The following is a 219929-nucleotide window of genomic DNA, read 5'->3' as shown; positions in this document are numbered from 1 at the left end:
GATCACGAGGACGAAGCCCCAACGGAACCACTCCTCGGTGCGCAGGCCCACGGCGCCGAGCTCGGAGATGTACATGAACTGCTCGGTGCGGGCGCGCTGGATGCCGATGACGACGGCGCCGGCGACCAGCGCGACGACGGCGAGGGCGCCGACGACTCGATCGGCCGTCGAGGCCCGCACGTGCTGCATGCAGCCAGGCTAGCGATCGCCGCACGATCGAAACCTCGGCGTCATATCCCGCGGATAGGTTCGCGACATGCAGTCCGAGACCATGCGCGCCGTGCTCGTCGACGAGCACGGCCCCGCGAGCATCGCCCGCGTCGGCGAGGTCGCCGCGCCCGTGCGGCTCATGTCCGAGGTGCTCGTCGACGTGCACGCCGCCGGCATCAATCCCATCGACGTGAAGACGCGAGCGGGTCGCGGAGCGGCGGCCGGGATCCAGCGCTTCCCGTGGGTGGGCGGCTTCGACCTCGCCGGCACCGTCGCCGAGGCGGCGTACGAGATGCACGAGCTGCAGCCCGGCGACGCCGTGTTCGGCATGGCGAACCCGGCCCGCGGCTGGGGTTCCTTCGCCGAGCGCGTCGCGGCGTCGTCCATCAGCCTCGCGCGGAAGCCCGCATCGCTCACGTGGGCGGAGGCCGCCGCGGTGCCGCTCGCCGCGCTCACGGCGTGGGATGCGGTCGTGCGCATCGCTCGCGCCCACTCGGGCCAGCGCATCCTCGTGCATGCGGGCGCCGGAGGCGTCGGCCACTTCGCCGTGCAGCTCGCCCGCTACTTCGGAGCGCGCGTGATCGCGACCGCGTCCGAGGCGAACCTCGACTTCCTGCGCGACCTCGGCGCCGACGAGGTCGTCGACCACGAGCGGCAGCGGTTCGAGGAGGTCGTCGCGAAGGTCGACGTCGTCATCGACCTCGTCGGCGACGTGCACGACGACACGGGCTCGCGCTCGCTCGACGTGCTGCGCGCGGGCGGCCTCTACGTCAACGTGCCGACCGGCTCCTGGCCCGGCTATCCCGAGGCGTGCGCCGCTGCAGGGCTGCGCTCGACGGGCGTGCGGGTCGAGCCCGACGGCGCGAACCTCGGCATCGTCGGGCGGCTCATCGAGGCCGGCGACGTGCGCGTGCGCATCGATGCGATCCATCCCATGGAGGACGCCGTGGCGGCCTTCGAGCGCGTCGAGTCCGGGCGCGCACGCGGCAAGGTCGTGCTCGCGATCCGCTGAGGTCCCGCGCTCGCTGCGCTCGCACCTCGAGGGCCGGACGTGCGGCAGTCGCCACTGTCAGCCGGTCGAGGAGCGCGCGAGCCGCCAGGCGAGCACGCGTCACGAGACCACGCGACCGCGGCTCCTGCCCGACCACGCACCTGGTCGCGCCGGGCGGGCACCTCGCGTGGTCTCGTGACCGCTGCAGCCTTCGGCTGCGGCCTCCTCGACCAGCTGACGGTGGCACCAGACGATGCGCGTGACCCTTTCGAGGCTCGCTGCGCTCGCACCTCAAGGGCCGGTGCAGTGACCACCCCCACGCAGCCGGTCGAGGAGCGCGCGAGCCGCCAGGCGAGCACGCGTCACGAGACCACGCGAGTGCCGCGCCCACCCAGCCATGCTCCTGGTCGCGCCGGGCGGGCACCTCGCGTGGTCTCGTGACGGCTGCAGCCTGCGGCTGCGGCCTCCTCGACCAGCTGACGGAGGCACCAGACGATGCGAGGGACCCTTTCGAGGCTCGCTGCGCTCGCATCTCAAGGGCCGGGAGTGCGGCAGTCGTCCCCCGAGGTCTCGCGACGGCCGCAGCCTGCGGCCGCGGCCTCCTCGACCAGCTGATCGAGTCGAACCCGACGCCCGCGGGGACGATCCGCTCATCCCCAGGGATGAGATGCGCGCGCGATCCCGGGGACCGCGGCGGATGCGGGGCTAGCGTGACGAGCATGACGCTCACTCGCCTCACCGCCGTCGCCGCCCGCTGGTGGACCGCCCCGGTCGCGGCGATCGTCTTCCTCTCGACGGCGCTCACGTACTTCTCCCTCATCCCGGCGACGCTGCTCGCGTGCGGCGCTCTCGCGGTCGCGCGGCGCTGGCCGCACGCCGCGCTCGGCGTCGCGCTCGTCGCCGCACCGCTCGCCGCCGTCTCGGCGCCCCCATGGACCGGAGCGTTCGTGGGGCCGTTGCTCGCAGCGGGACTCGCTGCCGCGATCGCGGTGTACGACATCGAGCCGATGATCTGGCGGCTGTACGCAGGCGGCGCGATCGTCGCGATGTCCGCCGTCACCGGCGTCGCTCGCGCCGCGATCGAGGTCGCCGCGTACTCCTACGGCCAGGGCGGTGGCGTCATCATCGGCTCGGCCCTCGGCTACCTCCTGCTCGGCGCGCTGCTGTGGGCCATCCCGTTCGGCATCCGCGCCTTCCTCGCCGCCCTGCGCGCCGAGCGGGACAAGAGCACCGTCCAGGCCCGCACGGTCGTCGTCGAGTCGGAGCTGCGCGACGAGCGGCTGCGCGCCGACCTCACGCACGACTTCCATGACGTCATGGCCCACTCGCTCGCGGTGCTCGCGGCGCAGGCGGAGGGGCTGCGACTCACGCACCGCGAGCATCCCGAGCGCATCGACCCCGTGCTCACGACGATCTCCGACACGGCGCGTCTCGCCCTCGTCGAGGTGCGGCAGCTGCTGGAGCGCGTCGACGACGACGCGCGACGTCCGCAGCCGACGATCGAGGACATCCCAGCCCTCATCGACCAGACCCGCTCCGCCGGGCCGACCGTCACGTTCCATGACGCGGGCAGGCACGGCTCGCTGCCGCGCGTCGGCGGCATCGCCGCGTACCGCATCGTGCAGGAGGCGCTGACGAACGCGCTGCGGCACGGCGGCCCCGACGTCGACGTCGTCGTGACCCTGTCGTGGACGGGCCCGGGCCTCTCGCTCGCGGTCTCCTCCCCAATCCGCGACCGCGAGGCGCTCGGCCCGATCGGCCGCGGCATCGCAGGCATGCACGAGCGCGCGAAGCAGGTCGGCGGCTGGGTCGACGTGGACGCCGAGGGCGAGCGCTTCGTCGTCACGGCCTATCTGCCCTACGAGCCGACGCCGATGCCCTCGACGATCCTGGGCGAGGACCAGCTGCCGACCGTGCCCGTGCAGACGGTCCAGCCTGCCGCCACGATCCCGAACCCGGCGGGGTCGCCGCAGACGCCGTGGTGGGATGCCGCGCCGACCGGGCCGATGCCCGCGCCGCCGACGATGCCGACGCCTGCTGCGACATGGGCGGAGGCGAACGCGCGGCCCGTGCGGCTCGGCGAGCCCGGCGGCATCGCGGACGACGCCCCGCCCGCGCCGCGCGCCGACGGTCGCGCGTGATCCGCATCCTCGTCGTCGACGACCAGGCGCTGTTCGTCGACGGGATGCGCATGATCCTCGAGGCGCAGGACGGCTTCGAGGTCGTCGGCACCGCGGCCGACGGGGCGGAGGCGATCGAGGCGTGCCGGGCGACGGGGCCCGACGTCGTGCTCATGGACATCCGCATGCCCGGCGTCGACGGCATCGCCGCGACCCGCGCGATCCGAGCCGAGCATCCCGCCCCTCCGCCGCACGTCGTCGTGCTCACGACGGTGCGGCACGACCGCGCCGTGCTCGACGCGATCCGTGCGGGCGCGAGCGGGTTCCTGCTCAAGGATGCGCGGCCCGAGTTCCTCGCGCAGGCGATCCGCGCCGTCGTCGACGGGCAGCAGGTCATCGCCCCCGCCGAGACGTTCGACCTGCTGCGCGCCGCCGCGATCGTACGGCCGCAGCCGGATCGCTCCGTGCTCGCGGGCCTCACGGACCGGGAGCGGGAGCTGTTCGCGCTCGCGGCCCGCGGCCGGTCGAACGCGGAGATCGGCGCGGAGCTCTTCGTCGCCGAGACGACGGTCAAGACGCACATGCGCGCGATCCTGTCGAAGCTGGGGCTCGCGTCGCGCATCCAGCTCATCGCCTTCGCCTACGAGCACCGCCTCGTGCCGTAGCCGAGGCTTCCCGGCACGACGAAGGGCCCCGCCTCGCGGCGGGGCCCTTCGTGTCGCACGGGATGCGTCAGACGGTCGTGACGTCGACGGGGATGCCCGGGCCGAAGGTCGTCGAGACCGACGCCTTCTGCACGTAGCGGCCCTTCGACGACGACGGCTTGAGGCGCACGATCTCGTCGAGCGCGGCGCGGATGTTCTCGTTCAGCTGCTCCTGCGTGAACGAGGCCTTGCCGACGACGAAGTGCACGTTCGCGTGCTTGTCGACGCGGAACTCGATGCGGCCGCCCTTGATGTCCGTCACGGCCTTCGCGACGTCGGGCGTCACGGTGCCGGTGCGGGGGTTGGGCATGAGGCCGCGGGGGCCGAGCACCTTGCCGAGACGACCCACCTTGCCCATGAGCTCGGGGCTCGCGACGGCGGCGTCGAACGCCGTGTAGCCGGCAGCCACCTTCTCGATGAGCTCGTCCGAGCCGACCTCGTCGGCGCCCGCGTCGAGCGCGGCCTGCGCGGCCGGGCCCTGGGCGAAGACGATGACGCGCTGGGTCTTGCCGGTGCCGTGGGGAAGAGACACGGTGCCACGGACCATCTGGTCGGCCTTGCGCGGGTCGACGCCGAGCTTGAGCGCCACCTCGACGGTCGAGTCGGTCTTCGAGGATCCGGTCTCGCGAGCGATCGCGACGGCCTCCTCCGGGGTGTAGAGGCGGTCGGCCTCGATCTTCGCTGCCGCGGCGCGGTAGGCCTTCGACTTCTGTGCCATGTTCGTTCTCCTTCAGAGAGTCGCGGTGCGCGCCTGGCCGGCGCTCCCACTGGTGGGGCTCATGCCCCGGATGATGCTGCGATCAGCCCTCGACCGTGATGCCCATCGAGCGAGCCGTGCCCGCGATGATGAGCTTCGCGCCGTCGATGTCGTTCGCGTTGAGGTCGGGCATCTTCTGCTGCGCGATCTCGGCGACCTGCGCGTCGGTGATCTTGCCGACCTTCTCGGTGTGCGGGACGCCCGAGCCCTTCTTGATGCCGGCGGCCTTCTTGATGAGCTCCGCAGCCGGCGGCGTCTTGAGCACGAAGTCGAACGAGCGGTCCTCGTACACCGTGATCTCGACGGGGATGACGTTGCCGCGCTGCGACTCCGTCGCGGCGTTGTACGCCTTGCAGAACTCCATGATGTTCACGCCGTGCTGACCGAGCGCCGGACCCACGGGGGGCGCCGGGTTGGCCGCACCCGCCTGGATCTGGAGCTTGATGAGCCCCGTGACCTTCTTTGCCTTTGCCATGTCTCTTCCTTCTGTCTTCTCGCCGGCCGAGGCCGGCACCAGCCCTGGCGGGGGCTAGAGCTTGGTGACCTGCCCGAAGCCGAGCTCGACCGGCGTCTCGCGCTCGAAGAGGCTGACGAGGACGGTGAGCTTGCCCGAGGCGGGCTGGATCTCGGAGATCGTGCCGGGGAAGCCCGCGAACGAGCCCTCGGTGATCGTGATGGTCTCGCCGACCTCGTAGTCGACGTCGGTCACGACGGTGCGCTCCTGCTGCGGCGCGCCCTGCTGCTGCTCGGCGAGCTCGGCGTCGGCGATGGGCTTCAGCATCGTGAACGCCTCGTTGAAGCGCAGCGGCGCCGGGTTGTGGGCGTTGCCCACGAAGCCCGTGACGCCGGGCGTGTGGCGCACGACCGACCAGGTGTCCTCGTCGAGGTCCATGCGCACGAGCACGTAGCCGGGCACGCGGACGCGGTTGACGCGCTTGCCCACGCCGTTCTTCACCTCGAGCACGTCCTCGGTCGGCACCTGGATCTCGTAGATCCCGTCGACCTGCATGTTCTCGGCGCGGCTGGCGATGTTCGCCTTGACCTTCTTCTCGTAGCCGGCGTACGAGTGGATGACGTACCACTTGCCGGGACGCATGCGCAGGTCCCGCTTGAACTCCGCGTACGGGTCGGCGGCGGGCTCGGCGGCCTCGTCCTTCGCCGTCGGCGCGATGTCGTCGAGCGCGGTCTGCAGGTTGCGGTCGATGTCGTTGGCGTCGCTCATGTCTGTCTCTCCCCCGTCGATCCTCAGTCCAGGACCTCGAGCGGCGAGACGCCGGCGAAGACCCACCGCACGAGGCGGCCGAAGACCTGGTCGAGCCCCGTGACGAGCGCCATCATGATGACGACGAACACGAGCACCACGAGCGTGTAGCCGAGGAGCTCGCGCCACGTCGGCGTCACCACCTTGCGCAGCTCGTCCATCACCTGCTTGAGGAACAGGACGATGCCGCCGAAGAAGCGGCCGATCGCTGCGAAGGGGTTGGCTCGGCGAGGGCGCTTCGTCGACGGGCGCTGCTCGTCGATCGCGTTCTGTGCCACGGGGACCCTTCTTCTTCCACTCGACGCCCCCTCGAGGGCGCCGATGCCCATCGAGTGACGGGCCGAGCAGGGCGGACAGGACTCGAACCTGCAACCTGCGGTTTTGGAGACCGCTGCGCTACCAATTGCGCCACCGCCCTCGGCGGGTGATCGACTCCATGGCTTCGCCGACCCGGACTGGCTTGGATCGTGCCTCGAGGGCGCGCGAGATCATGGCGGATGTCAACCACCGAAGATCCAGCATACGGGGGGATCGGCGGCGCTGTCCACCTGATCCGGCCTCGCTCGGCGCGCCGCCGATGCGCGCGCGGGCCGGCTCCCCGGATGCGGCCCTCGTGAGCGCATCCGCCCGTCGCTAGCCTTGGGAGTCGTGAGCCGCATCTCCCAGCGCATCGCCGCCATCAACGAGTCCGCGACCCTCAAGGTCGACGCCAAGGCCAAGGCCCTCAAGGCGCAGGGCCGCGACGTCATCTCGTACGCCGCGGGCGAGCCCGACTTCCCCACGCCCGCGAACGTCGTCGCCGCCGCCGAGCGCGCCGTCGTCGACCCCGCGAGCCACCGCTACACCCCCGCGGTCGGCCTGCCGGACCTGCGCGAGGCCATCGCGGCGAAGACGCTGCGCGACTCGGGCACGCAGGTGGACGCGAGCCAGGTGGTCGTGACGAACGGCGGCAAGCAGGCCGTCTACCAGGCGTTCCAGGTCATCCTCGACCCGGGCGACGAGGTGCTCGTGCCCGCGCCCTACTGGACGACCTACCCCGAGGCCATCGCCCTCACGGGCGCACGCCAGGTCGACGTCTTCGCCGGCGCCGAGCAGGGCTACAAGGTCACGGTCGAGCAGCTGGAGGCGGCGCGCACGCCGCAGACGAAGGCGCTGCTGTTCGTGAGCCCGTCGAACCCGACCGGCGCCGTCTACTCGCCCGACGAGGTGCGCGCGATCGGCGAGTGGGCCGAGGCCAACGGCCTGTGGGTCGTGAGCGACGAGATCTACCAGAACCTCGTCTACGACGGCGTGCGGGCCGTGTCGATCACCGAGGCCGTGCCGGCGCTCGCCGACCGGACGATCCTCGTGAACGGCGTCGCGAAGACGTATGCCATGACCGGCTGGCGCCTGGGATGGATGGTCGGCCCGAAGGACGCGATCGCGGCCGCCGCCAACCTGCAGTCCCACCTCACGTCGAACGTGAACAACGTCGCGCAGAAGGCCGCGATCGAGGCGCTCACCGGGCCGCAGGACGCCGTCGAGGAGATGCGGCAGGCGTTCGACCGCCGTCGCCGCGTGGCGGTGTCGGAGCTGTCCAGGATCGACGGCGTCACGGTGCCGACGCCCGAGGGCGCGTTCTACGTCTACGCCGACGTGCGCGGGCTGCTGGGTCGCGAGTGGGGCGGCACGACGCCGACGACCACGCTCGAGCTCGCCGACCTCATGCTCGAGCAGGCCGAGGTCGCGGCGGTGCCCGGCGAGGCGTTCGGCCCCTCCGGCTACCTGCGCTTCTCGTACGCGCTCGGCGACGCGCCGCTGCTGGAGGGCATCCAGCGCCTGCAGCGCCTCTTCGCCCTCTAGCCCCGCCGACCGCTCGCGCATCTGAGGTTTTCGGCCCTCTCTGACCTCAGAGAGGGCCGAAAACCTCAGATGGGCGGGTCAGACGGCGCTGGCGACCGTCTCGAGGCGGCGGAGCGCCTCCGTCCATGCCGCCTGCAACGCCGCGCGCTCCTCGTCGGAGCCGTCCCACGGTTCGTGATGCAGCTCGACGACTGCGCCGCCCTGCTCGCCGTCGAGGAACTCGGCCGTCACGATGGCCGTGCGATCCCCGCCGTGACGGTAGGAGTGACGGATGCGGTGCCCGGGCTCGACCTCGTGCACCTCGCCCCACGGCCGCTCCTCGCCGCCGACGTGCTCGACGATCGTGCCGCCGGCGTGCTGCTCGACGTGGAGGTCGCTGCGCGGCTCCCGTCCGCGGAGCCACCACGAGCCGAGGTCGCGGGCGTACGCGTCGAACGCGCGGGAGCGCGAGACGTGCAGCTCGAGGCGAGCGTGCGCCGCGTCGGGCGTCGTGGGCGACGGGGAGGTCGCGTGGTCGTCGGCGGGCGTGCGGTCGTCGTCTGCGGCATCCATGGGCTGTCCACCCTTCCCGCACGCGCCGCCGGGCGCAAGGCGTTGCCGCGCGTCGGCCGCGCGGTTCAGACCTCGAGGCCGACGAGCACGGGCTCGGGCACGAGGTGCACGCCGAGCTCGGACTCGACGCGCGTCTGCACGAAGCGCGCCAGATCGGCGACCTCCTCGCCCGTCGCGCCGCCGCGGTTCGTGATCGCGAGGGTGTGCTTGCGGGAGATCGCCGCGCGCGAGTGCGGCAGCGCGAAGCCCTTGCCGATGCCGGCGCGCTCGATGAGCCACGCCGCCGACAGCTTCACTCGCGACTCGACGGGCTCGCGCACCGGGATGCGCGTGTCGGCGTCGAGCGGCACGATCGTGGCGGTCGCCTCGGGTGCGGTCGACCAGCGCGGCGCATCCTCGGGCAGGCCGGCGGCGAAGCGCCCCGACACGATCGGGTTCGTGAAGAACGAGCCGGCGGAGACGGAGTCGGGGTCGTCGGAGAGCACCATGCCCTTCGCGCCGCGCAGGGCGAGGACGCTCTCGCGCACGTCGGCGAGCGGCACCCGGTGGCCGAGGTCGACGCCGAGCGCCTGCGCGAGCTGCCCGTACGCGACGGGCTGGCTCAGCCCGTCCGTCGAGCGACGCAGGCGCAGGTCGACCGACAGCACGAGACCGCGCAGGTCGCCGCGCTTCAGCGCGGAGTCGCGGTACCCCAGGCGCAGCTGCGATGCCGGCACCTGCCGCACCTCGAGCGCGTCCGCGTCCAGCAGCTCGACGCCGACGAGGCACGCGCCGAGTTCCTGCCCGTAGGCGCCGATGTTCTGGATGGGTGCGGCCCCGGTCGAGCCCGGGATGCCGCTGAGCGCCTCGATGCCGGACCAGCCCTCGGCGACCGTGCGTGCGACGAGGGCATCCCACGACTCCCCCGCCTCGACGCGGATGATGACCGAGGCGTCGTCGGGCTCCTCGTCGCCGACGGGCCGCGTGCGCCGCTCGGCTGCGGGCAGCACGACGACGCCCGCGGTGCGCATGCGGAGCACCGCGCCCGCGAACGGCTCGTCGGAGGCGACGGTGTTGGAGCCGCCGCCGAGCAGCACGTGCGGCTCGTCGTCGGCGATGAGCGCCGTGTACGCGGCGATGGCCTCCTCGCGGGTGGACGCGTCGATCCAGCGCTCAGCCTCGCCGCCGACGCGCATGGTCGTCGCATCCGCGAGCCTCATGGCAGGCGCACCACGACCTGCGCCTTGGCGAGCACCGTCTGCCCGCCGAAGGTCACCGCGAGGTCGATGCGGGCGGTGCCGTCGCCCGGCAGCTGCCCGACCTTCGCCTCGATCGAGACGTCGGCGCCCGCGTCGGCGTCGACGACGACGGGACGCGTGAAGCGCACCTGGTAGTCGACGACGCGACCGGGGTCGCCGATCCAGTCGACGACGGGCTGCACGGCCTGGCCCATCGTGAGCATGCCGTGCGCGAGCACGCCCGGCAGCCCGACGGCGGCGGCGACGTCGTCGCGGTAGTGAATGGGGTTGAAGTCGCCCGACGCGCCCGCGTAGCGCACGAGCGACTCGCGCGTGAGGTGGATGTCGCGGGTCGCGACGACCTGCCCGACCTCGAGGTCCGTGGCGCTCATGCGTCGCCTCCGACGACGAGGCTCGAGAAGGCGGTCGCGACGAGCGCGCCCTGCGCGTCGGTGATCCGCGCCTCGGTGGAGACCATGGCGTTGCCGCCGAGCGCGCGCACGCCCGTGACGCCGAAGGCGACCTGCAGCTCGTCGCCGGCGACGATCGGGCGCTCGATCGTGAAGCGCTGGTCGCCGTGGACGACGCGCGAGAGCTCGATGCCGGCCGTCTCGTCGGCGAGCAGCTGGTCGAGCCCGCGCTGCGAGACCACGATCGCGAAGGTCGGCGGCGCGACGACGTCGGCGTAGCCGGCGGCGCGGGCGGCCTCGACGTCGTGGTGCACGGGATGCTCGGCGCCGACGGCTGCGGCGAACTCGCGCACCTTCTCGCGACCGACCGCGTACGGCGCGGTCGGCGGGTAGGTGCGCCCGGACAGATCAGGGGCGACAGGCACGGGGCGAGCCTACCGAAGCGGTGCGACGGCGGCGGTGGCCCCGGGTGAGCCGGAGACGGACGAGGCCCGGCGCCTGTCGGCGACCGGGCCCATCCTGCGGCTTGTAGCGAGGGCGGGGCTCGAACCCGCGACCTCACGATTATGAGTCGTGCGCTCTTACCAGCTGAGCTACCCCGCCGCTGCGCCCACCCGAGCCGGAGGCGTCGAGCGGGAGCGAGCCCCGAGCGAGGATTGAACTCGCGACCCCTTCCTTACCATGGAAGTGCTCTACCACTGAGCTATCGGGGCGAAGCCTCGCAGCACCGAAAGCGCCGCAGGCAACCGGACGATCATAGCATCGGGCGCGCGGCTCGCGACACGTCGCGCAGGGGCTCCCCGCGCGTCGCGACCCCGGGCAGCATGGAGCCATGACTCGACGCGTCGTGCTCGCCGGAGGCTCCGGATTCATCGGTCAGGCCATCGCGGCCCGCATGGCCTCGGAGGGCCGCGAGGTCGTCACGATCGGCCGCGGATCGTCGGCCGACGCGCGCTGGGGCGACCGCGACGGCATCCGTCGGCTCGTCGACGGCGCCGCGCTCGTCGTGAACCTCGCGGGCCGCTCGGTGAACTGCCGCTACACCGACCGCAACCGTGCCGAGATCCTCGACTCCCGCGTCGACACGACGAGGGAGCTCGGCGCCACGATCGCCGCCGTCGCTGCTCCCCCGCCGCTGTGGATGAACGCATCCACCGCCACGACCTACTCGCACACGACCGACCGCCCGCACACGGAGGCCGATCCGGCCGGCGAGAAGGGCTTCTCGGAGGACGTCGCCCGCGCGTGGGAGGCCGCGCTCGCCGAGGAGGACCTGCCGGAGACGCGGCGCGTGCCCATGCGCATCACGATCGCCCTCGGCGCCGAGGGCCCTGCGTCGCAGATGCTCTTCCGCCTCGCGCGGCTCGGCATCGGCGGTACGCAGTTCGACGGCCCGTGGTTCCCGCACGCGCGCTACCGCGGCATCGGCGTCGCGAAGGACGACCCGGCCGCGACCGCGCCCTCGCGCGGCCGCGGCACGGACGGTCGGCAGCGCTTCTCGTGGATCCACGTCGACGACGTCGTCGGCGCGATCGCGCACGTGGAGGCGCATGAGGAGATCGCGGGCCCCGTGAACCTCGCCGCTCCGGACCCCGTCACGAACGCCGAGCTCATGCGCCTGCTGCGGCAGACGGTCGGCATGCCGATCGGGATGCCGGCGTGGCGCTTCATGCTCGAGCCGGCGATGGCGGTGCTGCAGACCGAGAGCGAGCTCGTCCTGAAGTCGCGCTGGGTGCTGCCGGGCGTGCTGACCGAGACCGGCTACGTCTTCCAGCATCCGACCCTGCGCGGCGCGCTCGCCGACGTGTGGGCGGGGATGCGGCGCCGCTGATCTGCTCCGCCCGCCGTGGACGCAGCGATCGGCGACTTCCGCCAGCGACTGGCGAGTTCCGCCGTGCCCAAGTCGCCAATCGCTCGAGCCCCGTCGGTGATTGGCGGCTTCCGCCGCCGAGTGGCGGCTTCCGCGTGCCGAAGTCGCCAATCCATGGGCACAGCGGGAAGCTCGCCGGCCGGACGGCGCGACGTGCCCGGCGCCAAGCCGCCGAGCACGTCGCGCACGGTTCGAGGCCGGATGGTGACCGGCCGCGCGTCCCTCAGTGGTCGCTGGCCTTCGCGGCGTTCGCGCCGGTGAAGGATCGCACCTCCATCTCCGCCTGCTTCGCGTCGTGATCCGCCTCCGGCTTGCCGACGAACGTGCCGACGATGCCGAGCACGAACGCGAGCGGGATGGACACGATGCCCGGATTCGACAGCGGGAAGAGGTCGAAGTCGAGCCCGGGGAACATCGACTTCGGGCCGCCCGACACGGCCGGCGAGAAGACGATGAGCACGATGCAGCTGATGAGGCCGCCGTACATCGACCACAGGGCGCCCGTCGTGTTGAAGCGGCGCCAGAACAGCGAGTAGAGGATCGTCGGCAGGTTCGCCGACGCCGCGACGGCGAAGGCGAGCGCGACGAGGAAGGCCACGTTCTGCCCCTGCGCGACGATGCCGCCCAGGATCGCGATGATGCCGATCACGACCACCGTGCGGCGCGCGACCTTCACCTCCTCCTTCGGGTCCGCCTGCCCCTTCTTGATGACCGAGGCGTAGATGTCGTGCGCGAACGAGGTCGCGGCCGTGATCGCGAGGCCCGCGACGACCGCGAGGATCGTCGCGAACGCGATCGCCGAGATGACGGCCATGAGCACCGGTCCGCCGATCTCGAGCGCGAGCAGCGGCGCCGCGGCGTTCTGCCCGCCGGGCGTCTCGGGGTCGGTGAGCACCTCGGGACCCACGAAGGCCGCGGCCGCGTAGCCGAGCACGAGCGTGAAGAGGTAGAAGACGCCGATGATCCAGATGGCCCACACGACGCTGCGCCGAGCCTCCCTGCCCGTCGGCACCGTGTAGAAGCGCATGAGCACGTGCGGCAGGCCCGCCGTGCCCAGCACGAGCGCGAGGCCGAGCGAGAGGAAGTCGATCGGGTTCGGGTACTGCAGGCCGGGCGCGAGGATCGCCTCGCCCTGCGGCGACGCGTCGATCGCGCGCTGCAGCAGCGCCCCGAAGTCGAAGCCGACCATGGCGAGCACGACGATCGTGAGGATGCCGGCGCCCGCCACGAGCAGGACCGCCTTGATGATCTGCACCCAGGTGGTGCCCTTCATGCCGCCGACGATGACGTAGACGATCATGACGACGCCGACGACGGCGACCGTCGCGCCCGTCGCGACCGGGCCGGACAGGCCCAGCAGCAGCGCGACGAGGCCGCCGGCGCCCGCCATCTGCGCGACGAGATAGAAGAAGCAGACCACGAGGGTCGCGAGCGCGGCCGCCATGCGCACGGGTCGCTGCTTGAGCCGGAACGACAGCACGTCGGCCATCGTGAAGCGGCCCGTGTTGCGCAGCAGCTCGGCGACGAGCAGCAGCGCCACGAGCCACGCCACGAGGAAGCCGATCGAGTAGAGGAAGCCGTCGTAGCCTGCGACGGCGATCGCGCCGCAGATGCCGAGGAAGGATGCGGCCGACAGGTAGTCGCCCGCGATCGCGACGCCGTTCTGCGGGCCCGAGAACGATCGCCCGCCGGCGAAGAACTCCGTCGCCGACGCGTTCCGCTTCGAGACTCGGAAGACGATGATGAGGGTCGCCACGACGAAGATGCCGAAGACGACCATGTTGATGACCGGGTTGATCTCGTCGCTCATCGCGCCGCCTCCTCGCTGCCGTCGACGTAGCCCGTGAGCTCGCCGCGCTCCATCTCCTCCCGCAGCGCGGCCGCGTGCGGGTCGTAGCGGCGGTTCGCCCACGAGCGGTACGCCATCGTGATGCCGAAGGTCGTGACGAACTGGCCGAGGCCGAACAGCAGGCCCACGGTGATGTTCGAGTCGCCCAGGCGCGTCGCGAAGACGTCGGGCGCGAATCCCGCCAGCAGCACGTAGGCGAGGTACCACAGCAGGAACAGCACCGTCAGCGGCAGGATGAACGTGAAGAAGGATCGCCGCAGTGCCTGGAACTCCGGGCTGCGTTGGACCGCGATGCTGCGGTCGGCGAGGTGGTCTGGGGTCGTCATGCTTCGCTCTCTCCATCGAGGGCGTCGATCGACTCGGGTGCCGTTCGACTCTGAACTACCTACGGGCACCGTACCCCGAGGAGACGCGATCCCCAGGGCGATCGTCGTCGTGGCCTCACGCGCGTCGGCATCGGAGCGTCGCCCGGGTGGCGAGGCGACGCCGCCTCAGCGCGCGGGCGCGACCGTGCGCCGCATGACGGTCTTGCGCTTGCCGATGCGCCGTTCGAAGGCGAAGCCGGCCTGCTCGAACATCGCGCGCGTGCCGTTGTGCAGGAAGGACGACGACGTGCGCGTCCCCTCCGGGACCTCGTTCGGGAACGACACGACCTCCCCGCCGCCGGCCTGCGCGATGAGCGCGAGCGCGCCGTCGAGCGCCTCGCGCGCGACGCCCGAGCGGCGGTGGTCGCGATCGACGAAGAAGCAGGTGATGCGCCACGGCGCGGGTCTCGACTCCCCCGCGTCGTACTCCTTGCGGTGGTAGATGTTCGGGAGCTCCGCCGGGCTCCCGTACTGGCACCACGCGATCGCCTGCTCGCCATCGAAGACGAGCGCCGCGTGCGCGACGCCCTCCTCGATGAGTCGCCGCTTGAACGTGGGACCGTCGTGCTCGCGCTTGACCGTCGCGTCGGTGTCGCCGTGGAAGTAGGAGCAGAAGCAGCCGCCCCAGACGCCGTTGTGCCTCTGCGCGAGCGCGAGCCATGCCGGGTAGGTCTCGAGCGTGAGGGCGCGGATCTCGTGCTGCGTCGCGGTGCGGTCGTCGGCCATGCGATCGGCCTCCTCGTGCCGCCGTCGAGCGCGGCGACTGTGCTCGATCTCACTCCGATGCGCGCCCGGCGTCAAGGCCGCGGAGCCCGCGAGGCGCCGACGCACGTCCGCGCCGCTCGCATCCGCGGTCGAGGAGGGGCTTCGTCGTCGACGATGCCCAATAGCCTGGGGGCATGTCCGACGCGACGACGACGCAGCCCGGCGCCGAGTGGTGGCGCACCGCCGTGATCTACCAGGTGTATCCGCGCAGCTTCGCGGATGCGTCCGGCGACGGCGTCGGCGACCTCGCCGGCATCGCCGACCGCCTGCCGCACCTGGCCTCGCTCGGCGTCGACGCCGTGTGGCTGAGCCCGTTCTACCGCTCGCCGCAGCGCGATGCCGGCTACGACGTCGCCGACTACCGCGACGTCGATCCGCTGTTCGGCACCCTCGCGGACGCCGATCGGCTCATCGCCGAGGCGCACGAGCTGGGGCTGCGCATCGTCGTCGACCTCGTGCCGAACCACACGTCGAACGAGCACGAGTGGTTCCAGGCCGCGCTGCGTGCGGCGCCGGGCTCGCCGGAGCGCGCGCGCTACATCTTCCGCGAGGGCACGGGCCAGGACGGGTCCGAGCCGCCGAACAACTGGCAGTCCGTCTTCGGCGGGCCTGCGTGGACGCGCGTCGCCGACGGCTCCTGGTACCTGCACATCTTCGACACGTCGCAGCCCGACCTCGACTGGACCAACCCCGAGGTCCCGGCGATGTTCGACGACGTGCTGCGGTTCTGGCTCGACCGCGGCGTCGACGGCTTCCGCGTCGACGTCGCGCACGGGCTCATGAAGGCGCCGGGCCTGCCCGACGTCGACGAGGACGCCATCACGACCGGCTCGATGGAGTCGCCCTTCTTCGGCCAGGAGTCGGTGCACGAGGTGTACCGCCGCTGGCACGCCGTGCTCGCCGAGTACGACGGCGACCGGATGCTCTGCGCCGAGGCGTGGGTGCACCCGCTGTCGAAGATGGCGCGCTTCGTGCGCCCGGACGAGATGCATCAGGCGTTCAACTTCGTCTACCTCGAGACGCCGTGGGATGCGCGACGGCTCCGCGAGGTCATCGACGAGTCGATCGCGGAGTTCGGAGCCGTCGGCGCGCCCTCGACCTGGGTGCTCTCGAACCACGACACCATCCGTCACCGCACGCGACTCGCACTCGTGCCGCAGCCGGCGCACGGCGTCGGCATCGGCCCGACGAGCGCGTCGAAGGCCGACCCCGAGGTCTCGCTGCGCCGCGGCCGCGCCGCGACGGCGCTCATGCTGGCGCTGCCGGGCGGCGCGTACGTGTACCAGGGCGAGGAGCTCGGCCTGCCCGAGGTCGTCGACATCCCCGCCGAGGCGCGGCAGGACCCGACCTTCCACCGCACGAACGGCGAGATGTGGGGCCGCGACGGCTGCCGTGTGCCGATCCCGTGGGAGGCAGACGCCCCCGCGTACGGCTTCAGCCCGACGGGCGAGTCGTGGCTGCCCCAGCCCGCATCGTGGGCGGAGTACGCGCGCGATCGCCAGGAGGGCGTCGCCGACTCGACCCTCGAGCTCTACACGCGTGCGCTGCGCCTGCGCCGCGAGCACGGCCTGGGCGCGGGCGAGATCGAATGGCTCGACCTCGGCCCCGGCGCCGTCGCCTTCCGCAACGGCGACGTCGCGGTGATCGCGAACCTCGGCCACGACGCCATCGACCTGCCCGCGGGCGAGCTGCTGCTGGCCTCCACCGAGCTGCATGCCGCGTCGCTGCGCGCCGACGAGACCGCCTGGGTGCGCGTGCGCTGACCCGCCGGGCATCGCTGCCGGCTTGCGTTTCGCAGGCGATCCCGGGTCATGAGGGGGATGCTCCCTCGCGACCCGGGATCACCTGCAGAACGCGATGAGGTCAGGGCGGAGCGAGGGCTGGATCGCCGGCGAGGGCCTTACGGCTCGAGGATCTGCTCGCGCGTCGCGAGCCAGACGAGGGGGTCGACCGAGATGTAGTCGCCGTTCTTGATCTCGAGGTGCAGGTGCGGGCCCGTGGAGTGCCCCGTCGAGCCGACGTTGCCGAGCTGCGTCGTGATGTCGACGACTTGGCCGGGCTCGACCTGGATGGACCCCGCCTGCATGTGGGGGTACCAGGACTGGAAGTACTGCCCGTCGACGTTGTGCTCGACGATGACCTCGTAGCCGCCGCCACCGGGGTTGTTGCCCTGCCACGTCGCGACGACGACGCCGTTCGCGATGGGGTAGACGGGCGTGCCCGCGCCGGGGACGAGGTCGACGCCCCCGTGGAAGGAGCCCCACCGGTAGCCGAAGCCGCTCGACACCGGCACCTCGGCGAGCGAGGGGAAGGGCGACTGCGTGTACGTGGTCTCGAGCTGCGCCCACACGCCGGGCATCGCGGGCTCGCCGCCGTAGTACGGCCCGATTTCCTCGGCGTCGGCGACGGCCTGCAGCGACGCCATCTCCTCCGGCGACATGCGCGCCGACGCGAGCGCGTCGTCGACGCCGAAGTCGTCGCGCGTGAGCACGGCGGTGACCTCGTCGTCGCCGTGCGCGCCGCTGCCCGATGTCACGTCGAGCTCCTGCTCGACGTCGACGTCGCCGTAGGCACCGGTCGTGGTCGTCGTGTCCGGCGGCGAGAACGCCTGCGCGGGCAGCGATGTGACGGCGACGAGGCCGCCGATGGTGAGGATGACGCCTGCGGCGCCGAGGCGCTGGATCGCCGTGCGGGCCGCGCTCGTCCGCGCGCGACGGCTCGGACGCACGACGGGGGCGTGCACGACGGGACGGCGCGCGACGACGGCGGGGCGGGGCGGCCTCGCCTCGCGCCGCAGCGGGCTCCGCACAGGCGTGGATGCCGCGTCGTCCTGCTCGCCGCCGAGCACGGCGGCGACGGCGGCCGAGACCTCGTCGCTGCTCGCGGCTCGCGCCGCGCGCCGCTCGGCGCGGGTCATGGCGCGCTCCGGCTGGCTCTCGCTCGTCGAGGTCGGGGGCAGCTCGTCGCTCGCGATCGGGCGCTGCTCGATCGTCGCGCGCTCGACCTCGACGCGCGTGGTCGCGGGCGCTTCGTCGAGGCCGACTCCGGAATGCTCCTCGTCGAGAGTCGCGGGCAGCTGCGAGGCGACGACCGGCTCGGCGGGTGCCGACGCTGCCGCGCGGCGAGCGCGGCGCGTCGACGGCGCGACCGTCGTCGACTCGGGCGACGGGATCGTCGGCGCCTCGTCGCGGACGGAGGGCGGAACGCTCGCGTCGGCGATGCGTCGCGCTCGGCGCGAGGTCGGAGCTTCGGCGACGGCTGCCTCGGGCTGCGCGCGCTCGGCCTCCGACGGCGCGAGCGGGGCGGACGCATGCGACGCCTGCGAGGCCGCGTCGGCCGCGCGGCGCGCGCGCCGACCGCCGGTCTCCTCGACGGAGGCCCGCGCGACCGCTGCCGCAGCGTCGCTCGACGAGTCCGTCGTGGGCGTCACGATCACGGGGAGGTCACGAGCGAGGCGCGACGCGGACTCGCGCATCTCGCGGCGCGTGCGGTAGATCAGCGAGCCGCCATCGACGACGCGCACGCTCGATGCCTGCGGCGCCTCGGCGTAGAGCGCCCTGTGCTGCGCCTCGCGCTCGCCCTCGCGCCGGCTGCGACGGGTCGACGGCATGATGCGGTCCGCGTCGGCCGGGGCCGACTCGTCCTGATGCGTCACGTCGTGAGGTCCTTCGACACTGCTCGGGGAAAAGGCTTCTGCCTCCCGAGGGTACCCGTGACCCAGGAAGGCAGCAGCGTCAAAGGTAACAGGATGGTAACGACGAGGCAAGGGCGCAGATCGGATCCGCGACCTCACGCAACCCCTTGCGCGCGTCGATCGGCATCGTGCCAGCACATCCGGAAGACGACGAAGGCCCCGCCGGAGCGGGGCCTTGCACGTGGCGAGTGAGGGATTCGAACCCCCGAAGTCGATGACAGCTGATTTACAGTCAGATCCCTTTGGCCGCTTGGGTAACTCGCCGATGCCCGTCGAGGGCAGGGACCAGGATAGCGTGCCCCGGCAGCGTCGATGACCACGCGGTCGCCGCGCTCTCGTCCAGGGCCGACGCGCCCGCATCCGCCATACTCGGAACCATGGCAGATTCCTCGTTCGACGTCGTCAGCAAGGTCGACCCCATGGAGGCCGAGAACGCGGTCAACCAGGCCCGCAAGGAGGTCGAGCAGCGCTACGACTTCAAGGGCGTCGGGGCCGACGTCGCATGGGCCGGCGAGCGCATCCTGCTCAAGGCATCGACGAAGGAGCGCGTCGAGGCGGTGCTCGACGTCGTGCAGTCGAAGTTCGTGAAGCGCGGCATCGAGCTGAAGCAGCTCGACGTGGGCGACGCCTACCCCTCCGGCAAGGAGCACCGCATCGAGATCGGGCTGAAGAACGGCATCGGCACCGAGGATGCGAAGAAGGTGCAGAAGATCATCCGCGAGCAGGCACCGAAGGCGGTGAAGTCGCAGATCCAGGGCGACGAGCTGCGCGTGTCGTCGAAGTCGCGCGACGACCTGCAGGCGACGATCCGCCTGCTCAAGGCGGCCGAGGTCGACATCGCGCTGCAGTTCGTGAACTTCCGCTGATGCTCGACCTCCTGCCCGACACGGGGCTCGGGCAGGGGTTCGCGGTGGCGTTCGTCGTGCTCGACGTGCTGCTGCGCATCGTCGCGGTGCTCGTCGTGCCCTACAACCGGCGCCCGCCGGCCGCGATGGCGTGGTTGCTGCTCATCATGGTGCAGCCCATCGCCGGCTGGATCGTCTTCGCGACGCTGGGCCACAACCGGCTGCCGCGGATGCGGCGACGCAAGATGCTCGCGCTGCAGGACGTCATCGGCGAGGTGACGCGCGACATCCCAGACGAGGAGGATCCGCAGCGCTCGGCCGAGTGGCTGCCCGGCGTGCTGCAGATGCTGCGGGCGCAGACGTCGCTGCCGCACCTCGGCGGCAACGCGTGCGTCATCCACGACGACTTCCCCGAGCAGGTCGAGGCGATGGCGCGCGCGATCGATGGTGCGCAGCGCTACGTGCATGCGGAGTTCTACCTCATCGTCTCGAGCGAGGCGACCGAGCCGTTCTTCGCCGCGCTCGAGCGTGCGAGGGCCCGCGGCGTCGAGGTGAAGGTGCTCGTCGACCACATCACGAGCGTGCGCTACCCGCGGCGCAAGGAGACCGTCGCACGACTGGAGGCGATGGGGGCGCGCTGGCAGGACATGCTGCCGCTGCGTCCGTGGCGCGGGCAGTGGCAGCGCCCCGACCTGCGCAACCACCGCAAGCTCGTCGTCATCGACGGCGACGTCGGCTTCACCGGCTCGCTCAACCTCGTCGATCCCTCCTACCTGTGGTCGAAGAACGTCAAGCGCGGCCTGGAGTGGAAGGACACGTGGCTCGAGGTGCGCGGACCCGTCGTCCGCGAGATCGACGTGCTCTTCCTCTCCGACTGGTGGGCGGAGACGAACGAGCTCGTCGACCAGGGCGTCGGCGATCCCGCGCGGCCGGGAGAGGTCGAGGCGTCGGTCGTGCCGAGCGGGCCCGGCTTCGAGGGCGAGAACAACCTGCGGCTCTTCCTCGAGTGCATCCACACGGCCGTCGACCGCATCACGATCGTCAGCCCCTACTTCGTGCCCGACGACGCGATGTCGTACGCCATCACGTCGGCGGCGATGCGCGGCGTGCAGGTCGACCTCTTCGCCAGCGCGATCGGCGACCAGTTCTGGACCTTCCACGCGCAGCGCTCCTACTACGAGACGCTGCTGCGCGCAGGCGTGCGCATCTGGCTCTACCGCGAGCCGATCGTGCTGCACTCGAAGTTCATGGTCTTCGACGGCGAGCACTCGATCTTCGGATCGTCGAACATCGACATGCGCTCGTTCGGCCTGAACTTCGAGATCTCGATGCTGCTCGAGGGACCGGAGATGGCGGGCCGACTGCAGGAGATCGCGGAGCGGTATCGGCGGGAGTCGAGCGAGCTCACGCTCGAGGCTTGGCTCGAGCGCCCGCGCGTCGGGCAGATCTTCGACAACGTCGCGCGCCTCACCTCGGCGCTGCAGTAGCGCGATGCGCGAGCGCGCTCGGGCATCGACGGGCGCGACGAGCGAGCACCTCGACCATGCGGTCGGCGGGCGCGTTCGGGGCGCTGCCGACGCCCGCGCGCCCGTAGGGTCGAGGCATGCAGAACCTGCTCGACGGCCCGCCTGAGACCCTCCTGCCCGCCGACTCCGGCGCGCACGCCCTCGACGCCGGCGCGCACGAGCGCGACGTCGCAGCGGCGCATCCCGACTCGGTGCTCGCGTGGGCGATGCTCGCCGAGGAGGCGCTCGCCTCGGGCGAGACGATCGAGGGCTACGCGTTCGCGCGCACGGCGTACCACCGATCGCTCGACGCCCTGCGGCGCAACGGCTGGCGCGGCCAGGGCCCCGTGCCGTGGTCGCACGAGCCGAACCGCGGCTTCCTGCGCTCGCTCGCGGCCCTCGCGACCGCATCCGAGGCGCTCGGCGACGCCACGGAGGCCGAGCGCTGCCGCATGTTCCTGCGCGACTCGAGCGCCGAGGGCGCCGAGGCGCTCGGGCTCTGACGCCCCTGACCGCCGCTCGCGCGCGAGGGCGCCGCGTGCTCGGCATGCGGGGGCCCTCGTGCGCGCAGGGCTCACGCGCGGTCGTGCAGCGTCACGAGGTACCCGTCGGGGTCGACGAGCGTGCACGTGCGACCGAAGGGGCCGTCGAACGGCGCGACGGCGATGGCGTGGCCGTCGGCGACGAGCGCGTCGTGGATCTGCTGCACGTCGGTCGCGTGCAGCCACAGCGCGACGCCGAGGCCGGGCTGCGACGCGTCGAGGTCGGTGCCCTCGACGAGGTCGCGCAGCGCGAACGCGATGGGCGTCGTCGTGAACACGACGGCGTGGGGCGGGCCGGCGGGCGAGCGCTCGAGACCGAGGTAGCGCTTGTAGAAGGCCTGGGAAGCCGCGAGGTCGCGGACCTGCAGCGAGACGAAGTCGGGGCCGGTGACGGGCATGGTGCTCTCCTTCATGTCAGTTGATTGACATGAAGGACTCTATGTCAGACTGCTGACATGCAGCGACCTGCCGACGGCATCCACCTCGACACATCGCTCGGCTACGCGCTCAAGGAGGCGTCGAGCGCCCTGCGGACGGCGATGGAGGATGCGCTCCGTCCGCTGGGCATGACGATCACGCACTACTCGTGCCTCGAGCTGCTCGCGCAGCGACCCGGCATGTCGGGCTCCGAGCTCGCGCGCGGCGCGTTCGTGACGCGGCAGTCGATGCACGTGCTGCTGCAGGCGCTCGAGCGCGACGGCGCCGTCGAGCGCCCCGCCGAGGATGCCGTCGGCAAGGCCCTGCCCGCGCGGCTCACCGACCGCGGGCGCGCGAGCCTCGCCGCCGCGACCGTCGCGGTGCGCGACGTCGAGCAGCGCATGCTCGGCGACCTGTCGGCCGCCGAGCAGCGACAGGTGCTCGGCGCGCTGCAGCGCATGGCGCGATCGCTGCGCGACGCCTAACGATCGGGGCGGCTCACTCGACTCGCTCCGACGCGGGGGCCGTCGGCTGGTCGTCGAGCCATCCGGGGTTCGCCGCGAGGAACGCCGCCGCGCACACCCAGGTCTGCTCGAGGCTCGGGTTCATCGAGACGACCTTCGACCGTCGTTCCTCGGGCATCGACTCCTCGGCAGCCTCGAGCGCCGACCGCAGGCTCGCGACGAGCGCCGATCGGTCCTGCGAATCGGGCGTCGTCAACGCCGCGAGGTCGACCGTGGTCGTCGAAGCGGTGAACGCCGCCTCGTCGCCCCAGACGCGGCCGGTAGAGAGCTCGTCGGCATCGATCGAGAGGCGCACGATGCCCGACAGCTCGGGCTTCGCCGCCCTCGACATCCATCGCCAGTAGCCCGTGAGCCGCGCGGATCCCACGAGCATGTCGCGCCACGGCACGCGCGACTCCTCGTGCAGCTCGCGCAGCATCCCTCGCACGATCACGGCCGTGGCGTCGAGCTCGCCGGCGTCGTCGCGCACTCGCGAGCCCGACGCGTCGCGTGCATCCACCGATCCCGAGCCGCTCGCCGCATACGCGCCCGGGGCGATCGAGTTGCCCATCGCCTGCCGCACGATGACGCACCGGCGGTCAGCGGTGATCGCGAGGATGCTCGCCCCGATCACGTTCGCCGCACGGGCGCGGTCGAGCGACAGCAGTCGGCCGGCACGGTCGAGCACGTACGGTGCCACGATGCTGTCGCCGTCGGCCTCGTGCCCCATCGACCAGATCTCGTTGCTGCACTCGCCGTCGAAGTACCGCACCGCCTCGAGCACGACCTCGCCCGACTCGACGACCGAGCGCGTCGGCTCCGTCGCGAGCCGGAGCAGCCGCCCGTTGAAGCGCACCGGCAGCCGGCCGAGCCGCCGCCGACGGCCCGCCTCCATGCCGGTGCGGAGCGACCGCCCGGCGATCGCCGCGAGCTCGTCGGGCAGGCGGTACGCGACGCGGCTCCGACGACCACGGATCCGCACGTGCGGCAGCCGCGCATCGACGGCGCGGTCGAACCAGATGTCGGTGCCGAGCGCCGAGCCGTGCCCGATCGTCGACGTCATGACGGGGTCGTCGTGCATCCACTGCACGTCAGCCGCCGACCCCGCCGGCGGTGGCGCGGCCAGCTCCTGCAACGGCGAGGCACGCCAGGCGCGGAAGATGCGCGTGCCGTCGACGACCAGGCCACCGATCGTCACGGCGGCACCGACGACGGTCACGACGAGCGCGATCTCCGGCGGCGCGAGCACCGCGACCGTCGTGACGACGAAGAAGGCGAACGCGGCGATCCAGATCCACTCGCTGCGATACACGAACAGGACGTAGTCGACCCATCCGCGAAGCCGCGACCGCATCCGATCCCCCGCTCGCCGAGACCGCGGGTCAGCGCTCGGCGCGCTCCGTCGCCCGCGAGATCGCGATCATCTCGTCGCGCGGCACGACCTTGATGCGGGCGCGGCCGTGCGGCTCGCCCAGGCCGATCTCGTGCTCGTCGAGGCGGATCCAGCCGGCGATGTCGGTCCAGTCGACGCCGCGCTCGGCGAGCAGCGCCGGGATGGCCTCGGGGCTCGCGTCCTCGGGCGTCCACCACGAGAGCTCGTCGGCGAGCAGTTGCTCGATCGTCTCCTTCGCATCGGACTTCGTGTGACCGATGAGGCCCACGGGTCCGCGCTTGATCCAGCCCGTCGCGTACACGCCCGGCACGGGGCGCACGCCGTCGACGACGCGGCCGGCCTCGTTGGGGATGACGCCGCGCAGCTCGTCGAACGGCACGCCCGGCAGCGGCGACGAGAAGTAGCCGATGGCCCGGTACACGGCCTGCACGGGCACGTCGCGCAGCTCGCCCGTGCCCTCGATGCCGCCCTGGCCATCCGGTCGCGTGCGCTCGATGCGCAGCGCCGTCACGCCGTCGTCGCCGACGACCTCGACGGGCCGCGACCAGAAGTGCAGGTGGAGGCGACGGGATGCCGCGCCCGTCTCGCGCTGGCGCCACTGGTCGAGCACGCGCGAGATCACGAGGATCTGCTTGTTGGCCTTGCGGGCCTCCTCGTCGGGGTCGACGCCGAAGTCCTCGTCGTACAGCACCATGTCGACGTCGCGCAGCTCGCCGAGCTCGCGCAGCTCGAGCGGCGTGAACTTCACGTCGAGGGGGCCGCGGCGGCCGAAGACGTGCACGTCGGTGACGGGCGACGCCTCGAGCCCCTCGACGACGTTCGCGGGCACCTCGGTGGGCATGAGGTCCTCGGGGTGCTTCGCGAGCATGCGAGCGACGTCGAGCGCGACGTTGCCGACGCCGAGCACGGCGATCTCCTCGGCCTCGAGCGGCCACGTGCGCGGCACGTCGGGGTGGCCGTCGAACCACGACACGAAGTCGGCGGCGCCGTAGGAGCCGGGCAGGTCGACGCCGGGGATCACGAGCGGCGCATCCTTCACGGCACCCGTCGCGAAGATCACCGCGTTGTAGTGGCGCTGCAGGTCCTCGAGCTGGATGTCGACGCCGAAGCGCACGTTGCCGAAGAACCGCACGACGCCCGACTCGAGCACCTCGCGCAGCGCCGAGATGATGCCCTTGATGCGCGGGTGGTCGGGGGCGACGCCGTAGCGCACGAGGCCGTACGGCGCCGGCAGGTGCTCGAACAGGTCGATCGACACCTCGCCGCCCTGCTCGGCGACGGCCTTCTTGAGGATGTCGGCGGCGTAGATGCCTGCGGGACCGGCGCCGACGACGGCGACGCGGAGCGTGGTGGGCATGGAGGTCCTCTCGAGCGCGCGGCGCGCGACTAGCGGGTGCGGGTGACGAGGGATGCGGCGAACGCGTCGAGCGCGTCGCGCACGGGGCCCGCGGGCAGCGCCGTGAGCGCCTCGTGCGCGCCGTCGCGCCAGCGCTCCGCCTCGGCGAGCGTGTCGAGCGTCGCGGGGTGCTCGCGCAGCCTCGCGACGGCGTCGGGGAAGTCGTCGCCCTTGCGGTCGATGTCGGCGAGCAGCGCCGCGGCGTCGGCGTCGGATGCGGCGGCGGCGCGCAGGCGCAGCAGCGGCAGCGTCATGACGCCCGTGCGCAGGTCGGTGCCTGCGACCTTGCCGGTCTCGGGCGACGACGACAGGTCGAGCACGTCGTCGACGAGCTGGAAGGCGACGCCGATGCGCTCGCCGTAGTCGCGCAGCGGCTGCCGGTACGCGGGGTCGGCGTTCGACACGAGCGCGCCGAGCTCGGCGGCCGAGGCGATGAGCGAGCCCGTCTTGTCTGCGAGCACGCGGATGTAGTGCTCGACGGGGTCGGCGCCCTGCGGCCCGATCGTCTCGTGGAGCTGTCCGAGGCACATCCGCTCGAACGTGTGCGCATGGATGGCGGCGAACTCCGAGCCGAGCCGCGCGCCGACGGCGCCGGCGCGCGCGAACAGCAGGTCGCCGGCGAGGATCGCGACCGAGTTGCCCCACACCTCGTGCACGGCCGGGACGCCGCGGCGCATGGCGGCGCGGTCCATGACGTCGTCGTGGTAGAGGCTCGCCAGGTGGGTGATCTCGACGACCTCTGCCGCCTGCACGACGCGATCGGTGATGCCGTCGCCGAGCTGCGCGGCGAGCATGAGGAGCATCGGGCGCGTGCGCTTGCCGCCCGCGTCCTTGAGGTACCGCGTCATCGCGTCGGCGACCGGGTCCGTGAGCGCCACGTCCGCGTCGAGCGCGTGCTCGACGCGGCGCAGTCCGTCCTCGAGTGCGTCGACGAGCTCGCGCTCGGGACCGGCGGCCTCGTCGAGGGAGATCCCGAGCGAGGCGGCGAGGCCGCTCACGCCGTCGCCTCGTCGGCGGCCGGTCGCTCGATGATGTCCATGCGCATCGTCTGCTCCGTGGGCTTGCGGCCGCGGTGCAGAGCCACCGCGCCCATCGTCAGGTCGCGGTGCGCGACCCGCGTGAAGCCGGCGCTGCGGATCCACCGCGAGAGGGTCTGCTGGTCGGGCCACGCCTCGATCGACTCGACGAGGTAGCGGTACGAGTCGGGATTCGACGAGACGCGACCGACGACGGGCACCGTGCGCAGGAAGGCGCGATGGCCGGCGCGGGCGATGCGCAGCGGAGGCTTCGACGCCTCGCACACGACGAGGCGTCCGCCGGGCTTGAGGACGCGGTAGAACTCCGCGAGGGCTGCCTTCGGATCCTGCACGTTGCGGAACCCGAAGGAGATCGTGACGGCGTCGAACGTCTCGTCGTCGAAGGGCAGGTCCTGCGCGTCGCCGTGCACGAACTCGATCTCGGGATACCGGCGGCGGCCCTCGGCGATCATGCCCTCGCTGAAGTCGAGGGCCGTCACGAGCGCGCCCGCCTTCGCCATCGGCGCCGACGACGTGCCGGTGCCGGCCGCGACGTCGAGGATGCGCTCGCCCGGCTGCGCCGCGACCGCGCGGTTCATCTGCATGCGCCAGATGCGGTCGTTGCCGAGCGTGAAGAGCGAGTTCATGAGGTCGTAGCGCTTCGCGGTCGCGTCGAACATCTCCGCGACCTCGCTCGGGTCCTTGCCCAGGTCCGCTGCCCCCACGGCATCCATCCTACGGTGGCGCGCATCCAGCCCGTCCCCGCGCGCGAGCGGGTGGACGGGCGCGCGTAGGGTGGGTGCCGTGCAGGCGCAGCGACGACTGCGCGTCGTCACGACGCGCGCCGCCCATGGTCGGCTCATCGCGTACGCCGATGCCGGCTCCCCGCTCGCGTTCGTACGCTCGGGCGACGGCCTCGTGGGCGTGGGCGAGGCGCTGCGCATCACGGTGTCCGGAGCGACGCGCATCGCGGATGCCGCCGCAGCGTGGGAGGCGCTCGTCGCGGACGCCGACGTGCAGGACGAGGTCGGCGCGCACGGCTCGGGGCTCGTGGCCTTCGGCACGTTCGCGTTCGCCGACGACTCGGCGGCCGAGAGCGTGCTGATCGTGCCGCGCGTCGTGCAGGGTCGGCGCGGCGACGACGCGTGGACGACGCGCATCGCCGTCGACGACGAGCCGCTGCCGGAGCCGACGCCGCGGCGCGAGGTCGACGACGTGCGCGTGACGCTGACGCCGGGCGCGATCGGTCCCGATCGCTACGCGGCGATCGTCGCCGAGGCGGTGGAGGCCATCCGGGCCGGCGAGCTCGAGAAGGTCGTGCTCGCGCGCGACCTCGTGGGCGAGCTGCCCGCGGGCGCCGACCTGCGCAGCGCGCTGCTGGGGCTGCGGCGCCGCTACCCCGACGCCATCACGTACGCCGTCGACGGACTGCTCGGCGCGAGCCCGGAGATGCTCGTCGCCGCACGCGACGGTCGCTGCTTCACGCGCGTGCTCGCCGGCACCGCCGCCCGCGGTGCGACGCCCGAGCTCGACGGCGAGGCCGCCGAGGCGCTCGCCGAGCGCGCGAAGGACCTCGGCGAGCACCGCCTCGCCGCGGAGTCGGCGATGGAGTCGCTGCGACCCATCAGCCGCGACCTGGCTGCGAGCGGCCCCTATCCCCTGCGGCTGCCGAACCTCTGGCACCTCGCCACCGACATCACGGGCACGCTCGAGGGCACGGTGCTCGACGCGCTCGCCGCGCTGCATCCCACCGCCGCCGTCGCCGGCACGCCGCGCGCCGACGCGCTCGCGCGCATCGCGGCGCTCGAGGGCATCGACCGCGGGCGCTACGCAGGCCCCGTGGGCTGGCTCGACGCGGCCGGCGGCGGCGAGTGGGCGATCGCGCTGCGCGGCGCGCAGGTGTCGGCCGACGGCGCGATCCGCGCGTTCGCGGGCGCCGGCATCGTCGCGGACTCCGTGCCGGCGGACGAGCTCGCCGAGACGGCGATCAAGCTGCGCCCCATCGTCGACGCGTTCGGCGACCCGCTGCCGCCGCGCCCCGTGCTCGAGTAGGCACGCGCCTCAGCGTCGGCGTCGGTGCGCGGGGTGCCTGCACCACAGCTCGGGGTGCGCGGGCTCGTCGTAGGAGACGTACACGGCGGTCGTACGTCCGTCCGGCAGCGGGAGCACGGGAGTGGGGATGGCGCTCCAGTCGGGTCCCGGCGGATCCGACGCCCAGTCCTGCTCGGGCGGCTCCGACCCGTCGAACCACGGCGACCAGCGACGCGCGGCCTCGCCGGCATCCTCGACCGACGCATCCGCGACGACGACGAAGCCGGCGACGCGATGCGCCTCGCACATGCCCCACGACCGCTCGCCGGTGGATCGGATCGCCTCGAAGCGCTGCGACCCGTCGATCGCCTCGCCGCGGCGATCGACGTCGAGCCGCATGGACTCCACGCCCTCGACGACTCCTCGCACGCGTCGCACGATCCTCGGGGCTCCCGCGAGCTCGAAGGGGTCCATCACGTGATCGATCGCCCGTCCACCGGCCCAGCGTCGGGTGGTCTCGAGCTCGTCGTCGACGACGATCCAGTCGAGGCGGTCACCGACGGCGACGCGGAAGCCCTCGTCGCCGAGCGCGGTGTCCCCGACCCAGATCGACAGGCTCACGCAGGGCCCTCCGGCACGCCACCGAGGGCCAGCAGGCGCGCGCGCTCGGCGTCGACGTCGAAGTCCGCGGCCGGCCACTGCGGATCGATCGCCTCGAGGGCTGCGACGAGCAGCTCCTGCACCGCGAGCCTCGCGTACCACTTGCGATCGGCGGGCACGACGTGCCACGGGGCGTCGGGCGTCGCCGTGCGCTCGATCGCGATCTCGTACGCGCGCTGGTAGTCGGGCCACAGCGAGCGCTCGTCGACGTCGCCCGGCTCGTACTTCCAGTGCTTGTCGGGCCGGTCGAGCCGCTCGAGCAGCCGCGCACCCTGCTCCTCGTACGAGATGTGCGGCATGACCTTCACGACGTGCACGCCGCCGGCGACGAGCCGCCGCTCGAACTCCACGATGCGGCCGTAGCGCTCCTCGACCGTCTCAGGCGACGACAGCCCCCGCACGCGGTGGATGAGCACGTCCTCGTAGTGCGAGCGGTCGAAGACGCCGATCCTGCCGGGCCCCGGCAGCGCGCGCTCGATGCGCCAGAGGAAGTCGTGCGCGAGCTCCTCCTGCGTCGGGCGCTTGAACGAGGCGATCGCGACGCCCTGCGGATCGACGGAGCCCACGACGTGCCGCACGAGCCCGCCCTTGCCCGCGGTGTCCATGCCCTGCAGCACGAGCAGCACGCGCCGCTCGTCGCCTGCGGTCGACGCCGCGAAGAGCCGCTCCTGCAGGCTCGCGAGGTGCTCGGCGCGCTCGGCGAGCAGCGCCTGTCCGGCGGCCTTGCCGCCGTCGAATCCGGGCGTGCCGCGCGGGTCGACGTCGGCGAGACGGATGGGGCCGCCGGCGTGGGCCACGGCTGCGGGGATCGCGCTCATGCGGCAGAGCCTAGCCACGCGAGCCGTGCGGCTCACTCGGCCAGCCGCACCTCGACGAGGCAGCTCGCGGCCCTCGTGAGCGCCCGCTCGAGCCCGGCTCGATCCTCCACGAGCACGTGCTGCCAGCCGTACGCGGCGGCGAGGCTCGCGAGGTCGACCGACTGCGGGGTGCGCTGCACGCGCGCGAAGTCGCGGACGTCGGCCGTGCCCGCGACCTCGAGGTCGTCGAAGATCGTGCCGCCGCCGTCGTTGCCGACGACGATCTGGAGCCGCGGGCGCGGCTCGTCGGCGGGCACGTGGAAGCCACCGACGTCGTGCAGCAGCGTGAGATCGCCCATGAGGGCGCGCGTGACGCCGCGACCGCCTGCGCGGTCGTGGGCGAGCGCGACGCCGATCGCCGTCGACACCGTGCCGTCGATGCCCGCGAGGCCGCGATTGGCATGGACCGTGATCGGCTTGCCGCCGACGGTGCGGTCGAGCACGCGGATGAGGCGGGATGCCCCCAGCACGAGCCGGTCGTGCGGCCAGGTGTGCTCCCACACGGCGCGCGCGAGCATCGCCCGCGTGACCGGTCGGCGCGCGTCCTCGAGCACCGCGCGGGCGTAGCGATCGCGCGCGAGGTCGGCACCGGGGATCGGAGCCATGTCCGCATCCAGCAGGCGTCGCGACGCCTGCACCCAGCGCCCCACCCATGCGCGCGCCCACTCGCCCGGCTCCCCCTCGACGACGAGGTCGCCCTCGACGACCGTCCCACGCACGTTCTCGAGCCCGCGGCGGCCGGCGACGACCACCTCGACGTCGTCGCGGCGCACGAGCCGCGTCACGACGCGCGTGAGCGTGGGGTGCCCGACGACGACGACGCGGCGCACCTCGTCGGCCAGCTCGGAGGCGACGACGTCGGGCACGACGAGGTTCGGGCCGAACCGGGCGCTCGACGACGGCTCGGCGACGAGCGGTGCGCCGAGGTCGATCGCGAGCGCCGACGCCGCGGGCCCCGCGTCCGCGCCCGCGACGACGACGGTGCCGGGCTCCGGGGCGATGGCGTGCGTCTCGCGGGGCATGGCGACGACGCGATCGACGGGCGTGTGCGCATGCGCGTCGCCGCCCGAGAGCGGGTCGCGGAAGCCGACGTCGAGCTGCACGGGGCCGGGCTCGCGCGCGCCCTCGGCGCCGAGCGCCTCCGTCACGATGCGCACGGCATCGGCCTCGGGCGTCGCCTCCGCGTCCGCGAGGGCGACGACGACGGCGCGAGCAGCGTGGGCGAAGATGCCCGGCTGCATCGTCGTCTGGTTCGAGCGGATGCCCTGCAGCTCTGGGGGACGATCCGCGGTGATCGCGATGAGGGGCACGTCGGCATGGTGCGCCTCGAGCATCGCGGGGTGCAGCTCGGCGACCGCGGTGCCGCTCGTCACGACGATCGCGACGGGTGCGCGCGTCTCGCGCGCGAGGCCGACGGCCAGGAAGCCGGCGGAGCGCTCGTCGATCCGCACGTGCAGGGCGAGCCGATCCTCGCGCGCGAGCCGCGCTGCGGCGAGCGCGAGCGCCTGCGACCGCGATCCTGGGCAGACGACGACGTCGTGCACGCCGGCGTCGACGAGGGCTGCGAGCAGTCGGTCGGCGTAGGAGGCTGCGGCCGCGTCAGCCACGGCGCGAGTCGTCGTCGCGCTCGTCGGTCGACGGGGACGTGCGATCGGCGGGCCCGACGCCCTCCTCGCCCGGCTCCTCGGCCTGGTCGTCCGGCACCTCGGGCTGCACGCGACGCGAGCGGTCCGCCAGCTCCTCGTCATCGAGCGCCGCGAGCTGCTGCTCGAGCTCGGCGATGCGGCGATCCGACTCGTCGGCGCTCACCCAGGTGCCCGTCTGCGTGCGGAACTCCTTGGAGTCCTCCGGCCCCTGCGGCGGCGCGAACGACCGGGGCGCCTTGCCCCAGAACAGCCATCCGAGCGGTCCGACGACGGGCACGAGCACGATGAGCACGGCCCACAGGACGCGGTTGAGCCTGCGGATGCGGCGGTCGTCGGTGATGGTGAGGTCGACGATCGCGTACACCGCCATCGCGACGGCGAGGATGCCGCCGATGATGTAGAAGCGGGCCATGCGGCACACTGTACGCGCCGGTCCTATGGGGATGCCCGGCGTTCCGCGGCGCGCGTACGCTGGTGCCGTGCGTGCCATCGTCTCCTACGCCCTGCTGCGTGCCGCGCTGTTCGTGCTGCCGTTCGCGATCCTGCTCGCGGCGGGCGTGCCCTGGTACGTGGCGCTCGTCGTGGCGCTGCTCTTCGCCTTCGCCGCGAGCGCCGTCTTCCTGCGCAGGCAGAAGGAGGCCGTGAGCGCCGAGATCGCGCGTCGACGCGGCGAGCGGGGCATCCGCGACGACGAGGACGTCGAGGACGAGGCCGTGGACGGCGAGCGCGGCGCGGCGGCGAATGCGGAGGACGAGACCGGTCCGTCGCATCCCGCGCCGTCCAACGACGCCGAGGACGGCACGGTCGCCACGACGACCGTGGACCCCGACGTCACGGTCGAGGGCACGACGCGGGACGACGAGCGCCGCGAGCGCTGATCGAGCCCGGGCTCGCTAGAGGGCGAAGCCCGTGATGCCGCCCCACAGCGCGACCGCCGTGCCGAGGCCGAACAGCAGCGTCGCGAGCGACGTGAGGCCGAGCGCCGTGACGTAGTCGCGCGTCGTGCGCGCCATGGCGACGATCACGACGGCGGGCAGCGCGACGACGAGCACGAGCAGCACGAAGGGGCCGTAGGCGAGCGCGAGCGCGTAGATCGCGACGATGCCGAACGGCACGAGCATGAGGATGCCGTAGAGCACCTTGGCCGCGACCCGTCCGATGAGGGTCGGGATCGTGCGCTTGCCCGCCGCCCGGTCCGAGTCGACGTCGCGCAGGTTGTTCACGAGCATGAGCGCGGCGGCGAAGCAGCCCATGGCCGCGCCGAGGACGAGCGAGTCCTCGGTCCAGCGGCCGAGCATCGCGAACACGGTGCCGTTGACGGCGATCATGCCGAAGACGAGGAAGGCGACGATCTCGCCGAGCCCGTAGTAGCCGTAGGGCCGCGGACCGCCCGTGTAGAGCCAGGCGAGCGCGATGCAGGCGGCGCCGACCGCCAGCAGCCACCACTGCTGCGACACGACCGCGAGCGCGACGCCCGCCGCGGCGCCGAGCCCCAGCAGCACGATCGCGACCGTGCGCACGCGAGCGGGGTCGACGGCGGTGGAGGACGTGATGCGGCGCGGGCCCGTGCGCTCGAGGTCGGTGCCGCGGACGCCGTCGGAGTAGTCGTTCGCGACGTTCACGCCCATCTGCAGCAGCACGGCGACCGCGAGGGCGAGGAGGGCGATGACGAGGTGGTACCCCTCGGCCGCGTAGGCGGCGCCGACGCCGACCGCGACGGGGGAGACCGCCATCGAGAGCGTGCGGGGCCTCGTCGCAGCGACCCAGTCGCCGAGGGTCGGCGGCTGCTTCGCGGCGCGCACGGCGGTGCCGCGCCTGGCGGGGTTGCCGGAGCGCGCGCGAGCGCGCTCGTCCTGCTTGCGTCCGCCCGGTGCTGCGCTCGTCTTCGCCACGCGTCGAGGGTACCGGCGGTCGCTGGGACGTCGGCTCGTCGACGCCGCACGCGAGCGGGCACGCCCGTGCAGGATGCACGCGAGGACCCGCTCACGTGCGGGTTCGACGAGGTCAGCGCGGGCGAGGCGCGGACGGCGTCGAGCGCCACCACGAGCTGCGCCGCTGCCGCATGCGGCTCGCGACGAGCCGCGCGAGGCGCTTGCGATCGGGCTTGCCGGTGTGGGTCGTCGGGATGACCGACACCGTGACGACGTGGTTGGGGCGCGCGGGCTTGCCGAGCGCGTGCTGCACGGCCTGGCGGATCTCGGCGAGGTCCGGCCGCAGGGTCGTGACGACGACGGGCACCTCGCCCCACTCGGCATCCGGGCCCGCCACGACGACCGCGTCGGGCGCGAACACCTGCACGACGTGCTCGACCGCGGCGAGCGAGACGTTGACGCCGCCCGAGACGATGACGTCGTCGATGCGCCCCGACACCTGCAGCTGGCCGCCGATGAGCGAGCCCGCGTCGCCCGTGCGGAACCACCGCGTGCCGCGCGCGTCCTCGACGAAGCGCCGGGCGGTGAGCTCCGGATCGGTGTAGCCGTCGGCGAGATGCGGTCCCGAGATCTCGATCTGGTCGGTGAGCCGCACCTTCGTGGCGCCCAGCGGCCGCCCGTCCCACACGCAGCCGCCGCACGTCTCGGTCATGCCGTACGTGCGCGTGACCTTCCACCCCAGCCGCGCGGCGCGCTCGATGAGGCCGATCGGCGCGCGCTGGCCGCCGAGCAGGATCCGGTCGAGGCGTCGGATCGGTGCGATGAACGAGCGGTCGAGCTGCGCCGCGTCGACGAGGCGTGCGAGCTGCGTGGGCACGAGCGACGTGTAGCGGCGGTCGTGCTCGAGCGACTCGACGGCGGCGACGAACGCCTCCGCCGTGAACGAGCCCTCGGTGCGCACGAGCGGCGCTCCGGACGCCGCGTTGCGCCAGACGACGTTGCGACCGGCGATGAACGACTCCGGCAGCGACAGCACCCACTGGCCGGGGCCGCCGAGCGCCTCGTTGGCCGCATCCGTCGAGGCCGCGATCGCGTCGTCGGAGAGCACGACCTGCTTCGGCACGCCAGAGGAGCCGCTCGTGGCGACGATCTCGGGCATCAGCGCCGCCCCATCAGAACGCCCACGGGAACGGCGACCAGTCGGGGTCGCGCTTCTCGAGGAAGGCGTCGCGGCCCTCGACGGCCTCGTCGGTGCCGTACGCGAGGCGCGTCGCCTCGCCGGCGAAGAGCTGCTGGCCGACGAGCCCGTCGTCGACGGCGTTGAAGGCGTACTTCAGCATGCGGATCGCGGTCGGGCTCTTGCCGAGGATCTCGCGCGCCCACTCGATGGCGGTCGTCTCGAGCTCGGCGTGCGGCACGGCGGCGTTGATCGCGCCGGCGGCGAGCGCGCGCTCGGCGGAGTACTCGCGGGCCAGGAAGAAGACCTCGCGGGCGAACTTCTGCCCCGTCTGGCGCGCCATGTAGGCGGACCCGTAGCCCGCGTCGAACGAGCCGACGTCCGCATCCGTCTGCTTGAAGCGCGCGTGCTCGGCGCTCGCGATCGTGAGGTCGCACACGACGTGCAGCGAGTGCCCGCCGCCCGCGGCCCAGCCGGGCACGACGGCGATGACGACCTTCGGCATGAAGCGGATGAGGCGCTGCACCTCGAGGATGTGGAGGCGGCCCGCGCGCGCCGGGTCGATCGTCTCGGCGGACTCCCCCTCGGCGTACCGGTAGCCGTCGCGGCCGCGGATGCGCTGGTCGCCGCCCGAGCAGAAGGCCCACCCGCCGTCCTTCGGGCTCGGACCGTTGCCGGTGAGCAGCACGACGCCGACGCGCGAGTCGACGCGCGCGGCCTCGAGGGCCCGGTACAGCTCGTCGACGGTCGACGGCCGGAAGGCGTTGCGCACCTCGGGTCGGTCGAAGGCGATGCGGGCGATGCGGCCGTCATGCGAGCGGTGCGACGTGACGTCGGCGAACCCCTCGGACTCGGGCGAGACCACCCACGCGCTCGGGTCGAACAGCTCGGAGACGGTCACCTCCCCAGCCTACGCCGGAGGGCCGACGCGGCTCGCCGTCCTCCTGGCTGCGAGCACGTCAGAACGCGGGGATGGACGGCACGACGACGTACGACTGCAGGTCGTCGGCGAACACCGCGCGCACCTCGATCGTCCACTGATCCGGCGCGCCGCCGATCCTCCGCACGAGCACGCCCATGACGAGGTCCCGCTCGCCGATCGACGACGAGTAGCCGTCGGAGACGGCCTCGAGCCGCTCGCCGGGCGCGAGCGGCTCCACGGCGGGACAGCCGACGGCCGCGGTCTCGGCGCAGGCGGCCACGTAGTCGACCGCGGCGGCCTGCAGCTCGTCGCGCATCTCGGCGCCCGGCTGCGCGCCGCCGAACCAGAAGAAGCCGTCGCCGAGCACGGCGAGCGTGCGGTCGACGACGTCGAGCCGCGGCGACGTCGTGACGTCGAGCTCGTAGCTCCCCGGGTAGAGCCACAGCGGGTCCTCGCCGATCGCGAGGCCGTCGGGGAGCGGCTCGCCGGCGATGCCGTCGACCTCGGCGAGCGCCACGAACAGCGGCGACGCGACGGCGAGCCCGGTCTCGATGCCCCAGCCGGCGTCGCCGCGCACGAGTCGCATCCGCAGCGGCGCGCTGGATGCGCCGAGCCCTGGCACGGTCACGGCGCACGACACCGTCGCGACGTCGTCGTCGACCGAGGGCTCGCGGCACTCGTACGAGGCCCCCTCGACGGGTGCGACGTCGAGCAGCGAGACGTCTCCGTACTCGTCGTCCGGCGGCGCCATGCGCGTCGCCGTCTCGAGATCTCCGGTCTCGAGCGCCTGCACGTAGGCGTCCGCGACCCGCTGCAGCTCGGCGAGCGACCCTGCCTCGGACTGGCGCTGGATCGCCGGCACGGCGACGAAGGCCGCGGCGACGAGCCCGGCCCCCACGACGAAGGCGACGAGGGGATTGCGTGCCAGGGCGAGCGCGCGCCGACGCCGCGTCACGGGGCGCTCGGCCGCATCCGCCTCGTCGCGTCGCGTCGCGTCCGGCTCGTCGCGTCGCACCGCCGACGGCTGCGCGTCAGCGTCGCCTGCGAGCCCGAGCTCCGCGCGCATCGCCGCCTCGCGCGCCGCGTCCTCCGCCTCCGCTCGCTGCCGCGCGACCTCCTCGTCGCTCGGCATCGCGAAGTCGGGCATCCGCTCGCTCACCCGTACGTCTCCGTCACGCCCGTGACCTCGAGCTCGTACGTCTCCCAGTCGTCGGCGAAGCGCACGAGCACCTCGACGACAGGCGCCGCCGGGGCCCCGGTGCCCGACACCCGGACGCCCATGCCGATCGTGGTCGCATCCTGGCCCCAGCTCTGCTGGGAGAGCGTGGTCGACAGCGTCCGGCCGTCGGGCGGCACGACGATGCCGCACGCCGCGGCCGCTGCGGCGTCGACGACGCAGGCTTGGGCGAACTCGAGCGCGGCGGCCTCGGCGGCGGCGACGATGACGTCGCCCGGCTCGGCGTACACGCTGAGCCCGCCGCCGCCGTCGGCGACGACGAGCCCGCCGAGATCGGCGAGCTCGATGAGCTCGGAGGTGCGGGTCTCGACCTCGTAGCCACCCGGCAGCGCCCAGTACTGGAGGACTCGGCGGTCGAGCACGTCGGCCATGGGCACCCCCGAGATGGCGACGACCTCGAACATCGACTCGGCGATCCAGGCCGGCTGCTCGAGCCCAGCCGTCACCTGCCATGCGCCGTCGATGCGCTCGAGTCGCAGCTGCGCGCCGGGCGCCATGCCGCCGTAGCCGGCGACGCCGAGGGTGCAGCGGGCGATCGCGACGTCGCGCCCGGGTCTCGGCTCGGGCACGTCGCACGTGACGTTCGCCGGCGCGGTCGGCATCACGCCTGCGTCGAGCAGCGCCGTCGACGTGGTGCCGTCCTCCGGGCGATGGAAGGCGAGCACGGCCTCCAGGTCGCCCTCGGAGACGGCCGCGGCGTACTCCTCGACGATGCGCTCCAGCTCCGCCTGCGAGCCGCGCTCCGTCCAGGCAGTGAGCGCGGGCGCGGCGAGGAATCCCGCCGCGACGAGCGCGGCGCCGGCCGCGAACGCGACGACGGGGTTGCGCGCGACGGCGAGCGCTCGCCGCCGCACGGCCCGACGCGCGGCGTCGAGCCGCAGTCCGCGCCGCCCCGGCCGTCCATCGATCCGCGTCGCGGGATCCGGCGGCGCGAGCGCACCCGCCGGCGTCGCGTCCGCAGCGCCGGCCTCCGCGCTCGCGGCACGCGCGACGGCCCCCTCGTCGACCGGCTCGGGCTCGAGCCCCAGCTCGTCGCGCAGCGCCGACGTCGGATCGGCGGCCCGTGCCCTCGCGATCGCCTCGGCGCGACGCTCGGCGGCGAGCTCCTCGTCGCTCGGCATCGCGAAGTCGGGCATGCGCTCGCTCACGACGCACCGATCCTCGCGGGTCCCGGCGTCGGCGCATCCATGGCGCGAGCATGCCAGACGCGCTCCGACGGCGGCTGGCCGTCGGCGCGCCGCGGCGGCGTCAGAAGATCGCGAGCGAGCGCCACAGGAACGTCGACGCGACGAGGAACAGGATGAGCGTCGCGCCACCGAGTGCCGCGCCGAGCGCGCCCGTGCGCCGGCCATCGGGCGTCGCCGCTGCGAGCAGCCCGCACCCGACGCCCGCGACGCCGAGCACCGTCACGCTCACGAGCACGGCGACGACGCCGGGCCGCTCGCCCGCGACGGGTGCGAACAGGTGCGTCGCCTGCTGCAGGAACGAGACGACCTGGCCGATCATGCCGACGGGCACGACGAGCAGCGACAGGCGGCCGAGACCGCGACCGCGCGCCCGGATGGCGTCGGCGAGCCTCACAAGCCCAGCGCGATGGCGACGACGAGCGGGATCAGCGGGTTCGTGAGCACGAGCAGCGCGAGGGAGCCGACGCCGAGGATGAGGTTGACGCGACCGCGGCGCACGAGCGCGCTCACGGCGCAGCCCACCGTGCCGAGCGTCAGGATGCCCCAGAACGGCAGCGCCGTGATGAAGAGCCCTGCGAGCGGCGTGAAGAGCATCCCCATCGAGACGACGAAGATGAGTGCGCCGAGCGCCGCGAGCGCTGCCGCGACCCACCCGAACACCGTGTTGCGCTTCACCTGCTGCCCGGGCGCGAGTCGCGTCTCGGTGACCCAGGGCATCTCGGTCGTCGTCATGGCGACCAGCATGCCGTACTCGGCGCCGCCATGGCTGCGTCGCAGCCGTGAGCCGCGCGGACGACGACCGGCCCGTGACGCGGTGCCGACCGTCGGCCAGGATGGAGGGGATGCTCCCGCCCATCGAAGCGCTGCTCGACACCCTGCGCGTCGTGCGCCTGCCGCTCGCCACGCGCTTCCGCGGCGTGACCGAGCGCGAGGCCGCATTCGTGCGCGGGCCGCAGGGGTGGGGTGAGTGGAGCCCCTTCCTCGAGTACGAGCCCGACGAGGCCGCCGCGTGGCTCGCCGCCGCGATCGAGGACGCCTGGGAGCCGCGACCCGCAGCCGTGCGCGACCGCATCCCCGTCAACGCGACGCTGCCGGCCGTCGCGCCGAGCGAGGTCGCGGGCGTGCTCGCCCGCTACGACGGCTGCCGCACCGTGAAGGTGAAGGTCGCCGAGCGCGGGCAGACGCTCGAGGACGACGTGGCGCGCGTGCGCGAGGTGCGCACGCTGCTGCCGGATGCGCGCATCCGCGTCGACGCGAACGGCGGCTGGAACGTCGACGAGGCCGAGTCGGCGGTGCGCGCGCTCGAGCGCCTCGACCTCGAGTACGTCGAGCAGCCGTGCGCGACCGTGCCCGAGCTGGCCGAGCTGCGCGCGCGCATCCATCGCCTCGGCGTGCCGGTCGCGGCGGACGAGTCGGTGCGCAAGGCGACCGATCCCATGGCCGTCGTCGCCGCCGGCGCCGCCGACGTGCTCGTCGTGAAGACGCAGCCGCTCGGTGGCGTGCGCAGAGCGCTCGCGATCGTGGCGGAGGCGGGCCTGCCCGCCGTGGTCTCGAGCGCGCTCGACACCTCCGTGGGCCTCTCGCAGGGCGCCGCGCTCGCCGCCGCGCTCCCCGAGCTGCCGTTCGACTGCGGGCTCGGCACGGCGGCGCTGCTCGTCGAGGACGTCGCCGCGCCGCTGCGGCCCGTCGACGGCGGCATCCCCGTCAGCCGCGTGGACGCCGACGAGCACCGGCTCGCCTGGCACGCGGCGCCCGCCGATCGCCTCGACTGGTGGCGTCGGCGGCTCGAGGCCTCCTACGCCGTGCTCGCCGAACGGACCTGACGCGTCAGCCGGCGTCGCTCACTCGAGGCCCGAGTAGGTGTGCAGGCCCTTGAAGTAGACGTTCACGATCGTGAAGTTGAACAGGATCGCCGCGAAGCCGATGAGCTGCAGCCATGCCGAGCGTGTGCCGCGCCAGCCGCGCGTCGCGCGAGCGTGGATGTAGCCGGCGTAGACGACCCAGATCACGAACGTCCACACCTCCTTCGTGTCCCAGCCCCAGTAGCGGCCCCACGCGTGCTCGGCCCACACGGCGCCGGCGATGAGCGTGAACGTCCAGAAGATGAAGCCGATGACCGAGACGCGGTACGAGAGGTCCTCGAGCGCGCTCGCGCCCGGCAGCCGGTCGACGTAGGCGAGGCCCGACGCGCGCGTGCGCAGGAGCTGCAGGATGCTGAGGCCCGAGCCGAGCGCGAAGAAGCCGGTGCCGAGGGCGGCGACGAAGACGTGGATGACGAGCCAGTACGACTGCAGCGCCGGCGGCAGCGGCGTCGGCGAGACGTAGAAGTTCACGGTCGCGACGCCGAGGAAGACGGTCGCGAGGCCCGTGATGTAGACGCCGAGGAAGCGCAGGTCGCGCCACAGCTGGGCGAAGACGAAGATGCCGACGATGATCGCGATCGACGTGAGCGCGAACTCGTACATGTTCGCCCACGGCACGCGGCCGGCGGCGATGCCGCGCATGATCGTGCCCGCGACGTGCAGCACCCAGGCGAGCACCGTGAGCGAGAAGCCGACCTTCGCGAGGTTGCGTCGCGCGGGGCGAGCGGGTGCGGCCGGCGCGGGCGCCTCCGCAGCACCGCCGCCGACGGCGACGAGCTCGCGCTCGCGCACCTCGGCGGGGTCGCGGCGCCGCGCGACGTCGAAGGCGAACGCCACGAATGCGAGCGCGTACACCGCCATCGACGAGTAGACGGCGAGGAGCGAGTACGAGTCCCACGAGACGTCGGGCATGGCCTCCATCCTACTCTCGGTGGTCGTCGGCGGTCGCCGGCGGATCGTCGGCCGATCGGCCCCATCGACGCCTCGGCGGCAGCTCGTCCTCGCCGCCGCGCAGTCGGCGTGCGAGGTCGTCGACGGCGCCGGCGAGCCTGGGGTCCTCGCCGCGCGCGAGGCCCGCGAGCTCGAGGCCGTCGTCCGTCGCCTTCACCCACAGGCGGCGGCGCGGGATGAGCAGGCTCGCGAGCAGACCCGCGACGAGGGCGATCGCGCCGGCGAGCACCCAACCCTGCGTCACGTCGCGGTGCACGTCGATGACGGCGTAGCGGCGGATGCCGTCGAACGAGATCGTGCCGAGCCCGTTCGGCAGGTCGACCGTCTCGCCCGGGCCGATGAGCAGCGCGGGCTCGGGGGCGTCGCGCCCGGCGACCTGCGTCATCGCCTCGGTGTCGAGCTGGTACACCGACTGCGGCACGCCGCCGTCGAGGCCGAGGTCGCCCGTGTAGACCTGCAGCGACAGCAGCGGGTTCAGCAGGTCGGGGTAGTACGACGCGTAGGCGCCGGTCTCGAGCTGCGCCGCCGAGGGGTAGAAGAAGCCCTGCAGGCCCACCTGCTCCGCGAGGCCGTCGGGCAGCTTGACGACGCCGAGGCTCGTCATCTCCTGGTCCTGCGCCAGGAAGGGCACGACCTCGTCGAACACGACGGTGCCGTCGGCGCTCGTGATCGTGATCTCCGGCGCGTAGCCGTTCGAGATGAGGTAGAGGTCGCTGCCCTGCACGCGCAGCGGCTCGTTCACGCGGATCTGCCCGGGGTGCGTGTCGCCATCCTCCGTCACCTGCACGAAGGCGGTGAAGTCGAGGGGCTGACCGATCGCATCCGGGTTCTCGGTCTCGTAGACGACGTCGAGGCGGTCGAGGTGGATGCCGAAGGCGGGCAGGTCGTCGGCCGAGACCCACTGCCCCGTCGTCAGGGTGTCGAGGCTCGCGCCGGACAGCGAGAAGCCCTCCCCCTCGACGACGAGGCGCTGCGACTGGAAGCCGAAGCCGCTGCCTGCGACGATCGCGACGACGATGACGACGATCGAGGCGTGGAAGACGAGGTTGCCGGTCTCGCGCAGGTAGCCGCGCTCCGCCGAGACCGAGTCGCCGTAGCGCTCGGTGCGGTAGCCGAGACGACGCAGGATGCGCTCGGCGTCGCCGACGTCGCTCGCGTCGCCCGGCACGGTCTGGAACCCGACGAGCCGCGACAGGCGGGCCGGCGTGCGCGGCGGCCGCGCCCGCATCGCCGCCCAGTGATGCCGCATGCGGGGGATGACGCAGCCGACGAGCGAGACGAGCAGCAGGATCGTGATGGCCGAGAACCACGGGCTCGTGTACACGTCGTGCAGCTGCAGCGCGTCGTAGAGCCACACGAGGTCGGGGTTCTGCTCGCGCACGGCGATGACGCCGTTGGGGTCGCTCGAGCGCTGCGGCACGAGGCTGCCGGGCACCGCGGCGAGCGCGAGCATGAGCAGCAGCACGATGGCCGTGCGCATGCTCGTCAGCTGCCGCCACGCGAAGCGCACCCAGCCGATGGGGCCGAGTCGCGGACCGCCGGCGCCGGGCGACTCCGGTGCCGCGTCGACGTGGTCGGACGGGCGCATCGGGTCGACGCCGCCCGTCGCCTCGCGCCGAGGCGACGTCTTCGGCGCGCGAGGCTCAGAGGACCGTGACGACATTCCCCACCCATCCCTGGATCGCATCGGACACCTGCATCCACACGCCCGTCAGCATGAGCACGCCGAGGACGACGAGCATGATGCCGCCGACGACGTTGACGGCGCGGATGTGCCGCTTGACGAACGCGACCCCGCGCGACGCCCACCCGAACCCGATCGCGAGCACGAGGAACGGGATGCCGAGGCCGAGCGAGTAGACGAGGCCGAGCAGCGCCGCCTGCCACGCGGTGCCGGAGTCGAGGGCGAGCACGCTGATCGCCGCGAAGGTCGGGCCGATGCACGGCGTCCAGCCGACGGCGAAGACGATGCCGACGAGCGGCGCCGCCCACATCCCGCCCGCGCGCACCTGCCGCGGCTTCCAGATGCGCTGCAGCACGGTGAGCTGGCCGACGAAGACGAGCCCCATGACCACGAGGACGCCGCCGAGCACGCGCATGAGCACGTCGCGGTAGCGAAGCAGGAACTCGCTCGTCGCGCCGACGACGAACGATCCGAGCACGAACACGAGCGTGAAGCCCGCGATGAAGAGCGCCACGCCCAGCAGCAGACGGCGGCGCGAGTCCTTGCCGCCCGCGAGCGACGAGACGAGCCCGAGGTAGCCGGGCACGAGCGGCAGCACGCACGGCGACGCGAAGGCGACGACGCCGGCCGCGAGCGCGATCGGCACCGCGAGCAGCAGCTGACCGGCGAAGATCGGATCGGCAGGGCTCACGAGAGCTCGTCGTCGAGGATCGTGCCGAGGATGCTCGCCTCGGGCAGCGCTCCTGTGATGCGGGCCGCGATCGTGCCGTCGGCGGCGATCACGAGGGTCGTCGGCACGGCCGTCGGCGTGATCGTGCCGGCGAACGCGAGCTGCGCGTCGCCCGTGTCGGCGTCGAGGATCGACTCGTACGGGATGCCGAAGGTCTCGTCGAAGGCCTCGGCCTGCGCGGCGCCGTCGCGCACGTTGACGCCGATGAACGTGACGTCGCCCTCGTGCTCGGTCGCGAGCTCGGCGAGCATGGGCGCCTCGATGCGGCACGGCGGGCACGCGGCGTACCAGAAGTTCACGACCATGACCTCGCCGGTGTGGTCCTCCGACGACCATGCCTCGCCGTTCGAGAGCGTGCCGCCGAAGGTCGGCGCCGGCTCGCGGTCTCCCTGCGGGAACTCCTCGATCGCCCGGTTCCCGGACACGTAGCCCGCGTCGCCCTGGTTCGCGACGCCGTCGTCCGACGCGCACCCGGCGAGCACGGCGACGGCGACGGCCGCCAGCGCGATCGTCGCGCGGAGGGGTCGGGGCTGACGCATCACACGGCTCCCAGGTCGATGGCGTCGACGGACGCCGCGGGATCGGCGTAGCCGACCTCCACGAGGCGGTCGCCGCGACGCTCGAACGTCGTGATGGAGGAGAGCGCGCATCGCCGCGCGCGCGGATCGTGCCAGAGCCGCTGCCCGGCGAGATGACGGTGCGTGATCCAGATGGGCGCCTGGTGGCTCACCATGACGACGTCGCCCTCGTCGCCCGACTCCGCGAGCTCGTCGAGCGCATCCGTCATCGCGGCCTCGACGCGCGCGGCGATCGCCCGGTACGGCTCGCCCCACGTCGGCAGGAACGGGTTCCAGACGAGCCGCAGCATCCTCGGGTCGCGCAGGGCGCGGATCGCGGCGAGCGAGCGACCCTCGAACGCGTTCGTCGGCTCGATGATGCGGTGCTCGGTGCGCACCTCGAGCCCGGCGCGCTGCGCCCACGGCTCGGCGGACTCCTGCGCGCGCACCAACGGGCTCGCGTAGACGCGTGCGACGCGGCGGTCGACGCTCTCGGCCGCCATCGCCGCCATGCGGCGTCCTCGCTCGGTGAGCGGGTAGCCCGGGAGGCGTCCGTAGAGGATGCGCTCGGGATTGTCGACCTCGCCGTGACGCACGAGATGCAGGCGAGCGGACATGGCCGTCATGGTAGCGAGCGCGCCTATGCCTCCCGACCGGAGCCGTCCCTCACGCCAGCCCGCGCAGGGCGAGCGCCTCGCTGCGCCACCTGGCGTGCAGCGTCCACGGATCCCGACCCTCGCCGACGACGCGGAGGTGCGCGGCCACCTCGTCGGTGATGCGGAACCACTCCGTGCGCCCGATCCGCGCGTCGGAGAGCTCGGCGTGCCTGCGCTGCTCGAGCGTGCGATCGCCGCGCTCGAGCGCGACGAGCTCCTCGTGCCAGATCGCACCGAGCCGCTGCCGGAGGTTCGACGTCGTGCCCACCTTCACCCGATCCTCGAAGCGCAGGTAGTAGACGACGTCGACGCGCGGCGGCACGAGGTCGACGTCGGGCAGCTCGCCCACGCGCCACTCGCAGGTGGCGCAGACGACCCCGGTCGGCATCCGGATGCCGATGCGAGCGCCGCAGACGGGGCACGGATGGGGCAGCACGTCCTCGACGACGCCGCTCTCGGCCGCGAGCGCGAGGTGATGCTCGCACAGCGGCACGAGCGACCCGGGCCGCGCCGCCTCGGCGCAGCCCGGCACGAGGCACGCCGATGCGGTCATGCTGCGACGGTAGGCGCGACCTCCGACGTGCGTCGGTCGGCGCAGGTCGGCGTGCTCGCGATGGCTCGGGTCTCGTGACGCGTGCTCGCTGCGCTCGCGCGCTCCTCGACCAGCTGATGGAAGACGCCGCGACTGAGTGAGAACACCTTCCCCACCAGCTGGTCGAGGAGGCCGCGCCCGCAGGGCGCAGCCGTCACGAGACTCGTGTCAGAGCCACGACGTCGAGCGTCGGGACGATCGGAGGCGGCGGTGCCACGGCTCGGCGTCTCCGCGATCGCCCGGTCCTCGGCGTGCTCGCGATGGCTCGGGTCTCGTGACGCGTGCTCGCTGCGCTCGCGCGCTCCTCGACCAGCTGCAGGGGCGCCGCCCCGACCAGGCCGACGCGTGCCACCCTGGTCGCATGGGAGCCCCGCTCAACCCGTCCCTGCCCGCCAGCCACGAGGATCTCCTCGTCGACGCGCACTACGCCCACATGGCCACCGTGCGCCCCGATGGAGCGCCGCAGTCGAGCGTCATGTGGTTCGACTGGGACGGCCGTGCGCTGCGCATCACGCATACGCGCTCGCGGCAGAAGCTGCGCAACCTCGAGCACGAGGGGCGCGTGTCGTTCTCCATCCACGACCCCGCGTCGCCGCTGCGCGCCCTCGAGGTGCGCGGTCGCGTCGTCGACGTCGCCGACGACGACGCGGATGCCTCCTTCTACAAGCGACTCCAGCACCGGTACGGCATGGACTACCCCGTCGACGACGCCGACGAGCGCGTCGTCATCACGATCGCGCCCACGAAGTTCATCGCCGTCGGCGGCGGGCAGATCGTGGCGAGCAACCGCGTACGCTGACGACCGTGGCCGACGCGGGATCCACCGGCCGCTCGCGCGAGGACGCCCTCGCGACCGTGCGGCTGCTGCTGGATGCGCTCGAGGCGCAGTCGGGCGCGCGATACGCGATCTTCGCGGGCGAGCGCGGCATCGACGGCGTGCTCGACGTCGGCGACGCGTGGGTGATCGTGTGGAACGACGCCGAGCACGTGGCGACGGGCGACCCGCGTCGCGCGCTCATCGACGCCGGCCCCTACCTCGTCGCGAAGCACGGCGACGACGTCGCCATGCTGCTGCCGACCCTGCCCGTCGACGACGGCGCGGCCCGATGGCGCGCGACGCGCCGACGCTGACTCATCCGAGCCGGTCGAGCTCGCGCAACGCCTCCCGCGCACGGGCGAGGCGCTCGCGCTCCGGCTCCTCCCACCAGCGCGGCCCGCGCTCGCCGAGGCCGTGCTTCGCGACGTCGACGCGGCGGCGGGCGGCGGCGATCGCGGCCTCGTCGCCCGCCCTCCTGCCCGAGCGCACCGCCGAGCGCGCACGACCGAGGTGCGAGCGCAACGCCTGCTGCACGTCCGCGGGCAGCGACGGATCCGTGCGCCGCCACCGGCGTCCGTCGATCACGAGCCAGCGCTCGGCGTCGACGGCATCCGCATCGGTCACGTCGTCAGCATGCGGCTCGGCTCGGGCGTGCGCGAGGGGCTGGACACGGGGCGCAGCCGTCCCGTCGCCGCGCCGTAGGCTAGGCGGGTGACTGCACGTACCCTCATCGCCGACCTCGCCGCCCACGACGCCGGACCCGTCACGGTCCAGGGATGGGTCGAGACCGTCCGCGATCAGAAGCGCGTGCAGTTCGTCATCCTGCGCGACGAGTCGGGCTCCGCCCAGCTCGTGAACCCGGTGAACGACGACACCGCCGAGACCGCGGCCACGATCTCGGCGCTCATGCACGGCTCCTTCGTCACCGTCGAGGGCGAGCTGAAGCACGACGAGCGCGTGAAGCTCGGCGGCCTCGAGGTCAAGGTCGGCTCGCTCGTCGTCGAGACCGTCGCGCTCGACTCCCCCATCGACGCCGACACCGGCATCGACAAGCGCCTCGACCACCGCATGCTCGACCTGCGCCGCCCCGAGGCGCAGCTCATCTTCCGCGTGCAGACCGCCATCGAGCACGCCTTCCGCACGCGCTGGATCGACGAGGGCTTCATCGAGATCCACACCCCGAAGCTCATGGCGTCGGCGTCGGAGTCGCGCGCCGAGCTCTTCGAGGTGCCGTACTTCGAGACGACCGCCTACCTCGCGCAGTCGCCGCAGTTCTTCAAGCAGATGGCGCAGGGCGCCGGCTTCGGGAGGATCTTCGAGATCGCGCCGGCCTTCCGCGCCGACCCGTCGTTCACGTCGCGGCACGCGACGGAGTTCACGTCGGTCGACGCGGAGCTGTCGTGGATCGACTCCCACGAGGACGTCATGGCGCACCACGAGGCGCTGCTGACCGACGCGATCGCCGCCGTCGTCGAACGCTACGGCGACCGCGTGCGCGAGGCGTTCGGCATCGACCTGCAGGTGCCGACGCTGCCCTTCCCGCGCATCAGCCATGCGGAGGCGAAGGCGATCGTCGAGGCGCGCGGCCACACGATCGAGCGCGCCGACGGCGACCTCGACCCCGAGGCCGAGCGCCAGGTGAGCGCCCACGTCGCCGAGACGATGGGGCACGACTTCGTGTTCGTCACCGACTACCCCGACACGGTGCGGCCGTTCTACCACATGCGGCACGGCGAGGGCCTGACCCGTTCGTACGACCTGCTCTACAAGGGCGTCGAGATCGCCACGGGCGCGCAGCGCGAGCACCGCGTCGAGGTGCTCGAGGCGCAGGCGCGCTCGAAGGGCATGGACCCGGAGGAGCTCACGAGCTACCTCGACTTCTTCCGATACGGCGTGCCCCCGCACGGCGGCTTCGGCATGGGCCTCGCCCGCGTCGTGATGCTGATGCTCGGCCTGCCGTCCATCCGCGAGACGACCTACCTGTTCCGCGGCCCCACGCGCCTCGAGCCCTGAGCGGATCCGGGAGGAGCCACGCCATGACGACGCCCGAGCAGCACGGCCGCTACGAGGTCGCCCCGGGCGCCGTCGGCGGCCCGGAGCCGCAGTTCCACCCGGCCCCCGTGACGGGTGCGATGGCGTGGTGGATCGGCTTCCTCTACCTCGTGCCCGTGCCGGTCGTGTCGCAGATCGTGTCGTGGGTCGCGCCGGTCGTGACGCACGTGCGGCTGCGGCGGGGCGGCGGGCTCGCCGCCGAGGTGTCGCGGCAGGCTGCGAACTGGCAGCTGACCTTCGCGACGGTGACGGTGGGCGGGCTCCTGCTCAGCGCCGGGGCGCTGCTCGTCGCGGCCGCCGCGGGCGTCACGACCGACCCCCGCTGGCTCCTGCCGTGGTTCGCCATCGTGACGATCATGGGCGTCGCGACGATCGTCCACATGATCCTCGGCGGCACGAAGGCCGGCCGCGGCGAGGTGCACCGGCCGTGGGGCGCCATCGGGTTCTTCAAGCCGGTCTCGTAGGCGTCGCGCGCGCACGGTGAGACGTGCGCGGATCCCGCCCCGCGCGGGCGCGCATCGCCACGAGCCCTCGGATGCGCGCACATCCGACCGCGGCTCAGGCGAGGGCGCGCGCGATGCGGTCGCGCAGGCGCGCGGCGTCGACGCGCCACGACGCATGCGGCCGCCCGTCGACGAGCACGACGGGCACGTCCTCGCTCCAGCGCTCGGCGAGCGCGGCGTCCTGCGTCATGTCGAGCTCGACGAGCGTGACGTCGCCCGGGAACTCGCCGACCACGCCCTCGACGATCGGTCGTGCGACGTCGCACAGGTGGCAGCCGGGCTTCGCGACGAACGTGACCTCGACCATGCCTCCAGGCTAGGCCGCCAGGAACGACGAAGCGCCCGACACCGAGGTGTCGAGCGCTGGTCGAAGCAGTCGCCTACTTGCGGTTGCGACGCTGGTGACGCGTCTTGCGCAGCAGCTTGCGGTGCTTCTTCTTGGCCATGCGCTTGCGGCGCTTCTTGACGACCGAACCCATTCGATCCTCGCTTTCCGATGTCGTGACGTCTCTGCCGACCGCGGGGCGCGCCGGAGAACACTGCCGACCAGCGTATCGCACGTCGCGCACGCGCCGCGCGGCGCGGCTGCGGCCCGGACGCGGGTGGTCAGTCCTTGCGCCGCAGCCGATCGCGCGCCGACTCGATCGCGCGCGACGCCCCGCCACGACGCTCGTCGAGGCGCGCCTGCAGCTCGTCGAGCCACGACTGCAGCTCGGCGGCGCGCTGCCGCGCCTCGTGCGCGGCGTCGGCGACGCGGCGACCGAGCGACTCGCCCATCGGGGCCGGATGCTCGACGAGCTGGTTCGCGCGCTCGAGCGCCTGCTCCGCCGCGGCGCGCGCCTGGTCGGCGGCCGATCGGAACGACACGTTCGCGCCCGCCCAGGCGGCGAAGGCCGCAGCGCCGAGGCCGCCCTCGGGCGCCTGGTCGTCGCCGGCGAAGACGAAGGGCATGAGCCAGTCGTCGACCTCGTCGAGCGGCGCGGTGTCGATGCGGTAGTAGCGGTGCTGCCCCTCCTCGCGCACCTCGACGAGCCCGACGTCTCGGAGCGTCTTGAGGTGCTTCGAGACCGTCGGCTGGGCGACGCCGAGCGCCTCGACGATCTCACTGACGCTCGCCTCGCCGGACGTCGAGCGGCGCTCGAGCAGCACGCCGAGGATCTCGCGCCTCGTGGCGTCCGCGATCACGCTGAAGATGTCGGCCATGGCGACATATTGCCAGCGCGGCATGCACGGCGTCCAACGGCGCGAGCCGACGTGCACATCCGTGCGTGCGCGCGTCGAGGGCGGGACGCTCGGACGGGGCTACGCTCAGGGAGCACCGCGATGGCACGAGCGTGAGGAGCGACATGTCGCAGACCGCCGTGCAGCGCGACGGGGAGCCGGTGCTCGCACGCTTGCGCGACCGCATCGAGGCGTTCGCGAGCCAGTACCCCGCGCGCTTCGCCATCGCCGTCTTCGCGAGCCTCAACATCATCTGGACGCTGCTGTTCATGACGCCGCTCGCGACGCGCGGCGACGAGCCGCCCGCATCCTTCATCGACGCGCTCTTCACCGCCGTGAGCGTCATCTGCGTCACGGGCCTGACGACCGTCGACATGGCGACGCACTGGAGCCCCTTCGGCAACGCGCTCGTGCTCGTCGGCGTGCAGGTCGGCGGCATCGGCGTGCTGACCCTCGCCTCTCTGCTGGGCATGACCGTCGCCCGCCGCCTCGGCCTCAAGCAGCGGCTCATGGCCGCAGGCGACACGAATCCCTCCCGCGTGCGCAAGGGCGTCGTGAAGGAGGGGCAGGCGATCCGGCTCGGCGACGTCGGCGGGCTGCTGCGCATCATCGCCATCTCGGTGCTCACGATCGAGGCCGTGCTCATCGTGCTGCTGCTGCCGCGCATCCTGCTGCAGGGCGTGCCGTTCTGGGACGCGCTCTACCAGTCGGTCTACTACGCGTTCATGGCCTTCACGAACTCGGGCTTCATCCCGACGACCGAAGGCCTGACGCCGTACGCGAGCGACCCGTGGTTCCTCGGCGTCATCATGGTGGGCGTCTTCATGGGCGCGCTCGGCTTCCCCGTCTACTTCGTGCTGCTGCGCAACCTCAAGCAGCCGCGGCTGTGGTCGCTGCACGTCAAGCTCACGATCTTCGGCTCGCTCGGCCTCTTCGTGCTCGGCTCGCTCGCCTACCTCGTGCTCGAGTGGGGCAACGCATCGAGCTGGGGCACGAAGGATCCCGGCCAGCAGATCCTGCAGGCGATGTTCATGTCGACGATGTCGCGCTCCGGCGGGTTCGCGACCTACGACCTCGGCCAGCTGAACAACTCGAGCCTGCTCGTCACGGACATGCTCATGTTCATCGGCGGCGGCTCGGCATCGACGGCCGGCGGCGTCAAGGTCACGACCCTCATGATCCTGTTCCTCGCGGCGATCGCCGAGGCGCGCGGACGCAGGTCGATGGAGGCGTTCGGCCGCCGCATCCCCTCCGACGTGCTGCGCCTGGCGGTCTCGGTCGTGCTGTGGGGCGCGACGATCGTGGCGGCGTCGACGATCGTGCTGCTGCAGATCACGCACGAGCCGCTGGACTACGTGCTCTTCGACGTCATCAGCGCCTTCGCGACGTGCGGCCTCTCGACGGGCTTCACCCACGGCGACCTGCCCTGGTCTGCGAAGGCCGTGCTCGCGGCGACGATGTTCGTGGGCCGCATCGGTAGCGTTACGCTCGCCGCGGCGCTGGCTGCCAGCCAGACGCAGCAGCTGTTCACCCGCCCCGAGGAGAGGCCGATCGTTGGTTGAGCGCATCCCGCACGACGCCCCCGTGCTCGTCATCGGCCTCGGCCGCTTCGGCGCGGCGACGGCCGGGCAGCTCGCGCGCCTCGACCGCGAGGTGCTCGCGATCGACGACGACATCGCCCTCGTGCAGAAGTGGTCGGAGCGCCTCACCCACACGGTGCAGGCGGATGCGCGCTCGATCGACGCGCTGCGGCAGGTCGGCGCGCAGGAGTTCTCCATCGCCGTCGTCGCCGTCGGCTCGTCGATCGAGGCCTCGGTGCTCATCACGGCGAACCTCGTCGACCTGAAGATCCCGCAGATCTGGGCGAAGGCCATCAGCCAGAGCCACGGCAAGATCCTCAGCCGCATCGGCGCGAACCACATCGTCTACCCCGAGGCAGAGGCGGGCGAGCGCGTCGCGCACCTCGTCTCCGGTCGCATGCTCGACTACATCCAGTTCGACGACGACTTCGCGATCGTGAAGATGTACCCGCCGAAGCATCTGCGCGGCGTGCCGCTGTCGGAGTCGCGCATCCGCTCGAAGTACAACCTCACGGTCGTCGGCGTGAAGAGCCCGGGCGGCGCGTTCACCTACGCGACGCCCGACACCGTCGTCTCGGCGCACGACCTCGTCATCGTCTCGGGCAACCAGGTCGACATCGAGCGCTTCGCGGCCCTCGGCGCCTGACGTGCGCTGCCCCTGCTCGAGCGGGCTGCCGTACGCCGAGTGCTGCGGCCCGGTGCACGACGGCGCGCGCCTCGCTCCCACGGCGGAGGCGCTCATGCGCTCGCGCTACGCGGCCTTCGCGCTGCGCCGCACGGACTGGCTGCTCGCGTCGTGGGACGCCGCGACGCGGCCGGCGTCGATCGAGCCGGGCGACGAGCGCTGGATCGGGCTCGAGATCGAGGCGACCGAGGCCGGCGGGCCGTTCGACCGCGAGGGCGTCGTGACCTTCCGCGCCTCGTACGTCGAGGACGGCGAGCGCTTCGTCGTGCACGAGCGCTCGCGCTTCCGGCGGACGGATGCGTGGCGCTACGTCGACGGGGTCCAGCTGGGCTGAGGTCGGGGCTGCTGGGAGCTCGTCCTCTGACCGCTCCCTGAGGTGCGAGCGCAGCGAGCCTCGAAGGGTGCCGCGCATACCCGCTCTCTGAGGTGCGAGTGCAACGAGCCTCGAAGGTGCCCGCTCTCGCGCCGCACCTCGAACGCCCGGGCGGGACCCTTTCGAGGCTCGCTGCGCTCGCACCTCGAGGGCCGGTCATGGAGGTGCGAGCGGAGCGAGCCTCGAAGGCGGCACGCGCCCGCCCCGCGTCCGGGCGCTCAGGCGAGCGCCCTCTCGAACCTCGCTGCGCTCGCACCTCGAGGGCCGGTGGTCGTGCTCGCGGACCGCGTCGAGCGGCGCTCGGCCCGGCTAGCGGCCCGCGGCGATCTCCGCCGCGCGCGCCGCGGCCGCCGCCGTCGCGCGGTCGAAGAGCGCGCCGAGGTCGGCGTCCTGCAGCACGGCGACCGCCTGCTCCGTCGTGCCCTTCGGACTCGTCACGCGGCGGCGCAGCTCGGCGGGCTCGATGCCCGGCTCGCGCTCCCTCGCGTCGGCGAGGAGCGCGCTCGCGCCCGCGAACGTCTCCTGCACCATCGTCGCGGCCTGCTGCGGCGAGAAGCCGAGCCGCTCCGCGGTACCCGTGAGCGCCTCCATGAGCAGGAAGACGTACGCCGGACCGGACCCGGAGATCGTCGAGAGCGCGTCGATCTGCGACTCGTCGACGACGAGCACCTCGCCGACGACCTCGAAGACGGATGCGGCGAGCGCGACCTGCTCGTCGGTCGCGCGGGCGCCGCCCGCCACGCCCGTCACGCCGCGGCCGACGTGGCTCGGCGTGTTCGGCATCGCGCGCGCCACCGCGACCGACTCGGGCAGCAGCGCCTCCATCGCGGCGCACGTCGTGCCGACGGCGAGCGACACGACGATGGCGCCCGGGCGCAGCGCGGGGGCGATCTCGCTCAGCAGTTCCGCGACCATGGCGGGCTTCACGCCCACGACGACGACGTCGGCCTCCGCCGCCGCCGCGACGTTGCCGTCCGGCTCGTCCTCGAGCGCGATCGAGCGCACGCCCTGGGCGCTCGCCGCCTCCGCCTTCGCCCGCGTGCGGTTCGTCGCCGTGAGCGACGCCGCCGAGCCGTCGGCGGCGAGCCCTGCGAGGATCGCGCCTCCCATCGATCCGGCTCCGAGGATGGCGATGGACGGCAGGGAGGTGCTCATGCGCTCCAGCGTATGGTGGGCCCGTGAGCGAATCGCATGGCACGAGGGCGGTGATCGCCGCGTTCCTCGCGAACACGGGGATCGGCATCACGAAGCTCGTCGCATGGCTCCTGTCGGGGTCGGCGTCGATGCTCGCGGAGGCGATCCACTCGTTCGCCGACTCGGTGAACCAGCTGCTCCTGCTGCTCGGCGGGCGCCTCGCGCGGCGCAAGGCCGACCAGGAGCATCCCTTCGGCTACGGTCGCGAGCGGTACGTGTGGGCGTTCGTCGTCGCCCTCATCCTCTTCTCGGTCGGCGGCCTCTTCTCGATCCTCGAGGGCATCGACAAGCTGCAGCATCCGCACGAGCTCGACGAGGCATGGATCTGGCTGCCGCTCGTCGTGCTCGGCGTCGCGATCGTGCTCGAGTCGTTCAGCCTCCGCACGGCTGTGAAGGAGTCGAACGCCGTGCGCGGCAAGGCCGGCTGGTGGCGCTTCATCCGCACGTCGCGCTCGCCCGAGCTGCCCGTGATCCTGCTCGAGGACGTCGCCGCCCTCACGGGACTCGTCCTCGCCTTCTCGGCCGTGACCCTCACGATCCTCACGGGCGACCCGACGTTCGACGCCGTCGGCACGCTCGCGATCGGCGCGCTGCTCATCGTCGTCGCGATCATCCTCGCGATCGAGATGAAGTCGCTCCTCATCGGCGAGGGCGCGACGCCCGACGACCACCAGCGCATCCTCGCGGCGATGAACGGCTCCGACCACGTCGAGGCCGTCATCCACATGAAGACCCTCTACCTCGGCCCCGACGAGCTCATGGTCGCCGCGAAGGTCGCCTTCCCGCCCACGCAGAAGGTCGAGGACGTCGCGCAGGCGATCGACGCGCTCGAGCGGCACGTGCGCGACGCGGTGCCCGTCGCGCGCGTCATCTACATCGAGCCGGACATCTACGTCGCGCGGCCCGACATCGCGCCGTCGACCGACCACATCGTCATCCAGAGCGGCAACTAGGAGCGGATGATGGAGCTCGTCTACAGCCTGTTCGTCGCGGCGCACCTCATCGGCGCCTCGCTGCTCGTCGGCACGTTCTTCGTGCAGCTGCGCGCGAGGCTGGGGTTCCGCTTCCGGCTCATGTTCCTCGGCGCGAGCATCCAGATCGTCTCGGGCGTCGTGCTCTACGGCCTGCAGATCGCCTTCGACGACCCGAACCACATGAAGCTCGGCATCAAGTCGCTGATCGCGCTCGTGGTGTTCGTCGTGACGCTCGTGGCGGCCGCGCGCCAGCGACGCCTCCAGGCCACGCGCGTCGGGCTCGTCGCCACGGCGGACGGCGGGATCGCGCAGGTCGCGGGCGGCCAGGGCGTCGTCGGCGTCGTCGACGACGGGCGGCTGAAGCCGCTCTTCCACATCGCGGGCGGGCTCGCCGTCGTCAACCTGCTCATCGCCGCGCTCTGGCGCTGAGGCGCGACGGACGTCGGTCGAGCCATGGAGTGGATCGCCTGGATCGTGCTCGCGGCGGGCATCGTCGTGCTCGTCGCGATCGCGCCGCGCCTGCATCGTCGCGAGCGCGAACGGCAGCGAGTGCGTGGCACGATCCCCGGCGGCTTCGGCGTCGTCGACGAGGTGTGGCGCCCGACCGAGCACGCCGCACGGCTCGAGCGCGAGCAGCGCGAGGAGGTCGGCGACGAGGCGCCGGCGCCTGGCGAGCCGGACTGGCTGCAGGGCGTCGACCTGCCGCCCGAGCTCGCCGAGGCCGACGAGGAGGATCGCTCGCACGGCGACGAGCAGCCGCGCGACCGCGACTGACGCGCGCATGGCATCCCCGCAGACGCTCGACGTGGCGGATCGCCGCGTGCTCGCCGCGTGGGCGGCCGACTGCGCCGAGCGCGTGCTGCCGATCCTCGAGGCGGAGGCGCCGGACGAGGAGCGAGCGCGCGACGGGATCGCGCGCGCCCGGGACTTCGCACGCGGCGAGCGCGACGCCGCGGCCGAGATCCGCCGACGATTCGAGGCGGGCCGCGCAGCCGCGTCCGCGTCCACGCGCGCAGGTGCCGCCGCCGCACGAGCGGCCGGCCAGGCGTCGGGCGTCGCGCACATGGGCGCGCACGCGCTCGGCGCCGCCGCCTACGCCGCCGTCGCGGCCGAGCTCGCGTCGCCCGGCGCCGGGGATCGCGAGCGCGCGTGGCAGCTCGCGCACATGGACGACGACGTGCGCGCCGCGCTGCGGCGGCTGCCGGCGCTCGGCGCCGACGCATCCGGCCCGCTCGGCGCGGGGCTGCTCGCCTCGGGCGCGCTGGGCGAGCACATCCGTACGCTGCAGCAGGCCCTCGCGCAGCCGTGACGCCTCCTGGCGCGCCTACGCGCGGCGCTCGCCGAAGAACCCCGTGAGGAGCGCGGCGCACTCGGCCTCGAGCACGCCCGCGACCACCTCCGCACGCTGCGGGAGACGCCGCTCGCGCAGCACGTCGAGCACGCTGCCCGCCGCACCCGCCTTCTCGTCCCACGCGCCGAAGACGACGCGGGGGATGCGGGCGGCGAGGATCGCGCCCGCGCACATCGGGCACGGCTCGAGCGTCACGACGAGCGTGCAGTCGTCGAGGTGCCAGTCGCGGCGCACCGCCGCGGCGGCGCGCATCGCGACGACCTCGGCGTGCGCCGTGGGATCCGCGTGCAGCTCGCGCTCGTTGCGGCCGGTCGCGAGCACGGTGCCGTCGGGACCGACGACGACGGCGCCGACGGGCACGTCGTCGTGCTCGGCGCTCGCCGCCTGCGCCTGCGCGATCGCGAGCCGCATCCACGCCTCGTGCTTCGGTGCGTGCCGCACGCGCGCTCCTGCCTGTCCTCGCGATCGGTAGCCTGAGCCTATGCGAGTGCACGTGGCCGACCATCCGCTCATCACGCACAAGCTCACGGTGCTGCGGGATCGCGAGACGCCCTCGCCGACCTTCCGCGCGCTGACCAACGAGCTCATGACGCTGCTCGCCTACGAGGCGACGCGGAACGTGCGCGTCGTCGAGAAGGCGATCGAGACGCCCGTGACGTCGACGACCGGCGTCGCGATCGCCGAGCCGCGTCCGCTCGTCGTGCCCATCCTGCGCGCGGGCCTCGGGATGCTCGACGGCCTCATGCAGCTGCTGCCGACCGCCGAGGTCGGCTTCCTCGGCATGGCGCGCAACGAGGAGACGCTGCAGCCGTACACGTACGCCGAGCGTCTGCCCGACGACCTGTCGGACCGCCAGTGCTTCGTGCTCGATCCCATGCTCGCGACGGGCGGCTCGCTCGCCGCCGCCATCCACTTCCTCTTCGAGCGCGGCGCGGTCGACGTCACGGCGATCTGCATCCTCGGGGCGCCCGAGGGCATCGAGCGCGTGGAGCGCGAGGTCGAGGGGCACGACGTGACGCTCGTGCTCGGCGCCCTCGATGAGCGACTGAACGAGCAGGGCTACATCGTGCCCGGCCTCGGCGACGCGGGCGACCGCCTCTACGGCACGGTCGACTGACCAGCCGCGGTGCTCCGCGGGCGCCCGAGCGCCCCGAGGTGCGGTCGCTGCGCTGCGGTGCGCCTCCTGCCTGCCGGACCGTTCCGAGGTGCGGTCGCTGCACCGAGGTGCTGATGCGACGGCACCTGGATGCAGCAACCGCACCTCGCAACGATTCCGCGCCGGGTCGGCGCCGACGACGCTCCGCGACGTCACACTTCGTCATGCACGGGGCACGCCCGTGTTGACGGATTCGCGCGTCTGCTGCAAGGATCGTGCGCATGACGACGACCTTCGCTCTCTCGACCACGCCTGTGGCCAAGGGAGATGCCGGCATGATGATGCCGGCCGTCGCCATGTGTCGAATGTGCGCGTGAGGCTCGTTCCGCCCCGCACCTCCGCCCGCTCGCCGCAGCACCGCTGCCGCCAGCGCTGAGCGCTCTCCTGCGAGCCGCTCGCCCGAGCATCCTCGGGTCCGCAGAACCTCGACGCACCGCGTGCGAGACCGACGTCGGTCGCACGCTCCCCCGGAAGGCATCGCGATGTCCATCGCCATCACCCACATCCAGTCCAAGCAGTCCGCCACCGCCCCGACCGACGGCAACCTCGCCCTCTCGCCGCAGCCCGCCGCGACCGAGGCACCCGCTCGTCGCTCCCCCGTCCGCGCCGTGCCTGCCGGCACCGAGGCGCGCGGCTTCGTGCTCTACGTCGGCCTCGGCGAGGACGCGTCGGAGGCCGACGGCATCGAGCTCGCCGAGCTCGTCACCGAGCTGAAGCGCCTCACCGCGCGGCTGTCGCCCTCGGCGCAGACGCACGCCGCCGTCGCCCTCGCCCCCGCCGGCGTCGGCGGGCGCGACGTCGACGTCGTGCGTCGCGCGCTGCACGACCCGTCGCTGCGCAAGGCCGAGACGCCCACCGAGGAGCCCGCGCTCGACGTCACGATCGACCTCTCGCGCAAGCGCGTGGCGATCGGCGACGACATCGCCCCGCTCACGTACAAGGAGTTCGAGCTGCTGCAGTTCATCGTGCTCCGCGAGGGCCGCACGGTCGAGCGCACCGAGATCATCGACGCGCTGTGGCCGGATGCCGACGACGAGGCGCGCCCCAACGAGCGCACCATCGACGTGCACGTGCGTCGCCTGCGTTCCAAGCTGGGCGCCTGGTCGGACATCGTGCGCACGGTCCGCGGCGCCGGCTACCGGTTCGACCGGCACGCCGACGTCACGGTGCTCGCACCGCACGCCGCCTCGCCCGACCGCATCTAGCAGGCAGCGCGTCGCCGCCCGACGCGGCGCCGCCGAGCCTCACCGTCGCACGCGTGCGCCCGCGCGCTGCCCGCCCGCCGTCCCCGCCATCCATGCGGATGCACGGCGCGTGAGCCGCTCGAGCGGACCAGTCCCGACGAACGCGAGCCAGACGGTCGCCGCCACCAGCAGCCCGAGCGTCAGCGCCTGCCACATGGCTCCTTCCATGGCCGCCGTCGCCGACAGGCCGCCGACGAGCGCGATGACCACGATCTGCGCCGCGTAGGCGGTGAGCGGCATGCTGCCCATCGCCGCGAGCGGCAGCAGCACCCAGCGCAGCGGTCGGGACAGCAGCAGGCCGGCCCCGACGATCGCCGCGGCGAGCCCGCCCGACCCGAGGATCTCGAGCGTGCCGCCGGAGTGGGGCGCGACGTCGACCACGGCGGAGACCACCCGCATCGGGTCGGCGACGGCCGCGAGCTGCTCCGGATACGGCATCGCCGCGACCTCCTCGGGCGTCGGCTGCGCCCGTCCGGCCTCGTCCGCCGCCGATGCCGCGGCGAGGGCGTCGACCGGGTCCGCGACGAGCGCCGCCGTGCCGTAGCCGATGCCGCAGAGCACCGCGCCTCCGACGAGGAGCGCGACCGCCGTGCGCAGGCGCAGCAGGTCGCTGCGGCCGATCGCGAGCCCCGCGAGCAGGAACGGCATCCACACGGTCACGGGGTAGGTGCCGAGCACGAGGCCGATCCCCTCGCCATACGCGTCGATCGACAAGATGCGCACGATCGCCAGCAGCAGCGGACCGAGGAGCGCGAGCGCGCCCGCGGCGATCCACAGCGACCGGCGCCGCCACCGCAGGAACGGGATGATGGCGACGAAGAGGATGCCGTAGACGGTGAGCACGACGGCGATGCCCGTGCCGACGAGCTCGAGCACGCAGCCGATCGCGAAGACCACGGCGCCGCGACCGACGAGCCCGAGTCGGATGCGGGGCAGGTCGTCGACCTCGGGCGTGCGTCTGCCACCCGTGAGCAACGCGATCGAGATGCCGGCGACGAGCGCGAACAGCAGCGAGGAGCGTCCGTGGACGACGTCGGTCCACGTCTCGACGCGCGCCCAGTCGAACGCCTGCGTGACGCCGACGTGGGCGCCGATCATGCCGACGATCGCGACGCCGCGTGCGACGTCGACGCCCATGACGCGTGGCGGTCGCCCGAACGCGAGCATGCGGCGCAGCGGCGCCGAGCGCGGCTGCGCGCCGGTGCGGCGGTCGGCGCGCCGCTCGCCCGTGCCCTCCGGCGCCGACACGACCACGGCGGCGATCGGCGGCGCGTCGCCGGCTGCGGGAGCGGTCGTGCGCGGCATCTCGTCGTCCTTCGTCGGTGCGATGCGACGACGCCCCGCGGCCTCGAGCCGGCCGGCGCGCGTCGTGGGAGGCATCCTCCACCCGCGCGCGCGATCGCGCACGGATCGGGGGACGCGAGCGGTGAGCGCGGCTCGGGCGGGCGAGCCGTTCACGCCGTCGGCTCAGTCTCGATCGGGCGGCGCGAGCACCGACTCCACGTCGGCCTGCGGGCCCTCGAGGCGCACGATGGCGACGCACGCCACGGTGAGCCAGGCCCCGCTGGGCGGCACGACGGCGGGACCGAGCGTGAGGTGGGCGCGGTAGCCGGACCGCCAGTGCCGCGGCGCGTCGGCCGCGAATCCCGGCTGCCGCACGAGCGCCGTCGCGAGACGCTCGTGCGCGCGCTCGATCCCGGGCGATGCGACGAGCAGCACTGGCACGCCGCCCCGCTCCCCGAACCAGGCCATGCGACCGATCCTCGCGTCGAGGCTCCCTGCGCCGCGCAGCGCGCGATCGACGACGGCAGGCAGCGCGTCCGGGTCGTCGACGCGGAGGTTCGACGCGAGCGTGACGTGCGCAGGCCAGGCGGCACGCGGGAACGACGCGCCCGGGCGGATGGGCGCGAGCATCGCCGCGACGCACCACCGCCTCCGCTCGACGCCCACGACTGCAAGCCTCGCGCACCTCGAGCCCGAGAGCCACAGCGAAATCACAGCCTGCTGATGCCCCGCTCGTTACCGATCCGTTATAGCGTGGTGCACACGTTGATGGTTGTGCTGTGGCCATCAGCGGAGGGTGCGATCCGAGATCCACTCTGGTGCAAGGGACTGGGGCCGGTCGAGCGAACTCGACCGGCCCTTGCGCATGTCCGGCGCGCCTCCGTCGGCCGATGCTCGGCCTTCCGCTGCCATGCCGCCAGGGGCGCGGCGCAAGCCCGCAGAGCCGTGTCGGCGGTCTGGGCTTGGATGGGGAGGATGCCCGACTCCCTCGACGCCTTCGGCCCCGCCACCGCCGCGTGGTTCCGGGGCGCGTTCGCGGCGCCGACGCCCGCGCAGGAGGGCGCATGGGCGGCGACGCAGGGCGGCGGCAGCGCCCTCGTCATCGCGCCGACGGGATCCGGCAAGACCCTCGCCGCCTTCCTCACGGCCATCGACCGGCTCGCGAGCGAGCCGAAGCCCGAGGATCCGCTGCGCCGCACCCGCGTGCTCTACCTCTCGCCGCTGAAGGCGCTCGGCGTCGACGTCGAGCGCAACCTGCGCAGCCCCCTCGTCGGCATCGCGCGCACCGCTGCCGAGCTCGGCCTCGCGCCGCCGGACATCACGGTGGGCGTGCGCTCCGGCGATACGCCGCAGGCCGAGCGCAGGAGGCTGCTGACAGCGCCGCCGGACGTGCTCATCACGACGCCCGAGTCGCTCTTCCTCATGCTCACGAGCGCCGCGCGCGAGACGCTCGCGGGCGTCGAGACGATCATCGTCGACGAGATCCACGCCGTCGCGTCGACGAAGCGCGGCGCGCACCTCGCCGTCTCGCTCGAGCGGCTCGACGCCATGCTCGAGCGGCCGGCGCAGCGCATCGGGCTGTCGGCGACGGTGCGCCCACCCGAGGCCGTCGCGCGCTTCCTCGGCGGACCCCGTCCCGTGACGATCGTCGCGCCCGAGTCCCGCGGCCGCGTCGAGCTGCAGGTCGTCGTGCCGGTCGACGACATGAGCGACCTCGGCTCGGCGCCGCCCCGCGAGGGTGCGACGAGCGCGTCGGCCGACGAGGCGATGCCGCAGCAGCAGTCGATCTGGCCGCACGTCGAGGAGGCGATCGTCGATCGCGTGCTCGAGCAGCGCTCGACGATCGTGTTCACGAACTCGCGCCGCCTCGCCGAGCGCCTGACGTCGCGGCTCAACGAGATCTGGGCGCAGCGGCAGGAGGAGGCTGTGGAGGTCGAGGGCCTCGACGCGCCGACCGCGCCGCCATCCGGGCAGCCGGATCGGATGCCCGCGCAGATGATGGGCCAGTCGGGGCAGACCTCCGGCGCCGCGCCGCTGCTCGCCCGCGCGCACCACGGCTCCGTCTCGAAGGATCAGCGCGCAGAGATCGAGGACGACCTCAAGCGCGGCCGGCTGCGCTGCGTCGTCGCCACGTCCTCGCTCGAGCTCGGCATCGACATGGGCGCCGTCGACCTCGTCATCCAGGTCGAGTCGCCGCCGTCGGTCGCCGCCGGGCTGCAGCGCGTCGGCCGCGCCGGCCACCAGGTCGGCGAGGTGTCGCGCGGCGTGCTCTTCCCCAAGCACCGCGCCGACCTCGTCCACGCGACGGTGACGACGGAGCGGATGCGCGAGGGGCGCATCGAGCGGATCGCCGTGCCGCAGAACCCGCTCGACATCCTCGCGCAGCAGACGGTCGCGCACACGGCGCTCGGCCCCGTCGACGTCGACGACTGGTTCGAGATCGTGCGGCGCTCCGCACCCTTCGCCTCGCTCCCCCGCAGCGCGTACGAGGCGACGCTCGACCTCGTCTCCGGCCTCTACCCCTCCGACGAGTTCGCCGAGCTGCGGCCGCGGATCGTGTGGGATCGCGTCTCCGGCACCCTCACCGGCAGGCCGGGCGCGCAGCGCCTCGCCGTGACGAGCGGCGGCACGATCCCCGACCGAGGCATGTTCGGCGTCTTCCTCGCAGGCGCCGAGCGCGGCGGCCGCGTCGGCGAGCTCGACGAGGAGATGGTCTACGAGTCGCGCGTCGGCGACGTCTTCGCGCTCGGCGCGACGAGCTGGCGCATCCAGGACATCACGCACGACCGCGTCGTCGTGACGCCCGCGTTCGGCGAGCCGGGCCGCGTGCCGTTCTGGACGGGCGACGCCATGGGGCGCTCGGCCGAGCTCGGCGCCGCGATCGGCGCATTCTTGCGCGAGGCGGGGCAGTGGACGCCCGAGGAGGCGCAGGCTCGCCTCGCGTCGGCGGGGCTCGACGCTCGCGCCGCGCAGAACCTCCTCGCCTTCCTCGCCGAGCAGCGCGCCGCGACGGGGCAGCTGCCGAGCGATCGCACCCTCGTCGCCGAGCGCTTCCGCGACGAGCTCGGCGACTGGCGCATCGTGCTGCACTCGCCGTACGGCAACCGGGTGCACCAGCCGTGGGCGCTGGCCATCACGGCGCGCATCCGCGAGCGGTACGGATTCGACGGTGGCGCCATGGCCTCCGACGACGGCATCGTCGTGCGCCTGCCCGACACCGACGCCGATCCGCCCGGCGCCGACCTCTTCGTCTTCGACCCCGACGAGCTCGAGCACGTCATCACCGAGCGCGTCGGCGACTCGGCGCTCTTCGCCTCCCGCTTCCGCGAGTGCGCCGCTCGCGCGCTGCTGCTGCCGCGCCGCAACCCCGGCAGGCGCTCGCCGCTGTGGCAGCAGCGGCAGCGGGGCGCGCAGCTGCTCGAGGTCGCCCGCCGCTACCCGTCGTTCCCGATCGTGCTCGAGACGGTGCGCGAGGTGCTGCAGGACGTCTACGACGTGCCGGCGCTGCGCGGCGTCGCGGAGTCGATCGCGAGCCGCACGATCCGCCTGCTCGAGGTGGAGACGGCGGATGCGTCGCCCTTCGCCCGGTCGTTGCTGTTCGGCTACGTCGCCTCGTTCATGTACGAGGGCGACGCGCCGCTCGCAGAGCGTCGTGCCGCCGCGCTGTCGCTCGACACGACGATGCTCGCCGAGCTGCTCGGACGCGCGGAGCTGCGCGAGCTGCTCGATCCCGACGTCATCGCGACGACGGAGGCGCAGCTGCAGCGCACGCATCCGGAGCGACGCCTGAAGGGCGTCGAGGGCGCCGTCGACCTGCTGCGCCTGCTCGGCCCCATGGACACGTCCGCGCTCGTCGAGCGCCTCGACCCGACGACCATCGCCGGGCTCGACCTCGACGCGGCGCTCGAGGGCATGCGGCGCGAGCAGCGCGTGCTGCGGCTGCAGATCGCCGGGGCCGAGCGCTGGGCGGTGGTCGAGGATGCCGCGCGCCTGCGAGACGCGCTCGGGGTGCCGCTGCCCGTGGGCCTGCCGGAGGCGTACCTCACGCCGGTGCCCGACGCCGTCGGCGACCTCGTGAGCCGGTACGCCCGCACGCACGGCCCCTTCACGCCCGCCGACGCGGCGTCGACGCTCGGCCTCGGCGTCGCCGTCGTGCACGACGCGCTGCGCCGGCTCGCCGGCGATCGCCGGGTGCTCGAGGGCGAGTTCCGGCCGGGCGCCGCCGGCACCGACTGGTGCGACGCCGAGGTGCTCACCCGGCTCCGCTCGCGGTCGCTCGCCGCGCTGCGGAAGGAGGTCGAGCCCGTCGAGCCCGAGCAGCTCGCCCGCTTCCTGCCGGTGTGGCAGCACGCGGATCGCTCGCTGCGCGGCATCGACGGCGTGCTGCAGGTCGTCGAGCAGCTCGCGGGCGCCGCAGTGCCCGCGAGCGCCTGGGAGTCGCTCGTGCTGCCCGCCCGGGTGCGCGACTACCAGCCGGCGATGCTCGACGAGCTCACGAGCACGGGCGAGGTGCTCTGGAGCGGCGACGGCACGCTGCCGGGCGCCGACGGCTGGGTGCGGCTGCACCTCGCCGAGACCGCGCACCTCACGATCGATGCCCCGACGGAGGCACCCGATGCCGCCGGCCAGGCCGTGCTCGACGCGCTCGGCGCCGGCGGCGGCTGGTTCTTCCGCCAGCTGCAGCAGACGCTCGACGTGCCGGACTCCGAGCTCACGGCGACGCTGTGGCAGCTCGTGTGGAGCGGCCACGTGACGAACGACACGCTCGGCGCGCTGCGCGTGCGCACCGGCTCGTCGGCGCGCCGCACGCGGCAGCCGACGCGCACGCGCGCCTACCGCGGTCGCATGCGACCGCGCGGCACGACGCAGTCTGCGGCGCCCGAGGTCGGCGGGCGGTGGACGCTGACGCCGTCGCCGGACCCCGATGCCACAGTGCGGCGCCTCGCGAATGCCGAGCAGCTGCTCGAGCGGCACGGCATCGTGACGCGCGGCGCCGTGCAGTCCGAGCAGGTGCCGGGTGGCTTCGCCGCCGCGTATCGCGTGCTCACGCAGCTCGAGGAGGCGGGGCAGACGCGCCGCGGCTACTTCGTCGCCGGCCTCGGCGCCGCGCAGTTCTCGACGCCCGCGACCGTCGACCGGCTGCGCGCGTTCGGCCTCGATCCGGATCAGGCTCCGCCGCTCGCGGCGCGCACGCTCGCGGCGACCGATCCCGCGAATCCGTTCGGCGCCGCCCTGCCGTGGCCGCAGCGCGACGAGGGCCACCGGCCGGGCCGCAAGGCGGGGGCGCTCGTGACGATCGTCGACGGCGCGCTGACGCTGTTCGTCGAGCGGGGTGGACGCACGCTGCTGACGTTCGACGACGAGCCCGCGCGCCTGGCGGCGGCCGCCGCATCCCTCGCCTCCGTCGCGCCCGCGCTCGGCCGCATCGCGGTGCACCGCGTCGACGGCCAGGCCGTGCTGGGCTCCGCGCTCGACCCCGTGCTGCGCGAGGCGGGCTTCGCGCTCACCCCGAAGGGGCTGCGCCTCGGCTGACGAGGGCGCAGGATCCGATGCCCGAGGGCGACACCGTCTGGCGCACCGCGCGCTCGCTGCACGAGGTGCTGGCGGGGCAGGTGCTCACGCGCTTCGACCTGCGGGTGCCGCAGCACGCGACGGCCGACCTCGCCGGATCGACGGTGCGGGAGGTCGTGAGCCGCGGCAAGCACATCCTGCACCGCATCGAGGAGCCCGGCACCGACGGGCGCGGCGGCGAGGCATGGACGCTGCACACGCACCTGAAGATGGACGGCTCGTGGCACCGCTACCGGCAGGGCTCGCGCTGGCAGCGGCCCGCGTACACGGCGCGCGCCGTGCTCGACACCGCCGAGTGGCAGACGGTCGGATACCTGCTGGGCGTCGTCGACCTCGTGCGCACCGCAGACGAGGACACCGTCGTCGGCCATCTCGGCCCCGACCTGCTCGGGCCCGACTGGGATGCGGAGATCGCGGCGGCGAACCTCGCGAGCGATCCCGAGCGCGAGATCGGCGTGGCGCTGCTCGATCAGCGCAACCTCGCCGGCCTCGGCACGATCTTCCGCGCCGAGCTGTGCTTCCTCCGCGGCGTCTCGCCGTGGCGTCGAGTCGGCGACGTCGACGACCTGCCCGGCATGGTCGCGCTCGCGCATCGCATCATCGTCGCGAACCGCGACCGCGTCGAGCGCACGTTCACCGGCTCGCTGCGCCGCGACCGCTACTGGGTCTACGGCCGCGAGCACGAGCCGTGCCGACGCTGCGGCACGCGCATCGAGCGCGGGCATCTCGGACCGGAGACGATGGAGCGCGTCGCCTATCGGTGCCCCGTCTGCCAGCCGTAGGCGATGGCGTCGGCGCCCCCGTCGCCGAGCGCGAGGAGGGCGCTACGGTCGCGGACCCAGCAGCCCGTCGAGCAGCAGCCCCGCCATGCCTCCGATGCCGTCGCTCGCCTCGTCGTCGACGAGCCTGCTGAGCGCCCGGATGAGCGCCTCCGCCGTGACGCCTCCGCGCACCGTCCCTGCAACAGCGCCGGCATCGAGCATGCGCTGCACGGGAGGCCCGACGGTGCCGAGGAACACGTCGGGCAGCGGGCGATACGCCGGATCGCCCGAGTGCAGCGCCGCTGCGAAGCCGCGCTTCGTCGCGACGAAGCGCGCGAGATCCTCGGCCCAGGCACGAAGCGCGACCTCGGGAGGATGCTCGCGCTCGACGCGCTCGGCGGATGCGGCGACGGCGGCGACCTCACGGCGGAAGACGGCGACGATGAGGTCGGACCGCTGCGGGTAGTTGCGGTAGATCGTGCCGACGCCCACCCCTGCGCGAGCAGCGATCTCGCGCATCGGCGCGTCGACCCCCAGCTCTGCGAACGCGCTCTTCGCGGCCTCGAGCACCACCTCCGTGTTGCGTACGGCGTCGGCGCGCTTCCGGCGCGTCGGCGCGTCCGCGTGCTGCATGGCGTCGGTAGACAAAACGGAACACCTTTCCGTATAGTTTCGGACGACCGTTCCGTCTGCACGATACGGCATCGGCGATCACGACGACAGGAGTCCCCCATGGAACGCAGACCGCTCGGACGCACCGGCATCCACGTCTCCCCTCTCGCACTCGGCACCATGATGTTCAGCGCCTTCGGCACGACCGACCAGGGCGAGGTGGACCGCATGGTGGCTCGAGCCCTCGATGCCGGCGTCAACCTGATCGACACCGCCGACGCGTACGGCGAGTCGGAGGAGCTCGTCGGTCGCGCCATCGCGGGTCGGCGCGACGAGATCGTGCTCGCGACGAAGTTCTCCCGACCGATGGGCGAGGACGCGAACCGGCGCGGCGGCTCTCGCCGCTGGATCATGACCGCGGTCGAGGACTCGCTCCGTCGGCTCCGCACCGACCGCATCGACCTGTACCAGATGCACCGGCCCGACCCCGAGACCGACATCGAGGAGACGCTGTCCGCGCTCACCGATCTCGTGCGCAGCGGCAAGGTGCGCACGATCGGCACCTCCGACATGCCCGCCTCCGAGATCGTGGAGGCGCAGTGGGTCGCGGAACGCCGCGGGCTCGAGCGCGTTCGCGTCGAGCAACCTCACTACTCGCTCCTCGATCGCGCCATCGAGAACGAGGTGCTGCCCGTCGCGCAGCGCTACGGGATGGGCACGGTGATCTGGAGCCCGCTCGCGAGCGGCATGCTCACAGGGCGCGTGCGACGCGGTGCGCAGTCGGACCTCCGACGGACGAGGATGTTCGCAGCGCTGCGGGACGAACGACGCATCGACGCCGTCGAGGAGCTGCTGATGCTCGCCGAGGAGGCGGGTCTGCCGCTCACGCACCTCGCGCTCGCGTTCGTCGTGGCGCATCCCGGCGTCACCGCCGCGCTCATCGGTCCGCGCACCCACGAGCAGCTCGACGACCTGCTCGCCGCGGCGTCGGTGCGCCTCTCCGACGAGGTGCTCGACCGCATCGACGCCATCGTGCCGCCCGGCACCGGCGTCGGTCGCATGGATCAGGAGCACCGCACGCTCCCCATCACGACGCCATCGCTGCGGCGCAGACCGATCGAGACGCGCGCCGCCGCGTAGCCGCTCGGGCGCGACAGCGCCCGTGGCTCGGCAGCGGTGCGACATGAGGGAGCCGTGCCGACGCTGCGGCACGCGCATCGAGCGCGGCCACCTCGGGCCGGAGACGATGGAGCGCGTCGCCTACCGCTGCCCCGTCTGCCAGCCGTAGCCCACGGCATCGTGGACGTCCCGCCCCCGACGGCTCACGCGGCGGTGGACTCCAGCGACCGTCGCCGCTCGCGTGCGCGGCGGTGACGACCGCCCGCGACGACGAGCAGGGGGATCGCCCCGAGCCAGAGCAGGCCGAGCACGAACGGCAGCGCCTGCAGCGCGAAGGCCGCGAGCGTCACGCCGACGGCGACCGCGATGGCAGCACGCAGCGCAGGACCGCCTCCGGGTGCGATCGGCAGGAGGGTGCATGCGACGGCGGCGCCTGCCATCGCGCTCGCGATCCAGAGCACGAGCTGCCCCTGCGCGGAGGCGATGCCGAGCAGGACGGCGATGATCGTCGCGGCGGATGCGGCGACCCCCGCGCCGCCCGCGAACCATGCGATCGTCCCGACCGAGGCGCTGCCGACGATCGCGAGCGCGACGAGCAGGAGCGTCGTGCCGAGGATCGCGAGCGCGAAGAGCTGCCAGAGGCCCTCCTCCCGCACCATGCCCGGCAGCGCCGACGAGGCCGCGACCGACAGCATCGAGGGCGCGCCGAGCAGGATGGCGGCGCCGCTGAGCATCGCGACGGGAGCTGGACGCCACTCGCCACGCGCGGCCGCGTCGTCGGCATCGTGGCGTCGCCGCACCTCCGTCGACAGGGCGAGCACCAGCACGGCGAACGCGATCACCCAGACCAGTCCCGTCATCGACACCGCGACGCCGACGCCGACGAGCGCCGCGGTGCACGCGAAGGCGACGAGCCAGCGCGCGACGAGGCCGCTGGGTCGCAGCACGAGGTCGTGCACGAACGAGAGCAGGCCGACCCCCGCCACGACGGCCGCCACGAGCGTTGCCGTCGGCTGCGCGACGCCTGTGATGCTGACGAGGTCGGTGGCGACGACGGGCGCGACGATGGTGCGGACCGCGTCGGCGGCCTGGATCGCGCCGGCGACGAGCACGGCGAGCGCAGCCGCCACGCTGCTGCCCGCACCGGCTCCGAGCCGGCTGCGTGCGAGGGCGAGGAGTGCGATCGCCACGAGCGGCGTGCCGACGGCGGTGGTCGCCACGACCACGAGGATCTGCCAGACCGCGCCCAGCGTCGCGCCGTCGACGCCGAGCGCGAGATGCGGGTCCACCATGAGCCCGGCGGACTGCACGAGCATCGCGCAGACGTACAGCGCCAGTCCGACGGCGGCGGCCAGCGCCGCGGTCGCCGGCGTCATGCGCGCGGCGAGCCCGTGGACGCGGATCGACCACGCGTCCGCCGCCGTCGGCTCCTCGAGTCCGCGCGCCTCCGCGTCGTCGAGCAGCGTCGCGAGCAGCACCTCGCCGTCGCGCTCGCGCCAGGCGCGCGGGTACCAGCGCAGGAGGGCGCGGAACCGCTCCTCGAGGGCGCTCATGCGAGCGCCTCCCCCGCCGTCCGCGCGCCGCGCGCCGCGAGCCGTGCGCGCGCCGCGGTCGCTCGAGCCTCGAGCGCCGCGGACTCGAGCTCGAGCGCGTCGACGCCGGCGTCCGAGAGCACGTAGTAGCGGCGCGCACGACCATCGACGACCTCCTCGCCGTCCTCGACGGCGAGCCCCTCGCGCACGATCCGCTCGAGCGCCGCGTACAGCGTCGTCACGCGCAGCGCGACGGCGCCCTGGCTCATCCGCTCGACGTCGCGCAGGATGGCGTAGCCGTGCCGCCGCCCCTCGGCGAGCGAGGTCAGGATCCAGAACGTGGGCTCGGTCATGCGTTGCGCCATGCGCGTGACGCTACCGCGGATGCGATATTCCTGCCAGTGGAGCATCCCCGATGCGGACTCGGTGTCAGAGTGCGGTCAGCGCAGCGTCCAGTGCCGCACGGGCTGCGGATGCTCGAGCAGGAACTCGTCGTCGTCGGGATAGCTGATCGGCCGTTGGATGTCGTAGCCCGCGAAGGCGCGGATCGCCGCCTCGTCACGCCAATGCGACAGCACGCGCACCTCGGTGCGCCCATCGCCGAGGTCCCGCGAGTGGATGTGCGTGCCGAGATTGCCGTCGATCGCGACGTACCGGTCGTAGGTCGTGTCGCGCATGAACGTCAGGTACTCGTCGACGCGAGCGGTCTCGACGAGCGCGCTCCACTCGCGCACGATGGCGCCCGCAGGGATGTCCACGCGCTCACGCTTGCACGGAAGCGAGCATCGCTCAAGGGGTGGAGGCGTCGGCCAGGAAGGCCAGGGCCTGCTCCTTGAAGTGCCGCGAGGTGATGGCGTTGAGGTGGTTGCGTCCCGGGATCGGCGCCCAGCGCCCGTCGGGGAGCGCGTCGACGAGCGTCGCGGTGTCGGCGGCGTGCTCGTCGCGGTCGCCCGTCATGAGCAGCGTGGGCACGCTCGGCGCGTGCGCCGCCGGTGCGAAGGGCGTCGCGGCGACCTCGGTCGCGAGCGCGACGAGCGCGTCGGGGTCGTTCTCGGGCAGCGCGGTCGCGAGCCGCACGACGAACGCGGCCGCACCGGTCGGCGCGGCCTCGCCGGCCAGGGCGCGCCGCGCGACGTCGCCGTCGAGGCCGCGGAACGGATCGCCTGCGGGCAGGCCGCCGAGGGCGAGCGCCGAGAACGCGTCGGGGTGCAGCGCGGCGTAGCGCCAGCCGAGCCGCGAGCCCATCGAGTAGCCGAGGTACCCGGGGCGCGCGCCCGCGAGCCCCGTCGCGGCGAGCACGGCATCCACGTCGCCGAGGAACCGCTCGACGCCGTAGCGCCCGACGCCGGGGCGCTCGCTGTCGCCGTGCCCGCGCAGGTCGAGCGCGACGCCGCGCAGCCCGGCCTCGACGAGCGGGCGATCCCAGCCCGCGTCGATCCAGTTGCGCTGCGTGCTCGACGAGAAGCCGTGGACCATGAGGATGGGCCTGCCGGCGGGATCGCCGAGCTCGTGGATCGCGAGGCGCGTGCCGTCGTCGGCCACGACGATGCCGGGGGCGGGGCGGGCGTCGAGGGTCATGCACCCATCCTGGCCCTGCGCAGCACCCTCCCTCCCACGTCGCGTCGCGCAGTAGCGTGACGGCATGGCTGCGCCCGGCACGTCGGCTCCCGAGGCATCCGGCCGCGCTCGCGGCCGCCTGCGGCTCGCCGACGTGCTGCCCGAGGTCGGCAGGTCGCGGCACGACGCGACGCACGCCGCCTCGGCGCGTGCGTCGCGCCGGCCGATGCTGCTGCGCTCGGCGCTGCCCGCCGTGCTCGTCGCGCTGCCGATCGCCGTCGACCTGGCAGGCGTGCACGTCGAGGCCGGCCTCGTCTCGCTCTGGACGATCGCGCCGGCGGCCATCGGCCTCGCGATCGTCGTCGCGCTCGCCGCCGTGCGCGCGGCGCGCGGCGACGTCGTCGTCGCCGACGGCTCGGTCCGCGTCGCGGGCTGGCTGGCGTTCGACGTCGCCGACGTGCACGAGGTGCTGCCCGTCGCGTGGCGCGACCATGCGGCGGAGCGGCGGGTCGACCTCGCGCTCATCGCCGCCGACGGGGCGCAGCTCGCCCTGCTCGACGGCGCTCGGTACCGCGGCGACGACCTCGTCGCCGTGCTCGGCACCCTCGCCGGCCGCGTGCGTCCACCGGTGCGCACGCATCTGGCGAACGCACGCCGCCTGCGCGGCGCGCATCCGCAGGCGCTCGACCATCGCGACGCGCGCCTCGCCGCACTGCAGTGGTTCGCCACCGTCGTGGGGCTCCTGTCGTCGGCGGTCGCGTCGTTCGTCGTGCTCGCCTGATCCGCTGGTGTCGCGCGAGTGGCTCGTGCCACAGTGTCGGCATGGCGATCGAGGTGCTGCCGGCGACGAGCTACGCCGACGTGAAGACCATGGTCGGGCCGAAGCGGGATCCCGACGCGAACGTGTGCTGGTGCCTGTCGTACCGGCTGCCGGCGAAGGAGAACCAGGCGCTCTCGGGCAAGGCCCGCGGCCGGAAGGTCTCGGCGCTGCTGCGCGCAGGCGAGCAGATCGGCGTGCTCGGCTACGAGGGCGACGAGGTCGTGGGATGGGCTGCGCTCGCACCCCGGTCGCGGACGTCGTTCGCGACGAGCAGGCGCATCCCCCACGTCGACGACCTCGACGCGTGGAGCGTGTGGTGCGTGCGCGTGCGCCCGGGGCATCGCGGGCAGGGCATCGCGCACGACATGCTCGCCGGTGCCGTGCGCGTCGCGCGCGACGCCGGGGCGCCGGCGATCGAGGGCTATCCCGTCGACGCGGGCGACGAGCGCGTCGACCTCACGATGGCCTACGCGGGGACGCGGCGCCTCTTCGAGTCCGCCGGCTTCACGAAGGCGGCCGACACGACGTCGACGCTCGACGGCTTCCCGCGCGTCGTGATGCGGCTCGACCTGCGCTGACCGGCGTGGGCGTCATGACCGCCCCGGCGTCGGCGGCAGCGGGCGAGCGCCGCGCACCGCGACCGCGCGCGCGGCCAGCTCGGCGCCGCTCGTCGCGGCGTCCGCTGCGGACGCGCCCGCGACGATCCCGGCGACGAACCCCGCGGTGAACGCGTCGCCCGCGCCGGTGGGGTCGACGAGCCGTGCGGGCACCGCGGGCACGAACCGCTGCGCACCCCGCTCGACGACGAGGACGCCCGCATCGCCGAGCGTCAGCGCGACGACCGGGGCGAGCCGCCCGAGCGCGGCACCGACCTGCGCGCTGCCCTGCGCGCCCGTGACGAGCGCTCCCTCGTCGCGATTCGCGACGAGCACGTCGACCCCGCGCAGCGCGGCGAGCGCGACGTCGACGCCGAGGTCGGCGATCGAGCCAGCGGATCCGATCGTGCACGAGACGCGCGCGCCGTGCGCGTGCGCGCGCTCGACCAGCCGCCCGACGGCGGCCGCGTGCCCGGCCAGCAGCGAGTAGCCCGTCACGTGCACGACGTCGACGCCCGCGAGCAGCGCGTCGTCGATGTCGTCGGGATCGACGTGGGCGTTGGCACCGCGATCGGTGAGCATCGTGCGCTCGTCGCCGTCGACGAGCAGCACGATCGTGCCGGTCTCGTGCTCGGCGTCACTCGCGATGCGCGCATCCACGCCGACGTCGGCGAGCAGTCGCGCGTGCCGTTCGGCGTCGACCGCCGCCACGCGCCCGACGAACGTCGTCGGCAGCCCTGCCGCCACCATCCACGCCGCGGTGTTCGCTGCGCTGCCGCCGGGTCGGCGCACGATCTCGGCGTCGGTGTCGGTGTCGGTGCGGATGGGCCCGCGCGGGAAGACGAGCACGTCGTCGACGACGTCGCCCAGCACGAGCGCGCGCATCACGCGCCCGCGTACGCCGTCGCGATCGCTGCCGCGAGCCGGATGTTGGAGCGCACGAGCGCGAGGTTCACCTCGAGGCTGCGCCCCTCGGAGAGCTCGACGATGCGACCGAGCAGGTACGGCGTCACCGCCTTGCCGTGGATGCCGTCGCGCTCGGCCTCCGCCGTCGCCTGCGCGACGACCGCGTCGTGCTCGGCAGGGTCCCACTGCTGCTCGATCGGCAGCGGGTTGGCCACGACGAGTCCCGATCCGGCGCCGGTCGCGTCCTGATCGCGCAGGATGGCCGCGATCTCGTCGACGGCGTCGACGCGCCAGTCGAGCGCGTGCGGGCTGGAGGAGAGCCAGAACATCGGGAAGCGGTCGGTGCGCCAGCCGACGACCGGCACCGACAGCGTCTCCATGCGCTCGAGCGTCGCGCCGACGTCGAGCACCGACTTCACGCCCGCGCACACGACCGCGACGGGATGGCGCGCGAGCGTGGGGATGTCGGCCGACTCGTCGAACGTCGACGATGCGCCCGGGTGCACGCCGCCGAGGCCGCCCGTCGCGAAGACGCGGATGCCGGCGCGCGCGGCGATCGCGACCGTGCCCGCGACGGTCGTCGCGCCCGTGCCGCGTCGCGCCGCGAGGATGGGCAGGTCGCGGACGCTCGCCTTCGCGACGCCCTCGCCCGCGATGCGCTCGAGCGCATCCTCGTCGAGGCCGACGCGCGGGACGCCGTCGACGACGGCGATCGTCGCGGGCACCGCGCCGGCATCGCGCACGATGGCCTCGAACTCGCGCGCGGCCTCGAGGTTGCGCGGCCGCGGCAGGCCGTGGCTGATGATCGTGGACTCCAGCGCCACGACGGGGATGCCCGCGTCGAGCGCATCGCGGACCTCTTCGGCGACATGCATCGCCCCAGGCTAGACGGCGAGAGCGCGACGCTCGAGGGCGCCGCGCCCGCGGTCGACGCGCCTCGGGTCGTCGCGCCGAGCCTCGTGCGACGATCGCATCGTGCAGCGCTCCGTGCTCCTCGTCCACCACCTCGCCTACGAGACCGGCGGGCACGCGGCACGCCTCACGGCGCACCTGCCGACGCAGACCGTCGCCTTCCCGCGGCGGGTGCCGCCGCTCGACGCGATCGCCGGCATCATCGTGCTCGGCGGCGAGATGAGCGCGGTCGACGTCGCCGCGCATCCGTCCATCGGCGTCACGACGGACCTCGTGCGCCGCGCGGTCGACGCCGACGTGCCCGTGCTCGGCCTCTGCCTGGGCCACCAGATCCTCGGCGTCGCGCTCGGTGCCGAGCACCGCGCGGGCGCCGTCGACGAGACGGGGCTGCTGCCGGTCGACGTCGTCGCCGCCGACCCGTGGCTCGGGGGCTTCACCGGCGAGCTGCGACCGATGCAGTGGCACACGGACGTCGTGGGGCTGCCGACGGGGGCGACGCTCGTCGCGACGAACGACGCCGTGCCCGTGCAGGCATTCCGCTCCGGCTCCGCGCTCGGCCTGCAGTTCCACCTCGAGGTCGACGAGGAGGTGCTGCGGCGCTGGAGCACCGTCGCCGAGCCGCCGCTCGGCGACGACCTGCCGGGCGGCGACGTCGAAGGCCTCGTGCGCGCGTATCGCGCCGACACGACGCTCCACCGCGTCGTCGAGGAGGGCTTCGGCGCCTTCGCCGAGTCCTGCCGCCTGCGCCTCTGACTCAGAGCATGGAGGTCTTCGGCCGCTTGCGAGGTCACAAGCGGCCGAAGACCTCGATCTGTCGGGTCAGAGGAGGGGGCGGAGGGAGCCGACGACCGCGCTGCCGCCGTGCTGCAGGATGCCGAGCTCGGGGGCCACGGTCGCGAGCGAGCCCGAGGGGATGGCGCCCGCCTGCTCCAGCAGCGCCAGGGCCACGGGGGCGCCCGGTCGCCGCGAGCCGTCGGCGACCTTGACGACGACGGCGGTGCCGTCGGGCGCGACGACGACCGCGGTGCCCTCGGCCCCGAACTTCGCCGTCACGCCCAGCCGCTCCATGAGCACGGTGTCCGGCGCGCCCGGCCCCTCCACGAGCCACGCGTGCTCGCGCATCGCGGCACCCACGGCGCCGAGCGCCGCGTCGCCGGCGAGGCCCCGGACCGCGCGCGCCATGCCGAGCACCGAGGATGCGTACACGGGCGCCGAGCAGCCGTCGGTCGCGGTCGCCGTCGACGCCACGCCCGTGCGCTGCTCGACCGCCGCGCGCAGCTCCACCTGGATGGGGTGCGCGGGGTCGGTGTAGGCGCGGTCCGCGCCGTCCTCCTCGGCCGGCACGAGCGCGGCCGCCGCGGCGACGGCGACGTGCTTGCCGACGCAGATGGCGCCGAGGCGGGAGGGGGCATCCATCCACCTCGTCCTGCGGGGCGGGCAGCGCAGCGTCGCGGCATCGACCCCCAGTCGCGCCGCCATCGCCGTCGCGACCTCGACCTGCTCCGCGCGGCCGACGATGCTGCCGGAGGCGAGCGCGAGCTCGGGCCCGGCGAGGCCGAGGCGCTCGGCGATCGTCGCCGCGAACAGCGGCTTGAGGGCCGAGCGCGCGAGGAAGGGCGCGTCGACGTCGCCTGCCGCGACGAGCGTCGAGCCGTCGGGCGCGACCATCGCGACGATGCCCTCGTGCCGCGACTCGACGAAGCCGTCGCGGTCGACCACCGCGATCGGCGCCGTCGCGGCGATGCGGAGGTCGGCGACGGGGGATGCGTGGGGATCGATCGCTGCGGGCACACAGCGACGGTAGTCGACGCGAGACGCGACGCCTCGCCGCAGCACGTCAGCCCGCGAGCGCCCCCTCGGCGCCGAGCAGCATGCGCTTGGCCTCGACGCCGCCGGCGTACTGGCCGAGGGAGCCGTCGCTGCGCACGACGCGGTGGCACGGGATCACGATCGGCAGCGGGTTCAGACGGCACGCGGTGCCGACGGCACGGACCGCGCCCGGCGAGCCGATGGCGCGGGCGACGTCGCCGTACGAGCGCGTCTCGCCGTACGGGATGTCGCGGAGCGCGCGCACGACCGCGCCGCGGAAGCCGGTCGCGAGCGTGAGGTCGAGCGCACCGTCGAAGGTGCGCGCGCGTCCGTCGGCGAGCGCCTCCACCTCGCGGGCGACGCCGTCGAGGCCGCGCTCGTCGCGCAGCACCCGCGTGCCGAGCCGATCCGCGAGCCGCTCGAGCGTCGCGTCGGGCTCGTCGCCGTGGAACGCGACCGTCACGAGGCCGCGCGGCGTCGCAGCGAGCAGCAGGGTGCCCAAGCGCGTGTCGATGGTGCGCACGCGCACGTCGACGAGCCCGGCATCCACCGCCCGACGCGCGAGGCGCTCCGCGAGCGCCTCCGCATCGCCGGCAGGGATCGCGTCGAACGGATCAGCCATCATCGACCTCCAGCAGCGATCGCAGTCGACGCACGCCGTCCGACGACGCCTTGCGCGCGGCGGCGGACGAGACGCCGAGCGCGGCCGCCACCTCGTCGAACGGCAGGCCGCCGAGGTGGTGCAGCACGACGCACGACCGCTGCCGATCGGGCAGCGCCGCGAGCGCGCGCCGCAGGTCGAGGTCGGGATCGCGGTGCGCTCGCGCGCGCTCGGGCACCTCGGCCACGACCGTCGCGCGCGACGACCGTCGCAGCACGTCGATCGCCTTGCGGTGCGCGATGGTCACGAGCCAGCCGCGCACGTTCGCGCCCTCCTCGAGCCTCGGGTACGCCTCGAGCGCCGCGAGGAAGGCGTCGCTCCAGGCGTCGTCCGCATCCGACGGCCCCACGACGGCCCGCACGACGCGGTACACCGTGGCACCGTGCTCGCGCACGAGGCGCTCGAAGGGCTCGCGCGTCACGCAACGGCATCCAGCGCGGCGACGTCGAGCAGCGCACCGGCCTCGAGGTCGAGCAGCGCCCGCTTGCACGCGAGCCCGCCCGCGTAGCCGGTGAGGGCCCCAGAGGCGCCCACGACGCGATGGCACGGCACGACGATCGAGATGGGGTTGCGGGAGTTCGCGAGCCCCACCGCACGGACGGCCGTCGGCTGCCCGATCGACGCGGCGAGCCACCCGTAGGTGCGCGTCTCGCCGAACGGGATCGCCCGCAGCGCCTCCCACACGCGCAGCTGGAAGGGCGTGCCCACGGGATCGAGAGCGAGGTCGAAGGCGGTGCGCTCGCCCGCGAGGTACTCGCGCAGCTGCGCGGCGGCGGGCGCGAGGCCTGCGTCGTCGCGATCGCCGAAGCGCGCGACGTCGGGCGCCGGTCGATGGTCGGCGTAGAACAGCCCCTGGATGCCCGCGGCGCCGCCCACGATGGTGACGGGGCCGAGTGCGGTGTCGACGATGGTGTGCCTGGTGTCGGTCATGGCTCCACTTCCTCTCACGCATGGCTGACGCACGAGCGCCCCGGGATGTGAGGTCGGTGATGCGACGCGCCTGTGAGGGACGCACCATCCGCTCCGCATCCTCGCACCCCGCAGCGAAGCGTGGCGCAGCGGCTCGGTCGGAGCTTCTGCGAAATGCGCACGAACGTAACGCGACGGCGACCGCTTTCGTGTCGCCCGGCGCACATGCCCGGGGTCACGATGAGTCTCGAAGGCACAGGAGGTGCGATGACGACGATCGAGACGCGGGACCGCCCGCGCCGCACGACGTGGCAGGGCTACCTGCTCGTCGCGCCCGCCGTGGCCGTGATCGTGCTGCTCGTCGTCGTCCCCACCGTCATCGTCGCCCGCGAGTCGTTCGCGATCCCGGATCCTCTCGGCGGCACCCTCGGCGGCTTCACGCTCGACAACTACGCCACGCTGCTCGACCCCGTCTACCTCAAGACGATCGGCTACTCGCTCGGCATGGCGGCCGCGAACGCCGTCGTATGCCTCGTCGTCGGCTACGTCGTCGCGACCTGGATCGCCGCCGCGCGGCCCGAGCGTCAGCCGCTGCTGCTGCTGCTCGTCATCATCCCGTTCTGGACCGACTTCCTCGTGCGCACGTTCGCGTGGATCAACATCCTCGGCTCCGGCGGCATCGTCGTGACCGCGCTGCGCGCCGTCGGCATCCAGGCCGAGTCGTTCGTGCCCTCGCAGGGCGCGGTCGTGCTGTCGCTGCTGTACGCGTTCCTGCCCGTCGCGGTCTTCCCGATCTACGCGTCGCTGCGCTCGATCGACCCCTCGCTGCCCGAGGCGGCGACCGACCTCGGCTGCTCGTGGTGGCAGACGCAGCGCCGCGTCATCCTGCCGCTCGCGGCACCCGGCATCGCCGCCGCCGTCATGCTGACCTTCGTGCCGACGCTCGGCGTCTTCGTGATCCCGGTGCTGCTCGGCGGCGGCCTCGACCCGCTCGTCGGCAACCTCATCGTCACCCTCTTCACGGAGTTCCGGAACCAGGCGCTCGGCTCGGCCATGGCGATGGTCGTGCTCGTGCTCATGCTCGCGTCCGTCGCGATCGCAGGCATCGCCATGCGCATCGCCGCCTCGAGGAGGTCGTCGTCGTGAGGAAGGTCATCGGCACCGCCGCGATCGTCATGATCGGGTTCCTCTACGTGCCCATCGTCGCGGTCGTCGCGTACTCGTTCAACGCGTCGCCCGTGAGCTACCGATGGGATGGGCTGACCCTCGACTGGTACGCGGCGCTGCTCCAGGACGCACCGCTGCTCGCGGCGCTGCGCACGAGCCTGCTGCTCGGCGTGCTCGCGGGGGCCATCGCCACCGCGATCGGCTTCCTCTCGGCGTACGCCCTGCACCGCTTCCCGATCCGCGGCAAGGGCGTGCTGCTGGCAGCCGTCGCCGTGCCGCTCGTCGTGCCGGAGATCGTCATCGGGGTCGCGCTGCTGCGCACCTTCTCGACGGTCGGGCTGCAGAACGGGCTGCTGACGCTCGTGCTCGGCCACATCGTCATCGCGCTGCCCATGGCGACCTTCGTGCTGCTCGGCGCCATGCGGGCCCTCGACCCGAGCGTGCACGAGGCGGCCTCCGACCTCGGTGCCGGCGTGCTCGGCACCTTCTGGCGCGTGACGCTGCCCATCCTGCGCCCCGCGATCCTCGCCGCGTTCCTGCTGTCCTTCACGACGTCGTTCTCGAACATCGCGATCTCGACGTTCACGGCCGGCGTCGGCACCACGACGCTGCCGATCCGCATCTACTCCTCCGTCCGCACCGGCCTGACGCCCGAGCTCAACGCGCTCGGCAGCCTCATGGTCGTGCTGACGCTCGTCGTGATCCTCGTCGTCGGGGTCGGTCAGATGCGTCGCATCCTGGCCGGCTCGGCGCCGGGGAGCACCCCCTGACCGGCCCCGGTCCCGCATCCCAACACCACTCGCACACGAAACCAGCACCAGCCCATCGTCACCCCCTCGTGAACCCAGCACCCCATCCCCTTCGAGAGAGAGGCACCCCCGTGCACCGCTCCGCATCCATCGTCGCGGCGACCGCCGCGGTCGTCCTCCTCGCCACCGGCTGCTCCGCAGGCGGTGGCGGCGAGGACGCCAACACCACCCTCAGCATCTACGGCTGGTCCGGCGAGGTCCCCGACGGCGTCATCGCCGCCTTCGAGGAGGAGACCGGCATCGACGTCACGTTCGACAGCTTCGACTCGAACGAGACGATGATCGCGCAGCTCGACGCCGGCCAGTCCGGCTACGACGTCGTGCAGCCCAGCCAGTACGCCGTGCAGCTGCTCGTGCAGCGCGGCCTGATCGCCGAGCTCGACCACGACCGCATCGAGGGCCTCGACAACCTCGCCGAGTCGTTCGTCGACCCCTCGTTCGACCCGGGCAACGCGCACGCGATCCCCTTCGCCTGGGGCACGACGGGCATCCTCTACAACGAGGCGTGCACGGGCCGCGAGATCACCTCGTGGGCCGACATGTGGGACCCCGCGTTCAGCGGCAAGATCTACATGCTCGACAACATGCTGAGCGCCTACATCGCCGGCATGCAGGTGCGCGGCCTGTCGATCCTCTCCACCGACGAGGCGGAGGTCGAGGAGGGCACCGAGGCGCTGCTGGAGCAGAAGCCGCTGCTCGCCGGCTACAACTCCACGAACGCCGCCGACCTCGTCGGCGCCGGCGACGCGTGCATCGCGCAGGCGTACTCGGGCTCGTCCGCCGCGCAGGCCACGGCCGCGAACCCCGACGTGCACTTCGTGCAGCCCGAGGAGGGCGGCACGCTGTGGACCGACTCGTTCTCGATCGTCGAGGGCACGCAGAACGAGGACGCCGCCTACCAGTGGCTCTCGTTCACGCTGCGCCCCGAGATCGCCGCGATGCTCACCGACGAGGCGAACCTCGCCACGACGAACGAGGCGGCCCTCGCCGAGGTGCAGGACCAGTCGCTCGTGACGAACCCCGCGATCTTCGTGCCGCAGGAGTCGCTGACGAACGCCGAGTTCCTGGTCGACCCGGGCTCCGCGCTCGCGTACTTCCAGGACGGCTGGACCCGGGTGCGGGCCTCGTGACCGCCGTCCCCGCCGTCGCCCTGCGGGGCGTGACGAAGCGCTTCGGCGCCAGCGTCGCGGTCGAGCCGACCGACCTCGACGTCTCCGATGGCGAGTTCTTCTCGATCCTCGGCCCGTCGGGATGCGGCAAGACGACGATCATGCGCATGATCGCCGGCTTCGAGTCGCCGACGGCGGGGACCATCGCGCTCGACGGGAGGGACGTCGTCGGCGTCCCGACCCGTCGGCGCGACCTCAACATGCTCTTCCAGTCGTACGCGCTGTTCCCGCACCTGAGCGTCGAGGACAACGTGGCGTTCGAGCTGCGCACGCAGCGCGTGCCGCGGGCCGAGCTGCGCGAGCGCGTCGCCGCAGCGCTCGACCTCGTGCAGCTCGGCGAGTACCGCGGCCGCAAGCCGCAGGAGCTCTCGGGCGGGCAGCGGCAGCGCGTCGCCCTCGCCCGCGCCGTCGTCGGTCGACCGAAGGTCGTGCTGCTCGACGAGCCGCTCGGCGCCCTCGACCAGCGGCTGCGCAAGGACATGCAGTTCGAGCTGAAGCGCATGCAGCGCGAGCTCGGCATCACGTTCGTCTACGTGACGCACGACCAGGAGGAGGCGCTGACGATGTCGGATCGCATCGCGGTGATGAGCCGCGGCCGCGTGCTGCAGGTCGGCTCCCCCACCGAGATCTACGACGAGCCCGCGAACCGCTTCGTCGCCTCCTTCATCGGCACGTGCAACCTGCTCGACGCGACCGCGACGGGCGGCGTCGTGCGCGTCGAGGGCGTCGGCGCCGTGCCCGCCGTCGGCGCGACCGACGGCGACGTCGTCGTCGCGATCCGCCCCGAGCGCATCCGCCTGCTTCCCGCCGACGCACCCGGCGGCATCCCGGGCCGCGTCGTCGAGCACGCCTTCCTCGGCGACCACTGGCTCGCGAAGGTCGTCGTCGGCGCTGCCGTGGCGCCCATGCAGGTGCAGGTGCCCGCCGCCGAGGGCGCGCGGCTGCTCCGCGGCATCGAGGACGGCGCCGAGGTCGCCCTCGACTGGTCGGCCGCCGACGCCCGCGTGCTGCCAGCCGAGCCCGCCGCATCATCCACCCGGACCCAGGAGGTCGCCGCGTGAATCCCACGCTCGCCGTCGCCGTCGTGCAGTTCCCGCCGACGAACGACCCCGCGGAGAACCGCATCGCCCTCGCCCGTCACGTCGAGGCGGCCGCCGCGGACGGCGCACGCCTCGTCGTGCTGCCCGAGGAGGCGCTGCTGCTCGCCGACGGGCTCGGCGACGGCCTCGCCAGCGCGGTCGAGGCATCGTGGCCCGCGGGCCTCGAGCTGCTGTCCGACCTCGCCAGGAGGCTCGACGTGTGGATCGTCGCCGGCGGCTACGAGCCGCACGGCGCGGGCCGCCCGTTCAACACCCTCGTGATGATCGACGACCGCGGCGTGCAGCGCGCCGCCTACCGCAAGCTGCACCTCTACGACGCGTTCGCCTACCGCGAGTCCGACTACGTCGTGCCCGGCGACGCGCTGCCGCCGATCGTCGTCGTCGACGGCGTCGCCGTGGGCCTCCTCAACTGCTACGACCTGCGATTCCCCGAGCTCGCCCGCGACCTCGTGCATCGCGGCGCCGACGTGCTGAGCGTCTCGGCGGCGTGGGTCGCCGGTGCGCGCAAGGAGGACCACTGGACGACGCTGCTGCGCGCCCGCGCCATCGAGAGCACGTGCTGGGTCGTCGCCTCCGGCTCCTCGTCGCCGGACTGCATCGGCGAGAGCATGGTCGTCGACCCCATGGGCGTCCTCGTCACGACCCTCGGGCCGGCGACGCACGGCGTCGCCCACGCGACGGTGCGGCTCGACGAGACGGCGCGGGTGCGCGAGATCCTGCCCGTGCTCGCCAACCGCCGCCTCGAGGTCGACGTGCACGTGACGGCGGTGCCCGCATGAGCATCGTGATCGGCCAGGCGCCCGCACCGCTCGACGCGGAGCTCGTCGCACGACTGCGCCGGTGCTCGTTCGCGACCTTCGGCCACTACGTCGAGGAGGGATTCCTCGACCCGGGCATCCGCAGGCTCACGGGATCCGGCGCCATCGTCGGTCGCGCCGTCACCGTGCGCCTCACCGCGCAGGACTCGACGATGCTGCACCACGCGGTGAGCGACGTGGAGGCGGGCGACGTGCTCGTCATCGACACGGGCGGCGACGCGCGCCACGCACCCGTGGGCGAGATGATCGCCACCGCGCTCGCCGTGCGCGGCGCCGCCGGCGTCGTCGTCGACGGCGTCTGCACCGACCTCGACGAGATCGAGGCGCTCGGGGTCGTCGCGTACGCCCGCGGCTCGTCGCTGCTGACGACGAAGCTGCTCGGCGTCGACGCCGGCGGCCTGCACGTGCCCGTCTCGGTCGGCGGCGTCACCGTGCGCTCGGGCGACGTCGTGCTCGCCGACCGCAACGGCGTGCTCGTGGCCTCCGCGGCCGTGCTCGCCGCGCTCGTCGACACGGTGCTCGAGGACGACGCCGAGGAGCCGGGGCTCGCCGACGAGCTGCGCGCCGGCCGACGCCTGGGCGACCTCACCGGCGCATCCGGAACCATCCGATCCCTGCAGGAGGGCTGACATGCTCATCAAGGCCGCGGTCAACGGCGGGCGCACCACCGCCGAGCACGCGCCCGTGCCCGTGACGCCGGAGGCGATCGCTCGCGAGAGCGTCGAGGCGATCGCGGCCGGCGCCGACGTCGTGCACGCCCACGCGCGGACGCCCGACGGCGGCCAGACCATCGCCCCGGACGACGTGCGAGCGCTCGTCGAGGCGGTGCGCGCGCTCGACCCGGCGCTCGTGCTCGGCACCACGACGGGGCTGTGGACGTGCTCGGGCCACCTCGAGCGCATGCGCCTGGTCGAGGCGTGGCCCGAGGACGCGCTGCCGTCCTTCGCGTCCGTCGCGTTCTGCGAGGAGGGCGCCGCCGAGGCCGCGCGGCTCGTCCGCGACCGCGGGATGGTGCTCGAGAGCGCCGTCTGGTCCCTCGCGGACGTGCCGGCGCTGCTCGCCGCGGACACCCTGCACGACAACGTGCGCATCCTCATCGAGCCGGAGGACGAGGAGCCGGACGTCGCGGTCGCCCACGCACGCGCGATGGCGGCGATGATCCGCGAGGCGGTGCCCGACGTGCCGCTGCTCTACCACGGCTACGACCAGACCTCCTGGCCCGTCGTGCGCGCGGCGATCGAGGACGGCGTGCAGATCCGCATCGGCTTCGAGGACGACACGACGATGCCCGACGGCTCCCCGGCCGCGAGCAACGCCGCGATGATCCGCGCAGCGATCGACTCGCTCGTCGGCGTCGGGTCCATCATGGAGCCGTGAGCATCGACGAGACCGATCGGCGCATCCTCGCGATGCTGGCCAGGGACGGTCGACGCCCAGGCACGGACATCGCCGCGGAGCTCGGCGTCTCCGAGGCCACGGTGCGCGCGCGCATCGGCCGCCTCACCGAGTCGGGCGTGCTGCAGGTCGTCGCACTCTGCGATCCCCTCTCGTTGGGGCATGTGCGGCTGAGCCTCTTCATCGACGTGAGCGACCTGACCCCGCGCACCGTGGCGCTCGAGCTCGCGAAGCACGCGCTCGTCGGGCACGTCACCCTGTGCTCGGGGATGCACGACGTGCTCGTCGAGGCGACGTGCCGGGACCTCACGGAGGCCGTCTCGCTGCTCGACGACATCCGCCGCACCCCGGGCGTCGGCCGCATCGAGCAGAACATCCACACGCGCCTCTACAAGGACCTCTCGTGGGATGGGCTGCGGGGCTCGCACGGACAGCAGCCGGCGGTGGACCGTGCTTGACGCCGTCGACGTCATCGACCGCAAGATCATCGACCAGCTGCGCATCGACGGTCGGCGCTCGTTCGCGCAGATCGGCCGCTACGTCGGCCTCTCGGAGGCGGCGGTGCGCCATCGCTACCAGCGGCTCGTGTCGCTCGGCATCGTGCGCGTCGTCGGGGTCTCGAACGCGCAGGCGGTCGGCGAGGTGCACGCGCACCTCACGCTGCGCGTGCGCAGGACGACCGTCGACGAGGTCGCGAAGGCGCTCGTGCCCCTGGAGGAGGTGCGCTACGTCTCGGCGTGCGTCGGTTCGTCGGACATCGTCGCGGAGGTGCGCTGCGCCTCGGCCGCCGAGCTCGCGGAGTTCCTCACCGAGCGCATCCGCCGCATCCCCGGCATCGACAGCATCCGCTCGGCGACGCTCATCGACGTCGTGAAGGACTCGTACCTCTGGGACGGGTTCCGCTAGCCGCCCCCGCGTCCCGCATCGACGAGCGCGCGACGCGTCGCGAGTAGGCTCGGACGGTGCAGATCGCCCTCGTGAGACACGGCCAGACCGACTGGAACATCGACCTGCGGATGCAGGGCACGAGCGACATCCCGCTCAACGAAACCGGTCGCGGGCAGGCGCTCGAGGCGGCGCACCTGCTCGCCGACGAGCCGTGGGATGCCATCGTCTCGTCGACGCTCTCGCGCGCGGCCGTCACGGCCGACATCATCGCCGAGCGCCTGGGGCTCGAGGTCGTCGAGCGCGACCCGCGTCTCGTCGAGCGCGCCTACGGCGAGGTGGAGGGGCTGACGAAGGCCGAGGCCACCGAGCGCTTCGGCACCGATTGGCCGGGCGAGGAGTCGTTCGACGCGCTCAAGGAGCGCGCGGTCGCCGCCGTCGACGACGTCGCCGCCCGCCACCCCGTCGAGCACCTCGTCATCGTGACCCACGGCACGTTCATCCGCGCGTTCGCCGACGCCGTGACGGGGCTCGAGACGCGCACGCCGCGCAACGCGGAGTCGATCCGATTCGAGGGCGGCCCCGGCGCATGGGTGCCCAGCGAGGGCATGGTGCTCGTCTGATGGACCTCGCCTCCCTCCGGGCAGCGTCGCCCGGGATCGTCGTCGACGTGAGCGACGAGGCGCTGGAGGCCGCGCGCGCCGACCGCTCGGGGCATCGCGCCACCGGCCGACCGCTCGCGGTCGTCCGCGCCACCGAGGTCGAGCACGTGCAGGCAGCGCTGCGCTGGGCGAGCGCCCACGGCGTGCCCGTCGTCCCGCGCGGCGCAGGCACGGGCCTCGCGGGAGGCGCCAACACCGGCGAGGGCGAGCTCTCGATCGACGTCTCGGGCATGCGCCGCATCCTCGAGGTCTCCGCCGCCGACCAGCTCGCGGTCGTCGAGCCCGGCATCCTCAACGCCGACCTCAACGCCGCGCTCGCCGAGCACGGGATGTGGTGGGCGCCCGATCCCGCCAGTCGCGCGATCTCGACCGTCGGCGGCAACATCGCGACGAACGCCGGCGGGCTGCTGTGCGCGAAGTACGGCGTCACGCGCGAGGCCGTCCTCGCGCTCGGCGTCGTCCTCGCCTCCGGCGAGCGCATCGACGTCGGCCACCGCACCGTGAAGGGCGTGACGGGTCTCGACCTCGCCGCGCTCATGATCGGCAGCGAGGGCACGCTCGGCATCATCGTCGAGGCGACGCTGCGGCTGCGCCCGGTGGTGCCGGGCGGGATCTGGACGATCGGAGCGTTCTTCGACGACGAGGTCGCCGCGGCCGCCGCGTGCGCCGCGATCACCGCCGCCCGCATCCGCCCCGCGATCATGGAGCTCGTCGGCACCGAGTCGGTGCGGATGCTCGCCGCCTACACGGGTCGCGCCATGCGCGGTGCGTTCGTGCTCGTGCAGGTCGACGACGTCGGCGCGGAGGCGATCGCGCGCGACGCGCTCGCCATCGTCGAGGCGCACGGCGGCGACGCCGAGCTCACGGACGACGTCGAGCGGTCGGCCATGCTCGTCGAGGTGCGCAGGCAGGTGCACTTCGCGCTCGACTCGTTCGGCACCGTCCTCGTCGAGGACGTCTCGGTGCCGCGCACGCGCATGCCCGACATGTTCGCGCTGTGCGCCGACGTCGCGAAGCGCTACGGCGTGACGGTCGCGACGAGCGCGCACGCGGGCGACGGCAACCTCCACCCGACGTTCGTCTTCGACGAGGAGGAGCCGACCGAGGAGATCTGGGCGGCGGCCGACGAGATCTTCCGCGGCGCGATCGCGATGGGCGGCACGCTCACGGGCGAGCACGGCGTCGGGGTGCTGAAGCGCCGGTGGCTCGGGCTCGAGCTGGGCGACACGCAGCTGCGGCTGCAGCGCGAGATCAAGGCCGTCTTCGACCCCGCCGGCATCCTGAACCCCGGCAAGGTCTTCGAGGTCTGACGCTCAGACGTCCTCGGGCGTCTGGCCCTCCTCGGTGGCGGTGAACCAGCCGATCCATCCGTCCGCCGTGGGTGCGACCTCGTAGGCGCCGCAGCGCAGCACCTCCTCGGGCAGGCCTTCGCCGTCGTCGATGCCGCCGTAGCGGCCGTCGAAGGGCAGGGAGACCCGCGGCGCCGGCTCGCAGCCGATGGGCTGCTCGTCGCTCGTGACGGCGATGACGGCGTTCTGCTCGTTCGTGGTCGCGGTCGTGCGGATCTCGGTGGAGTCCTCGGGGATCCACGACGGCATCGGAACCCCGACCCATCCGTCCTCCGCGGCGGCGCGATCGACGAACGCCTCGGTGTGGACGCCGTGCAGCGGATCCATGAGGGAGGAGCATCCGGCCAGCAGCACGACGGCTGCGGCAGCGGCGGACAGGGCGAGGGCGGGCTTCGTGCGCATGCCTCCAGCACAGCGGCTGCGGGCCGGGCGCGCGTCGTCCGCTCGGTCGCGACGCGTCGTCCTCGCGGATGATCCGGTGCAGCCGGTCAGTCGCCGGCGTCGTCGCGCATGACGTCGCGCAGCTCGGCGTCGAGGTCGCTCGCCTCCTCGACGGCTGCCGCCATGCCCGACAGGAAGCGTGCGACCACCTCGAGCTCGACGGCCGTGAGGTCGTCGACGACGGCGATCATGCGCTGGTGCATCGCGCCGAGGGTCTCGCGCACCTCGTGGTCGGTCGCCGTGGTGGCGACGACGACCGTCGATCGACGGTCGGTCGGATGCGGGCGGCGCTCGACGTGGCCGGACTGCTCGAGCCGGTCGACGAGCACGGTCACGGACGCCGACGTGATGCCGAGCACGCTCGCGAGGTCGCGCTGACGGACGAGCTCGCCGCGCCGCTGCGCCGCGAGCATCGTGCGGAGCGCCAGGAGGTCGGTCTCGCCCATCTCCATCGAGGCCCGCGTGCGCGCGCGCATCCGCGTCTCGGCGGCTCGGTAGCGGCGCAGCAGGTTGAGCACGTCGACCGTGGACGCGCCATCGCGCTCCGGGTACCAGTACCCGGATGCCTCCGAACGCTCCTCGTGTCCCATGCCGAGCCATGCTAGCCCTCGTCCGGATGATTCGGTCTCATCCGTCATCCCCGCCGCGACGCGCCGGGCGTCGGCAGCGCGAGGCAGGATGCGCCCGCGCGCCTCGGCCGGAGGGGGCCGGGCTGCGTCATGCCCTCGACCACCCAGGAATTGCAAGGGCTGCGCTGCGATCCTGGCTCGTGCGCGCAGGGTACGACGTCGCGAGCGACCCGCGCATCCAGGCCTCCTCGACTTGCTCTCCGGTTCGGAGTGAGATAGTTTGCTTGACGAACTAGCAATCAGATCGACTGGACGATCCGGTCGGCGGGATGCGAGGAGATCTCGATGGGCACGCTCAAGTACGGCAACGGCGACGACGCGACGTTCCAGATGGACGACGCGGACCTCGCGCACCTCGCGGCCGTGGTCACGGCGAAGCTTCGGCGCCGCGAGCCCTTCCTCCTCACGTGCCTCTCGGAGACGACGCGCCATGCGATCTGGATCCACGAGTCGAGCACGCTCGTGTACGGCTACGACGCACCCGCCGCCGCCGAGCTCGACCGCGCTCGCCTCGAGGCGATGGTGCAGGACACGAATCGTCCGGCCGGCCTCGCGGTGCGGTGCGAGGCGCCCGCGCTGCGGTCCGTCGACGCGCTCGCCACCGCAGCCTGAGGAGCAGGACGATGACCGACGCATGGGACGAGTGGGAGGCGCAGGTCGTCTCGCCGTCGACGCTCCGTCACGGATCGATCGAGGACGTCGAGGCCACCGAATGACCATCGCCTCCGAGACCCCGGGCGACCTCGTCGCCGACGGCGTGCCCGAGCTGCTGCCGCACCTGCGCGCCGCGACGCTCCGCCTCCTCACGGCGGTGCTGCGGCTCAGCGACGGCGAGCTCGCGGTGCCGGCGCGCTCGGCGCTCGGCACGCGACGCCACGTCGTCGCGCGCATGGCGAGGCGCGCCGAGCGCCGCACGCGCGAGATCGACGGCGACGACGTCGCCGCCCCGCCCGCCGATCGACTGCTCGAGCTCGCCCCGGCCGATCTCGTCGCCGCGCTCACCTCGGCGCTCGGCGGTGCGCTGGGCGCGCTGCAGGAGCACGCGGGCGCGATGCGCTCGGCGACCGACGAGGCCCGTCGCGCATCCGCCCACGCCCTCGACCACCTCGCGTGGCTCGAGCTCAGCCACGTCGACCTCGACGCGGGCTACGACATGCACGACGTGCCCGACTCGTCGCTCGACGCCATCGCGGAGCACTTCCGACTCGCGCGCTCGGCGTCCCCCGAGGGCGACCCCTCGGCGGCGAGCCCGTTCGCGCCGCTCATGGCAGCCTGACGGGGATGCGGCATGTCCTCCGCGCGCGCATGCGCCCCGCCGACGCGCGATGTGATTAGAGTCTCTAGCGAACCCCGATCGTGCGGGACGGGCCGGAGGAGGCGAGCATGACCACATCGACGACGCGCGACGCCGCCGAGGCTCCCGTCGACGTGCCGGGCGACGACCCCGTGACGCAGCTCACGTGGGCCGTCGAGGAGCTGCGGCTCGCCGAGTCGCGCCTCTCGCGTCGACGCCAGGCGTCCTGCGGCCCCGGCCACAGCGAGCGCGAGGCGATGCGCTTCATCGCCGAGCGATCGGATGCCGGCAAGCCCGCGACGCCCACGGAGCTCGCGACCCACCTCGGGCTCACGACGCCGTCGGTGTCGGCGATCGTGCGCCGCCTGCAGGAGGGCGGCCTCATCTCGACGCGGCAGCACGCGGACGACCGTCGGAGCAAGCTGCTCGAGCCGTCCTCCCGCAACGCTCCCGACACGGCCGACCAGCTGGCGCCGGCGATCAAGGCAGCCGCCGCCGAGCTCGATCCCGCCGAGGCCGTGCGGTTCGCGGCGTTCCTCGCGCATGTGCGCGACCTCGTCGACGCCGACTGCCGCGACTGAGCGGAGCGCGTCGACGCGTCAGTCGTCGTCCTGCCCGGCCAGGGCGTCGAGCTGCACCTCGAGCACGTCGAGCTGCCGCTGCATGGCCGCGATCGTCTCGGACGAGAACGCCCCGCGCCGCCGCTCGGCCTTGAGCACCGCGCGCTCGGCGGCGAGCTGCGCGCGACGGACGCGCACGAACGCGCGTCGCCGCTCCTCGTCGGCGTCGTCGCCGACGCCGAGCATCGCCGACGCGCGCTCGACGCGGCGCGCCGGCATCTGCAGCAGCTCGTCGCGCATCGACTCGTCGATGGGCGACGCGAGGCCGTCCATCGCCTCCGCCATCGCGGCGCTTCCCGCCTCGGCGCAGCGCCGCGTGAGGTCGATGAGCTCGGTGCGCTCCTCGACGCTCGAGTCCGTGCGCGGCCGCAGCGCGCGCACGAGCGCGGGCAGCGTGAGGCCCTGCACGAGCAACGTGACGATGGCGACGACGAAGGCGACGAGCACGAGCGCCGCGTAGAAGGGATGGTCGTGCGGCAGCGTCTGCACCGCCGCGACCGTGACGACGCCGCGCATGCCCGCCCAGCCGAGCACGGCGCCGTCGCGCCAGCCGAGCGCCTGGTCGCGCTCGGCGGTCACGTCGTGCGCCTGCGACTCCAGCCTCCTGCGGAACTGCTCGAGCCTGCCGACGACGCGCTCGTCGTCGACGTCGGCGAAGCGCTCGTCGGCGAGCCGCATCCGGCGCGTGCCGAGCTCCTGCTGACGCTCGAGCCTTCGGGTGCGGAAGCGGATCGACCACAGCAGCAGCGGCATCGTCGCGAAGCGCAGGAGGATGAGCACGAGCGTGACGAGCAGACCGACGCCCACGACCTCCCACAGCGACTGCTCGGCGGACTCGACGGCGTCGACGACCGGGCGCAGCCGCAGCCCCATGTAGAGGAACACGGCGTGCTCGATGACGAGCGTGAACGTCTGCCAGCTCGTGCGCTCGCTCTGCCGCTCGCGCGCGCCGATGCGCCCCGGCCCGGCGTTGCCGACGACGATCCCGGCGACGACGACGGCGACGACGCCCGACGCAGCGACGGCCTCGGCGGCGAGGAAGGCGATGAACGGCACGACGATCGACAGCGCGGTGTCGAGCACGAGGTCGTGGATGCGCGCGCGCACGGCGACCGCGAGCGCACCGACGAGCAGCCCGAGCAGCACGGCGCCGACGACCGCCCATGCGAACGTGCCCGCGACGTCGCCGAGCTCGACGGCGGCGGTGCCGTCGCCGGCGTCGACCGCGATGCCCACCGCCGTCGACAGCAGCACGAGCGCGGTCGCGTCGTTGACGAGCCCCTCGCCCTCGAGGATCGTCACGATGCGCGGCGGCAGGCCGAGGCGCTTGCCCAGCGACGTGGCGGCGACGGCGTCCGGAGGCGCCACGACCGCGCCGAGCGCGATCGCGAGCGCGAGCCCGACCGCGGGCCAGATCCACGCGACGAGCCCGCCGACGACCACGGCCGACACGACGACGAGCACGACGGCGAGCAACGCGATGACGCGGATGTTGCGGCGGAAGTCGACGAACGGCACCTGCAGCGCCGCCGCATACAGCAGGGGCGGCAGCACGACCGTGAGGATGATCTCGGGATCGACGACGACCTCGGATGCGCCGGGCAGGAAGCCGAGGGCGATGCCGACGACCGTGAGCAGCAGCGGCGCCGCGACGCCGATGCGCCCGGCGATCGCCGAGACGGCGCCCACGATGACGATGCCGACGACGGCGACGATCGTCACCTGCTCGACGAGGTGCTCCTCCATGCCAGCCTCCCGCGTCCGAGGCTAGCCCCGGCGCGAAGACCCCAGCCGGTCGTAGCCTGGGTGCCACCGACGAAGGGAGCCACCCATGGCAGTCACGAGCAGCGCGAGCACCGTCTGGAACGGCGGCCTCGCCGACGGTTCCGGCACCACGACGCTGAAGTCCGGCCTCGAGACGCAGGTGACGTGGAAGGCGCGCGCCGAGGGCACGGGCCAGACGACGCCCGAGGGCCTCATCGCGGGCGCGCACGCGTCGTGCTTCTCGATGGCCCTCGCGCACGCGCTCGGCGAGGCCGGGCACACGCCGACGAGCATCTCGACCAGCGCCGAGGTCGGCTTCGTGCCCGGTCAGGGCATCACGGGCTCGACCCTCACCGTCACGGCGACGGTGCCGGGGCTCGACCAGGCCGAGTTCGAGCGCATCGCCGGCGAGGCGAAGGCGGGCTGCCCCGTCTCGCAGGCGCTCGCCGGCATCGAGATCACGCTCGCGAGCGCGACGCTCGAGGGCTGACCCCGTACCGCGCGCGACGCCCCGCGACCGCTCGGTCGCGGGGCGTCCTCGCATGCCGGGCGCGCTTCGACGTCCAGCACCGCTCGGTGAGGTGCGAGCGCAGCGAGCGGCGAAGCGAGCCCCCGGCCACGACCACCAGCACCGCTCGGTGAGGTGCGAGCGCAGCGAGCCTCGAAGCGAGCCCACGGCCACGACCACCAGCACCGCTCGGTGAGGTGCGAGCGCAGCGAGCCTCGAAGCGAGCCCACCGCCACGACCACCAGCACCGCTCGGTGAGGTGCGAGCGCAGCGAGCCTCGAAGCGAGCCCACCGCCACGACCACCAGCACCGCTCGGCGAGCTGCGAGCGCAGCGAGCCTCGAAGCGAGCCCACCGCCACGACCACCAGCACCGCTCGGTGAGGTGCGAGCGCAGCGAGCCTCGAAGCGAGCCCACCGCCACGACCACCCGCACCGCTCGATGAGGTGCGAGCGCAGCGAGCCTCGAAGCGAGCCCACCGCCACGACCACCAGCACCGCTCGGTGAGGTGCGAGCGCAGCGAGCCCCGAAGCGAGCCCACCGCCACGACCACCAGCACCGCTCGGCGAGGCGCGAACGCAGCGAGCCCCGAAGCGAGCCCACCGCCACGACCACCAGCACCGCTCGATGAGGCGCGAGCGCAGCGAGCCCCGAAGCGAGCCCACCGCCACGACCACCAGCACCGCTCGGTGAGGTGCGAGCGCAGCGAGCCTCGAAGCGAGCCCACCGGTGACCGTCACGAACCCTGGGGCCGCGCCTCAGTCGAAGGACGCCGTCGACACGTTGCGGCGGTAGTCGAAGACGATGCTCGTGCGCGTCGACGCGACCGTCTGGTCGCCCGAGAGGTGCTCGACCACGAACCGGCGCAGCCCCGACGAGTCGGCGACGGCGACGTGGACGATGAAGTCGTCGACGCCGCCGAGGAAGAAGAGCTGGCTCACCTGCGGCAGCCCGCGCACGCGCTCCGAGAACGCCGTGATGCTCGTCTGCCTCGCGCCGGGCCGCAGCGTCACGTGGACGAGCGCCTGCAGGCCGTGCCCCACGCGCTCCTGGCGCACGACCGCCTCGTAGCCGGCCACGACCCCGCGCTCCTCGAGTCGCCGGACGCGCGCGTGCACCGTCGACTCGGCGAGCCCGACGGCACGAGCGAGCTGTCGATTCGACGTGCGCGCATCCTCGACCAGGAGTCGCACGAGCTCGGCGTCGACCTCGTCGAGGTCCCCGTGGTCCTGCAGCATCCGCGACCCTCCTGAGCACTTCGCATCCTCGGCCCGAAGCATTCGATCGGATGCGGCAGATCGACGGGCAATGCTTCGGCCCCACGCCCGCATCCTGCCACTTCCTCCCATCATGGGTGCATTCGAGTGGCACACCGCCGCGCCCACCGATCAGGAGCCGACATGCGCATCGCCGTCCCCGCAGAGATCAAGCCGAGCGAGCAGCGCGTCGCGATCACGCCCGCCGGCGTCGACGCGCTCGTCGGCCGCGGCCACGAGGTGTGGATCGAGCACGGCGCGGGCGTCGGCTCGCGCATCTCGGACGAGGCGTACGTCGCCGCGGGCGCGCGCATCGCCGCCGACGCCGACGAGGCGTGGGCGAAGGGCGACCTCCTGCTGAAGGTCAAGGAGCCCATCGAGCCGGAGTTCCACCGGATGCGCGATGGTCAGGTCGTCTTCACCTACCTGCATCTCGCCGCCGCCGCCGACACCGCGCACGCGCTCGTCGGCGCGGGCTCGACGGCGATCGCCTACGAGACGGTGCAGCTCGACGACCGCTCCCTGCCGCTGCTCGCCCCGATGAGCGAGGTGGCGGGACGCCTGTCGATCGTCATGGGCGCGCATCACCTCATGGGGCCCGCGGGCGGCCGCGGCATCCTGCTCGGCGGCGTGCCCGGCACCCGGCGCGCGAAGGTCGTGGTCATCGGCGGCGGCGTCGCCGGCGAGCATGCGGCCCGCAACGCCGTCGGCCTCGGCGCGGACGTCACGGTCATCGACCTGTCGATCCCCCGCCTGCGGCAGCTCGAGGCATCCTTCGGCACGACGATCCAGACGCGCCACTCGTCGCGCCTCGAGATCGCCGACCAGGTCGCCGACGCCGACCTCGTGATCGGCTCGGTGCTCGTGCCCGGAGCCGCGGCGCCGAAGCTCGTGACCGACGACATGGTCGCGGCCATGCGCCCCGGCTCGGTGCTCGTCGACATCGCGATCGACCAGGGCGGATGCTTCGAGGGATCGCGCCCGACGACGCACGCGGACCCCGTCTACGCCGTGCACGACGCGCTCTACTCGTGCGTCGCGAACATCCCCGGGGCCGTGCCCGAGACGTCGACGCGCGCCCTCACGAACGCGACGCTGCCGTACGTGCTGCGCATCGCCGACCTCGGCTGGGAGCAGGCGGCGCGCGCCGACGCCGCGCTCGCGCGTGGCGTCAACGTGCACGCCGGCGCGATCACGAACCCGGGCGTCGCTGCCGCGCTCGGCGTCGAGGCGGTGCCTGCGCTCGCCTGAGCGCCGTCGCCGTGGGTGGTGGTCGCTAGCCTGACGCGCATGGTCTTCGCGAACGTCGGCACCCTCGGCACCCTCCCCGGCAGGCGCGACGAGCTCGTCGCCCTCCTCACGCGACCGAGCGACGAGCTCGCGAGCATCGGCTGCCTGCGCTACGACGTCGGCGTCGCCCACGATCACCCCGACACGGTCTTCGTCGCCGAGCTCTGGATGTCGCAGGAGGCGCATGCGGCCTCGCTCGGGCTGCCGTCGGTGCGCGCCGCGATCGAGGAGGCGATGCCGCTGCTGTCGGGCGAGATGGGCGGCTTCCGCTTCGACGTCGTCGGCTCGCCGCTCGCGGACGGGCTCGCACCGTGACCCGCTTCGCGCTCGACGGTGCGGCGCTGCTGCGCCTCGCCGAGTCGGACGTGCCGCTCGCGCCCGGCCACGCACTCGTCGGGCGCGGCTCGCTGCGCAGCGACGCCATGGCGATCGTCTACCGCCAGGTCCGCGCCGGCGAGCGCTCGGAGGCGGAGGCGAAGGCGGTGCTCGACCGCGTCACCGCCATCAGGATCCGCCTGCTCGGCGATCGCGTCTCGCGTGCGACCGCGTGGTCGATCGCACGCGATCAGGACCGCGACGAGATCGGCGACGCCGAGCATCTCGCGGTCGCGCGGCTGCAGGCGGACGCGCTCGTCACCGACGATCCCGCGCTCGCCGCGGCGGCCGAGGGCATCGTCCCCGTCGTGCCGTTCGAGCACCTCCTGCACTGACCGTCCAGCCCCCGCAGGCGTCCGCGAGGCGTGCCAGCATGGGCCCATGGCTGACCTCTTCGCGACGCTCGACGCCCTCGTCGAGTCGTCGAGCATCGTCATCGATCGCCCCCGCGGATCGACGCATCCGCACCACGAGGACGTCGTCTACCCCGTCGACTACGGCTATCTCGAGGGCACGCGCGCGGGCGACGGCGATGGCATCGACGTCTTCCGCGGCTCGGCCGAGGGCGCAGGCGTCGTCGGGGTCACCGTCTCGGTCGACCTCGGCAAGCGCGACGCCGAGGTGAAGGTGCTGCTCGACTGCTCGCCTGCCGACGTCGACGCGATCCGCGCGCTCGTCGTCGACCGGGTCGACGTCGGCGCGATCGTGCTCCTCCGCGAGCCCTGAGGGTCGCGCACGGTGCGACGTCACCGACGCGGTCGACGCCGCCGAGTCAGGGCTCGAGAGCATGGTGCCCCTGCGCCTGAGCGCGCAACGTCGACGTGCGAACGCAGGTCCGGATCGGCGATGCTCGCGTCGATCTGCTCGTCGGCGACCGGCTCGTGATCGAGTGCGACGGCGGGGAGCATCACGCCGGCTGGGAGGCGCAGGCCGCCGATCGCGCTCGCGACGGGCGGCTGGTCACGCTCGGCTCCCTCGTCGTGCGGCTCACCGACCAGCAGATCGTGGACGACTGGGCGACGGTCGAGACCGATCCTCGCCCTCGTCCGCTCGGGAGCGCATCGCCGCCGGTGAGCTGTGCGCGTGAGCGAGCCGGGACGCTCCCCAGACGCCCGGCTCCCCGCTCACGTGCGCATGTCCGCCGCGTCAGTAGGCGCGCGCGTACTGCGGCGGCACCCAGTCGACCTCGACGCCGAGCTCGCGGGCCCACCGGATCGGCAGGAGCGGGTCGCGCAGCGCGGCCCTGGCGACGCGCACGGCATCGACGCCCGAGTCGACGATCGCCTGCGCCTGCGCGCCCGTCTCGATGAGGCCGACAGCCGACGCCGGCACGTCCACGGCCGCGATGCGCTGCGCGAGGTGCGCCTGATAGCCGGGGCCCACGGGGATCGCAGCGCGCACGAGACCGCCCGACGACGCGTCGACGAGGTCGGCGCCCGCCTCCTGCACCCACGTCGACACCGTGGCGGCGTCGTCCTCGTCGAGGCCGCCCTCCGTCCAGTCCGTCGCCGACAGGCGCACGAGGATCGGCATGCTCGGCAGTGCGGCGCGGATGCCGCGCACCACCTCGAGCAGCAGCGTCGCGCGACCGGCGAGGTCGCCGCCGAGCTCGTCGTCGCGCGTGTTCCACAGCGGCGAGAGGAACTGGTGCAGCAGGTAGCCGTGCGCGCCGTGCACCTCGACGAGGTCGAAGCCGGCATCCGCCGCGCGGATCGCCGCGGCGATGAAGGCGTCGACGACGTCGCGCGCCTCGTCGACGCTGAGCGCGCGCGCATCCGCGAGCCCCATGACGGAGCCGGCGACCGCCGACACCGTCTGCCAGCCGCCGTCGGCGATGGGCAGCGATCCCGACCCCGCGTCGGGGCCGAAGGCCGGACGCGTCGATGCCTTCGCGCCCGCGTGCGCGAGCTGGATGCCGATCGCCGCGCCGCGCTCGTGCGCGAAGTCGACGATGGGCCGCCACGCGTCGCGCTGCGCGTCGTCCCAGATGCCCGTGTCCTGGCGCGAGATGCGCCCCTCGGGCAGAACCGCCGACGCCTCGGTCACGAGCAGGCCCGTGCCGCCCGCCGCGAGCGCGCCGTAGTGCACGCGATGCCAGTCGGTCGGCACGCCGTCGAAGGCGTCGACCGAGTACATGCACATCGGCGCGATCCAGATGCGGTTGCGCAGCGTCAGGCCGCGGACGGTCAGGGGGTCGGTGATGGACGGCATCGTGCTCCTCGTTCGGGTCCACCCCAGTGCAGCGCATGAGGCCCGTCGGCATTCCCGGCGGTGCCCGACTCGGGTCGCCGGCCGTGCGCGACCCGTCGACCCGCACGCATCACGCGATCGCGATCTCGTATCGGTCGAGCTCCTCGCCGAAGTCGACGCGGACGGTGACGACCAGGTACTCGCGCGGCTCCTCGACCGGGCGGCGCAGGCTCACCTCGTAGGTCATCGCGTATCGATCGTCGAGCGCGAGCCTGCCGACGACCGCGAACGCCTCGAACCGCTCCGCCGGATCACGCGGCTGCAACGCAGGGCATCCCTCGACGGGTGCGACCACGCAGCCCTCGACGAAGGCGAGCGCGGCGGCGCGCACGTCGGCCTCGACCGTCGCCGCCGCGTCGCCCGACCACCGCACGGTGCCGCCCGTCGTCGACACGACCAGGCCGTCGAGCCGCTCGATCGCGAGCTGCGCGGGCGTGCGCACGGCGACGTCGTAGCGGCCGGGCAGCAGCCACACGGCGCGCTCGCCCCGCGCGACCGCATCGTCGACGGGCACGCCCGCGATGGCGTCGACGAGCAGCGCGCCCGACTGGATGCGCACGGGCACCTCGAGCCCCTGCACGATCGTCCAGTCGTCGCCGCGGCGCTCGAGCAGGACCTCGGCCGACTCCGTGCGGCGCTCGACGCGCACGCGGCAGTCGACCCTCGCGAGATCGCCGCCTATCCGCGGCTCGTCGCAGCGCACCGTCGGCGCCTCGACGGCGGGCGGGTCGAGCGTCAGGAGCTCGCTCGACGCGACCGCCTGGTCGAGGCTGGTCGCCAGCACCGTCGCCGCATCGCGATCGACGCGGGACTCGACCGCGGCGACGTATGCGTCGAGCGCCGCGACGACGTCGTCGCGATCGTCGCGATCGCGCACGACGTCGGTCGCGATCGCCGCGGTGGCGGCGACGGCCGCGCCGGCGACGAATGCGATGGCGGGCACGCGCGCGCGTCGCCATCCACGACGAACCGCGAGGACGAGACGGGCGATCGGCCCGTCGCGCCTGGCTGCGCCCGCGCTGCCGCCCTCTTCCGGCGCGGTGCCCCGTGGCGCGCCGAGGTCGCCGGCTGCGGCGGCGTGCGAGGCCGACTCCGACCCGCCGCCGGGACGCTCGAGGTCCGGCGCGGGCTCGGGCTCGGGCGGCTCGAAGTCGGGCATCCTCGCCACGGCGCGCTCCTCCCGTCCCGGCCGACGCTACCCCCGCGGCGCCGCGCGCCACATGGGTGGCGCATGGTCGCCGCATGGCCGGCATCCCTACCCTCGGGGGATGCCGATCACCGCGACGGGCCCGACGTGAGCCTCACGAGCCTGCCGCCGCTCGCCACGGCCGGGATGACGGTGCTCGCGGGCTTCGCGATCGTCGGCCCCCTCGCCGCCTGGTGGCTCGCCTCCAGGCGAAGAGCCGCCGGCGTGCTCGCCGTCGCGGCGCTCGTTCCGGTGCTCGTGCTGACCCTCTCCCCGACGTCGCGCACCATGACCGTCGGGTGCGCCGTCGACTGGAGCCCGCGCCTCACGGCCGCGGAGCCGCTCGCGAACGTGCTCCTCTTCGTGCCGCTCGTGCTGCTGCTCGCCGTCGCCACCGCGCGTCCCGTGCGCGCGGCGCTCTCGGGGTCGGCACTGTCGGCGGGCATCGAGCTGCTGCAGGCGGTCGCGACGCCGCTGGGTCGCTCGTGCGACACGAGCGACTGGATCGCGAACTCCGCCGGCTCGGCGATCGGCGCCGTCCTCGCGGCCGTCGGTCTCGCCTTCGCCAGGTGGCATCGGCGGACGCAGGGTCCGACGACGAGCGAGATCCCCGTCCGCGCCTGACGCGTCAGCGCGCTGCGTGGGCGGCACGCGTGGCGAGCGCGTCGAACGCTCGACGCAGCTCGACGGGCTCGACCTCGGCGAGGTCGACGTCGAAGCGCGCGAAGGCCGCCGCGAGCGCCATCCACGACCATGCGCCGAGGGTGAGCCGCGTGCCGCTGGGGAGCTTCTCGACCCGACCCTCCCCGGCGAAGGGCCGGATGCGAGCAGCCGGCAGCGGCAGCACGACGGAGCCCGTGCAGGGCCAGTCGGTGCCGTCGGTCGCCCCGCGGAAGCGCGCGAGGGCGAAGGCGCGCGCGTCGCCGCCCGGCACCTCGCGCCGCGTGAAGCGGACGCCGGTCGGCGGGAGCGGCGCGATGCGGTCGACGCGCAGCAGTCGCCAGCGCTCGCGTGCTGGGTCGAACGCGACGAGGTACCAGCGGCCACCGGCGACCACGAGCCCGTACGGCTCCACGATCCACGAGGGGCCGTCGCGATCGTCGTAGACGAGCCGCAGCCGCTCGCCGGCTCGGTCCGCGGCGGCGACGGCGAGCAGCACCTCCGGATCCACGGGCGCGGCCCCGGGCGCATCGAGCGCCGCCACCTCGAGCGCGTCCACGCGATGCCGCAGCGGCGCAGGCAGCACCTGGCGCACCGTCGCGAGCGCGCGGAGCGCATCCTCGGCGATCGCGGCACCGGACACGGATGCCGTGCGCAGCGCGACCGCGATGGCCACCGCCTGCGCGTCGTCGAAGCGCATCGGCGGCAGCTCGCTGCCCGCCTCGAGCCGGTAGCCGCCCGACGGCCCCTTCGCCGCCGTGACGCGATAGCCCATCGCTCGGAGCCGGTCGACGTCGCGCCGGACGGTGCGAGCGCTCACGCCGAGTCGCGCCGAGAGGACGGCCGCCGGCCACTCGCGCCTCGCCTGCAGGAGCGACAGGAGGCCGAGCAGCCGATCGGTGGGTGACGACATGCGACCACGGTACGTCGAGTGGCGGACAGGATCTGACCGCTTCGTCGAGGACCGTGCTGTGCAGCGAGAGCACGAGGCTCTCGAGAACGGTCAGGAGCACCCATGTCCATCGTCGTCACGCCCCACCTGAACTTCCGCGGCAGTGCCCGCGCCGCCCTCGAGCGCTACGCCGCCGCGTTCGGCGGCGAGGTCGCGATCGCCACGCATGCCCAGGCGTACGGCACCGAGGGGGTCGAGGCCGACCTCGTGGCCTTCGGCGTCGTGACGGCGCCGTCCGGCTTCCGCGTCATGGCGTTCGACGTGCCGGCAGCGCGCCCCTACGACCCGGGCACCATCCCGATGTTCGTGTCCGTGCGCAGCACCGACCTCGCCGAGCTCACCACGGCGTGGGAGCGGCTCGCCGACGGCTCGACCATCGTCGTGCCGTTCGGCCCGGCCGCGTGGTCGCCCGCGTACGGCATGCTGCAGGACGCGTTCGGCGTCACGTGGGTGCTCGACATCGAGGTCGCGCGGGACTGAGGTGGCGGGCGCGTGCCGTGGTGCAACGCAGCTGGTCGTCGCACCACGGCAGGCGTCGACCCCCGCCGGCGCGCAGGGCGCAGGCTACTCCTGCCAGGCAAGCCCTCGAGACGCCGTCTGGAGGGTGGTGGGATGGATGTCGTCGACCGCCGCGAGCGCAGCAGCCCCGCAGTCGAGCCGACCCATCCGATCCGAGAACCGCAGGGAGATCGCCATGCGCACCGTCGACGCCTACGCCGCCACCTCCGCCACCGATCCGCTCGTGAAGACCACCATCGAGCGCCGCGACGTCGGTCCGAAGGACGTGCTCATCGAGATCGCCTACGCCGGCATCTGCCACTCCGACATCCACACCGTGCGCGGCGAGTGGGGCGACATCGCCTACCCGCAGGTCGTGGGGCACGAGATCGTCGGCGTGGTCGCCGAGGTCGGCGCCGACGTCACCCGGCACGCCGTGGGCGACCGCGTCGGGGTCGGCTGCATGGTGAACTCGTGCCGCGAGTGCGAGAACTGCCTCGCCGGCGAGGAGAACTACTGCCTCGAGGGCAACGTGCAGACCTATGCCGGCGTCGACCGCGACGGCACCATCACGCAGGGCGGCTACTCGACGCACGTCGTCGTGGACGAGGACTTCGTGCTGCGCGTGCCCGAGGCGATCCCGTACGAGGCGGCGGCGCCGCTGCTGTGCGCGGGCATCACGACCTACTCGCCGCTGCACCACTGGGAGGCCGGACCGGGCAAGCGCGTCGCGGTCGTCGGCATGGGCGGCCTCGGCCACATGGCGGTGAAGATCGCCGTGGCGATGGGCGCCGAGGTGACGGTGCTCTCGCAGACGACGAGCAAGCAGGAGGACAGCCTGCGCTTCGGCGCGACGGCCCACCGCGCCACGAAGGATCCGCAGACGTTCGAGGACCTCAAGGACACCTTCGACCTCATCGTCAACACGGTGAGCGCGCCGCTGGACCTCGACGCCTATCTTCGGCTGCTGCGGCGCAACGGCACCATGGTCAACGTTGGAGCCCCGGCGGAGCCGCTGCCCATCACGGTCTTCACGCTCTTCGGCGCGCGTCGCTCGTTCGCCGGCTCGGGCATCGGCGGCATCCGCGAGACGCAGGAGATGCTCGACTTCTGCGCCGAGCGCGGCATCGCGCCCGAGGTCGAGCTCATCGACGCGGCGCAGGTGAACGAGGCGTACGAGCGCGTGCTGTCGTCGGACGTGCGCTACCGCTTCGTCATCGACGCCGCGACGATCTGAGTCAACGACCGGAGCCCCGGACCTGCGCGTGCGGGCCCGGGCTCCGTCGTGTCAGACGGCGGCGGGCTCCTCGTTCGCCTGCGCCCAGGCGCGGGCGTCGGCGGCCGGCGGCACGCCGTACGCCGCGCGGTAGTCGCGCGAGAAGTGGGATGCGCTGACATAGCCGACGGCGTTGCCCGCCTGGGCCGCGGTCTCGCCGTGCACGAGCATGCGGCGACGCGCCTCGCCGAGCCGGAGCCGCTTGAGGTAGCGCATGGGCGAGAGGCCGGTGATGGCGCGGAAGCGGCGTGCGAGCGTCGCGGCGCTCGTGCCCGCGGCCGCGGCGATGGCGTCGAGGCTCCAGGGATGCGCGAGGTCGGCGCCGAGGCGCGTGATGGCGTCGGCGACGAGGTCGGCGTGCGTCTGCTCGGCGGCGGCGAGCAGCCGCGGCGCCTGATCGGTCTGGAGGAGTCGCAGCACGATCTCGCGCGTCACGAGCGGTGCGAGCACCGGCGCATCCTCGGGAGCGTCGAGCAGCGCGACGAGCCGATCGAGGGCGTCCGCGAGCGCCGGCGTCATGGTGCCGAGCCGCGGTGCGTCGTCGGCGTCGATCGTCGTGCGGCGGGACATCGAGGCGGCGACCTCGATCACGACGCTCGGATCGAGACGCCAGTTCATCGACAGGAAGTCGCCCTCGGCGCCGAGCTCGACGACGCCGGCGATCATGGGCAGGTCGACGGGCGTGATGAGGAACCGCTCCCCTCCCCACTCCTCGGTCGCTCCCTCCCCGTCCGTCGCCGATCGCTTCCGGCCGGCGAGCACGATCGACAGGCACGGCGGGTAGCGCACGAAGAGCATCGGCGTCGGCTCGGTCGTGCGCGCGAGCAGCAGCCCGATCCGTTCGGCGCGGTGCGGTGCCTCGACATGCCGACGGTGGCGCTCGGCCATGCGCTCGAGGCTCGCGGAGACTGCCGGGTCCATCGCCCCATCCAAGCGGATGCGCTCAGGATGCTCCTCGTCAGGCTCGCCTCGCTCGCATCTCGAGGAGCGCTCGTGCCCGCATGCGCGGATCCGACAAGCACCTGCGCGGCGGGGGCAACCTCGCGGCGGCGTGCTCGCGCACGCTGGATGCATGACCACCACGCATGCCGACCTCGCCCACGCCCGCGAAGCCCTCTCGTCGCTGCCACGCGACGAGCGACTCGCGGGGCGCACCGCCATCGTCACCGGCTCGTCCAGCGGCCTCGGCGAGGCCATCGCGCACGTGCTCGCCGCGTCCGGCGCGCACGTCGTCGTCCACGGGCGTGACGCCGGTCGGGCGGACGACGTCGCCCACGCGATCGCCGAGGCCGGTGGGCGCGCCGACGTCGTCGTCGCCGACCTCGCCGCGAGCCCCGAAGCGACGCGCGACTTCGCCAGGCGAGCGACCGAGGCGCTCGACGGGCGCGTCGACGTGCTCGTCAACAACGCCGGCATCTTCCCCGTCGGTCCGACCTACGAGCTGCACGACGACGCCGTGCAGGCGCTGCTCGCGACGAACGTGCGCGTGCCGCACGACCTCGTGGGCGCGCTCGCACCCGACATGGTGGCACGCGGCTCCGGTGCCATCGTCAACGTCACGTCGTGGATGCGGTCGGTCGGCACGCCCGGCGTCGGGCTCTACCCCGCGACGAAGGCGGCGCTCGATCACCTCACGAAGGCATGGGCGGCCGAGCTCGGCCCGTCGGGCGTGCGCGTCAACGCGGTCGCGCCGGGCGCGACGCTCACGCCGGGCAACGCCGACGCGCTGACGGTGCTCGACGCGATGACCGCCGGCTCACCCGCGGGCCGACCAGGGCGACCCGTCGAGATCGCGCATGCGGTCCGGTTCCTCGCGAGCGACGAGGCGTCGTACGTGCACGGCGCGACGATCGACGTCGACGGAGGCATCGTCGCGGCGCGCGTGTGAGCCGACGCGACGCCCCGACCGGATCCCGTCGGGGCATCGCGCGCGCTCAGCGTCGGTTCTGCGCCGCGAACACCTCGTCGTAGACGCCCTGCTCGGCGGCGAAGCGCTGCCGGCGCACGCGCTCGACGAGCACCTGCGGCGCGTCGGGCTGCGTCTCGAGGATCGACACGACCTCGTCGACGAACTCCTGCAGCGGCATCGCGGCATCCGTGTCCGTCTCGGCCGTCAGCTGCGTGCGCGTGCGCGGCGGTGCGATCTCGATGATCTGCACGCTCGTCTCGCGCAGCTGCTCGCGCACCGCCTCCGTGTAGGCGTGCACGCCGGCCTTCGTCGCCGAGTACGTCGGCGTCGAGGCGTACGGCACGTATGCGAGGCCCGACGTCACCGTGAGGATCGCCGCCTCGGGTCGGGTGCGCAGATGCGGCAGGAACGCCTCGACGAGGCGGATCGTGCCGAGCAGGTTCGTGACGACCGTGCGCTCGGCGGTCTCGAGCGCGCCCGGCTCCCCGACGCGCTCGGGCTGCATGATGCCCGACATCGTGACGACGGCGTCGAGCTCGGGGTGCTCGGCGATCGTGCGCTCGGCGAGGGCGGCGATGGATGCGGGATCGGTGACGTCGAAGTCGTAGCCGTCGAGCCCATGCTCCGCGCGGATGGCCTCGAGACGCTCCTGCCGTCGACCGGCGACGAGGACGGTGGCGCCCTTCGCCTGCAGCGCGAGCGCGAGGGCGAGGCCGATGCCGGACGTGCCGCCGGCCATGAGGATCGTGCGTCCTGGGATGCGCATGGATGCTCCTTGCTTCCGGTGTGATCGCCGATTCTCCATCGGCGTTACCGGCGATACGGTACGCGCGTCGTCGAGAATATGCAAGCCGCTATCGCCCCGGCGTTATCATCGATCCATGAGCGAGCAGCCGGACACCCGCACGCGGATCGTGGAGGCGGCGGATGCGCTGCTCGACGCGGGCGGCCGGGCGGCGGTGACGACGCGTGCGGTGAGCGCGGCGGCGGGCGTGCAGCCGCCGACGATCTACCGCCTGTTCGGCGACATGGAGGGGCTGCTCGACGCCGTCGCCTCGTCGGGCTTCGACGCGTATCTCGCGAGCAAGCACGCGATGCGTCTCACCGACGATCCCGTCGAGGACCTGCGCACCGGCGACGACCTCCATGTGCGCTTCGGTCTCGAGCATCCTGCGCACTACCGACTCATGTACGGGCGGGCCGATCCCGAGCGCATCCCCGAGGCGGCCAGAGCCGCGCGCGACCGCCTCACGATGCTCGTCTCGCGCATCGCGGCGGCGGGTCGGCTGAGCGTGAGCGTGCCGACCGCCGTGGAGATGGTGCAGTCGACGGGCAGGGGCGTCACGCTGCAGCTCATCGGCACGCCCCCGCACGAGCGCGACCTCGGCCTGCCGGGTCGCGTGCTCGACGCGGTGCTCGCGTCCATCACGGGCGAGCGTGGCGAGCAGGCCTCGACCTCGGCGTGGGCGTCGGGGCTCCTCGGCGCGCTCGACGACCTCGGCGCCGTGCTCTCGCCGGGCGAGCGGGCCCTCGCCGCCGAGCTGCTGCAGCGCATCGCCGACGCGCGCTGACCCTCGGCCCTCGCGCAACCCGGTCGCGCGCATCGGCGATGCCGAGCATCGTGGCCCGCATGACCGAGACGAACCCGACCGCGCCTGATCCCGACCTCCTCACGGACCCCGACACGGCCGAGCCCGCGCCCGAGGCGCCCGACCTCGACCGGCCCAGCGACCCCGGCACCCCGGGTCCTGCCGAGCCCGAGCAGCCCATCCCCGACGTCTCCCCGGCGCCGACCGACGGTGCGGTGACCTCCGAGCTCGACGGCCCGCCCGAGCTCGATCGAGTGGTCGAGGAGCAGCCGGAGCCGACGAGCGACGCCGACTGAGGCTCCCGACTGCCGTCGCATCGACGGGAGGGTCGCGAGGCGCCCGCGACGTCGCGCCCGCGTCGACGGCGTCCTCAGACGCGCGGCGACGCCGCGCCTGCTCGCCAGGCGGCGACCGCCTCCTCCTCCGAGCTGAGCACCATGCCGCGCGCCGACGCGCCCATCGACACGAGCGCCTCGAGCCAGGAGACGTTGAGGTCGGGCACGCGCGATCCGGAGAAGCGGAACTTCAGCGGGATCGAGGGTGCCATCCAGAGGCTCACGCGGCCGGAGCCGTGGTCGAGGTCGACGTGCCAGGAGAGCAGGAAGCACTCCTGTCGTCGGAGCTTCGCAGCGATCGCCGCCTTCGCGTGGGCGAGCATGCGGTCTTCGATGGTGTACTCCGTCGAGCCACCGTAGATGAGGTGTCCCATCCGCTCGAGGCTAGCTCGACCATCGAGCGGTCGTTTCGAGCGCGGATGACCGCGAGGACTCCTCGTGCGTCGCCCGACGCGCGCTACCCGAGGCAGCCGCCGCTGTGCACGCGTCGGACCTCGACGCCACCGGAGCCGCGGATCGCGGGATTCGTGGCGGCGATCGCGAGCGCGGCATCCTCGTCGTCGGCCTCGATGACGTAGACGCCCGCCACGACCGTCTCGGCGTCGACGAACGGCCCGTCGGTCACGCCGGTCGCGCGCACGGAGCGCGCCGACGCGCGAGGCGTGAACGCCCAGGCGGCGCGCATCGCGCCGGATGCCGCGACCTCGTCGCCGTGCGCGTTCGGCTCGGCGAGCTGCTCGTCCGTCGCGTCGAGCGCGTGGGCGGAGTCGTCCGTGTAGATGAGGACTGCGTACTGCGGCATCGTCGCCTCCCGGTGTCGCGACCAGCATGGCGCGCCGGGGCGACGGCGAGCAATGCGCGCGTCGCGCATCCGCAACCCCAAGGCTCCTGCCAGCGGCGGATGCGACACTGGCCACACCTCGCCCACCGCGCCGTCGACCCGGTCGACGCGCACGACGAAGGAGGATCCGCCCATGGTGCTGTTCACCGTCATCATGCTCGCCGTCGACGTCGCCCTCGCGGTCGCGATCGCCGTCCGCTTCAAGGCCGGCGAGCGCCCGCCGTACGAGCACCGAGCACCGAGCGGCTCGAGCGCCGCTCAGCGCTAGCCGCCGCGGCTCCTCGCAGCCGCACGGACACCGCGGCTCCTTGGCCCGACGCGTCCGGGCGCAGCGCGCGCACAGCGCGCTGCGGGAGCATCGCAGCGTGTCCTGGCTGATGATCCCCGTCGTCGCGCTCATCGCCGTCTCCGGCATCGCCGGCGGGGTGCTGCGCATGCAGTGGGCGCTGGCCCTCTCCCACCCCGGCGACGCCGAGACTCGCCGACGCTGGCGACGGCGTCGGCGCACGTTCGCGCTCTCGCAGCTCGTCGCCGTGCCGCTCGTCGCGATCCTCTGGTCGATCGCGCAGCCGAGCGCGGCTCCGCTGCTGCTCACGCTCGCGGTCGTCCTCGAGGCGGGCATCGTCGTGGCCCTCGTCGTCGGACCAAGGCGCGACCGCGCCCTCGACGGGGTTTGACGCGCGTGGGCCGCAGCGGGACCCCGAGCACGACGAAGCCCCTCGCTCGTCGCGAGGGGCTTCGTGGGTTGCGCGCCCGGAGGGATTCGAACCCCCAACCTTCTGATCCGTAGTCAGATGCTCTATCCGTTGAGCTACGGGCGCATGGCCGCGAGGGCCGTGGACCAGCATACGGGACCACGACCCGCGGCGCGAATCGGCGTGGCGCGGGCCACGCGGTCGCCCTAGAGCGGCGTGATGTTGGAGGCCTGCAGACCCTTCTGGCCCTGCGTCACCTCGAACTCCACCTTCTGGTTCTCGTCGAGGGTCTTGAAGCCCGACGAGTTGATCTGCGAGTAGTGGGCGAAGAGGTCGGCGCTGCCGTCATCCGGCGTGATGAAGCCGTAGCCCTTGCCCGAGTCGAACCACCTCACGGTCCCAGTGGCCATGAGTCTCCCTGTCATGCTGTGGTGCTGCGTGATGCACGGCGGATGCCGCAGGCCGGGATGCGCGAAGGCAGCCCCTGTCCCCCGCTCGGCGTGCTCTCACGCTAGCGAATCGTCCCTGAGACATGACGGTTCGATCATGCCGATTGGGTAACGGTCCGTCGTCGAGCGGCAGCCCTCAGCGGTGCGTGAAGTCGGGATCGCGCTTCTCGCGGAAGGCGGCCATGCCCTCCTTCTGGTCGGCCGTGTCGAACTGCGCCGCGAAGACGTGGCGCTCGAGCCGCAGGCCTTCTGCGAGCGGCGTCTCGAGCGCCGCGTCGAGCGCCGCCTTCGCGGCGTAGAGGCTCGGCAGCGACCGCGCCGCGATCGCCTCGGCCATCGTCGCCACCTCGTCGAGGAGCGCGTCGGCGGGCACGACGCGCGAGACGAGGCCGATGCGCTCGGCCTCCGCCGCGCCGACCATGCGACCCGTCAGCACGATCTCAGCAGCCTTGTACGCGCCGACGGCGCGAACGAGACGCTGGGTGCCACCGATGCCGGGGATGACGCCGAGGCTGATCTCGGGCTGCCCGAAGCGTGCGGAGTCGGCGGCGACGATGATGTCGCACATCATCGCCAGCTCGCACCCGCCTCCGAGTGCGTAGCCGCTGACGGCGGCGATGACGGGCGTGCGCACCGCTGCGAAGCGGGGCCACTCGCCGAACGGATCGTCGACGGCCCAGTCGACGCCGGTCATCGACTCCATCTCCTTGATGTCGGCACCGGCCGCGAACGCCCGCTCGGAGCCGGTCACGACGATGGCGCCGATGCTCGGGTCGGCGTCGAACGCCGTCGCTGCGGCGACGACCTCGCGCATGAGCTGCGCGTTCAGCGCGTTGAGCGCCTCGGGGCGGTCGAGCGTGATCCAGCCGACGCGGCCCCTCGTCTCGACGCGGATGGTCTCGAATGCGGTCACGATGCGCTCCTCGCGGTCGGGCTCGGGGTGGGCAGGTCGAGGTCGCCGCCGGGCGGCGGCGCGAAGTAGGCGTCGACCACGTCGTCGGTCACGGCGGCGAGCGTCGCCGGCTGCCACCGCGGCGCGCGGTCCTTGTCGACGAGCTGCGCCCGGATGCCCTCGACGAGGTCGTGGGTCGTGATGGCGTGCGCGACGATGCGCAGCTCCTGAGCGAGCGCGGCCTCGAGGCTCGGCAGCTCGGCGCCGCGACGACGCGCCTCGGCGGCGACGCGAAGGCCCGAGGGCGACTTCGTGCGGATGAGCTCCGCCGTCTCGCGATCGGCGTCGGGGCCGGCGTCGAGGGCAGCGAGCACGCGCTCGACGATCGGCTCGTCGAACGCGGCGGGCACGTCGTCACCCGGTCCGGGCGCGGGCGACGTCGCGAGCGCGGCGATGGCGGTGCCTGCATCCTCGTGCTCGAGCCGCCCGACGAGCTCGGCGAGCCGATCGCTCGGCACGTGGTGGTCGGCGAGCCCGGCGCGCAGGGCGGCGGCGGCGCCGACGGGCTGGCCCGTGAGCGCCATCCACGCGCCCACGCGCCCCGCGGCCGGCCTCGACAGCAGCCAGGAGGCCCCGACGTCGGGCGCGAAGCCGATCGTCACCTCCGGGAACCCGACGCGGCTGCGCTCGGTCACGACGCGGTGCGACGCATGGCCGCCGATGCCGACGCCGCCGCCGAGCACGACGCCGTCCATGAGCGCGACGACCGGCTTCGGGAAGCGGGCGACGGCCGCATCCATGCGGTACTCGTCGCGGAAGAACGCCCGCGTGCCCTCGAGCTCGCCGTCGAGGATCGCGCGCCGCAGGCCGACGACGTCGCCGCCCGCGCACAGCCCGCGGTCGCCGGCACCCTGCAGCACCACGGTCTCGATCGCGGGTTCGTCGCGCCACGCCTCGAGCGCGGCGAGCACGGCGCGCACCATCTCGTGCGTGAGGGCGTTCATCGCCTCCGGCCGATCGAGGGTGATGATGCCCGCGCGTCCGCGGCGCTCGACGACGACGTCCTCGCTCATGCCTTCACGCTATCGGCGCACGCGCCACGCGCGGAGGGGCGCGATGGTCAGATGGCGGGCGGCTGCTGCCGGCCCGCGGCGATCTGCTCCGCCTCCTGCTCGCCGACGAGCACGAGGCCGCGCGTGGAGTTGGCCATGTCCATGAGCGACTCGAGCCACACGCCGTTCAGCTGCGGCACGCGCGACCCGGCGAAGCGGAACTCCAGCGGGATCGACGGCGAGAGCCACAGGGAGACCCGACCGGAGCCCGCGTGCGCGTCGACCGTCCACGACAGCAGGAACGACTCCTGCCTGCGCAGCTTCGCCGACACGACCGCCTTGACGTGCGCGAGCATCCGATCGTCGATCTCGTACTGCGTCGATCCGGCGTAGGTGAGGTGGCCCATGCCCTCAGTCTACGAACCTTCCGACGCATCGAGTGATTCATCGGCGCGTCGCTCCTGCGCCGTCGTTTCGGGCAAGATGCTTCGACGTGGTGATAGCGGTGGATTCGGCACCGCCTCGGACGCCCTCGGCGCAAGCCCTTGGATGCTCGATCCGTCGCGTGGTGTGCTGATCGCTGGACGTGAGGAGCCATGGATGGGACGCCTGCACTACGGCGACGACGGCGCGGTCGCTCGGCTCGCCGACGAGGACCTGGAGCACCTGCAGGTGGTGGTGGTGAACAAGCTGCGCAGGGCGGAGCCCTTCCTGCTCACCATCGAGTCGTCGGACGCGCTCGAGCCGACCGTGGCGTTCTGGATCCACGAGCACGCCGACCTGCGGTTCGCGTTCGACGCCCGCGTGCCGTCGCCGCCCGACCGCGACCGGCTCGAGCACATGATCCGCGAGGCATCGTCCTCGACCGGGCTGCACCTCCACGCAGCGGCAGCCTGACGCACGACGCGACTCGGCCCGGGGCTGCTCGTGCAGTCCCGGGCCGAGTGCCGTGGTTCCTGCGCGTCAGCGCAGGGTGATCGTCTGGCAGCCGATGAGCTCGTTGATGCCGGTCGATGGCGACACGGCGATCGCGCACGCGGTGTGGGTTCCCCTGCCGACGCCCGCGCCGGAGAAGAACGCATGGTTGCCCGGCACGCCGTACGCCGCGAGGTAGGGCGACTCGATGGCTGCGGTCACGCCGGCGTGCCAGCGCCCGTCGATGATGATGCCGACCGGGATCTGCGCGTAGAGGTTCGCGTGGTCGAAGGCCCACCCCATGACGGCCATCGCGCCACCGCCGACGTCGACGACGACGAGATCGCCCTGCGGGACGGCTCCCTTCATCGTGACGCGCTGGCACGCGGGATACGCGTTGCCGCCCACGCCGATGCCGACGGCGACGATGCAGACCTCGTGCGTGCCGCCGGGCACGGTACCCGACCATTGGAACGCATGACCGCCTGGGACGCCGTAGCGCTGCAGCTCGGGGGACGCTCGGTTCGCGAGCGTCGTCGCGAGCCATCTGCCGTTCACGGTGATGCCGATCGCCAGCGGCGCGTAGAGGTCGCTGTGGTCGTACGCCCAGCCGCGCACGGACAGGGATCCGTAGAAGCCCGAGACCGTGATGGGCGAGGCGTTCGGCACGAGGATCGCACGAGCCTGCGCAGCCGTGAGCTCGCCGCGGACGTAGCGTGCGAGGTACGCGCCGAGCACCGCCTGACCGCGGGCGTTGTAGTGCACCCAGTCGGACGCGGAGTGGAACACCGGCGGGTTGAGCCGCGACGCGATCCATTCGCGGTCGAGGGCGGTGGGCACGGCGCCCGAGTCGGCGATCGCGCCGTTGCCGACGTACTCGTCGAGCGGCACGTACTGCGCCGGGTAGCGGCGTTCGAGCTCGGCGTTGATCCGCTCGCGCGCGACGCCGTAGCTCGACGTCGCGTTGCCCCACGCCGGCGTCACCGACACGACCCAGAACGGCTCGCTCGAGACCGAGCGGTGCAGCGCGACCGTGCGCTCGACGTCGGCGAGCACCTGGTCCACCTCGAGCAGGTTGTTCGTGCCCGCCCAGATGATCGAGGCGGCGCCGGCGCGCACGGCCGTCTGCGACGAGATCGCGGCACCTGCCGGAACGGCCACGGCGGAGCCGGCCTCGAAGCGCGTGAAGCGCCAGTAGACCCCGTTCGGCGGCGAGTGGACGAGCGCACCCGAGACCCCGGCGATCGAGACGCGGGCCGAGATGGTGCCGAACGACGCCTCGCCCCTGGGGGTGCCGTTCGGGAAGCCGACCGAGACCGGGCCCTGCGCGGGGATGGTGAAGCCGCGGGAGGTGGAGAGCTGGATCGCGCCGGCGATGGTCGCGATGGCGGATGACGTGCTGCCGCCGACCGCGAAGTTCTCGACGGTGCGTCCGCCGAGGTTCTGCGCGACGTACGGGCAGATGGAGTGGAGGATGCTGTCGCCGTAGCAGTGCACGGTGCCGGGCGCCGCGGCGTTCGGCTCGACGAGCGCGAACGGGTCGGCGGCTGCGGGCGCGGGCAGCGGCTCCTCCGGCGCCTCCGGGATGGCGTCGGGCGAGACGATCGGCGGCTCGACGCGCGGCGGGTCCAGCGGGTCGGCCGGGAGGGGCTCCTCCTCGACCGTCTCGAGGGGCGCATCGGGGTCCGGTGCGGGCTCCGCGCCGCCGTCGTCCGCGGGCTCCGAGGGCGCGGGCGCCGCGGATGGCGGCGTCGAGGGCGCAGGCGTGCCGGGTGCCGGCGTGGCATCGGGCGCGTCGACCGGATCGCTCGGCGACGGCGTGGCGACGGAGGAGGTCGCGAGCGCGGGCACGGCGGTCGGCGGGACGAGGAATGGAGCCACGAGCGCGAGGAGCGCGCACGACACGGCAGCGAGCATGACGAGGGGGTCCCTTCGATGGGCCATCGAAGCGGAGCGTTCTCGCGGTCGACGACGAGACTCAGCGTCGCACGACCCGCCTGGAAGTCACCAGCGAACCAGGTGTCCTCGGCGTGTCGTCAGTCTCGGAAGACGCCGACGAGCACCATCGCCGGCTCGGCGCCGTCGGCACGATCGCGCACGAGCACCCATCCGCGACGACCGCGCCTGGCCCAGCGATGCTGCGCGTGCCACCATGCGGAGGCGTCGAGACGCCGTGCCGCGGGCTCGGTGCCGGGTGCGACGGCGTGCCCGCGGCGACGATCCATGAGGTCGCGCCAGGCATCCGCCGCGCGACGCGGGTCGTGGGTGCCGATCACGCACACGCCGAGGTGCGTGAACGCCGCGAGGAGGCCGTCGGGCGTCGCGCCCGCGTCGTCCTCGTCCCGTCGTCCACGGAGGTGGGAGCGCGTGTCGTCCATGCTCGGATGATCCACCGTGCACCCGTGCGTCGGCCAGGGTTGCCTCCGCGTGCCTGGAGGAGTAGGCGCGGCGCGGGTGACGTCACCGGCGGGCGCCGACGCGTCGGGCTGGGTGGCGCTCGTCACCACTGCCTGGCGTCGTGGTACTGCAGCGGCGCCGACCACGCGGTGCCGCCCACGACGCGCTCGGGCGCGGATCGCGGGATGCCGAGCGCGTCGATCACCATGGCGAACTGCTGCGCGTCCATGCCGATGACGACGTCCTCGGAGGTCAGCACGCGCGCGAGGTATCCCGCGCCCTCCACGGTCGGCTCGTGTCGGATGTACTGCTGCCCGAGCGTGTAGGCGTGCCCGGTGGTCGTGTTGTGCGCGACGAACATCGTGATGCCGTCCTCCCTGCGCAGCGCGCGCTCGATGGGATCGGTCGGCGCGCCGGCGGCCGTGCCGGTGGGCCTGGTGGAGAAGTCGACGTGCAGCAGCGGATCGACGCGATGGAACGCCGCCGGAGCGCCGACGCCGACGTCGAGGTGCAGGTGCGCGCCCGTGGCGTCCCCCGTCGCGCCCTCGCGACCGAGCAGCTGGCCGCGTCGGACCCGAGTGCCGACGGGCAGCGGCGACGTCGACATGTGGGCGTATCCCGACCACAGCCCGAGCTGCTCGTGCCGGACGCACGTCGCGAGTCCGGCACCCGCGCCGTATGGCGACCGCACGATCACGCCGTCGGCGACCGCCACGACCTCGCGCGAGCCGCCCGGCAGCGAGTACAGATCCTGCCCGCCGTGGAACGCCGCGGTGTTGCCGATGCCGTCGCCGTCGAGGTTGATGGACGGACGCGGTCCGTACCGGTTCCCGAGCACGAACCCCGGGGCCGGATTGCCGAGCGCGAGCACCATCGTGCCGACCTACCGCCGAGCCGCCACGGAGCCGCGCATGGCGTCGTCACGGTCGTGCGCCCGGGTGAGGACCTCATCCATCGGCTCCTCCTCGTGGCGAACGCTAGTCCTCCGCGCGGCCTGGCGCGAGCGGTCGATGGCAGCCGATCCGACTCGACGAAGCCCCGACCCTCGCGGAGGCGAGCGATCGGGGCTTCGAGCAGTGCGGAGACGGAGGGATTTGAACCCTCGGTCCCCTCAAAGGGGACTCCACCTTAGCAGGGTGGTGCACTAGGCCTGACTATGCGACGTCTCCATGGCCCGCAGGCCGAACTCGACTCTAGCAAACCGGCACCGGCCCGCCGGACCGCCCGATGCGCCATGCCCGAGGGTCAGTACTGGTACGGCACGACGCAGGTCTGCTGCGACGCGCTCGTGCCCTGCACGCCCTCGATGGGCGTGCTCGGCGGTGCGCTCGCGGATGGGTCCGATGCGGCCGGGTCGCTGGTGGCCGGGTCCGATGCGGCCGGATCCGACGCCGCTGGGTCGCTCGCGGCCGGATCCGTCGCCGCCGGATCCGTCGCGCCCGGATCCGTCGTCGCCGTCGGGTCCTGCGTCGCCTCGGCGCCCTGACCCGTCGCGTTCGGGTCGAGCGTCACCGGCTGGTCGGCGGCGATGAGCGCCATGACCTCGTCGGCGACGGCAGTCGGCACGACGCGGCCCGTGCCGTTCGACGCCGACGGATACTGGATGAACTGCATCGTGTCGAGCGGGATGTCCGCGAGCACGCGCGCCATCGCCACCATCGTGCCGACGTCGTTCAGCGACGACGACATCGTCATCGACGACGTCGCGACCTGGGCGATCTGGTAGAGCCGGCCGAGGTCGGTGAGCACCGCGTCCGACTGCAGCTTGCGGATGAGCGACGACAGGAACACCTGCTGCGACGAGATGCGCGCGAGGTCGGAGCCGTCGCCGACGCCGTGGCGCATGCGCAGGAAGGCGAGCGCCTGCTGGCCCTCGATGTCGTGCGTGCCCTCGGTGATCGAGAAGCCCGTGTACGGGTCGTCGATGTCGCCCGCGAAGCAGACGGGCACGCCGCCGACGGCGCTCGACATGTTCACGACGCCGTCGAAGCCGATGAGCGCGGCGTACGGGATCTCGAGGCCCGAGATCGACTCGACGACCTCCGCGACGCACGCGAGGCCGCCGCGACCGAGCGCCGTGTTCAGCTGCTGCGTGCGCGCGGGCGGGATGTCGTCGCCGCCATCCGGGTTCGGGCACGCCGGGAAGTCGATGAGGAGGTCGCGGGGGAAGGAGACGACCGTGGCGCGCTGGTGGTCCTCGGAGACGTGCAGCACCATCGTGACGTCGTTGAGGGCGCCGCCGGTGTAGCCGTCGTCGACCGAGCCCTGTCCCTCACGGGAGTCGGAGCCGACGAGCAGGATGTTGAAGGCGCCCTGCTGCTCGGCGAACGCGGGGGGCGGATCGCCGGCCAGGTCGACCGTCTCGACGTCGCCCTGCAGCTGCAGGAAGGAGATGCCGACGACGCCGACGGTGGCGACGAGGACGACCGTGAGGCCGAGCGCGACGATGCCGACGATGCGACGCACGGGGTGCCGCCTGGGCAGGCGGCCATGGCGCGGACGGACCTCTGGTGCGTCGACGATCTTCGGCGGTGCCATCGGTCTCCTTCCCGGTCGGCAGCGTGGCGATGCGCGGAGGGCGTGGGATTCGAACCCACGAGGCATCGCTGCCCACCGGTTTTCAAGACCGGCTCCATCGGCCGCTCGGACAGCCCTCCCAGCCCGCGGCGCGGACGGCCCATGGTACCGGGCCGTCCTCTGCGCGCACCGAGACGATGCGTATGAGGACGCCGAGGATGCCGCGCGCCTCCGCGCGGAGGCCGTCAGCGCGTGACGGATCCCACCGCGGCGAGCGGCTCGAGCACGTCGGCGAGGCCGTCCTCGTCGACGGTCCCGGTGCGCTCGTTCGCGGCGGCGGCGACCTCGTCGGGCGCCTGCCCCATCGCGATGGCGCGACCACCGCCGGCCGCCGTCCACGCGAGCATGTCGATGTCGTTGCGGCCGTCGCCCACGGCGAGGACGCGCTCGCGCGGGATGCCCGTGGCGTCGAGCACGCGCTGCAGGCCCGTCGCCTTGTTGACGCCGTCGGGCGCGATGTCGAGCCACGACGAGAACCCGATGGCGTAGGAGACCTTGTGCAGGCCCATGCCCTCGACGATCTCGAGGAAGTCCTCGACGGCGTGGTCCGGGCTCATGACGACGACGCGCATCGCCGGCTCGACGGTGAGGCCGTCGAACTCGACCTCCTCGGCGTGGTCGAGGTTCCAGTCGTCCATGCCGCGCGTGTAGCGGCGGAAGCCCGTCGCGTCCTCGACGAGGAAGCGCGCCTCGGGCAGCCCCTGCACGATGCGGCGCAGCGCGGGACCGGCGTCGAACGTCTCGACGTGCTCGCGCACGTAGGCGTCGCCCTCGCGCTGCAGCACGAGCGCGCCGTTCGCGACGACCATCCACTCCGGGCGGATGCCGACGCGCTCGGCGAGCGACTCGGTCGTCGACTGCGACCGCCCCGTCGCCAGCACGACGAGGTGCCCGGCATCGACGACGGCGCGCACCGCCTCCGCGACGCGCGCCGAGAGCGAGTCGTCCTCGCGCACGGTCGTGCCGTCGATGTCGAGCGCGACGAGCCAGCGATCGGTCACGCGACGGGCTCCAGCACCTCGAGGCCGCCGAGGTACGGCCGCAGCCGCTCGGGCACGCGCACGGATCCGTCCGCCTGCTGGTGCGTCTCGAGGATCGCGACGAGCCAGCGCGTCGTGGCGGCGGTGCCATTGAGGGTCGCGACCGGCGCCGTCTTCCCGCTCTCGGTGCGGTATCGCGTCTGCAGGCGGCGCGCCTGGAACGTCGTGCAGTTCGAGGTGGACGTGAGCTCGCGGTACGCGCCCTGCGAGGGCACCCACGCCTCGATGTCGAACTTGCGCGATGCGGAGGAGCCGAGGTCGCCGGCCGCGACGTCGATGACGCGGTAGTCGAGCTCGCACGCCTGCAGCATGCGCTCCTGCAGCGCGCGCAGACGCTCGTGCTCGGCCTCCGCAGCCTCCGGCTTCACATACGAGAACATCTCGAGCTTGTTGAACTGGTGCACGCGCAGGATGCCGCGCGTGTCGCGCCCGGCGGAGCCCGCCTCGCGGCGGTAGCACGTCGACCATCCGGCGTAGCGCAGCGGCTCGTCGACGTCGAGGATCTCGTCGGCGTGGAAGCCCGCGAGCGCCACCTCGGAGGTGCCGGTGAGGAAGAGATCGTCGGCGGGCAGGTGGTAGACCTCGGCGGCGTGCTCGCCGAGGAATCCGGTGCCCTGCATGACCTCGGGGCGCACGAGCGTCGGCGTGACGAGCGGGGTGAAGCCGTCGGCGAGCACCTCGTCGAGGCCCATGAGCATGATGGCGAGCTCGAGGCGCATCCCGATGCCCGTGAGGAAGTAGAAGCGGCTGCCGGACACCTTCACGCCGCGCTGCAGATCGAGGGCGCGCAGCCCCTCGGCGAGCTCGACGTGGTCGCGGGCGGCGAAGTCGAACGACCGCTCGGTGCCGTGCGTCGACAGCAGCGCGAAGTCCTCCTCGCCGCCTGCCGGCACGTCCGGGTGCACGAGGTTCGCGATGCGGCCCATCGCCGCGTCGAAGGCGGCCTCGGCCTCCGTCACGGCCGCCTGGGCGGCCTTGACGTGCTCCGACGCCTCCTTCGCCTGCGCGATGAGCGCCGGCCGCTCCTCCTTCGACGCCTTGCCGACGAGGGACGCGTGGGCGTTCTGCGCAGCACGCAGGCGCTCGAACTCGCCGATCGCCGCGCGACGCGTGGCGTCGGCGGCGAGGGCCTCGTCGACGACGTCGACGGAGTCGCCGCGCACCCGCTGGCTGTGCCGTACCGTCTCGGGCTGCTCACGCAAGAGGGAGGGGTCGATCACCGCACCAGTCTAGGCTGACGGCGTGCGCGCAGCCGTGGTCTACAACCCCGTGAAGGCCGACCGGCGCGCGCTGGAGAAGGCCGTCGCGGGCGCCCAGCCCGACGACTGGGACGAGGCGCTCTGGTTCGAGACCGCGGCGGAGGACGACGGTCGCGCCGCCGTGGAGGCCGCCGTCGCCGAGTCGGTCGACGTGGTGCTCGTCGCGGGCGGCGACGGCACGGTGCGCATGGCCGCCGAGGTGCTCGCCGGCTCCGACACGGCGCTGGCGCTGCTGCCCGCGGGCACCGGCAACCTCCTCGCCCGCAACCTCGGCATCGACGTGACGTTCCTGCGCTCCTCCGTGCGCACGGCGTTCGACGGGCGCGACCGGCGCATCGACGTCGGATGGGCCGAGTTCGAACGGCCCGACGGCGGACGGTCGAAGCACGCGTTCGCCGTCATCGCAGGGTTCGGGCTCGATGCGGCGATGATCGAGAGCACCGACGAGGAGCTGAAGAGGAAGGTCGGCTGGCTCGCCTACGTCGACGCCATCGTGAAGGCCTTCCGGCGCATCCAGCGCGTGCGCATGCGCTACCGCGTCGACGGCGGCCAGCAGCGCGTCGTCGGCCTCAACACGCTCATGGTCGGCAACTGCGGCGCCCTCACCGGCAACGTCGTGCTGCTGCCCGACGCTCGGATCGACGACGGTCGCCTCGACGTCGCCATCCTGCGCCCGAAGGACGCCTACGGCTGGCTGCAGGTCGTGAAGTACGTCGCCGTGAACTCCGCTTTCCTCACGCGCGTCCTGCGACGCCGGCGTCTCATCGGGCCGCAGAAGGCGGTGCCGACGCTCGGATACGGCCAGTGCGAGGCCTTCCAGGCGCGCCTCGACGAGCCGATGCCGGTGCAGATCGACGGCGACCCGTACGGCGAGGCGATCGCGATGCAGTTCACGATCCAGCCGGGTGCGCTCGTCGTGAAGGCTCCGCACCGCGTGCCCATCGCCAGACCCGTCGCGTAGTCGTGCGCGCGCTCGTCTACGACCGCTTCGGCGGCCCGGTCGCCGTGCGCGACGTTCCCGATCCGGCGGCCCCCGCGGGTGGCGTCGTCGTGCGGGTCGCGGCGTCGGGGCTGTGCCGCAGCGACCGCCACGCGTGGGCGGGCCACGACGACTCGGTCACCCTGCCGCACGTCCCAGGCCACGAGGTCGCCGGGACGATCGCCGAGCTGGGCGACGGGGTCGTCGGCTGGCAGGTCGGGCAGCGCGTGACCGTGCCCTTCGTGCACGGCTGCGGGTCGTGCCCGTGGTGCCTCGCCGGCGACGCGCAGGTGTGCCCCGATCAGACGCAGCCGGGCTTCACGCATCCCGGATCCCACGCGGAGCTCGTCGTCGTGCGCGGCGCCGAGGCGAACCTCGTCGCGCTGCCGGACGGCATCGACGACGCCGCGGCGGCGAGCCTCGGCTGCCGCTTCGCCACCGCCTTCCGCGCCCTGACGTCGCGCGCGCGCGTCCGCGCCGACGAGTGGGTGGCCGTGTGGGGCGCAGGCGGCGTCGGGCTCAGCGCCGTCATGATCGCACGCGCGCTCGGAGCGCGAGTCGTCGCGATCGACCGATCGGACGACGCGCTGCGCCTGGCGCGCTCGCTCGGCGCCGAGGCGACGGTCGCCGCCGGTCCCGACGCGGTGGAGGCGGTCGTCGCGGCGACCGGCGGGGCGCACGTCTCGCTCGACGCCGTGGGCAGCGCCGAGACGGCGTTCTCGAGCGTGCTGTCGTTGCGCCGGCTCGGCAGGCACGTGCAGGTCGGGCTGCTCGCGGGCGCACCGCCCGCGCTGCCGCTCGACCGCGTCATCGGCTGGGAGCTCGAGGTGCTCGGCAGCCACGGCATGTCGGCGCGCGACTACCCCGGGCTGCTCGAGCTCGTCGAGCGCGGCGCGCTGCAGCCGCAACGGCTCGTGCAGCGCACGGTGGGCCTCGCCGAGGCGGCGAGCCTCGTGGGCGCCGACTCCCCCGCCGCCGGCATCACCGTGCTCGATCCTCGGGTGCCGTAGGGCGCTCGAGCGGCATCCGCGCTGCGACGACGCCGGCGGCCAGGGCGCCGAGCCCGCCGCTGGCGAGGTCGCCGATCGTGTCGTCGTAGGCGACGAAGATCGCGTCGTCGACGAGCGCATGCCCCAGCCACTCCACGATCTCCCACAGCGCGCCGAGCCCGAGCCCGAGGAGCGTCGCGAGCACGATCGTCGCGAGCGACGGCGCGGCGGAGGGATGCGCGACGACGCCCGCACGACCGAGGACGAGGAGCGCCACCGCGACGACGACGCCCGTGCACGCGACGTGCACCAGCACGTCCCACCACGCGATGGCGCGATAGACGTCGACGACGCCGCTCCAGGCGGCGACGAGCACGACGGCGCCGAACGCGGCGTCCGCCCCGCCTCGCAGCCCCAGCATGCGCACGACGAACGCCGCGGAGGCCGCGAGCAGCAGCACCGCCCCGGCGCTCGCGCCCCAGCCGATCGCACCGACGACGATGCTCGCTGCGCCGACGACGCGCACGACGTCAGCGAGCGCCTCCCACGCGGACGCCGGACGGCGGAGCAGATCGACGCGCAGCCGCTCGCCCGCGGCGCTCGTCGGGCTCATCCGAGGGCACCCACGAGCTCGATGGCCGCATGGACGCCGAGGTGATCGGAGGGCCAGCCGCCATCGAACGGACGCCCGTCGATCGCGACGCGGCGCACGCGCGCCCCGCCGCCGACGAGGATCCAGTCGATGCGACGCCCGCGCTCGCGAGGCGTGCGGTAGGCCGGGCGCGTGGCGAGCCGCTGCGTCGCGCGATCGTCGGCGGACGCCCACGCGTCGCGCAGCAGCTCGCCCTCGAGCAGCGCCCGAACCGTCGGCGAGCCCTCGCCCGCGTTGAGATCGCCCATGACCACCGCCGGCATCGCCCGCTCGGCGACGAGCGCGCGGATGGCCGCGACCGAGCGGAGCCGCGCACGCGGCGACGTCAGCGACAGATGCGTCGAGATCGCGAGCACCGGCGATCCCGTGACCCGGTCGCGCAGCTCCGCGGCGACGAGCACGCGCGGCAGCACGTTGCCCCAGCCGCGCGAGCCTGCGCGATCCGGCGCGTCGGACAGCGCCTGCTGCCACCAGTCGAGCACCTCGACGCGCTCCTCGTCGACGACGAGCAGGCACGCCTCGTCGCCTCCGGACGCCGAGCGGCCGCGGCCGAGCACGCGATGGCGCCCACCGAGCGCCTCGCGGACGAAGGTCGCCTGGTCGGGCATCGCCTCCTGCACCGCGAGCACGTGGGGCTGCTCGACGCGCAGCGCGGCGCGGAGCCGAGGCGCTCGCGTGCGCCATGCGTCCGCTCGCCGCGCGGTCGGCGCGCGTCTGCGGATGTTCCAGGTGGCGACGTGCAGCGCGTGCTCCGGCAGCTCGCCGAGGATCGAGGCGCTCACGAGCGTCCTGCCTCCCTCGCGAACCGCCTCCTGCGGCTCGCGTCCTCGAGCACGACGCCGAGGCGCCGCGCCCACCGCAGCGGTGGGAAGTCCGCCGGCCAATGCACCACGACGGTGCGCAGGCCGCGCACGATGCGCCTCGCGAATCCGCGCCCGGTGCCGAACGGCCGCATGGACATGCCCATCGCGGTGCCGCCGAGCCACCGGACGCGGTCGCGCTCGCCGAGATGGAAGGCGAGGTCGAGGTCGTCGTGCAGCTCGGGATCGTCGCGGTGCACGTGCTCGCGCACGGCCATCCACGCGGTGCGCCGCATCGCGAGGTTCGAGCCGAAGACGGGCGGATGGCCCAGCGCGGCGATCGCGAGGAGCACGTAGGCACCGAGGTAGACGGCGGCGACGGGTGCACGCATCGGACGCGGACCGTCGACGAACCGCGCGCTGCCCGAGACCGCCGCGACGCCGGGGGTCGCGGCGAGCGCGCCGACCATGCTGGCGACCCAGTGCCGCTCGGGCACGCAGTCCGCGTCGAGCCGCAGGATCACGTCGCCGTCGGCCACGTCGTAGCCGAGGGCCGCGGCAGCGGGGATGCCGTCGGCGTCGCATCGCACGACCCTCGCGCGCGCGGCGCGCGCGACGCGCGCCGAGTCGTCCTCCGACCGGTTGTCCACGACCACGATCTCGTCGACGGGTCGCGACTGCAGCGCGAGCGCGTCCAGGCAGGCGCGCAGCGGAGCGGCGTCGTCCTTGACGGGGATCACGACGGAGACGCGCCAGCCGACCGTGCCAGCGTCAGGCGAGGGGATCATGTCCCCAGTTCATGAGCGAGTACCGCCAGTCCGATTCCTCGACGTCGCCCTTCGGCCGCTGCGCGAGGTGCCGGTGCACGTAGCCGACGACCTTGCGCATCCACCGCACGTCGTCGAGCGTGAGGTCGTCCTTGCGCGTCCGCAGGATCGTGACGATGCGCCGCCCGGAGCGGTGCCCGGTCGACTCGCCGCCGTCGCCGTCGCCGACGCGCCTCGACTCGTCGGTGTCGAGCCAGCGCTCGAGCTCCTTCGGCGCCATCGTGACGCTCTCGCGCCAGTCGTCCCACACCTCGTCCAGCAGATCGTCGCGCTCGGACATCGCCCATCCTCCCTGCACGCGCCGCGTCGGGCGCATGCCCCGGACGCTACGGAGCGCGGGAGCGCATGGCAGCGGGGTTGCCGACCGCGGATGCGCTCGGGTACCGGTCAGTCGGCGAGCAGGTCGACGACGAGCTTGCCGTGCACGTGCCCGCCCATGAGCTCGCGGTACGCCTCGACCGCCCGCTCGAGCGGCACGACGCCGGCGATCGGCACGTCGAGCGTGCCGTCGGCGGCGAGCGCCGCGAGCTCGGCGAGCCCCGCGCCCGTGCGCCCGAGATCCATCGGCACGCCGACGACGCCCGCGTGACCCTTCGTCGCAATCCCGATCATCCGCGCGGCGGGCACGCCGAGCTCGAGACCGGCGTCGATGCCCTCGGTGCCGTGCGTCTCGAAGACCGCGTCGACGCCGCCGAGCGCGCGCAGCCGGTCGGCCAGCCCGTCGCCGTACGCCACGGGCTCGACGCCGTAGGCTCGCAGCCGGTCGTGCTTGCGCTCGCTCGCCGTGCCGAGCACGCGTGCGCCGCGCAGCCGCGCGAGCTGCACGGCGAGGACGCCGACGCCGCCCGAGGCGCCGTTGACGAGGAGCGTGTCGTCGCCGCCGACAGCGAGCGCCTCGACGCCCGCCCACGCCGTGCGGCCCGCGACGACGAGGCACGACGCGCGCACGTCGTCGAGCCCGTCCGGGATCGGCACGAGCGCCTCCTGCGCGAGGTCGACGACCGTGCGGTCCTGCATGGCGCGGGCGCGCGCCGATCCGAGGACGCGGTCGCCGACGCGGAGGCTCGTGACGCCGTCCCCGACGGCGTCGACGACGCCCGCGACGTCGTTGCCGACGCCGAGGGGCGGCTCGAGACCGCGGCTCGTCGCCGCGGCGGTGCCCGAGAAGATCTTCCAGTCGACCGGGTTCAGGGCGGCGGCGTGCACGCGCACCCGCACCTCGCCGGGGCCGGGCTGCGGATCCGGCGCCTCGACGAGCTCGAGCACCTCGGGGCCGCCGAAGGCGCGATGCATGAGCCTGCGCACGCCTACGCCTCCGGCTCGCCGGCGAGCAGCCCGCGCAGCCAGTCGCGCGCCTCGACGAACGACGCGTCGCCGTAGCGCTCGTGCACCTCGGTCGAGCGTGCGTCGGCGCGGGCGTACGAGCCGAGGAAGACGACCCTGGGGCTGAAGCGCTTGAGGCCGACGAGGGCGTCGGCGACGCGCTCGTCGGTCACGTGGCCGTCGAGGTCGAGCACGAAGCGGTACCGGCCGAGGCGGTCGCCGATCGGGCGGGACTGGATGAGCGAGAGGTTCACGCCGCGCGTCGCGAACTGCTCGAGCATCTCGAGCAGCACGCCGGGCGCATCGCTCGGCAGCTCGGCGATGACGGAGGTCTTGTCGGCGCCCGTGCGCGCCGGCAGCGGCCCGGGACGCCCCACGAGCGCGAAGCGGGTCACGGCGTGCGGGTTGTCGATGACGTCGGTCGCGAGCACCGACACGTCGACGTGGTCGGTGATGGTCGGCGTCGACAGCGCCACCTGCCCCGGCTGCAGGTCGTGCGCCGCGGTGACGTTCGACGACGCGGGGAGGTGCTGATGGCTCGGCAGGTGGGCGGCCAGCCACTGCAGGCACTGGCCGTACGCGACGGGATGCGCGACCACGACCTGCGCGTCCTCGAGCGTCTGCCCCGCGGCGCCGACGAGCACGAACGAGACGGGCACGAGATGCTCGGAGAGGATGCGCAGGCCCGGCACGGTCGCGAGCGCGTCCTGCGCCGCGGTCACGACGCCCTCGAGGGAGTTCTCGACCGCGATCATCGCCGCGTCCGAGCGACCCTCGGTGACGTCGCGCAGCGCCTCGCCGACGTTCGCGACGGGGATGCGCTGCGCGGCATCCGCACCGGGCACCTGCAGGAGGGCGCGCTCGGTGAAGGTGCCCGCGGGGCCGAGGTACGAGTAGCGCGTCACGGTGCCAGCGTATGCGGCGAGCGCTCAGGCGTTCGCGACGGCGAGCAGCACCCCGACGACGACGCCCGCGACGCACACGGCGAGCACCACGAGCATCCCGATGCCGAGCGCCGCATCCGCACGCCGTCGGCCGGACGTCGCGGGCCGGTCGCCGTCGCCGCGCCGCCTCGGCGTCGAGCCGACGCCGTGCAGGATCGCACCGACGAGCTCGACGAGGGCCTGCAGCATGCGGCGACGCTAGCCGTCGGGGCTGGACGCCGCGTGCGGGCGGCGTCGCGCATGCGGGCGCGTGGCACTCCATGGCGCAAGGCGCTGCCTCGCTCGACTCGCGGTGCCAGGATGAGGGCATGAGCAGAGCAGGCACCGTCGCACAGCCCTCCGACCTCATCGACGTCGCAGCGCTCGAGCGCGCGTACGTCGAGCTCGTGCCGGATGCCTCGAACCCCGACCAGCAGGTCGCCTTCGGCACGAGCGGGCACCGCGGCAGCGCCTTCGACACGGCGTTCAACGAGACGCACATCCTCGCGATCACGCAGGCGATCGTCGAGTACCGCGCGGGTCAGGGCATCACGGGCCCGCTGTACATCGGTCGGGACACGCACGCGCTGTCGCTGCCCGCCGAGCGCTCGGCGCTGGAGGTGCTCGTCGCGAACGGCGTGCGCGTCGTCGCCGACGCCCGCGGCTCGGTGACGCCCACGCCCGCCGTGTCGCGCGCGATCCTCGCCTACAACGCCGCCGGCCACGACGACCAGGCCGACGGCATCGTCGTGACGCCCTCGCACAACCCGCCCCGCGACGGCGGCTTCAAGTACAACCCCCCGCACGGCGGGCCCGCCGACTCCGACGCGACGAGCTGGATCGCCGACCGTGCGAACGCGCTCATCGCCGCCGGGCTCGAGGGCGTGCAGCGCACCGAGGTCGTCGGCGGCAGCGACGAGCGCGTCGAGCTCGTCGACTTCCGCGCCGACTACGTCGAGGCGCTCGGCCGCGTCATCGACTTCGACGCGATCCGCGCCGCCGGCCTGCACATCGGAGCGGACCCGCTCGGCGGGGCCGCCGTCGAGTACTACGCGGCGATCGCCGAGCGCTACGACATCGACCTCACCGTGACGAACCCGGTCGTCGACCCGACGTGGGCGTTCATGACGCTCGACTGGGACGAGAAGATCCGCATGGACTGCTCGAGCCCGAACGCGATGGCGTCGGTGCTCGCGCGCAAGGACGAGTTCGACATCCTCACCGGCAACGACGCCGACGCCGACCGTCACGGCATCGTGACGCCCGACGGCGGGCTCATGAACCCGAACCACTTCCTCGCCGTCGCGATCCAGTACCTCTTCACGCACCGCTCCGGGTGGCGCGAGGACGCGGCCATCGGCAAGACGCTCGTGTCGTCGTCGATGATCGACCGCGTCGCCGAGTCGCTCGGCCGTCGCCTCTGGGAGGTGCCGGTCGGCTTCAAGTGGTTCGTCCCCGGTCTCGTCGACGGGTCGGTCGGCTTCGGCGGCGAGGAGAGCGCCGGCGCCTCGTTCCTCACCGCCGACGGCACCGTCTGGACGACGGACAAGGACGGCATCCTGCTGTGCCTGCTCGCCTCCGAGATCCGCGCCGTCACGGGGAAGAGCCCCTCGCAGCTGTACGCGGAGCTCACCGAGCGCTTCGGCTCGCCCGTGTACGAGCGCGTGGATGCGCCGGCGACCCGCGAGCAGAAGGCGCGACTGGGAAGGCTGACGGGCGACGCCGTGACGGCGACCGAGCTCGCGGGCGATCCGATCGTGGCGAGGCTCGTCGAGGCGCCCGGCAACGGCGCGCGCATCGGCGGCCTCAAGGTCGTCACCGAGCGAGCGTGGTTCGCGGCGCGCCCCTCGGGCACCGAGGACGTCTACAAGATCTACGCCGAGTCGTTCGCGGGCGCCGACCACCTGCGCCAGGTGCAGGCGGAGGCGAAGGCGATCGTCGACGCGGCGCTCGACGGCTGACGCGCGGGCGGCGGTCCCCACCCAGCTGGTCGAGGAGCGCGCGAGCGAGAGCGAGCACGCGTCACGAGACCACGCGACCGCCGCTCCCGCCCGACCATGCGCGCAGCCGCGTCGGGCGGGTGGGTCGCGTGGTCTCGTGACGGCTGCAGCCTGCGGCTGCGGCCTCCTCGACCAGCTGATGGGAGCGGGCCTCGAGCATGTCGTCAGTGCGCCGCGCCCAGCTCCACGAGGACGACGCCCGCGCCGATGAGCACGATGCCGGCGGCCATCGTGAGCGTGAGCGGCTCGCGGAAGAGCACGCGCGAGAGCACCGCCGTGAGGGCGACGCCCGTCGCGGTCCACACCCCGTAGGCGACGCCGAGCTGCATGCCGAGCGACAGCGAGACCGACAGCAGCGCGAACGCAGCGACGTAGCCGACGACGACGGGCACGTACCAGGCGCGTCGCGGGTGCTCGCCGTGGGTCGCCATGCGCAGCGACAGCGTCGCCCCGACCTCGACGACGATCGCCACCGCGAGCGCGAGCCACGCGACCGTCATCGCTCCGCCTCCGCATCCGCGGCGCGGCGCCGCGCCTGCTGCGAGCCGAGCTCGACGAGCAGCACGCCGGCGACGATGAGCGCGATGCCGACGCCCATGAGCGGCGTGAACGGCTCGGCGAAGAGCAGCGTCGACAGCGTCGCCGTGAGCGCGACCCCCGTCGCGCCCCAGATGCCGTAGGCGACGCCGAGCGGCACGCCTGCGCGCAGCGCGCCGCCGAGGCATGCGAACGAGCCGACGTATCCCGTCACGACGACGGCGTACAGCGCGGGCGCGTCCAACGCGCCCTTCAGCGAGAGCGAGGCGGTCACCTCGAGCGCGATCGCCGCGGCGAGCAGCATCCACCGCCGCGCCGGCGACCCGACGGCGCGGCGCCGCCCGACCGACTCGTGCATGCGGCCGCGCGCCTACGGCGTGATGCGCACGTCGGGGCCGAGCACGTCGGTGACGAACTGGATGCCCGACTCGACCGTGAGCTCGTTGCGCCATGCAGAGCGCGTCAGCGGCTCGGCGGCGTCGACGAGCGGATAGACCTGCAGGTTCACCCTGTTGATGAGCTGGTTCGCTGCGAGCTGCTGCGGCGTGAGGTCGTAGTGCATGTAGATCGGGATCGCCCGCGGGTCCTGCACCGTGACCGTGCCGTCCGGGTCGACGACGACGTCGATCTGCGCGATGGCGGCGAGGATGCGCGGGATCTCGATCTGCGTCGAGAGGAAGTTGCCGACGGAGTAGTAGACGAAGGCCCGCGTGCCGTCGGCACGGGTGATCCAGGAGGCGGGCTGCAGCACGTGCGGGCCGGTGCCGACGATGACGTCGGCGCCGAGGTCGGCGAGCCACTGCCCCTGCTCGACCTGCGCGGGGTCCTCGTCGAGCGAGTACTCCGTGCCCCAGTGCACGGACACGATCTGCACGTCGGACTGCGCGACGGCCTGCGCCATGAGCGACTCGACGAGCGCCGTGTCGCCGAGGCGGTTGAGGGCGAAGTCGGCGTGGGCCTCGTTCGACAGCTGCGTGAAGGCGAGGAACGCGACCCGCACGCCCTCGACCTCCGCGATCGAGACCGTCTGCTGCTCCTGCGGGCTGCGGTTGGCGCCCGCGATGAGCGTCGGCTGCAGCGCGTCCCACTGCGCTCGTGTGATGTCGATGCCCTGCTGGCCCCAGTCGGCGAGGTGGTTGTTCGCGAGGTTGATCGTGTCGCAGCCGGCAGCGGCCATGCCGCTCGTGAGCGCGGATGGCGCGTTGAAGCGCGGGAAGTAGGACAGGCCCATCTCGTCGCCGGCGCTCGGCACCTCCTGGTCGCAGACGACGAGGTCGGAGTCCGCCCAGCGCGGCGCGACGGCGTCGGCGAAGTGCGCGAAGTCGTAGGTGCCGTCCGGCTGCTGCGCGTCGAGCACGACGGAGTCGTGCGGCAGCCAGTCGCCGACGGCGCTCAGCGTGATGGTCGTCGGCTCCGGGGTCGGGGACGGCGTCGGCGCGGGGGTCGACGAGGCCGACGGCGGCGCCGAGGGCTCCTCGTCATCGAGCGCGCCCTGGCACCCTGCGAGGGCCAGGACGAGCACGGTCAGCGTCGCGGCGACGGTCTTCGGATGCGTGGGCACCCGCTCAGCCTGCCACGGGGCGCATGGCGCGCCGCGGCGTCACTGCTGCGACATCACCGCGAACGCGACGATGCAGATGACGATCAGCACGACGACGCCGATCCACGTGAACGGATTCTCCGCGTCGCCGTAGCCGCCCGGGGACGAGCTGCGGTACGAGGTGCGCCTGCCGCTGCTCGACGAGCCCCACGACCAGCCGCCACCCCCGCCGCCGCTCGAGCCGCCGGACGAGCCGAACGAGCCGCCGCCCGAGCGGCGACCGCCGAACGACCCGAAGGAGCTGCTGCGGCCGCCGAAGGAGCCTCCGCCGGACCTCCGACCGCCGAACGAGCCGCTGCGCGCCGAGCGGCCACCGCCGCCGGACGAGCGACCGCCGCCTGCCCTGCTCTTCGCCATGATCGATCCCTCCCGACACGTCGGATCGCGAGGCTAGCGGCGCGGGCTGGGCATCGCCTCAGTCCCGCACGCCGCGGCGACCGGCGTCGGCGCGTCAGCCGTAGTCGGGCGCGGCGGGCAGGCCGAGGAACTCCTCGAGCGTCGCGGCGCCAGCCTGCGTCATGGCCGTCGACAGCTCGACGCCCACGTAGCGCAGGTGCCACGGCTCGTACTCGTAGCCGGTGATGCCCTCGAGTCCGTTCGGGTACCGCACGACGAACCCGTGCTGCCACGCGTTCGCCGCGAGCCACTGCCCCGAGGGCGTCGTGGAGAAGGCGACGCTGAGCCGTGCGACGCCCGAGGTGCCGACGACGTCGACGGCGAGCCCCGTCTGGTGCTCGCTGTGGCCGGGGCGGGCGCTGGTGGTGTCGGCCTCCGCCTGGCCGTACTGGTTCACGAACCCCTGGTAGATCGACGCCTGCGTCGCGTAGGACCGGTAGGAGGAGAAGACGAAGACGCCCTCGCCGATCGCGGCGCGCTGCGCCTGGTCGAGCGCCACGAGCGCCTGGTCGACCTCGGGACGCACGAGCTCGTCGCCGTCCTGCGCGATCGACACCGCGACGAGCTGCGGCGCGTAGTCGGCCGGCTGCAGCGGCCGACGCTTGTTGACGATGACCTGCAGGCTCGCACCCGAGTCGATGTCCCACTCCATCGGCGGCGGCTCGGGCGTCGGCGTCGGCGTCGGGGTCGGGGTGGGCGTCGGCGTCGGGATGGGCGTCGGCGATGGCGGATCGGAGGGGCTCGGGCTCGCGGATGGCTCCGGGTCGCCCGCGCAGGCGGTGAGCGCGAGCACGACGGCGGCGGTGAGCGCGGCACGACGCGAGTAGAGAGGCACCCGTCCAGACTAGGGTCGACAAAACTTGCAGTCTCTGCAATAATTGCTCGTTGCCGTCGCAGCGTCGGGACCGCACCAGCCGCACCACCCCCTTCGTCCTTGGAGTCCCATGTCCTCTTCTCGCCCATCCGCATCGCAGGCGAAGGCCGCCGCGATCGCGGAGGCCGGCGGCATGACCCGCCGCGAGATCCTGCTCGTGATCCTCGGCCTCATGGCCGCCATGTTCCTGTCGTCGCTCTCGCAGACCGTCGTCGGCACCGCGATGCGCACGATCGCCGACGACCTGCACGGCCTCAGCCTGCAGGCGTGGGTCACGACCGCGTTCCTCATCGTCTCGACCGTGATGACGCCGATCTACGGCAAGCTCTCGGACCTCTTCGGTCGTCGACCGCTCTTCCTCATCGCGATCGTGCTCTTCCTCGTCGGCTCCGTCGCATCGTCCTTCGCGCAGGACATGATCCAGCTCGCGGGCTTCCGCGCCCTGCAGGGCCTCGGCGCCGGCGGCCTCATGTCGCTGCCGCTCACGATCATGGGCGACATCCTCGCCCCCCGCGAGCGCGCCAAGTACCAGGGCTACTTCCTCGCCGTCTTCGGCGTCTCGAGCCTGCTGGGCCCGCTCGTCGGCGGCCTCTTCGCCGGCGCGGACACCCTGCTGGGCATCGAGGGCTGGCGCTGGGTCTTCCTCTTCAACGTGCCGATCGGCATCGCCGCGCTCTTCATGGTGTTCCGCTTCCTGCACCTGCCCGTGCTGCACCGGCGCGTGCGCGTCGACTGGTGGGGCGCCTCGGCGCTCATCCTCGCCGTCGTGCCGCTGCTGCTCGTCGCCGAGCAGGGCCGCACGTGGGGCTGGGGCTCCGCGGGCGCCATCGCCTGCTACGTCACGGGCGTCGTCGGCGTGGTGCTCTTCCTGATCGTCGAGTCGCGCATGGGCGACGACGCGCTCATCCCGCTCACGCTCTTCCGCTCGCACACGTTCTCGATGGCGACGATCATCGGCGTGCTCGTCGGCTTCGGGATGTTCGCGGGCATGATGGTGCTCCCGCTGGTCCTCCAGATCGTGCACGGCATGAACCCGACGCAGTCGGGCCTCGCGACGCTGCCGATGATCGCGGGCCTCATGATCTCGTCGATCGCCTCCGGCCAGATCATCGCGCGCACGGGCCGCTACCGGATGTTCCCCATCCTGGGCACGGCCCTCATGGCCGTCGGCTACCTCGTGCTCGCGCTGCAGCAGTACGACAGCCCGCTGTGGATGCTGCTCGTCGGCCAGCTCATCATGGGCCTCGGGCTCGGCCAGCTCATGCAGACGCTCACGATCGCCTCGCAGAACTCGGTGCAGCCGAAGGACATGGGCGTCGCGACCGCCGGCGCCACCTTCTTCCGGCAGCTCGGTGGCACGCTCGGCGTCGCGGTGGTCTTCTCGGTGCTGTTCTCGCGCGTCGTCGACACCATGGCCGCGGCGTTCCAGCGCACCGACCTCGTGACCGCCATGCAGCAGGCGCTGCAGGACCCGTCGGTGCAGTCCGACCCCGCGAACCAGCGCATCATCCAGCTGCTGCAGGACCCCTCGCGCCTCGGCGACGCGTTCGAGCAGGACTCGTCCTTCCTCAATGGTGCCGACCCGCGCCTGACGGCGCCCTTCCTCGACGGCTTCGCGACCGCGACCTCGACCGTGTTCTTCGTCGGCATGGCCGTGGTGCTCGTCGCCTTCGTGCTGTCGCTCTTCTTCCGCACCCCGCCGCTGCGTCAGCGCTCGGCGATGGAGGAGGCGCTCGCGGAGCGCGCCGAGCTCGACCAGCTCGCGGCGGGCCAGACCTCGACGGGTGCCATCGCGCTGCCCGTCGTGGCGGCTCCCGAGCACGACGAGGCCGACGCACCGCACGCCGGCGCAGGGCCGGCGGCACCTGCACGTCGCGAGGAGTGACGAGCGGGATTCGCGAGGGGCGGGGACGGGCGACCGTGCCCGCCCCTCGCGGGCTCGCACGGCCTTCCTGTGCCGATCATGAGGAATCCTAGTGATCGGGTGACGAGGATGCCGTCAACCCCTCACCTTGACGCAGCCGGGGAGTATCCTCCACATATGCCTGATGGTGAGGCGGCCGAGCCCGCCCGTCGACGCAAGCCCCGCATCCCCGCGACCATCGCTCGTCAGCGGATGCTCGATGCCGGGGCGTCGCTCGTGGAACGCGGCGGGCTCACCGTCGGCTTCGGGCATCTGCCGCTCGAGGAGATCATCGCCGACGCGGGCGTGTCCCGCGCCAGCGCGTATCGGCAATGGGGCTCGCACGAGTCGTACGTCGCCGACCTCATCGCCGAGATCTTCGCGCGCCCCGAGTACCGTCTCGGCTTCTCGCCGGCGACGACCGACGCCATCACGGCGGGGTTGCGCGAGCACGCCGCGCTGCTCGACACGGCCGAGGGGCGCCACGCCGTGCTGCGCGAGATCATCCGCATCGCCGCCGAGCGCAACCTCCGCGACCTGCTCTCGTCGTCGCAGTGGCACTCCTACGAGTCGCTGTACGCGGCCGCGGCGAGCCCCGGCGACCCCGCGCACGCCGCGACCCTCGAGTCGACGGCGCGGCAGGTCGAGCAGCACTGCATCGACACGAACGCCGGCTTCTACCAGGGCGCGCTCGGCATGCTCGGTCAGCGCTTCGTGCCGCCGGCGACCGCACGCACCGTCGCGGTCGCGACGCACATCGTCGTGAGCGGGTACGCGAACCGCGTGCGCGTCGACCCGTCGTTCGTCGACATGACGATCGACGGTCCGGCGATCGACGGCGGCACCGTGCGCTGGCATCTCGCGGCCTGGCTGACGTACCAGACGATCTCGGCGTTCGTCGAGGACGCATCCGAGCCGGCGGCGACGGTCGACCGACGCGAACGCCGCGACTGACGCGACTGACGCGACGCGAACGGCCCGCCGCCTGCTGGCAGCGGGCCGTTCGCATGCTGGGCGGCTGACGTCGATCAGTACCCCGAGTGCGAGACCTCCGCGGCCGCGACCTCGATACCGAAGTCCTCGGCCTGCTGCACGATCTTCTGCGCGCGGGCGAGGCGCGGCAGGTCGGAGCCGTCGGTGATCTTGCCGCCCGACGCCTCGAACGCGGCGATGAAGCCGTGGGCCCACGCGATGTCGTCGTGGCTGGGGCTCAGGCCCTCGTTGATGGTCGACGCGTGCGAGTGCGTGAGGCACAGCTTGCCGGACATGCCCATCTCCTTCGCGTGCGCCGTGCCGGCCGGCAGCTTCGCGAGGTCGAGCGTCGGGCCGTCGATCGGCGCGGGCAGCCGAGCCGCCCGGGACGCGATGACGAGCTGCGAGCGCGCGTAGGCGAGCGCGAGCGGATCCTCGCCCGTCGCGGTGTCGCGCTTGAAGTCGCCCGTGCCGAAGGCGATGCGGAACGTCGCAGGTGCGTTCGCGATCCGCTCGACCTGCTGGACGCCGCGGGCGGTCTCGACGAGCGCGAGGATGCGCACGCCGTCGGGCAGGCGATCCGCCGTGTCGTCGATGTGGCTCGACGACTCGGACTTCGCGAGCATGACGCCCTCCAGCCCCTCCGCCTGCTTGAGCGCGGCGCAGTCGTCGCTCCAGAAGTCGCTGGACGCATCGTTGATGCGCACCCACGCGCGGTGCCCGGAGTTCAGCCACGCGACGGTGTCCTTGCGCGCCTGCTTCTTGTCCTTGGCGGCGACCGCGTCCTCGAGGTCGATGATGATCGCATCGGCGTCCGAGCCCTGCGCGGTCTCGAAGAGATCGGGCTGGGATGCCGGGACGAGCAACCAGGAACGGGCGATCTGCGGGGAGACACGTCGTAGGCTCACGATGCTCGAGCCTATCGAGCGGCGCGCGCCCGGCGCGCCTTGCGGTCGTATCGGTCGCGACGATCGCTCGGGCTCGCGGCCGGGGCGTAGCGTGGAGGCATGAGCACGACCTCGTCCATCGCGATCGTCGCCGTGCTCGGGCTCGCCGTGCTCGGGCTCGGCGTTGCGGTCGTCGTCGCGGGCACGCGGCGACGGGAGCGGCGGTCGATCCTCACCGGAGCTGTCGGGATCGCGCTCGGGCTCGCCGTCCTCATCCCAGCGGGGATCGTCGCCGCCGGGCAGGTCGCCTCCTAGCCCGCCTCGGCCCCGGCTCCATCCAGGACGGCGAAGAGTGGTATCCGTCAGGTCGTCAGCGGGGCTCGCGGCCGCGCAGCCGGTCGATCTCGCGGCGATCGCGCTTCGTGGGGCGGCCGGCGCCGCGATCGCGCCGCGGCACGAGCTGCGCCTCCATCGGCGTCGGCCTCGGCGGCGTCCGATCCTCGTAGGCTGCCGCGGCGAGCTCGGCGCCGACGCGCTTCGCGAGCAGCTGCCGCACGACGAGGATGCGGTCGAAGCCGTGGAGGCGCACGCGGACCTCGTCGCCGACGCGCACCGGCTGCGCCGCCTTCGCCGTCTGGTCGTTGATGCGCACGTGCCCCGCACGGCACGCGGCCGTCGCCGCCGAGCGGGTCTTCGTGCAGCGTACGGCCCAGATCCACACGTCGACGCGCAGCGACTCGGCCATCCGCCCCTCCAGAACGATCGAGGTCCTCGGCCGGATGCGACCTCGCACGCGACCGAGAGCCCTCACATGGTGTCACCCCGCGGCGACGACCTCCAGCACCGCGGCGCCGTAGCGCTCGAGCTTGGCGTCGCCGACGCCCGAGACGCCGCGCAGCGCACCCTCGTCGCGCGGCCGCGTCGCCGCGATGCCCGCGAGCGTCGCATCCGAGAAGACGACGTACGCCGGCACGCCCTGCTCCTTCGCGACCTCGCTGCGCCACGCGCGCAGCCGCTGGTAGAGCTCCTGCTGCGCGTCGTCGAGCGCGATGGGCGCCGCCTTGGCGCGCGCGGAGCGACGCACGCGCTCCTGCTCGCGTCGCAGCCGCACCTCGCGCCGGCCGGCGAGCACCTCCGTCGCCGCCTCCGTGATCGCGAGCACGCCGTACTCACCCTGCACGCGCAGCAGCCCCTGCGCGAGCAGCTGCCGCACCACGCCGCGCCACTCCTGCTCGCTCAGCTCGCCACCGATGCCGTACGTCGTGAGCCGGTCGTGGCCGAGCCTGCGGATGCGCTCGGTGTCCTTGCCCAGCAGCACGTCGACGAGATGACCCGCGCCGTACTGCTGACGGTGCTCGCGCTGCAGCCGCACGATGGTCGAGAGCAGCTTCTGCGCGGGCACCGTGCCGTCGAGCGTCTCCGGCGGCGCGAGGCACGTGTCGCAGTTGCCGCACCGCTCGCTCGGCTGGCCGAAGTAGGCGAGCAGCTGCTGGCGGCGGCACTCGACCGTCTCGCACAGGGCGAGCATCGCGTCGAGGTGCAGCGTCTGCGCGCGCTTGCGCTGCCGATCGCCGTCGCCCTCGTCGATCATGCGCCGCTGCTGCACGACGTCCTGCAGGCCGTACGCCAGCCACGCGGTGGACGGCTGCCCGTCGCGCCCCGCCCGGCCGGTCTCCTGGTAGTAGCCCTCGACCGACTTCGGCAGGTCGAGGTGGGCGACGAAGCGCACGTCGGGCTTGTCGATGCCCATGCCGAAGGCGATCGTCGCGCACATGACGACGCCCTCCTCGCGCAGGAAGCGCGACTGGTTGCGGGCGCGCGTGCCCGCGTCGAGGCCCGCGTGGTACGGCAGCGCCTCGACGCCGTTCGCCGCGAGCCACGCCGCCGTCTGCTCGACGCTCTTGCGCGAGAGGCAGTAGACGATCCCCGCGTCGCCCGGGTGCTCCTCGCGGATGAGGCGCAGCAGCTGGCCCCGGGCATCCTGCTTCGGCGCGATCCGGTACTGGATGTTGGGGCGGTCGAAGCTCGACACGAACATCCGCGCGCCCTGCAGCTCGAGCCGCTCGGCGATCTCGGCGCGCGTCTCGACCGTCGCGGTCGCGGTGAGCGCGATGCGCGGGATGCTCGGCCACCGCTCGTGCAGGATCGACAGCTGCAGGTAGTCGGGGCGGAAGTCGTGCCCCCACTGGCTCACGCAGTGCGCCTCGTCGATCGCGAAGAGGGCGATGGATGCGCGGTCGAGCAGGTCGCCGACGACGGGCAGCCGCTCGGGGGCGAGGTAGAGCAGGTCGAGCTCGCCGGCGAGCAGGTCGCGCTCCACGGCGCGGCGTTCGTCGATCGACTGCGTCGAGTTGAGGTACGCGGCGCGCACGCCGAGCTGCAGCAGCGCATCCACCTGGTCGTGCATGAGCGCGATGAGCGGGCTGATCACGACGCCCGTGCCCTCGCGCACGAGCGACGGCACCTGGTAGCAGAGGCTCTTGCCACCGCCCGTGGGCATGAGCACGATGGCGTCCTGCCCCGCGACGATCGTGTCGACGATCTCGGCTTGGCTGTCGCGGAACGCGTCGTAGCCCCATACGGTGCGCAGCGCGTCGAGCGGCGTCGTCGGCGCAGGCCGGGGCGGGGAGGCCGCGGCGAGCGTCGTGGTCGCCCGCACGCGGCCGGAGGCGGGCACGCCCGCGACCGGCCCGGCGTGGAAGGCCTCGTCTGGCGGCAGCCACTCGTCGTCGGCGGGCGGCGCCCACTCGTCGGGCGGCACCCATTCGTCGGGGGCACCTCGGGTCGCGTCGCTCATCCCTCCCAGCCTACGAGCGGCCACCCACCCGCATCCGCGGCTCGGGAGCGCCGGCGTCCGCGGCCGGCTGTGGAGATCGACTCCGGCGGCGTCAGCGCGTCGTGCGCGCGAGCCACTCCTCGAACGTGACGCGACCGACGTGGCCGTCGGCGGGCAGCAGGTTCCTCCCCTCGCGGAAGAACGCGAGGAGCGAGGGCGGGAAGGGGCCGTTCACGATGAGGCCCCGGGCGTGCGTCGCCTGCTGCCACGCCTTCGCGAGGTCGCGCGACACCCGCACGCGCGGACCGCCGATCTCGACGAAGGAGCCTCCCGACGGCTCGACCGCCTCGTGCGCGACGAGCTCAGCGACCTCGTCGGGGTCGACGGTTTGGAACCGCGCACCGAGGAAGACGGGGATGACGCCGAGCGGCCGCGCCTGCTCGAAGAACGTCACCGGGAAGTCGTGGAACTGCGTCGCGCGCACGATGCAGGCGTCGATCCGCGAGGCGAGGTACCGCTGCTCCTGGTCGACCTTGCGCTGGTGGTACTGGAACGTCGAGTGCTCTGCGCCGACGATCGACAGCACGACGGCGCGCTGCACGCCCGCGTGCTCGGCAGCCGCGATGAGGTGCCGTGCGCCGAGGGTGAAGATGCGGGTGTCGAGCGGGTTCGCGGCGTTCGTGCAATCGACGAGCACGTCGACGTCGTCGAGCGCCGACTCGATGCCGTCGCCCGTCAGCAGGTCGGCCTTGGCGCCCGGCGCGCCGTGCACGTCCGCGCCGCTGCGCGACACCGGCACGACGTCGTGGCCCAGCCGCTGCACCTGCGTGACGACCCTCGCGCCCGCGTTGCCCGTGCCGCCGAAGACTGCGATGCGCATGCGTCCACGGTACGTCCGACGCCCGGGGCGCTTCCAGGCGCGGGCGGCGCGTCGCGCACACGCATGGTGGATGCGTAGGGTGCGCACGGCGTCGGCGCGCGCCGCCGCCGCCGAGAGCGCGCATCCGCCCGCCGAAGTCCGCCGCCGCCGTCCGCCGCCGCCGCCGCCGCGAGCGTCACCTTCGCGTTTCGCAGGCGATCCCGGCTCGTGAAGGCGATCTTCCCTCGTACGGCGGAATCGCCTGCGTAACGCAGATGGAGACGCAGCGGACGCAGACTCGACCGCGCGGCCTTCGCGTTTCGCGGGCGATCACGGGGGTCAGAGGGGCATCTTCCCTCGCCCACCCCGGATCGCCCGCGAAACGCAGTCATCGCGAGCGTCGCCAGCGCGTTTCGCAGGCGATCCCGGCTCGTGAGGGCGATCTTCCCTCGTACGGCGGAATCGCCTGCGAAACGCAGCCCTGACCGCTGCAGGCGCCGCGCGGATCAGGCGCGCGGCTGCAGGCCGACGATGCCGAGCACGTCGTCGGTCGGACCGACGGGCACCATCGGCGCCTCGATCTCGGCGCGCTGCAGCAGCTGCTGCATCCGGTCGCGACGCGACGGCGCGATGACCGTCACGACCGTGCCGCGGCGGCCGGCGCGACCCGTGCGACCGGCGCGGTGCAGGTAGGTCTTGTGCTCGTCCGGCGGGTCGGCCTGCACGACGAGGCCGACGGAGTCGACGTGGATGCCGCGCGCGGCCACGTCGGTCGCGACGAGCACGTCGATGCGCCCCTTGTGCAGCAGGTCGAGGTTGCGCTGCCTGCGCGCCTGCGTCAGGTCGCCGTGGAGGCTCGCGGCGAGGATGCCGGCCGCCTCCATCTGCTGCGCGAGCCGCTCGGCGTAGACGCGCGTCCGCGCGAAGACCACGACCGGCCCCTCCGCCCATGCGAGCTGCTCGAGCACCGCATCCTTGTCGTAGCGGTCGACGACGAGCACGTGGTGCTCGATCGTGCCCGACGCCTGGTCCTCGCCGGCGACCTCGAGCACGGCCGGATCGCGCAGGAACTCCTTCGCGAGCGCGGAGACCTCCTGGTCGAGCGTCGCCGAGAAGAGCAGCTTCTGGCTGTCGGGCCGCGTGCGGCGCAGGAGTCGCTGCACCGGCTCGAGGAACCCGAGCTCGCACATGTGGTCGGCCTCGTCGAGCACCGCGGTCTCGACGCGGCCGAGGTTGAGGATGCCCTGCTCGACGAGGTCCTCGATGCGTCCGGGCGTGCCGATGAGGATGTCGACGCCGCGCTCGAGCGCCTTCTCCTGCGGCCCCTGGCGCACGCCGCCGACGATGGTCGTCGTGAAGATGCCGACGGCCCGGCCGATCGACTGCGCGACCTGGTCGATCTGCATCGCGAGCTCGCGCGTGGGGGCGAGCACGAGCGCGCGCGGGGGCCGACCGACGGTGCGGCCGCCCTCGGGACGCGTGCGCAGCAGGTGCTCGACGATCGGCGCGACGAACGCGATGGTCTTGCCCGAGCCCGTCCGACCACGGCCGAGCACGTCGCGCCCGGCGAGCGCCTCCGGGATCGCCGCCGCCTGGATGGGGAAGGGCGCGCGAGCGCCGAGCCCGCCGAGCGCGCCGACGATCCCCGCGCCCAGCCCGAGGTCGGCGAAGTCGACGCCCTCGACCTCCCGCGCGACGGGAGTCGCGTCGAGGCGCTCGTGCACGACGTCGTCGGATGCGCCCGGCTGCGCCGCCCGCGACGGGTAGTAGGTGGAGTCGACCCGGCCGTCGACGCGGGCGCGGTCGATCCTGGGCGCGTCGTCGCGGCCCTCGCGGGCGCGATGCTGCGCGGCACGGTCGTCGCGGCGCGCGCGGTCGTCGCGGCGCGCGCGCTCGTCGAGGAGCGCACGGTCGTCGCCGATCGAGCGGCCGATGGGGCGCGCACGCTCGTCGCCCCGCGCGGCGTCCCGGCGCCCGGCGCCCGCACGGCCCGCCTTGAGGTCGCGGTACGACGTGCCCGCCTCGGGACCGCGAGGCTCGCGCGCCCGATCGCGGGCGCGGTCGCGGATGGGGTCGCGACCGGCGGCGCGTCGCTCGACCGCCGCGCGTCGCGCCTCCCGGTCGCCACGCGGCGCGGCGTGGCCGTGCCGCTCGCCGCCGCGACCGGAGCCGCGCACGCCGCCGTCCCGATCGCGGTCCCCGCGTCGTCCGCGGGCGCCGTGCTCGTCGCGCGCGCCGTGGTCGTCGCGCCCGCCATGGCCGCGCTGCTCGTCGCGCTCGACGCTGCGCTGCCACCGCTTCGGCTTCTCGCGCGGCTCCCAGCTCGGTCGCGACGGATCGCGCTGCGGGCGGGCCGAGCGCCCGCGTCCCGCATCGCCGCGCGCGCCGCCGCGGCCAGCGTCCGATCGACCCCGACCGGCACGGTCGTCTCCCCCGCCGCCGCGGCGACGGTCGGGCTCGCGCTGCGGACGCGGCATGGTGCTCGCTCTCGTGGGTCGACTCGCGGGCGCGGGATGCCGCGCGCGCGTGGAGCATCCACGCTACGGCATGGGCGGGAGGCGGACGGATGCGTCAGACGGGATCGTGCTCGCGGCGGCCGCCGCGCATGACCGAGGGCGTCCAGCGCTCGCCGTCGTGCCAGCGCACGTCGGAGCGCCCCCACGGGTCGGGGTACCAGCCCTGCGGCTGGCGGCTCGCCGCGGCGCGCTCCGCCTCGTGACGGTCGCGCTCGGCGCGCGCGAAGTCCTCGAACTCCCGCGGCGTCGGGATGGCGGGCGCCGTGCGATCGCCGTCGACGCGGTCGCGGCCGTAGACGTCGCGCCGCACGACGGGCTGGTGGCCGAAGGCCGGCTGGCCCTCCGTGCCCATGGGCGGATGCGCCGGCGCACCGGGGCCGAAGGCCGACGGCGCACCCGAGGCGGGCGGCGGCCCGACCTGCGGAGGAGGGACGCGCGGTCCCGGTCGCTGCGCGAAGGCAGGCGCATCGACTCCCGGCTGGGCTGTCGCCGCGGCACCGCCCGCCTGCCACGGCTGCTGCGGCCCCGGCGCGTGCTGCCCGGCCGTCCGCATCGGCACGACGGGCGGCTGCGGCTGCGGCTGCGGCTGCACGGATGGCTGGCCCGGCCCGGCTCCGAGGGGTGCCGCCGGCTGCCAGCCGCCCTGCGGTCCTGCGCTCGGCGGCGCCTGCTGCGGCTGCTGCGACCCGGACTGCGGCGGCACGCCCTGCTGCGCAGGCGGCGCGAAGGGCGACGGCTGCGCCCACGTCGGGGCCGCCGACGGCACGGTGGGCGGGGCGGCCGGTGGGCGCGCCTGCTGCGCCCCGGGCTCCACGACCGCACCCTGCACCTGGCCGAACGAGGGCGCGCTCGACGGCGGCGGACCGACGACCGGGACGGAGCCCGTCGAGCCGATCGAGGGCCCGACGGGTGGCACCGACGGCGTCGGATGCGGATGCGGGGACCGCTGCGGTGCAGCGACGCCGGGGCTCGCCTGCGAGGGAGCCTGCCCGCCCGACGCCTGCGGCCCGCCCCACGGTGCGGCAGCGGCGGCATCCGCGCCCGCCTGCGCCTGCGCGACGGGCGTGAGCGGCCGCTGGTCGCGAGCCGCGTAGTACGCCATCGCCGCGTCGGCCGGCCACTGGCCGTCGACGCGCAGCGTCGAGGGCTGGCCGGGCTGCGCCGGCGGGGAGAAGGAGATGCGCGTGCCCGTCTCGGGCAGGACGCGCACCGTGAGGACCGCGCCCTCGCGACCGCCCGCGACGGGCGCGACCGAGATCGTCACGCGGTGGTCGCCCGGCGGCACCTCGAACGTCGTGTCGCCCCAGTCGAGGCGCGCGCCGAGGCCCGCGACCTCGAGCGTCGGGGGCTGGGCGAAGCGATCGGCGCGCCCGCCGGGCGGCTGGCTGTGCACGATCAGGAAGCTGGGCATGTCGTCCTCCACGAGACGGACTGCCCTCACTCTCCCAGCCCCGCTCGTACGCAGCCTGTGAGGCGCCTCTACGAGGACGCGCGCAGCTCCGAGCGGACCTGGGCGCGCGTGCCGCGACCGCGGCGCACGCGGCGACGCTCGATCGACCCCTCGACGAGGAGGTACAGCGCCGGCAGTACGACGAGCGTCAGCAGCGTCGACGAGATGAGCCCGCCGATGACCACGATCGCGAGCGGCTGCGAGATGAAGCCGCCGTGGCCCGTGATGCCGAGCGCCATCGGCACGAGCGCGAACACGGTCGCCGCCGCGGTCATGAGCACGGGCCGCATCCTGCGCTCCGCGCCGTGCGCGAGCGCCTCCCGCACGCCGAGGCCCCGATCGCGGTACTGGTTCACGAGGTCGACGAGCACGATCGCGTTCGTCACGACGATGCCGACGAGCATGAGGACGCCGACCATGGATGCGACGCCGAGCGGCACGCCCGTGATCACCTGCATGAGGATGGCGCCGGTCGCCGCGAACGGCACCGACACGAGCAGCAGCAGCGGCTGCAGCAGGCTCTTGAACGTCGCGACCATGACGACGTACACCAGCAGCACGGCGATGAGCGCGGCGATGCCGAGCTGCGTGAACGCGTCCTCGATGTCGGCGGCCGCACCGCCGACGGTCGCCGTGGCGCCGTCGGCGAGGTCCGCGCCGTCGATCGCGTCCTGCACCGCGGCACCGACGCCGGCGACGTCCTCGGTCGCGGGCGTGACCGTGACGGTCGCCGTCCGCTCGCCGTCGAGCGTCGCGATGCTCACGGGGCCGAGCGTCTCCTCGACGTCGCCGAGGTCGTCGAGCGTGCGGATGCCGGCGGCGGTCGGGATGGCCACCTGCCGCAGCGCGTCGATCGTCGTGACGTCCTGCGACGGCGCGAGGTAGATGCTCACGACCGATCCGTCGAGCTGGATGTCGCCGACGGGCACGGGCTGCACGGCCTGCGCCACGAGGCCGGCGACCGCGGCCTCGGTGAGCCCGGCGTCCGCCGCCGCCTGCCGGTCGATCGTGACCTGCACGATGGGCTGCGCTGCCTCGAGGCTGTCCGTCGTCGCCGCGACGCCGTCGAGGTCGGCGACCGCGTCGCGCACCGCCTCGGTGGCGGCGACGAGCTCGTCCTCCGTCGGTGCCGAGACGTCGACGGTCACGTCGCTGCCGCCGAAGCCGCCTCCGGCCTCGGCCACGGTCGTCTCGCCGGGCTGGTCGGCGAGCACGTCGCGCATGCGCTCGACGAGCGCGGGCATGTCGGCGTCGTCGGCGGCGGTGATCGAGTACGACACCTCGCTCGACCCGCCGCCGCCGAAGCCGAAACCCGCGAGGGCGCCGGCGCCCTGCGACACCGTCGCCTGCACGATCGCGACGCCGTCGAGCTCCTCGAGCGCGGCGCTCGTCGCGGTGGCGGCGTCGAGCCGGGACTCGAGCGAGGCACCGGGCTCGAGCGTCTGCGTAGCGCGGACCGTCGTCTGCCCGGTGTCGCCGAGGAAGTTCACGGCCATGAGCGGCGTGAGCGCGATGCTGCCGCCGAGCACCGCGACGGCACCGACGAGCACGACGACGGGATGCCGCAGCACCCAGCCGAGGATGGGACGGAACCCGAGGCGCAGGCGGCCGGGCGCCTCCTCGTCGTCGGCGGGCACGGCGGCGGGCGGCTCGGCAGCGGGCGCCGGCTCGGGCGCCGCGGTCGACGAGGCGTGCGGGTGCAGGACTCGCTGGAGCAGCGAGCGGCGCGGCGCGGGCTCGGCGGTCGTCGGCGGCTCGGCCGGGGCGTCCCTCGTCGCGTCGTCGTCCGCGCCGGCCCGCGCGAGCGCGGCGGGCGAGCCGGCCGGTGCGCGCAGCACCCAGTACGCCAGCACCGGGACGATCGTGAGCGCGACGAGCAAGGACGCGAGCAGCGCGATCGTGACGGTGAGCGAGAAGGGCCGGAACAGCTCGCCCGTGACGTCGGTGACGAACGCGAGCGGCAGGAAGACGATGACCGTCGTCACCGTCGACGCCGTGATGGCGCCCGCGACCTCGCGCACGCCGTCGAGGATCGCGCGGATGCGGGTCGGGGCGAACGCGAGATGGCGCTTGATGTTCTCGATCACGACGATCGAGTCGTCGACGACGCGGCCGATGGCGATCGTGAGGGCGCCGAGGGTGAGGATGTTCATCGTGTAGTCGGCCGCCCACAGCCCGATGAACGTGATGAGCACGCTCGTCGGGATCGAGATGGCCGTGACGAGCGTCGCTCGCACCGACAGCAGGAACACGAGGATCACGAGCACGGCGAACGCGAGGCCGAGCGCGCCCTCGGTCGCGAGCGCGTCGATCGACTGCTCGATGAAGGGCGCCTGGTCGAACACGACGGTGAGGTCGACGCCGCCGAGGTCCTCCGAGAGCCGGGGCAGCAGGTCCTGCACGAGGTTCGACACCTCGACGGTGTTCGCCGACTGCAGCTTCGTCACCGAGATGGAGATCGACTGCTCGCCGTTCACGATCGACACCGACGACGGCGGGTCGGCCTCGAGCGCGACGGATGCGACGTCGGCGATCGTGAGGCCGGGCGCCACGGGCAGCGCCGCGATCTCGTCGACCGACGTCAGCGCGCCGCCGATCTGCACGCTCAGCGTCTCGTCGCCCTCGTCGACCGTGCCGCCGGGCAGCAGCACGCCGTTGCCGTCGATGGCGTCGCCGATCGCCTGCCGCGTGAGCCCCGCTGCGGCGAGGGCCGCGTCGTCGGGCGCGATCGTGACGCGCTGCCCCTCGGCGCCGGCGAGCTCGGCGCCGCGCACGCCCTCGACGCGCTCGATGGCCGGGATGACGACCTGCTCGATCCGATCGACGAGCGCCGCCTCGTCCTCGCCGCGCGGCACGGCGATCTGCATGATCGGCAGGTCCGCGATCGAACCGGTCAGCACCGTGGGCGTCACGCCCTCCGGCAGCGTCTGCGCGATGCGGTTCACCGCCTGCTGCACGCGCTGCTCGGTCGTCGCGAGGTTGGTGCCGTACGTGAACGAGGCGACGACGGTCGAGGATCCCGTCGTCGACGTGCCGGTCGTCGACTCGAGGCCGGGCACGACCTGCAGCGCATCCTCGATGGGGCCCGTGACGTCGCCGTCGACGATCTCGGCGCTCACGCCCGGGTACTGCGACGAGACGACGACCTGCGGCAGCGTGACGTCGGGCACGAGCTCGGTGCGCAGGCTCGTCAGCGCGACGCCGCCGAAGATCGCGACGCAGATCGTGACGAGGGCGACGAGCGCGCGGTTGGCGAGGCTGGCGACCGAGAGCAGATGCACGCCTCCATGATCCTCGCCCGCGGCTGGGCGCGTCGTCCTCCCTCGGTACCGTCCTCGCGTGGTAGCGGCGCCCCGCGTGCCGGGATGCGCACGTCAGCGGATCGAGGGGTCCGCATGCGGGATCGGCGATCCGCTGCGGTGCGCATCGCCCTCAGGAGGGACGTGAGGAGCCGTGGACGACGGCCCGGATGCGCTCGGGCACCGTCTCGTCGGTGAGGGAGGTCGTGTCGCCGAGCGCCCTGCCGTCGAAGACGTCGACGAGCAGCCGGCGCATGATCTTGCCCGAGCGCGTGCGGGGCAGGTCGGGCACGACGACGACGTGCCGCGGCTTCGCGACGGGACCGATCGCCTCGGCGACGTGCTCGCGCAGCGCGGTCGCGAGGGCGTCGACGTGCCCGTCGCGCCCGCCGACGCCGGGCTCGTGGCCGCGTGCGGGGGTGACGAACGCGCAGATGGCATGTCCGGTCAGCGCGTCCTGCACGCCGACGACCGCGGCCTCCCCGACGGCGGGGTGCGCGACGAGCGCCGACTCGACCTCGATGGTCGAGAGGCGGTGGCCCGAGACGTTGATGACGTCGTCGACGCGTCCGAGCACCCAGATGTCGCCGTCGGCGTCCCAGGCGGCGCCGTCGCCCGAGAAGAACGCGCCCTGCTGCCAGAACCGCGACCAGTAGGCGTCGCGGTACCGCTCGGGATCGCCCCACACGGTGCGGGCGAGCCCCGGTCCGGGCCGGTCGACCACGAGGTAGCCGCCGGAGCCGTACGGCACCGTCTGCCCGAGCTCGTCGACGATGCGCGCCGAGACGCCGGGCAGCGGCCGCGTCGCCGAGCCGGGCTTCAGCGTCGACGCGCCCGGCAGCGGAGCGAGGATCGCGGCGCCGGTCTCCGACTGCCACCACGTGTCGACGATGGGCGCCGTGCCTGCGCCGACGTGCTCGCGGAACCACATCCACGCCTCGGGGTTGATCGCCTCGCCCACCGAGCCCAGGAGGCGGATGGTCGAGAGATCCCACTCCCCGGCGTGCGGCCCCGACGCGAACCCGTCGGGGAACCACGTCATGAGCGAGCGCACCAGCGTCGGCGCGGTGTAGTACGTCGTGACGCCGTAGCGCTCGATGATCTCGAGGTGCCTGCCCTTGTGACCGGCATCGGGCACGCCCTCGTAGAGCACCTGCGTCGCGCCGTTCGAGAGCGGGCCGTAGATCGCGTACGTGTGCGCCGTGACCCAGGCGAGGTCGGCGGTGCACCAGTGCACGTCGTCCGGCTTGTGGTCGAAGGCCGCCCAGTGCGTCCACGACGCCTGCGTCAGGTAGCCGCCCGTCGTGTGCACGAGCCCCTTGGGCCGGCCGGTCGTGCCCGAGGTGTAGATGACGAAGAGCGGATGCTCCGCGTCGAACGCGCGCGCCTCGTGCTCGTCGGATGCCGCGTCGAGCGCCTCGTGCCACCACACGTCGCGCCCGGGCGTCCACGGCACCTCGGGCGTCGCGTCGCCCGTGCGGCGCACGACGAGGACGTGCTCGAGGGATGCGACGCCCGCAGCCGCGCGGTCCATGCGGTCCTTCACGAGCACGGCCTCGCCGCGTCGATGCTGCCCGTCGCTCGTCACGAGCACCTTCGCACCGAGGTCCTCGAGCCGGAAGCGCACCGCCTCCGCGCTGAAGCCGCCGAAGACGAGGGAGTGCACGGCGCCGATGCGCGCGATCGCGAGCGTGACGACGAGGGTCTCGACGAGCGGCGGCAGCACGACCACGACGCGGTCGCCCGAGCCCACGCCGAGCGCCTCGAGCGCGTTCGCCGCTCGGGCGACCTCGCGCTGCAGCTCGGCGTAGGTCACGGTACGGCGGTCGCCGGGCTCGCCCTCGAAGTGCGTGGCGACGCGGTCGCCGTGCCCGGCGTCCACGTGCCGGTCGACGCACTGCACGGCCGCGTTCAGCGTGCCGCCGGCGAACCACGTCGCGGCGGGCACCGTCAGCGCAGGCGTGCCGTCGGGGTTCGTCGCACCGGTCGGCTCGGCGGGGCGCCAGGTGCGGACCGTCTCCCACGGCGTCGCCCAGTCGAGCCGCTCGGCTGCCGCGGCCCAGAACGCGTCCGGGTCGGCTGCCGCCGCATCCCAGACCTCGGGCCCGACGTTGGCCGTCGCTGCGACGTCCGCCGGCGGCGGGAAGGATCGCGTCTCGAGCCGCAGAGCGTCGAGCGCGCTCACGACCAGCGCCTCGCAGCCCAGCGCTGCACGAGTGCGAGGACGGAGTCGGTGAGCTTGCCGGCGACGGCGAGCAGGATGATCGCGAGCAGGATGTGGTCGACGCGGCCGTTCGCCTGGCCGCGCGAGAGCAGGAAGCCGAGGCCCATCGACGCCCCGAGCAGCTCGGCGGCGACGAGGAACAGCCACGCCTGCACGAGGGCGAGCCTGAGCCCCGTGAAGACCGCGGGCAGCACCGACGGCAGCTGCACCGTGACGAAGGTGCCGAGGGTGCGCCTGCCGAACGCGCGCGCGACCTCGACGAGGTTCCGGTCGACGTGATGGAGTGCGAGCGAGACGGTCGTGAAGACGGGGAAGAACGCGCCGATGGCGACGAGGATGACCTTCGACTGCTCGCCGATCTGGAACCACACGATGAGCAGCGGCACCCACGCGAGGCTCGGCACGGCGCGCACGACGCCCAGGACGGGTCCGAGGAGCGACTCGAAGAGTCGCGAGAGCCCGACGAGACCGCCTGCGACGAGGCCGAGCGCAGCGCCCGCGGCGAAGCCGACGAGCACCCGCTGCAGCGAGATGGCGGCGAAGCGGCCCAGCTCGCCGCGCTCGGCGAGGTCGACGCCCGCCTCGAGCACCGCGAGCGGGCTCGCGAAGCGGTACGGCGGGACGATCGCGGCGCCGGGGATCGTGAGCGCCCACCAGACGACGAGGAGCACGAGCGGGATCAGCGCGCCGAGCGTCACGCGCACGGCGGGGTTCGCGAGCGCACCGCGACGCGGACGCCGCCGCTCGCGAGCGCGGTCGCCGTCCGACCCCGCCCCGATCACGGAGGCGGGAGTCGCCGCGAGGAGCGCCGGCTCGGTCATCCGGCGTCGACCGCCGTCTGCGCGAACTGCGGGGCGAGCAGGGTGTCGAGCGCCGCGTCGATCGCGTCCTGCGAGGCGACGTCGCCGATCTCCACCTGGATCGCGCCGATGGGGCGCAGCACGTCGAGCAGCGCGTCGCCGGGCACGCCCGACACGTCGAGACCCTCGCGCTCGTCGATGACGACCTGCGCGACCGAGAGGTCGATCGCGGCGGCGTCGGCGAGCAGCTGCGCCATCTCGTCGGGGTTCGCGAGCGCCCACTCGCGCGCCTGCTCGTAGAGGTCGACCACGGTCTGCACGAGCTCGGGGTCGCGCTCGATGACCTCCTGAGACGCGTTCAGCACCGAGTACGAGTTCAGCGACAGGTCGGTGGCGAGGATCGTCGCGCCGGCGGCCTCGGCGGTCGCCGTGATGGGGTCGAGCCCCGCCCACGCGTCCACCGAGCCGCCCTGCAGGGCCGCCCAGCCGTCGGCGTGCGCGAGGTTCTCGACGGTGACGTCGTCGATCGACAGCCCCGCCTGCTCGAGCGACTGCACGAGGAAGAAGTACGGGTCGGTGCCGAGCGCTGCGGCAACGGTGCGTCCCTGCAGCTGCTCGACCGACGTGATGTCGGATCCGGCCGGCGTCACGATCGAGGCCCACTCGGGCTGCGCGACGACGGTGACGATCTGCTGCGGGGCGCCGTTGGCGCGCGCGAGCAGCGCGGCCGAGCCCGCCGTCGAGCCGAAGTCGATCGCGCCCGAGCGCAAGGCCTCGTTGGCGGCCGACGACCCGAGCGACTGCACCCACTCGACGTCGTAGCCCGCGTCCTCGAGCCATCCTTGGTCGCGGATGACGATCGAGAGCGGGTTGTACGTCGCCCAGTCGATGGCGACGGTCGTCGTGCCGCCGTCGGCGGCGCCGGACTCGGCGGGAGCGTCCTCGCCGGCGACGCATCCGGTGAGGGCGACGAGCGCGGCGGTTGCGCCTGCCGCGAGGGCGGCGAGGCGGGAGGTGGTCGTGCGTGCCATGGGGGTTCTCTCGGGTGCTGGGGAGGGAGGGGACGGATCAGTGGGCGTGGCGGTCGATGCCGAGGCCCGCGAGCAGGTCGGCGCGCAGCTCGGCGAGCTCGGCGGAGCCGCGGTCGCGCGGTCGGTCGCCCGGCACCGTGACGATCTGCTGGATGCGGGCGCCGGCGCGATCGGGGTCGGTGCCGAGCAGCACGACGCGATCGGCGAGCTGGAGCGCCTCCTCCACGTCGTGCGTCACGAGCAGGACCGTCGTCGGCGCGGCGCCCAGCACGCCGAGCAGGAGGTCCTGCATGCGCATGCGGGTGAGGGCGTCGAGCGCACCGAACGGCTCGTCGAGCAGCAGGACGCCGGGGTCGCGCGCGAGGGCGCGGGCGAGGGAGGTGCGCTGCGCCATCCCGCCGGAGATCGCGCGCGGCCGATGGGCGGCGAAGTCCGCGAGCCCGACGAGCTCGAGCAGCGCCGCGACCCGCGCACGGCCGGCGTCCTTCGCGATCGAGGCGGGGAGGCCGTAGGCGACGTTGTCGGCGACGGTGCGCCACGGCAGCAGCCTGGGCTCCTGGAAGCCGATCGCGACGCGGTCGTCGATGCCGCGCACGACGTGGTCGTCGATCGTGACGGCGCCGGCCGTCGGCGCGTCGAGGCCGCCGACGATGCGCAGGAGCGTCGACTTGCCCGAGCCCGAGGCGCCGAGGATCGCGACGATCTCGCCGGGGGCGACGTCGAGGTCGACGCCGTCGAGGACGGGCCGGTCGCCGAAGGCGCGAGCGAGACCGGCCACGCGCACCGCGGCCGGCGTGGAGCGTCCGAGCGACAGCCCAGCGAGGCGGTCGCCGAGCTCGAGTGCTGCCACGGTGGCCTCCTCCCGACGCTGCCGACGGTACGGAAGGCGGCGGATCATCGCATGTCCGCCGGTCATGCGTCGTAACAGAGGGGCTGCGTGACGGTGGCGACCCCTCGACGCCGGTCGAGGAGCGCGCGAACGCAGCTCCCAGCTGGTCGCGGAGCGGGCGAGCGCAGCGAGCACGCGTCACGAGACCCGCCGTCCGTGTGGAGCGTCTCGATGCGCGACGTCCTGGCCGTGACTCGGGTCTCGTGACGGCTCCTCGCTGCGCTCGGGGCCTCCTCGACCAGCTGAGGGCGAGCGCCTCGACGACGGTGGTGTCGTCGCGAGAGGTGCCGCCTACGCGCGCCCCGCCGCGAACGCCCGCATCGCATCCGCCGCGTACTCGGCAGCCTCGGGCCCGCCGTACGCGGCGGCGAAGCGCTCGTCGGCGACGTACAGGTCGGCGAGGCCGACGAACGCCTCGACCTCCGGCTCCCGCTGCCAGCTCGCGGCGATCCACCGCCAGTGCCGTGCCACGAGGGCCTGCACCTCGGCCCCGTCGACCGGCAGGCCCGCCGCGCGCGCGTCGGCGTAGCCAGCGACGAGGTCGACGTGCTCCTGCTGGAAGGCGGCCCTGCCCTCCTCGCCGAGCCCGCGCCACCACGCCTGCCCGGAGCGCCACGCCTCGACGCCCCAGCGCTCGGTGACCTCCGCCTCGTACCGCCGCTGGTCGAATCCGTCGAATGCCGCATCCGCGTCCATGACGCCGTCCTCCCTCGTCGCCGTGACCGTGTGCTCCACGGCACGGATCTGCCGATCGATGCGATCGCGCTCCTCGCGCAGCCATCGCAGGTGGTGGCCGAGCGCCTCCTCGTCGTCGGCGCCGGCGAGCGACTCGCGGATCGCGGCGATGCCGACGCCCAGCTGCCGCAGCAGCAGGATGCGCTGCAGCCGCGCGAGCGCACGGGCGTCGTAGTACCGGTAGCCATTGGCACCGACGCGGCTGGGCTCGAGCAGCCCGACGTCGCCGTAGTGGCGCAGGGTGCGCGAGGTCACGCCGGCGAGGCGTGCCAGCTGCTGGATCGACCACTCCTCCATGGCGACCACGGTAGGAGTTGACGCAGCGTCAAGGTCAAGCGGAGCGGCACGACGTGGTCGCGCCGCGATCGTCGACCCCGCGAGGCGTCGACTCGAGCGTCAGCGTGCGGACGCCTGCGCTCCGAGCACCTCGTCGACCCACGAGACGAGCTCGCGCAGGCCGGCGTCGAGCGGCACGGTCGGCGTCCAGGCGAGCACCGACTCGGTGCGGGACGTGTCGGCCCACGCGTGCCGCACGTCGCCGTGCCGGAAGTCGCCGGACACGACGGGCGTCGGCGAGCCGTACGCCTCGGCGATGACGCAGGCGACGTGCTCGACCGTCGCGTACTCGCCGGAGCCGACGTCGAGCGTCTGCACGCCGGGCGTCGAGGTCGCGAGCGCGGCGCGCATCGCGGCCACCACGTCGGAGACGTGCACGAAGTCGCGGCGCACCAGGCCGTCCTCGTAGAGCGGGATCGCCCGACCCTCGCGGGCCATGCGGCAGAAGAGCGGGAGGATGCCCGTGTACGAGTTCGTGAGCGATTGGCCGACGCCGTAGACGTTCTGCAGGCGCAGCACCGTGAGCGGCACGTCGTGGGCGACGCACCAGGCGGCGAGCAGGTGCTCCTGCGCGAGCTTCGTGGCGCCGTAGACGCTCACGGGATCGGGATGCACGAGGTCGGCGCGCATGGCGACGGGCTCGGCGCCCGCGAAGTCCCACTGGCCGGCCGACAGCTGCTCGACGCCGCGCTGGCCCGGGTAGCGCAGCTCGCCGTCGAAGGACCAGGCGCCCTCGCCGTACACGGCGCGCGACGAGGCGAGCACGATGCGGTCCGGTCGAGCGGAGGCCGCATCGAGGGCCTCCGTGAGCCGCGTGGTGCCGACGACGTTGGCGAGCGCGTGACGCGACGGCTCGGCGAGGGACTGCCCGGTGCCGGTCTCGGCCGCGAGGTGCACGACGTCGAGGCGTCCCGCGTCGCGCAGCGCCCCGACGACCTCGGTCCACGCCGCCGCGTCCGCGACGTCGCCGACCACGAGCTCGACGCCCTCGGGCAGCTGCGGTGCCGTCGCGTGCACCTGCGGCAGCAGCGAGTCGAGCACGACGACGCGGTCGTACTGCCCGAGCGTCTGTCGCAGGAGCTCGGTGCCGATGAATCCGGCACCGCCCGTCACCAGGCACGTTCGCTGCACCGCAGCCTCTCTCTCGTCGTCGCGTCGCGCTCCGTCCCACGTCGACGGCGCCGATCGCCGTCCGCCAGGATACCGACGCGCGGATGCGGCGGCCTCCCACGCCGCGCCGCCTCGAGCATCCCTACCGCACGGTGCCGTTCAGCACGAGCACGAGGTCGCCGGGCACGACGACGCCGTTCGAGATCGTGACGAAGGAGTCCTGCTCGGGGTTCAGCTGCACGAGCACCTGACCGCCCTCGTCGTTCTCGTCCGCGGTGAGGCGCAGCGTGTACGTCTCGCCCGCGTCGAGGTCGAGGTCGCCGGTGTCGAAGGTCGTCAGCCCGACCTCGAGCGTGTTGACCGGCGCCATGCCCGTGTACACGGCGCTGCCGTCGGAGCCCAGCAGCTCGACCCGCAGGGTCGAGACGTTGACCCAGACCACCTCGCCCGCGTCGAAGCCGATCTCCATGCCCGTCACCGAGAGGTCGGCGTCGAAGACCATCTCCTGCTCGACGACGCTGCCGGGCAGCAGCAGGTCGGTCGTGTCGTTCACCGGCTCGACCGTCTGCGACGCCGACGTGTAGACGACGGAGCGTGCCGGCACCACGTACGTCGCGACGATGAGCGCGAGGAAGGCCGCGAGCACGCCGAGCCTCACGAGCACGAGGGAGCGGGGGATGCGCTCGACGTTCGGCATGCCCTCGAGGAACGACCGTCGCGGGTAGTTCAGCACGAGCGTCGCGACGAAGCACGTGATGGCGAAGGCGACGAGGAACGGCACGCGCTCCCACGTCACGTCGCCCGGCCACATGTCCTGCACCGAGTACCAGCGCTGCGGGTCGGCGCGCGGCACGACCTGCCCGAACACGAGGTTGTCGACGAGGCCCCCGTACGCGATCCAGCCCAGCAGCGCGTAGGCCGCGATGAGCGCGAGCCCCGTGAAGGTCTCGAGCAGGGTGTTGAGCACGAGGAAGCGGGGGTTGAGGAAGATGATGAGCACGCTGAACGGCGCCGCGAGCATGATCCAGTACGGATTGATCGGCACGAGCACGCAGAAGCCCAGGAAGGCTACGAGGGGCAGGTAGATCGCGAACGCGATCCGCTCGCGATCGTCCGCGACGCGCTTGGCGTAGGCGAAGATCACGAGGCCGACCATGAGCCCGACGAAGAGCGACGCCGTGATGCCCGAGTGCCAGTCGAAGCCGACGTAGAGCAGCCGGTCGAGCATGTCGTCGGTGAACCGGCCCGTGGAGGTCTCGTAGGCGAGGTCGCCACGGTAGAGCAGCTTGCAGGCGAGCAGACCCAGCATGCCCACGACGAGCTGGCCGATCGCGGGCAGCACGCGCTTCTCGCGCAGCAGGATCAGCGGGATGAACACGAACACCGCGAAGAGCTTCATGGTGTTCGCGGCGAGGAACCACAGCAGGAAGGAGCGCGTGCGCCCCTGCATGAAGGCGTGGATGCCCAGCAGCATGAAGGCGACGGAGATGACGTCGTACTGCACGATCACGACGACGGGCACGAAGGCCGCCATCGAGCCGATGAGGAAGAAGCCCGCCCATCGCGATCGCTGCCTCGAGAGGCCGGCCGTGCGGGCGATGTCGACGACCGTCTTCGCCGCGAGCAGCAGGAAGACCAGCATCATGCCCTTGACCCACAGCAGCGCCGGGATCGAGTCCACGTAATCGAAGCCCGTGGCCTGATGGATGAGCCAGATCGGCAGGTTCCAGATGGCGAAGACGAGGTAGACGGGCACGTCGTAGACGGCCGGGTGGCCGGACTGCGTCTGATCGATCGCGATCTGGTAGAAGTCCTGCAGTCGGCCCGCGAAGATCGCATCGAGCAGGGTGAGCGAGTGGTCGAACGTCGCGCTGACGTCCGCGTAGACGAACGTGAGGAACGCGAAGACCGTGATCGCGCCGAGCAGCAGCCACTCGACGAGCCCGGGCTGCTCGGTCCGCTGGAACCAGCGGCCGGCGCGACTCGTGCTCACGACATCCACGCCCCGACCGACGAGGGCGGCGACGCGCGCCTGCGCGTCGTCGAGCGCCCGGCCGACGCGTCCCGGCGCTCGCCGCTCCCGCGACCGGCGCGCGTCGCCGGCGTCATCGGCATCCGTGCGCACGGTCGCCACGCCCGCGTCGCCGCTCTCGCGGTCGTCCGCCTCCTGCGTCGTCATCCCTCGCTGCCCTCTCGTCCGTGCGGGCAGCATCGCGCCCATGAGGCATCCTGTCTCAAGATGCTGCGACGCATCCGCGCCGCGGGCGGCATCGCCCGCGGACTCCGCTACCGCGTCGTGCCGTCGAGCACGAGCACGACGTCGCCCGACACCACGACGCCGTTCGACGTCGTGACGAAGGAGTCCTGCTCCGGGTTCAGCTGCACGAGCAGCTGCCCGCCGGCGTCGCTCTGCCCCGCGGTGAGGCGCAGCGTGTACGTCTCGCCGGCCTCGAGCTCGAGGCCGCCCGTGTCGAAGGCCGTGAGGCCCACGCCGAGGGTGTTCACGGGCGCGGAGCCCGTGAAGACCGCGGTCCCGTCCGGGTCGAGCAGCTCGACGGTGACGGCGGCGATGTTCAACCACGACACCTGCGCGTCGAAGCCGACCTCGAACTGCGACACCTCGATCGTGTCGTCGAAGACGAGCTCCTCCTCGACGACGTTGCCGGCGACGAGCAGGTCCGTGGGATTCGCCACGGGCGTGCTCGACGTCGACGTGTACGCGACGGGGCGCGCGGGGACGAGGTACATCGCGAAGAGCAGCCCCATGAAGCCCGCGATCGCGGCGAGCCGCACGAGGACGACCGTGCGCGGCACGCGCTCGACGTTGGGCATGCCGAGCACGAAGGCGCGGTTCGGGTAGTTGACGACGAGCGCCACGATGAGGCACGCGACGAGGAAGCCGACGATGAACGGCAGCAGCCCGCTGAGCCCGACGCCCGTGAGCAGGGCCTGCAGCGACGCCCACCGCTGCGACCCAGCGGGTGGCACGAGCCCACCGAAGATCAGGTCGTCGAAGATCCCCGCGTTGTACATCGAGAAGCCGACGATGCCGTACGTGATGAGCAGCACGAGCCCGACCGCCGTCTCGAGCAGCGTGTTGAAGACGAGGAACCGCGGGTTGAGGAAGATGATGAGCACCGCGAACGGCGCGACGAGCGTGATCCAGTACGGGTTGAGCGGCACGAGGATGCAGAACCCGAGGAAGGCGACGAGCGGGATGTAGATCGCCAGCGCGATCCGTTCGCGGTCGCTCGTGACGCGCTTGAGGTACGCGAAGACGACGAGGCACACCATGAGCACGACGAACGCGGGCACCGTGACGCCCGAGTGCCAGTCGAAGCCCGAGATCGTGAGTCGGTCGAGCATGTCCGTCGTGAAGCCGCCGGTGGAGATCGCGTACGCGAGGTCGCCGCGGTAGAGCAGCTTGCAGGCGAGCAGCCCGAGCATGCCGACCACCAGCTGGCCGGCCGCGTGCACGAGGCGCTTCTCGCGCAGCAGGATGAGCGGGATGAAGACGAACACCGCGAAGAGCTTCATGGTGTTGGCGGCGAGGAACCACAGCAGGAACGCGCGCGTGCGGCCGCGCATGTACGCGTGGATGCCGAGGAGCATGAGCGCGACCGAGACGATGTCGTACTGCACGATGACGAGCACGGGCACGAACGCCGCCATCGAGCTGACGAGGAAGAAGCCCACCCACCGCGATCGCTGGCGCGTGAGGCCCGCGGTGCGTGCGATGTCCACGACCGTCTTCGCCGCGAGCACGAGGAAGAAGACCATCATCGCCTTGAGCCACAGCTGGGCTGGCACCGAGCTCAGGTAGTCGAAGCCCGTGAGCTGGTGGATGACGTAGGTCGGCAGGTTCCAGATCGCGAAGACCAGGTAGACCGGCACGTCGTAGACGGCGGGATGGCCGAACGAGTTGTTGTCGATCGCGATCTGGTAGAAGTCCTGGATCCGTCCGGAGAAGACGGCGTCGAGGAAGTTCATCGAGTGCTCGAACGTCGCGCGCACGTCGCCGTAGAGGAACGTGACGAACGCGAGCACCGCGAGCGCACCGAGCAGCAGCCAGTCGACGACGCCGGGCTGCTCGGTGTTCTGGAACCAGCGACCCGGGCGGCTGCGGCGCACGGCCTCCCCGCCGCGGACGAGCGCGCCGCCCACGCGATCCTGCACGCGGTCGAGCGCGAGCCCGACGCGCCCCGGCTGCCAGGTCGACGGCGCCGCGGCGGTGGCGGCCGTCGTCGGCGCTGCGCCGGCGACCGTCGCGGGCGCCGCGTCGTCCGCCGTCGCGCCCTCGCGCTCGGCGGATGCCGGACGCGCCTGGTCGTCGGACGTGGGCGTCGCAGCCTCGGCCTCGTTCGCCTGCTCGCGTGCGCGATCGCGGTCTGCCGCGTCGTCCCTCGTCATGCGTCCGCGCCCTTCCCGGTGGTCTCTGCGACATCCTGCCTCGCCGGCGCCGCCTGCCTGCGCAGGCCGGGCCGCTCGATGAGCATCTTGCGCGCGATGAAGTTGTAGACGAGCACGACGGCCGTCGCGATGAGCTTCCCGACCTCCGGCCACGCGCCCAGCAGCTCGACCGAGAGGAACAGGATGAGCTGGTTCAGGCCGAGCGCGACGATGTTCAGCGCCACGTACAGCGCGAACTCCTTCGCGATCGAGCGGCCCGGCTGCGCCACGAACACGTACTTGAGCGTGAGCACGTAGTTGAGCACGAGCGAGATCGAGAAGGAGATGGTGCTCGCCAGGACGTACGGCACGCCCAGCACGGTGTGGAGCAGCAGGAAGAGCCCGTAGTCGACGCAGAAGGAGATGCCGCCGACCACGAGGAACTTCGCGAACTGGATGGCGAGCCTGCGCATCCTCGCACCGCGCGAGTCCTGCGCCGAGGCGGTGGGCGACGCCCCGGGAGCCGCAGCCATCAGGCCGACTCTGGACGCGGCCGCTCGGCCTCGCCCGCGGACTCGGCGGGCGCATCCGGCAGTCGGCCGAGCCGGCCGCCGCGGAGGTTGACCCACTCGCCCACGACGACGCGCGGCTTGCGGGTGATGCGGCCGTTGATGCTGAGGATGTACTCGCCCAGCACGCCGATGAAGAACAGCTGCACCGCGCCGAGCAGGTAGATGCCCACGGTCACGGACGCCTCGCCGACCTCGTAGCGCTCCCAGTCGATGAGCTTGTTCACGAGCACGAAGACGGCGACGCCGATGCAGATGATGCCGACGATGCCGGCGAAGAACGTGGCGAAGCGCATCATGAGCTTCGTCGACGCCGTCAGCCCCTGCATGGCGAAGTCGTAGTTCTTGAGGAAGTTGAAGTTCGACTTGCCGCGAGCGCTCTTGGCCTGGTCGTACTGCACGATCGCGATGTCGAGGCCGTACTCGGCGACCACGGCCTTGAAGAACGGCTGCACGTCGTCGATGTCCTTCAGGGTCTCGACGAACTCGCGGTCGTAGAGGCCGTAGCCGGTGAAGCGCGCGATCTGCGTCGTGTCCGACAGGTGGTGGATCGTCGTGTAGTAGACGCGGCGCAGGATCGTCATGAACCAGCCCTCGTCGCTCGAGCGACGCTGGCCGACGACGACCTTGTCGCCCTGCTCCCAGCGCTCCACGAACTCGGGGAGGTTCTCCGGCGGGTCCTGCAGGTCGCCGAAGAGCATGAAGGTCGCGTCGCCGCTGCCGTACGTCAGCGCGGAGAAGATGTTGCGGTGGAACCCGAAGTTGCGGGCGTTGAAGACGCCCTTCACGTGGGGGTCCTGCTTCGCGAGCCGCCGGATCGTGGCGCGCGTGCCATCGGTCGAGAAGTCGTCGACGAAGATGATCTCGTAGTCGTAGGCAGGGAGCCGATCGCGGAACACCGCGGTCACGCGGTCGACCATCTCCTCGACGCTACGTTCCTCGTTGTAGCTGGGGATGACGACGCTGATCGTCTTCCTGGGCACGGGCGCTCCTCGTCACGTCCTGCAGAGGCTCCCGCGGGTCGGAGCGCCAGCAGCCTACCAAAGCATCCGTGCGCGCTCGGCGGACGCGGCGCGGCGCCGCCCCGCGCGTCGTGGCGGTGGAGCCTCGGCGTGCGCTCGCCGCACGGCGTGCGCGCGGCGCCGTGGCGCAGGAGTAGCATCACGCGTCGTGACCTCGGACGAGCGCTCCCCGAAGCGCTGGATCATCGGCAAGCCGCTGCCGACCGAGCAGCTCGAGGGCGAGCTGCTGCCGAAGAAGGTCGCGCTGCCGATCTTCGCGTCCGACGCGCTCTCGTCGGTGGCGTACGGCCCGCAGGAGATGTTCCTCATCCTCACGATCGGCGGCCTCGCGCTGCTGTCGAACGCTCCCTACGTCGCGATCGCCGTCATGCTGCTCATCGCGATCGTCGTCGCGGGCAACCTGCAGATCGTCAAGGCGTACCCGTCGGGCGGCGGCGACTACGAGGTCGCGCACCGCAACCTCGGCCCGCGCGCCGGCCTCGTCGTCGCGAGCGCGCTCCTCATCGACTACGTCCTCACCGTCGCGGTGTCGGTCGCGTCGGGCGTCGACAACATCATCTCGGCGTTCCCGCAGCTCGATCCGTACCGCGTCGAGATCGCCGTCGGGTTCATCGTGCTGCTCGCCGCTGCGAACCTGCGCGGCGTCCGCGAGTCCGGTCGCGCCTTCGCGGTGCCCACCTACCTCTTCATCGCATCCGTCGTCGTGCTCATCGTCGTCGGCCTGGTGCAGACGCTGACGGGGAACGCTCCCGTCGCCGAGTCCGCGCAGTACACCGTGCAGACCGACTCGCTGTCGCAGGCGGCGATCATGCTGCTGCTGCTGCGCTCGTTCGCCTCGGGCTGCTCCGCGCTCACGGGCATCGAGGCCATCTCGAACGGCGTGCCCGCCTTCCGCAGGCCGAAGGTGCGCAACGCGCGCATCACGCTCGTGCTGCTCGGCGTCGTCTCGATGTCGCTCTTCGCCGGCATCACGATCCTCGGGCTGATCTCGCGCATCCACTACGCCGAGGACCCGTGCGACCTCGTCGGGTTCGCGAGCTGCGAGACGACGCCGCAGCCGTCCGTCATCGGCCAGCTGGGCGCCGCGGTCTTCGGCGACGGATCGCCGCTGTTCTACGTGCTGCTGGCCGCCACGGCGCTCGTGCTGCTGCTGGCCGCGAACACGGCGTTCAACGGCTTCCCGCTGCTCGGCTCGGTGCTCGCCAACCACGGCTACGCGCCGAAGGCGCTGCGCACGCGCGGCGACCGACTCGTCTACTCGAACGGCGTGATCGTCCTCGCGCTCGGGGCGACGTTGCTCATCGTCGCCTTCCAGGCGAACCTCAACCAGCTCATCCAGATGTACATCATCGGCGTCTTCGTGTCGTTCACGTTCGGGCAGTCCGGGATGGTCGTGCACTGGAACCGCATCCGGCGCGACCCGAAGCGCCGCGGCGAGTTCGACCCCGTCTCCTACGCCGTCAACGTCGTCGGCGCCATCGCCACCTCCATGGTGCTCGTCGTCGTCACGATCACGAAGTTCACGCACGGCGCCTACCTCGTCTTCCTCATCGGGCCCGTGCTGTGGGTGCTGATGTGGGCCATCCACCGCTACTACGCACGCGTGCGGAGCGAGATCGAGCCGGACGAGCACACGGTGTTCGGCGCGCGCGGCGACCACGCGATCGTGCTCGTGGGCGAGCTCACGAAGCCCGTGCTCAAGGCGCTCGACTACGCGATCGCGGCGCGCCACGAGTCGCTCGAGGCCGTGCACTCGGCGATCGACCCCGAGGCGGCGAAGCGGCTGAAGAAGGCGTGGATCCGGCAAAGCATCCACGTGCCCCTGCGCATCCTGCCGAGCCCCTACCGCGACGTCTCGCAGCCGGTCATCGACCACATCGAGGAGCGCCGCGTCGAGCACGGTCCCGAGATCGTCACGGTGTACATGCCGAAGTACGTCGTCGGCCACTGGTGGGAGCGGGTGCTGCACGGCCACAAGTCGCGGCGCGTGCGCCAGCGCCTCTCCCTCACGCACGGCGTCGCGGTCGCCCTCGTGCCGTGGCGCCTGCAGTCGGCGCGCCTGCTCGAGGAGCGCGAGGCGCGCCCGCTGCCCGGCGACGCCCGCCGCGGCACGGCGCGTCGACCGCGGCCCGTGACGCGGCAGCACCACTCCGGCCACCGCCGGTGAGGCGCGCCCTCCCCTGGCTCGCGGTGCTGGTCGGCGGCGCGCTCGGCACCGCGCTGCGCGCCGGCATCGACCTCGCGACGCCGAGCGCGCATCCGTGGCCGACCCTCGGCGTCAACGTCGCCGGCGCGCTCGCGCTGGGCCTGCTCGTCGCACGCGTCTGGCCGATCGCGCCCGAGTGGCTGCGCGCCGGGCTGGGCACGGGGCTCCTGGGCGGCTTCACGACGTTCAGCGCGCTCGCGCTCGTCGTCGCGCAGCGACCCGACGCCGAGGCGCTCGTCTACGCGGCCGCGTCGATCGTGCTGGGCATCGCGGCTGCGTGGCTCGGCCTGCGGCTCGGCGGCCGACCGCGAGCGGCCCTCGAGGTCGACGAGTGATCGCAGGGCTCGGCCTCCTCGTCGTGGCGCTCGCGGGCGGCCTCGGGGCGCTCGCGCGGTTCGCGCTCGCCCGGCTCGGGCATCCCGACCGCCTGCCCTGGCCGATCCTCGTGGCGAACCTCGTCGGCGCGTTCGTCGCAGGCCTCGCGACGAGCCTGCTCGCCGGGGACCCGCTGCTGCTGCTCGTCGTCGTCACCGGCTTCTGCGGCGGCCTCACGACCTTCTCGACGTGGATGGTCGAGACCGTGCAGCTCGCCGATCGGCGTCGCCTCGGCGCGGCGGTCGCGAACGTCGGCGGCACGCTCTTCGCGGGCGTCGCGCTCGCGGCGCTGGGCCTCGGGCTCGGCGCGCTCCTGCGTGCGGCGGGCTGACGGCGCTGCTGGACGCGTCCGGCGACGACGGCGGGTCTCGTGACGCGACGGCGCTGCGCGCCTGCGCTCCTCGACCGGCTGGATGGGACGCCCAGCCGTATCGAGCCGCTCACGCTGCAGCTGGTCGAGGAGGCCGCAGCCGCAGGCTGCAGCCGTCACGAGACCCCGGGACACGCCCGCCCGACGCGACCACGCGCGTGGCTGGGCAGGAGCCGCGGCCGCGTGGTCTCGTGACGCGTGCTCGCTGCGCTCGCGCGCTCCTCGACCGGCTGCTGGGAGACGCCGGCCCTGAGGATCAGCGTGCGAGGAGTCGGCGCACGAGACCCGCGACGAGGGCGGTGCGCTGCGGGAAGGCCGCGCGGACCGCGTGCTCGTGGTCGGCGTGCGCGCCACCGCCCCAGGGGCCGAGGCCGTCGAGCGTCGGGATGCCCGCACCCGCGGTGAAGTTGCCGTCGGACCCGCCGCCGACCGCCGTCTCGCGCAGCGGCTCGAAGCCGAGCTCGGCGGCGACGGCGGCCGCCTGCGTGTAGAGGTCGACGGCCATCGCCCGCTCGAGCGGCGGCCGGTTGATGCCCCCGTGCACGACGATACTCGCGCCCTCGACGGGCGAGGTCATCGCGCGGATGGCGTCGTCGACGCGCTGCTGCTCCCCCGTGGTCCAGGCGCGCACGTCGACGGCGATCCACGCCGAGGCGGGCACGGTGTTCGTCGTCGTGCCCGCCTGCAGCACCGTGGGGGTCACGCTCGTGCCCGCGGCGGCGTCTCCGAGGTCGGTGAGCGCGAGGACGGCGTGCGCGAGCGCGACGGCCGCGTTGACGCCGAGCTCGGGCTCGACGCCCGCGTGCGCGGCGCGGCCGACCAGCTCGAGCCGGTAGATCGACACGCCCTTGCGCCCCGTCTTCACCTCGCCGCCGTGGGCGGCGGCCTCGAGCACGAGCGCCGCCTGCGCCGTCGAGGCCTCGATGATGGGCCTCGACGTCGGCGATCCCATCTCCTCGTCGCCGGTGACGAGGAGGTCGACGCCGTCGAGGGCGGCGTCGCCGCCGCGCTCGCGCAGCAGCGCGAGCGCGTGGACGGCGATCGCGATGCCCGCCTTCATGTCGACCGTGCCCGGCCCGGACACGACCTCGCCGTCGACGAGCGGGATGCGCTCGAGCGTGCCGAGCGGCCACACGGTGTCGTGGTGGCACACGAGCAGCACGCGCGGCTCGCCCCACGTCGCCCGCACGTGCACGAAGCCGTCGATCGTCTGCTCCGTCACCGTGGCGCCGAGCCTGCGCTCGAGCAGCGCGCGAACGGCGTCGGCGCTGCGCCGCGAGGCCTCCGCATCCCGCGAGGGCGACTCGACCGCGCACAGGGCGAGCGTGTCGGCGACGATGGCGTCCACGCGGTCGTTCGCGGCGGATGCCAGCTCGTGCATGCGTGCTCCATCTCGATCCGTGGCGCATCGGGCTCGACGACACCGCCGTGCTACTCTGCCAGATGGCTTGCAAAGCGCGGTGGCGCGCGCGTATCGCCCGCACGTAGGATGCGGGCGTTCTCGGTTGGGGGTGCAGCATGGGTCGAGGTCGTCAGAAGGCGAAGCACACGAAGATCGCTCGTGAGCTCAAGGCCTACAGTCCGAACGTGAACTACTCGGCGCTCGAGCGCGAGATCGGCACGGCGCACCAGGACGACGAGTACGTCGACAAGTGGGCCGAGTACGTGCAGGACGACCGGGACGACGAGTACGAGGGCCGTAGCGCCTGACGTGACCTCCGTCTCCCGGCCGCTGCGCGACGACGCGATCGCGGCTCCGCTCGGCCCGCACGCCACGGGCACGGCCCCGGTCTTCGAGTCGCTGTCGGTGCTCGACCTCTTCAAGGTCGGCATCGGTCCCTCCTCGTCGCACACCGTCGGTCCCATGCGGGCCGCATGGGACTTCGTGCGCCTGCTCGACGTCGCAGGTCTGCGGAGCGCGACCGCCCGGCTGCGCATCGATCTCTTCGGCTCGCTGGGTGCCACGGGATCGGGCCACGGCACCGACACGGCGGTCATGCTCGGCCTGTCCGGCCACGCACCCGACACCGTTACGACCGACGAGATCGCCGCGACGCTCGCGGCGATCCGCGACGACCGCGCGCTGCTGCTCGCCGGCGAGCATCCCGTGCCGTTCGACGCCGCGACCGCCGTCGTCTTCCGCCCCCTCACGATCCGGCGCGAGCATCCGAACGCCCTGCGCATCACGGCCTACGACGCCGACGGCGAGACGCTGCAGACCCACGGCTACTACTCGATCGGCGGCGGCTTCGTCATGCGTCACGACGAGGGCGACGTGCTCGCGCCCGTGCCCGAGCCCGCCGAGGCGACCGGGGAGCTGCCGCTGCCGTTCTCGACGGCCGACCAGCTGCTCGCGCACTGCGTCGAGGGTCGCACGGTCGCGGAGGTCATGCTCGCGAACGAGTCGGCATGGCGGTCGGAGGCCGAGACGATCGCGGCGCTCGAGCACGTCTGGCAGGTCATGCAGGACTGCGTCGACGCCGGCATCCGCACCGACGGCATCCTGCCGGGCGGGCTCGACGTGAAGCGACGCGCGAAGGCCTGGCACGAGAAGCTGCTCGCGCGCGACGCCGCCGGCACCGATCGCCGCGACCTGCTCGAGGGCATGGAGTGGGTCAACCTCTTCGCGCTCGCCGTCAACGAGGAGAACGCGGCCGGCAATCGCGTCGTGACGGCGCCGACGAACGGCGCAGCGGGCATCATCCCCGCCGTCATGCACTACGCCGACCGGTACGTGGACCTCGAGGAGCGTCGACTGCCGTGGGCCGTGGAGTTCCTGCTCGTCGCGGGCGCGATCGGCATCATCATCAAGGCGGGCGCCTCGATCTCCGGTGCCGAGGTCGGCTGCCAGGGCGAGGTCGGCTCGGCGTGCGCCATGGCGGCGGCGGGCTTCGCCTCCGTCATCGGCGCGACGCCCGAGCAGATCGAGAACGCCGCCGAGATCGGCATCGAGCACAACCTCGGCCTCACGTGCGACCCGATCAAGGGCCTCGTGCAGATCCCGTGCATCGAGCGCAACGCCATGGCCTCCGTGAAGGCGATCAACGCCGCGCGCATGGCGAAGCACGGCGACGGCACGCACTTCGTGACGCTCGACACCGCGGTCGAGACGATGCGGCGCACCGGCGCGGACATGAGCGACAAGTACAAGGAGACCGCCATGGGCGGTCTCGCCGTCACCTTCGTCGACTGCTGAGCCGGCCGCGATCGGCCGCCGTCGTCAGTACAGGAACGGCAGGAAGAGCAGCGGCGTCAGCGACAGGAGCAGTGCGAGCACGCTCCAGATGAACGGCGTGTAGATCAGCAGCACGAACGCGCCGACGCTGAGCCCGGCGATCGACAGGCCGCGCCGCTGCTCCTTCACGATGCCGACGATGCCGAGCACGATGGCCGCGACCGAGTTGATGCCGATCGGCACCAGGAAGCCCGAGATGCCGAGGATGAGCGACCACATGCCGAGCGTGGTCTTCGGGCTGCGCGGGGCGGGATAGGCGCCGGCGTAGGCGTACGGCTGCTGGGGTGCGGGACCGACAGGCGGGTAGGCGCCCGGCTGCCCGTAGGGGTTCGTCATGCGGAGTCTCCTCGTCGGCGCACGAGGGCCTGCGGCGGGCCCCCGTGCGACGAGCGGTCGATCAGTACTGGTAGGCCGCGCCGAGGGCGAGGATCGCGATGAACGGCACGATGACGAACCACACGATGGGCGCCCAGATCAGCAGGCCGACGCCGCCGGACACGAGGCCCGTGATGGACATGCCCTTCGAGTTCTCGCGGATGAGGCCGAAGATGCCCAGCACGATCGCGGCGAGGTTGTTGACGAAGAACGGCAGGAGCAGGCCGGACAGTCCGAGGATCATCGACCAGAGCCCGAAGGTCTTCTTGTCGCTCTTCGGGCGGGGGGTCGAGGCCGCGTAGCCCGCGTAGGGGTTCTGCCCGTACTGCGGCGTCGCGTAGCTCGCCTGCGGAGCGGCGTACGAGGACTGGTCGGGCGAGGAGTACGCCGGCTGCTGCGGCTGCTGCGGCTCCTGGCCGGGAGGGGTGTAGGTCATGGGTTCGCCTTCTCGAGGATGCGGAACGGAGCGGCCCGCGGCACGGAGATCCTACGCGCCGAGCCCGGACGCGACCTGCTCGGCCCGCGGCCGCCGGTCAGAGCAGCGAGCCGAGCGCGGCGAGCGCGAGGGCGGAGGTGCCGGCGAGCGCCGTGGCGGCGCCGACGCCGACGAGCAGGGCGATGGTCACGCGGTCGATGCGGCGACCGCGCGCCAGCGGCCGGGGCGCGATCGCGCGGTGGTCGGGAGGCTGCACGGCGGGGTGCTGCGGCGCGGCCGCGAATCCGGGCGTCGTGGTCATGCGGTCGAGGATGCCGAGCCGTCCTGATCCTCGCCCGGACGCGTCCTGGACGACGCGTCAGCGTTGCCGGAGGACTTCGTGGATGCGCTCGCAGGTCAGCCGTGTGCGCCGACGAGGCGCACGGCGCCGCCGTCGACGCCCTTCGCGCCCTGCACCCATCCCTCGCCCTCGGGCGTCGCGCCCGCTGCCTCGACCTCGCCGGCGATCCACGCGGGGATGCCGGCTGCCTCGGAGTCGGCGACGACCGCGGCCGCATCGGCGGGATCCACGACGGCGATCATGCCGAGACCGAGGTTCCAGGTGCCCTCGGTGGCGACGAGGTCGTGGCCGCCGATCGCGGCGAGCGCGCCGAACACGTCCGGCACCGCCCAGCCGCGCTGGAGCTCGACCGCGAGGCCGGCAGGCAGCACGCGCGCGAGGTTCGCGGCGATGCCACCGCCCGTGACGTGGCTGATGGCGTGGATGCGGCGCCCCTCGGCGAGCATGGCCACGAGCGGGCTCGTGTACAGGCGCGTGGGCTCGAGGAGCACCTCGGCGGCGACGCCGCCGAGGTCGTCGACGCGGTCGGTGAGCGCGATGCCGGCGTCCGCGAGGATGCGACGCACGAGCGAGAAGCCGTTGGAGTGCAGGCCGCTCGAAGCCATCGCCACGACCGCGTCGCCCGCGCGCACGCGATCGGGGCCGAGCAGCGCATCCGCCTCGACGATGCCGACGGCGGCGCCCGCGACGTCGTAGTCGTCGGGCCCGAGGAGCCCGGGGTGCTCGGCGGTCTCGCCGCCGACGAGCGCCGTGCCGGTCGCTTCGCACGCGGCCGCGATGCCGCGCACGATGTCGGCGATGCGGGCGGGCTCGATGCGACCGCACGCGATGTAGTCGGTCATCGCCAGCGGCTTCGCGCCGACGACGACGATGTCGTCGACGACCATGCCGACGAGGTCCTGGCCGATGGTGTCGTGCTTGTCGATCGCCTGCGCGAGGGCGACCTTCGTGCCGACGCCGTCGGTCGACGAGGCGAGCAGCGGGCGGCGGTACTCGCCGGCCGCCGACAGGTCGAAGAGCCCGGCGAAGCCGCCGACGCCGCCGACGACGCCCGCGCCGTGCGTACGTGCGACGGCCGCCTTCATGAGCTCGACGGCGCGGTCGCCCGCGGCCGTGTCGACGCCTGCTGCCGCGTAGAGATCCGTCACGGTCTCCAGGGTACCGGCGCGCGGCATGCCGACCCGCCCCGGCGCGACGCCCGCGCACGAGGCGCGCGACCGCGCGTGACCGCGGGTGCGATCCCCGCCGCTCGGGCCCGTCCCCTGCGCCGAGGACTCGTCCGTGAGAGCGTCGAGCATGGCCCCTCCCACCCCGACCGATCCGCGCCCCGACGACCCCGCATGGATGGCGCGCGTGCCCGAGTCGGCGCGCGCCGACGTCCGCGCCGGCCGCAGCAGGCTGGATCCACGACGCGTCGGGGCGATCGTCGGCGTCGCCGGCGGGCTCGTGTTCGTGCTGGCCAACCTCGCGTGGGCGCCGCCGCCGCTCGCGATCGGGCTGCGCGTCGTCGCGGTCTGCCTCGCCGTCGCGACCCTCGCCGCGCTCTTCGTGCGCCCGCGCGCGCTCGGGGCGCCCGCGCCCGTCGGGGTCGGCGCGTGGTGGGTCTACCTCGCGTCCGTCGTCGGCATGCTGGCCCTCATCGCCCTCGCACGCCTGGCGCTGACCGCGACAGGTCGGGAGGCGGCGATCCCCGTGGCGATCGCGGTGGCCGTCGGCCTGCACTTCCTGCCCTTCGCCCGCGCCTTCCACGAGCGGCACTTCCTCGACCTCGGCGTCGCCCTCGTCGGCCTCGGTGGCGTGGGCACGGTCGTCGCCATCGTGGTCGGCGCACCCGGCGGCGAGGCCGCTGCCGTCGCCGTCGGGCTCGTCATGCTCGCGCTCATGCTCGCCTACGGCGTCCGCGGGCGCGCGCTCTCCGCGCGCTGACCTCGCCGTGACACCCGGTGCGGCCCAGCAGCGCGGCGAGCTCGCGGCGCTGGCCAGACCGCCGGCCCCCGTCCCTTCGCGATCCTCGTCCGCGTGCGAGGATCGTCAGCGACCCGAATGACGTCGATGGAGACCCCATGCGAGCACTCGTCACCGCGGGCGAGCCCGGACTGCGTCTGACCGACGTGCCCGAGCCGACCGTCGGCCCCGGCCATGTCGCCCTGCGCGTGCTGCGCGCCGGCATCTGCGGCACCGACCTGCACATCGACGCGTGGGATGCGTGGGCGCAGGCCGCCGTGCGCCCGGGCCTCGTCGTCGGGCACGAGCTCGTCGGCGAGATCGTCGAGGTGGGCGACGGCGTCGTCGACCTGGCGGCCGGGCAGATCGCCTCGGTCGAGGGCCACGTCGTGTGCGGCACGTGCCGCAACTGCCGTGCCGGCAGGCGCCACCTGTGCATCCGCACCTCGAACCTGGGCGTGCAGCGCGACGGCGCGTTCGCCGAGCGCGTCGTCGTGCCCGCGACGAACGTGTGGGTGCACCCGGGCCGCACGATCGACGCCGTGAGCGACGCCGAGCTCGACGTGTTCGGGATCTTCGACCCCTTCGGCAACGCCGTGCACACGGCGTTGAAGTTCCCCGTCGTGGGCGAGGACGTGCTCGTGACGGGCGCCGGCCCCATCGGCCTCATGGCCGCGGCCGTCGCCCGCCACGTCGGGGCCCGCCACATCCTCGTCACCGACGTCGCGCCCGCGAGGCTCGAGCTCGCGCGGTCGATGGGCTTCGAGGCGATCGACGTGCGCACCGAGCGGATCGAGGATGCGCAGGTGCGGTTCGGCATGCGCGAGGGCTTCGACGTCGCGCTCGAGATGTCGGGAGCGCCGAGCGCGCTGCCCGCCATCATCGACAACCTGAACTTCGGCGGCCGCATCGCGATGCTCGGCCTGCCGTCGCAGTCGATCGACATCGACTGGGCGAAGGTCGTGAGCCACATGCTCACGATCCAAGGCATCTACGGCCGCGAGATGTACGAGACCTGGTACGCCATGTCGTCGCTCGCGGAGACGGGGCTCGACGTGTCGCCGGTCATCACGCACCGCTTCGCGTTCGACGACTGGGCCGAGGCGTTCGCGGTCGCGCGGTCGGGCGCCGCGGGCAAGGTCGTGCTCGACATGACGAAGGAGGCGTGATGTACGCGATCAAGGATGCGCTCGCTGCCGAGCTGGCGGAGATCGAGGAGGCGGGGCTGACGAAGCGCGAGCGCGCGATCGCAGGGCCGCAGGGTGCGCAGGTGACGGTGCGCGACGCGTCGGTGCTGAACCTGTGCTCCAACAACTACCTCGGGCTCGCCGACCATCCGGCGATCGTCGAGGCGGCGAAGACGGCGCTCGACGACTGGGGCTTCGGCATGGCGTCGGTGCGCTTCATCTGCGGCACGCAGGAGCAGCACCTCGAGCTCGAGCGGCGCCTGTCGGCGTTCCTCGGGCAGGAGGACACCATCCTCTACTCGTCGTGCTTCGACGCGAACGGCGGGCTCTTCGAGACGCTGCTCGGCGCCGAGGACGCCGTGATCTCGGATGCGCTGAACCACGCGTCGATCATCGACGGCGTGCGCCTGTCGAAGGCGGCGCGGTACCGGTACGCGAACCGCGACATGGCCGAGCTCGAGGCGCGCCTGCAGGAGGCGTCGGGCGCCAGGCGGCGGCTGATCGTCACCGACGGCGTGTTCTCGATGGACGGCTACCTCGCCCCGCTCGAGGCGATCTGCGACCTCGCCGAGCGCTACGACGCCATGGTCATGGTCGACGACAGCCACGCGGTCGGCTTCACGGGTGCCACGGGCGCGGGCACGCCCGAGCTCGCGGGCGTCTCCGACCGGGTCGACATCATCACCGGCACGCTCGGCAAGGCGCTCGGCGGCGCGTCGGGCGGCTACGTCGCGGCACGCGCCGAGATCGTGGCGCTGCTGCGCCAGCGGTCTCGGCCGTACCTCTTCTCGAACGCGCTCGCGCCGTCGGTCGTCGCGGGATCGATCGCCGCGCTCGACCTCGTGGAGGGCGCGGGCGAGCTGCGCGAGCGCCTGCAGCGCTCGACGGCGCGCTTCAAGGCGGGCATGGAGGAGGCCGGGTTCGAGCTGCTGCCGGGCTCGCACCCCATCACGGCCGTCATGTTCCACGACGCCCGCCTCGCATCCGAGATCGCCGACGCCATGCTCGAAGAGGGCGTCTACGTCACCGCGTTCTCGTTCCCGGTCGTGCCGCGCGGCGAGGCGCGCATCCGCGTGCAGATCTCGGCGGCGCACTCGGACGAGGACGTCGACCGCGCCATCGCGGCGTTCGTCGCGGCCAGGGCGCGCGTGCAGGGCTGACCCGCGGCCCTCCCACGACCGCGCGGATCGCGCACCGCGGACCGCGGACCGCGGACCGCGGACGTTGCGAGGTGCGCCTCCTGCAGCGAGGTGCCGTTGCAACCGCACCTCGGTGCAGAGAGCGCACCTCGGAACGAGAGGCGGCGGGAGGAGCCGTCGCCGTCGCATATCCTGGACGGCTCGGCGTCGGCGGGCGCCGCGGAGGGGCTCGCCTCCATCGAGGAGCCCCATGCTCTCCACCACCGTCCGCGACCACTGGTTCGGCGCCGTGCCCGAGCACGATCTGCCGTCGACTCCCGGCGACCTCCGCGTCGCCGTCGACGATGCCCTGCCGCGCACCCGACGCGTCATGGTGCTCGAGCCGATCGGCTCGGGCGGCATCGTCACCGCGACGAGCGAGGAGGCCGGTCGCATCGGCCTCGTCGCCGGCGCCACGATCGACCGGACGGCATTGGCGGATGCGCTCGCGGCGGCGGGCGTCGCGCTCAACGGCGCCGACGCCCTCTGGTACCTCGGCATCGAGGAGCAGGAGGCCGTGCGTCGGGAGCACGCGAGCCGCGAGGACGCGGACGGCATCGTCGTGCGACGCCTCGGCACCGACGACGCGGACCTCTTCCGAGCGTTCGAGGCGGCCGCGCCCGAGTCCGACCTCGACGAGGCGTTCGTCGAGCTCGACCACTGGCTCGTCGTCGGTGCTCTCGTCGACGGCCGGCTCGCCTGCGCGGCGAGCGCGTATCCGTGGAGCGGCACGACGCTCGCCGACCTCGGCGTGATCACGCTGCCCGAGCGTCGCGGCCGCGGCCTCGCGCGTCGCACGGTGCGCGCCCTCGCCGCGCACGCGCTCGACCTGGGCCACGAGCCCCAGTACCGGTGCCAGCTCGACAACGCCGCGTCGATGGCGCTCGCCGCCTCCGCGGGCCTCGAGCGCTTCGCGACCTGGGACGTCGTGGCCGAGGACTGACGTCCGGCCGCCGCGGCCTCCCCGCGCCGCTCAGGCGGTCGGCTCGTGCACGGTCAGCGGCGTCGTGCGGCGCACGAGCGCGCGCATCGCCTCGAGGTCGCCCGAGATCGCGCCGAGCGCTCGCGCCTGCACGAGCACGTTGCCGAGCGCCGTCGCCTCGACCGGGCCGGCGACCACCGGCACGCCGAGGCGCTGCGCCGTGAGCCGGCACAGCAGCGCGTTGCGGCTGCCGCCGCCGACGACGTGCACGCGCTCGATCCGCTGCCCGCTCAGCCGCTCGGCGTCGCGCAGCGTGTCCGCGTACGCCGTCGCGAGCGACTCGAGGATCGAGCGCACGAGCTCGGCCCTCGTCGCCGGCACGCGCAGGCCGCGCTCCCGCAGCCACGTCGCGATCCGCGCCGGCATGTCGCCGGGCAGGTAGAAGGCGTCGTCGGTGGGATCGAACGTCGCGACGTCGCCGTCGACGGCCGCCGCGGCGTCGAGCAGCGGCTGCAGCTCGGCAGGCTCGCCGTCCGCGGCCCACTGCCGCAGCGTCTCGGACAGCAGCCACATGCCCATGACGTTCTTCAGGAAGCGCGTGCGGCCGTCGACGCCCGCCTCGTTCGTGAAGCCCGCCTCGCGGGCGGCGTCGCTCACGATCGGCGCCGGGGTCTCGACGCCGACGAGGGACCAGGTGCCGGACGAGATGTATGCACCGCCGGCCTCCATGGGCGCCGCGACCACCGCGGAGGCGGTGTCGTGCGACCCGACGGCGACCACCTCGGGGTCGCCGTGGATGCCGAAGTGCTCGGCCGTCGAGGCGAGCACGGGCCCGAGGCGCGTGCCGGGCTCGACGACGTCGGGCAGGATGCCCGCGTCGATGCCCAGGCGTGCCAGCAGCTCGGCGTCCCAGGTGCCGTCGAGGCGCAGCATGCCCGACGTCGACGCGATGGTGCGCTCGGCCACCTGCCTGCCCGTGAGCCACCAGCCGAAGAGGTCCGGCACGTGCAGGAAGCCGTCGGCGGCGGCGAGCAGCCCCGACTCCCGGTCCATGACCAGCTGGTTGATCGTGTTGAGCGGGATGCGCTGCAGGCCGTTGCGCGCGAACAGCTCCGCGTGCGGCACGAGCTGCTCGACGAGCGCCATGCCCCGCAGCGAGCGGTCGTCGCGGTAGGAGAACGGGATGCCGAGCATCGCGCCGCCGCGCAGCAGCGCGTAGTCGCACCCCCACGAGTCGACGCCGACCGAGGCGATGCGCCCGGCGCGCGTCGCGGCGCCGAGCCCCGCGCCCGCAGCGCCGTAGAGGCCGAGGATCGACCAGTGCAGGCCGTCCCCGACGCGCACGGGCGCGTTCTCGAAGCGCGCGACCTCGTCGAGGCGCAGCACGTCCGGCCCGACCTCGGCGTGCATGACGCGGCCGCTCGTGGCGCCGAGGTCGATCGCGGCGACGTGGACGGCGCTCATCGCAGGAAGGCGGCGGCGACGCCGGCGTCGACGGGCACGTGGAGGCCGGTGGTGAGCCGCAGCTCGGGCCCCGTGAGCACCGCGACGGCGTCGGCGACGTGCTCGGGCAGCACCTCCTGCTTCAGGATCGTGCGCTGCGCGTAGAAGGCGCCGAGGTCCTCCTCCTTCACCCCGTACGTCCGCGCGCGGTTCGCGCCCCATCCGGACGAGAAGATGCCGGAGCCGCGCACGACGCCGTCGGGGTTGATGCCGTTGACGCGCACGCCGTGCTCGCCGAGCTCGGCGGCGAGCAGCCGCACCTGATGCGCCTGGTCGGCCTTCGTCGCGGAGTACGCGATGTTGTTCGGGCCCGCGAAGACCGAGTTCTTCGACGAGATGTACACGACGTCGCCGCCGATGCCCTGGTCGATGAGCACGCGCGCCGCCGCCTTCGACACGAGGAACGAGCCCTTCGACATCACGTCGTGCTGCAGGTCCCAGTCCGCCTCGGTCGTCTCGAGCAGCGAGCGCGCGAGCGACAGCCCGGCGTTGTTCACGACGAGGTCGAGCCCGCCGAAGGCGAGCAGCGTCGCGTCGACCGCCGCCTGCACCTGCGCGGCATCGGTGACGTCGCAGCGCACCCCGATCGCGACGTCGTGCGAGCCGAGCTCGGCCGCCGCCGCCTGGGCCTTCTCGAGGTCGAGGTCGGCGATGACGACGGAGGCGCCCTCCGCGACGAGCCGCGTCGCGATCGCCTTGCCGATGCCGGATGCGGCGCCCGTCACGAGCGCGACGCGCCCCGCGTGGGAGCGCGGCCTCGGCATGCGGGCGAGCTTCGCCTCCTCGAGCGCCCAGTACTCGATGCGGAACTTCTCCGCGTCGGGGATGGGCCGATAGGTCGAGAGCGCCTCGGCGCCGCGCATCGCGTGGATGGCGTTGATCGCGAACTCGCCGGCGACGCGCGCGGTCTGCGCGTCCTTGCCGTAGGAGAACATCCCGACGCCCGGCACGAGCACGATCGCGGGATCGGCGCCGCGCATCGGCGGCGAGTCGGCGTCGGCGTGGGCCTCGTAGTAGGCGGCGTACTGCGCGCGGTACGCCTCGTGCAGCGCTGCGATGCGCGCGCGGACGTCGTCGATGGGCGCGTCGCCGGGCAGGTCGAGCACCATCGGCGCGACCTTCGTGCGCAGGAAGTGGTCGGGGCACGACGAGCCGAGCGCCGCGAGCCGCCGATGCTCGGCGCGCGCGAGGAAGTCGAGCACGTCCTCGTGATCGCTGAAGTGCCCGACGACGGGCCGATCGGTGGAGGCGATGCCGCGCAGCTGCGCGGCGAGCTCGGCGGCCCGCGCTCGGCGCGCGTCGACCGGCAGCGGCTCGAACCCCGGGACGATCGGGCCGAACGGCTCGGGCCGACCGTGCTCGGCGATGTACGCCTCGGCGGTGCGCACGATCCACAGCGAGCGCTCCTCGCACTCGGCGCTCGAGTCGCCCCACGCCGTGATGCCGTGGCCGCCGAGGATGCAGCCGATCGCCTGCGGGTTCGCGCGCTGGATCTCGCGGATGTCGAGGCCGAGCTGGAAGCCGGGGCGCCGCCACGGCACCCAGACGACGCGATCGCCGTAGATGCGCTGCGTGAGCGCCTCACCGTCGGCGGAGGCGGCGATCGCGATCCCCGCGTCGGGGTGGAGGTGGTCGACGTGCGGCGCGTCGACGAGCGCGTGCATGGCCGTGTCGATCGAGGGTGCGGCGCCGCCCGTGCCGTGCAGGCAGTAGTCGAACGCCGCGACCATCTCGTCCTCGTGCTCCACGCCGCGATACACGCGCTCGAGCGCCCGGACCCGGTCGAGCCGCAGCACGGCGAGGCCCGACGCCCGCAGGGTGCCGAGGTCGCCGCCGGATCCCTTGACCCACACGAGCTCGACGTCGTCGCCCGACGCCGGATCGACCGCCGTGCCCTTCGCCGACGTGTTGCCGCCCGCGTAGTTCGTGATCGTGGGATCGGAGCCGAGGCGATTGCTGCGCCCCAGCAGCTCGTCGACCACAGGCGACTCGCGCTCGCCGCTCGCTGCGCTCATGCGCCCCACCCCGCCTGCGCACGACCAGCGCGGTCGGCCGCGATGCGCTCGAGGTACCCGGAGGCGAGGAACGCCCGCATGGGATCCTCGGGCAGCCCCCGCGCCGCACGATGCTCGGCGAGGGTGCCGCGCACGTCGGTGTGGAAGGCGTCCATGAGGATCTCGTTCGCGAGCAGCACGTCGCAGTCGCGGCGGGCGGCGGCGAGGGCGTCGACGTCGAGCGCGAGCACCTTCGCGACGGCCTCCTGCACGTTGAGCACGCTGCGGATCTGGCCGGGGATCTTCGCCTCGACGTTGTGGCACTGGTCGAGCACGAGCTGCACGTCGGGGTCGCCGTAGCCGCCGCCGTCGACGAGCTCGACGAGGATGCGGAAGAGCTGGAAGGGGTCGGCGGCGCCGACGATGAGGTCGTCGTCGGCGTAGAAGCGCGAGTTGAAGTCGAACGCGCCGAGCCTGCCGAGGCGCAGCAGCTGCGCGACGATGAACTCGATGTTCGTGCCCGGCGCGTGATGGCCGGTGTCGAGCACGACCTTCGCCTTGGGTCCGAGCTCGACGCAGTGCACGTAGCTCGTGCCCCAGTCCGGCACGTCGGTGTGGTAGAACGCCGGCTCGAAGAACTTGTACTCGAGCACGAGGCGCTGATCGTCGTCGAGCATCGCGTAGATCTCAGCGAGCGAGTCCGCCAGCCGCTGCTGGCGCTCGCGGATGGAGTCCTGCCCTGGGTAGTTCGTGCCGTCGGCGAGCCAGACCTTCAGGTCGCGCGAGCCCGTCTCGCGCATGATGTCGATGCACTCGGCGTGGTGGGCGACGGCCTTCGCGCGGACCCGCGCATCCGGATGGCACAGCGAGCCGAACTTGTAGTCCTCCTCCTGGAAGGTGTTCGAGTTGACGGTGCCGAGCGCGACGCCCTCGGACTCGGCGTGCGCGCGCAGCGCGCCGAAGTCGTCGACGCGATCCCACGGGATGTGCAGGGCGACGGTCGGCGCGATGCCCGTGTGCCGATGCACCTGCGCGGCGTCGCTGACCTTCTCGAAGGCGTCGCCCGGCGTGCCCGGCGTGCCGAACACGCGGAAGCGCGTGCCCGAGTTGCCGTAGGCCCACGAGGGGACCTCGATGCGCAGGAGGTCGAGGCGGTCGGTGTCGATGGGGACGCTCATGCTGCTCCAGGGGAGGGGGTGGATGCGGTGCGCTGACGGTCGAGGTCGAAGGCGAGGGGCAGGAGCTCGAGCGACTCGTCCGCGGGGCGGTCGGCGTCGGCGAGCAGCGGCTGCATGGCGGCCTGCCAGCGCGCGTTGACGTCGCGGGCGGCCATGGCGGCGAGGGATGCGCCCAGGTCATCGACCGTGACGGTGCCGATGACGGTGCCGTCGTCGGCGACGAAGATGCGGTAGTCGCGCCAGCCCGTGTCGTGCAGCGCCTCGAGCATCTCGGGCCAGACGCGGGCGTGGGCCTCGCGGTAGGTGGCGACCGCCTCGGGCCGCACGCGCAGGCGGAAGCACACGTGCTGCGCCGCGGGGCTCGCGCCGGGTGTCTGCGTCATCGCGTCGTCCGCCTCGTCGCGGACCCTCCGAGCGCAAGCATGCACCCGCGATGCTTTCGAACGCAACCGAGATGCTTTCGTTGCTTGCGCTTCTCCTTTCGCTGTGCGTACAGTCACGCCAACGACACATCGACGAAGGAGTCCACGTGCTCGACCGGGAGGCGCTCATCCTCGAAGCGCTCGACGTGGCGGGCGCCGTGCAGGTCACGGAGCTCGCGTCGACGCTCGGCGTGTCCGCGGTCACGGTGCGCAAGGACCTCGAGCAGCTCGAGCGGCGCCGGCTGCTGCGCCGCATCCGCGGCGGTGCCGTGCCGATGCGGTCCTCCGTCGAGGGCGCATACGGCGAGCGGATGCGCGAGGAGGCTCGCGTGAAGAAGGCGATCGGCCAGGTCGCCGCGCAGCTCGTGCAGGACGGCGACGTCGTCGCCCTCGACTCCTCCACGACGGCGCACGCCGTCGGCGTCGAGCTGCTCGACCGGCGCGACCTCGTCGTCGTGACCCAGAGCCTGCCGATGGCGATGCTCTTCCTCGAGCGCTCGAACGCCGAGGTCGTCGTGCCCGGCGGCGTGCTGCGCCGCCAGTCCGCGAGCCTCGTGGGCACCGGCGCCGAGCATCTCGTCGGCCGCGGCCGCATCGCCGTCGGCATCTTCGGCTGCATCGGCCTGTCGGTCGAGCGCGGCCTGCTCGAGCTCGCGCCCGACGAGGCCGCCGCGAAGCGCACCCTCGTCGACGCCTGCGACCGCGTCATCGGCGTGCTCGCCGCGCCCAAGGCCGCCGGCTTCGGCTACCACGCCTTCGCATCCGCGCAGGACCTCTCGACGATCATCACCGACGACCGCGTCGGCGACCAGTTCGTCGCCGACTGGGAGGGCGTGGGCGTGCAGGTCACGCGCGTCGCCGCTCCCGCCTCGATCTCCGGCCCGACGTCCGTGCCGGCCACGGAGGCACGCGCCTCCACCCCCTCTCCCAAGGAGCACCCATGAAGATCTCTCGCAAGGTCGCGGGAACGATCGCCGTCGGCGTCGCCGCAGCGCTCGTCCTCGGCGGCTGCACCAACCGCAACGAGCCCGCTGCCAGCGGCGGCAGCGGCGAGGGCGACGGTCAGCTGACCATCGCCTTCGTGCCCAAGCTGCAGGGCATCCCCTACTTCGAGGCCATGAACACCGGTGGCCAGCAGGCTGCGGAGGAGCTCGGCTTCGAGTGGCTCTACCAGGGCCCGACGACCGCCGATGCCGCCGCGCAGGCCGACATCGTCCGCTCGTTCATCCAGCAGGACGTCGACGTGCTGTTCGTCGCCCCGAACGACCCCGACTCGATGGCACCCCTCCTGCAGGAGGCCGCCGACGCCGGCATCGTCGTCGCGACGACCGACACCGACGCACCCGACTCGGTGCGCGAGGTCTTCGTCAACCAGGCGTCGACGCAGGGCATCGGCGAGGCGCTCACCGACGCGCTCATGGAGGCCATGGGCGGCTCGGGCAAGTACGCCATCGTCTCCTGCGGCGAGACGGCGGCGAACCTCAATGCGTGGATCGACGTGCAGGAGGAGTACACGGCATCCGAATACCCCGACGCCGAGATCGTCGACATCGTCTACGCCGGCGAGGACCAGGCGCAGGCCACGCAGCTCGCCACCGAGCTCATGACCGCCAACCCCGACCTCACGGGCCTCGTGGGCGAGTGCACCTCGAGCGCCCCGGGCGTCGCGCAGGCGGTCTCGGACGCCGGTCGCATCGGCGAGGTCTTTACCGTCGGCCTCGGCACGCCGCAGGCGATGCTCCCCTACCTCGAGGACGGCTCGTCGTCGGCCTCGATCCTGTGGGACGTCGAGGCGCTCGGCTACCTCACCGGCTGGGCGGGCGTGCAGCTCGCCGAGGGCAACGAGTTCCAGGCGACGAACGACGTCAGCGACACCCTCACGGGCGTCGAGTACGACGCCGACACGCAGACGCTGCTGCTCGGCCCGCCGACGATCTTCACCGCGGAGAACGCCGGCGACTACGACTACTGAGTCGCACCATCCGTCCCCGGGGTCCGGCATCGCGTCGGGCCCCGGGGCACCACCCCCCACCCACCCACGTCGATGGAGACGTCCATGACCGAGCCCAGGCTCGAGATGCGCGGCATCGCCAAGCGCTACGGCGGCGTGCGCGCCATCCGGCACGCCGAGCTCGTCGTGCAGCCGGGCACCGTGCACGCCCTCGTCGGCGAGAACGGCGCAGGCAAGTCCACCCTCATCAAGATCCTCGCGGGCGCCGAGAGCGCCGACGCGGGCACCGTGCGCATCGACGGCCGCGACGTCGCGATCGCCTCGACGTCCGACGCCATCGCGCTCGGCGTGCAGACCGTCTACCAGGAGCCGCAGCTCTTCGCCGAGCTGTCCGTCGCCGAGAACCTCTTCGTCGGGCGCGAGATCACCCGCGGCCCCGTCATCGACTGGTCGGCGCAGGCGCCGCGCATGTTCGAGCTGCTCGACCTCGTCGGCCTCGACCGCTCGGTCGCATCCCGGCCCCTCGGCACGCTCTCGATCGCGAAGCAGCAGCAGGTCTCCATCGCGAAGGCGCTGCTCGAGGAGGCGCGCGTCCTCATCCTCGACGAGCCGAGCGCCATCCTCACCGACGCCGAGATCGAGGTGCTGTTCGGCGTGGTCCGCCGCCTCGCGGCCGACGGCGTCTCGATCATCTACATCTCGCACCGCCTCGACGAGCTCTTCCGCATCGCCGACGAGGTCACGATCATGCGCGACGGCGAGACCGTCGGCACCGAGCCGATCGCGGCGCTCAGCGTTCGCGAGATCGCCGAGCGCATGGTCGGCGGCGCGCTCGCCGAGGGCGTGCGCGGCGCGCACGAGCCCGGCGAGCCGCTCGTCGAGCTCGAGGGCCTGACGCTCGATGGCCACTTCGCCGACGTCGACCTCGTCGTGCACGCAGGCGAGATCGTCGGCTGCTACGGCCTCGTGGGCTCCGGCGCCGCCGAGGTGGGCGACGTCGTCTACGGCATGCGCCGCGCCACCTCCGGCACGATGCGGCTGCGCGGCGACGCCCGCCCCACCGCGTCGCCCGCCGACGCCAAGCGCCGCGGCGTCCGGATGCTGCCCGCGAACCGGGCCGCGCAGGGCTCCTTCGCCTTCCAGCCGATCGCCTTCAACATCTCCATCGGCTCCCTCGGGCTGCTGTCGAAGGTGCGCGGCCTCGTGCGTCCACGCACCGAGCGCGCCCTCGCGCGCGACCTCATCCGCCGGCTCGCGGTGAAGACCCCGAGCGAGCGGCAGCCCATCAGCGCCATGTCCGGCGGCAACGCCCAGAAGGTCGTGCTCGCACGGCAGATCGTGCATCGCCCCGAGGTGCTCGTGCTCGCCGAGCCGACGCAGGGCGTCGACGTGGGCGCGAAGGAGGAGATCCACCAGATCGTCTCCGACCTCGCCGACGCCGGCACCGCGGTGCTCGTCATCACGACCGACCTCGCCGAGGTGCTGCGGATCGCCGACCGCATCGTCGTCTTCCGCGGCGGCCGCATCGTCGCGGAGCTGCCGGCCACGGCGACGCAGGCCACGGTCCTCGCCGCGGCCGCCGGATCCCTGAAGGAGGAGGCAGCATGACCGCCACCGTCGCCGAGGCCCCCGGCAGGCGCGCGCTCGGACGCATCCTGCCCCCCGTCGTGACCGGGCAGGAGCTCGTGCTGCTCGGCGTCATCGTCGCGCTCTGGATCGCGCTCGCGATCGCGACGCCGACGTTCCTCACCCCCGGGTCCATCGGGCCCCTGCTCGTGCAGGTCGCGCCGATCGCGCTCGTCGGCGTCGGCATGACGTTCGTCATCATCACGGCGGGCATCGACGTGTCCGTCGCGGCGACGATCATGGTCTCCGCCGTCGTCACGGCCAAGTCGCTCGTCGCCTTCGACCTGCCGCTCGTCGCGGCCGTGGCGCTCGCGATGCTCGTCGGCCTCGCGCTCGGCCTCGTGAACGGCGTGCTCATCGCCTACGGCAAGGTGCACGCCATCATCATCACGTTCGGCACGGCGAACCTGTTCCAGTTCATCGGGCTGCGCGTCTTCGACTCCTCGACCGTCAACGGCATCCCCACGACCCTCGCGGTGTTCGGGCGCGGCGCCGCAGGCCAGACGCTCGGCGTGCCGCACTCCTTCGTCATCGCCCTCGTCGCCGTCGCGATCGCCTGGTGGTTCCTGCGCTACACGCGCGCCGGCCGCAACCTGTACGCGATCGGCGGCAACGCGTCCGCCGCGCGCCTCGCGGGCATCAAGGTGCAGCCGCGGCTCGTGTGGGTCTACGCGCTCACCGGCGCGCTCGCCGGCCTCGCCGCGTGCATGACCATCGCGACCGGCACGTCGAGCCTCGACCAGTCCGTCGGCAACGGCCGCGAGCTCGCGGTGATCGCCGCCGTCGTCATCGGCGGCACGTCGATCATGGGCGGCCGCGGCTCCGTCGTGGGCACGCTGCTCGGCGCGCTGCTCGTGCAGACCGTCACGACCGGCGTCGTGCAGCTCGGCTGGCCCACCCAGCTCGCGTTCCTGTTCGTCGGCATCTGCATCCTCGTCGCGGTCGGCACCGACCTGCTGCGCGAGCGGGCACGGAAGGGCTCACGATGACGACCACCGCACCGCCGCGCGCCGACGAGGCGCGCGCCACCCCGATCGGCGCCGTGCGCGACTGGGTCGCCGGCGGCGGCCTGCGCGACCGCACCACGCTGCTCGCCGGGCTCATCGTGGCGCTCATCGTCGTCATGACGATCGCCGACGTCGCGGGCCTGACCTCCGGTCGCTTCGACAGCGACTACCTCGCGGGCGCCCTCATCGCCTTCGTGCCGCTCGCGCTGCTCGCGCTCGCGCAGCTGCTCGTCATCACCAGCGGGCGCGGCGGCATCGACCTGTCCGTCGGCTCAATGGTCTCGCTCGTCGGCATCGTGTTCGGGATGCTGTACGCGCAGGCGGGATGGCCGCTCGTGCCCGCGGTCGTCGTCGCGATCGCATTCGGCGCGCTGCTCGGCGCGATCAACGGGTTCCTCACCGCCTACCTCGGCTACCCGGCGCTCATCACGACGCTCGCGACCTTCTACGCGTACCGGTCGCTCGCGCTCGTCATCTCCGACTCGCGCCCCATCTCCGGCCCCGAGATCCAGGCGCTCTACGAGGGCGTGCGCGCCATCGAGCTGCCCGTCATCGGCGCGACGCTGCCGCTCGTGCCGCTCGGGGTCTTCACCTTCCTCCTGCCCGTCGCGATCGGCGCGTGGGTGCTGCTCAACCGCACGACGTACGGCAGGCGCCTGTACGCGATCGGCACGAACGACGTCGCCGCGCAGTGGGCAGGCATCGACCCGCGTCGCACGCGCATGACGGCGTACCTGCTCTCGGGTGCGCTCAGCGGCCTCGTCGCCGTGTACACCGTCGCGCAGTTCGCCTCCGCGCGTCCCGACGCCGGCACGAGCGGGTCGGGCATGGCGCTGCCGGCCATCACGATCGCCGTGCTCGGCGGCGTCGCCATCACGGGCGGCATCGGCAGGCTCTCCGGCGTGCTGCTCGCCGCGTTGCTCATCGTCTGGCTGAACGCGTCGATCCTCATCGTCGTGCCCGGCAACGACGGCTCGCAGATGCAGCTGCTCGCGCTCGGCGTCGTGCTGCTCGGCGCGTCGCTGCTCGGCGGCATCTCCCAGCGGCGGCGTCGGGCGGGGCTCGTCGCCCCGGCGCCGATGGGGGCGACGCAGTCGCTGCAGATCCCCGACGAGCCCGCACCGACCGCCCGCACCGACCGCAAGGAGGGCGCATGAGCGTCGTCGACGACCTCATCCGGCTCGCCAACGCGGTGGGCGAGCCGCATCGCGAGCTCGCGATCCTCGGCGAGGGCAACGTCTCCGCCCGCATCGACGACGAGCGGATGCTCGTGAAGGCGAGCGGCGCGTCGCTCGCGGCCACGGGCGCCGACGACCTCGTCGAGGTCCGCCTGGCGCCGATCCTCGAGCTCCTGCACGATCCGAACGCGTCGGACGATCGCGTCGCCGAGGTGCTCATGGGCGCGCGCGTCGACCCGACGGCGAAGCGGCCGAGCATCGAGGGGCTGCTGCACGCCGTCGTCATGTCGCTCGGCGCCCAGGCCGCGTGCCACACGCATCCCGTCGCCGTGAACGCGATCATCTGCTCGGACCGCGCCGAGGTGCTGCTCGACGGGCCGCTCTTCCCCGACCAGATCGTCGTGCTCGGCCCCGAGCAGCTCATGGTGCCCTACCTCGACCCCGGGCTCGGCCTCGGGCTCGCGATGCACGCGGCGCTCACGGAGTTCCGCGACCGCACAGGCGCGCTGCCGAAGCTCACCTACCTGCGCAACCACGGCATCTTCGCGATCGGGCAGAGCCCGGCGGAGTGCCTGCGCATCACGGAGATGGCGGTGAAGGTCGCGCGCATCATGCACGGCGTCCTCGCGATCGGCGCGCCGCAGCACCTGCCCGCCGCCGTCGTCGACCGCATCGAGACGCGGCCCGACGAGCATCTGCGGCGTCGCGTGCTCGACGGCCGTGCTGGCTGAGCGGCCCCGGATGCCGTCGCATGCCTGAGCACGCGGCCTGGGTCGGCATCGACCTCGGCACGCAGAGCGTCCGCGTGCTCGCCGTCGACGACGCCGGTGGCGTGCTCGGCGCGGCCACGCACGCCGTGCGCAGCGATCGCGCAGGCGGTCGGCACGAGCAGGATCCCGTCGCGTGGCTGCACGCGGTGCGCACCTGCCTGCGTCAGGTCACCGCGGCGACCTCCGAGGCGGGTGGCGTCGTGCGCGGCGTCGCGGTCGCGAGCACGTCGGGCACGCTCGTGCCCGTCGACGCCGACGGCGCGCCCACGGGCGCCGCCGTCATGTACGACGACACCCGCGGCGCCCCCTTCCTCGACGCCGTGGCGAGCGCCGGCGCGGCGACGTGGGCGCGGATGGGATACCGCATGCAGGCGTCGTGGGCGCTGCCGACGCTCCTGGCGATGCGGGCCGACGGCGCGATCGCACCGGGCGGCCGCGTCGCCCACCAGGCGGACGTCGTCGCCGCCGACCTCGTGGGCACCGCGGTCGCGACCGACGCCTCGCACGCGTTGAAGACCGGCGTCGACCTCGACGTGGTCGCGTGGCCGCGCGACGTGCTCGACGCGCTCGGCGTCGACGCGAGCCTCCTGCCCGACGTCGTCGCGTCCGGCGCCGTGCTCGGCACGGTCTCGCAGGCCGCCGCCGACGCCACGGGCCTGCCCGTCGGCTGCGCCGTCGTCGCCGGCATGACCGACGGCTGCGCCGCGCAGATCGCCGCGGGCGCGCTCGAGCCGGGCGACTGGAGCACCGTGCTCGGCACGACGCTCGTGCTGAAGGGCGTCGCCGCCGAGCGGCCGACGGGCGTCGACGCCGTCTACGCCCACCGCGCGCCGTTCGAGCTCGGATGGTGGCCGGGCGGCGCGTCGAGCACGGGGGCCGGCGTGCTGTCGACGTGGCTGCCGGATGCCGACCTCGCTGCGCTCACCGAGCGCGCGCGGCACGTCGCGCATCCGCCGCTCGCCTATCCGCTCGTCGGCGCGGGCGAGCGCTTCCCCTTCGTCGCGCAGGCGGCGCGCGCCATCGTGCCCGCGGGATCCGACGCCGAGGTGCTCGCGGGTGCCGCCGTGGGCGTCGCGAGCATCGAGCGCCTCGCGTTCGACGTCGTCGCCCACGCCGGGCTGCCCGTCGACGGGCGGCGCATCGCGACGGGCGGCGGGTCGAGGAACCCGTGGTGGGCGCGGATGCGGGCCACGCTGCAGCAGCATCCGCTCGTGCTGCCGTCGGCGAGCGAGGGCGCGCTCGGCATGGCGATGCTCGCGGCGGCAGGCGTCGACGGCGAGGCGCTGCCCGCCGTCGCGGCGCGCATGCGTGCCGCGTCGACCACCGTCGACCCCGAGCCGCTGTCTGCGTGGCTGCGCGACGCGCACGTCGCGCTCCTCGATCGGCTGCGCGCGGAGGGCTGGCTGCCCTCCGCGACCCATGCCGTCGCGCTCGCTGCGATCGGCTGAGCCGCGCGAGCGGAGGAGGATGACGAGCATGACGACGATCCATCTCGTGCGGCACGGCCGCACCGTGTGGCACGACGGCAACCGGTACGCGGGCGCGTCCGACGTCGCGCTCGACGACGTCGGGCGCGCGCAGGCGGCGGCGCTCGCGCCGTGGGCGGCGAGCGCGGGCCTCGACGCCGTCGTCGCCTCGGACCTCACGCGTGCGATCGACACGGCGCGCGTCGCCGCCGACGCCGCGGGGGTCGAGCTGCGGGTCGACGCGCGCCTGCGCGAGGTCGACTTCGGCAGCGGGGAGGGGCTCACGACGGCCGAGCAGGAGGCTCGGATGCCGCAGGCGCGCGCCGCCTTCGTCGCGCGTCCGGCGTCGAGCCCGCTGCCCGGCGGGGAGGCCGGTGCCGACGCGGCCGCGCGCGCGTGGGCGGCGCTCGGCGACGTCGTCGACGCGGTCGGCGACGGCACGGCGCTCGTCGTCGCGCACACCACCCTCATCCGCCTCGTGCTCTGCCGTGCGCTCGGCATCCCGCTCGACGAGTACCGCAGGGTCCTCCCGCGGCTCGACAACGCGACCCGCACGACGCTCGACGCGCGCCGCGACGGCGACGGCCTGCGCGTCGCCCTCCTCGCCTACAACGCGCCCGTCGCCTGACGGCTCGGCGGTGCTCGGTCGCCCGCAGTCGCCGCGCGGCGTCGGCGGGTGCGCCTAGCCTCGAGGGGTGAGCGGGGCGCAGACGACACACGAGCAGGCGGAGCGCCCGACGAGCGCGCACGAGGCGGTCGCGCAGCGGGTGATCGAGGCGCTCGCCGGCCCGCTCGCGCGCCTGCGCGACGACCAGCAGACGGCGGTCGACGCACTCGTGGCCGGCGACGGAGCGCGCGTGCTCGTCGTGCAGCGCACGGGATGGGGCAAGTCGGCCGTGTACTGGGTGGCGACGGCCATCCGGCGCGCGCAGGGGCACGGTCCGACGCTCGTCGTGAGCCCGCTGCTGTCGCTCATGCGCGATCAGGTCGCCGCGGCGCAGCGCGGTGGGCTCGTCGCCGCCGCCATCAACTCGTCGAACGTCGGCGAGTGGCGCGAGATCGAGCGCGCGCTCGCCGACGACGAGGTCGACGTCGTGCTCGTGTCGCCCGAGCGGCTCGCGAACCCGGGCTTCGGCGCCCGCGTGCTCGACGCCATCGGCCATCGGCTCGGCTTGCTGGTGATCGACGAGGCGCATGCGGTCTCCGACTGGGGCCACGACTTCCGCCCCGACTACCGGCGCGTGTCCGACGTGCTGCAGCGGCTGTCGCCGACGACGCCCGTGCTCGCGACGACGGCGACGGCCAACGCGCGCGTCACCGCCGACGTCGCGGCGCAGCTCGGCACGATCGGCGGCACCGAGACGCTCGTGCTGCGCGGCCCGCTCTCGCGCGCCTCGCTCGCGCTGAACGTCGTGCCGGCGCTCACGCCGATCGAGCGCTACGCCTGGGTCGTCGACCACCTGCCCGCGCTGCCCGGCTCGGGCATCGTCTACGCGCTCACGGTCGCCGACGCCGAGCGGCTCGCGACGGCCGTGCGCGCCGTGCACGGCGACGCCCTCCGCGTCGAGGCGTACACGGGGCAGCTCGAGCCGGCCGCGCGCGAGCGCCTCGAGGACGACCTGCTGCAGAACCGCGTCAAGGCGCTCGTCGCGACGAGCGCGCTCGGCATGGGCTACGACAAGCCCGACCTCGGCTTCGTCGTGCACGTCGGCGCGCCGCCGTCGCCCGTGTCCTACTACCAGCAGGTCGGGCGAGCGGGCCGCGGCATCGAGCACGCCGAGGTCGTGCTGCTGCACTCGGAGTCGGATGCGGGCGTGTGGGACTACTTCGCGACCGCGACGATCCCCGACGAGCAGCAGATGGCGACGCTGCTGGGCGAGCTGAGCGCCGAGCCGGCGTCCGTCGTCGACCTCGAGGCGCGCACGGGCCTGCGCCGCACGCGCGTCGAGCTCATGCTCAAGCAGCTCGCCGTCGACGGCGTCGTCGAGCGATCCGCCGACGGCTGGTCGGCGACCGGCACGCCCTGGCACTACGACCGTGCCCACTACGACGGCGTCGTCGCCGTGCGCCGCCGCGAGGCCGACATCATGCGCGACTACGCGCGCGGCAGGCGATGCCTCATGCAGCTGCTGCAGGAGTCGCTCGACGACCCGACGGCGGCGCCGTGCGGCCGCTGCTCGGTCTGCACGGGCGCGCTGTCCCAAGGGCTCGCGGGCGCGCCGAGCCCCGAGACGGTCCGGGCCATCAGCACGGCGCTGCGCGGCAGCGCGCACGAGCTCGAGCCGCGGCGCATGTGGCCCGGCGGTGCGCTCGGCCGCGGACGCATCCCGGAGGGTCTGCGCGCCGAGACCGGTCGCGTCATCGTGCATGCCGACGCGCCGGAGTGGTCGGATGCGCTGCGCGCCGCGATCGCCGGCGACGAGGCTGCGCTCGACGAGCTCGGCCGCGCGGCGGTCGCGACGCTCGCGGCGTGGCGCACGACGTGGCCGGCGCGGCCGGACGTCGCCGTCATGCTGCGCGCGGCGCCGGACGCCGGCGCCCTCGCGCAGGGCGTGGCGGAGCGCATCGCGAGCGCCGGCCGGCTCGACCTCGCGCACGCGACGGTCGCCGACGTGCCGGGCCGCGAGCTCACGTCGGCCGACGAGGCCGCCGCGTGGCAGCGATCGATCCAGGTGCCGACCGACGTCGCCGGTCGTACGGTGCTGCTCGTCGTCGACGCCACGGCCTCGCAGTGGCCCGTGACGATCGCGGCGGCGCGGCTACGCGAGGCGGGCGCGGCCCACGTGCTGCCGCTGCTCGTGCACCGTCGCGTCTGACGCACGACAGGACGGCCCGGACGCCGCGGACCGGCCGTCGCGAGGAGGTCCTCACGACGACCGGCCGGCGACTGCGGGATGCCGACCTATCGGGTGGTGGCCGCCCTGCGACGGGCCGCGCCGACGCCGACGATGCCGAGCCCCGCGAGCAGCAGCGCCAGCGCCCACGGCAGGGCGTCCGCTGCGCTCGTGCCGCCGGTCACGGGGAGCCCGCCTGCAGCACCGCTCGGCGCGGGGGCGCCAGGTGCCGACGGTGCGGGTGCCGACGGGGCGGGCGCGGACGGCGCGGGAGCGGACGGCTCGGGATCGACGTCGGCGGCCGTGACGGGACCGACCGGCTCGCTCGTCCGCTCCTCGGTGACGTAGCCCTCCGCGGAGCCGGTGACCGTCACGGCGACGTCGAGGCCGACCGCAGACGCCGGCACCACGAACGTCGCCTCCGTCGCACCATCGACCGGCTCACCGTCGACGAGCCACTGGTACGCGAAGGTCGTGCCCTCGGTCCAGCCGTCGGTCGCCGCGCCGAGCGTCTCGCCGACGCGCGGCGTGCCGGTCACGACGGGCGCGGCCGCCGTCAGCACGGCGCCGACGACGGCACCGACCGGCTCGCTCGTCCGCTCCTCGGTGACGTAGCCCTCCGCGGAGCCGGTGACCGTCACGGCGACGTCGAGGCCGACCGCCGACGCCGGCACGAGGAACGTCGCGTCCGTCGCACCCTCCACCGGCTCGCCGTCGACGAGCCACTGGTACGCGAAGGTCGTGCCCTCGGTCCAACCATCCGTGACGGCCGTCAGCTCCTCGCCGACCTGCGGCGTGCCGGACACGACGGGGGTGGCCGCGTCGAGGGGCTGGTCGTCGACGAGGAGGCTCGTCGCGCAGTCGACGCACGAGCCGCCGAGGCTCGCCACCTCGGCCGTCGCCTCGATCGTGCCGCCGGATGCGTCGTCGGCGATCGTCGCGTCGAACGTCGCCGTGACGGGTGCCGCAGGAGGCGTGGCCGAGGCGGGCGTCGCGGGCACCGCCCACGTCAGCGTCGTGCCCTCGAGGGTGATGCCTGCGGGCAGCGTCGCGGGATCGATCGTCGCGCGAGCGAGGAGCGAGGAGACGTCGACCGTCACGACGGATGCGTTCAGCGGGCCGTAGCCCACGTTGGTCGCGCTCAGCGTGTACGTCACGACGTCGCCGCGCTGCAGCGCCTCCGTCTCGGCGGCCGCCGTGAGCGTCACGTCGACCTTGTCCGGCCAGCTCGGCTTGCCCGCGTCGAGGATCCAGTCCTGGTAGAACGCGCCGAGGTCGCGGCCCGAGAGCTCCTCGGCGAGCGCGAGCAGGTCGGCACCCGTGCGGCTCGTGCCCGCGTAGCGGGTCTGCCACTCCTCGATGAGCGCGAAGTACGCCTCGTCACGGATCGCGACGCGCAGCGCCGCCCAGAACTGCGCCGAGCGCGTGTAGGTCTGGTAGCCGTACAGCTCGGCCGAGTCGGTCTGCGCTCCCGGCGGGATCTGCCAGCTCGTGCTCGACGCCGCCAGGTTGTTCCAGGAGTTGAAGTAGGTGCGCTCGGAGGGGTTGCCGGCGCCGAAGCCCTCGGCCGAGTTGTAGTACTGCGGACCCCACGTCGCCATGCCCTCGGCGATCCAGATGTCCGTCCAGGTCGTCGGGGAGACGTGGTTGCCGTACCACTGGTGCACGAGCTCGTGGATGAGCGTGTTGCCGGCGACGGTGCCCGCCGACGGGAAGAACGATCGATCCTGGGTCTCGAGCGCGTAGCTGATGCCGGACGGCACCGTGTCGACGACGACGCCCGTGCTGTTGCCGGGGTAGGGGCCGTAGATGGTCTCGAGGTTGCGGATGATCGTCTCGAGCAGCGCGACGCGCGTGCGGATGGTGGTCTTGTTCGTCTCGCTCAGCGCGCTGTCCATGAACGACCACGCCGGGATGACGGTGCCGTCGGTCAGCGTGACGTTCGACTCGATGACGTCGTACTTGCCGATGGAGACGAGGGCGAGCTCCGAGGCCATGGGCTCGCGCTGCTCCCACACCCAGGTGGTGCGCGTGCCGTCGGCCGACGGCGTCCGCGACAGCAGCTCGCCGTTGCTCACGGCCGCCGCGGCTCCGGTCCCCGCGGCGTTCGTGATCGTCGACGGGATGTCGAGCGTGAACGTGTACGTCGCCTTGTCGGCGGGGGTGTTGTTGTGCGGGTAGCCCGTCATCGACCCGACGGGCTGGCCGAGCATGGTCGCGCCGTCCGCCGTGACGTTCCAACCTTCGAAGGAGCCGTCGGCGTCCACGTGCCGGCTGGGTACGCCGTGGTAGGCCACGGTCGTCGTGAACGTCCCGCTCACGGGCGCCGCGGGGGTGATGACGAGCTTGAACGTGATGGAAGCGGGGTCGACGATGCGCTCCCACGTCGCCGGCTGGCCGTTCACGGTGACGGCGTCGACGACGAGGCCCTCGAAGTCGAGCGAGAAGCTGCTCAGCTCGCCCTCGGCGCGGGCCGTCATCGTCGAGGTCGCCTCGATCGTGCTCGCGGCGAGGGTCGCTCCGGGTGTCCAGGCGATCGCGACGTCGTAGTCGAGCGCGTCGTAGCCGCCGTTGCCGACGTTCGGGAACATGGCGTCGCCCGAGGTCTGCGCGCCGGGGACGGGCTCGGCGGCGGCGGCGGCGGTCGAGCTCGCCGTGGCGAGCCCGCCCAGCAGCACGAGCGGGAGGGCGAGGGCGGCGAGGCGCCGCGCGGTCGAGGGTCGACCGTTCGATCGGGTCATGGATTCCTCATCGGGGGTGCAAGGGCGGCCCGAAGGGAGACGGTCGCCTCTGCTGAAGATAAGGATTGCTCGTTACGGGCGTGTGTCGCGCGACGCCCGCCATCACCGGTCGACCGAGCGGCGCGGGACGCGTCACGTGTCGCACGCGCTCGGATGGGGCGTCGAGATGCCGATGGAGGCCGCCGCCGACAGCATCCGATCCCCGATCCGTCAAGCCTGTGCGGGGCTCGGATCGCTCGCGCAGCATGGACTCGATGACTCTCGAGGCCCAGCGCACCAGCGCTCCGATCGACGCGACGACGCTCGCGGCGATCGAGGATCGTGTCGCCGCGGGCGACCGCGCTGCGTTCGCCGAGCTCACCGGCCTCCTCGCGCCGCGCGTGCACGCCACGCTGTCCGCCGCGACCGGCGCCGATCGCGCCGACGGCCTCACCGTCGCGCTGCTCGTCGACGCGTGGGAGCAGGCTGCGCGCATCCGGCACCGCGGCGCATCCATCGCCGGCTGGGTCCTCGCGCGGTCGCATCTGCTCGCGACCGCGACGAGCGCTCCCGGCGACTGACGCGCGCGGCGGCGGATGCGCCGGGGAGTAGGCTCGACGCGCCCCGTCCCCCGCTCTGCAGTCAGGAGCCCCCTTCTCGTGTGCGGCATCGTCGGCCTGGTCTCCACCAGCCCCGTCAACCAGCAGGTCTACGACGCGCTGGCGCTCCTCCAGCACCGAGGCCAGGACTCCTGCGGCATCGCCACCATCGACGGTCGGCACGCCCACGTCCGCAAGGCGCAGGGGCAGGTGCGCGAGGCCTTCCGCACGCGCGACATGCGCACCCTCCTCGGCAACGTCGGCCTCGGTCACGTGCGCTACGCGACGAAGGGCGAGGCGTCGAACGAGCTCGAGGCCCAGCCGTTCTACGTGAACGCGCCCTACGGCATCGTGCTCGTGCACAACGGCAACCTCACGAACACCCGCGAGCTCGCGGCGCAGCTCGAGACGCTCGACATGCGGCACGTGAACTCGGGCTCCGACACCGAGATGCTCGTCAACGTGCTCGGCTCCGAGCTGCAGCAGCTCGTGAACGGCTCGGGCCTCGACGCCGACCAGCTCTTCACCGCCGTGCGTCGCGTGCACGAGCGCGTCGAGGGCTCGTACGCCGCCATCGCGCTCATCGCCGGCCACGGCATGCTCGGCTTCCGCGACCCCTACGGCATCCGCCCGCTCATCCTCGGCCGTCGCCCGGCGGGCAATCGGATGGAGTGGGTGCTCGCGTCGGAGTCGCTCGTGCTCGAGGCGTCGGGCTACGAGGTCGTGCGCGACGTCGCGCCGGGCGAGGCCGTGTTCATCACGCTCGACGGCGAGATGGTCTCGCAGCAGTGCCACCCGAACCCGGTGCTCCTGCCGTGCTCGTTCGAGTACGTCTACCTGGCCCGCCCCGACTCGACGATGAACGGCATCGGCGTCTACGACGCGCGGCTGCGCCTCGGCGACCGCCTCGCCGACACCATCGCGCAGTACACACCGAGCGGCGACATCGACGTCGTCATGCCCATCCCCGACTCCGCGCGGCCCGCGGCGATGCAGGTCGCCAGGCGGCTCGGCATCGAGTACCGCGAGGGCTACTACAAGAACCGCTACGTCGGGCGGACGTTCATCATGCCCGGCCAGGAGCAGCGCAAGCGGTCGGTGCGGCAGAAGCTCAACGCGATGCCGAGCGAGTTCCGCGGCAAGAACGTGCTCGTCGTCGACGACTCGATCGTGCGCGGCACGACGAGCCGCGAGATCGTCGAGATGACGCGGCAGGCCGGCGCGAACAAGGTCACGTTCACGTCCGCGGCGCCGCCCGTGCGCTTCCCGCACGTGTACGGCATCAACATGCCCTCGCGCGCCGAGCTCATCGCCGCCGGCAAGACCATCCCCGAGGTCAATCGGGCGCTCGGCGCCGACTACACCGTGTATCAGGAGGTCGCGGACATGCAGTCGGCGATCCTCGAGGGCTCGGACATCGCCGGCCTCGACATGTCGTGCTTCACGGGCGAGTACGTCACGGGCACCGTGACGGACGAGTACCTCTCCTGGGTCGAGCGCACCCAGCTGAGCTGACGCCCGTGGCCGCCCGCATCCGCGCGCGCCGCGTCGCGATCGCTGCGACGATCGACCTCGTCGCCGTCGTGCTCTTCGCCGCCGTCGGCCGTGCGAGCCACGGATCGTCCACGCTCGTCGGCGTCGTGACGACGGCCGCGCCGTTCGTGTCGGCGCTCGCGGTCGCCTGGCTGGCGTCGCTCGCGTGGCGCCGCCCCGTCGCGCCCGTGCGCGCCGGCGTGCCGATCTGGATCGTGACGGTCGCGGGCGGCATGCTCGGCCGCGTGCTGCTCGGCGAGGGCACCGCCACCGCATTCGTCGTCGTCGCGACGCTGACGCTGCTGCTCCTGCTCGTCGGCTGGCGTCTCGTCGCCCGGCTCGTCCGGCCGCGCCGCCGCGCCGCCGAGGGGGCCGCGACGCAGCGATAGCGTGGACGGGTCCCCGCCGCCGATGGAGGTCCGCCCGTGCCCGCTGCCGCCGATCCGATCGCCCACGCTCGGGATCTCGCCGACCTCGTCGCAGCATCCCCCTCCGCGCTGCACGCCGCCGCCGAGGTGGCCAGGCGGCTCGTCGAGGTCGGGTTCGAGCCGCTCGACGAGGCGGAGGCGTGGCCGACGACGCCCGGCCGCTACCTCGTGGTGCGCGACGGCGCCGCGATCGCCTGGATCGTGCCGGATGGCGCGACCGCGACGACGCCCGTGCGCATCCTCGGCGCGCACACCGACTCCCCCGGCTTCGTGCTGAAGCCGCAGCCGACGACGGGTCGGCTCGGATGGCTGCAGGCGGGCGTCGAGATCTACGGCGGGCCGCTGCTGAGCTCGTGGCTCGACCGCGAGCTGCGCCTCGCGGGACGCCTCGTGCTCGACGATGGCGGCTCGGTGCTCGTCGACTCCGGCCCGATGCTGCGGCTGCCGCAGCTCGCCATCCATCTCGACCGATCGGTGAACGACGGGCTGACGCTCGACCGGCAGGCGCACACGCAGCCGGTATGGGGCCTCGGCGCCCCGGAGTCGGCGGACCTGATCGGCGAGCTGGCGGGCGTCGCGGGCGTCGACCCCGCCCGGGTGCGCGGCTACGACCTCTCCGTGGCGGATGCGGCTCGCGGCGTCGTGTTCGGCAAGGACGACGTCTTCCTCGCCGCGGGGAGGCTCGACGACCTCGCGAGCGTGCACGCGGGCGTCGTCGCGCTCGCCGCAGCCGCCGACGGCGTCGGGGCCGACCGCATCCCGATGCTCGCGATCTTCGACCACGAGGAGATCGGCTCCGAGACCCGCACCGGCGCCGCAGGGCCCTTCCTCGCGGAGGTGCTCGAGCGCATCGGCGTCGCGCTCGGCGCGACGCGGGAGGAGCGGATGCGCGCCATGGCCCGGTCGTGGCACGTCTCGAGCGACGTCGGGCACTCGGTGCATCCGAACTACCCCGAGCGGCACGACCCCGTCGTGCGACCCGTGCTCGGCTCCGGCCCCATCCTGAAGATCAACGCGAACCAGCGGTACGCGACCGACGGTGCCGGCGAGGCGGCCTGGCGCGGGTGGAGCGCGGCGGCAGGCGTGCCGGTGCAGGAGTTCGTCTCGAACAACACGGTGCCGTGCGGCTCGACGATCGGCCCGATCACGGCCACGCGGCTCGGCATCCGCACCGTCGACGTCGGCATCCCGATCCTCTCGATGCACTCCGCGCGGGAGCTCGCGGGCGTCGCCGACCTCGCGGGCCTCGCGCGCGTGGCGGAGGCCTTTTACCGCGGCTGAGCCCGGGGCATCCGCGCTCGGCGTCCTCCCGGCATCCGGCTCCTAGGCTGCGGCCATGGGCAACACCCCGTTCGACACGTTCATGATCTGGCTCCCGGTCTGGCTCCCGGCGCTCGTCGTCAGCCTGATCCTGCAGTGGCTCGTCGCCCGCAGCGCCGCGATCTCCGCGCTGCGCAAGCGCGACCGCGAGCGCGCTGCGGCCGTCGCGACGACGCGGGATCCTCGCGCCCCGGGCGCTCCCGGCGCGTCCGTGTAGCCTGGCGGGCTCGTCGCCGACGGGCGCCGACGAGGGGCATCCCTCGACGAAGGAGCCCTCCGATGGCCGCCCGCACCGATCCCGCGACCGACACGACCCTCGACGACCGCATCCGCATCGCCGTCCGCACGGCGGTGGAGGAGGACGACCTGTCGGGTGTCGTGCGCGTCTCGATCGCGGGCGAGCTGCGCTACGAGGAGGCCTTCGGCGTCGCCTCTCGTCGCTGGGGCGTGCCCGTCGCCACGTCGACGCGCTTCGACGTCGCGTCGGTCACGAAGCTCGTCACCGCCGTGGCGGTGCTGCAGCAGGTCGACGCCGGCGTGCTCGACCTCGACGCGCCGATCGGCGACCACCTCGACCTCGAGGGCACGACCATCGATCCGGCGATCACGCTGCGGCACCTGCTCACCCACACCTCCGGCATCGCGGACGACGCCGACGAGGAGGCCGGCGAGTCGTACGAGGCGCTCTGGCGCGACCGCCCGAGCTACGCGGTGACGACGACGCGGGACTTCCTGCCGCAGTTCGCCTTCAAGCCCGCGCGGGTGCCGCCGGGCACCGACTGCCGCTACTGCAACGTCGGCTACGTGCTCGCAGGTCTCGTCCTCGAGGCCGTGACCGGCACGGCGTTCCGCGAGCACGTCGTCGAGCACGTGCTGCGCCCGGCGGGCATGGAGCGCTCGGGCTTCTTCCACATGGCCGAGGCCGAGCCCGACGTCGCCGAGGGCTGGGAGCCCGTCCGCGACGTCGAGGACGGGCCGATCGTCGGCTGGCGGCAGAACGTCTACTCGTACCCGCCCATCGGCTCGCCCGACGGCGGGATGCATGCCACGGCCGAGGATCTCGAGCGGCTGCTGGACGCCATCCGCGCCGGCCGCCTGCTCTCGCCGACGTCGACGCGCGCGTTCCTGTCCCCGCAGGTGCTGCATCACGAGGAGGAGGACGGCTCGGCGCTGCACTTCGGCTTCGGCCTCGAGATCGAGGTGCGGGCGGACGGGTCCATCCGCTCGCTGTACAAGGAGGGGATGAACGTCGGCGCGAGTGCGATCGTGCGGCACTACCCCGACGCGGATGCGACGGTCGCGGTCGTCGCGAACAGCGAGGGCGGCGCCTGGGGTGCGATCGCGGCGCTCGACGACGTGCTGGGCGACTGACGCGGGCCCCTCCGCTCGCACGCCGAAGGCCGATCGCTCGACCGCGTCGCGTGCGCAGCCCCACCCGCTCCCTGAGGTGCGAGCGCAGCGAGCCTCGAAGGGATCCCGCCGCCGAGACCCTTTCGAGGCTCGCTTCGCTCGCACCTCAAGGGCCGTAGGGGGCGACCACCCGCTCCTGGAGACGCTACATCCGCCCCACCCGCGTCACGCGCACGACGGGCTCGCCCGCCTCCGCCGACGCCTCGAGATCGACCGTCGCCCAGATGCGCCAGTCGTGGTCGCCGGCCGGGTCGGCGAGGATCTGCTGCACCTCCCACGCCGTCGTGCCCTCGTCGACGACGAGCATGCGCGCCGATCGCGCATCGGCCCCCGTGCCGATCGAGTCGTGCTCGGCGAAGTACGCGTCGAGCGCCTCCCCCCACGCGTCGGCGTCGAAGCCGTGCGGCCCGTCGAGCTCCCCGAGCGCGTCGACGCGGTCGAGCGCCGCGAGCTGCACGCGCTGGAAGAGCGCGTTGCGCACGAGGATGCGGAAGGCGCGAGGGTTCGCGACGATCGTCGGCGGGGGCGGCGGCGCGACGGGCGCATCCGCGTCGTCGGTCGGGTGGAGCAGCTCCTCCCACTCGTCGAGCAGGCTCGAGTCGACCTGCCGCACGACGGCGCCGAGCCATTCGATGAGGTCGACGAGCTCCTCGCCCTTCGCCTCCTCCGGCACCGTCTGCCGGATCGCCCGGTACGCGTCCGACAGGTAGCGCAGCACGAGCCCCTCCGAGCGCGACAGCCCGTAGTGCTGCACGTACTCGGCGAACGTCATCGCCCGCTCCCACATGTCGCGCACGACCGACTTCGGCGACAGGACGGCATCCTCGACCCACGGCTGCGACGACGCGAAGACGCGCAGCGCCTCGGTGAGCAGCTCCTCGAGGGGCTTCGGATGCGTGACCTCCTCGAGCAGCTCCATGCGCTCGTCGTAGTCGATGCCGTCGGCCTTCATCGCCGCGACGGCCTCGCCGCGCGCGAGGAACTGCTGCTGCGCGAGGATCGGCCGGGGGTCGTCGAGCGTCGCCTCGATGACGGACACGACGTCGAGGTGGTGCGTGGGCGAGTCGGGATCCAGCACGTCGATCACCTCGAGCGCGAACGGCGACAGCGGCTGGTTGAGGGCGAACTGCGGCGGGAGGTCGACGGTGAGGCGGATGACCTGCCGTCTCGGATCCGCGGGGTCGGGATGCTGCTCGACGACGCCCGCGGTGCGCAGCGTGCGGTAGATCGCGAGCGCTCGACGCTCGAGGGCGAGCTGCTCGCGGCGCGTGCCGTGGGAGGAGCGGATGAGGTCGCGCATGTCCGCGAACGCGTCGCCGCGGCGACCGATGACGCCGAGCACCATCGCGTGCGTCACCTGCATCTGCGACCGCAGCGGCTCGGGCTCGGCGTCGATGAGCCGCTGGAACGACGGCTCCCCCCACGAGACGAACCCATCCGGGGCCTTCTTGCGCACGAGCTTGCGGCGCCTCTTGGGGTCGTCGCCGACCTTCGCGAGCTGCTTCGCGTTCTCCGCCTCGTGCTCGGGCGCCTGGGCGACGACGTCGCCCGCGGTGTCGAAGCCTGCCCGCCCCGCGCGTCCGGCGATCTGGTGGAACTCGCGGGCGGTGAGGTGCCGCATGCGCTGCCCGTCGTACTTCGTGAGCGCCGTGAGGAGCACGGTGCGGATGGGCACGTTGATGCCGACGCCGAGGGTGTCGGTGCCGCAGATGACGCGCAGCAGCCCCTGCTGCGCGAGTTGCTCCACCAGCCGTCGATAGCGCGGCAGCATGCCGGCGTGGTGCACGCCGATGCCGGCGCGCACGAGCCGGGAGAGCGTCTGCCCGAAGCGCGTCGTGAAGCGGAAGTCGCCGATCGCGTCCGCGATGCGATCCCGCTGCTCGCGGCTCACGACCTTCGTCGACGTGAGGGCCTGCGCCCGCTCGAGCGCCGCGGCCTGCGAGAAGTGCACGATGTAGACGGGCGAGCGCTGCGTGGCGAGCAGCTCGTCGATCGTCTCGTGCACGGGCGTCATGGCGTACGAGAAGTGCAGCGGCACGGGTCGTTCGACGCCCGTCACCTGCGCGGTCTCGCGGCCCGTCCTGGCGCTCAGGTCGTCGGCGATGCGCGTGACGTCGCCGAGCGTCGCCGACATGAGCACGAACTGCGCCTGCGGCAGCGCGAGCAGCGGCACCTGCCACGCCCAGCCGCGCTGCGGATCGCCGTAGAAGTGGAACTCGTCCATGACGACCTGGCCGACGTCGGCATCCGCGCCCTGCCGCAGCGCGACGTTCGCGAGGATCTCGGCCGTGCAGCAGACGATCGGGGCGTCGGGGTTCACGGACGAGTCGCCCGTCACCATGCCGACGCGCTCGGCGCCGAAGATGCCGACGAGGTCGAAGAACTTCTCGCTCACGAGCGCCTTGATCGGCGCGGTGTAGAACGTTCGCCTTCCTTGCGCGACGGCGGCGAAGTGCGCGCCGATCGCCACGAGCGACTTGCCGGTGCCCGTCGGCGTGGCGAGGATGACGTTCGCCCCGCTCACGATCTCCATGAGGGCCTCCTCCTGCGCCGGGTAGAGGCTCAGGCCGCGCTCGTCGAAGGCCCAGCCCGCGAAGGCGTCGAACGCGGCGTCGGGATCCCAGGGCGAGGGTGCGTGGTCGAGGAGGGGCATCGCCTCGATCCTCCCGCACGTCGAGGGTGCGCGCCGCGGCGTCGGTCGGATGCGCGCGATGCGCGGCAGGGACGCGCCGCAGGGGTGCGCCGCGCACCGAGCGGCGACGGTGCGCACGACGGATGCGGCGGGGACCGCGGGGTCAGTCCGAGGCGTCGTCGCGGTGGTGACGGGTGCGCTCGGCGGTGAGCGTGCGGCGCCGACGACCGACGATGCGCTCGAGCAGGATCGCGACGACCGCGCCGAGCACGATGCCGACGACGATGCCGACGACGACGAGGAAGGGCACGACCGCCGACGTGTCGATGGTCGGACCCGCGCCGAGCCACGGTCCTGACGAGCCGAGCCGCGAGAAGAGCCAGCCGCCGACCGCGCCGACGATGGCGCCGAGCACCATGAAGCGGCCGTAGCGCGGCACGAGTCGCGCCCGCACCTGCACGTCGTCGCGCTCGACGGTCACGGAGCGCTCGCGCTCGACGGGCGGCTCGGTCGACGATGCGTCGGCGCGCGCCGCGGCGACCTCCGCCTCAGCGGGCTCGACCGGCGCGTCCGTCGCTGCGGCCGGCTCCTCTGCCGGCGTGGGCGCGCCCGCGGCGTCGCCTCCGTCGCGGTCACCCGAGCCGGGTCGGGCGTCGTCGTCGGGGCGGGAGGTCACGCATCCAGCATCCCATCCGCCGCGCGGGCGAGGCGAATCGGTGCGGCCGGCGGCGCGCTGCGCTACCGGCGCAGGCGCAGGGAGTCGAGCGTCAACGAGGTGCGGCCGAGCGACGACGCGCGCAGCGACGAGGAGGAGAGGATGCTCGACGCGCGACGACCGGCGACGAGCTCCGGTGTCCCGAACGAGCCGCCCGCCGCCTGCTGCGCGGCGCGCTCGGCGCGCTGCTGCAGCGCAGCCGCCTGCTGCTCGTGCTTCGCGGTCGCACGGTCCCTGGCGCGGTCGGCGGCGGTCGCCGAGTCGGCGATGCGCTGCTGCATGCGCTCGAGCGTCGACGGCTGCCGCTGCTGCTGCTGCGGCGCGAGCTGACGCTGGCTCGGCTGCGGAGGCGGCGGCTGCTGCATGCGCTGCTGCTGGCCGGGCCACTGCTGCTGCCCGGCCCACTGCTGCTGCCTGCCTTGCGCCTGCTGCGGCTGACCCGGCCATCCCGGGCGTCCCTGCTGCTGCGCCCATCCCGTCGCCTGCTGCCCGCGCTGCTGCGCCTGCTGCCACGCCGAGGCGCCCTGGCGCTGCAGCTGGTCGCGCGCCGACTGCACGCGCTGCGGCACCTGCGGTTGCTGCTGCTGCCACTCCTCGCGCGCCCACCGGGCACCCTGCCGGCCCTGCCTGCGCAGGATGCCGAAGCCGCCGCGCACCATGAGCAGGCCACCCACGGTCATGAGCGCCGGCACGATCATGTACGGCAGCGTCGTCTCGATCGCACGCTCGAAGCCGAGCACCGCCGCCCACTGCACGAGGCTCCCGAGGCTGCCGAAGAGGCTCGGCACGCCGTTGAACAGCAGCACGAGGCCGACGATGAAGAGGCCGATGCCCGTGATGGCCGCCGATGCGTTCGGGCGGCGCTGCTGCTCGACGGTGCTCATGCATCCACTGAAGCACAGTGAGCCGAGCGCGGCCTAGGAGTGGATGCGGCCAGCGTGCGCAGGCATCGGCGCGCGGCGGTGGCTGCGCGCGCCGCTAGCATCGCCGAGGCGCCCGCCCGCGCGCCGCTCCCGAAGCACGAAGGACCTGCAGCATGCCCCTGCCCTGGACCGCCCGCGCCGAGCGCGGCATCCGCGACCTCGTCCTGCCCGAGGAGCGCCTGTCGTGGCCGCGCACGATCGGCATCGGCATGCAGCACGTGGTGGCGATGTTCGGCGCCACGTTCCTCGTGCCGACGCTCACGGGATTCCCGCCGTCGACGACGCTGCTCTTCTCGGGCGTCGGCACCATCCTCTTCCTGCTCGTCACCGGCAACCGCCTGCCGAGCTACCTCGGCTCGTCCTTCGCGTTCATCGCGCCCGTCGTCGCGGCCTCGACGGCGGGCGGACCGGGCCTCGCGCTCGCGGGCGTCGTGCTGACGGGCGCGCTGCTCGCGCTCGTCGGGCTCGTCGTGCAGGTCGCGGGCACGCGATGGCTCTCGGTGCTCATGCCGCCCGTCGTGTCGGGCACGATCGTCGCGCTCATCGGCTTCAACCTCGCGCCCGCGGCGCGCGACTCCTTCCTCGCGGCGCCCGGCATCGCGGCCCTCACGCTGCTCACGATCGTCGTCGTCGCGGTGGTGTTCCGCGGCCTCGTCGCCCGCCTGTCGATCCTCGTCGGCGTCGTCGTCGGCTACGTCGCATCCGCCGTCGTCGGCGTCGTCGACTGGTCGGACGTCGACGAGGCGGCGTGGATCGGCCTGCCCACGTTCCAGACGCCGTCGATCGACCTCGCGCAGTGGCCGCTGCTGCTCATGTTCGTGCCGATCGTGCTGCCGCTCATCGCAGAGAACGTCGGCCACGTGCGCGGCGTCGGCCAGCTCATCCACCGCGACCTCGACCCGGTCGCGGGTCGCGCGCTCATCGCCGACGGCGTCGCGACGGTGCTCGCCGGCCTCTTCGGCGGCTCGGCGACGACGACGTACGGCGAGAACATCGGCGTCATGAGCGCGACGCGCGTCTTCTCGACCGCGGCGTACTGGATCGCGGCGTGCACCGCGATCGCGCTGTCGCTGTCGCCGAAGGTCGGCGCGATCATCGCCGCGACGCCCGCTGGCGTCATCGGTGGCGTCACGACCGCGCTGTACGGGCTCATCGGCATCATCGGCGTGCGCATCTGGATCGAGCACCGCGTCGACTTCTCGCGACCTCGCAACCAGTTCTCGGCGGGCGTGGGCCTCATCGTCGCGATCGCCGACTTCACCCTGAACGCCGGCGCGGTGACGCTCGGCGGCATCCTGCTCGGCACCGTCGCGACGCTCGTGATCTACCACCTCATGGCGCTGCTCGAGCGTCTGCGCGGCGGCGACGAGATCGCCGACGGCCTCGGCGCCCCGCCGGCGGCGTCGGTGTCGGACGCGGGCTCCGCGCCCGCCGCCCGCTGACCTTCCGCTCGATCGGTCACTTCTGGCGCTTGATTGGGCAGTAGTGGCGGACGACACGCCGCAGCGCGAACCACTGCTGCCCAATCGATCGCCTCGCGGCGGAGATCTCGGCCGTCAGACGCGCACGAGCGGCAGCCACGCCTCGATCGTCGCGCGGACGCCGGATGCGCGCACCGCACCCGCGCCGACGGCATCCGCCCACGTCGTCGCCCCGGTCGCGAGCGCGAGCCACGTGTCGGTGTCGGTCTCGATGACGTTCGGCGGCGTGCCGCGCGTGTGCCCGGGGCCCTCGACGGCCTGCACGGCGCCGAACGGCGGCACGCGCACCTCGACGCTCTTGCCCGGCGCGCGATCCGCGAGGCACTGGAGCGTGTAGCGCACGGCCGTGGCGCGCTCGGTGCGTCCGGCGCCGTCGCCGAGCGCCGCGCGCACGGCATCCATGCCCTCGAGGTCCGGGATGCGCTTGGCGGCCACGCGACGACGCTACCGCGCCCACAGGGTCGAGGTCGTCGGCCGGATGCGAGGTCACATCCGGCCGAGAACCTCCCATCTGCGGCGGAGGCGACGGGACGCGCACCCGGCCGCACCCGCTCGCACGCGCTCGTAGGATGGACCGGTGCGCATCCTCGTCCTCGGCTCCGGCGCGCGAGAGCACGCCATCATCACCGCGCTGCTGCGCGACGGCGAGCACTCGGTGATCGCCGCGCCCGGCAACGCCGGCATCGCGCAGGTCGTCGAGACCGTGCGCGTCGACCAGAACGACGGCGACCTCGTCGCCCGGCTCGCGACCGACGTCGGCGCCGAGCTCGTCGTCATCGGCCCCGAGGCGCCGCTCGTCGCGGGCGTCGCGGACGCCGTGCGCGCCGCCGGCATCCCCGTCTTCGGCCCGTCGAAGCGCGCAGCGCAGCTCGAGGGCTCGAAGGCGTTCGCGAAGCGGATCATGGACGCCGCGGGCGTGCCCACGGGAGCCGTGACGCGTGCCGAGACGGTCGAGCAGGCCGCAGCCGCCCTCGACGCGGTCGGCGCCCCCTACGTCGTGAAGGCGGACGGGCTCGCCGCGGGCAAGGGCGTCATCGTCACCGACGATCGCGCGGCCGCCGACGCGCACGCGCACTACTGGCTGCAGCAGGGTCCCGTGCTCGTCGAGGAGTTCCTCTCCGGCCCCGAGGTCAGCCTCTTCCTGCTCTCCGACGGCACCACCGTGCGTCCGCTCGCCCCCGCGCAGGACTTCAAGCGCCTGCGCGACGGCGACGAGGGCCCGAACACCGGCGGCATGGGCGCCTACTCGCCGCTGCCGTGGCTCGAGACGCGCTTCGGCGGCGAGCAGGCGTTCGTCGACGAGGTCGTCGCGACGATCGCGCAGCCCACGATCGACGCGCTGCGCGCCGAGGGCGCCCCGTTCGTCGGCCTGCTGTACTGCGGCCTCATCGTCACCGACGCGGGCATCAAGGTCATCGAGTTCAACGCGCGATTCGGCGACCCCGAGACGCAGGTCGTGCTGCCGAGGCTGTCGTCGCCGTTCGGCGCCGCGCTCCACGCCGCCGCGACGGGCACGCTCGACCGCATCCCGCCGCTCGAGTTCGGCGGCACCGCAGCCGTGACCGTCGTCGTCGCGAGCGAGGGCTACCCCGACGACCCGCGCACGGGTCGCCCGATCACGGGCATCGCCGACGCGGATGCCCTCGAGGGCGTGCAGGTGATGCACGCCGCGACCGTCGTGAGCGAGGAGCACGGATTCGTCGCCACCGGAGGCCGCGTGCTCTCGGTCGTCGGGTCGGGTGCGACGCTCGCCGAGGCGCGCGAGCGCGCGTACGCCGGCGTCGAGGAGATCCGCCTCGAGGGCTCGCAGGCGCGCTCCGACATCGCCCGCGCCGCAGCGGGCGCCTGATGGGAGCCCTGCCCGGCTACGACCTCGTCTACCAGGGCAAGGTCCGCGACCTGCACGTGCCGGCGGGCGCCGACCTCGCGACCGCCGACGCCATCCTCATGGTCGCCTCCGACCGCGTCTCGGCGTTCGACCACGCGCTCGAGCCGCCCATCCCGGGCAAGGGCGCGACGCTCACCTCGATGACGACCTGGTGGCTGCGCACGCTCGGCGACGAGGCGCAGCTCGCCGGCGACCATGGCCCCGGCGGCGACGCGCTCGCCCGCATCCCCGACGCCGTCGCCGGTCGGGCGCTGCTCGTGCGCAACCTCGACATGCTGCCCGTCGAATGCGTCGTGCGCGGCCGCATCACCGGCTCCGGCCTCGTCGAGTACCGCGAGACGGGTGCCATCTCGGGCGTCGCGCTGCCCGCGGGGCTGCGGGACGGCGACGCGCTGCCCGAGCCGATCTTCACTCCCGCCTGGAAGGCGCCGAAGGGGCAGCACGACGAGAACATCTCCCTCGACCGGGTCGTCGAGCTCGTCGGCGCCGAGACCGCCGAGACGCTGCGCACGCGCTCGCTCGAGGTCTTCGGCCGGGGCGCGGCGATCGCCGCGGAGAAGGGGCTCGTCCTCGCGGACACGAAGCTCGAGTTCGGCCGCGACGCATCCGGCGCGATCGTGCTCGCCGACGAGGTGCTGACCTCCGACTCGTCGCGCTACTGGGATGCGGACGCGCTCGAGGCAGGACGCGTGGAGTCGTTCGACAAGCAGATCGTGCGCGACTGGCTGCTGGCGGAGGCCGAGGCGGGCCGCTGGGACCGTCGCACGACGCCGCCCGTGCTGCCCGCATCCATCGTCGAGCGCACCGCCGCCCGCTACGCCGAGCTGCTGGAGCGCCTCGTCGCCTGACGCCGGTCACGTTCCGAGGTACGCATCTCGCGTTCCGAGGTACGCATCTCGTCGCGAGGTACCGCGATCGTCGTACCTCGCTGCGAGACGCGCACCTCGGAACGGTCAGGCAGCCTCGCTCGAGCCGATCACGATGCCGAGCACGCCGATCACGAGCAGGATGACGGGCCACGCCACGAGCGGGATGAAGAAGAGGCTCGACGACGGGCGACGCGCGGCGGACACGCCCGGCGCGACCTCGCGCGGCACGTCGATGATGCGGAAGAGGCGCAGGAGCCACACGCCGAGGGCGAGCACGGCACCGATGACGAAGCCGATCCCCACGGCGATGCTCGTCGCGGCATAGGCGGGCTCGACGGGCAGCGCGTCGCGGATGACGAAGAGCGCGAGCAGCAGCCCCGCGATGAGCCCGAACAGCACCAGGATGCCCCAACCGCGCCAGATGACCATCGCCTCGAACCTCCGCGTCCGCCGTCGCGAGTCCGCGGTGCGCGGCTCGTCTCCGGCAGGCTAGGCGGCGCTCCTCCACGAGCCTGTGCGATCCCTGTGCGCGGCGTGCGAGGGCCGTGCCGGTCGACGTGCGCGAGCCGCACGCCGCGGATGCCGCTACGGCGTCGGCACCTGCCACACCTGGGCGCAGGCCGAGACGCCCTGCTGGTAGCCGTTCGAGAACCACGTCTGCCGCTGCTGGCTCGAGCCGTGCGTCCAGGTCTCCGGGTTCACGCCGCCGCCGGAGGACGACTGGATGGTGTCGTCGCCGATCGCGGCCGCCGCGTCCAGCGCGTCGTCGAGCTCGGCCTGCGTCGGCTGCAGCAGCACGGGATCGCCGCCATCCTGGTCGGGCGTCTGCGAGGCCGCCGCGAGCCACGCGCCCGCGTAGCAGTCGGCCTGCAGCTCGCTGCGCACCGCGGAGCCCGACGGGCCGGTGTCCTCAGGGTTCACGCGCTGCAGGTCGCCCGTGAGCTGCTGCACGTGGTGGCCCCACTCGTGACCGAGGACGTAGAGCTGCGCAAGCGATCCGCCCGATGCGCCGAAGCGCTCGCGCATGAGGTCGAAGAACGTCGTGTCGAGGTAGATCTGCTCGTCGGGCGGGCAGTAGAACGGGCCGACGGCGCTCGTCGCCGCGCCGCAGCCCGTGGAGACCTGGCTCGTGAAGAGCAGCACCGTGGGGTCGCGGTACTCGAGGGAGTTCTGCGCGAAGACGCTCGACCAGTACGCCGACAGGGAGTCGGCGCCGCCCTCCATGCGGCAGTCGTAGATCGCGGGATCGTTCGCGTCCTCGCCCGAGCAGCCCACGACCTCCGTGCCCTCGCTCGAACCCTGCGACGGGCCTTGCTGGATGGCGCTGCCGAGCCCCGTGAGGTCGATGCCGAGGAAGGAAGAGACGACGAAGAGCAGCACGGTGATGAGGCCGCCGCCGCCGATCGCGATGGCGCCGCCGCGCGCGCCGCCTCCGCCGCGGCGCACCCGAGTCGTGTCGAACTGCGCATCGCCGCGGAACGTCATGGCGGCAGCGTAGTCCGCGCCGCCTCCGATGCAGCGGGATGGACAGCCGGCGCGCGATCGTGCACGTCGCTGGCGGATCGGCGACCTCGGCACCGATTGGCGACTTCGGCCCGCGATTGGCGACTTCGGCCTCCCGGTTGGCGAGTTCGGGCCGCGATTGGCGAGTTCAACCGTGCCGAAGTCGCCAATCGCCTGCGGTTCGCGACCTCGGGCCGCGACCGACGACCCCGCGCGTCCGAGTGACGACGTCAGGCGTCGAAGAGCGACCTCGTCCGTGCCGAAGTCACCGATGCCCCGTCGATCGGCGAGTTCGACCCGCGATCGGCGACCTCAGCCATGCCGACGTCGCCGATCACGACGTCGCAGGCGCTCGCAGCCGGGAGGATGGGCCGCGGACGGCGCGGCATCCGTCGTCGGTAGACTGGAGGCATCCCACCCCGCGAGGAGTCGAAGCCCATGCCCCTCATCGTCGTCGACGTCATGCCGAAGGCCGAGATCCTCGACCCCCAGGGCAAGGCGGTCACGCGCGCCCTCGCCCGCCTCGGCCACGAGGCCGTCGGGCAGGTGCGCATCGGCAAGCGCTTCGAGCTCACCGTCGACGGCGAGGTCACCGACGAGCTGCTCGGCCAGATCCGCACGGTCGCCGAGGACGTGCTCGCGAACACCGTGATCGAGGACGTCGTGGGCATCCACGTGGAGGATCAGGCGTGAGGGTCGGCGTCGTCACCTTCCCGGGCACGCTCGACGACCGCGACGCGCAGCGCGCCGTGCGCCTCGCCGGCCACGAGCCGGTCGCGCTGTGGCACCGCGAGCACGACCTGCAGGGCGTCGACGCCCTCGTGCTGCCCGGCGGCTTCTCGTACGGCGACTACCTGCGCTGCGGCGCCATCGCCGCCCTGTCGCCGATCATGACCGAGGTCGTGGACGCCGCGAATCGCGGCATGCCCGTGCTCGGCATCTGCAACGGCTTCCAGATGCTCGCCGAGGCGAAGCTGCTGCCCGGCGGGCTCGTCCGCAACGCATCCGGCCTGTTCGTGCGCCGCGACCAGCGCCTCACGGTCGAGCGCACGACGACGCCCTGGACGAACGGCTTCGAGCCCGGCCAGGAGATCGTCATCCCGCTGAAGAACGGCGAGGGCCGCTTCGTCTCGACGAAGGCCGAGCTCGAGCGCATCGAGGGCGAGGGCCTCGTCGCCTTCCGCTACGCCGGGCGCAACCCCAACGGGTCGATGGACGACATCGCCGGCGTCTCGAACGCCGCGGGCAACGTCGTCGGCCTCATGCCGCATCCCGAGCACGCCGTCGAGCTGGGCTTCGGCCCCGACACCTCGACGCGCATGCGCTCGGGCCTCGACGGGCTGACGATCTTCGCGCTCGCGCTCGAGGCCGCAGCGGCCTGACGCGCCTCCCCGGCGGATCGCGGGGCACGGACGTCGCCGACGTCGCGTTCCGAGGTACGCATCTCGCAGCCGGGTACGGCAATCGGGGTACCTCGCGACAGGACGGGTACCTCGCAACGGGATGCGCCGCACGGTGGGCCGCCCACTGACGCGACGCGCGCACCTGTCCACGGGACCGCATCGCACCCCGCCCGTCCCCGCAAGCGCTACCGAGCGAGACGCGGCGCGCCTAGGCTGCCGCCACGGGCGCGGCGACGGCGCCGGCCCGGTGAGGAGACGCCATGCGCAGCACCCGGCCCGAGCCCACGATCCCCGACCTCAGCGTGTTCGCCGCGCTCTTCGACGACCTCACCGACGAGGAGCGCGGCATGCCCGCGATGATCGACGGCACGTCGGGCGACGTCATGACGTACGGCGAGCTCGTCGGGCGCGCGCAGGCGTTCGCGGGCGCGCTCGCCGACATGGGGATCCGGCCGGGCGACGTCGTCGGCCTGCACTGCCCGAACGTGCCGGCGTTCGCGATCGCCTTCCACGGCATCCTGCGCGCGGGCGCCACCGCGACGACCGTCAACGCGCTCTCGACGGCGCACGAGATCGAGGTGCAGCTGCGCGCCTCGGGCGCCGTCGCGCACGTGACCGTCTCGCCGCTCGCAGCGCAGTCGCTCGAGGCGGCCCACGCCGTCGGCATCGCCGATGACCGCATCGTCGTGCTCGACGGCCTCGACGGGCATCCGAGCCTCGCGAGCCTCCTCGCCGCCGGCCATCCCGCGCCGGACGTCGCGATCGATCCCGCGAGCCACGTCGCCGTCATGCCGTACTCGTCGGGCACGACGGGCATCCCGAAGGGCGTGCGGCTGTCGCACCGCAACCTCGTCGCGAACGTCGCGCAGTGCAGGCCGATCCTCGGCGTCGAGCGCGGCGAGCGCGTGCTCGCCGTGCTGCCGTTCTTCCACATCTACGGCATGACGGTGCTGCTGAACCTCGCGCTGCGCGCACGCGCGACGCTCGTGACGATGCCGCGCTTCGACCTCGCCGAGTTCCTGCGCGTCATCCAGGATCACCGCGTCGCGTTCGCGTTCATCGCGCCCCCGATCGCCGTCGCCCTCGCGAAGCACCCGATGGTCGACGAGTACGACCTGTCGAGCCTGCGCACGGCGTTCTCGGGTGCCGCGCCGCTCGACGAGCAGCTCGGCCACGCCGTCGCCGAGCGCATCGACATCGAGATGCTGCAGGGCTACGGCATGACGGAGCTGAGCCCCGTGAGCCACGCCTTCGCGCGCGGCGAGGGCGACGCGCGACCGCTGGGATCCGTCGGACCCGTCATCGGCGGGACCGAGGATCGCATCGTCGACATCGAGTCGGACGAGTCCATCGAGCCGCCCGAGCACGACGGTCTCTCCGAGCCCGGCGAGCTGTGGGTGCGCGGTCCGCAGGTCATGCTCGGCTACCTCGACGACCCCGAGTCGACCGCGCACACGCTGCGCGACGACGGCTTCCTGCGCACGGGCGACCTCGCCTGCTACGACGCCGCCGGCAACGTGCACATCGTCGACCGGCTCAAGGAGCTCATCAAGCACCACGGCTACCAGGTCGCGCCCGCCGAGCTCGAGGCGCTGCTGCTGTCGCATCCGGACGTCGCCGACGCCGCGGTCGTCGGCGTGCGCACCGAGGACGGCGACGAGGATCCGAAGGCGTTCGTCGTGCCCGCCGCGGGCGCGAGCCAGGATGCGGATGCGCTCATGGCGTGGGTCGCCGAGCGCGTCGCGCCGTACAAGAAGGTGCGCCAGGTCGCCTACGTGGAGGCGATCCCGAAGTCCGCCTCGGGCAAGATCCTGCGGAAGGACCTGCGCGACCTCGCGTGACGACGGCACGCGCCGACGCGCTCCCATCTGCGTCTGCGAGCATGCACGGCATGGATGCTTCGACCGATCCGGGCTGGCCGCGACTCGTCGACGAGGTGCAGCGCGCCTTCGCCGGCTCGCCGTACCGCGTGGACGTCGCGCCGGACGCGATCACGGTCATCGCAGACCTCGCCGACGCGCGCTTCCTCGGGCTCGCGAGCGTGCGACGGGTCGGCGTCGTCTACCGCACGCGCCTGACGTGGAAGGCGCCCTCCCGAGTGGCGTGGGAGGACGCCGAGGAGGTCGTCGAGTGGACGGCGGGCGTCGACGGCTCGCTCGTGCCTCGGCTCACCGGGCGCATCGCGGGGATGCGCGGTCGCGTCGTGCAGGCCTCGTTCCGCAAGGAGGTCGGCGTCGACAAGCGAGGCGTCGGCCTCCCCGTCGACTACGCGTTCTCGACGGGCGAGATCGCGACGCCGCTGCGGGCCGCGGTCGAGCGGGCGGGCTTCCGCACGGCGATGGCCGCCACCACGCGGATCGGACTCGTCGCCGCGATCGTCGGCGGCGGCGGCGCGGTCGTCGCGGGCGTCGTCCTGGCGGTGCTCGCCGCCACCGGGAACCTCGTCGGCTCATGACCGTCGAGCCAGGGCTGCGCGCGTCCCGCGTGCGCCGATAGCGTCGAGCGCATGCGCCTCGCAGCAGCCCTCAGCCACCGTGCCGACCTCGCCACGCGCGCCGATGCGCTCGCGCAGCGCGCCTACCGTGCGGCGTTGACGCAGGAGGGCACGACGCCCGTCGACGACCCCGCGGCGCTGCTCGCCGAGCACGAGGCCGTGCTCGCGGAGCTCGAGGCCCTCGTCGTGCGCATCAACCTCACGAACGCGAGCACCGACGTCGACGGCGTGCCGCTCACGGCGGCGCTCGCGCGCCGCGACACGCTGCGCCATCGCCACCGCATGCTCACGACCCTCGCCGAGCAGTCGACGCCGCGCGCCGACCGGATGCGAGGCGCCGAGCTGCGCATGCTGCCGACGATCGACGTCGCGGCGCTGCACGCGGGCGCCGACCGGATCGCGAAGCAGCTGCGCGAGCTGGATCTGCGCATCCAGGAGGTGAACTGGACGACGGAGCTGGGTTGACGAGTCGGTAGCCGCGACGGGAGCGGGCACGGACCCCACGCCTGCGGGGGCAAGCGCAGGCTCGCAGCGTCGACGGGCCGACGCATCCGCTTCGGATCTTCGCCCGGCACGCCGCACACGCGCACTCGCGGCCAGACCGCGGCACCGCGCACGCATCACCACCACGTGCCGGCCCTCGCGGCGAGGGCGGGATCGGGGACCTCGTCAGCCCGCGTCGGAGTCGGCCGCGCCCCTCGCGCGACGCGGAGGACCGGCGAGCCGTTCGATGGGCCGTCGCAGCGCCATGCCGACGAACCGCGTGCCGAAGGTGATGAGCAGCGCGAGGTAGCCGATGGCCGGCACGGCGAGCGCGATCGCGAGCGCGACGCCCAGCACGAGCACGAGCGCCACGTTGGCGACGAGTCCGCGATGGTCGACGTCCATCCCCTCGCGCACGAGCGCGGGATGCCGCAGCACGTGGAGGTGGATGACGGCGCTCACGAGCGGGATCGCCGCGATCGACGCGACGTAGACGACGACGTTCGACGCGTCACCGCCGTCGGACGTCGACAGCGCCGTCGCCACGGGCAGCCAGACGATCGCGAGCATCCACAGGAAGTTCCACCGCATGAGCGCGGGGGTGTAGCGCTCGACGCGCTCGTAGAGCGCGTGGTGCCAGCGCCAGAAGGTGCCGACGAGCGCGAACGAGATGAGGAAGGCGAGCAGCTGGTCGGCATGCTCCGCCGCCCACGACGCCGCGCTCAGCCCGCCGCCCTCGGACACGCTCTCCATGAGCGGCAGGATGAGCAGCGTCATCGCGATCGCGACGACGGCGTCGGTGAAGAACACCATGCGCTCGGCCGAGCGCGGGGCCTCGGCGAGCCTCGGCTGCGACTGCTGCTCCACGCATGCAGGCCTACCACCGACGCATGGCGCTGGGAAGCGTCGGGCCGGCGCCGGTCGCGTCGTCCGTCAGCCAGGTGGTGCCGTGGGGGCGGCACGTCGTGGGCCGATCGGCGGCAGGGGCCTGCGCGGTCGAGGCGCGAAGGGCCGCCCGACGTGCCATCCGACGCCCACCCCGACGACGTCGGCGAGCGCGTCGAGCACGTCGCCGGCCCGGGTCGAGATGAGCACCGCCTGGATCGACTCGGACGCGACCGCATGCGCGACGAGCACGGCCGCGAGCGGCCGCGCGGGCACGCCGGCGGCGACCCCGGCCGCCATGACGAGCGCGAACATCCCCGCGTGGGCGACCTTGTCGGCGCCCGGCAGCCCGCCGCCGCTCGGCACGTCGGGCGCGTAGAGCCCCCAGACCTGGATGCCGATGGCCAGCACGAGGACGACGCGTGCCACGACGAGGCGACGACGAGCGCGCACCTCGAGGTCGTGGCGCTCGGGCATGGGGCCACGGTAGCGAGGGAGCGAGGCGGGTCGAGCGGCGGACCGGGGTGGCGTCCCCCTCGTGCCGGACGCCACCGCGCAGCGGTGCTCGCGCGGCGCTCCCGCCCCGCGGATGGGCATGCGGCCCGCGGGTAGACTCGAGAGCACCGCATCCGCTCCCTCCGTGAGGTCTCCGCCGTGCCCGATGCCCCCGCCCGCCCCGTCGCCGACACCGTCGAGCACGCGATCGCGACCCCGGAGAGGGAGCAGCCGTACGCGGCGCTCGGCCTCAAGACCGACGAGTACGAGCGCATCCGCGAGATCCTCGGCCGCCGCCCCACGTCGGGCGAGCTGGCGATGTACTCGGTGATGTGGTCGGAGCACTGCTCGTACAAGTCGTCGAAGCGGCACCTCAAGGTCTTCGGCCAGAAGGTCACCGACCAGATGCGCGAGCGCCTCATGGTCGGCATGGGCGAGAACGCCGGCGTGCTGGACGCGGGCGAGGGCTGGGCCGTCACGTTCAAGATCGAGAGCCACAACCACCCGTCGTTCGTCGAGCCGTTCCAGGGCGCGGCGACCGGCGTCGGCGGCATCGTGCGCGACATCATCTCGATGGGTGCGCGCCCCGTCGCCGTCATGGACGCGCTGCGCTTCGGCGCCATCGACCACCCCGACACCGCGCGCGTCGTGCACGGCGTCGTCGGCGGCATCTCGTTCTACGGCAACTGCCTCGGCCTGCCGAACATCGGCGGCGAGACGGTCTTCGACGCCGTCTACCAGGGCAACCCGCTCGTGAACGCGCTCGCCGTCGGCGTGCTCCGCCACGAGGATCTGCACCTCGCGAACGCGCGCGGCGCGGGCAACAAGGTCGTGCTCTTCGGCGCCCGCACCGGCGGCGACGGCATCGGCGGCGCCTCCATCCTCGCCTCCGAGTCGTTCGACGACGAGGGGCCCGCCAAGCGCCCCGCCGTGCAGGTGGGCGACCCCTTCGCCGAGAAGGTGCTCATCGAGTGCTGCCTCGAGCTGTACGCCGGCGATCTCGTCGAGGGCATCCAGGACCTCGGTGCCGCGGGCATCTCGTGCGCGACGAGCGAGCTCGCCTCGAACGGCGACGGCGGCATGCAGATCGAGCTCGACCACGTGCTGCTGCGCGACCCCACGCTCACGGCCGAGGAGATCCTCATGTCGGAGTCGCAGGAGCGCATGATGGCGATCGTGACCCCTGAGAAGCTCGACGCCTTCCTCGCCGTCACCGAGAAGTGGGACGTCGAGACGAGCGTGCTCGGCGAGGTCACCGGCACGGGCCGCCTGATCATCACGCACGGCGGCGAGACGATCGTCGACGTCGACCCGCGCACCGTGGCCGTCGACTCCCCCGTGTACGACCGACCGATGGAGCGGCCGGAGTGGCTCGACGCGCTCCGCGCCGACACGTCCGCCCGCCTCCCCCGCTCGGAGGCGGCCGGCCTGCGTGCCGAGCTGCTCGCGCTCGCGGGCAGTCCGAACCTCGCGGACACCTCGTGGATCACCGAGCAGTACGACTCGTACGTGCTCGGCAACACCGCGCTGTCGATGCCCGACGACGCCGGCATGGTGCGCATCGACGAGGAGTCCGGCCTCGGCTTCGCCGTCTCCGTCGACGCGAACGGCCGCTACTGCCAGCTCGACCCGCGCGAGGGCGCGAAGGCCGCGCTCGCCGAGGCGTACCGCAACGTCGCCGCCACGGGCGCGACGCCGCTGGGCGTCTCCGACTGCCTCAACTTCGGCAACCCCGAGGTGCCGTTCGTGATGTGGCAGTTCGCGGAGGCCGTCGACGGGCTCGCGGATGCGTGCGTCGAGCTCGGCATCCCCGTGACGGGCGGCAACGTCTCGTTCTACAACCAGACGGGCGAGACGCAGATCCACCCGACGCCCGTCGTCGGCGTGCTGGGCGTCATCGACGACGTCGCCCGCCGCGTGCCCGCCGGCTGGCAGGACGACGGACTGCACCTGTACCTGCTCGGCACGACGCGCGACGAGCTCGACGGCTCAGCGTGGGCCGGCGTCGTGCACGACCACCTCGGCGGCACGCCGCCCATCGTCGACCTCGCCGCCGAGCAGGCCGTCGCGGGCCTCGTGCAGGCCGCCGCGCACGAGGGTCTGCTCGCCGCCGCGCACGACCTGTCCGAGGGCGGCCTCGGCGTCACGCTCGCCGAGGGCGCGCTGCGCTTCGGCATCGGCGCGCGCGTGTGGCTCGACGAGCTGTGCGACCGCGACGGCGTCGACCTCACCGCCGCGCTCTTCTCGGAGTCGGGCGCGCGCATCCTCGTCGCCGTCCCGCGCGAGGACGACGTGCGCTTCCAGGGCATGTGCGCCGCGCGCGGCGTGCCGTCGCTGCGCATCGGCGCCACCGACGCGACGACGGGCTCGATCGAGGTGCAGGACGTCTTCACGATCGGCCTCGACGAGCTGCGCCAGCGCCACGGCTCGACGATCTACGACCGCTTCGCCTGATCCCGGCGTCCCGCCACGCTCTGAGTTGCGAGCCGGGACTGCGCCTCCAAGAGGCATCTCTTGGAGGCGCAGTCCCGCCAAGGTCGCGAAGCGCTCTCCGACAGCTGGTCGAGGAGCGCGCGAGGCCGAAGGCCGAGCACGCGTCACGAGACCACGCGAGCGCTGCTCCCGCGCAGCCACGCGCATGGTCGCGCCGGGCGAGCACCTCACGAGGTCTCGCGACGGCTGCTCGCGGCGCTCGCGGCCTCCTCGACCCGCCGAGGGGACACGTCGCGTCGAGCGACTGGCGGGCGTGACGAGCGAAACCATGGGGATACCGTGACCCCATGGACCACGACGACCTCGACGCGCTCGTCGATCGCGTGCCGCTCGGCTGGAGCCGACAGGAGGTCGACGGCCGCGCGTGGGGCGTCACGCGCGTCGACCACGCCGGTGGGCGGTCGTCGACCATCGAGGGCGAGGAGCTCGGCGGCGCGGGCCGCATGAGCGCCAACGTCTGGCGCACGGCCTCCGGCACGCACCTGAAGCCGTGCGAGATGCCCGCGGAGCAGGTGCTGCGCGTGCTGCGCGCGCTGCCGCCCGCCTGAGCCGCGGCGCGTCGCCTCAGCCCTGACCGGCTGCGTGGCGCTCGTGGTGGTGGATGACCTCGGCGATGACGAAGTTCAGGAACTTCTCCGCGAAGGCCGGATCGAGTCCCGACTCCTCGGCGAGGCGACGCAGGCGCGCGATCTGGCGCTGCTCGCGCGCGGGATCCGACGCCGGCATGCCCTCCGCCGCCTTCAACGCCCCCACGGCCTGCGTGAGCTTGAACCGCTCCGCGAGGGTGTGGATGAGGACGGCATCGATGTTGTCGATGCTGCTGCGGTAGCGGTCGAGCTCGTCGTTCGCGGACACCCCGCCAGCCTACGACCGGCGACCTGCGCATCCGCACGCGCACCTTCGCTCGCCGGCCCTCGCGGGCGTCGGACGGCGTCGCTCGCGCCTGCGCATGAACGTTCGGTGGACGGCAGGGGACGATGCGGCGCAAGCCCGTGCGGCGGCCCTGCACGCCGCCTACCGTTGCGACCGATGGCGACGATCTCGCGAGTCCCGGGGACGCGTCGCGCGCACGCCGCGCAGCGCGCGCAGGAGCGTGCCCTGCGCCACGCACGCCGCGTCGCCCGCCTCGCGCCGCGATGGCGCGAGACGCGCACGGTGTGGATCGCCTTCGGCGTCCTGCAGGTCGCGACGATCGCCGTGCTCGCCGGGCACATGCTCGCCGGCGACACGCTCGGCGACCTGCCGCTCTACCGCGAGTGGGCGATGGATGCGTTCGAGGGCCGCGGCATCGTCGGCATCGACGAGCCGTGGGTCTACCCGCTGCTCGCGTGGCTGCCGATCGGGTTCGCGAACCTCGCGTCCGCACCCGCGTACCTCGCGATGTGGATCGCGATGATCGGCGTGCTCGACGCGCTCGCGCTGCGCTCGCTGCTCGCATCGGGCTCGACGCGGGCGATCATCGCCGGATGGGCGTGGCTCGGGATGCTGCTGGCGCTCGCGCCGGTCGCGCTGCTGCGCCTCGAGGGCGTCACCGCCCCGCTCGTCGTCGTCGCCGTCGCGATGCTCGCGCGCCGACCGTGGGTCGCGGGGGGCCTGCTCGCCGCGGCGACCTGGATCAAGGTGTGGCCGGCCGCGGTCGTCGGCGCAGCCCTCGTCGCGATGCGCGAGCGCAGCCGCGTGGTGCAGGCCGGCGCCGTGGTCACGGCGGGCGTCGTCGTGCTCGCGATCGCGCTCGGCAACGTGGGCCAGCTCGCGTCGTTCGCGACGATGCAGGACGACCGCAGCCTGCAGCTCGAGGCGCCCCTCGCGACGCCTTGGGTGTGGATGGCGATGCTCGGCGTGGGACACGCTCGCGTGATCCAGGACGTGGCGCTCGCGACGCGCGAGGTCATCGGCCCCCACGACGGCCTCGCGCTCGCGGCGTCGACGCCGCTCATGCTGCTCGCGACCATCGCAGCGCTCGTGCTCGCGCAGGTCGCGGTGCGACGCGGCGCCGACCGGCTCGAGACGCTGCTGTCGGCCGCGCTCACGATCACCGCGGCGATGTTCGCCTGCAATCGCGTCGGCTCGCCGCAGTACATGCTCTGGATCCTGCCCGTCGCGATCGTCGCCCTCGCGTCGGTCGACGGTGCGGCGCAGCGCTGGTGGCGACGGATGACGGCCGCGCTGCTCGCGACGGGGCTGCTGACGACGCTGATCTTCCCCATCGCCTACATGGCCCTCGTCGACCTGCAGCCGTGGGCGGTGGGGCTGCTGACGCTGCGCAACGCGCTGCTCGTGGCGATCCTCGTCGCCGCGGCGCGGCGGATGGTCGTGCTCGCCATCGGGCGATCCGGGCTCGACGCCGTGCGCGCGTCGCGCGCGGTGACCCTGCCGTCCTGACCCCTCGTTGCGCGGTACGCATCTCGTGACCGGCTCCTGCGGATGGCGTACCTCGTGGCGAGATGGGTACCTCGTGACGAGGAGGCGGGGCGGCGCGCGCGGGGCGGCGCGAGGGGCGCGGAAGGCTCGGGGCTACGGACGCGGCGCCTTGCGCACGCGCTCGACGAGCGCATCCCGCACCGCGGGCCACTCGTCGACGAGGATCGAGTGCACCGCGACGTCGCGCCACGTGCCCTCCGCGTCCTGCCGCATGCGGCGCAGCACGCCCTCGAACGTCGCGCCGAGCCGCAGGATCGCCGCACGCGAGCGCGCGTTCGCCGCATCCGCCTGGATGCGCACGCGGCCGAAGCCGTGCGCGAACGCGTGGCCGAGCACGAGCAGCTTCGCCTCGGCGTTGACGACGGTGCCCCACACGTCCGGGGCGTACGCCGTCCATCCGAGGTGGCACTGCTCGGTCGCGGCGTCGAGGTCGGCGAGCGAGGTCGTGCCGACGAGCCGACCGCTGTGGCGCAGCCGGATCGCGAACGGCAGCGCATGCCACGGGTACGCGCGCTCGGCCCACGCCGTCCAGCCCTCGTCGGATGCGTCGAGTGCCGCCGGCCCGCCGCCGTAGCCGGCGGCGAACACCTCGGGCACGCCGATGGCGTCGCGCAACTCGAGCAGCACGTCGCGCGTGAGCGGCTCGAGGTGCACGGCGTCGCCCTCGAGCGTCGTCGGGACGGGGATGCGCGCGGTCACCCCACCATCACAGCACGGTCGCGGCGATCCGCTCGACGAGCCGCGGCTCCCCGCAGCCGATCGAGGCTGCGGCGTCGCCGTTCAGCTGGTCGAGGAGGCCGCATCCGCAGGCTGCAGCCGTCACGAGACCACGCGACCCGCCCGCCCGACGCGACCACCCGCCTGCTCGAAGCGCGCGCTCCTCGACCGGCCGATGCGAAGAGTGCATCCACCCCTACCCTGGAGTCCGTGCCGCATCCCTCCCCCGACGCTCTCGCTCGCGCCGAGGCGCGGATCGCGCTGACCCGCGACTTCCCGAAGCCCGGCGTGCTCTTCCGCGACATCGGACCGATGCTCGCCGACGCCGAGGCGCTCGCCGCCGTCACCGCCGCGCTCGCGGCACCGTTCGACGGCGCGTTCGATCTCGTCGCGGGGGTCGAGGCGCGCGGGTTCCTGCTCGCGGGCGCCGTCGCGGCGGCGTCGGGCACGGGCCTCCTGCCGATCCGGAAGGCGGGCAAGACGCCGCATCCCACCGCATCCGTCGACTACGCGCTCGAGTACGACGTCGCGACGATCGAGGCGTCCGGCGACCTCGCCGGTCGCAGCGTGCTGCTCGTCGACGACGTGCTCGCGACGGGCGGCACGCTGCAGGCGGCGATCGAGCTCGTGCAGCGCCTCGGCGGCACGGTCGCGGGCGTCGCGGTCGTGCTCGAGCTCACGGAGCTCGGAGGCCGCGCCCGCGTCCCCGCCGCCCACGCTGTCTTCACCGCCTGAACGATCTGCGGTTCTCGGCCCTCTCTGACATCGGAAAGGGCCGAGAACCTCAGAAGGATGCTCGGGATAGCGTCGAAGGATGGCTGCGACGCGATTCGACGACTGGAACGACATCGAGGGGCTGCTGCGCATCCCGCGCATCGCGGGGCTCGTCGCAGGGCCGGGCGGCCGCGTCGTCGCGCAGATCCAGCAGGCGACCGACGACCTCGCGCGCACCCGGTCGGCGCTGTGGGAGCTCGATCCCGACGGCGCCGCCGAGCCCGAGCGGCTCACGAGGTCGAGCGAGGGCGAGTCGTCGCCGCGCTTCGCGCCCGACGGATCCCTCCTCTTCGCCTCCTCCCGCCCCGACCCCACGGGCGAGCACGACGACGACGCGGCGGCCATCTGGCGCCTGCCCCAGCGCGGCGAGGCGCACGTCGTCGCCTCCGCACCCGGCGGGCTGCAGCTCGTCGCCGTCGCCGACGACGGCACGATGCTCGCGACGACGCAGGTGCTCGCCGGCGGCTCGCTCGCCGACGACGCCGAGCGCCGCGACGCTCGCGCCGCAGCGAAGCGCACGGCGATCTGGCACACCGGCATGCCGATCCGCTACTGGGATCATGAGCTCGGCGACCAGTCGACGCGCCTCGTGCTCGTGTCGCCGCAGGGCGAGCTGCGCGAGCTCACGCCCGGCGCCGACGTCGTCGCGCTCACGAACGCCTCCGCGGACCTCGCCCGTGACGGCGCCACCGCCGTGACGACCTGGACGAAGCGAGCGCGCGGCGGCGAGACCCGCACCGGCATCGCCGCCATCGACGTGCGCACGCGTCGCAGGCGCACGCTGCTGTCGGCGACCGCCGCGCACGGCTGGTCGAGCCCGCGGCTCTCGCCGGACGGCACGCGCGTCGCCGTGACGCGCGTCACGACCTCGACGCCGACGGACACGTCGTACGACTTCCTCGAGCTGCATCCGCTCGACGGCGGCGACCCCATCGCCGTGGACGTGGGCGACCTCACGGTCGGCTCGTACGCGTGGGTCGACGACGCACGGCTCGTCGTCGCTGGCGACCTGCGATCCCGCGGCGCCGTGCTGCTCGTGGATGCGGCGACCGGTCGCGTGCGCACGCTCGTCGACGACGCACCGTACGCGTCGCTCGCGCCCGCGCACGACGGGCGCTCGGTGCTCGCGCTGCGCTCGGACCTCGCCTCGCCGCCCTCGCCGGTGCGCATCCCGCTCGCAGGCGCAGGCCGCGTCCAGGCGACGCCCATCCCGGCCCCCGGCGCGGTCGGCGCGCTGCCGGGCCACCTCGAGTGGGTGGAGGCCGACGTCGAGGGCGTGACCGTCGGCGGCTGGCTGTGCACCCCCGCATCCGCGTCGTCGACCGCCCCAGCCCCGGTGATGCTGTGGATCCACGGCGGCCCCCACGGCTCGTACAACGCGTGGAGCTGGCGCTGGAACCCGTGGCTCGCCGTCGCGCGCGGCTGGGCCGTGCTGCTGCCGGACCCGGCGATGTCGACCGGCTACGGGCACGCCGGGCTCAACCGCGGGTGGCCGCGACGGCCCGACGTCGTCTGGCACGAGTGCGAGACGCTGCTCGACCACGTCCTGCGACGTCGAACGCTCGACGCGTCCCGCACGGCACTGCTCGGCGCATCCTTCGGCGGGTTCATGACGAACTGGATCGCCGGGCACAGCGACCGCTTCGGCGCGATCGTGACGCACGCCGGCCTGTGGGCGCTCGACCAGCAGCACACGACGACGGATGCGGCCGCGCACAAGGTGCGCGTGCACGGCCATCCCGACGACCTGCCCGAGTGGTACCGGGCGTACTCGCCCCACCACTCGGCCTCGGCGATCACGACGCCCATGCTCGTGACGCACGGCAATCGCGACTACCGCGTGCCGGTGAGCGAGGCGCTGCGGCTGTGGTGGGACCTCGTCTCGGGCTGGTGGGGCACGCCGGGCACGATGCCGCACCGGTTCCTGCAGCTCACCGACGAGCACCACTGGGTGCTGCGGCCCTCGAACGCCGTGACGTGGAACGAGACCGTGCTGGCCTTCTGCGCGCAGCACGTGCTCGGCGGCGATCCCATCCCCGACGCGCTGCCGTGGTGACGCATCGTCATGCGACGGATGGAGGTTCGCGGCCGCTTGCGAGGGCACAAGCGGCCGAGAACCTCCATCCGTGCGCGCTCGGAGCAGATCGTGGAGCCGTCAGGGCCGCTGCCGGAGGGCGATCGCGAGCGCCGAGAGCGCGAAGAGGCCGGCCGCCACGGCGAGCATCGGCAGCGTGCCCGTGTCCACCGCGACGACGCCCGCGATCGGTGCGACCACGACGATGACGGCGCGGTTCGCGGCCCGCATCGTCATGGTGACCCGCGCCTGCGCCGCGTCGGGCGTGCGCGTCTGCCGGAACGCCATCTCGTGCGAGTTGGATGCTCCCATCGCGAGGCCGTGCAGCAGCTGTCCCGCGGCGAGCAGCACCGTCGCCGCGACGGGCGTCGACGCCACGAGCACGGCCGCCGCCATGACGAGCACCGCGATCGCCGACAGCGCATGGCAGGTGGCGATCGTCGGCAGGGCGCCGAGGCGTCGACCCACGCGGCCCGTGATCGACGCGCCGACGACGGCACCGACGCCCGCTGCGGCGAGCACGAGGCCGAACGCGGCGGCGCCGAGCCCGAGCGTCGTGAGCGCGAACGGCGCGACGAGCACGCCGAGCGTCGCGTTCGCCGCGAACCAGACGTGCGTCGCGACCGCGAGGCGCGTGAGCGCCGTGCCGCGGTAGACGAGCCGGATGCCCTCGGCGACGTCGGCGAGGATGCCGCGCACCGAGCGTCGGCCGGCGGGCGGCGGCTCCTCGACGCGGATGCGCGCGACCGCGACCGCCGCGAACGCCGACGCGACGGCGTCCACGAGCACCGCGAACGGCGCGCCGGCGAACCGCACGACGAGGCCGCCGAGCGCCGGTCCGCCGGACTGGGCGACGGCATCCGCCGTGTCGATGCGGGCGTGCGCCGCCTGCAGCGCAGGGCCGGGGACGAGACGCGGGAGGAACGCCATGGACGCCGCGTCGTTCACGACCGTCGCGACGCCGTACGCGACGACGACCGCGAGCAGCGCGGGCAGCGTGAGGGCATCGAGCAGCCACAGCACCGGTATGGTCGCGATCAGCACCGCGCGCACGGCGTCGCTCGCCACCATCACGGGCCTGCGCCGCATCCGGTCCACGAGCGCGCCCACGAGGAGGCCCACCACGAGGTACGGCAGCCAGCGCGCGGCGCTCAGCAGCCCGGTGTCGGCGGCATCGCCGCCGAGCGTCACGACGACGATCGTCTGCAGCGCCAGCAGCGTGACGTACGTGCCGACGCTCGACGCCGACTCGGCGGCGAGCAGCCATCGGAACGACCGCGGCAGCCGCGCATCCTCCCCGGCCGTCATGCGCCCATCCCTCCGCACTCGCACGCGACAGCAGGAGGATTCCGGCCCGATGTGATCTCACATCCGGCCGAGAGCCCCACTGTCGTGAAGGGGGTCAGCCGTCGATGAGGTCGTGTCGCACCACGATCGCCTCGCGGTCCGGGCCGACGCCGATCGCCGAGATGCGCGAGCCCGACATCGCCTCGAGCGCGAGCACGTAGTCCTGCGCGTTCCTCGGCAGGTCCTCGAACGTGCGGCAGCCGGAGATGTCCTCGCTCCAGCCGGGGAACTCCTCGTAGATGGGCGTCGCGTGGTGCACGTCCGTCTGCGACACCGGCATCTCGTCGTGGCGCACGCCGTCGACGTCGTAGGCGACGCAGACGGGGATGCGCTCGATGCCGGTGAGCACGTCGAGCTTCGTGAGCACGAAGTCGGTGACGCCGTTGACGCGCGCCGCGTAGCGCGTGATGACCGAGTCGTACCAGCCGGTGCGGCGCGGACGGCCGGTGGTCGTGCCGAACTCGAAGCCCGTCGCGCGCAGGCGCTCGCCCCACTCGTCGAAGAGCTCCGTGGGGAACGGTCCCGAGCCGACGCGCGTCGTGTACGCCTTCACGATGCCGATGATGCGGTCGAGGCGCGCGGGCGCGACGCCCGAGCCCGTCGCGGCGCCGCCTGCCGTCGCCGACGACGACGTCACGAACGGGTAGGTGCCGTGGTCGATGTCGAGCATCGTCGCCTGGCCGGCCTCGAACACGACGGTCTTGCCCGCATCCAGCGCCTGGTCGAGCTCGAGGGCGGTGTCGCCCACCATCGGCCGCAGTCGCTCGACGTAGGACTGCAGGTCCTCGACGATCTCGTCGACCGTGATGGCGC

At 73.4% G+C, this 219929-nt stretch carries 227 protein-coding genes, 7 tRNA genes and 3 pseudogenes (2 of these 237 cut by a window edge); 104 read left to right on the top strand and 133 right to left on the bottom strand.

The features are described 5' to 3' along the window. Positions 1 to 189, bottom strand: the start of a protein-coding gene (locus C1N71_RS02915) for a DUF998 domain-containing protein (RefSeq protein ID WP_137755044.1). It extends 498 nt beyond the left edge of the window; only the first 189 of its 687 coding nucleotides appear in the window; the start codon lies at positions 187 to 189; the stop codon falls past the left edge of the window. Positions 190 to 256: 67 nt separating this feature from the next. Between C1N71_RS02915 and C1N71_RS02910 the strand changes: the two genes are divergently transcribed. From C1N71_RS02910 to C1N71_RS02900, 3 genes are all read left to right on the top strand, one after another. Beyond that, positions 257 to 1222, top strand: a complete 966-nt coding sequence (locus tag C1N71_RS02910) for an NADP-dependent oxidoreductase (protein WP_254678074.1) — start codon at positions 257 to 259, stop codon at positions 1220 to 1222. Positions 1223 to 1920: 698 nt separating this feature from the next. After that, entirely contained in the window at positions 1921 to 3342 is a 1422-nt protein-coding gene (locus C1N71_RS02905) for a sensor histidine kinase (protein ID WP_175414067.1), read from the top strand. Beyond that, positions 3339 to 3986, top strand: coding sequence for a response regulator (locus C1N71_RS02900; RefSeq protein ID WP_254678073.1), 648 nt, complete (start codon positions 3339 to 3341; stop codon positions 3984 to 3986). The genes C1N71_RS02905 and C1N71_RS02900 overlap by 4 nt, the downstream gene beginning before the upstream one ends. 67 nt (positions 3987 to 4053) lie before the next feature. Here the strand turns inward: C1N71_RS02900 and rplA are convergent, their stop codons facing one another. From rplA to C1N71_RS02875, 5 genes and pseudogenes are all read right to left on the bottom strand, one after another. Then, positions 4054 to 4743, bottom strand: a complete 690-nt coding sequence (gene rplA, locus C1N71_RS02895) for a 50S ribosomal protein L1 (protein WP_137755041.1) — start codon at positions 4741 to 4743, stop codon at positions 4054 to 4056. An 82-nt stretch (positions 4744 to 4825) separates the two neighbouring features. After that, positions 4826 to 5257, bottom strand: a complete 432-nt coding sequence (gene rplK, locus C1N71_RS02890) for a 50S ribosomal protein L11 (protein ID WP_137755040.1) — start codon at positions 5255 to 5257, stop codon at positions 4826 to 4828. A gap of 54 nt (positions 5258 to 5311) precedes the next feature. Then, a pseudogene (gene nusG, locus C1N71_RS02885) lies at positions 5312 to 5884 on the bottom strand (transcription termination/antitermination protein NusG); the annotation flags it as partial. Between the two features lie 143 nt (positions 5885 to 6027). After that, positions 6028 to 6321 (bottom strand): preprotein translocase subunit SecE, encoded by a 294-nt coding sequence (secE, locus tag C1N71_RS02880; protein ID WP_254678072.1) that lies wholly within the window; start codon positions 6319 to 6321, stop codon positions 6028 to 6030. 67 nt (positions 6322 to 6388) lie between these two features. Beyond that, a tRNA-Trp gene (locus C1N71_RS02875) sits at positions 6389 to 6461 on the bottom strand. 230 nt (positions 6462 to 6691) lie between these two features. Between C1N71_RS02875 and C1N71_RS02870 the strand changes: the two genes are divergently transcribed. Continuing rightward, positions 6692 to 7885: a pyridoxal phosphate-dependent aminotransferase gene (locus tag C1N71_RS02870; protein WP_441297161.1), complete on the top strand. Its 1194-nt coding sequence runs from the start codon at positions 6692 to 6694 to the stop codon at positions 7883 to 7885. Positions 7886 to 7963: 78 nt separating this feature from the next. Here the strand turns inward: C1N71_RS02870 and C1N71_RS02865 are convergent, their stop codons facing one another. The 6 genes from C1N71_RS02865 to C1N71_RS02840 form a co-directional block, all read right to left on the bottom strand. Further along, the gene (locus C1N71_RS02865) at positions 7964 to 8437 is read right to left on the bottom strand and encodes an SRPBCC domain-containing protein (protein ID WP_137755036.1); all 474 of its coding nucleotides are present in this window, start codon (positions 8435 to 8437) and stop codon (positions 7964 to 7966) included. 65 nt (positions 8438 to 8502) lie between these two features. Beyond that, positions 8503 to 9636, bottom strand: coding sequence for a UDP-N-acetylmuramate dehydrogenase (locus tag C1N71_RS02860; RefSeq protein ID WP_137755035.1), 1134 nt, complete (start codon positions 9634 to 9636; stop codon positions 8503 to 8505). Next, positions 9633 to 10046 (bottom strand): MaoC/PaaZ C-terminal domain-containing protein, encoded by a 414-nt coding sequence (locus C1N71_RS02855; protein WP_137755034.1) that lies wholly within the window; start codon positions 10044 to 10046, stop codon positions 9633 to 9635. The genes C1N71_RS02860 and C1N71_RS02855 overlap by 4 nt, the downstream gene beginning before the upstream one ends. After that, entirely contained in the window at positions 10043 to 10489 is a 447-nt protein-coding gene (locus tag C1N71_RS02850) for an FAS1-like dehydratase domain-containing protein (protein WP_137755033.1), read from the bottom strand. The genes C1N71_RS02855 and C1N71_RS02850 overlap by 4 nt, the downstream gene beginning before the upstream one ends. A gap of 104 nt (positions 10490 to 10593) precedes the next feature. Beyond that, positions 10594 to 10667: transfer RNA gene (locus tag C1N71_RS02845), tRNA-Met, on the bottom strand. A 38-nt stretch (positions 10668 to 10705) separates the two neighbouring features. Further along, positions 10706 to 10777 (bottom strand) — tRNA-Thr (locus tag C1N71_RS02840). Positions 10778 to 10896: 119 nt separating this feature from the next. Here C1N71_RS02840 and C1N71_RS02835 point away from each other — a divergent pair. After that, entirely contained in the window at positions 10897 to 11895 is a 999-nt protein-coding gene (locus C1N71_RS02835; protein ID WP_137755032.1) for an epimerase, read from the top strand. A 262-nt stretch (positions 11896 to 12157) separates the two neighbouring features. Here C1N71_RS02835 and C1N71_RS02830 read toward each other — a convergent pair whose 3' ends face one another. From C1N71_RS02830 to C1N71_RS02820, 3 genes are all read right to left on the bottom strand, one after another. Further along, complete coding sequence (locus C1N71_RS02830; protein WP_137755031.1) at positions 12158 to 13744, bottom strand: solute symporter family protein; 1587 nt, start codon at positions 13742 to 13744, stop codon at positions 12158 to 12160. Continuing rightward, complete coding sequence (locus C1N71_RS02825) at positions 13741 to 14109, bottom strand: DUF485 domain-containing protein (RefSeq protein WP_137755030.1); 369 nt, start codon at positions 14107 to 14109, stop codon at positions 13741 to 13743. Before C1N71_RS02825 ends, C1N71_RS02830 begins: the two co-directional genes overlap by 4 nt. Positions 14110 to 14274: 165 nt before the next feature. Beyond that, on the bottom strand, positions 14275 to 14874 hold the full coding sequence (locus C1N71_RS02820; RefSeq protein ID WP_137755029.1) for a GNAT family N-acetyltransferase: 600 nt from the start codon (positions 14872 to 14874) through the stop codon (positions 14275 to 14277). Between the two features lie 173 nt (positions 14875 to 15047). Here C1N71_RS02820 and C1N71_RS02815 point away from each other — a divergent pair, with 173 nt between their 5' ends. Then, positions 15048 to 16676, top strand: coding sequence for a glycoside hydrolase family 13 protein (locus C1N71_RS02815; protein WP_137755028.1), 1629 nt, complete (start codon positions 15048 to 15050; stop codon positions 16674 to 16676). Between the two features lie 137 nt (positions 16677 to 16813). On the opposite strand, the gene C1N71_RS02810 is transcribed toward C1N71_RS02815, so the two are convergent. Further along, a complete protein-coding gene (locus tag C1N71_RS02810; protein WP_137755027.1) occupies positions 16814 to 18568 on the bottom strand; it encodes a M23 family metallopeptidase in 1755 nt (584 codons plus the stop codon). A gap of 221 nt (positions 18569 to 18789) precedes the next feature. Next, a tRNA-Tyr gene (locus tag C1N71_RS02805) sits at positions 18790 to 18871 on the bottom strand. 113 nt (positions 18872 to 18984) lie between these two features. Between C1N71_RS02805 and C1N71_RS02800 the strand changes: the two genes are divergently transcribed. From C1N71_RS02800 to C1N71_RS02790, 3 genes are all read left to right on the top strand, one after another. Further along, a complete protein-coding gene (locus C1N71_RS02800) occupies positions 18985 to 19473 on the top strand; it encodes a YajQ family cyclic di-GMP-binding protein (RefSeq protein ID WP_137755026.1) in 489 nt (162 codons plus the stop codon). Next, positions 19473 to 20939, top strand: coding sequence for a phospholipase D-like domain-containing protein (locus C1N71_RS02795; RefSeq protein ID WP_137755025.1), 1467 nt, complete (start codon positions 19473 to 19475; stop codon positions 20937 to 20939). The genes C1N71_RS02800 and C1N71_RS02795 overlap by 1 nt, the downstream gene beginning before the upstream one ends. A 116-nt stretch (positions 20940 to 21055) precedes the next feature. Then, on the top strand, positions 21056 to 21460 hold the full coding sequence (locus C1N71_RS02790; protein WP_137755024.1) for a DUF3151 domain-containing protein: 405 nt from the start codon (positions 21056 to 21058) through the stop codon (positions 21458 to 21460). A gap of 71 nt (positions 21461 to 21531) precedes the next feature. Here C1N71_RS02790 and C1N71_RS02785 read toward each other — a convergent pair whose 3' ends face one another. After that, positions 21532 to 21897: a VOC family protein gene (locus C1N71_RS02785; protein ID WP_137755023.1), complete on the bottom strand. Its 366-nt coding sequence runs from the start codon at positions 21895 to 21897 to the stop codon at positions 21532 to 21534. Positions 21898 to 21954: 57 nt separating this feature from the next. On the opposite strand from C1N71_RS02785, the gene C1N71_RS02780 reads away from it, so the two are divergent. Beyond that, positions 21955 to 22401: a MarR family winged helix-turn-helix transcriptional regulator gene (locus C1N71_RS02780; RefSeq protein ID WP_137755022.1), complete on the top strand. Its 447-nt coding sequence runs from the start codon at positions 21955 to 21957 to the stop codon at positions 22399 to 22401. Between the two features lie 13 nt (positions 22402 to 22414). On the opposite strand, the gene C1N71_RS02775 is transcribed toward C1N71_RS02780, so the two are convergent. From C1N71_RS02775 to C1N71_RS02760, 4 genes are read right to left on the bottom strand one after another with little or no spacing between them, the layout of a single operon-like run. Beyond that, complete coding sequence (locus tag C1N71_RS02775) at positions 22415 to 23773, bottom strand: hypothetical protein (protein ID WP_137755021.1); 1359 nt, start codon at positions 23771 to 23773, stop codon at positions 22415 to 22417. A 28-nt stretch (positions 23774 to 23801) separates the two neighbouring features. Further along, positions 23802 to 25169, bottom strand: coding sequence for an FAD-dependent oxidoreductase (locus C1N71_RS02770; RefSeq protein ID WP_137755020.1), 1368 nt, complete (start codon positions 25167 to 25169; stop codon positions 23802 to 23804). Positions 25170 to 25198: 29 nt separating this feature from the next. Then, positions 25199 to 26206 carry a polyprenyl synthetase family protein gene (locus C1N71_RS02765; RefSeq protein ID WP_137755019.1) on the bottom strand — a complete coding sequence of 336 codons (1008 nt, stop codon included), beginning with the start codon at positions 26204 to 26206 and terminating at the stop codon, positions 25199 to 25201. Beyond that, positions 26203 to 26949: a class I SAM-dependent methyltransferase gene (locus C1N71_RS02760; protein WP_254678071.1), complete on the bottom strand. Its 747-nt coding sequence runs from the start codon at positions 26947 to 26949 to the stop codon at positions 26203 to 26205. Before C1N71_RS02760 ends, C1N71_RS02765 begins: the two co-directional genes overlap by 4 nt. Before the next feature lie 79 nt (positions 26950 to 27028). Between C1N71_RS02760 and C1N71_RS02755 the strand changes: the two genes are divergently transcribed. After that, complete coding sequence (locus C1N71_RS02755) at positions 27029 to 28276, top strand: isochorismate synthase (protein ID WP_217496031.1); 1248 nt, start codon at positions 27029 to 27031, stop codon at positions 28274 to 28276. A 9-nt stretch (positions 28277 to 28285) separates the two neighbouring features. Here the strand turns inward: C1N71_RS02755 and C1N71_RS02750 are convergent, their stop codons facing one another. The 4 genes from C1N71_RS02750 to C1N71_RS15225 are packed head-to-tail and all read right to left on the bottom strand — an operon-like array spanning position 28286 to position 31830. After that, complete coding sequence (locus C1N71_RS02750) at positions 28286 to 28876, bottom strand: hypothetical protein (RefSeq protein ID WP_137755017.1); 591 nt, start codon at positions 28874 to 28876, stop codon at positions 28286 to 28288. Further along, complete coding sequence (locus C1N71_RS02745; protein WP_137755016.1) at positions 28873 to 29733, bottom strand: PPK2 family polyphosphate kinase; 861 nt, start codon at positions 29731 to 29733, stop codon at positions 28873 to 28875. The genes C1N71_RS02750 and C1N71_RS02745 overlap by 4 nt, the downstream gene beginning before the upstream one ends. Positions 29734 to 29765: 32 nt before the next feature. Next, positions 29766 to 31379, bottom strand: a complete 1614-nt coding sequence (gene menD, locus C1N71_RS02740; RefSeq protein ID WP_254678070.1) for a 2-succinyl-5-enolpyruvyl-6-hydroxy-3-cyclohexene-1-carboxylic-acid synthase — start codon at positions 31377 to 31379, stop codon at positions 29766 to 29768. Further along, positions 31372 to 31830 (bottom strand): PLD nuclease N-terminal domain-containing protein, encoded by a 459-nt coding sequence (locus C1N71_RS15225; protein WP_254678069.1) that lies wholly within the window; start codon positions 31828 to 31830, stop codon positions 31372 to 31374. Before C1N71_RS15225 ends, menD begins: the two co-directional genes overlap by 8 nt. A 67-nt stretch (positions 31831 to 31897) precedes the next feature. Between C1N71_RS15225 and C1N71_RS02730 the strand changes: the two genes are divergently transcribed. Beyond that, positions 31898 to 32296: a DUF4229 domain-containing protein gene (locus C1N71_RS02730; RefSeq protein ID WP_175414065.1), complete on the top strand. Its 399-nt coding sequence runs from the start codon at positions 31898 to 31900 to the stop codon at positions 32294 to 32296. Positions 32297 to 32311: 15 nt separating this feature from the next. Here C1N71_RS02730 and C1N71_RS02725 read toward each other — a convergent pair whose 3' ends face one another. From C1N71_RS02725 to C1N71_RS02695, 7 genes are all read right to left on the bottom strand, one after another. Then, positions 32312 to 33310 (bottom strand): 1,4-dihydroxy-2-naphthoate polyprenyltransferase, encoded by a 999-nt coding sequence (locus C1N71_RS02725; RefSeq protein WP_137755012.1) that lies wholly within the window; start codon positions 33308 to 33310, stop codon positions 32312 to 32314. A 112-nt stretch (positions 33311 to 33422) separates the two neighbouring features. Beyond that, a complete protein-coding gene (locus C1N71_RS02720; RefSeq protein ID WP_137755011.1) occupies positions 33423 to 34448 on the bottom strand; it encodes an AMP-binding protein in 1026 nt (341 codons plus the stop codon). A 13-nt stretch (positions 34449 to 34461) separates the two neighbouring features. After that, entirely contained in the window at positions 34462 to 35367 is a 906-nt protein-coding gene (locus C1N71_RS02715; protein WP_137755010.1) for a 1,4-dihydroxy-2-naphthoyl-CoA synthase, read from the bottom strand. A 58-nt stretch (positions 35368 to 35425) separates the two neighbouring features. Next, the gene (locus C1N71_RS02710) at positions 35426 to 36547 is read right to left on the bottom strand and encodes a hypothetical protein (protein ID WP_137755009.1); all 1122 of its coding nucleotides are present in this window, start codon (positions 36545 to 36547) and stop codon (positions 35426 to 35428) included. Next, entirely contained in the window at positions 36544 to 37773 is a 1230-nt protein-coding gene (locus tag C1N71_RS02705) for a hypothetical protein (RefSeq protein WP_137755008.1), read from the bottom strand. The genes C1N71_RS02710 and C1N71_RS02705 overlap by 4 nt, the downstream gene beginning before the upstream one ends. Before the next feature lie 100 nt (positions 37774 to 37873). Continuing rightward, positions 37874 to 38206: a hypothetical protein gene (locus C1N71_RS02700; protein ID WP_137755007.1), complete on the bottom strand. Its 333-nt coding sequence runs from the start codon at positions 38204 to 38206 to the stop codon at positions 37874 to 37876. Further along, a complete protein-coding gene (locus tag C1N71_RS02695) occupies positions 38203 to 38544 on the bottom strand; it encodes a hypothetical protein (RefSeq protein WP_137755006.1) in 342 nt (113 codons plus the stop codon). The genes C1N71_RS02700 and C1N71_RS02695 overlap by 4 nt, the downstream gene beginning before the upstream one ends. Positions 38545 to 38654: 110 nt before the next feature. On the opposite strand from C1N71_RS02695, the gene C1N71_RS02690 reads away from it, so the two are divergent. Next, positions 38655 to 39635, top strand: coding sequence for an o-succinylbenzoate synthase (locus tag C1N71_RS02690; protein ID WP_137755005.1), 981 nt, complete (start codon positions 38655 to 38657; stop codon positions 39633 to 39635). An 18-nt stretch (positions 39636 to 39653) separates the two neighbouring features. Here C1N71_RS02690 and ccsB read toward each other — a convergent pair whose 3' ends face one another. From ccsB to C1N71_RS02660, 6 genes are read right to left on the bottom strand one after another with little or no spacing between them, the layout of a single operon-like run. Continuing rightward, on the bottom strand, positions 39654 to 40595 hold the full coding sequence (gene ccsB / locus C1N71_RS02685; RefSeq protein ID WP_441297154.1) for a c-type cytochrome biogenesis protein CcsB: 942 nt from the start codon (positions 40593 to 40595) through the stop codon (positions 39654 to 39656). Between the two features lies 1 nt (position 40596). Then, positions 40597 to 42213 (bottom strand): cytochrome c biogenesis protein ResB, encoded by a 1617-nt coding sequence (gene resB / locus C1N71_RS02680; protein ID WP_137755003.1) that lies wholly within the window; start codon positions 42211 to 42213, stop codon positions 40597 to 40599. 55 nt (positions 42214 to 42268) lie between these two features. Further along, entirely contained in the window at positions 42269 to 43000 is a 732-nt protein-coding gene (locus C1N71_RS02675; protein WP_137755002.1) for a cytochrome c biogenesis CcdA family protein, read from the bottom strand. Beyond that, positions 42997 to 43578, bottom strand: a complete 582-nt coding sequence (locus C1N71_RS02670) for a TlpA family protein disulfide reductase (protein ID WP_175414064.1) — start codon at positions 43576 to 43578, stop codon at positions 42997 to 42999. Before C1N71_RS02670 ends, C1N71_RS02675 begins: the two co-directional genes overlap by 4 nt. Beyond that, the gene (locus C1N71_RS02665; RefSeq protein ID WP_254678068.1) at positions 43578 to 44213 is read right to left on the bottom strand and encodes a histidine phosphatase family protein; all 636 of its coding nucleotides are present in this window, start codon (positions 44211 to 44213) and stop codon (positions 43578 to 43580) included. The genes C1N71_RS02670 and C1N71_RS02665 overlap by 1 nt, the downstream gene beginning before the upstream one ends. A gap of 49 nt (positions 44214 to 44262) precedes the next feature. Continuing rightward, complete coding sequence (locus tag C1N71_RS02660; RefSeq protein WP_137754999.1) at positions 44263 to 44805, bottom strand: GIY-YIG nuclease family protein; 543 nt, start codon at positions 44803 to 44805, stop codon at positions 44263 to 44265. A 400-nt stretch (positions 44806 to 45205) separates the two neighbouring features. Here C1N71_RS02660 and C1N71_RS02655 point away from each other — a divergent pair, with 400 nt between their 5' ends. Both C1N71_RS02655 and C1N71_RS02650 read left to right on the top strand, forming a co-directional pair. Continuing rightward, positions 45206 to 45643: a PPOX class F420-dependent oxidoreductase gene (locus tag C1N71_RS02655; protein ID WP_137754998.1), complete on the top strand. Its 438-nt coding sequence runs from the start codon at positions 45206 to 45208 to the stop codon at positions 45641 to 45643. Positions 45644 to 45648: 5 nt separating this feature from the next. Further along, the gene (locus C1N71_RS02650; RefSeq protein WP_137754997.1) at positions 45649 to 45975 is read left to right on the top strand and encodes a YrhB domain-containing protein; all 327 of its coding nucleotides are present in this window, start codon (positions 45649 to 45651) and stop codon (positions 45973 to 45975) included. A gap of 1 nt (position 45976) precedes the next feature. Here the strand turns inward: C1N71_RS02650 and C1N71_RS02645 are convergent, their stop codons facing one another. Then, positions 45977 to 46285 (bottom strand): biopolymer transporter Tol, encoded by a 309-nt coding sequence (locus C1N71_RS02645; protein WP_137754996.1) that lies wholly within the window; start codon positions 46283 to 46285, stop codon positions 45977 to 45979. An 87-nt stretch (positions 46286 to 46372) separates the two neighbouring features. Here C1N71_RS02645 and aspS point away from each other — a divergent pair, with 87 nt between their 5' ends. Both aspS and C1N71_RS02635 read left to right on the top strand, forming a co-directional pair. Further along, entirely contained in the window at positions 46373 to 47674 is a 1302-nt protein-coding gene (gene aspS / locus C1N71_RS02640; RefSeq protein ID WP_137754995.1) for an aspartate--tRNA(Asn) ligase, read from the top strand. Positions 47675 to 47697: 23 nt separating this feature from the next. Then, positions 47698 to 48177 (top strand): DUF4870 domain-containing protein, encoded by a 480-nt coding sequence (locus C1N71_RS02635; protein WP_137754994.1) that lies wholly within the window; start codon positions 47698 to 47700, stop codon positions 48175 to 48177. A 94-nt stretch (positions 48178 to 48271) separates the two neighbouring features. Here the strand turns inward: C1N71_RS02635 and C1N71_RS02630 are convergent, their stop codons facing one another. The 3 genes and pseudogenes from C1N71_RS02630 to C1N71_RS15545 form a co-directional block, all read right to left on the bottom strand. Next, positions 48272 to 48523 (bottom strand): glutaredoxin family protein, encoded by a 252-nt coding sequence (locus C1N71_RS02630; RefSeq protein ID WP_137754993.1) that lies wholly within the window; start codon positions 48521 to 48523, stop codon positions 48272 to 48274. A gap of 73 nt (positions 48524 to 48596) precedes the next feature. Next, positions 48597 to 48695, bottom strand: coding sequence for a 30S ribosomal protein bS22 (locus tag C1N71_RS02625; protein WP_021011861.1), 99 nt, complete (start codon positions 48693 to 48695; stop codon positions 48597 to 48599). A gap of 445 nt (positions 48696 to 49140) precedes the next feature. Continuing rightward, positions 49141 to 49419: pseudogene (locus C1N71_RS15545) on the bottom strand (ArsR/SmtB family transcription factor); the annotation flags it as partial. 143 nt (positions 49420 to 49562) lie between these two features. Between C1N71_RS15545 and C1N71_RS02615 the strand changes: the two are divergent. Genes C1N71_RS02615 through C1N71_RS02605 form a run of 3 tightly spaced genes read left to right on the top strand, consistent with a single transcriptional unit; the run spans position 49563 to position 52036 of the window. Next, positions 49563 to 50999, top strand: coding sequence for a TrkH family potassium uptake protein (locus C1N71_RS02615; protein ID WP_137754991.1), 1437 nt, complete (start codon positions 49563 to 49565; stop codon positions 50997 to 50999). Further along, on the top strand, positions 50992 to 51663 hold the full coding sequence (locus C1N71_RS02610; protein WP_137754990.1) for a potassium channel family protein: 672 nt from the start codon (positions 50992 to 50994) through the stop codon (positions 51661 to 51663). Before C1N71_RS02615 ends, C1N71_RS02610 begins: the two co-directional genes overlap by 8 nt. A gap of 1 nt (position 51664) precedes the next feature. After that, positions 51665 to 52036: a YchJ family protein gene (locus C1N71_RS02605; RefSeq protein WP_137754989.1), complete on the top strand. Its 372-nt coding sequence runs from the start codon at positions 51665 to 51667 to the stop codon at positions 52034 to 52036. Positions 52037 to 52384: 348 nt separating this feature from the next. Here C1N71_RS02605 and proC read toward each other — a convergent pair whose 3' ends face one another. Continuing rightward, a complete protein-coding gene (proC, locus tag C1N71_RS02600) occupies positions 52385 to 53230 on the bottom strand; it encodes a pyrroline-5-carboxylate reductase (protein ID WP_137754988.1) in 846 nt (281 codons plus the stop codon). A gap of 23 nt (positions 53231 to 53253) precedes the next feature. Between proC and C1N71_RS02595 the strand changes: the two genes are divergently transcribed. From C1N71_RS02595 to C1N71_RS02580, 4 genes are read left to right on the top strand one after another with little or no spacing between them, the layout of a single operon-like run. After that, positions 53254 to 54222 (top strand): cation diffusion facilitator family transporter, encoded by a 969-nt coding sequence (locus C1N71_RS02595; RefSeq protein WP_137754987.1) that lies wholly within the window; start codon positions 53254 to 53256, stop codon positions 54220 to 54222. A 9-nt stretch (positions 54223 to 54231) separates the two neighbouring features. Continuing rightward, on the top strand, positions 54232 to 54672 hold the full coding sequence (locus tag C1N71_RS02590) for a hypothetical protein (RefSeq protein WP_137754986.1): 441 nt from the start codon (positions 54232 to 54234) through the stop codon (positions 54670 to 54672). A 24-nt stretch (positions 54673 to 54696) separates the two neighbouring features. Continuing rightward, positions 54697 to 55017 (top strand): hypothetical protein, encoded by a 321-nt coding sequence (locus tag C1N71_RS02585; protein ID WP_137754985.1) that lies wholly within the window; start codon positions 54697 to 54699, stop codon positions 55015 to 55017. 7 nt (positions 55018 to 55024) lie between these two features. Further along, positions 55025 to 55552 (top strand): putative immunity protein, encoded by a 528-nt coding sequence (locus C1N71_RS02580; protein WP_137754984.1) that lies wholly within the window; start codon positions 55025 to 55027, stop codon positions 55550 to 55552. A gap of 15 nt (positions 55553 to 55567) precedes the next feature. Here C1N71_RS02580 and C1N71_RS02575 read toward each other — a convergent pair whose 3' ends face one another. Next, complete coding sequence (locus tag C1N71_RS02575; protein WP_254678183.1) at positions 55568 to 56005, bottom strand: nucleoside deaminase; 438 nt, start codon at positions 56003 to 56005, stop codon at positions 55568 to 55570. Positions 56006 to 56075: 70 nt separating this feature from the next. Between C1N71_RS02575 and upp the strand changes: the two genes are divergently transcribed. Beyond that, on the top strand, positions 56076 to 56711 hold the full coding sequence (gene upp, locus C1N71_RS02570) for a uracil phosphoribosyltransferase (RefSeq protein ID WP_137754982.1): 636 nt from the start codon (positions 56076 to 56078) through the stop codon (positions 56709 to 56711). A gap of 521 nt (positions 56712 to 57232) precedes the next feature. After that, positions 57233 to 57955 carry a winged helix-turn-helix domain-containing protein gene (locus C1N71_RS02565; protein ID WP_137754981.1) on the top strand — a complete coding sequence of 241 codons (723 nt, stop codon included), beginning with the start codon at positions 57233 to 57235 and terminating at the stop codon, positions 57953 to 57955. 39 nt (positions 57956 to 57994) lie between these two features. Here C1N71_RS02565 and C1N71_RS02560 read toward each other — a convergent pair whose 3' ends face one another. Then, a complete protein-coding gene (locus tag C1N71_RS02560) occupies positions 57995 to 59374 on the bottom strand; it encodes a DUF418 domain-containing protein (RefSeq protein WP_254678067.1) in 1380 nt (459 codons plus the stop codon). 87 nt (positions 59375 to 59461) lie between these two features. Then, complete coding sequence (locus tag C1N71_RS02555; RefSeq protein WP_137754980.1) at positions 59462 to 59944, bottom strand: 2'-5' RNA ligase family protein; 483 nt, start codon at positions 59942 to 59944, stop codon at positions 59462 to 59464. Positions 59945 to 60253: 309 nt separating this feature from the next. Between C1N71_RS02555 and C1N71_RS02550 the strand changes: the two genes are divergently transcribed. Both C1N71_RS02550 and C1N71_RS02545 read left to right on the top strand, forming a co-directional pair. Continuing rightward, a complete protein-coding gene (locus C1N71_RS02550) occupies positions 60254 to 64810 on the top strand; it encodes an ATP-dependent helicase (RefSeq protein WP_137754979.1) in 4557 nt (1518 codons plus the stop codon). Positions 64811 to 64827: 17 nt separating this feature from the next. Further along, on the top strand, positions 64828 to 65631 hold the full coding sequence (locus C1N71_RS02545; protein ID WP_137754978.1) for a DNA-formamidopyrimidine glycosylase family protein: 804 nt from the start codon (positions 64828 to 64830) through the stop codon (positions 65629 to 65631). Between the two features lie 42 nt (positions 65632 to 65673). Here C1N71_RS02545 and C1N71_RS02540 read toward each other — a convergent pair whose 3' ends face one another. Further along, the gene (locus C1N71_RS02540; protein WP_137754977.1) at positions 65674 to 66243 is read right to left on the bottom strand and encodes a TetR/AcrR family transcriptional regulator; all 570 of its coding nucleotides are present in this window, start codon (positions 66241 to 66243) and stop codon (positions 65674 to 65676) included. Positions 66244 to 66342: 99 nt separating this feature from the next. Here C1N71_RS02540 and C1N71_RS02535 point away from each other — a divergent pair, with 99 nt between their 5' ends. Further along, positions 66343 to 67362: an aldo/keto reductase gene (locus C1N71_RS02535; protein WP_137754976.1), complete on the top strand. Its 1020-nt coding sequence runs from the start codon at positions 66343 to 66345 to the stop codon at positions 67360 to 67362. 182 nt (positions 67363 to 67544) lie between these two features. On the opposite strand, the gene C1N71_RS02525 is transcribed toward C1N71_RS02535, so the two are convergent. The 4 genes from C1N71_RS02525 to C1N71_RS02510 form a co-directional block, all read right to left on the bottom strand. Next, positions 67545 to 68894 carry a hypothetical protein gene (locus C1N71_RS02525; RefSeq protein WP_137754975.1) on the bottom strand — a complete coding sequence of 450 codons (1350 nt, stop codon included), beginning with the start codon at positions 68892 to 68894 and terminating at the stop codon, positions 67545 to 67547. Then, entirely contained in the window at positions 68891 to 69238 is a 348-nt protein-coding gene (locus tag C1N71_RS02520) for a PadR family transcriptional regulator (RefSeq protein ID WP_137754974.1), read from the bottom strand. The genes C1N71_RS02525 and C1N71_RS02520 overlap by 4 nt, the downstream gene beginning before the upstream one ends. Positions 69239 to 69313: 75 nt before the next feature. Next, positions 69314 to 69631 (bottom strand): hypothetical protein, encoded by a 318-nt coding sequence (locus C1N71_RS02515; RefSeq protein WP_137754973.1) that lies wholly within the window; start codon positions 69629 to 69631, stop codon positions 69314 to 69316. A 31-nt stretch (positions 69632 to 69662) separates the two neighbouring features. Further along, positions 69663 to 70451: an alpha/beta fold hydrolase gene (locus C1N71_RS02510; RefSeq protein ID WP_175414063.1), complete on the bottom strand. Its 789-nt coding sequence runs from the start codon at positions 70449 to 70451 to the stop codon at positions 69663 to 69665. Positions 70452 to 70515: 64 nt separating this feature from the next. Here C1N71_RS02510 and C1N71_RS02505 point away from each other — a divergent pair, with 64 nt between their 5' ends. Together C1N71_RS02505 and C1N71_RS02500 are read left to right on the top strand one after the other, a co-directional pair. Further along, positions 70516 to 71211, top strand: coding sequence for a hypothetical protein (locus C1N71_RS02505; RefSeq protein WP_175414062.1), 696 nt, complete (start codon positions 70516 to 70518; stop codon positions 71209 to 71211). Between the two features lie 41 nt (positions 71212 to 71252). Further along, entirely contained in the window at positions 71253 to 71828 is a 576-nt protein-coding gene (locus tag C1N71_RS02500) for a GNAT family N-acetyltransferase (RefSeq protein ID WP_137754970.1), read from the top strand. Positions 71829 to 71840: 12 nt separating this feature from the next. On the opposite strand, the gene C1N71_RS02495 is transcribed toward C1N71_RS02500, so the two are convergent. Together C1N71_RS02495 and C1N71_RS02490 are read right to left on the bottom strand one after the other, a co-directional pair. Then, on the bottom strand, positions 71841 to 72731 hold the full coding sequence (locus C1N71_RS02495; protein WP_254678182.1) for a carbohydrate kinase family protein: 891 nt from the start codon (positions 72729 to 72731) through the stop codon (positions 71841 to 71843). Continuing rightward, positions 72731 to 73627: a pseudouridine-5'-phosphate glycosidase gene (locus C1N71_RS02490; RefSeq protein WP_137754968.1), complete on the bottom strand. Its 897-nt coding sequence runs from the start codon at positions 73625 to 73627 to the stop codon at positions 72731 to 72733. Before C1N71_RS02490 ends, C1N71_RS02495 begins: the two co-directional genes overlap by 1 nt. A gap of 100 nt (positions 73628 to 73727) precedes the next feature. Between C1N71_RS02490 and C1N71_RS02485 the strand changes: the two genes are divergently transcribed. Further along, on the top strand, positions 73728 to 74417 hold the full coding sequence (locus C1N71_RS02485) for a type 1 glutamine amidotransferase (protein ID WP_137754967.1): 690 nt from the start codon (positions 73728 to 73730) through the stop codon (positions 74415 to 74417). Positions 74418 to 74483: 66 nt separating this feature from the next. Here the strand turns inward: C1N71_RS02485 and C1N71_RS02480 are convergent, their stop codons facing one another. Genes C1N71_RS02480 through C1N71_RS02465 form a run of 4 tightly spaced genes read right to left on the bottom strand, consistent with a single transcriptional unit; the run spans position 74484 to position 77064 of the window. After that, positions 74484 to 75455 (bottom strand): asparaginase, encoded by a 972-nt coding sequence (locus tag C1N71_RS02480; RefSeq protein WP_175414061.1) that lies wholly within the window; start codon positions 75453 to 75455, stop codon positions 74484 to 74486. Between the two features lie 46 nt (positions 75456 to 75501). After that, entirely contained in the window at positions 75502 to 76095 is a 594-nt protein-coding gene (locus C1N71_RS02475) for a methylated-DNA--[protein]-cysteine S-methyltransferase (protein ID WP_217496030.1), read from the bottom strand. After that, positions 76088 to 76555 carry an RNA polymerase sigma factor gene (locus tag C1N71_RS02470; protein WP_137754964.1) on the bottom strand — a complete coding sequence of 156 codons (468 nt, stop codon included), beginning with the start codon at positions 76553 to 76555 and terminating at the stop codon, positions 76088 to 76090. Before C1N71_RS02470 ends, C1N71_RS02475 begins: the two co-directional genes overlap by 8 nt. Beyond that, complete coding sequence (locus C1N71_RS02465) at positions 76552 to 77064, bottom strand: methylated-DNA--[protein]-cysteine S-methyltransferase (RefSeq protein WP_137754963.1); 513 nt, start codon at positions 77062 to 77064, stop codon at positions 76552 to 76554. Before C1N71_RS02465 ends, C1N71_RS02470 begins: the two co-directional genes overlap by 4 nt. 246 nt (positions 77065 to 77310) lie before the next feature. On the opposite strand from C1N71_RS02465, the gene C1N71_RS02460 reads away from it, so the two are divergent. The 11 genes from C1N71_RS02460 (at position 77311) to C1N71_RS02410 (ending at position 86358) form a co-directional block, all read left to right on the top strand. Next, a complete protein-coding gene (locus tag C1N71_RS02460; RefSeq protein ID WP_137754962.1) occupies positions 77311 to 78189 on the top strand; it encodes an ABC transporter permease in 879 nt (292 codons plus the stop codon). After that, the gene (locus C1N71_RS02455; protein WP_254678066.1) at positions 78186 to 78980 is read left to right on the top strand and encodes an ABC transporter permease; all 795 of its coding nucleotides are present in this window, start codon (positions 78186 to 78188) and stop codon (positions 78978 to 78980) included. Before C1N71_RS02460 ends, C1N71_RS02455 begins: the two co-directional genes overlap by 4 nt. Positions 78981 to 79090: 110 nt before the next feature. Then, positions 79091 to 80149: an ABC transporter substrate-binding protein gene (locus C1N71_RS02450; protein ID WP_137754961.1), complete on the top strand. Its 1059-nt coding sequence runs from the start codon at positions 79091 to 79093 to the stop codon at positions 80147 to 80149. Next, positions 80146 to 81249 carry an ABC transporter ATP-binding protein gene (locus C1N71_RS02445; protein WP_254678065.1) on the top strand — a complete coding sequence of 368 codons (1104 nt, stop codon included), beginning with the start codon at positions 80146 to 80148 and terminating at the stop codon, positions 81247 to 81249. Before C1N71_RS02450 ends, C1N71_RS02445 begins: the two co-directional genes overlap by 4 nt. Then, positions 81246 to 82067: a carbon-nitrogen hydrolase family protein gene (locus tag C1N71_RS02440; protein ID WP_254678064.1), complete on the top strand. Its 822-nt coding sequence runs from the start codon at positions 81246 to 81248 to the stop codon at positions 82065 to 82067. Before C1N71_RS02445 ends, C1N71_RS02440 begins: the two co-directional genes overlap by 4 nt. Beyond that, positions 82064 to 82735: an RraA family protein gene (locus tag C1N71_RS02435; protein ID WP_137754960.1), complete on the top strand. Its 672-nt coding sequence runs from the start codon at positions 82064 to 82066 to the stop codon at positions 82733 to 82735. The genes C1N71_RS02440 and C1N71_RS02435 overlap by 4 nt, the downstream gene beginning before the upstream one ends. A 1-nt stretch (position 82736) precedes the next feature. Then, positions 82737 to 83483, top strand: a complete 747-nt coding sequence (locus tag C1N71_RS02430) for a 3-keto-5-aminohexanoate cleavage protein (RefSeq protein ID WP_137754959.1) — start codon at positions 82737 to 82739, stop codon at positions 83481 to 83483. After that, positions 83480 to 83959, top strand: coding sequence for an Lrp/AsnC family transcriptional regulator (locus C1N71_RS02425; RefSeq protein ID WP_254678063.1), 480 nt, complete (start codon positions 83480 to 83482; stop codon positions 83957 to 83959). Before C1N71_RS02430 ends, C1N71_RS02425 begins: the two co-directional genes overlap by 4 nt. Beyond that, entirely contained in the window at positions 83952 to 84407 is a 456-nt protein-coding gene (locus C1N71_RS02420; RefSeq protein WP_217496029.1) for an Lrp/AsnC family transcriptional regulator, read from the top strand. Before C1N71_RS02425 ends, C1N71_RS02420 begins: the two co-directional genes overlap by 8 nt. A gap of 56 nt (positions 84408 to 84463) precedes the next feature. Continuing rightward, the gene (locus C1N71_RS02415; protein ID WP_137754957.1) at positions 84464 to 85009 is read left to right on the top strand and encodes a histidine phosphatase family protein; all 546 of its coding nucleotides are present in this window, start codon (positions 84464 to 84466) and stop codon (positions 85007 to 85009) included. Then, complete coding sequence (locus tag C1N71_RS02410) at positions 85009 to 86358, top strand: FAD-binding oxidoreductase (protein WP_137754956.1); 1350 nt, start codon at positions 85009 to 85011, stop codon at positions 86356 to 86358. Before C1N71_RS02415 ends, C1N71_RS02410 begins: the two co-directional genes overlap by 1 nt. Positions 86359 to 86361: 3 nt before the next feature. On the opposite strand, the gene C1N71_RS02405 is transcribed toward C1N71_RS02410, so the two are convergent. Both C1N71_RS02405 and C1N71_RS02400 read right to left on the bottom strand, forming a co-directional pair. Further along, on the bottom strand, positions 86362 to 86799 hold the full coding sequence (locus tag C1N71_RS02405; protein ID WP_137754955.1) for a hypothetical protein: 438 nt from the start codon (positions 86797 to 86799) through the stop codon (positions 86362 to 86364). Positions 86800 to 86885: 86 nt separating this feature from the next. Next, on the bottom strand, positions 86886 to 87428 hold the full coding sequence (locus C1N71_RS02400; RefSeq protein ID WP_137754954.1) for a MarR family winged helix-turn-helix transcriptional regulator: 543 nt from the start codon (positions 87426 to 87428) through the stop codon (positions 86886 to 86888). Positions 87429 to 87752: 324 nt separating this feature from the next. Here C1N71_RS02400 and C1N71_RS02395 point away from each other — a divergent pair, with 324 nt between their 5' ends. The 3 genes from C1N71_RS02395 to C1N71_RS02385 all read left to right on the top strand — a co-directional run bounded on the left by C1N71_RS02395 (position 87753) and on the right by C1N71_RS02385 (position 89342). Continuing rightward, positions 87753 to 88079, top strand: a complete 327-nt coding sequence (locus tag C1N71_RS02395; protein WP_137754953.1) for a DUF7882 family protein — start codon at positions 87753 to 87755, stop codon at positions 88077 to 88079. A 100-nt stretch (positions 88080 to 88179) separates the two neighbouring features. Further along, positions 88180 to 88743 carry a hypothetical protein gene (locus C1N71_RS02390; protein ID WP_137754952.1) on the top strand — a complete coding sequence of 188 codons (564 nt, stop codon included), beginning with the start codon at positions 88180 to 88182 and terminating at the stop codon, positions 88741 to 88743. A 107-nt stretch (positions 88744 to 88850) separates the two neighbouring features. Then, a complete protein-coding gene (locus tag C1N71_RS02385; protein WP_137754951.1) occupies positions 88851 to 89342 on the top strand; it encodes a MarR family winged helix-turn-helix transcriptional regulator in 492 nt (163 codons plus the stop codon). 18 nt (positions 89343 to 89360) lie between these two features. Here the strand turns inward: C1N71_RS02385 and C1N71_RS02380 are convergent, their stop codons facing one another. Then, positions 89361 to 91127 carry a cation:proton antiporter gene (locus C1N71_RS02380; RefSeq protein WP_137754950.1) on the bottom strand — a complete coding sequence of 589 codons (1767 nt, stop codon included), beginning with the start codon at positions 91125 to 91127 and terminating at the stop codon, positions 89361 to 89363. A gap of 85 nt (positions 91128 to 91212) precedes the next feature. Here C1N71_RS02380 and C1N71_RS02375 point away from each other — a divergent pair, with 85 nt between their 5' ends. After that, a complete protein-coding gene (locus C1N71_RS02375) occupies positions 91213 to 91635 on the top strand; it encodes an OsmC family peroxiredoxin (protein WP_137754949.1) in 423 nt (140 codons plus the stop codon). Between the two features lie 775 nt (positions 91636 to 92410). Here the strand turns inward: C1N71_RS02375 and C1N71_RS02370 are convergent. Further along, on the bottom strand, positions 92411 to 92890 hold the full coding sequence (locus C1N71_RS02370; protein WP_137754948.1) for an Lrp/AsnC family transcriptional regulator: 480 nt from the start codon (positions 92888 to 92890) through the stop codon (positions 92411 to 92413). 162 nt (positions 92891 to 93052) lie between these two features. Between C1N71_RS02370 and ald the strand changes: the two genes are divergently transcribed. The 5 genes and pseudogenes from ald to C1N71_RS15470 form a co-directional block, all read left to right on the top strand. Then, on the top strand, positions 93053 to 94159 hold the full coding sequence (ald, locus tag C1N71_RS02365; RefSeq protein ID WP_137754947.1) for an alanine dehydrogenase: 1107 nt from the start codon (positions 93053 to 93055) through the stop codon (positions 94157 to 94159). A gap of 39 nt (positions 94160 to 94198) precedes the next feature. Further along, on the top strand, positions 94199 to 94513 hold the full coding sequence (locus C1N71_RS02360) for a putative quinol monooxygenase (RefSeq protein ID WP_137754946.1): 315 nt from the start codon (positions 94199 to 94201) through the stop codon (positions 94511 to 94513). After that, positions 94510 to 94908, top strand: a complete 399-nt coding sequence (locus C1N71_RS02355; RefSeq protein ID WP_137754945.1) for a type II toxin-antitoxin system VapC family toxin — start codon at positions 94510 to 94512, stop codon at positions 94906 to 94908. Before C1N71_RS02360 ends, C1N71_RS02355 begins: the two co-directional genes overlap by 4 nt. 46 nt (positions 94909 to 94954) lie before the next feature. After that, entirely contained in the window at positions 94955 to 95299 is a 345-nt protein-coding gene (locus C1N71_RS02350) for an inorganic diphosphatase (protein WP_137754944.1), read from the top strand. A gap of 95 nt (positions 95300 to 95394) precedes the next feature. Then, a pseudogene (locus C1N71_RS15470) lies at positions 95395 to 95538 on the top strand (hypothetical protein); the annotation flags it as partial. A gap of 181 nt (positions 95539 to 95719) precedes the next feature. On the opposite strand, the gene C1N71_RS02340 reads toward C1N71_RS15470, so the two are convergent. Together C1N71_RS02340 and C1N71_RS02335 are read right to left on the bottom strand one after the other, a co-directional pair. Further along, positions 95720 to 96784 (bottom strand): oxidoreductase, encoded by a 1065-nt coding sequence (locus C1N71_RS02340; RefSeq protein WP_137754942.1) that lies wholly within the window; start codon positions 96782 to 96784, stop codon positions 95720 to 95722. A gap of 109 nt (positions 96785 to 96893) precedes the next feature. Next, positions 96894 to 97991: a hypothetical protein gene (locus C1N71_RS02335; RefSeq protein WP_137754941.1), complete on the bottom strand. Its 1098-nt coding sequence runs from the start codon at positions 97989 to 97991 to the stop codon at positions 96894 to 96896. Between the two features lie 63 nt (positions 97992 to 98054). Between C1N71_RS02335 and C1N71_RS02330 the strand changes: the two genes are divergently transcribed. Next, the gene (locus C1N71_RS02330) at positions 98055 to 98633 is read left to right on the top strand and encodes a VanZ family protein (protein WP_137754940.1); all 579 of its coding nucleotides are present in this window, start codon (positions 98055 to 98057) and stop codon (positions 98631 to 98633) included. A gap of 4 nt (positions 98634 to 98637) precedes the next feature. On the opposite strand, the gene C1N71_RS02325 is transcribed toward C1N71_RS02330, so the two are convergent. Continuing rightward, positions 98638 to 99582: a helix-turn-helix transcriptional regulator gene (locus C1N71_RS02325; protein WP_137754939.1), complete on the bottom strand. Its 945-nt coding sequence runs from the start codon at positions 99580 to 99582 to the stop codon at positions 98638 to 98640. 102 nt (positions 99583 to 99684) lie between these two features. On the opposite strand from C1N71_RS02325, the gene C1N71_RS02320 reads away from it, so the two are divergent. Next, positions 99685 to 100101, top strand: a complete 417-nt coding sequence (locus C1N71_RS02320) for a VOC family protein (protein ID WP_137754938.1) — start codon at positions 99685 to 99687, stop codon at positions 100099 to 100101. 214 nt (positions 100102 to 100315) lie between these two features. After that, the gene (locus tag C1N71_RS02315; RefSeq protein ID WP_137754937.1) at positions 100316 to 101356 is read left to right on the top strand and encodes an NAD(P)-dependent alcohol dehydrogenase; all 1041 of its coding nucleotides are present in this window, start codon (positions 100316 to 100318) and stop codon (positions 101354 to 101356) included. Positions 101357 to 101407: 51 nt separating this feature from the next. Here C1N71_RS02315 and C1N71_RS02310 read toward each other — a convergent pair whose 3' ends face one another. Next, complete coding sequence (locus C1N71_RS02310; RefSeq protein ID WP_137754936.1) at positions 101408 to 102316, bottom strand: AraC family transcriptional regulator; 909 nt, start codon at positions 102314 to 102316, stop codon at positions 101408 to 101410. Between the two features lie 151 nt (positions 102317 to 102467). Between C1N71_RS02310 and C1N71_RS02305 the strand changes: the two genes are divergently transcribed. After that, positions 102468 to 103283: an SDR family NAD(P)-dependent oxidoreductase gene (locus C1N71_RS02305; protein WP_137754935.1), complete on the top strand. Its 816-nt coding sequence runs from the start codon at positions 102468 to 102470 to the stop codon at positions 103281 to 103283. A 46-nt stretch (positions 103284 to 103329) separates the two neighbouring features. Here C1N71_RS02305 and C1N71_RS02300 read toward each other — a convergent pair whose 3' ends face one another. Then, the gene (locus C1N71_RS02300; protein ID WP_137754934.1) at positions 103330 to 104070 is read right to left on the bottom strand and encodes an SDR family oxidoreductase; all 741 of its coding nucleotides are present in this window, start codon (positions 104068 to 104070) and stop codon (positions 103330 to 103332) included. Between the two features lie 115 nt (positions 104071 to 104185). Here C1N71_RS02300 and C1N71_RS02295 point away from each other — a divergent pair, with 115 nt between their 5' ends. Both C1N71_RS02295 and C1N71_RS02290 read left to right on the top strand, forming a co-directional pair. Beyond that, positions 104186 to 104875, top strand: a complete 690-nt coding sequence (locus C1N71_RS02295; protein ID WP_137754933.1) for a TetR/AcrR family transcriptional regulator — start codon at positions 104186 to 104188, stop codon at positions 104873 to 104875. Between the two features lie 59 nt (positions 104876 to 104934). Next, on the top strand, positions 104935 to 105189 hold the full coding sequence (locus C1N71_RS02290; RefSeq protein WP_137754932.1) for a hypothetical protein: 255 nt from the start codon (positions 104935 to 104937) through the stop codon (positions 105187 to 105189). 74 nt (positions 105190 to 105263) lie between these two features. Here the strand turns inward: C1N71_RS02290 and C1N71_RS02285 are convergent, their stop codons facing one another. Beyond that, the gene (locus C1N71_RS02285) at positions 105264 to 105602 is read right to left on the bottom strand and encodes a DUF7882 family protein (protein ID WP_137754931.1); all 339 of its coding nucleotides are present in this window, start codon (positions 105600 to 105602) and stop codon (positions 105264 to 105266) included. Positions 105603 to 105685: 83 nt separating this feature from the next. Then, positions 105686 to 106030, bottom strand: a complete 345-nt coding sequence (locus C1N71_RS02280; RefSeq protein ID WP_137754930.1) for a YciI family protein — start codon at positions 106028 to 106030, stop codon at positions 105686 to 105688. A gap of 172 nt (positions 106031 to 106202) precedes the next feature. Here C1N71_RS02280 and C1N71_RS15425 point away from each other — a divergent pair, with 172 nt between their 5' ends. Both C1N71_RS15425 and C1N71_RS02275 read left to right on the top strand, forming a co-directional pair. After that, a complete protein-coding gene (locus C1N71_RS15425; RefSeq protein WP_302630603.1) occupies positions 106203 to 106337 on the top strand; it encodes a hypothetical protein in 135 nt (44 codons plus the stop codon). Between the two features lie 97 nt (positions 106338 to 106434). Next, entirely contained in the window at positions 106435 to 106746 is a 312-nt protein-coding gene (locus tag C1N71_RS02275) for a hypothetical protein (RefSeq protein WP_137754929.1), read from the top strand. Positions 106747 to 106817: 71 nt separating this feature from the next. On the opposite strand, the gene C1N71_RS02270 is transcribed toward C1N71_RS02275, so the two are convergent. The 5 genes from C1N71_RS02270 to C1N71_RS02250 all read right to left on the bottom strand — a co-directional run bounded on the left by C1N71_RS02270 (position 106818) and on the right by C1N71_RS02250 (position 109564). Continuing rightward, positions 106818 to 106890, bottom strand: a tRNA-Arg gene (locus C1N71_RS02270). Between the two features lie 80 nt (positions 106891 to 106970). Next, a complete protein-coding gene (locus C1N71_RS02265) occupies positions 106971 to 107174 on the bottom strand; it encodes a cold-shock protein (RefSeq protein WP_137754928.1) in 204 nt (67 codons plus the stop codon). 175 nt (positions 107175 to 107349) lie between these two features. Then, a complete protein-coding gene (locus C1N71_RS02260; RefSeq protein ID WP_137754927.1) occupies positions 107350 to 108126 on the bottom strand; it encodes an enoyl-CoA hydratase-related protein in 777 nt (258 codons plus the stop codon). Then, complete coding sequence (locus tag C1N71_RS02255) at positions 108123 to 109178, bottom strand: enoyl-CoA hydratase/isomerase family protein (RefSeq protein ID WP_137754926.1); 1056 nt, start codon at positions 109176 to 109178, stop codon at positions 108123 to 108125. Before C1N71_RS02255 ends, C1N71_RS02260 begins: the two co-directional genes overlap by 4 nt. A 47-nt stretch (positions 109179 to 109225) precedes the next feature. Further along, a complete protein-coding gene (locus C1N71_RS02250; protein WP_137754925.1) occupies positions 109226 to 109564 on the bottom strand; it encodes a DUF7882 family protein in 339 nt (112 codons plus the stop codon). Here C1N71_RS02250 and C1N71_RS02245 point away from each other — a divergent pair. After that, a complete protein-coding gene (locus C1N71_RS02245) occupies positions 109563 to 110054 on the top strand; it encodes a DUF7882 family protein (RefSeq protein ID WP_137754924.1) in 492 nt (163 codons plus the stop codon). The two genes, C1N71_RS02250 and C1N71_RS02245, sit on opposite strands and share 2 nt — an antisense overlap. Before the next feature lie 66 nt (positions 110055 to 110120). Here C1N71_RS02245 and C1N71_RS02240 read toward each other — a convergent pair whose 3' ends face one another. The 8 genes from C1N71_RS02240 to serS form a co-directional block, all read right to left on the bottom strand. Then, positions 110121 to 111977, bottom strand: coding sequence for a hypothetical protein (locus C1N71_RS02240; protein WP_137754923.1), 1857 nt, complete (start codon positions 111975 to 111977; stop codon positions 110121 to 110123). 131 nt (positions 111978 to 112108) lie between these two features. Beyond that, complete coding sequence (locus tag C1N71_RS02235; RefSeq protein ID WP_137754922.1) at positions 112109 to 112450, bottom strand: hypothetical protein; 342 nt, start codon at positions 112448 to 112450, stop codon at positions 112109 to 112111. A 122-nt stretch (positions 112451 to 112572) separates the two neighbouring features. Next, positions 112573 to 113343: a M23 family metallopeptidase gene (locus C1N71_RS02230; protein WP_137754921.1), complete on the bottom strand. Its 771-nt coding sequence runs from the start codon at positions 113341 to 113343 to the stop codon at positions 112573 to 112575. A gap of 205 nt (positions 113344 to 113548) precedes the next feature. After that, positions 113549 to 113638, bottom strand: a tRNA-Ser gene (locus C1N71_RS02225). Positions 113639 to 113714: 76 nt separating this feature from the next. Next, positions 113715 to 115007, bottom strand: a complete 1293-nt coding sequence (locus C1N71_RS02220; RefSeq protein ID WP_175414060.1) for an LCP family protein — start codon at positions 115005 to 115007, stop codon at positions 113715 to 113717. 34 nt (positions 115008 to 115041) lie between these two features. Further along, positions 115042 to 115126, bottom strand: a tRNA-Ser gene (locus C1N71_RS02215). 105 nt (positions 115127 to 115231) lie between these two features. Next, complete coding sequence (locus tag C1N71_RS15215; RefSeq protein ID WP_137754919.1) at positions 115232 to 116047, bottom strand: HAD family hydrolase; 816 nt, start codon at positions 116045 to 116047, stop codon at positions 115232 to 115234. After that, positions 116044 to 117306: a serine--tRNA ligase gene (serS, locus tag C1N71_RS15210; protein WP_137754918.1), complete on the bottom strand. Its 1263-nt coding sequence runs from the start codon at positions 117304 to 117306 to the stop codon at positions 116044 to 116046. The genes C1N71_RS15215 and serS overlap by 4 nt, the downstream gene beginning before the upstream one ends. A 22-nt stretch (positions 117307 to 117328) precedes the next feature. Here serS and C1N71_RS02200 point away from each other — a divergent pair, with 22 nt between their 5' ends. Together C1N71_RS02200 and C1N71_RS02195 are read left to right on the top strand one after the other, a co-directional pair. After that, a complete protein-coding gene (locus C1N71_RS02200; protein WP_137754917.1) occupies positions 117329 to 118306 on the top strand; it encodes a diacylglycerol/lipid kinase family protein in 978 nt (325 codons plus the stop codon). 2 nt (positions 118307 to 118308) lie between these two features. Then, complete coding sequence (locus C1N71_RS02195; RefSeq protein ID WP_137754916.1) at positions 118309 to 119334, top strand: zinc-binding dehydrogenase; 1026 nt, start codon at positions 118309 to 118311, stop codon at positions 119332 to 119334. Here C1N71_RS02195 and C1N71_RS02190 read toward each other — a convergent pair. From C1N71_RS02190 to C1N71_RS02160, 7 genes are all read right to left on the bottom strand, one after another. Then, entirely contained in the window at positions 119306 to 119926 is a 621-nt protein-coding gene (locus C1N71_RS02190; RefSeq protein ID WP_137754915.1) for a hypothetical protein, read from the bottom strand. The two genes, C1N71_RS02195 and C1N71_RS02190, sit on opposite strands and share 29 nt — an antisense overlap. Further along, the gene (locus C1N71_RS02185) at positions 119923 to 120747 is read right to left on the bottom strand and encodes an endonuclease/exonuclease/phosphatase family protein (protein ID WP_217496027.1); all 825 of its coding nucleotides are present in this window, start codon (positions 120745 to 120747) and stop codon (positions 119923 to 119925) included. Before C1N71_RS02185 ends, C1N71_RS02190 begins: the two co-directional genes overlap by 4 nt. Further along, positions 120744 to 121553 (bottom strand): glycosyltransferase family A protein, encoded by an 810-nt coding sequence (locus C1N71_RS02180; RefSeq protein WP_137754914.1) that lies wholly within the window; start codon positions 121551 to 121553, stop codon positions 120744 to 120746. The genes C1N71_RS02185 and C1N71_RS02180 overlap by 4 nt, the downstream gene beginning before the upstream one ends. Beyond that, on the bottom strand, positions 121537 to 121872 hold the full coding sequence (locus C1N71_RS02175; RefSeq protein ID WP_137754913.1) for a DUF3140 domain-containing protein: 336 nt from the start codon (positions 121870 to 121872) through the stop codon (positions 121537 to 121539). Before C1N71_RS02175 ends, C1N71_RS02180 begins: the two co-directional genes overlap by 17 nt. A 107-nt stretch (positions 121873 to 121979) precedes the next feature. Beyond that, positions 121980 to 122897, bottom strand: coding sequence for an NADP-dependent oxidoreductase (locus C1N71_RS02170; RefSeq protein WP_217496026.1), 918 nt, complete (start codon positions 122895 to 122897; stop codon positions 121980 to 121982). 2 nt (positions 122898 to 122899) lie between these two features. Further along, positions 122900 to 123820 (bottom strand): prephenate dehydratase, encoded by a 921-nt coding sequence (gene pheA / locus C1N71_RS02165; RefSeq protein ID WP_137754912.1) that lies wholly within the window; start codon positions 123818 to 123820, stop codon positions 122900 to 122902. Between the two features lie 24 nt (positions 123821 to 123844). Then, a complete protein-coding gene (locus C1N71_RS02160) occupies positions 123845 to 124048 on the bottom strand; it encodes a hypothetical protein (protein WP_137754911.1) in 204 nt (67 codons plus the stop codon). A gap of 119 nt (positions 124049 to 124167) precedes the next feature. Between C1N71_RS02160 and pgm the strand changes: the two genes are divergently transcribed. Further along, positions 124168 to 125799 (top strand): phosphoglucomutase (alpha-D-glucose-1,6-bisphosphate-dependent), encoded by a 1632-nt coding sequence (gene pgm / locus C1N71_RS02155; RefSeq protein ID WP_137754910.1) that lies wholly within the window; start codon positions 124168 to 124170, stop codon positions 125797 to 125799. A 203-nt stretch (positions 125800 to 126002) separates the two neighbouring features. Here pgm and C1N71_RS02150 read toward each other — a convergent pair whose 3' ends face one another. The 5 genes from C1N71_RS02150 to C1N71_RS02130 form a co-directional block, all read right to left on the bottom strand. Next, a complete protein-coding gene (locus tag C1N71_RS02150) occupies positions 126003 to 126338 on the bottom strand; it encodes a DMT family transporter (protein ID WP_137754909.1) in 336 nt (111 codons plus the stop codon). After that, complete coding sequence (locus tag C1N71_RS02145; RefSeq protein ID WP_137754908.1) at positions 126335 to 126733, bottom strand: DMT family transporter; 399 nt, start codon at positions 126731 to 126733, stop codon at positions 126335 to 126337. Before C1N71_RS02145 ends, C1N71_RS02150 begins: the two co-directional genes overlap by 4 nt. Positions 126734 to 126745: 12 nt before the next feature. Next, a complete protein-coding gene (locus C1N71_RS02140; protein ID WP_137754907.1) occupies positions 126746 to 127936 on the bottom strand; it encodes a CapA family protein in 1191 nt (396 codons plus the stop codon). A 39-nt stretch (positions 127937 to 127975) separates the two neighbouring features. Next, complete coding sequence (locus C1N71_RS02135) at positions 127976 to 128332, bottom strand: hypothetical protein (RefSeq protein ID WP_137754906.1); 357 nt, start codon at positions 128330 to 128332, stop codon at positions 127976 to 127978. 94 nt (positions 128333 to 128426) lie between these two features. Beyond that, on the bottom strand, positions 128427 to 129206 hold the full coding sequence (locus C1N71_RS02130) for a M15 family metallopeptidase (protein WP_175414059.1): 780 nt from the start codon (positions 129204 to 129206) through the stop codon (positions 128427 to 128429). A 172-nt stretch (positions 129207 to 129378) separates the two neighbouring features. On the opposite strand from C1N71_RS02130, the gene C1N71_RS02120 reads away from it, so the two are divergent. Together C1N71_RS02120 and C1N71_RS02115 are read left to right on the top strand one after the other, a co-directional pair. After that, entirely contained in the window at positions 129379 to 131130 is a 1752-nt protein-coding gene (locus tag C1N71_RS02120) for an MDR family MFS transporter (protein ID WP_137757154.1), read from the top strand. A gap of 156 nt (positions 131131 to 131286) precedes the next feature. Next, positions 131287 to 132102, top strand: a complete 816-nt coding sequence (locus C1N71_RS02115; protein WP_137754903.1) for a TetR/AcrR family transcriptional regulator — start codon at positions 131287 to 131289, stop codon at positions 132100 to 132102. Positions 132103 to 132176: 74 nt separating this feature from the next. Here C1N71_RS02115 and C1N71_RS02110 read toward each other — a convergent pair whose 3' ends face one another. After that, a complete protein-coding gene (locus tag C1N71_RS02110; protein ID WP_137754902.1) occupies positions 132177 to 133028 on the bottom strand; it encodes an HpcH/HpaI aldolase/citrate lyase family protein in 852 nt (283 codons plus the stop codon). A 99-nt stretch (positions 133029 to 133127) separates the two neighbouring features. On the opposite strand from C1N71_RS02110, the gene C1N71_RS02105 reads away from it, so the two are divergent. Beyond that, positions 133128 to 133322, top strand: a complete 195-nt coding sequence (locus C1N71_RS02105; protein WP_137754901.1) for a hypothetical protein — start codon at positions 133128 to 133130, stop codon at positions 133320 to 133322. A 55-nt stretch (positions 133323 to 133377) separates the two neighbouring features. On the opposite strand, the gene C1N71_RS02100 is transcribed toward C1N71_RS02105, so the two are convergent. The 16 genes from C1N71_RS02100 to C1N71_RS02025 all read right to left on the bottom strand — a co-directional run bounded on the left by C1N71_RS02100 (position 133378) and on the right by C1N71_RS02025 (position 156973). Then, a complete protein-coding gene (locus tag C1N71_RS02100; protein WP_137754900.1) occupies positions 133378 to 133752 on the bottom strand; it encodes an RNA-binding S4 domain-containing protein in 375 nt (124 codons plus the stop codon). Between the two features lie 72 nt (positions 133753 to 133824). Beyond that, on the bottom strand, positions 133825 to 135804 hold the full coding sequence (gene recQ / locus C1N71_RS02095) for a DNA helicase RecQ (RefSeq protein ID WP_137754899.1): 1980 nt from the start codon (positions 135802 to 135804) through the stop codon (positions 133825 to 133827). Positions 135805 to 135895: 91 nt separating this feature from the next. Then, positions 135896 to 136663, bottom strand: a complete 768-nt coding sequence (locus tag C1N71_RS02090) for an SDR family oxidoreductase (protein ID WP_137754898.1) — start codon at positions 136661 to 136663, stop codon at positions 135896 to 135898. Positions 136664 to 137148: 485 nt separating this feature from the next. Beyond that, the gene (locus tag C1N71_RS02085; protein ID WP_254678062.1) at positions 137149 to 138819 is read right to left on the bottom strand and encodes a DEAD/DEAH box helicase; all 1671 of its coding nucleotides are present in this window, start codon (positions 138817 to 138819) and stop codon (positions 137149 to 137151) included. Positions 138820 to 139213: 394 nt separating this feature from the next. Next, a complete protein-coding gene (locus tag C1N71_RS02080) occupies positions 139214 to 140569 on the bottom strand; it encodes a DUF2510 domain-containing protein (protein ID WP_137754896.1) in 1356 nt (451 codons plus the stop codon). Positions 140570 to 140637: 68 nt separating this feature from the next. Then, positions 140638 to 143889 (bottom strand): efflux RND transporter permease subunit, encoded by a 3252-nt coding sequence (locus C1N71_RS02075; protein ID WP_137754895.1) that lies wholly within the window; start codon positions 143887 to 143889, stop codon positions 140638 to 140640. 151 nt (positions 143890 to 144040) lie between these two features. Next, on the bottom strand, positions 144041 to 146098 hold the full coding sequence (gene acs, locus C1N71_RS02070; RefSeq protein ID WP_137757153.1) for an acetate--CoA ligase: 2058 nt from the start codon (positions 146096 to 146098) through the stop codon (positions 144041 to 144043). Continuing rightward, positions 146089 to 146952 carry an ABC transporter permease gene (locus C1N71_RS02065; RefSeq protein WP_137754894.1) on the bottom strand — a complete coding sequence of 288 codons (864 nt, stop codon included), beginning with the start codon at positions 146950 to 146952 and terminating at the stop codon, positions 146089 to 146091. The genes acs and C1N71_RS02065 overlap by 10 nt, the downstream gene beginning before the upstream one ends. Beyond that, positions 146949 to 147962: an aliphatic sulfonate ABC transporter substrate-binding protein gene (locus tag C1N71_RS02060; RefSeq protein ID WP_137754893.1), complete on the bottom strand. Its 1014-nt coding sequence runs from the start codon at positions 147960 to 147962 to the stop codon at positions 146949 to 146951. The genes C1N71_RS02065 and C1N71_RS02060 overlap by 4 nt, the downstream gene beginning before the upstream one ends. Before the next feature lie 37 nt (positions 147963 to 147999). Next, the gene (locus C1N71_RS02055) at positions 148000 to 148812 is read right to left on the bottom strand and encodes an ABC transporter ATP-binding protein (protein ID WP_441297130.1); all 813 of its coding nucleotides are present in this window, start codon (positions 148810 to 148812) and stop codon (positions 148000 to 148002) included. A 330-nt stretch (positions 148813 to 149142) separates the two neighbouring features. After that, positions 149143 to 149883, bottom strand: coding sequence for a MerR family transcriptional regulator (locus C1N71_RS02050; RefSeq protein ID WP_175414058.1), 741 nt, complete (start codon positions 149881 to 149883; stop codon positions 149143 to 149145). Between the two features lie 99 nt (positions 149884 to 149982). Then, entirely contained in the window at positions 149983 to 151035 is a 1053-nt protein-coding gene (locus C1N71_RS02045) for an NAD-dependent epimerase/dehydratase family protein (protein ID WP_254678061.1), read from the bottom strand. 139 nt (positions 151036 to 151174) lie between these two features. Continuing rightward, complete coding sequence (locus C1N71_RS02040; RefSeq protein WP_137754890.1) at positions 151175 to 153211, bottom strand: hypothetical protein; 2037 nt, start codon at positions 153209 to 153211, stop codon at positions 151175 to 151177. A 107-nt stretch (positions 153212 to 153318) separates the two neighbouring features. Next, positions 153319 to 155442, bottom strand: coding sequence for an Ig-like domain-containing protein (locus C1N71_RS02035; protein WP_217496025.1), 2124 nt, complete (start codon positions 155440 to 155442; stop codon positions 153319 to 153321). Further along, complete coding sequence (locus tag C1N71_RS02030) at positions 155439 to 155954, bottom strand: GtrA family protein (RefSeq protein ID WP_137754889.1); 516 nt, start codon at positions 155952 to 155954, stop codon at positions 155439 to 155441. Before C1N71_RS02030 ends, C1N71_RS02035 begins: the two co-directional genes overlap by 4 nt. Further along, the gene (locus C1N71_RS02025) at positions 155954 to 156973 is read right to left on the bottom strand and encodes a glycosyltransferase family 2 protein (RefSeq protein WP_137754888.1); all 1020 of its coding nucleotides are present in this window, start codon (positions 156971 to 156973) and stop codon (positions 155954 to 155956) included. The genes C1N71_RS02030 and C1N71_RS02025 overlap by 1 nt, the downstream gene beginning before the upstream one ends. A 187-nt stretch (positions 156974 to 157160) precedes the next feature. On the opposite strand from C1N71_RS02025, the gene C1N71_RS02020 reads away from it, so the two are divergent. From C1N71_RS02020 to C1N71_RS02010, 3 genes are read left to right on the top strand one after another with little or no spacing between them, the layout of a single operon-like run. Then, positions 157161 to 159179, top strand: a complete 2019-nt coding sequence (locus C1N71_RS02020) for an APC family permease (protein ID WP_254678060.1) — start codon at positions 157161 to 157163, stop codon at positions 159177 to 159179. Beyond that, complete coding sequence (locus C1N71_RS02015; RefSeq protein WP_137754886.1) at positions 159176 to 159553, top strand: fluoride efflux transporter FluC; 378 nt, start codon at positions 159176 to 159178, stop codon at positions 159551 to 159553. The genes C1N71_RS02020 and C1N71_RS02015 overlap by 4 nt, the downstream gene beginning before the upstream one ends. After that, positions 159550 to 159924 carry a fluoride efflux transporter FluC gene (locus C1N71_RS02010; protein WP_254678059.1) on the top strand — a complete coding sequence of 125 codons (375 nt, stop codon included), beginning with the start codon at positions 159550 to 159552 and terminating at the stop codon, positions 159922 to 159924. Before C1N71_RS02015 ends, C1N71_RS02010 begins: the two co-directional genes overlap by 4 nt. Before the next feature lie 295 nt (positions 159925 to 160219). On the opposite strand, the gene C1N71_RS02005 is transcribed toward C1N71_RS02010, so the two are convergent. Next, positions 160220 to 161344 (bottom strand): M20/M25/M40 family metallo-hydrolase, encoded by a 1125-nt coding sequence (locus C1N71_RS02005; protein ID WP_137754885.1) that lies wholly within the window; start codon positions 161342 to 161344, stop codon positions 160220 to 160222. 137 nt (positions 161345 to 161481) lie between these two features. Here C1N71_RS02005 and C1N71_RS02000 point away from each other — a divergent pair, with 137 nt between their 5' ends. Further along, positions 161482 to 161673, top strand: a complete 192-nt coding sequence (locus tag C1N71_RS02000; RefSeq protein WP_137754884.1) for a DUF3073 domain-containing protein — start codon at positions 161482 to 161484, stop codon at positions 161671 to 161673. Positions 161674 to 161710: 37 nt separating this feature from the next. Next, positions 161711 to 163159, top strand: a complete 1449-nt coding sequence (locus C1N71_RS01995; RefSeq protein WP_137757149.1) for an L-serine ammonia-lyase — start codon at positions 161711 to 161713, stop codon at positions 163157 to 163159. A 24-nt stretch (positions 163160 to 163183) separates the two neighbouring features. Here C1N71_RS01995 and C1N71_RS01990 read toward each other — a convergent pair whose 3' ends face one another. From C1N71_RS01990 to purM, 4 genes are all read right to left on the bottom strand, one after another. Then, complete coding sequence (locus C1N71_RS01990) at positions 163184 to 163534, bottom strand: DUF4190 domain-containing protein (RefSeq protein WP_137754883.1); 351 nt, start codon at positions 163532 to 163534, stop codon at positions 163184 to 163186. A gap of 61 nt (positions 163535 to 163595) precedes the next feature. After that, the gene (locus C1N71_RS01985) at positions 163596 to 164009 is read right to left on the bottom strand and encodes a DUF4190 domain-containing protein (RefSeq protein ID WP_137754882.1); all 414 of its coding nucleotides are present in this window, start codon (positions 164007 to 164009) and stop codon (positions 163596 to 163598) included. Positions 164010 to 164106: 97 nt separating this feature from the next. Continuing rightward, positions 164107 to 164310: a hypothetical protein gene (locus tag C1N71_RS01980; protein WP_137754881.1), complete on the bottom strand. Its 204-nt coding sequence runs from the start codon at positions 164308 to 164310 to the stop codon at positions 164107 to 164109. Between the two features lie 95 nt (positions 164311 to 164405). Beyond that, a complete protein-coding gene (gene purM / locus C1N71_RS01975) occupies positions 164406 to 165524 on the bottom strand; it encodes a phosphoribosylformylglycinamidine cyclo-ligase (RefSeq protein ID WP_137754880.1) in 1119 nt (372 codons plus the stop codon). A gap of 121 nt (positions 165525 to 165645) precedes the next feature. Between purM and C1N71_RS01970 the strand changes: the two genes are divergently transcribed. From C1N71_RS01970 to C1N71_RS01955, 4 genes are all read left to right on the top strand, one after another. Beyond that, a complete protein-coding gene (locus tag C1N71_RS01970) occupies positions 165646 to 166275 on the top strand; it encodes a hypothetical protein (protein WP_137754879.1) in 630 nt (209 codons plus the stop codon). A 137-nt stretch (positions 166276 to 166412) separates the two neighbouring features. Next, the gene (gene tdh / locus C1N71_RS01965; protein ID WP_137754878.1) at positions 166413 to 167462 is read left to right on the top strand and encodes an L-threonine 3-dehydrogenase; all 1050 of its coding nucleotides are present in this window, start codon (positions 166413 to 166415) and stop codon (positions 167460 to 167462) included. Continuing rightward, entirely contained in the window at positions 167462 to 168640 is a 1179-nt protein-coding gene (locus C1N71_RS01960; protein WP_137754877.1) for a glycine C-acetyltransferase, read from the top strand. Before tdh ends, C1N71_RS01960 begins: the two co-directional genes overlap by 1 nt. Before the next feature lie 229 nt (positions 168641 to 168869). Then, positions 168870 to 169601, top strand: a complete 732-nt coding sequence (locus C1N71_RS01955; protein ID WP_217496024.1) for a GNAT family N-acetyltransferase — start codon at positions 168870 to 168872, stop codon at positions 169599 to 169601. 30 nt (positions 169602 to 169631) lie between these two features. Here C1N71_RS01955 and C1N71_RS01950 read toward each other — a convergent pair whose 3' ends face one another. From C1N71_RS01950 to C1N71_RS01935, 4 genes are read right to left on the bottom strand one after another with little or no spacing between them, the layout of a single operon-like run. Continuing rightward, on the bottom strand, positions 169632 to 171044 hold the full coding sequence (locus C1N71_RS01950) for a rhamnulokinase (protein WP_137754876.1): 1413 nt from the start codon (positions 171042 to 171044) through the stop codon (positions 169632 to 169634). Then, the gene (locus tag C1N71_RS01945; RefSeq protein ID WP_137754875.1) at positions 171041 to 173098 is read right to left on the bottom strand and encodes a bifunctional aldolase/short-chain dehydrogenase; all 2058 of its coding nucleotides are present in this window, start codon (positions 173096 to 173098) and stop codon (positions 171041 to 171043) included. Before C1N71_RS01945 ends, C1N71_RS01950 begins: the two co-directional genes overlap by 4 nt. Then, entirely contained in the window at positions 173095 to 174255 is a 1161-nt protein-coding gene (gene rhaI, locus C1N71_RS01940) for an L-rhamnose isomerase (protein WP_137754874.1), read from the bottom strand. Before rhaI ends, C1N71_RS01945 begins: the two co-directional genes overlap by 4 nt. After that, on the bottom strand, positions 174252 to 174638 hold the full coding sequence (locus C1N71_RS01935; RefSeq protein ID WP_137754873.1) for an L-rhamnose mutarotase: 387 nt from the start codon (positions 174636 to 174638) through the stop codon (positions 174252 to 174254). Before C1N71_RS01935 ends, rhaI begins: the two co-directional genes overlap by 4 nt. Before the next feature lie 146 nt (positions 174639 to 174784). On the opposite strand from C1N71_RS01935, the gene C1N71_RS01930 reads away from it, so the two are divergent. The 9 genes from C1N71_RS01930 to C1N71_RS01890 all read left to right on the top strand — a co-directional run bounded on the left by C1N71_RS01930 (position 174785) and on the right by C1N71_RS01890 (position 185491). Beyond that, positions 174785 to 175621 carry a DeoR/GlpR family DNA-binding transcription regulator gene (locus C1N71_RS01930; protein WP_175414056.1) on the top strand — a complete coding sequence of 279 codons (837 nt, stop codon included), beginning with the start codon at positions 174785 to 174787 and terminating at the stop codon, positions 175619 to 175621. Further along, positions 175618 to 176649 (top strand): autoinducer 2 ABC transporter substrate-binding protein, encoded by a 1032-nt coding sequence (locus C1N71_RS01925; protein WP_137754871.1) that lies wholly within the window; start codon positions 175618 to 175620, stop codon positions 176647 to 176649. Before C1N71_RS01930 ends, C1N71_RS01925 begins: the two co-directional genes overlap by 4 nt. Positions 176650 to 176733: 84 nt before the next feature. Further along, positions 176734 to 178236 carry a sugar ABC transporter ATP-binding protein gene (locus C1N71_RS01920; RefSeq protein ID WP_137754870.1) on the top strand — a complete coding sequence of 501 codons (1503 nt, stop codon included), beginning with the start codon at positions 176734 to 176736 and terminating at the stop codon, positions 178234 to 178236. Continuing rightward, positions 178233 to 179243, top strand: a complete 1011-nt coding sequence (locus tag C1N71_RS01915; RefSeq protein ID WP_137754869.1) for an ABC transporter permease — start codon at positions 178233 to 178235, stop codon at positions 179241 to 179243. The genes C1N71_RS01920 and C1N71_RS01915 overlap by 4 nt, the downstream gene beginning before the upstream one ends. Next, complete coding sequence (locus C1N71_RS01910) at positions 179240 to 180418, top strand: ABC transporter permease (protein ID WP_137754868.1); 1179 nt, start codon at positions 179240 to 179242, stop codon at positions 180416 to 180418. Before C1N71_RS01915 ends, C1N71_RS01910 begins: the two co-directional genes overlap by 4 nt. Beyond that, complete coding sequence (locus C1N71_RS01905; protein WP_137754867.1) at positions 180415 to 181170, top strand: class II aldolase/adducin family protein; 756 nt, start codon at positions 180415 to 180417, stop codon at positions 181168 to 181170. The genes C1N71_RS01910 and C1N71_RS01905 overlap by 4 nt, the downstream gene beginning before the upstream one ends. A gap of 20 nt (positions 181171 to 181190) precedes the next feature. Beyond that, entirely contained in the window at positions 181191 to 182657 is a 1467-nt protein-coding gene (locus C1N71_RS01900; protein ID WP_137754866.1) for an FGGY-family carbohydrate kinase, read from the top strand. A 28-nt stretch (positions 182658 to 182685) separates the two neighbouring features. Next, positions 182686 to 183303 carry a histidine phosphatase family protein gene (locus C1N71_RS01895; RefSeq protein ID WP_137754865.1) on the top strand — a complete coding sequence of 206 codons (618 nt, stop codon included), beginning with the start codon at positions 182686 to 182688 and terminating at the stop codon, positions 183301 to 183303. Positions 183304 to 183370: 67 nt separating this feature from the next. Next, the gene (locus tag C1N71_RS01890) at positions 183371 to 185491 is read left to right on the top strand and encodes a RecQ family ATP-dependent DNA helicase (protein ID WP_137754864.1); all 2121 of its coding nucleotides are present in this window, start codon (positions 183371 to 183373) and stop codon (positions 185489 to 185491) included. Positions 185492 to 185577: 86 nt separating this feature from the next. Here C1N71_RS01890 and C1N71_RS01885 read toward each other — a convergent pair whose 3' ends face one another. Further along, entirely contained in the window at positions 185578 to 188250 is a 2673-nt protein-coding gene (locus C1N71_RS01885) for a M1 family aminopeptidase (protein ID WP_137754863.1), read from the bottom strand. Between the two features lie 254 nt (positions 188251 to 188504). Here C1N71_RS01885 and C1N71_RS01880 point away from each other — a divergent pair, with 254 nt between their 5' ends. The 6 genes from C1N71_RS01880 to C1N71_RS01855 all read left to right on the top strand — a co-directional run bounded on the left by C1N71_RS01880 (position 188505) and on the right by C1N71_RS01855 (position 193480). Next, positions 188505 to 188810 (top strand): hypothetical protein, encoded by a 306-nt coding sequence (locus C1N71_RS01880; RefSeq protein WP_137754862.1) that lies wholly within the window; start codon positions 188505 to 188507, stop codon positions 188808 to 188810. A gap of 78 nt (positions 188811 to 188888) precedes the next feature. Continuing rightward, positions 188889 to 190343, top strand: a complete 1455-nt coding sequence (gene purF / locus C1N71_RS01875; protein WP_137754861.1) for an amidophosphoribosyltransferase — start codon at positions 188889 to 188891, stop codon at positions 190341 to 190343. A 5-nt stretch (positions 190344 to 190348) separates the two neighbouring features. After that, a complete protein-coding gene (locus C1N71_RS01870) occupies positions 190349 to 190750 on the top strand; it encodes a DUF3054 domain-containing protein (protein WP_254678058.1) in 402 nt (133 codons plus the stop codon). Between the two features lie 36 nt (positions 190751 to 190786). Beyond that, complete coding sequence (locus tag C1N71_RS01865; protein WP_137754860.1) at positions 190787 to 192070, top strand: M18 family aminopeptidase; 1284 nt, start codon at positions 190787 to 190789, stop codon at positions 192068 to 192070. A 55-nt stretch (positions 192071 to 192125) separates the two neighbouring features. Then, on the top strand, positions 192126 to 192326 hold the full coding sequence (locus C1N71_RS01860) for a hypothetical protein (RefSeq protein ID WP_137754859.1): 201 nt from the start codon (positions 192126 to 192128) through the stop codon (positions 192324 to 192326). Positions 192327 to 192388: 62 nt separating this feature from the next. Continuing rightward, the gene (locus C1N71_RS01855) at positions 192389 to 193480 is read left to right on the top strand and encodes a serine hydrolase domain-containing protein (protein ID WP_137754858.1); all 1092 of its coding nucleotides are present in this window, start codon (positions 192389 to 192391) and stop codon (positions 193478 to 193480) included. A gap of 184 nt (positions 193481 to 193664) precedes the next feature. Here C1N71_RS01855 and C1N71_RS01850 read toward each other — a convergent pair whose 3' ends face one another. The 3 genes from C1N71_RS01850 to C1N71_RS01840 form a co-directional block, all read right to left on the bottom strand. Beyond that, positions 193665 to 196172 (bottom strand): DEAD/DEAH box helicase, encoded by a 2508-nt coding sequence (locus tag C1N71_RS01850; RefSeq protein WP_137754857.1) that lies wholly within the window; start codon positions 196170 to 196172, stop codon positions 193665 to 193667. A gap of 142 nt (positions 196173 to 196314) precedes the next feature. Beyond that, a complete protein-coding gene (locus C1N71_RS01845; RefSeq protein ID WP_137754856.1) occupies positions 196315 to 196827 on the bottom strand; it encodes a GlsB/YeaQ/YmgE family stress response membrane protein in 513 nt (170 codons plus the stop codon). 62 nt (positions 196828 to 196889) lie between these two features. After that, positions 196890 to 197750: a phage holin family protein gene (locus C1N71_RS01840; RefSeq protein WP_137754855.1), complete on the bottom strand. Its 861-nt coding sequence runs from the start codon at positions 197748 to 197750 to the stop codon at positions 196890 to 196892. Positions 197751 to 197902: 152 nt separating this feature from the next. Between C1N71_RS01840 and C1N71_RS01835 the strand changes: the two genes are divergently transcribed. Next, positions 197903 to 199231, top strand: coding sequence for a uracil-xanthine permease family protein (locus C1N71_RS01835; protein WP_137754854.1), 1329 nt, complete (start codon positions 197903 to 197905; stop codon positions 199229 to 199231). Positions 199232 to 199345: 114 nt separating this feature from the next. On the opposite strand, the gene C1N71_RS01830 is transcribed toward C1N71_RS01835, so the two are convergent. Continuing rightward, positions 199346 to 199705 (bottom strand): sterol carrier family protein, encoded by a 360-nt coding sequence (locus C1N71_RS01830; RefSeq protein ID WP_441297125.1) that lies wholly within the window; start codon positions 199703 to 199705, stop codon positions 199346 to 199348. Between the two features lie 142 nt (positions 199706 to 199847). Between C1N71_RS01830 and purD the strand changes: the two genes are divergently transcribed. Continuing rightward, entirely contained in the window at positions 199848 to 201119 is a 1272-nt protein-coding gene (purD, locus tag C1N71_RS01825) for a phosphoribosylamine--glycine ligase (RefSeq protein ID WP_137754853.1), read from the top strand. After that, positions 201119 to 202006 carry a phosphoribosylaminoimidazolesuccinocarboxamide synthase gene (locus C1N71_RS01820; protein WP_137754852.1) on the top strand — a complete coding sequence of 296 codons (888 nt, stop codon included), beginning with the start codon at positions 201119 to 201121 and terminating at the stop codon, positions 202004 to 202006. Before purD ends, C1N71_RS01820 begins: the two co-directional genes overlap by 1 nt. A 105-nt stretch (positions 202007 to 202111) precedes the next feature. Here the strand turns inward: C1N71_RS01820 and C1N71_RS01815 are convergent, their stop codons facing one another. Further along, positions 202112 to 202456, bottom strand: coding sequence for a hypothetical protein (locus C1N71_RS01815; RefSeq protein ID WP_137754851.1), 345 nt, complete (start codon positions 202454 to 202456; stop codon positions 202112 to 202114). Positions 202457 to 202612: 156 nt separating this feature from the next. Beyond that, a complete protein-coding gene (gene ypfJ, locus C1N71_RS01810) occupies positions 202613 to 203512 on the bottom strand; it encodes a KPN_02809 family neutral zinc metallopeptidase (protein ID WP_137754850.1) in 900 nt (299 codons plus the stop codon). A gap of 456 nt (positions 203513 to 203968) precedes the next feature. On the opposite strand from ypfJ, the gene purS reads away from it, so the two are divergent. The 5 genes from purS to C1N71_RS01790 all read left to right on the top strand — a co-directional run bounded on the left by purS (position 203969) and on the right by C1N71_RS01790 (position 207892). Continuing rightward, on the top strand, positions 203969 to 204223 hold the full coding sequence (purS, locus tag C1N71_RS14850) for a phosphoribosylformylglycinamidine synthase subunit PurS (protein ID WP_175414055.1): 255 nt from the start codon (positions 203969 to 203971) through the stop codon (positions 204221 to 204223). Then, on the top strand, positions 204220 to 204912 hold the full coding sequence (gene purQ / locus C1N71_RS14845) for a phosphoribosylformylglycinamidine synthase subunit PurQ (RefSeq protein WP_175414054.1): 693 nt from the start codon (positions 204220 to 204222) through the stop codon (positions 204910 to 204912). Before purS ends, purQ begins: the two co-directional genes overlap by 4 nt. 281 nt (positions 204913 to 205193) lie before the next feature. Continuing rightward, positions 205194 to 206774: an AMP-binding protein gene (locus C1N71_RS01800; protein WP_137754849.1), complete on the top strand. Its 1581-nt coding sequence runs from the start codon at positions 205194 to 205196 to the stop codon at positions 206772 to 206774. Between the two features lie 50 nt (positions 206775 to 206824). Further along, entirely contained in the window at positions 206825 to 207388 is a 564-nt protein-coding gene (locus tag C1N71_RS01795; protein WP_137754848.1) for a hypothetical protein, read from the top strand. A gap of 51 nt (positions 207389 to 207439) precedes the next feature. Continuing rightward, complete coding sequence (locus C1N71_RS01790; protein WP_137754847.1) at positions 207440 to 207892, top strand: DIP1984 family protein; 453 nt, start codon at positions 207440 to 207442, stop codon at positions 207890 to 207892. Between the two features lie 204 nt (positions 207893 to 208096). Here the strand turns inward: C1N71_RS01790 and C1N71_RS01785 are convergent, their stop codons facing one another. Both C1N71_RS01785 and C1N71_RS01780 read right to left on the bottom strand, forming a co-directional pair. After that, entirely contained in the window at positions 208097 to 208777 is a 681-nt protein-coding gene (locus C1N71_RS01785) for a TMEM175 family protein (RefSeq protein ID WP_137754846.1), read from the bottom strand. A 66-nt stretch (positions 208778 to 208843) separates the two neighbouring features. Beyond that, a complete protein-coding gene (locus tag C1N71_RS01780) occupies positions 208844 to 209272 on the bottom strand; it encodes a hypothetical protein (RefSeq protein WP_137754845.1) in 429 nt (142 codons plus the stop codon). Positions 209273 to 209449: 177 nt separating this feature from the next. On the opposite strand from C1N71_RS01780, the gene purL reads away from it, so the two are divergent. Further along, positions 209450 to 211744, top strand: coding sequence for a phosphoribosylformylglycinamidine synthase subunit PurL (gene purL / locus C1N71_RS01775; protein ID WP_137754844.1), 2295 nt, complete (start codon positions 209450 to 209452; stop codon positions 211742 to 211744). 326 nt (positions 211745 to 212070) lie between these two features. After that, positions 212071 to 212331: a peptide methionine sulfoxide reductase gene (locus C1N71_RS01770; RefSeq protein WP_137754843.1), complete on the top strand. Its 261-nt coding sequence runs from the start codon at positions 212071 to 212073 to the stop codon at positions 212329 to 212331. A gap of 16 nt (positions 212332 to 212347) precedes the next feature. On the opposite strand, the gene C1N71_RS01765 is transcribed toward C1N71_RS01770, so the two are convergent. Continuing rightward, positions 212348 to 212638 carry a chorismate mutase gene (locus tag C1N71_RS01765; protein ID WP_137754842.1) on the bottom strand — a complete coding sequence of 97 codons (291 nt, stop codon included), beginning with the start codon at positions 212636 to 212638 and terminating at the stop codon, positions 212348 to 212350. A 174-nt stretch (positions 212639 to 212812) separates the two neighbouring features. On the opposite strand from C1N71_RS01765, the gene C1N71_RS01760 reads away from it, so the two are divergent. After that, a complete protein-coding gene (locus C1N71_RS01760; RefSeq protein ID WP_137754841.1) occupies positions 212813 to 214165 on the top strand; it encodes a glycosyltransferase 87 family protein in 1353 nt (450 codons plus the stop codon). A gap of 132 nt (positions 214166 to 214297) precedes the next feature. On the opposite strand, the gene C1N71_RS01755 is transcribed toward C1N71_RS01760, so the two are convergent. Further along, entirely contained in the window at positions 214298 to 214903 is a 606-nt protein-coding gene (locus tag C1N71_RS01755; protein WP_137754840.1) for a GNAT family N-acetyltransferase, read from the bottom strand. A gap of 228 nt (positions 214904 to 215131) precedes the next feature. Here C1N71_RS01755 and C1N71_RS01750 point away from each other — a divergent pair, with 228 nt between their 5' ends. Both C1N71_RS01750 and C1N71_RS01745 read left to right on the top strand, forming a co-directional pair. Further along, positions 215132 to 215656, top strand: coding sequence for an adenine phosphoribosyltransferase (locus C1N71_RS01750; protein ID WP_137754839.1), 525 nt, complete (start codon positions 215132 to 215134; stop codon positions 215654 to 215656). Positions 215657 to 215735: 79 nt separating this feature from the next. Continuing rightward, a complete protein-coding gene (locus tag C1N71_RS01745; protein ID WP_137754838.1) occupies positions 215736 to 217751 on the top strand; it encodes a S9 family peptidase in 2016 nt (671 codons plus the stop codon). A gap of 99 nt (positions 217752 to 217850) precedes the next feature. Here the strand turns inward: C1N71_RS01745 and C1N71_RS01740 are convergent, their stop codons facing one another. Next, entirely contained in the window at positions 217851 to 219077 is a 1227-nt protein-coding gene (locus C1N71_RS01740) for an MFS transporter (protein WP_137754837.1), read from the bottom strand. A gap of 94 nt (positions 219078 to 219171) precedes the next feature. Further along, positions 219172 to 219929, bottom strand: partial view of an adenylosuccinate synthase gene (locus C1N71_RS01735; protein WP_137754836.1) — the 3' portion only. It continues 532 nt past the right edge of the window; the window shows 758 of its 1290 coding nt (coding positions 533-1290); the start codon falls outside the window, past its right edge — the gene reads right to left on this strand; the stop codon is at positions 219172 to 219174.

The sequence above is a fragment of the Agrococcus sp. SGAir0287 genome (assembly GCF_005484985.1).
Taxonomy (GTDB): Bacteria; Actinomycetota; Actinomycetes; order Actinomycetales; family Microbacteriaceae; genus Agrococcus.
This window is presented reverse-complemented; position numbering and strand designations above follow the sequence as displayed.

Excerpts from the sequence above, each read along its gene's own strand:
- C1N71_RS02910 (WP_254678074.1), top strand. The coding sequence starts at position 257 with ATGCAGTCCGAGACCATGCGCGCCGTGCTCGTCGACGAGCACGGCCCC.
- C1N71_RS02905 (WP_175414067.1), top strand. The coding sequence starts at position 1,921 with ATGACGCTCACTCGCCTCACCGCCGTCGCCGCCCGCTGGTGGACCGCC.
- rplA (WP_137755041.1), bottom strand. The coding sequence starts at position 4,743 with ATGGCACAGAAGTCGAAGGCCTACCGCGCCGCGGCAGCGAAGATCGAG.
- rplK (WP_137755040.1), bottom strand. The coding sequence starts at position 5,257 with ATGGCAAAGGCAAAGAAGGTCACGGGGCTCATCAAGCTCCAGATCCAG.
- C1N71_RS02865 (WP_137755036.1), bottom strand. The coding sequence starts at position 8,437 with ATGGATGCCGCAGACGACGACCGCACGCCCGCCGACGACCACGCGACC.
- C1N71_RS02860 (WP_137755035.1), bottom strand. The coding sequence starts at position 9,636 with ATGAGGCTCGCGGATGCGACGACCATGCGCGTCGGCGGCGAGGCTGAG.
- C1N71_RS02855 (WP_137755034.1), bottom strand. The coding sequence starts at position 10,046 with ATGAGCGCCACGGACCTCGAGGTCGGGCAGGTCGTCGCGACCCGCGAC.
- C1N71_RS02835 (WP_137755032.1), top strand. The coding sequence starts at position 10,897 with ATGACTCGACGCGTCGTGCTCGCCGGAGGCTCCGGATTCATCGGTCAG.
- C1N71_RS02830 (WP_137755031.1), bottom strand. The coding sequence starts at position 13,744 with ATGAGCGACGAGATCAACCCGGTCATCAACATGGTCGTCTTCGGCATC.
- C1N71_RS02825 (WP_137755030.1), bottom strand. The coding sequence starts at position 14,109 with ATGACGACCCCAGACCACCTCGCCGACCGCAGCATCGCGGTCCAACGC.
- C1N71_RS02820 (WP_137755029.1), bottom strand. The coding sequence starts at position 14,874 with ATGGCCGACGACCGCACCGCGACGCAGCACGAGATCCGCGCCCTCACG.
- C1N71_RS02815 (WP_137755028.1), top strand. The coding sequence starts at position 15,048 with ATGTCCGACGCGACGACGACGCAGCCCGGCGCCGAGTGGTGGCGCACC.
- C1N71_RS02800 (WP_137755026.1), top strand. The coding sequence starts at position 18,985 with ATGGCAGATTCCTCGTTCGACGTCGTCAGCAAGGTCGACCCCATGGAG.
- C1N71_RS02795 (WP_137755025.1), top strand. The coding sequence starts at position 19,473 with ATGCTCGACCTCCTGCCCGACACGGGGCTCGGGCAGGGGTTCGCGGTG.
- C1N71_RS02790 (WP_137755024.1), top strand. The coding sequence starts at position 21,056 with ATGCAGAACCTGCTCGACGGCCCGCCTGAGACCCTCCTGCCCGCCGAC.
- C1N71_RS02785 (WP_137755023.1), bottom strand. The coding sequence starts at position 21,897 with ATGCCCGTCACCGGCCCCGACTTCGTCTCGCTGCAGGTCCGCGACCTC.
- C1N71_RS02780 (WP_137755022.1), top strand. The coding sequence starts at position 21,955 with ATGCAGCGACCTGCCGACGGCATCCACCTCGACACATCGCTCGGCTAC.
- C1N71_RS02775 (WP_137755021.1), bottom strand. The coding sequence starts at position 23,773 with ATGCGGTCGCGGCTTCGCGGATGGGTCGACTACGTCCTGTTCGTGTAT.
- C1N71_RS02770 (WP_137755020.1), bottom strand. The coding sequence starts at position 25,169 with ATGCCCACCACGCTCCGCGTCGCCGTCGTCGGCGCCGGTCCCGCAGGC.
- C1N71_RS02745 (WP_137755016.1), bottom strand. The coding sequence starts at position 29,733 with ATGAGCGCGATCCCCGCAGCCGTGGCCCACGCCGGCGGCCCCATCCGT.
- C1N71_RS15225 (WP_254678069.1), bottom strand. The coding sequence starts at position 31,830 with ATGGCCCGCTTCTACATCATCGGCGGCATCCTCGCCGTCGCGATGGCG.
- C1N71_RS02720 (WP_137755011.1), bottom strand. The coding sequence starts at position 34,448 with ATGCCCGAGATCGTCGCCACGAGCGGCTCCTCTGGCGTGCCGAAGCAG.
- C1N71_RS02695 (WP_137755006.1), bottom strand. The coding sequence starts at position 38,544 with ATGACGACGACCGAGATGCCCTGGGTCACCGAGACGCGACTCGCGCCC.
- C1N71_RS02690 (WP_137755005.1), top strand. The coding sequence starts at position 38,655 with ATGCTCCCGCCCATCGAAGCGCTGCTCGACACCCTGCGCGTCGTGCGC.
- ccsB (WP_441297154.1), bottom strand. The coding sequence starts at position 40,595 with ATGGAGGCCATGCCCGACGTCTCGTGGGACTCGTACTCGCTCCTCGCC.
- resB (WP_137755003.1), bottom strand. The coding sequence starts at position 42,213 with ATGCGCCCGTCCGACCACGTCGACGCGGCACCGGAGTCGCCCGGCGCC.
- C1N71_RS02670 (WP_175414064.1), bottom strand. The coding sequence starts at position 43,578 with ATGCGTCAGCCCCGACCCCTCCGCGCGACGATCGCGCTGGCGGCCGTC.
- C1N71_RS02665 (WP_254678068.1), bottom strand. The coding sequence starts at position 44,213 with ATGTCCGCTCGCCTGCATCTCGTGCGTCACGGCGAGGTCGACAATCCC.
- C1N71_RS02660 (WP_137754999.1), bottom strand. The coding sequence starts at position 44,805 with ATGACCGCATCGGCGTGCCTCGTGCCGGGCTGCGCCGAGGCGGCGCGG.
- C1N71_RS02655 (WP_137754998.1), top strand. The coding sequence starts at position 45,206 with ATGGGAGCCCCGCTCAACCCGTCCCTGCCCGCCAGCCACGAGGATCTC.
- C1N71_RS02635 (WP_137754994.1), top strand. The coding sequence starts at position 47,698 with ATGACGACGCCCGAGCAGCACGGCCGCTACGAGGTCGCCCCGGGCGCC.
- C1N71_RS02630 (WP_137754993.1), bottom strand. The coding sequence starts at position 48,523 with ATGGTCGAGGTCACGTTCGTCGCGAAGCCCGGCTGCCACCTGTGCGAC.
- C1N71_RS02625 (WP_021011861.1), bottom strand. The coding sequence starts at position 48,695 with ATGGGTTCGGTCGTCAAGAAGCGCCGCAAGCGCATGGCCAAGAAGAAG.
- C1N71_RS02615 (WP_137754991.1), top strand. The coding sequence starts at position 49,563 with ATGTCGCAGACCGCCGTGCAGCGCGACGGGGAGCCGGTGCTCGCACGC.
- proC (WP_137754988.1), bottom strand. The coding sequence starts at position 53,230 with ATGAGCACCTCCCTGCCGTCCATCGCCATCCTCGGAGCCGGATCGATG.
- C1N71_RS02590 (WP_137754986.1), top strand. The coding sequence starts at position 54,232 with ATGGAGCTCGTCTACAGCCTGTTCGTCGCGGCGCACCTCATCGGCGCC.
- C1N71_RS02585 (WP_137754985.1), top strand. The coding sequence starts at position 54,697 with ATGGAGTGGATCGCCTGGATCGTGCTCGCGGCGGGCATCGTCGTGCTC.
- C1N71_RS02580 (WP_137754984.1), top strand. The coding sequence starts at position 55,025 with ATGGCATCCCCGCAGACGCTCGACGTGGCGGATCGCCGCGTGCTCGCC.
- C1N71_RS02575 (WP_254678183.1), bottom strand. The coding sequence starts at position 56,005 with ATGCGGCTCGCGATCGCGCAGGCGCAGGCGGCGAGCGCCGAGCACGAC.
- upp (WP_137754982.1), top strand. The coding sequence starts at position 56,076 with ATGCGAGTGCACGTGGCCGACCATCCGCTCATCACGCACAAGCTCACG.
- C1N71_RS02565 (WP_137754981.1), top strand. The coding sequence starts at position 57,233 with ATGTCCATCGCCATCACCCACATCCAGTCCAAGCAGTCCGCCACCGCC.
- C1N71_RS02560 (WP_254678067.1), bottom strand. The coding sequence starts at position 59,374 with ATGCCTCCCACGACGCGCGCCGGCCGGCTCGAGGCCGCGGGGCGTCGT.
- C1N71_RS02550 (WP_137754979.1), top strand. The coding sequence starts at position 60,254 with ATGCCCGACTCCCTCGACGCCTTCGGCCCCGCCACCGCCGCGTGGTTC.
- C1N71_RS02545 (WP_137754978.1), top strand. The coding sequence starts at position 64,828 with ATGCCCGAGGGCGACACCGTCTGGCGCACCGCGCGCTCGCTGCACGAG.
- C1N71_RS02540 (WP_137754977.1), bottom strand. The coding sequence starts at position 66,243 with ATGCAGCACGCGGACGCGCCGACGCGCCGGAAGCGCGCCGACGCCGTA.
- C1N71_RS02535 (WP_137754976.1), top strand. The coding sequence starts at position 66,343 with ATGGAACGCAGACCGCTCGGACGCACCGGCATCCACGTCTCCCCTCTC.
- C1N71_RS02525 (WP_137754975.1), bottom strand. The coding sequence starts at position 68,894 with ATGAGCGCCCTCGAGGAGCGGTTCCGCGCCCTCCTGCGCTGGTACCCG.
- C1N71_RS02520 (WP_137754974.1), bottom strand. The coding sequence starts at position 69,238 with ATGGCGCAACGCATGACCGAGCCCACGTTCTGGATCCTGACCTCGCTC.
- C1N71_RS02510 (WP_175414063.1), bottom strand. The coding sequence starts at position 70,451 with ATGACCCTCGACGCCCGCCCCGCCCCCGGCATCGTCGTGGCCGACGAC.
- C1N71_RS02505 (WP_175414062.1), top strand. The coding sequence starts at position 70,516 with ATGGCTGCGCCCGGCACGTCGGCTCCCGAGGCATCCGGCCGCGCTCGC.
- C1N71_RS02500 (WP_137754970.1), top strand. The coding sequence starts at position 71,253 with ATGGCGATCGAGGTGCTGCCGGCGACGAGCTACGCCGACGTGAAGACC.
- C1N71_RS02495 (WP_254678182.1), bottom strand. The coding sequence starts at position 72,731 with ATGCGCGCGCTCGTGCTGGGCGACGTCGTCGACGACGTGCTCGTCTTC.
- C1N71_RS02490 (WP_137754968.1), bottom strand. The coding sequence starts at position 73,627 with ATGCATGTCGCCGAAGAGGTCCGCGATGCGCTCGACGCGGGCATCCCC.
- C1N71_RS02475 (WP_217496030.1), bottom strand. The coding sequence starts at position 76,095 with ATGGCTGATCCGTTCGACGCGATCCCTGCCGGCGATGCGGAGGCGCTC.
- C1N71_RS02465 (WP_137754963.1), bottom strand. The coding sequence starts at position 77,064 with ATGACCGACACCAGGCACACCATCGTCGACACCGCACTCGGCCCCGTC.
- C1N71_RS02460 (WP_137754962.1), top strand. The coding sequence starts at position 77,311 with ATGACGACGATCGAGACGCGGGACCGCCCGCGCCGCACGACGTGGCAG.
- C1N71_RS02435 (WP_137754960.1), top strand. The coding sequence starts at position 82,064 with ATGAGCATCGTGATCGGCCAGGCGCCCGCACCGCTCGACGCGGAGCTC.
- C1N71_RS02430 (WP_137754959.1), top strand. The coding sequence starts at position 82,737 with ATGCTCATCAAGGCCGCGGTCAACGGCGGGCGCACCACCGCCGAGCAC.
- C1N71_RS02410 (WP_137754956.1), top strand. The coding sequence starts at position 85,009 with ATGGACCTCGCCTCCCTCCGGGCAGCGTCGCCCGGGATCGTCGTCGAC.
- C1N71_RS02405 (WP_137754955.1), bottom strand. The coding sequence starts at position 86,799 with ATGCGCACGAAGCCCGCCCTCGCCCTGTCCGCCGCTGCCGCAGCCGTC.
- C1N71_RS02400 (WP_137754954.1), bottom strand. The coding sequence starts at position 87,428 with ATGGGACACGAGGAGCGTTCGGAGGCATCCGGGTACTGGTACCCGGAG.
- C1N71_RS02395 (WP_137754953.1), top strand. The coding sequence starts at position 87,753 with ATGGGCACGCTCAAGTACGGCAACGGCGACGACGCGACGTTCCAGATG.
- C1N71_RS02390 (WP_137754952.1), top strand. The coding sequence starts at position 88,180 with ATGACCATCGCCTCCGAGACCCCGGGCGACCTCGTCGCCGACGGCGTG.
- C1N71_RS02385 (WP_137754951.1), top strand. The coding sequence starts at position 88,851 with ATGACCACATCGACGACGCGCGACGCCGCCGAGGCTCCCGTCGACGTG.
- C1N71_RS02380 (WP_137754950.1), bottom strand. The coding sequence starts at position 91,127 with ATGGAGGAGCACCTCGTCGAGCAGGTGACGATCGTCGCCGTCGTCGGC.
- C1N71_RS02375 (WP_137754949.1), top strand. The coding sequence starts at position 91,213 with ATGGCAGTCACGAGCAGCGCGAGCACCGTCTGGAACGGCGGCCTCGCC.
- C1N71_RS02370 (WP_137754948.1), bottom strand. The coding sequence starts at position 92,890 with ATGCTGCAGGACCACGGGGACCTCGACGAGGTCGACGCCGAGCTCGTG.
- ald (WP_137754947.1), top strand. The coding sequence starts at position 93,053 with ATGCGCATCGCCGTCCCCGCAGAGATCAAGCCGAGCGAGCAGCGCGTC.
- C1N71_RS02360 (WP_137754946.1), top strand. The coding sequence starts at position 94,199 with ATGGTCTTCGCGAACGTCGGCACCCTCGGCACCCTCCCCGGCAGGCGC.
- C1N71_RS02350 (WP_137754944.1), top strand. The coding sequence starts at position 94,955 with ATGGCTGACCTCTTCGCGACGCTCGACGCCCTCGTCGAGTCGTCGAGC.
- C1N71_RS02340 (WP_137754942.1), bottom strand. The coding sequence starts at position 96,784 with ATGCCGTCCATCACCGACCCCCTGACCGTCCGCGGCCTGACGCTGCGC.
- C1N71_RS02330 (WP_137754940.1), top strand. The coding sequence starts at position 98,055 with ATGGTCGCCGCATGGCCGGCATCCCTACCCTCGGGGGATGCCGATCAC.
- C1N71_RS02325 (WP_137754939.1), bottom strand. The coding sequence starts at position 99,582 with ATGTCGTCACCCACCGATCGGCTGCTCGGCCTCCTGTCGCTCCTGCAG.
- C1N71_RS02320 (WP_137754938.1), top strand. The coding sequence starts at position 99,685 with ATGTCCATCGTCGTCACGCCCCACCTGAACTTCCGCGGCAGTGCCCGC.
- C1N71_RS02315 (WP_137754937.1), top strand. The coding sequence starts at position 100,316 with ATGCGCACCGTCGACGCCTACGCCGCCACCTCCGCCACCGATCCGCTC.
- C1N71_RS02310 (WP_137754936.1), bottom strand. The coding sequence starts at position 102,316 with ATGGACCCGGCAGTCTCCGCGAGCCTCGAGCGCATGGCCGAGCGCCAC.
- C1N71_RS02305 (WP_137754935.1), top strand. The coding sequence starts at position 102,468 with ATGACCACCACGCATGCCGACCTCGCCCACGCCCGCGAAGCCCTCTCG.
- C1N71_RS02300 (WP_137754934.1), bottom strand. The coding sequence starts at position 104,070 with ATGCGCATCCCAGGACGCACGATCCTCATGGCCGGCGGCACGTCCGGC.
- C1N71_RS02295 (WP_137754933.1), top strand. The coding sequence starts at position 104,186 with ATGAGCGAGCAGCCGGACACCCGCACGCGGATCGTGGAGGCGGCGGAT.
- C1N71_RS02290 (WP_137754932.1), top strand. The coding sequence starts at position 104,935 with ATGACCGAGACGAACCCGACCGCGCCTGATCCCGACCTCCTCACGGAC.
- C1N71_RS02285 (WP_137754931.1), bottom strand. The coding sequence starts at position 105,602 with ATGGGACACCTCATCTACGGTGGCTCGACGGAGTACACCATCGAAGAC.
- C1N71_RS02280 (WP_137754930.1), bottom strand. The coding sequence starts at position 106,030 with ATGCCGCAGTACGCAGTCCTCATCTACACGGACGACTCCGCCCACGCG.
- C1N71_RS15425 (WP_302630603.1), top strand. The coding sequence starts at position 106,203 with ATGGTGCTGTTCACCGTCATCATGCTCGCCGTCGACGTCGCCCTCGCG.
- C1N71_RS02265 (WP_137754928.1), bottom strand. The coding sequence starts at position 107,174 with ATGGCCACTGGGACCGTGAGGTGGTTCGACTCGGGCAAGGGCTACGGC.
- C1N71_RS02255 (WP_137754926.1), bottom strand. The coding sequence starts at position 109,178 with ATGAGCGAGGACGTCGTCGTCGAGCGCCGCGGACGCGCGGGCATCATC.
- C1N71_RS02245 (WP_137754924.1), top strand. The coding sequence starts at position 109,563 with ATGCCCTCAGTCTACGAACCTTCCGACGCATCGAGTGATTCATCGGCG.
- C1N71_RS02250 (WP_137754925.1), bottom strand. The coding sequence starts at position 109,564 with ATGGGCCACCTCACCTACGCCGGATCGACGCAGTACGAGATCGACGAT.
- C1N71_RS02235 (WP_137754922.1), bottom strand. The coding sequence starts at position 112,450 with ATGGACGACACGCGCTCCCACCTCCGTGGACGACGGGACGAGGACGAC.
- C1N71_RS02230 (WP_137754921.1), bottom strand. The coding sequence starts at position 113,343 with ATGGTGCTCGCGCTCGGCAATCCGGCCCCGGGGTTCGTGCTCGGGAAC.
- C1N71_RS02220 (WP_175414060.1), bottom strand. The coding sequence starts at position 115,007 with ATGGCACCGCCGAAGATCGTCGACGCACCAGAGGTCCGTCCGCGCCAT.
- C1N71_RS02190 (WP_137754915.1), bottom strand. The coding sequence starts at position 119,926 with ATGAGCCCGACGAGCGCCGCGGGCGAGCGGCTGCGCGTCGATCTGCTC.
- C1N71_RS02180 (WP_137754914.1), bottom strand. The coding sequence starts at position 121,553 with ATGATCCCCTCGCCTGACGCTGGCACGGTCGGCTGGCGCGTCTCCGTC.
- C1N71_RS02175 (WP_137754913.1), bottom strand. The coding sequence starts at position 121,872 with ATGTCCGAGCGCGACGATCTGCTGGACGAGGTGTGGGACGACTGGCGC.
- C1N71_RS02160 (WP_137754911.1), bottom strand. The coding sequence starts at position 124,048 with ATGCTGCAGGCCCTCGTCGAGCTCGTCGGTGCGATCCTGCACGGCGTC.
- pgm (WP_137754910.1), top strand. The coding sequence starts at position 124,168 with ATGAGCAGAGCAGGCACCGTCGCACAGCCCTCCGACCTCATCGACGTC.
- C1N71_RS02150 (WP_137754909.1), bottom strand. The coding sequence starts at position 126,338 with ATGACGGTCGCGTGGCTCGCGCTCGCGGTGGCGATCGTCGTCGAGGTC.
- C1N71_RS02145 (WP_137754908.1), bottom strand. The coding sequence starts at position 126,733 with ATGCACGAGTCGGTCGGGCGGCGCCGCGCCGTCGGGTCGCCGGCGCGG.
- C1N71_RS02135 (WP_137754906.1), bottom strand. The coding sequence starts at position 128,332 with ATGGCGAAGAGCAGGGCAGGCGGCGGTCGCTCGTCCGGCGGCGGTGGC.
- C1N71_RS02120 (WP_137757154.1), top strand. The coding sequence starts at position 129,379 with ATGACCCGCCGCGAGATCCTGCTCGTGATCCTCGGCCTCATGGCCGCC.
- C1N71_RS02115 (WP_137754903.1), top strand. The coding sequence starts at position 131,287 with ATGCCTGATGGTGAGGCGGCCGAGCCCGCCCGTCGACGCAAGCCCCGC.
- C1N71_RS02105 (WP_137754901.1), top strand. The coding sequence starts at position 133,128 with ATGAGCACGACCTCGTCCATCGCGATCGTCGCCGTGCTCGGGCTCGCC.
- C1N71_RS02100 (WP_137754900.1), bottom strand. The coding sequence starts at position 133,752 with ATGGCCGAGTCGCTGCGCGTCGACGTGTGGATCTGGGCCGTACGCTGC.
- recQ (WP_137754899.1), bottom strand. The coding sequence starts at position 135,804 with ATGAGCGACGCGACCCGAGGTGCCCCCGACGAATGGGTGCCGCCCGAC.
- C1N71_RS02090 (WP_137754898.1), bottom strand. The coding sequence starts at position 136,663 with ATGCGCATCGCAGTCTTCGGCGGCACGGGCAACGCGGGCGCGAGGGTC.
- C1N71_RS02080 (WP_137754896.1), bottom strand. The coding sequence starts at position 140,569 with ATGCCCAGCTTCCTGATCGTGCACAGCCAGCCGCCCGGCGGGCGCGCC.
- C1N71_RS02065 (WP_137754894.1), bottom strand. The coding sequence starts at position 146,952 with ATGACCGAGCCGGCGCTCCTCGCGGCGACTCCCGCCTCCGTGATCGGG.
- C1N71_RS02060 (WP_137754893.1), bottom strand. The coding sequence starts at position 147,962 with ATGGCACGCACGACCACCTCCCGCCTCGCCGCCCTCGCGGCAGGCGCA.
- C1N71_RS02050 (WP_175414058.1), bottom strand. The coding sequence starts at position 149,883 with ATGGAGGAGTGGTCGATCCAGCAGCTGGCACGCCTCGCCGGCGTGACC.
- C1N71_RS02040 (WP_137754890.1), bottom strand. The coding sequence starts at position 153,211 with ATGACGACGCAGGAGGCGGACGACCGCGAGAGCGGCGACGCGGGCGTG.
- C1N71_RS02035 (WP_217496025.1), bottom strand. The coding sequence starts at position 155,442 with ATGACGAGGGACGACGCGGCAGACCGCGATCGCGCACGCGAGCAGGCG.
- C1N71_RS02030 (WP_137754889.1), bottom strand. The coding sequence starts at position 155,954 with ATGGCTGCGGCTCCCGGGGCGTCGCCCACCGCCTCGGCGCAGGACTCG.
- C1N71_RS02005 (WP_137754885.1), bottom strand. The coding sequence starts at position 161,344 with ATGCACGAGCTGGCATCCGCCGCGAACGACCGCGTGGACGCCATCGTC.
- C1N71_RS02000 (WP_137754884.1), top strand. The coding sequence starts at position 161,482 with ATGGGTCGAGGTCGTCAGAAGGCGAAGCACACGAAGATCGCTCGTGAG.
- C1N71_RS01990 (WP_137754883.1), bottom strand. The coding sequence starts at position 163,534 with ATGACGAACCCCTACGGGCAGCCGGGCGCCTACCCGCCTGTCGGTCCC.
- C1N71_RS01985 (WP_137754882.1), bottom strand. The coding sequence starts at position 164,009 with ATGACCTACACCCCTCCCGGCCAGGAGCCGCAGCAGCCGCAGCAGCCG.
- C1N71_RS01980 (WP_137754881.1), bottom strand. The coding sequence starts at position 164,310 with ATGACCACGACGCCCGGATTCGCGGCCGCGCCGCAGCACCCCGCCGTG.
- purM (WP_137754880.1), bottom strand. The coding sequence starts at position 165,524 with ATGCCGCGCGCCGGTACCCTGGAGACCGTGACGGATCTCTACGCGGCA.
- C1N71_RS01970 (WP_137754879.1), top strand. The coding sequence starts at position 165,646 with ATGGCCCCTCCCACCCCGACCGATCCGCGCCCCGACGACCCCGCATGG.
- tdh (WP_137754878.1), top strand. The coding sequence starts at position 166,413 with ATGCGAGCACTCGTCACCGCGGGCGAGCCCGGACTGCGTCTGACCGAC.
- C1N71_RS01960 (WP_137754877.1), top strand. The coding sequence starts at position 167,462 with ATGTACGCGATCAAGGATGCGCTCGCTGCCGAGCTGGCGGAGATCGAG.
- C1N71_RS01955 (WP_217496024.1), top strand. The coding sequence starts at position 168,870 with ATGCTCTCCACCACCGTCCGCGACCACTGGTTCGGCGCCGTGCCCGAG.
- C1N71_RS01950 (WP_137754876.1), bottom strand. The coding sequence starts at position 171,044 with ATGAGCGCCGTCCACGTCGCCGCGATCGACCTCGGCGCCACGAGCGGC.
- C1N71_RS01945 (WP_137754875.1), bottom strand. The coding sequence starts at position 173,098 with ATGAGCGCAGCGAGCGGCGAGCGCGAGTCGCCTGTGGTCGACGAGCTG.
- rhaI (WP_137754874.1), bottom strand. The coding sequence starts at position 174,255 with ATGAGCGTCCCCATCGACACCGACCGCCTCGACCTCCTGCGCATCGAG.
- C1N71_RS01935 (WP_137754873.1), bottom strand. The coding sequence starts at position 174,638 with ATGACGCAGACACCCGGCGCGAGCCCCGCGGCGCAGCACGTGTGCTTC.
- C1N71_RS01925 (WP_137754871.1), top strand. The coding sequence starts at position 175,618 with ATGAAGATCTCTCGCAAGGTCGCGGGAACGATCGCCGTCGGCGTCGCC.
- C1N71_RS01920 (WP_137754870.1), top strand. The coding sequence starts at position 176,734 with ATGACCGAGCCCAGGCTCGAGATGCGCGGCATCGCCAAGCGCTACGGC.
- C1N71_RS01915 (WP_137754869.1), top strand. The coding sequence starts at position 178,233 with ATGACCGCCACCGTCGCCGAGGCCCCCGGCAGGCGCGCGCTCGGACGC.
- C1N71_RS01910 (WP_137754868.1), top strand. The coding sequence starts at position 179,240 with ATGACGACCACCGCACCGCCGCGCGCCGACGAGGCGCGCGCCACCCCG.
- C1N71_RS01905 (WP_137754867.1), top strand. The coding sequence starts at position 180,415 with ATGAGCGTCGTCGACGACCTCATCCGGCTCGCCAACGCGGTGGGCGAG.
- C1N71_RS01900 (WP_137754866.1), top strand. The coding sequence starts at position 181,191 with ATGCCTGAGCACGCGGCCTGGGTCGGCATCGACCTCGGCACGCAGAGC.
- C1N71_RS01895 (WP_137754865.1), top strand. The coding sequence starts at position 182,686 with ATGACGACGATCCATCTCGTGCGGCACGGCCGCACCGTGTGGCACGAC.
- C1N71_RS01885 (WP_137754863.1), bottom strand. The coding sequence starts at position 188,250 with ATGACCCGATCGAACGGTCGACCCTCGACCGCGCGGCGCCTCGCCGCC.
- C1N71_RS01880 (WP_137754862.1), top strand. The coding sequence starts at position 188,505 with ATGACTCTCGAGGCCCAGCGCACCAGCGCTCCGATCGACGCGACGACG.
- C1N71_RS01860 (WP_137754859.1), top strand. The coding sequence starts at position 192,126 with ATGGGCAACACCCCGTTCGACACGTTCATGATCTGGCTCCCGGTCTGG.
- C1N71_RS01855 (WP_137754858.1), top strand. The coding sequence starts at position 192,389 with ATGGCCGCCCGCACCGATCCCGCGACCGACACGACCCTCGACGACCGC.
- C1N71_RS01850 (WP_137754857.1), bottom strand. The coding sequence starts at position 196,172 with ATGCCCCTCCTCGACCACGCACCCTCGCCCTGGGATCCCGACGCCGCG.
- C1N71_RS01840 (WP_137754855.1), bottom strand. The coding sequence starts at position 197,750 with ATGAGCACCGTCGAGCAGCAGCGCCGCCCGAACGCATCGGCGGCCATC.
- C1N71_RS01835 (WP_137754854.1), top strand. The coding sequence starts at position 197,903 with ATGCCCCTGCCCTGGACCGCCCGCGCCGAGCGCGGCATCCGCGACCTC.
- C1N71_RS01820 (WP_137754852.1), top strand. The coding sequence starts at position 201,119 with ATGGGAGCCCTGCCCGGCTACGACCTCGTCTACCAGGGCAAGGTCCGC.
- C1N71_RS01815 (WP_137754851.1), bottom strand. The coding sequence starts at position 202,456 with ATGGTCATCTGGCGCGGTTGGGGCATCCTGGTGCTGTTCGGGCTCATC.
- ypfJ (WP_137754850.1), bottom strand. The coding sequence starts at position 203,512 with ATGACGTTCCGCGGCGATGCGCAGTTCGACACGACTCGGGTGCGCCGC.
- purS (WP_175414055.1), top strand. The coding sequence starts at position 203,969 with ATGCCCCTCATCGTCGTCGACGTCATGCCGAAGGCCGAGATCCTCGAC.
- C1N71_RS01800 (WP_137754849.1), top strand. The coding sequence starts at position 205,194 with ATGCGCAGCACCCGGCCCGAGCCCACGATCCCCGACCTCAGCGTGTTC.
- C1N71_RS01795 (WP_137754848.1), top strand. The coding sequence starts at position 206,825 with ATGGATGCTTCGACCGATCCGGGCTGGCCGCGACTCGTCGACGAGGTG.
- C1N71_RS01790 (WP_137754847.1), top strand. The coding sequence starts at position 207,440 with ATGCGCCTCGCAGCAGCCCTCAGCCACCGTGCCGACCTCGCCACGCGC.
- C1N71_RS01780 (WP_137754845.1), bottom strand. The coding sequence starts at position 209,272 with ATGCCCGAGCGCCACGACCTCGAGGTGCGCGCTCGTCGTCGCCTCGTC.
- C1N71_RS01770 (WP_137754843.1), top strand. The coding sequence starts at position 212,071 with ATGGACCACGACGACCTCGACGCGCTCGTCGATCGCGTGCCGCTCGGC.
- C1N71_RS01760 (WP_137754841.1), top strand. The coding sequence starts at position 212,813 with ATGGCGACGATCTCGCGAGTCCCGGGGACGCGTCGCGCGCACGCCGCG.
- C1N71_RS01745 (WP_137754838.1), top strand. The coding sequence starts at position 215,736 with ATGGCTGCGACGCGATTCGACGACTGGAACGACATCGAGGGGCTGCTG.
- C1N71_RS01740 (WP_137754837.1), bottom strand. The coding sequence starts at position 219,077 with ATGACGGCCGGGGAGGATGCGCGGCTGCCGCGGTCGTTCCGATGGCTG.